The following is a 176,115-nucleotide window of genomic DNA, read 5'->3' on the forward strand; positions in this document are numbered from 1 at the left end:
GCCCGAATGCGATTTCCAGGCGAGCAGCATTCGCGACGGAGCTGCCGCCCGAGTTGCCCTTGACTCCTGAATTACCGTCCGGGCCCGAGATTGCGAGATCCACGATCAATTCCTCTCTGAACTGTCGTCAATCACGGCGAGGACTTCCCACCGTGAGCGAGCGGCCGACGGATTGTCGACCGGTATGACATCGGCGGCGCGGACTAGACGTAGAGGCACCACGCCACCGAAGAAATGGGCGAAGCTCGGCACAACAACGGCCTCGGCGCCGGTTGCGCGGATCAAGGTGATGAGCTGATCGATCGGGTCGACGACCTGATCGGCTGGGTCGCCCGCCCCGTGGCTGGTGACCATCGTCTTCATGACCGAGTAGCCGAGTTTCGCGCCGGTCGATCGGATCAACTGCTCATCCCATTTGCGACGTGGTCCGGACTCTTCGGCGACGAGGTACCCGAGCGCGGGCACGCGCTGCCGGAGCTTGAGCAGACCACCGAACCAGCCGCTGACGGCGGGTCTCATGACGCCTTTTCCAGGGCCGCTTCGTCTGAGGCATCCTTTTTCAACACGGCGGTGGTGTATCTCTGACCTTTGGCCGTGGGCCACCACACATAGCCGAGATTGCTTGATCGCCTCGCCACCATGTCCCGGTTGTGTAGTCGTTCGAGCGGGGCAGTGACGCTGCGTTCCGTGAGACCCATTCGTGCCGCCAGCTCGCCCGCGGTGGCGGTGTCGGTGTCGAAAAGGACGAGGGAGTCGAGGGTCCACTGGTCGACCTTGCCCAGCGTGATCGGGAGGCGCTTAGACGACATGGCGCGCCTCCGTTGTGCTGTAGACCTGCCACTTATTCCGCCAGCTGTCCAGGCGGATGTAGCCACGGCGGCGCAGCGATTGGGCGGCAAGGTGTACTCGCCACGGCGCCCGATTGACGACGCGGGCAAGAGCTTTCGTGTTGAGCTGGCCGCCGTTGCGGAGTGCGCGAAGGACGGCCGCCTCGGTGTTGGTCATGAGGACCCCCGGTGCGTGTGGTTTGGCTACGGGCGCCCGGTGCCGATGCTCCTGGGCAAATGGATCGGGGCCTCGGACACCGGACGCAACACCGACGTTAACGCTGGGTGACGGGGGTCTATGTTCCTTCTACGTTCCGAATTTCGATGCTACGGTGGCGGCGTGAAGGAATCAGACTCAGTCGGCGCGCGCATCGCCAAATACCGAAAGCTCAAGGGCTGGCTTACGTCCGAGCTCGCCGAACGTGCTGGCGTTGGCGACTCCACGATCCGCAAGGTCGAGGCTGGAATCGTCGGCCCGTCCACGTTCTGGGTCGGCAAGGTCGCCGACGCTCTCGGCATCGATAAGAAGAAACTCGATGCCGAGGAAACCGAGGATATCCAGACTCTCGATATCGTGCCGGTCATACGCCGTACGTTGGCCGCCGTAGACCTGATGGACGACGACCTGGAGCCCCTGCCAGTTGCCTCGCTCGCGCCACAGGTTGCCAAGCTCGGCGACTGGCGCCGCGGTGCTCGGTACCGGCGTATCAGCGAGGCGCTGCCCGGCCTGGTTGATCAGCTGCTGGTGTCCGCTGATGAGTACGGCGAGCCGGTCTATGGCCTGCTCACCAATGCCTACAGGGCCGCGAACACATTGGCGCACAAGTACGGACACCCCGATCTCGGCATGACCGCGACCGAACGGATGCTCTGGGCCGCAGGGAAGTCGGGCGATCCGCTGCGTGTCGCAAGCGTCGAGTACCTCAAGGCGGCGACCTTGGCGCGAATCGGTGCGCAGCGCCAGGCGATGCGACTGCTCGACCGATCCATCGCCGACATCGAGCCGCTCGCCGAAGCCGACCGCACCGCCGCCGCCGTGCTTTCCACCCTGCACATGCGGGCAGGCACGGTATCGGCAACCATCGGCCAGGCCGACGTCTCCCGAATGCACCTGGACGAGGCCGAGCGCCTGGCCATCGACATCCCGGATGGCGCGATCGTGCTGGATACCGTCGTCGGCGCGACCAACGTCCAACTCCACCGGATCGCCGCCGAGGTCGACTTGGGCGCAGCAGGCAAGGCGCTGAATATCGCGAGCAAGGTCCGCCCTCCGAAGGGCTTCGCCAAGGAGCGCATGACCTACTACTGGGTCGACACCGCCCGCGCGCACTTGCTGGCCGGTGATCCTGACGCCGCCATGGAGGCGCTGTTGGAGTCCCGCGAGGTCGCTCCGGAGCACTACCGCGCATCCGGCACCGTCAAGAACACCGTGCATGCGACGGCCGCCCAGCAGCGCCGCGCATCCAGCACGCTGCGGTCGCTGGCCATCTCAGCCGGGATCGAGGACTGATGGCCGGCACGGATGGACTACGGACGCCTGGCGAGTTCGATCAGGTCGCCGTCGCTGCCCTTGTCGAGGCCGGACACACGACCGACGCAGCGGCCAGTGTGGTCGCGACGCTGCGCGCGGCCGGGGTCATGCGCTCCAATCTCGAGGTCACACCGGCCGGTATCCGGCTGGCAGGCAACCGTGCCGACATCACCCTGACCAACGGGTGGGAGGTCTCTGGAAGGGTGACGCGCAACGGTGAGCCGCTCGTTCCGGACACGGTCGACTGGATGCCCAATCCCTGAAAACCGAAGCCGCCCTGACCGATCTGGTCAGGGCGGTTTTTCATGTCTGACCAGGGCCTTCGGGTCGGGATCGGGTTGAGGGTTGCGCAAGTAAACCCTAGGGTTTACTCTAGTGTCATCACCAAGGCACACCAACCGAAAGGCCCGAAAATGAACGCCACCGCAGCCAACATCATCGCCACCGAGAACCGCGAAGCACACTGGATCCTCAAGGGCATGGGCTACGACCTCGCCGAAGCCGAGATCATCATCAACACCGCCCGCAAGATGGGCGAATCCCTTGGCGATGACAAGGCGCTCGCGATGTGGGGCCGCATCAAGATCGGCCGCTAGAACATCAGCGGGCCGGGGTAGCTGATGACTACCCCGGCCCGCTGGCCACCCTACCTACCCAGATCGGAGCGCACGCCATGAACATCGACCGCATCGCCGACCTCGTTGAGGCATCGACTGGCATCGCCCCTGTGCACGAGGTCCAGGACGAGGCCAAGCTTGGCGACCTCGTCGCCGCCATCCGCGAGAACGGCTGGACGGGCGCACCTCTCGTCGCCGACGGAGATCAGGGCATCACCGGCGCCCATCGCTTCCACGCCGTCGTAGCCCTGCGTGCCGAGGGGATCTTCATAGAGTTGCCCGTCGTCCAGGTGGCCGACCTCGCCGACGAGTTCGACATCGACTGGGACACCATCCGCGCGGAGTACACCGAGTACGACCGCTACATCGAGTTCATCGACCGGCTGCCCGCCGACGTTGTCGACTACCTCGGTCTCGACCTCCACTAAGGGGAAATATGTCTGACCGGATTCGATCGCCGTGGGCCGACCTCGCCGCGCAGGCGCGCGCACTGGCCGACCTCGCCGACCAGTGCGCCGCCAAGAGTGCCGGCGAACTCGCGCCCGGCGATCAGGGCAACCCGCTCGCCGACCTGGATGCCAGTGCGCTCGCCGTGCGCGGTGTTGTCGCTGCGTGCCGTCGAGCAACCTGGCAGGCGCTCCACGACGACGGCGCGACCTATGCCGAGATCGGCGAACTGTGGCACGTCAGCAAGCAGGCTGTCCGCCAGGCGCTCGTGGCGCAGGACCGCCCGCGCTGATCCGGATCGGCTCGGATCCTGTGGACGCGGTCCACATTCGGGCCGTAGGCTGATCCCGCCCCGTGCACCGTAATTCATCTAGATTCATGTAGCCGCAGGTAAACCCGCTGGTCACGTTCTGATCAGGGCCTCGATAGGGGTTCGATTCCCCTAGGCTCCACATCTGTGAATTCCTCGGTATTCGATTTTCTTCTCACCACCACTCCCGCCGACGCCGTTTCGGCTGATTTCGCGGCGGACTGGGCGCGACACCGCACCAGGACAGCCGGGTTCGCGAGTTCGCTCGATCGGGCCGCGATCGCCGGATTCGACGGTGCGGGAACAGGTCCCGCCTTCCTCGGTGGCTATCAGGAAGCCCTGCACGCGCTGGTTCCCTCGCTCGATCCCGCCGAGCTCTCCTCGATGTGCGCGACCGAGGGCGCCGGTGCGCGACCGTCGACGATGACGACAACAGTGCGCGAGGACGGCACCGTCAGCGGCACCAAATCCTTCGCCACGCTGGGCGCGTTCGCCGATCGGTTCCTGGTGATCGCCCGCTCCGGCACCCAGCCCGACGGCAGACCGCTGCTGCGCGCCGTGCTCGTCGGCGCCGGTGCGTCCGCCGCGGTGACGCCGCTGCCCACGCTGCCGTTCGCGCCGGAGATCCCACACGCGGAAGTCGTCTTCGATGCCGCGCCGGGCGAGCTGCTGCCCGGTGACGGCTACGCCGACTACCTGAAGCCGTTCCGGACGGTCGAGGACCTGCATGTGCTGGCCGCTGTGCTCGGTCAGCTCATTCGGGTCGCCCGGCTAGCGCAGTGGCCCGCGGAGCCCGTAGAACAGCTGCTGGCGCTGTTTGCGGCGGTGCGTGGGGTCGGTGCCGAGGACCCGAGCTCCCCGGGTGTGCACATCGCGCTCGGCGGCATCTTCGATCGGCTGACCGGTCTGCGTACCGAACTGGAGCCGCTGTGGACGCCGGTGGATCCGGAGGTCAGGAAGCGCTGGGAGCGTGATGCGCCGCTGCTCGGGGTCGCGGGCAAGGTGCGGGCGGCGCGGCTGGCGACCGCGTGGCGCACGCTCGCCTGATCGACCGGTTCCGGTGCTGTGTCACTCGCTCTGGTGCTGCGTCACTTCGTTCTGGTGAACGTGCCGAGACCGCTCTCGTCGAAGTAGTCGATGGTCAGTGTGCCGTCGGCGAACCGTGCCGAGGTGACGCTGCCGGGCGGGGCGTTCTCGCCGCTCAGGTCGAAGGCGAAGGTGTCGCCGTCCCAGTGCCGGAGTTGATAGGTCCGCTGCTCGGGGCCGATGGTCAGGCGCAAGCCGCTATCGGTCGCGACGATCGTGGCGGGTCCCCAATAGGCGCTGTCGTAGATGCCCTCGTAGGTCGGTAGCGGCTGTGCGGGGGCAGGATTCGCCGGGGCGGGCCGACCGGACAGGGCACCTTCCGGATCGTCGATGGCGGCGAAAGCGTCGCGGTACAGGCCGCGCCAGTCCTCGCGCACCTCGCCGAACTGCACCAGATCGGCGAACTCGGCGGTCAACGTCTCCGGGATGCCGAGCGGTGCGGCGTTCGTCAGCGCGACGATGGCCACGTCGGCGGACGGGATCACCAGGAAGTTGGTGGCCGCGCCGAGGCCGAAGGCGCCGGAATGACTGGTGGCGGTGCGCCCGGCCGCGGAGACCGACACATTGAAGCCGTACCCGTAGCTGCCCGCCCGCGCGGTGGGGGAGGCGGGCGGCGCCGAGACGATCTGAGGTGTGACGGCGGGCAGCAGCGCTTCGGGCGGGGCGATGGTTGTCGCGCCCGCCGTGCCGTTACCGAGCAGCATCGTGAGCCAGCGGGCCATATCGTTCACCGAGGAGCTCGCCCCGCCGGCGGGGGACTGGGGGTCGGGGTCGCGCACGTAGCGGGCCACCCAGTCGCCGTCGATGTTCACGTGTCCCACCGCGTGATTCGGCCGGGCGAGGAAGTCGTCGAAGCGAGAGCTGGTGTCGCGCATGCCGAGTGGCGTGTAGAGGGCATCCGACGAGAGTTGGGCCCAATCCTTCCCGGCCGCCGCGGCCACGGCTTCGGCGCCGGCGGTGAGCCCGAAGTTGGTGTAGTGATAGGTGATCCGGAAGGGGTCGAGGGGCTCGAGGCGCAGCTTGTCGAAGATCGCGGCCTGGTCGTAGCCGAGGTCTTCGAGCCGGTCGCCCGCGTGATCTGGCAGGCCGCTGCGGTGCGCGAACAGGTCGCCGACGGTGAGCTGGGCGGTGGTGGCGGGATCGGCCAGCGCGAACGACGGGAGGTGGGCGACCACCGGGGTCGTCCACTCGATCGTGTCCGCGCCGACCTGGTTGGCCACGACGGTCGCGGCGAGCGACTTCGACACCGAGGCGAGTTGGAAGACGGTGTCGGCGTCGACCTTGTCGGGTGTGCCTGCCGCGCGAACACCGAAACCCTTGGCGTACACGGTCTTTCCGCCATGGACCACCGCGACGGCCATGCCGGGAATGCGGCTGGAGTCCATCAGCGAGCCCACCAGTTCGTCGAGCTGCCCGACGGCTTTGCCGACCGCGTCGGCGGGCAGGGCGACGCCTGCGACTTGATTCGGGGGGAGCTCGGCGGTGGTCGTCGTGGTGGTGTGCGTGTCGTCGGTGGATCCGCTACAACCAACGAGGATCGTCATCGAGAGGACGACCCCGGCGATCGCACCGCGACCAGGCACCATGGGCCGACGATAACCCTGGTTGCCGGGTGATCGCCGGAACGTGGCCGGACTGTGACGCCCGGCGTTGCGGTGCGCTTCGGCTGATCTACCGAGCTGCGACCTTGCCGGAAAATGGGGAGCGGGCCTCGGCGAAGGGGGGGAGTTAGCCGAGGCCCGCGTAGGGTCGGCCCGGGGGGGAGGGGCCGACCTGAACGATCCTACGCGATACGCGCGGAATTCGTGTACGCGCACCGGGCGAGTTCACGAGATTTTTCGGGTGCCGGTGCGGGTGTCGGCGGTGGTCCGGGGTGCGGCGATCGGCCGGTGCGCGCTCCCGGTACCTGTCAGGTGTCTTACGAACATCGGAATCGGCTGGTACGCAAGGTTTTACGCGGAATCGCCGGTGAACATGTTCTCGTCTCGCGTGTGGCGACCGTCCAGCGAACAGGCGCTCTTGTTCGTGTCGGGAGACAGAAAATCAGTCCGATTCGCCGCGTGTCGCGACACGTCGGCATGTCGAACAATTGTGTACATCTGACTTGCGGTCGCGCGGAAATTTGGGATGCGACTTGTCGGTGGGTGGGGCAATACTGGGCACAGCATCGCCAACCACGACTTCAGGAGAATCATGCCCGACGCAATCGTCGCCGAGGGTCTGGTCAAACGGTACGGGCAGCTCGTCGCCCTCGACGGACTCGACCTGTCCGTTCCGGAAGGTACCGTCACCGCGCTTCTCGGCCCCAACGGCGCGGGAAAGACCACGACTGTTCGCGTTCTCACCACGCTGCTGGTACCCGACGAGGGCACCGCCACCGTCGCCGGTATCGACGTGCTCGGCAACCCACAGGCCCTGCGCTCGCGCATCGGTGCCTCCGGCCAGTATTCCGCCGTCGACGAATACCTCACCGGTTTCGAGAACCTCGAAATGGTCGGCAGGCTCTACCACCTCGGCACCCAGCGAAGTAAGGAGCGGGCCCGCGAACTGCTCGACCGCTTCCGCCTCAGCGACGCCGCCGACCGGCCGGTGAAGGGTTACTCGGGCGGTATGCGCAGGCGCCTCGACCTGGCAGGCGCCCTCGTGGCCAACCCGCCGGTGCTGTTCCTCGACGAACCGACCACGGGTCTGGACCCGCGTGCCCGGCTCGACCTGTGGGACGTCATCGAGGAGCTGGTCGCCGGCGGCACCACCCTGCTGCTCACCACCCAGTACATGGACGAGGCCGACCGCCTCGCCGATTCGATCGCGGTGATCGACCACGGCAAGGTGATCGCCCGCGGCACCGCCGACGAACTCAAGGCCCTCGTCGGCGGCGACCGGATCGAACTCACCGTCGGCGCCGCCGACCAGCTCGCCGTCGCCCAGCAGGTGCTCAGCGGGCTCGCCGACGGCGAGATCCATCTCGAACCCGGCCTGCGCAAGCTCATCGTGCCGGTCGCCGACGGGTCACAGGACCTGGTCACCGCCATCGGCAGGCTCACCGAGCACAAGGTGGACATCAACGATGTCGCCCTGCGCAGACCCTCGCTCGACGACGTCTTCCTGACGCTCACCGGGCACGAGGCCGAAGAACTCGTCAACGGCGATCGCGAGTCGGAGACCGTGGGCGCCGCGGAAGGAAAGAACCGATGACCGTCGCACTCGACAAGGCCGAGCTGCATCCTCCCAGCCTCGGCGAACGACTGTCGATGGTGGTGAGCGACAGCATCACCATCGCCAAACGCAACGTCATCAAGATCAAGCGCGTACCCGACGTGCTGATCTTCACGACGCTGTCGCCCATCATGTTCGTGCTGCTGTTCGCCTACGTCTTCGGCTCGGCGATCTCGATCCCCGGGCTCGAAGGTGGCTATCGGGAGTTCTTGATCGCCGGCATCTTCGCCCAGACCGTGGTGTTCGGCGCCACCTTCACCGGTGCGGGCCTGGCCGAAGACATGCAGAAGGGCATCATCGACCGGTTCCGGTCGCTGCCGATGGCGCCGTCGGCCGTGCTGGTCGGGCGCACGATCAGCGATGTGGTGATCAACGTGGTCAGCCTGGTGGTGATGTCGCTGACCGGTCTGGTCGTCGGCTGGCGGATCCGCGGATCGTTCCTCGACGCGGTGCTCGCGTACGCGCTGATGCTGCTGTTCGCCTACGCGCTGTCGTGGATGATGGCCGTGGTCGGCCTGATCGTGCGCGCGCCGGAGGTGTTCAACAACGCCAGCTTCATGGTGATCTTCCCGCTGACGTTCCTGTCCAACGCGTTCGTTCCGCTCGACAACATGCCTGCTCCGCTGCGGGTCTTCGCCGAATGGAACCCGGTCTCGGCGCTCACCCAGGCGGTGCGTGACCTGTTCGGCAACGTCAACCCGATGGCGCCGCCCTCGGACGCGTGGCCGATGCAGCATCCAGTGACCACCACGCTGATGTGGATCGTGGTGATCCTGATCGTCTTCGTGCCGCTGGCTCAGATCCAGTACAAGAAGTCGGTCAGTCGCTGAACAACAGCCGGAACTAGTGCGCCGAGCCGTTGCGGGAATACCCCAGACGCGGCGGCTCGGCGGCCGGTTCCGGCAGTTGTGGACGCTTGGCACGGGCCAGGTAGGCCAGGGCGCCCGCCCCGGCGAGCGCGATCGACGCGAGCAGCGGATTACGAAGCTTCATTCGACCACTGTGGCACAAACAGATTCGACGTGTCGCGTGGCACCATAACTGCGTGACCTCACCCAACCAGACGGCCGTGGCAACTCTGCACACCAACCACGGCGATATCAGGATCGCGCTTTTCGGTAACCACGCCCCGAAGACGGTGCGCAACTTCGTCGGTCTCGCCGACGGCACCGCGCCGTACTCCACCGTCAATGCCGGTGGGACGGAAAGTGGCCCGTTCTACGACGGCGCCGTCTTTCACCGGATCATTCCGGGGTTCATGATCCAGGGCGGCGATCCGACAGGCACCGGCCGTGGTGGGCCGGGCTTCGAGTTCGCCGACGAGTTCCACCCGGATCTGCGCTTCGACCGGGGCTATCTGCTCGCGATGGCGAATGCGGGCGCCGGCACCGAGACCAACGGTTCGCAGTTCTTCATCACCGTCGGCGCGCAGCCGCACCTCAACCGCAAGCATTCGATCTTCGGGGAGGTGGTCGACCCCGATTCGCGCAAGGTCGTCGACGCTATCGCCTCGGTGAAGACCGATCGCAATGATCGCCCCGACGAGCCGGTCATCATCTCGGCCGTCACGATCGACTGATCAAGGCCACACACAGAACTCCCCGCCGCGGACCGTCGCGGCGGGGAGTTCTCTTTGCTTCACGTGAAACAACGTCAGTCCGAAGTCACCGAGGCGAAGCCGTTGACGACCAGAGCGTCGTACACGTCGTGGGGATTGGTGCCGAGGTCCCAGCGGCCGAAGATCAGCAATCGCTCGGTGTCCTCGTGGCGCACGTCGACCTCGAGCATCGCGGATTTGCGGCCGATGCGGCGGTAAGAGACCATCCGGATCCGGTCGATCCGGTCGAGTGGGTAGTCCTTCGGGCCGGTGAGCGTGCCGACCACCAGGCGCGGCGCGGGGCCGGGAACCATGGTGAGCCGAGGGCGCTGCCGGATGCCGAGTGCGGACATCGCCAGCACGGCGACGGCGGCGATGCCGATGAGCAGCCTGCTCGGGCCGTCCTGGGCGAGGACTGCCAGCACGGCCAGCAGGATCCCGCCACCGCTGATGGCGAGCAGACCTGCGACAGGGGTGGACCACGAGACGGGTTGTGCATCGTTCACGCGGTTGTACGCCCCTCTATCCTCGAGTTGTGCACAGGGTTATCCACAGGTGTGCATGAATAACACCGGTGTAATCCGCTGCGATCAGCGCCATCGCATGGTCATGACCAGGCCGATGACCATCAGGCCGAACCCGATCAGGAAGTTCCAGGCGCCCAGATCGAGCATGAAGCCGATGTGGTCCTGCGCCAGGTAGTAGACGATCAGCCACACCAAGCCGGCGAGCATGAAGCCCAGCATGATCGCGACGTACCAGACCGGCGACGGCCCCGCTTTCACCTTCACCGGCGTGCGGCTGGCGGGGCTCGGGGTGTAGTCGGCCTTCTTGCGGACCTTGGACTTGGGCATGACGTCCTCGAATTCGGAGTACAGGTAACTCCTAGGCTATCGCAACTCCCGTACCCTCGACGCATGCGTGTATTGGTCGTCGACAACTACGACAGCTTCGTGTTCAACCTGGTGCAGTACCTCGGCCAGCTTGGTGCCGACGTCGTGGTCTGGCGCAATGATGACCCCCGCCTCGACGATCTGGACACCCTGCTCACCGTCGGGGACGAGGGTGGAGCGTTCGACGGCGTGCTGGTGAGCCCCGGCCCAGGCAGTCCCGACCGGGCGGGCGCGAGCATCCCGCTCGTGCACGCGGCGGCCCGGCACAACAAGCCGCTGCTCGGCGTGTGCCTCGGGCACCAGGCGATCGGCGAGGCGTTCGGCGGCACCGTCGACCGGGCGCCCGAATTGCTGCACGGCAAGACCAGTGATGTTTTCCATCTCGGGTCCGGCGTGTTGGCCGGCCTGCCCGACCCGTTCACCGCCACCCGATACCACTCGCTGACGGTTCTCCCGGAAACCATTCCCGAGGAGCTGGTGGTGGTCGGCCACACCGAGAGCGGCATCGTGATGGCGATGCGTCACCGCACGCTGCCCATCCACGGCGTGCAGTTCCACCCCGAGTCCGTGCTCACCCAAGGCGGCCACCGGATGCTCGCCAACTGGCTCGAGGTCTGCGGCGAACGTCCGTCCGAGGCACTCGTCTCCGCGCTCGAGGCGGAGGTCGCCGCGCTGGTCACGCAGTGAGGCCGTGGGTGCGGTTGTCGGTGGCGGCGAGTCTGGACGGCTATATCGACGACGCGAGCGCACAGCGCCTGCTGCTGTCGAACACTGCCGACTTCGACCGGGTCGACCAGATCCGTGCCGAATCCGACGCGATCCTGATCGGTGCGCACACGCTGCGCACCGACAACCCCCGCCTGCTGGTGAACAGCGCCGAGCGCCGGGCCGCTCGGGTGGCGGCGGGCGAACCGGAGTTCCCGGTGAAGGTGACCGTCACCGATTCCGGTGATCTCGATCCGGGGCTGCGCTTCTGGCACACCGGCGGCGACAAACTCGTCTACACCTCCGATGCGGGTGCCGGGAGGCTGGGCGACCGGCTCGACGGACTCGCCGAGGTGGTCAGCCTCGGCGAGCGTCTCGCGCTCCCGGCCCTTGTCGCCGACCTCGGCGCGCGAGGTATCCACAGGCTGATGGTCGAAGGGGGTACCGGCATGCACACCGGCTTCCTCGCGGCCGATCTGGTCGACGAGATCCGGCTGGCGATCGCGCCGATCCTGGTCGGCGATCCGGCGGCGCCGCGCTTCGTCGGACCGGCGCAGTTCCCCGGCGGGGCCGGTCGCAGGTTGCACCTGGCGGGTGTGGAACAACTTGGGGATGTCGCTGTGCTGAACTACCTGGTCAGCCCCGATCCACAGCCCCGCAACTAACTGATACCGCGAACAGAATCACTGCATTGACCTGGGAAAATTCAGCTGTCCACAGTTCACGGACAACTTTGCTCCACACCTGAACATGACCGATTCCACATCACGCGAGAGTTGTGGATAACTCGCCGACCACAGGGAAACGACATGAGCCACGACGACACCGACCACCGGTTCATGCACAGGGCGATAGCGCTCGCCAAGAACTGTCCGCCCAGCGAGACGGCCTATTCGGTCGGCGCCGTGATCGTCGCCGACGGGGTGGAGATCGCGACCGGCTTCTCTCGCGAAACCGACGAGAAGGTGCACGCCGAGGAGTCCGCGCTCAACAAGCTCGACCCCGACGACCCCCGCCTGACCAGGGCCACGATCTACAGCACCCTCGAACCGTGCTCCACCCGCGCCACCGCCACCCGGCTGCCGTGCACCGATCGCATCCTGGCCGCCGGCATCCCCACGGTGGTGATCGCCTGGCGCGAGCCGAGCCTGTTCGTCGCCGCCTGCGAGGGTGTGGACAAACTCCGCACCCATGGCGTGCGCGTGGTGGAGCTCACCGACCTGGCCGCGGAAGCCAAGTCGATGAACACCCACCTCGACCTCAGTTAGCTCAGGGCCGCCCGTAGATGGCGGTCACGAATTCGCCGAGCTGATTGTCATCGAGGTGCCGAGCCAGATCGGCCTCGCTGATCATCCCGACCAGGCGCTTGTTCTCGATCACCGGCATCCGCTTCACGCGGTGCGATTCCATCTGGTCGAGCACGTCTTCCACATCGGCGTCCGCGCTGACCCACCGCGGCGTCGACTCGCAGAGTTCCGCCGCTGTCGTCAGATCAGGTGACAGACCGAGCGCGACGCACTTCACCACGATGTCGCGGTCGGTGATGATGCCGCACATGCGCTCGTCGTCATCGGCGACGACGATCGATCCGACCCCGAGATCGGCCATCGCCGTCGCCGCGGTCGTCACGGTGTCACCACGGGTGATCCACTGCGCACCGGGCTTCATGATGTCCCTGGCTGTCGTCATAGGGGGCTACCTCCTCGTCAGCAACGCTGGATGGGATGAAAGCAGCCTCATTCTGCGCCCGCGCGGACGCGGCGGGCGTGTTCGCCATCCAATCGAGACCTCATCGCGGAATCGGCGACGCTCCCACGTGCAGCACCACATTGCCGTTGATCGTCACTGCCGAACCGGCCGCCGGATTCTGCCCGACGACCTTGCCCGAGGCATTGCCGTCGAGCGTGATCACCGTGGTCTGGCTGAGCTGACCGGTCCACCCGAGCCCGCGCAACGTCTCCTGCGCCTGCACCGGCGTGAGCCCGGTCAGATCGGGGACGGTGATCCGGTCACCGGCGGAGACCTGGACCGTGATGGTCGAGCCCTTCTCCGCGTTGCTGCCGCCGGCCGGGTTGGTGGCGAGCACCTGGCCCTTGGGCAGCGAGGACTTCACTTCCTGGATCTCGACCTTGAAACCGGCGGAGGCGACCAGGTTCGGCTGAGCGATGGAGATGTCCTGGCCCACCACGGTCGGCACACGCACCTCTTCCGGCCCGCCGCCGATGGTGACGACGATCGGCCGGTCGATGTCCACCCGCACACCCGCGCTCGGGTCCTGGGCGATCACCTTGTCGGTCTCGGCGGTGCTCGACGGTTTGCGCACCACATTCGGATCCAGTTGCAGACCGAGCGAATTCAGCTTCTGCTCGGCATCGGCCTGACTCATCCCGATCAGCCGCGGCAACTGCACCTGCGTGGGCCCGGTCGAGACCTGCAACGTCACCGTGCTGCCCTTGTCGATGCGCGAACCGCCGAGTGGCTGGGTCGCGATCACATTGCCCGGCGCCACCTTGCCGTCCGGCTTCTCCAGCCTGGCCACGTGGAAACCGGCCTGCTGGAGGTCGTCCTGTGCCTGCTGCGCGGGCTTGCCCGACAGATCGGGGACGGCAACTTGATCGGCCCGGCTACCTGGACCGACCAGCACCCAGAACAGGCCGAACGCCACAGCGAGCGCGGCCGCGACACCGAGTGCGATCAGCCCGGTGCGGTTACGTTCCTCGCCGTCGGGCCCGACCACGGGATGCTCGGAGGTGTCGTCGCGGCGGTCGTGGAAACTCCGCGGCCCCGGTTCGTCGTCGTAATCGGTGCGGTCTTCCTCGTTCATCACCATCGGCGCGCTGGGCTTCTGCCCGCCGAGCACCCGGATCAGGTCGGCGCGCATCTCCGCTGCCGTCTGGTAGCGGTTGGCCGGGTTCTTGGCCATCGCCTTGAGGATCACCGAATCGAGCTCACGCGGCACGCCGGGATTGACCGACGACGGTAGCGGCGGATCCTCCTTCACATGCTGGTAGGCGACCGCGACCGGCGAGTCACCGGTGAACGGCGGCTGCCCGGTGAGGATCTCGAAGAGCACGCAGCCCACCGAGTACACGTCCGAGCGCGCGTCGACGGTCTCGCCGCGCGCTTGCTCGGGCGAGAGGTACTGGGCGGTGCCGATCACCGCGGCGGTCTGGGTCATCGGGTTGGCGCTGTCGGCGATCGCGCGCGCGATGCCGAAGTCCATCACCTTCACCGCACCGGCGCGGTTGATCATGATGTTGGCCGGCTTCATATCGCGGTGCACGATCCCGGCTTTATGGCTGAAGTCGAGCGCGGCGCACACGTCGGCCACGACTTCCATCGCCTTGCGCGGCGCGAGCGGTCCCTTGCCGCGCACGATGTCGCGCAGGGTGTCGCCCTCGACGTATTCCATGACGATGTAGGGCAGCGGCCCGCCGTCGACGGTGGCTTCGCCGGTGTCGTACACGGCCACGATGGCCGGGTGGTTCAGCGCGGCCGCGTTCTGGGCTTCGCGCTTGAACCGCAGGTAGAACGTGGGATCGCGGGCCAGATCGGCCCGCAGCACCTTGATCGCCACGTCACGCGACAGCCGCACGTCGCGGGCGCGGTGCACCTCCGACATGCCGCCGAACCCGATGATCTCGCCCAGCTCGTACCGCGAGGAGAGGTTCTTCGGGGTCGTCATGGTTGTCCTATGGTCGGGCCTACCGCCGTGTCGCCATCGGGGAACGGCAGGTCGAAGGTGGGCAGCCGGGGACGACCGACGGTGGTGGTGCCCGCGGCCGGCGCCGTGGTGGTCGGCTCCGGTTTGGTCGGCTTCGGTGTGGTCGTCGGCTTGGTCTTGGTCGTGGTGGTCGGCGGCACCGTCGTGGTGGTCGGCGGCTCTGTGGTCGTCGTCGGCGGCTCGGTGGTCGTCGTCGGACGTTGCGTGGTGGTCGGCGGTTCCTCGGTGGTCACCGGCGGCGGCGGGACCGGCCGGGTGGTGGTCACCGGCGGAGGCAGCGGTTTGGTGGTCTGCACGGTGGTGGTCGTGGTCCCCGAATCCCGGTTCGGTTCACCGCCGAACAGCAGCCACAGCACACCACCGCCGAGCAGCAGCGCGCCGACACCGAGCGCGATCAGCCACTTCTGGTTGTTCTTGGCGTTGCTCGCGGGTACCGGCGCGGGCGCGGAAGCCTGGGTGGCCGGACCGCCGTAACCGCCGGTGGGCGGACCGACCGGACCGCCGGGCTGATGGCCGAAGCGCATGGTCGCGCCGTCGTAGTCCGCCGCGGCCGCGGCTGCCGCGGCGGCGGGGAGCACCACGGTCGGGCCGGGCGGAAGTACCCGGGTGGCCCCGGTCATCGACGGACCGGTGGCGCCACCGGGGAGCGGCGGCATGTGCCCGGCACGCACCGCGGCCACGGCATCAGCGAACTCGCCGCCGCTGCGGTAGCGCTGCAGCGGGTCCTTGGCCATGGTGATGGCGATCAGTTCGTGCACGTTCGCGGGCAGGTCGTCGGGCATCGGCGGCGGTGCGTCGCGTACGTGCTTCATCGCGACGGTGATCGCGCCCTCACCGGTGAACGGGCGGACGCCGGCCAGTGCTTCGTAGCCGACGATGCCGAGGGAGTAGACGTCCGACGCCGCGGTGGCGTCCTCGCCGACGGCCTGTTCGGGTGCGATGTACTGGGCGGTGCCCATCACCATGCCGGTCTTGGTCACCGGTGAGGCGTCGACCGCCTTGGCGATGCCGAAGTCGGTGATCTTCACCTGTCCGGTCGGCGTCACCAGGATGTTGCCCGGCTTCACGTCACGGTGCACCACCCCGGCCGCGTGGGCGACCTCGAGCGCGCGCCCGGTCTGCTCGAGCATGTCGAGACCCTGGACGACCGAGAGCCTGCCCATCCGGTTGAGCACCGCGTTGAGCGGTTCGCCCTGCACGAGCTCCATCACCAGGTAGGCGGTCTCGCCGCCCGACGGGTCGGTGGTCTCGCCGTAGTCGTAGATGCCCGCGATCCCGGGCGCGTTGAGCTGCGCGGTGGTCCGCGCCTCGACGCGGAACCGCGCACGGAAGGTCGGGTCGGCGGAGAACTCGGTCTTGAGGACCTTGACCGCCACCCGGCGATCGAGCCGGGTGTCCATCGCCTCCCACACCTGACCCATACCGCCCGTGGCGATGAGCCGCTGCAGGCGGTAGCGGTCGGCGATCATGGCGCCGTTGTTCAGCATCGGGGCCCCCGTGTTGTCACTCGCACACTCATTTCGTTCAGCCCCCTGCCAGGCCCGCGTCCAGTACCGACCTGGCGATCGGCGCGGCTACCGAACCTCCGGTGGCCGCCAGGGCCCGATCGCCGCCGTTCTCGACGATCACCGCGATGGCGATCTTCGGGTTCTGCGCGGGCGCGAAGGCCATATACCAGGCGTGTGGCGGGGTGTTACGGGGATTACTGCCGTGTTCGGCGGTTCCGGTCTTGGACGCGATCTGGTACGGCGACCGTCCGCCGCCCGCGGTATTGGCTTCCGAGGCGACCATCAGATCCGTCAGGGTCGACGCTACCTGGGGGCTCACCGCCTGCCCGACGCTGACCGGCTTGGTCTTGCTGAGCTCTGACAGATCGGGCGCTTGGGTTTGATCGACCAGATACGGCTGCATCCTGGTGCCGCCGTTGGCGATGGTCGCGGCGATCACCGCGACATTGAGCGGCGTCACCGACACATCGCGCTGGCCGATGCTCGACTGGCCGAGCGCGGCGTTGTCCGGGATCGGGCCGACGGTCGATTCGGCGACCGGGATCGGCACACCGGGCGGATCCTCGACTCCGATGCCGAACGCGGCGGCCTCGTCCTTGAGCTTCGCCGCGCCGACCTTCACGCCGAGTTCGACGAACGCGGTGTTGCACGAACGCCGGAACGCGTCGTAGAGGCTGGCCGTCGGCTGGTCGCCGCAGGTGCTGCCGTTGTAGTTCTCCAGCGTGGTGCTGGTTCCGGGCAGGGTGATGTTGGGCGCGGCGGTGAACTGGTCGTTCGGACCGGCGACGCCGTTGGACAGTGCGGCCGCGGTGACGACGGTCTTGAACGTCGACCCCGGCGGATAGGTCTGCGAGACGGCGCGATTGAGCATCGGCTGACTCGGATCGGTGCTCAGTCGTTCCCAGGCGGCGCGACCCGCCGCGCCGTCGTGGCCCGACAGCTCGTTGGGGTCGTAGCTGGGCGTGGAGACCATGGTCAAGATCTTGCCGGTGCTCGGCTCGATCGCCACGACGGCGCCGGTGTAGCCCTTCGACGTCATCTGTTCGTAGGCGACCTGCTGCATCATCGGATTCAGCGTGGTGAGCACGTTCGCGCCGCGCGGATCGCGTCCGGAGAACATGTCGATGAGCCGGCGGCCGAACAGGCTCGAATCGTTGCCGGAGAGCAGCGGATCCGCGGCCAGCTCGAGCCCGGTCTTGCCGTACTGCATCGAGTAGAAACCGGTGACCGGCGCGTACGCCGAGGGGTCGGAGGGGTATTCGCGCAGGTACTTGTACCGGTCGTCGGTCGCGACGGAGCCGGCGAGCACGGTGCCGCCCGCGGAGATCTGACCGCGCTGGCGTGAGTACTCGTCGAGCAGCACCCGCGAGTTGCGCGGATCGCTGCGCAGGTCGTCGGCCTTGACCACCTGCAGGTAGGTCGCGTTCACGAGCAACGCCACCACCATCACCATCACGGCGACGGCGACGCGACGCAGAGGTGTGTTCATTCGCTCACCCTGCTTTCCGGCCTGCGGACCAGTTCGGTGGCCGCGTCCGCGATCGGGGCGGGCGCGCGCCTACGGGCCGGTGCCGGTGCGCGGGCCGCATCGGAGATCTTGATCAACAGCCCGAGCAGCGCGTAGTTCGCCAGCAGCGACGAACCACCATAGGAGATGAACGGCGTGGTCAGACCGGTGAGTGGAATCAGTTTGGTGACACCGCCGACGACCACGAAGATCTGGATCGCGATGGTGAACGACAGGCCCGCCGCGAGCAACTTGCCGAAGCTGTCCCGCACGGCCAGCGCGGTGCGCAACCCGCGGACGATGAAGATCAGGAACAGCATCAGCACCGCGGTGAGCCCGATCAGGCCGAGTTCCTCGCCGATGGTGGTGACGATGAAGTCGGTCTTGGCGAAGGGCACCTGCTGGGGCCGTCCGCTGCCGAGGCCGGTGCCTGCGAGTCCGCCGGTGGCGAAGCCGAACATCGACTGCGAGATCTGGTAGCCGGTGTTGTGGTAGTCGTCGAACGGGTGCAGCCAGGTGTCCACGCGCACGCGCACGTGCCCGAACAGTTCGTAGGCGAACACGAATCCGAGCGCGAGCAGGCCGCCACCGATGATCAGCCAGCCCACCCGTTCGGTGGCGATGTAGATCATCACCAGCACCGTGCCGAAGATGAGCAGCGAAGTACCGAGGTCTTTTTCGAGCACGAGCACGCCGATGCAGACGATCCACACGATCAGGATCGGGCCCATATCGCGCGGTCGCGGCCATTCCATGCCGAGGAAGTGCTTGCCCGCCGCGGTGAACAGGTCACGCTTGGCCACCAGCACGCCCGCGAAGAAGATGATCAGCAGGATCTTCGCGAATTCGCCCGGCTGCATGCTGAATCCGGGCAGCCGGATCCAGATCTTGGCGCCGTTGACTTCAGAGAACCGGCTCGGCAACAGTGCCGGAATCGCCAGCGCGACCAGCCCTACCAGGCCTAGTGTGTAGGTGTAGCGCGCCAGCGTGCGGTAGTCCCGCAAGACGATGAGCAGGCTGATGAACACCACGATGCCGAGGCCGGTCCACATGATCTGCTGGTTGGCGTCGGGGGAGGGGACCGATGTCGCGTCGTACGCCGCCTTCTGCGCTTCGGCGAGATCGAGCCGGTGGATCAGCACCAGCCCCAATCCGTTGAGCAGCGCCACAATCGGTAGTAGGAGCGGGTCCGCGAACGGCGCGAACCGGCGCACCGCGAGATGCGCGATCCCGAACAGCGCGAGGAAAGCCACCCCGTACTTGGCGATGTCGGTGGTGATCGACTGTTCCTGGCTCGCCTCGACGATGAACAACGACACCGTGGTGATGCCCGCCGCGCCCGCCAGCAGCAGCAACTCCTGGTTGCGTCGCGTCGACGGCGGCGGCGCCGGCGCGAATCCACCAGGGGGACTGGGGAACGCCCCAGCCGACGGCGGTGGCGGTGCGGACATCAGTCCGTCACCCGGCAGTTCTCCCCTGAGATCTGCGGGGTTGTCGGGGGGACGGTGGTGGTGGTCGGGGCAGGCGTGGTCGTGGTCGGTGTCGCGGGCTGGTCGGGGCCGGGAGTCGGTGCGCCGCCGGGGATCACCGGGGTCTGCTCGGGCGGCAGCACGCCGGGCTGCGGTACCGATTCCTTCTTCGGGCACGGCGGCAGGAGCTCGTTCTGCGCCAGCACCTTCATGCTGCCGCGCGCCTTGTCCAGCGAATCCGGCGGCAGGCCCTTCTGCACTTGGTCGCGCCCGGTCTGCTTCAGGTCACTGACCAGCAGCGGCTTGCACCCACTCGGCGCGGACTTGCCGACCTCGACGAGGGTGAGCTCGCTCTTGCTGTTCACACAGCCCGTCAGCTCCACATCGTGGATCGAGTAGCCGAGGATCGAACCGGGCAGGCCGCGCATCACGACCACCTTGTCGTTGTCGGCGCCCACGTAGTAGTTGCTGCGAATCATCTTGTAGCCCACCACGAGTCCGACGGCGACCGCGGCAATCAACGCCAGCGACAGCAGCAGCCAGCGCAGCTTGTGCGACTTCGTCTCCGGCGGCGGTGGTGCGGCGGCTGCCCGGCGCGGTTGCGCCCGCGGCGGACGCATCGCGGCGGCACGCCCTGCCGCGGTGTTCGGCGGCGGGGAGTCTTCCTCCTCCTCGGTGGAGGCGGCGCCCGCGAGAATCGGGTGGCTCTGGCCGTAGTCGAGGTCGATCACATCGGCGACGACAACGGTCACATTGTCGGGCCCACCACTGCGCAGCGCCAATTCGATGAGCCGGTCGGCGCACTCGTCGGTGTTGCCCTCGCGCATGGTGTTGCCGATGGTCTCGTCGCTCACCACGTCCGAAAGTCCGTCGGAGCACAGCAGATAACGATCACCGGCGCGGGCTTCGCGCATGATCAGCGTCGGCTCGATCTCGTTGCCGGTGAGGGCACGCATGATCAGCGAACGCTGGGGATGGGTGTGCGCCTGTTCGGCGGTGATCCGGCCCTCGTCGACGAGCGACTGCACGAACGTGTCGTCGCGGGTGATCTGGGCGAGTTCGCTGTCGCGCAGCAGGTAGGCACGCGAGTCGCCGATGTGGACCAGGCCGAGTTTGCGGCCCGCGAACAGGATGGCGGTGAGCGTGGTGCCCATGCCGTCGAGTTCGGGTTCGGCCTCGACGTGGTCGGCGATGGCGGCGTTGCCGGAATGCGTGGCGTGGTCGAGCTTGCCGAGGATGTCGTCGCCGGGCTCGTCGTCGTCGAGATGCGCCAGCGCGGCGATCATCAACTGGGAGGCCACTTCTCCGGCGGCGTGCCCACCCATGCCGTCGGCCAGCGCTAGCAGGCGTGCGCCCGCGTAGACCGAATCTTCGTTGTTGCCCCGGACGAGTCCGCGGTCGCTTCGCGCGGTGTAGCGCAGAACAAGTGTCACGATCGCAGCTCGATCACTGTTTTGCCGACTCGCACAGGAGTGCCGAGCGGAACACGGACGGCGGTGGTGACTTTCGCGCGGTCTAGATATGTGCCGTTGGTGGAACCGAGGTCTTCCACGTACCAGTCGTCACCACGCTGAGACAGTCGCGCGTGCCTGGTCGAGGCGTAGTCGTCGGTGAGTACCAGCGTGGAATCGTCGGCGCGTCCGATGAGGACCGGTTGCGTGCCGAGGGTGATTCGAGTGCCGGCGAGTGAACCATGAGTCACCACTAGATACTTGGCGCCCTTCTGGCTTCGGCTGAAGGAGGGCAGACCGATGGATCCGCGATTTCCGCGGGTTGCCCTCGGCTGTATCCGTATGCCGGATGCCGCGTAGATATCGCTGCGCAAGGTCCGCAGAACGGCCCAGACGAACAACCAGAGCAGCAGCAGGAACCCCGCGCGGGTCAATTGCAGGATCAATCCCTGCACGGCGTTCCACCTCCTGTTCGCCCGGGTACGTCGGTACGGCAGGTGCGGGGCGAACCACCCCCACCAGCGTGCTGGCTTGCGGGCCCCGAGGTCGGGACCGTGCGTGTAATGGCAGCATCATAGAGCCGACAGCGTCGACTCGTGACGTGCACCGCGCAGCTTACGGGATCAGACGATCCGGATCAGGATCTCGGAATGTCCGGCCCGGATGACGTCGCCATCGGCGAGCTGCCAATCCTGCACGGGGGAACCGTTGACGAGCGTTCCGTTGGTGGAACCCAGGTCGGAGAGCATGGCCGTCTGGCCGTCCCAGCGCACCTCGATATGGCGACGCGACACCCCCGTGTCGGGTAGCCGGAAGTGGGCGTCCTGGCCGCGGCCGATGATGTTGGAACCCTCGCGCAGCGCGTAGGTGCGGCCGCTGCCGTCGTCGAGCTGGAGCGTGGCCGAGTAGCTCGACTGGGCGGCGCCGTAGCCCGCGCCCTGCTGCTGGCCGTAGCCCTGCTGGCCGTAACCGGCGGCGGGCTGGGCGTAGCCGCCCTGCTCCTCCTGGCCGTAGGCGGGCTCGGCGTAACCGGGCTGCGCGCCGTATCCCTGCTGGCCGTAGCCCTGCTGCTGGGGTTCGGCGTAGCCCTGCTGGCCGTAGCCGCCCTGCTGGTCGTAGCCCGGGTCGGCGTAGCCCTGCTGGCCGTACCCACCCTGCTGGCCGTAGCCCTGCTGCTGGGGTTCGGCGTAGCCCTGCTGGCCGTAGCCGCCCTGCTGGTCGTAGCCCGGGTCGGCGTAACCGGCCTGGCCGCCCTGCGCGCCGTAGCCGCCCTGCTGGCTGTAGGCCTGCTGGCCGTAGCCGCCCTGCTGGTCGTAGCCGGGCTCGCCGTACGCGGGCGCGGCGCCGTAGCCACCCTGCTGGCCGTAGCCCTGCTGGGCGGGCGCGGCGGGGTCGTAGCCGTTCTGGTATTCGCCGCCCTGCTGGCCGTATGCGTCGCCGTATCCGGGCTGCGCCTCGGGCGCGCCGTAGCCGCCACCGCGGCCGTAATCGTCGGCCGGGTAGGAAGCCCCTGGTGCGCCGGCGGGCGGCGGTGCGTACCCGCGGTTGCGTGGATCGGACTCCGCGGGCTCTCGGCCGGGCTCGTAGCCTGAGTTATGCGTCATGGGGCCAGCTCCTGGTTGCGGGTGTGCGGGTCGTTGTGGCGGTCCGGGGCGAGGTGGGGCCGTCCCACGACCGGCGTCGGGGTCGACGCGGCCGCTCGCTCTGAACATTCCGGTGTGCAGCGTAGGTGATGCCTCGAACGCCACGTGTACTTCGCCGTAGGTCTGCCAGCCCTGCTCGCGGATGTAATCCTGCAGATGTTTGGCGAACGCTTTGGTTGTCAGGTCGTGATCGGCGTCGAGCTTGCCGTGATCGGTCTCGTTGATCGTGATCACGTAACTGTTCGGCGCGAGACGGTGCCCGCCTTCCAGATCCTGGATCTGATCTGCGGCTTCCTGCTGCAGCGCGGCCTCCACTTCCTGGGGAACCACACTGCCGCCGAACACCCTCGCGAACACGTCACCGACAGCGCCCTGCAAGCGACGTTCGAATCTCGACACGATGCCCATCACAGCCCTCCCTTCGGTGCGCGTGTCCGCCCTCCTCGACACGCTGGTTACGGCGTGTCCGGACCCGACCACGTTCCTTGCATGATATCCACGATCCTCTACCTGGGTAACTCCCGGCGGCGTGACCCAGTTCCCGCGCCCTTTCAATCGACATCGCCGCAGGTCAGGGAATCGATTTTATTTTCGGCCGCGGGGCATGTTAGATTTTTCCAGTCGCTCGGGCGAGTGGCGGAATGGCAGACGCGCTGGCTTCAGGTGCCAGTGTCCGTAAGGACGTGGGGGTTCAAGTCCCCCTTCGCCCACAACGAAATAGCAGGTCAGGGGCATAATCTTCGGATTGTGCCCCTTCTGCGTCCACAACGCGGTCCACAGTGAACCTGAGGGGGTTCGGCTGAGGCAAGGACTCGCGCGCCATGGCGACCACTCCCCGCATCCGCATTCGCACCGACGGCAGCACCTATTCGCAGGTGCGGTACCGCATCACCCGGCCCGGTCACAGCAAGCCGGTGCAGACCTCCCAATCGTTCGACGACCACGCCGCGGCGATCCGCTGGGCGAAGCTGCTCGACCGTGTCGGCCCCATCGAGGCCGAGCGCGTGCTCGCCGCCCAGCTCGCCGCGGCTGCGTCCGAGTCCGCCGTCGTCACATTGAAAGAGTGGCTTCACCGGTACGTCGACAGCCTCGGCAAAAGCGTCGACGACGAGACCAAGCGGAAATACCGCCGGATGATTGACCGCGATATGGTCCCGTTCTTCGGCGAGCACCTGCCCGTCGATGCCCTGACACCCGAGCTCGACGCCGCGTGGATCGACTGGCTCGAGACCGAGTTCGACAACGGACCGAAAACCGTGCGCAATAAGCACGGGTTGCTCTGCGCGGCAATGGGTGCCGCCGCCCGCAAGCGCCCGACGCCGCTCATCCCATGGAATCCCTGCGCCGAGACCCGCCTACCGAAGTGCTTGGCGCGCGAGGTCGACCACCTCGACGAGCTCGAGTACGAGCTCGTCGAGCAACTGCTCGCGCCATGCTGGCGCGATTGGTGGGAATTCGCCGTGATGTCGATGGCGCGCCCCGGCGAGCAGGGAGCGCTCAAGGTCGGCGACATCAATCAGCAGACGGGCGGCGTCTCGATCGTCCGCGCGTGGAAGTGGGCAAACGGCCGTCTCAAGCTCGGCGACCCGAAGACCTTGCGCGGCATTCGGACGACGTTCGTGCCGTTGGAGACCGTCGCCCGGCTCGACCTCGACCGCGACGCGGACGAGTGGCTGTTCCTCACCCCGACCGGCGTGCCCGTGACCTCGGTCCGATTCTGGCAACAGGGATGGGCGCCGATGCTCGAGCGCCTCGACGCGCTGATCAAGGGCGACCGGACGCCGTTCACCGGCGCGGCCGGGTGGGGCGGCCTGTCGTTCGACGAGCTGTGCAAGCGATACGGACACATCGCCGCGCGCCTGCGGACCAAGCGTCTCGTCCCGTACATGTCGCGGCACACGGGCATTTCGTGGCGCCTGCAAGACGGCGAGCCCATCTGGGTAGTGAGCCGCGACGCCGGGCACTCGTCGATCACGATTACCGACCGCCGGTACGGGCACAACTCGACCGCGGCCTCGGCGGCGAGCGCGCAAGTCATCGCCGGGCGCCTGCCTCGTCTGCGTAGCAAGGTGGTCGGCATCGAGCAGGCCCGGAGGAGACGCCTCGTGCAGCTCGGCCGCCTCGGCGAAATCGAGCGCGTCGGCAACGGATTCGAGGCGGTGTGGATGGACGCCGACGGCGTCGTGCAGTCGCAGGTGTTCAGCACCTACGACGCCGCGGTCGAGCACGTCGCCGAGCACGAGGCCGGCGACCTGCTCGCCGACGCCGCGTGACCGCGAAATCCATTTCATATCAGGTGCAATGAAATGAAATTCACCGCAGGTAAATGCAGGTTTCCGACCGGTCCCGACTCGGCGTGTGGCGCGCCCGTGCCGCCGCGCGCCGGGCCGGGGCGCCCGGCCGCTTACTGTGCCGATCCCGATCACAACCCGGTTCGCGCACACCGCGCAGCGAAGAAGCTCGCCGAGGCCGCGGCGGCGGGCGAGCAGACGGACGCCGGGCGCCTGGCCGACGAGCTCGCGCGGGCTCGCGCGCTCATCGTCGCGGCCGAACGCGCCCGGCACCGCGCCGAGGTCGGCGCACACGCCGCGCGCCGGGAGCGCGACGCGGCGCTCGAACTACGCGACCTCGCCGTCGAGGACGCGGCCGACGCGAGAGACTCAGCGGCCGAGGCGGTCTCACGAATGCGTCACGATTGCGACCGCGAGGTCGCCGCAGTGGCGGCCGTCGCCGACGCCGAAATCGCCCGCGCACACACTGCGCACACCCGCGACGAACGCTCGATTCTGCGATCTGCCTAGACCCGTTGACCAACACTGCCGGGGCGTATCCCCTTGATACGCCCCGGTTTTGCTATTCCTAAATCTTCCGCGTGGTAACGATTCCGTGATTTCGGAAATCGGACAGACCGGCCACCATGATCCTGGCTACGCTGGCGTTACCCATTGGTCCTACGACTCCGGGCGGGCGGCATCGGCACACAATGCGAGGGTTGCCAGACCCGGTAGTATCGAACAGGTGTTCGAACGAGGCGTCGGGGCTCGTGATCGGTGGCGTTTCAAAACGAGGCGATCGAGGGTGGCGATATGGGGCAAGCGAACCGGGACGAGGTCGATAGGTCAACGAGCGTGGCGAGCTTGATCCGAGCCGCGAATCGTCAAGGAGTGAGCGCTAGTCGTCTACTCCGAAGGCATCGACTTCTGCGCGGCGTCGACGAACTCGCCCGGATCGACGCCGAGCCCGCGAGCGATTGCCAACAACTGCGTGACTGACATCTCGCGTTCCTGAGTCTCTAGGCGCGAGATCGTGTTCGTGCTCAGGTTCGAGCGCTTCGCGAGCTCCGACTGTTTGAGATCCGCGCGGGCGCGCTCTGCCCTCAAATGCGCGGCGAGCGCCCGAGTCTCGGGATCGTCGTATTTTGGGCGGCCCGCTTTGTGGTCACCATCTGTGCTCATTGGGTGATTGTCACCCCCAATTGGGTGTTGAGGCAACCCTTCCATTTGTGATCCTGTCGGCCGGGCGTGTCCGCAGCGATCTAGTTAACACGCACCCAATCGGAGTTGACGCACACCCAATCGGGTGTATCGTCCTCCAGTATGGACAGCGACAATGCAGGGCGGATAGCGGCACCGCTGCGCGCCGCCCGCGCACGCCGGGGGCTGACACAAGAGCAGCTCGCGAAGTTGTCGGGATTCGCCCCGCAAACCATTTCCCGGTTCGAGACCGGCGACCGTGACCCGCGCGTCGGGCAGCTGATGCGCCTCGCCGCGGCTCTGGACGTATCGCCGTCGGCACTGCTGGCCGAGGCCGTCGCCGTCGAGGCCGTCGCATGAGCGCCGTCGACCTCGAGTTCGAGACGTTCTCGCTCGAGGAAGTGGGCGAGATGCACGGCGTATCGGCCGATTGGCTGCGACGCCGCATAACCAACGGCGAGACGCCCGCCGTTCTGGGGACGCACTGGCGGATGACCCGCTCGGATATCGCGACGCTCGTCGAGCAGATGCGCGAGGCCGCACAGCGCAAGGTCGCCGAGCTCGCCGACGGCACCGACGGCCGCGCCAAGCGCCGCGCCGCTGCCAAGTCCACCACCGACGCCGAGCCGACCACCGATGCCGGGCTGAGTCCGCGCACCGCCGCCCGAATGAAACGCCGCAAGACCGACGCGGCCTGACTTCCCGCGGCGGCGCGCCGAACGCCGCCGCGGGGGAGCGGGACCGACCGACGGACCGCCGGGTGCACCCCCTCACACCCGAACCCGGTCGGCCCCGCACAACCAACCAGCACGAGCAGATAGGAGACCCGAGATGAGCTGGGTCGAGGTTCACGAGCAAGCCGCCGAGCGAGCGCAGCAGCGCCGCCTCGACGACGCGCTCGGCGATCCGCCGCCCGGCGTCGACGCCGAAGAGTGGCACCGGCTATGCGAGGCGATCGACGCCTCGGGCTGGGTGTCTGGCCGGATGCTCGCGCCCCGCGCCATCCGAGAAATCGCGCACGCCGCCGTCGCGGTGCTGCGTCCCCCGACCAACCCCTGACAAGGGGCTGCCCCGACCGATTGCGACTCGGCCGGGGCGGTTGATCCCCACATCCGAAGGAATCAAGGAGATGCTACCCATGCAATTCCGTACCCCCAACGTAGACCGCACATTCGGGCGCCGCCCCCGGCACGCCCGAGGCGAGACCGTTTACCGCCCCCGGCACGCGCTCGGCGTGACCGCGTTCCTCACCGTGGTGGCGGTCGCCGCCAAGCTGGCCGCCGAGCGCCGCCGCCGTAGCGCCGTCCCGGCCGTTACGTGGCAGGCCCCGGCCGACGCGATCCGCGCCGCGGTCGTCGTCTGCGACGGCGCGATCGTTCCGACACCCCGCCCAGCGCCGCCCGCGGTCCCGTCCGACCCGACCCCGACATTGCCGCTTACCCGCGCCGAGCTCGCCGAGGTGGTCGAGGTCGACGGCGGGCGTCCGATGCACGACCTCGACCACGTGCAGCGCGCCTGCCGTCACGCAGACAGCATGTACGGCCGGTGCGCCGATTGCGGCATGACCTGGGGCGAGCAGGCCGCCGCGATGGGCGGTGCGCGATGAGTGCCCCGGTCGAGATCTCGCATGTCTACGCCGTCACCCGCGCATACCTCGCCGAGCTCGTCGAGGCGAGGGCGACCAGCGGCGAGACCGACGACCAGTTCGTGTCGCTCTGCCTCGACCTGCGCGGCGCGAACCCCGACAACCTCGCCCAACTGCTCGCCGGTGCCGTGCTTCGACTCGCCGCCGCCGAGCGTGAACGCGGGCAGCACCTCGACGAAATCGCCCGCTTGCGCGCCGAGCTCGAGACCGAGCAGGCCCGGGCCGAGCACACCAAGACGAGGCTTCGTCGCCGCATCCATCGCGCGAATCGGGGCCGTGCGGCCCTGCGCACACCCATCATCCGGCAGGAGGCCGCCGCATCATGAGGCACAACGACGCCGACAAAAAGGCCAAGTTCGACCAGGCACACAAGGGCATCCGCGAGCAGCTCGACGAGATGCTGCACCAAGTGCGAACCCGCCCCGGCAAGTGCGGGTGTGGCGCACACATCGACGACACGGAACACCTGATGGTCCTCGTCGAGTGGCTCAATCTGCGCACGACGCCCGCCGTCCGAACAGAGCTGCTCGCCGAAGCGATTACCCGAATCGCGACCGGTGCGGCCACCACTGAACCCCGGGTCGTGAGCGGCGTAGGGCCACTGCCGAACACGCCGACAAAGTCGGGCGAGAGCTGGGAAGTGGTCGAGACGACGCGAGCGAAAGCCACGCGCCATATCGACGACCTGATCGACTCTGTTGTCGCCTGCGATTGCGGGCACGCGCCCGACGGCCTCAAGCATTACGACGCGGTGCACGCGATCGCAAACGCCCGATACATGTACGCCCCCGGCGTTTTCCCATCCATGCTCGCCGAGGCTGTGACCCGGCTCGCCGCGATCAAGGCAGGCGCCCGGTGACCCCGCTCGCGCACGTCGTGCAGGTCGCCATCGTCGGCGGCGCGCTCGTCGGTGTGTTCGTGCTGCTCGGCGGGACGGCCGCCGTCGACTACCTCAAAGCCAAGGCCCGAGCGGCGTCGGTCGAGGTGTGCGGGTGGTGCGCCGGTGGCGGGTGCGACGAGTGCGACCCCGACCGGCGGCACGAGCCCGACGAGCCGGGACCGTGCGCGTGGCACTGGACGGCCGACGGCGCGCCGTGCGGATGCGATCCCGAGCACGAGGAGCACCTCGACATCCTCGACGACGAGGTCGACCTACCCGAGCAGGCCGAGCCCGATTTCGGCGCCGAGTGGGACCGGGCCCGCGACCGAGACCTCGACTACCGGGCGGGGGTCGCCTGATGAACGACCGGAACCTGAGCGGCGTCGAGTCGCTCGGCGAGGTCGGCGAGAACACCGGCGACGAGCGGCACGCGGCGGCACTCGCCGTGTGCCGCGCAGCGACCGACCGCACGGACGCGGCCGAGCTGCTCGCCATGCTCGGCCTCACCGACGTGAGGCCGACCAGGATCGCCGACAAGTGCCGAAAGTGCCTGCGCCCCATGAGCAACCTCGCCCTACTCGGGCACGCTCGCCGGGCAAGCAAGGGCATGTGCACCTCGTGCTACCAGCGCACCCGGCGCGAGCCGGTCGCCGGTCGGCAGGCCGTCGTCGCCGTCGTCGACATCACGACCCCGCTCGGCGTCGTCGCGCAGGGCGCCGAGCTATCGGCTACGCCGTCCGGCGATTCGTGGCTGCTGCACTTCCCGGGTAGCCGTCGGACGGTCACCGTTGCGGCCGACGCCGTGCGGCCCGCCAAGGCGGCGAGCGCATGACGCTGGCGCTCATCGAGCCGGGGCTGTACCCGGATATCCCCGACGAGGAGTACCACGCGGATAACACCGCGCTGTCCTCGTCGGGGGCGCGCACGATCGTGTTCGAGTCGCCCGCCGACTACCGGCACACGCCGCGAGTAGACAAGGCCGAGTACGACTTTGGGCACGCGGCACACCTGTACGTCCTCGGCAAGGGCGCGCAGATTCGCATCGTCGAGGCCGACGACTGGCGCACCGACAAGGCCAAAGCCAAGCGGGCAGAGCTGCGCGCCGCCGGGCTCGTCCCGCTGTTGCCGAAGGAAGACCAGCAAGCCCGCGACATGGCGGCCGTTGCCCTCGAGCACGAACTCGCGGGCGCGCTGTTCGCCGTAGGCGAGGCCGAGCTGTCGGGTTGGTGGATCGACCCCGAGACCGGCGCGCGCTGCCGGTTCCGGCTCGATTGGATCACCCGTCTGCCGGACGGCCGTCTGGTGATCGTCGACTACAAGACATCCAAGGGCGCGGGTCGAGCCGCGTTCGCGAAGTCGGTCGGCGAGTACGGCTATTTCGCACAGCAGCCGTTCTATGTCGACGGCGCGGCGGCGCTCGGCGTGCACGTCGACGACTTCCTGTTCGTCTCCCAGTGCAAGACCTACCCGTATCGGGTGACCGTCGGCCGCGTCGACCCGCTCGACGTTGACCTCGGCCGCCGCATCAATCGGCAGGCGATACGCACGTTCGCCGAGTGCATGGCCGCCGATCACTGGCCGGACAACAGCGGCGAAATCTACGCCGCGTCCATTCCCGCATATACCCGCTATCGCGCAGAGGAGCTGCTCGCATCATGACCAACGCCCGTTATCAACCGCTCGCCCCGGCCGCCGGCACTCGGATCGACCTCGCTAGTCAGGCGACCGCGATCGAGCAGTCGCGCGCCGTCGCCGAGGTGCAAGCCGCGGTGCTCGTCGCACAGTCTCGCCCCCGCAACAGGATGGCCGCCGTCGAGGAGATGCGAGACGCGACCGCGCAGACCAGCGTCGCCGAGCGCGCGTTCTTCCGATACAACCGCGGGGAGGGCGCAATCACCGGCGTCTCGATCTACCTCGCCAAAGAGCTCGCCCGCTGCTGGGGAAACATCGACTACGGCATCAAGGAACTGAGCCGCGACGACGACCAAGGATCGTCGGAGATGCTCGCCCACGCATGGGACATGCAAACGAACTCGCGCAGCTCGACGACGTTCATCGTTCCGCACATCCGCGACACCCGGAACGGGTCGCGCAAACTCACCGAGACCCGCGACATCTACGAGAACAACGCCAACAACGGCGCGAGGCGGTTGCGCGAGCAGATCCTCAATGTGTTGCCGGACTGGCTCGTTGAGGAGGCGAAAGCCAACTGCCACGCCACCTTGCAGCGCGGCGACGGCGATCCGCTCGAGCAGCGCCGCACCAACGCAATCCAGGGGTTCGCCGGTATCGGCGTCACCCTCGCGCAGCTCGAAACCAAGGTCGGCGCGAAGTCGGCCGAGTGGGGCGGCGAGCACCTCGGACAACTCGCCGTGATCTTCAAGTCGATTCAGCGCGGCGAGATCAACACGGCCGAGGAATTCCCGCCGGGCGAGGTCGGGACCGAGGCCGGGGTGTCGGCGGCCGAGATCACCGGCACCGGCCGGAAGAAGCGCGCACCCCGCCGCGTGCCTGCGAGCGAGTCGAAACCGGACGAGAAGCCCGCCGACGCCCCGGCGGAACCGGTCGAGCAACCGGCCACCGGTCCGGCTACCGACGCACAAGTCGCGCGGCTCGACGAACTGCTGAACGAGGTCGGCCTCGTCGACGACCCGGCCGAGGCGGGTCGCTGGGAACTGCTGTCGCATCACGCTGGCCGCGAGATCACCGTGTTACAGCACCTCACCGAGGCCGACGCCGACCAAGTCATCGCGCTGTTGGTCGACAAACTCTCGGGCCCGCCCGCCGACGCCGCCGACGAGACCGCCGGGGGTGCCCAGTGACCGCGACTACTGATACCCCCCGGGCCGAGTACGAGCCCGGCACCCGCGACACGGCCGTGCTGCTCATCAAAGCGGCGGCCGTCGCTGTGGCCGACCTCGACAAGGAAGCAACCAGCGACGCGGACGCGGCGGCGGGCCTGGTCGCAATCGACCACGTAGTTCGCATGGCCGGGGTGCACGCGGCGCTCGCCATCGAGGCCCGCCTCGGCGAAATCGCCGAGCTGCTGCGCCCCCGGTCGGTCGACCTCGGCTCGGCCGGGATCGTGTACAACCCGCACGGCCTGACCCCCGAGGACATCGCCGAGGTCTACGACCGCGCCGCGGCAATGGCGACGGCCCGGCAGACCGGGGGCCGGTGATGTACTCGACCGTCATCGTCGGTACGGGCGATTTCCGGCAGGCACTGAGCGCGGTCAAGGTACACGCCAGCACCGACAAGGAATCACCCGCGACGCACCGTGTGCGCCTGCAATTCGGTCGCCAGCACGTCACCGTGTCGGCGACGGACCGATACACGGGCGCGCTCGCCATCGTGTCCCTATGGGGCGACGCGCCCCCCGGCGGGTACGGCCTGGTCGCCGTCGAGCTGCTGCCCGACGACGTGAACAAGCTGCTCGGTGTCTTCAAGGGCGGCAAGGAATCGGGCGCCGACGGCGTCTCGCCCGAGAACCTGCTGCGCCTCGAGGTGCTCGACGACCGCCTACGGATCACCGATTGCTCGGGCATGATCGACGGTCGCGCGCTACAGATTCCGCGGCTGTCGGCCGACGACTCGGCGCTGTTCGCCGTCGTGAAGAACGTCGAGATGATGCAGCGGTCGCAGGCGACTGGCATCGAGGGCATGGCGGTGTCGGGCGACATGATCGCCCGGTTCCGCGAGGCGTCCAAGACCTACGGCGGCGCACTGCAATTCGAGGGCTATGGCCGCGACTCGCTATTCGTCCGGTGCGGCGAGTCGTTCCTCGGCTACTGCTCGACACGGACGCTCAGCAAGGACCGGCGCGAGCGTGTCGACGAGTTCTCGCGCGACTGGTCGTACCGGCTGCCGGGCCTGCTCGACGAGGCGAACCGGATCGAAAACAACGTGTTCACCTCGGACGGCGAGCCGTGACCGTGCCAGAGCCGATGCCGGACGAACAGGCCCGGCGGGTGCTGCGCGACGCGGCCCGGTACACAGCCGTCGTGCTGCTCGTCGGGCACGACCCCGACCGGCCCGGCGCCGTGTTCATCGACGAGGTACGCAACCCGGCGCGCGAGCTCGCCGACCGCGACCTAGTGCGGGCCCTGCGCGAGCTCGCCGACCGCGTCGAGGGCCGGATCAATGGATGAGAGGTGGTGCCGTGGACGAGAGCACGGGCGCACAGGTGCGCGAGTTGATGCCGTGCGACTCGTTCGAGTGGCAACGAATCGTCCGGCGGGTGCAAATGCATTGCACCACAATGTGTTTGGCGCTGACGATGTCGACGTACGCGAACGCGGACGGAACGCACATTGTCGCGGGGGTCGAGCGGCTCGCGCGCGTGATGTGCGTGTCCGAGCCGACGGTCAAACGCGCCATGGCCGACCTACGCCGCATGGGCCTGGTCGAACGTGTGAAGCAAGGCAATCGGTGGGCGAAGAAGTCCGACGAGTACCGGCTCACGATGCCGTCGGACGTGCTCGATTTGCCGATGCTCGACCCGGACGAGCGGGCGGTGTCTGGGGATCACTCGTGATCCGTGGATACCGCAGCCCCGCTGGAAATCTGGGGATCACGGGCGAGACCCGGAGTGTTCCGGACGGCGAAAGTCTGGGGATCACAAGCGATCCCAATCCCACGGTCGCCCGGAAAAGTCTGGGGATCATCCAGAGAAAGTCTGGGGATCATCCAGAGCATGTCTGGGGATCACGGGTGATCTACCACCAACCCATACCAACCATTACCAACCAAACCCGCGTGGCTGAGTACCCAACGCAACTCACCACCGCGCGCCCGGGGGTGTGGATTCCATGACCCTCGATCGCACCGGCGCAGAGCTCGAACCCGCGGACGAGTCGGCGCCCTGGCACGACCCCCGGTGCCGGAACCGCTGGCTCGGCGAGGACGACGAGGGCCGTCCGATCCCGTGCCCCCAGTGCAAGCCACACACAGTGCGCCGCGTCGACATCGACGAACCACGCCCGAGCCTGCGAGCACAGCAGGCAATCGCAGCAGCAGAACGCAAGGAGCAGAACCGATGACCGAGACCGCCGAGCAGACCACGCTCGAATTCACCACGACCAAGGGCCGCACGGTCCGCGTCGGCGACCACTATCGCGACAACCGCGCCAGCAACGTGCGCGACCTGATCGTCGACTTGCTCGGCGTCTATCAGCCCTCCGAGTACGGCGGCGTCCAGAAACCGCCGGTCTGCTCGGTCACCTGCAAGGTGAGCCGTACCCGCGGCGAGGTCGTCGAGCTCATGAAGCCAACCACGATGGACGCGGGCAGGATCACCGGCCGCGACTTCGTGCTCGTCACCGACGAGGGCACCCGATGACCCGCACGTTCGAGTTCCAGCGCGACCGCGACCTCACCGGCGTGAGCGGGACCGGCGTCGTCGCCGACGGCGCAGTGTTCGACGACGGTACGACCGTGGTCCGCTGGCGCGGCGAGCGCCGGTCAACCGTGGTGTGGTCCTCGGTCGAGGAAGCCGTCGCCGTGCACGGACACGACGGCGCGACCCGCCTCGTGTGGACCGACCACGTCGAGCCGGGCCTCGCCGGGCGCATCGTCATCGACAAGGCCGCCGGGGTGCTGACCATCGACGACCGCGAATTCCCGTGGATCATGGCCGCCGACGGGCCTCGCCTCACCCACGACCGCCCCGGCGAAATCGTCGTGTGGGTGCCGATCCTCGCCGACGCGGCCGAGAACATCCCCGCCGGGGGACGGGCGGCACTCACGGCCAACCTGACCGCGAACGCTCGGTGCCGGTCGTGCCGCGCGCCGATTGCGTGGCGCCGCACGGTCGGCGTGCAGCGAATGCCGCTCGACCTCGCACCCGCCGATACCGGGAACATCGCGCTCGCCTACGGCGGCACGGTCGCCGTCACGCTCACCGCGGCCGAGGTCGACGCCGCCGATACGAGCGTGCCGCGGTACGTCTCGCATTTCGCGACGTGCCCGGACGCCGGCGCCTGGCGCAGCAAGGGGGCCGACCGTGGCTAACCACACCGCGGCCGAGGTACTCGCCGCGATCGACATCGTCACCGGGCTACCTGACACCGGCCGCTTGCGGGCCGCCCTGGCGAACCTGCGCGACCGCATCGAGCAGCGCGCAGAACACGACCAGGCGATCGGGCACGCATTCCTCGACCGGTACGGCGCGATGGTCGCCGCCGGGCCGGATGCTGTCCCGGCCGAGGTCGGCGCGCTCATCCGCGCGGCCGTCGAGAAGACCGGTTCCACCATCACCGAGCCGACGGTCGCCGACGAGGCCGCCGACGGCACCTACAGGGAGGCGTGATGGATGTGTGGATTTGGGCCGCGCTCGTCGTCGGCTACCTCATCGGTGCACTGACCACGCGGGGGAGACGATGACGGCTAAGTGCACATCGACGACCAGTGTGTCGGACAGGCTGTGTGAAGGCGTCGCAGGCGAGATCGCTTGCGAGCAATTCGGCGAGCACGACACGCATTTCAACCGGTCGCACTGCCGAGTCGGGCACTCGTGGGTCGACCCCGTGCCGACGCCGGGCGACCTGCTCGTCTGGTACATCCCGCAACTCGGCGGACCGAAGTTCGAGCACCCGGTGCCCGACCTCATGGCAGCGCACTACGTGCTCGAGGCGCTCGGCAAGTGCGCGAATTTCGAGGCCGAGAACCGCATTCGAGGCGACTACGTCGACGCGGGCGGCGTGAACCGGTTCGTGGACTGGGGCGACGGCGACCGCGGTTGGCACTCGGTCGACGAGCGCGAGGTCGCCGCGGCCGTGACCGCACGCCGGGCCCGCGTCGAGCGGTGCTCTCACGCCGAGCTCGTCCCCGTTTGGGAACGCGCCGTGTGCGTCGAGTGCCTCGACGACCGCGGACTGTGGAACTACGACGCCGAGGAGCGCGACCGTGATTGACGTACTGATCTTGCCCGGCACCGGCTACGGCCGCACGGGCGACGGCATCTCGCAGGCGTTCGCCGACGCCCTCGACCCGTCGCTGTTCGATCCGCGGATCGTGCAGTATCCGGCCGAGTACGGCACACCTCGGCCGTATGCGGAATCTCGGCGCCTCGGTCGTCAAGCGCTGCTCAACGCGATACCGCCGCGACGGCGCTACGTGTTCGCCGGGTACTCGCAAGGCGCAGGCATCGCGGGCGACCTCGCTCGCGATGTCGTCGAGCACATGCCCGGCGCCATCGCCGACCACCTCGTCGGCTGCGCGCTCATCGCCGATCCGCTGCGCCCGGCCGGTGCCGGGATGCCGCACCGCCCGCCGGCGCCCGGCTACGGCATTGCGGGACAGCGCCGGGTGTACCCGGTGTCGGTGCCGACTTGGTGGGCCGCGGCCGACGGCGACCCGATCACAGCACTACCGCCGGGCAACCCGCTGCGCTCGGTGGCCGACCTGTCCGAGTGGTGGTCGCTCGCGGGCCCGGCCGAGGTGGTGCGCTGGGGCGAGGACATCGTCGAGAAGTGCCGCGCGGGCACGCTGCAACGGTGGTGGTCGCCCGCGCACTGGCGTAGCTGGGCGGGAGCGATGGCGTTCGCCCGCGGCTACTTGTGGGACGGACGGCACACGACGGACTACGTCGTGCACGGGCACGTCCAGGCGCTCGCCGACACTCTCGGCCGGGAGGTCGGCCGTGGTGAGTGACCGCGACAACCTAGCCAAAGTGGTCGAATCCGTGCCAGGCGTCTACGACTCCGAACGGGTCGCCGACGCTGTGATCGCGGCGGGCTGGCGTCCACCGGCCTGCGAGAACACCGCGACCGAGCCGGATCGCGCACCGGTCGACCTCATCACGGTCCCGTTCGAGACGGTCCTGCTCGTCTACCTCGACGGGTTCGGCACCGGCGCCGCAACCGCGCTCGCCAAGATCAAGCCCGAAGCGTCGCACCTCATCATCGACGACGCCGCGCAGGCACTCGTCAACATGCTGCAAATCGACCCGGCCGCCGTCGAGCAGCTACGCGACCACATCCGCGGGCGCCTGCGCGGCGAGGCCGACAACCGAATCACCGAGGTACCGGTGTGGACACCGAAGGACGGCGAATGAGCAGCGGACAGAAACCCCGGACGCCCGAGCACTTCCCCCGGATGAAGTACCGCGCACGGAAACGGCACACGCCCGAGCTCGAGTTCCCCGCCGTTCCCGCGGCGCTGCACGTCTCGTTCGCCGGGCTGGCCGATCGGCTCGAGGCGGCGTTTCGACGGATGTCGGCCGCGCTCGCCGACCTCGGCCTCGGGGTCGACCGATGAACCGGCCGACGCTGTTCGTGCCGGGTCAGCCGATCACGCAGGGCAGCAAGGACTACAAGGGCAAGAACGCCCGTGGCAAGGCGATCCTCGTCGAGTCCGCGGGCGGCCTCGCCGAGTGGCGCCAGCGCATCGCGTGGGCCGCGCACGGGCACGGATGGAGGCCGTTCGACGGACCGTGCGCCGTCGACCTCGAGTTCGTACTGCGCCGTCCCGTGAGCACGCCGAAATCCCGCACGCCCCCGGCGATCCGCAAACCCGATGTCGACAAGCTGCTGCGCGCCGTCCTCGACGCGCTGACCGGCGTTGCGTGGACAGACGACGCACGGGTGATCGACACCCGGGCCCGCAAGCGCCTGGCCGAGCTCGACGAGACGCCGGGCGTGCACATCGCCATCACGCGATTGGAGGTCTGAACGATGACGCCGTACTACTCCGACGACCGAATCACGCTGTACCACGGTGACGCGCTCGAGGTCATGGCCGACCTTGCCGACGAGTCCGTCGACGTGGTGCTCACCGATCCGCCGTACAGCTCGGGGGGCAAGCGCGAGAATGCCCGCAGCATCCGGCAATCCATGGTTCGCAGCATGGATAACGACGAGTGGATTCGCGGCGACGCCATGAGCACCAACGGGTACGTGTACCTGCTGCGAATGTGCGGCTTGCAGTGGCGCCGCATCCTGCGCCGCGGCGCTCACTCGCTGGTGTTCACCGACTGGCGGATGTCCTCGCACCTCGGTGCCGCTCTCGAGTCCGCAGACCTGCGACAACTGCCGTTGCTGGTGTGGGACAAGCAGCAGCTAGGCATGGGCGCAGTGTTCCGCAATCAGCACGAGTTCATCGTGCACACCTCGGTCGGCACACCGGCCGCCCCGAACCGCCGCGACGTTCCGAACGTGCTCGCGTTCCGGTCGATTCGGGGCGGTACGCACCCCACCGAGAAGCCCGAGACGCTGCTGCGAACGCTGTTGTCGGTCGTCGCTGTGCCCGGGGCGACGGTTCTCGACCCGTTCGCGGGCAGTGGGTCGACGCTAACCGCCGCGCAATCGCTCGGGATGCGGGCTGTTGGAATCGAGATTGACGAGCGGTATTGCGAGGTTGTCGCAGAGCGGTGCGCGCAGGGCGCCCTCGACGTGCAGGCGGGTCTATGAGCGGCACGCCGACGTTCACCGCGTGGGCGAGCTGCCCGTCGTGCGGGGCGTATGAATGCCACGCCATCCGCCCGCCGAAACCCGCGCCCACCGCCGCCGAGCTCATCACGTGGGAACGGAACCGGCAGACGGCCGAGATGTTCGCATGGGGCGAGCGGGTGCCTCGCCGCGTGCACGACGACCGGCCGCCGCCTGTCGACGAGTCCGGGTATGAAGTCGTCCGAATCTGCCGATGCGGCCATGAGTGGGGGATGTCATGAGCACGCCGTGCGGTATCTGCACGCGCCTCGTCGGCGACGGTCTACGGCTGTGCGAGACGTGCGGCGGGACGCTCGTCGAGGCCCTGCTCGCCGTGCCCGGCCTGCTCGCCGACCTCGAAACAGCACGCAGCGGGCAGGCCCGAATCGGCAAGGGACGCACCGGCGGCCGATCGGCCGAGGTCCCGCTACCGATCGCCGACACCGCGAGCGAGGACCGCGGGCGCGGTGTGCGCCTGCTCGGCGAGCGCGACGCCGCCGCGCTGGCAACCGCGTTGCACGGTTGGGCCCGCGTGCTCGCCGATCACCTCGGCGTCGAGGTACCGATCGAATCGCGCGCCCTGGCCGTGCTCGCCGCCAACGCCCGGCACACCGGCGGCTCGGTCGAGTCGCCGGTCGTCGTGCACGAGTACCGCCTGCGCGACGGCGTGCGCGTCCGTGAGTCCCGGGTGTCGCTGCGCACCGCCGCCCACCTCATCACGCCGGTACAGGTCGACGAGCGCCTCGCGGTGTGGCTCGCGAGCCATCCGCACGAGCTACGGCAACTCGAGGCGGCCGAGCAGGTGCACGCCGACATCGTCACCGCGGCCGAGAACGTCCGGCGTGCGATCGACCGGCCCGCCGATCACCGGTACCTCGGCCGGTGCCCGGTCGTGCTCGACCACGGCGGCAAGTGCGAGGCGAACCTCTGGGCCCCGGTCGATGCGGCATGGGTTCGGTGTCCGCGGTGTGCGCAGCAGCACGAGGTCGCCCACCTTGAGGACCGGGCCACCGAGGCGGCTCGCGAAATGCTGTGCACCATGCCCGAATTGCTGCACGCCTGCGCGGCCGTCGGGTCGCCGATCGCCCGGCGCACCGGCTACCGGTGGGCCGCCGAGGGCCGCCTCACGCGCCGCGCGTGGCTCATCCGCGACCGGCAGGGCGTGCGCATTACCGACCGGCACGAGGACCGCGCCGTGCCCGTCTACCGAGTCGGCGACGCGCTCGAGCTGGCGCAGCGCGAGACCAGCGAGAGAGGATCGACCGCATGACCGCTGAAAATGGTGTGACCTGGCTCGTGAACAGCAAGACCAGCAAGCACACTGGGCCGTTCACGACCCGGTTCGACGCCCTGCTCGCGCTCAACATCGCCGAGGACATGGGCGCCTGGCATGCGATGACCGAGACCGAATTCGACGCCTACCTCGGCGGGCCGTAGGCACCCCGTGCCACGCCGTCGAGGCATCGCAAGATCGAAAACGCTCTGACCTGGTGCTATGGTGGTGGCACCTCGAAACCGGTACTGACGACCCGACCCCGAATGTCGGCGACAGTGCCGGTTTTCGCATGTCATGGGCCATTTTCGGCCGCCTCGCACCCGCCGCTCACCCCGAGGAGTCTCGCCATGTCGACACTGTCCGCCGCCGCCTCGCTCGTCCCGTGGGAACTGCTCGCCCGAATCGCGCTCGCCGTCGTTCGCGAGCTCGGCCGATGAGCCTCGGCGACCTGCTCGCGCTGCTGCTCGGGTGCTGGCGCACCAACGCACCCCGCACGCTCGAGCAGCCGCTCTACACCGCCCCGTACGGGTACTGGCCGTCGTGAGCGTGCTCGACCAGGCGCTCGCTGACATGCGCGCCGGGCAGAACGTCGCACTCATCGCCAGCACCGGCCGGACGCTTGACCGCATCCACGACCAGTCCCGCAAGCTGCTGCGCGACGGCGAGCGGATCGGCCGCCGCATGATCAGCAACGGCACTGGCTCGGTCACCCTGAGCCTGTACGCGAGCAGCCCGTCGGCCCTGCGCGGGCTCGAGGTCGACCGCGCGTACTTCGACCACAGCGACATTCACGCCGTGCTCGCCCCGACCATGTGCACGAGCACCGCGCCCGGACCGCGGTTCGTGCACGGCCCCGAATGATGCTCATCGGTCGCGACGGCTCGGTCTGGCACATCACCGCCGGGCCGTCCGGCCACACCGGCGAACGCCTCGGCCGCCGCCGGCGAATTCCCGATTGGCTCGACGCCCTGCTCGTCCGTGCCGGGCAGTGGCTCGCCGACCGAGCGGGCCTCGGCCACCGATGACCCGCAAGCGCACCACCACACAGAAGGGCCTCGGGTGGGCACACCAGCAACGCCGCAAGGCCCTGCTCGACGTGCTGCGCGACGGCGAGACGTGTTGGTGGTGCGGCGAACCGATGTACCGTGTGCAGGCGCTCGCCGCCGACCACAGCAAGGCCCGCGCGCACCACGACCACACCGAGGCCGACCGCCTGCTGCACGACGTGTGCAACAAGGAACGCGGCGACGGTAGCCGCGACCACCTGCGACCCGCGCTCACCCGGGCCACCGGCGGCCACGCTGCGAACGCCCTCGAATGGGGCTGACGTGCTGTACGTCGTCATCGGGCCGCCCGCCGCTGGCAAGTCGACATGGTGCCGACAGCACGCCAGCGCGGCCGACATCATCGTCGATTACGACCGGCTCGCCTCGGCGCTCACCGCGGCCGACGAGACCGGTCACGACCACACGCCCGCCGTCAAGGCCGTGACCAAGGCGGCCCGGCAGGCGGCCATCGACACCGCCCTACGGCACGCCCACACGGTCGACGTGTTCGTGATCCACTCGACCCCGTCCGCCCGCCTGCTCGCCACGTACCGGGCCCGCGGCGCTCGCGTGGTCACCATCGACCCCGGTCGAGATGTCGTGATGGCCCGGGCCAAGCAGCAGCGGCCCTGGTGGATGCAACCCGTGATCAAGCGGTGGTACGAGGACCACGACCCCGCCGGCACTCCGCCGCCGCCCGGCCCGCAACACCCTGCAGCGAGGTCAGTTACCGAACAGCTACCGGACATGATGAGCCAGTTACCGCCCGGCAACGCCCTGGACTGGGGTACCCCCTCCTAATCATCGGGCCCCCCGGCCCTGACTCGTCCGTGGCAGTCAGGCCGTTTCTCTCTCCCCGCGCCTCTCTGGGGCCCGATCTGGGGCCGAGAACAGGCGCCCCTGGTAGCGCCCCTGGCAAGCGCACGGGCCGATTCTCTCGATGCCTGGCCGCCGGGGGGCTATGGCGGCGCTGGTAGCGGGCAGACCTCGAGGGGCGAGGGCTAGCGCAGGCGCGAGCGGGCAGCCCAGCGAGCCCCCTGCTCAATATGGCTAATGTTCGGCTAATACAGCCGGAATGTCGGTTAACGGACAGCAAACCCCCTGGATGGCGCGGGCATGGGGTGAAACCGGCAGGGAGGGACGTTGGAGACGAGCTGGCCGCGCCCGGGACTGGTCGGGACCCAGGAACCCCGGATTTCGTTCCGTCCGGCCGCCGCCGTGGACTACGGCGCCGCGACGGCCGTGTTCGACCTCGCCGAGGGCGCGGGGCGCCGTCTACCGCCCTGGCAGGCCGGAGCGATCACCGACGGCACCGCGCGCCGGGCCGATGGGAAGTGGGCCGCGTTCGAGGTCTGCCTGCTCGCGAGCAGGCAGAACGGGAAGAACGGCGTACTCGAGCTCGTCATGTTGTGGTGGATGGTGACCGAGCCGGGCGTGCAAATCCTGTACACCGCACACCAGTTCAAGACGGCGCTCCGCACCATGCGCAAGGTGATGGCGCTCATAAATGCCTCTGACCAGCTACGACGGCAACTCATGCCGGGGCAGCCCCGCACGAGTAACGGGCAAGAGTCGATCACGCTCTCGAACGGCTCGACGATCTTCTTCGCGACCCGCACCGACCAGGGCGGCCGAGGTGACAGCGTCGACCGGCTCGTGATCGACGAGGCGATGATCTGCTCGCCCGAGGCGCTCGCCGCGCTCATGCCGCTCATCACCACCGCGGCGAACGGGCAGGTGTGGTACCTCGGCAGCGCGGCCGACGCCGACAGTCAACCCAAGTGCGGCGTGTGGGCGATGCTGCGCGAGCGCGCGCTCAAGCGCACCGGCAAGCGCCTGCTCTGGCTTGAGTGGTCGGCGCCCGAGCTCCCGGCCACTGCGACGGCCGTCGAGCGCGCAGCGTGGCGAATGGACCGGCGCAACTGGGCCGCGGCGAACCCGTCGCTCGGATACCTGTTCGACGAGGAATACATCGAGGACGAGGTCGCCTCGTTCGCCGCCCGCCTCGAGAAGTGGGAAGTCGAGCGCCTGTCGGTCGGCCGGTGGCCTCGGCCGCCCGAGGAACGCGAGCGCGTGATCCCGGCCGGGACGTGGGAGGACATGACCGAACTCGGCGCGCGGGTACACGGTCCGATCGCGCTCGCGCTGGACATGACAGGCGACCTCACCACGGCCGCGCTCGGTGCGGCGACGCGAACGATCGACGGCAAGATTCGCCTCGAGCTGGGTTACCACGGCAGCGCGCAGGGCATCGTCGACCGCGTCGCCGACCTCGTCGCCCGGTGGGACCCGTGCGCGGTCGTCATCAACAGCACGAGCCCGGCGAAGGCGCTCGCCGGCCAACTGCTCGCGCGCGGCATCGAGGCCGAGTACACCTCGGCCGGGCAGGCGGCCGACGCCGCGGTCGGTCTCGTGCAGGACGCGCTCGACGGCGCACTCTCGCACGGCGGCGACCCACGGCTCACAGACGCACTCGGCAGCGCGCAGAAACGCGCGCTCGGCGGCGGTCGGTTCGGATGGGACTACACCGCGGGCGACGTAACCCGCGTCCAAGTGATTTCGCTCGCGAGGTGGGCCTTGCTCGAGTTCGGCCTCGAACCGAGCACCCCGCCCCAGATGCCCACAAAGGACGACAGCGACCCGCACGCCGAGCAGACAGACGAGCTCATGGCGATGGGGTTCTAGGAGGTGGGGCAGCGTGGCTAAGACCAAGCAGACACCGACGCAAGCCGAAATCGGCTACGGCACAGAGAGTTTCGATACCTCGGGCGGGATGTTCTGGCAGACGGCCGAGGAGACGCCCGAGCTCATCTGGCCGGAGTGCACGCGCGTGTATCGCCGGATGGAACGTCAAGACGCGCAGATCACATCCGTGATGCGGGCCGTGCGCCTGCCGATCCGGCGGACGAACTGGCGGCTCGATCCCGACGGCGCACGCCCCGAGGTGACCGAGCACATCGCCGCCGACCTCGGCCTGCCGATCGTCGGACAGGCACCGGTGCCGCGTCGTCGGCGTGGCCGGTTCTCGTGGGGCGAGCACGTCGCGAGCGCGCTGCTCTGCCTGCGCTACGGACACCAGTTCTTCGAGCCGCTCTGGTCGGTCGACGACGTGACCGGCCTGTATCACCTGCACAAGCTGGGACAGCGGTTGTCCGAGTCCATCTCGGGTATCGAGGTCGCCGCCGACGGCGGGCTCGTCGCGATCGAGCAGTACGGAATGGGCCCGCGTGGTGGCGCGGTGCGTATCCCGGTCGAGCGGCTCGTCGCCTACGTCGTCGACCGTGAGGGCGGCGACTGGACCGGGCAGAGCCTGCTACGCCCGGCGTACAAGCACTGGCTCATCCGTGACCGGTTGCTGCGCGTGCAGGCGCAGACGATCGAGCGGAACGGCATGGGCGTGCCGGTCTACGAGGCGGGCCCGGCCGATGATCAGCAGCAGCTCGACGCGGGCAAGGCGATAGCCCAGAGCTACAAGGCGGGCAGCGCCTCGGGTGCCGCGACGCCGTATCAGGCCAAGCTACGGCTCGCCGGTGTCGAGGGGAATCTGCCCGACGCGCAACCGGCCATCGACTACCACGACGCGCAGATCGGCAGGAGCGTACTCGCCCACTTCCTCAACCTCGGAAACTCAACGGGCAGTTGGGCACTCGGGACGACGTTCGCCGACTTCTTCGTGATGTCACTACAGACAGTCGCCGAGATGATCCGCGACACCGCGCAGGCGCACATCGTCGAGGACCTCGTCGATGCCAATTGGGGACCCGACGAACCCGCGCCGCGCATCGTGTTCGACGAGATCGGCAGCAGGAAAGACGCGACCGCCGCCGCCCTCGAGATTCTCGTGCGCGCCGGGATCATCACGCCCGACGAGGCGATCGAGCAGGCCGCCCGGCAGGACTACGGGCTACCGATCCGCGAGGCCGTCGACCTCGACCCGGACGAGGTGACCGCGGCAGCGGTAGCCGCCCGTATGGCTGGCCGCAATCACGAGGAGTTCGGCCGAGACCTGCGCGAGCGCAACACAGTTCGACGCGCCGCGCTGACCTCGCCGACCGCCCGCATCGAGCCGAATGGAGCGCTGACACTGTGGTGAACAAGCGGGGCGCCAAGCCCGACCCCTGGTACCGAATTAAGGCCCTCGACACCGGCTCGGCCGAGGTGCTGATCTATGACGAGATTGATCCGTACTGGGGCGTCTCGGCCGCGACGTTCGCGAAGGACCTCGCGCAGATCGACGCCGAGGCGATCACCGTTCGGATCAACTCGCCCGGCGGCGACGTGTACGAGGGGCTCGCCATCCTCAACACGTTGCGCGGGCACCGGGCCCGGATCACCACCGTGATTGACGGAATCGCCGCGAGCGCAGCGAGTTTCATTGCGATGGCAGGCGCCGAGGTCGTGATCTGCCGGAACGCCGAGATCATGATTCACGACGCCCACATGTACGCGGGCGGCAACGCCGACGAGATGCGTAAGCACGTCGAGACCCTCGATCGGACCTCGGACAACATCGCCAGCATCTACGCCGAAAAGGCAGGCGGCACCGCCGAGGAGTGGCGCGAGCTCATGCGCGCCGAGACGTGGTTCTCGGCGGCCGAGGCGGTCGCCGCGGGGCTCGCCGATCGCGTCGAGGTTCCGACGACCGAGCTCGCCCCCGCCGCGCGATTCGACCTGTCGACATTCACCTACGCCGGGCGCAGTCGTGCGCCCGCGCCCCAAACCCCCTCTGCCACCGAGGCCGAGGCCAACCCGGAAGGAACGCGCATGACTGCACTCGCCGCCATCGCGAAGCGCCTCGGCCTGGCCGAGAACGCAGACGAGACCGCCGTTAACGCGGCAATCGACAAGGCACTCGGCCGACCGGCCGCCGCAATCGCCCCGGTGACGTTGCCGTTCAACGACAACGACATTTCGTTCCTGCGCGCGCTCGTCGCGTCCGGGCCCGAGCTGCTCGCCACCGCGACCGCGGCGACGAGTGAGGGCGTCTCGCCCGATGTGGCCGCCATCGCGCAGCCGATCGTCGACAGCTTTCAGGAAGCGATCGACACCGCGAACGAGGCACTCGAGGTGTGGGGGCAGAACTCGAGCCCGGAACCCGCACCGGCGCCGGAACCCGCACCGGCCGCGACCGCGAACAGCCTCGGCGATCTGCCCGCGGGCGTCGTCGCGATCGAGGCCGCGGCACTCGACGAGCTGCGCAACAAGGCCGCGCGCGGCGACCAGGCGCGGGCCGAGCAGGAGCGCATCGCCCGAGTAGCCGCTGTGGACAACGCGGTGCGCACGGGCCGTATCGCCCCGGCGCAGCGAAACAGCTGGGTCGACCGGCTCAACCGCGACCCGCGCGAGCTGGCCGTGCTGAACGGCCTTGCGCCGGTCTACCCGGTGGGTGCCGAGATCGGCCACGCCGTACCCGTACACGATGCCGCCGACCTCGGTTGGTTCGACGGCGTCAACACCGCGACCAACAAGGGAGTCTGACCATGGCCGACAAGATGGGCATCTACGAGCCCGGCGCCGACCTCACTGGCAAGGCGAGCTCGGCCGTCACCGGCGGCCGGTTCCTGGCGATCACCGGCAACCGCGACGCCACTACCGGGACGATCGTCGTCGCTCATGCGACGGCCGCCGGCCGGACGTGCGGCGTGTCCAAGCGGGACGCCGCCAACGGCGAACTAGTCCCGATCGCGCGCGGCAACTCGCGTGTGGTGCAGGTGACCGCCGCGGCCAACATCGCGGCGTTCGCCGAGGTTGAGGTCGGCACCGCCGGGCAGGCGATCACCAAGACATCGGGTGTAGCCGTCGGCTACGCCGTCACCGCAGCGACCTCGGGCAATGACGCCGAGATCAGCCTGTACTGAGAGGACCGACAATGTCGACTGCTCCCGTTTCTTTCCCGCTTGGTGCGCCGACCCTGGTCGGTAGCACTCTCACTGTCGACCTGGCGCTCAAGCAGCCCGCGCGCATCACCAAGCGCCTCGCCGACCTGACCTTGCAGAAGTTCATCGTCGACCGGATTTTCTCGTCCTCGGCGGCGTCGGTGGCGGCCGGTGCTGTGATCTATGACCAGATCACGCAGAACGAGCTCTACACCACGCGCGACATCGAACAGCGCGCGCCATCCGCCGAGTACCCGATCGTCGGTAGCGACCGGACCGACCCGAAGGTCGCGACCTCCGAAGACTGGGGCGGAAAGTTCTGGATCTCGGATTCAGCGCGCAACCGAAACGACGTGTCGCACTTCAACAACCAGGTGACCGCGCTCGGTAACACCATCGTGCGCAAGGTCAATCAGCGGGCCGTCGCGACCCTCGAGGCGGCTATCGCCGCGCTCGGCGGCGCCGGTGTCGTGCCCGGTCACGACTGGTCCGACGTGCAGCTCGCGGGCACCGCGCCGACCGCGAGCGATCTGCGCCCGACCGCCGATTTCGCGAACGTGCAGCTCGCGGCCGATGTCGAGGAACTCGGCGTCGTCTATGACCTGTGGATCGTCAACCCGCAGGAAAAGGCGAACCTCGCCATCGCCTACGGGTCGGCGCTCGCCGAGGTGCTCCAGTCGGCGGGTATTCGCGAGATGTTCCCGTCGAACCGGGTCGCCGCGGGCAGCGCGTACGCGGTCGCTACCGGCGAGGTCGGGTTCCTGTCCTACGAGCAGGGCCTCGCTACCGAGACGTGGCGCGAGGAGAAGACCAAGCGCACGTGGGTGCAGTCGTCGGTCATGCCGATCATGGGCGTGACGAACCCGTACTCGATCAAGAAGGTGACCGGCCTTGCGGGCTGAGGTCCGCGCGGCGGTGTGGCCGTACCGCACCGCCGCCGGTGCCCGGCGCCTCGCGTACTTCGGCGATGTTGTCGACCTGACCGAGGACGAGTACGAGCGGGCGGACCGTGCGGGCGTGCTCACCCCCGAGCCGGTCGCCGATGAGCCCGCGGTCGACCTCGTGCTGCCCGACGCGGGCGATCTGTTCCCACGGCTCGCCGACGATTCCGGCGACACGGGAGACGGGCAGGGCGACCCGGGCGACGACGGCGGGCAGGACGACGGCGATCAGACCGAGGTCGAGGGTCCCGTCGCTGTGCCGCGCCCGGCGAGCACGACCTCGCCCAAGGCCGAATGGCACGCCTACGCCGTCTCGCGCGGAATCCCCGCCGAGGAGGCCGGGCGTATGTCCCGTGCCGAGATCGCGGCCCGTCTGCCCGAGGCGTAGCCGATGGCACTCGCGACCGCGGATGATGTGGCGCTCGGCTGGCGCACGCTGACTACAGAGCAGCAGGCCCGCGCGACGTTCCTCATCTCCGTGGCCGAGGCGTGGATACGGGACCCGTCCCGGCGGCCCGACATTGCCGAAGACGACCCGACGGCTAAGCACGTCATCGTCGAGGTTGTGCGGGCCGCCATGGGACCGGACGCCAAGTTCACCGGACACACCGGCTACTCGGAAACGATGGGCCCGTGGGCTCGCTCGGGCACGCTCGCGACACCGGCGGGCGTGCTGCAATTCCTCAAGGTTCACGAGGAAATGCTCGGCATCTCCGACGAGCCGACGGCGGTTGGCGAGTTCGGCGACCCGTGCGGGTACCGGTACCCGCCTGCCGGATCGGTCGGGCTGTGAGCGTCACCGTCACCCGGCACCGCGGGCCGCGCGTCGATTCCGATGGCAACCCGGTGCCGTCGGCCGACGAGCCGCTCGAGGCGACAGCGATTGAGCCCGGCGCGAACCCGGACTATGCCGGGCTCGGCCGGGACGGGCAGCGCGTCGAGTGCACGGTGTGGTTCGACACTGCCGTCGACCTCACCGGCGCCGACGAGCTCACCGTGAACGGCGAGCGGTACGCGCTGGCCGTTCTGCCGTGGTCGTCGCCCTGGTCGTCGATGACGGGCACCATCGCACTGTGCAGTCGAGGGGAGGGCTAGCCGTGGCCGATCCCCGGGTGACCATCAATCACGCGACCGCGCGCAAGATTCTGAACTCGCCCGACGTGGTGCGCATGGTCAACGCGGCGGCCGACGCCGTCGTGATGCAGCTCGACGAGGACGACGACGGGTTCGTCGAGTCGTACTCGACCGACCGCGGCGCGGCGGCCGTGCTCGTCCCGGCCGAGGTGCAGGCCCGCGATGGCGCGCTTACCCGCGCCGCCGCCGCCGTCGGCCTGGTCGTCGTACAGGCCGAGCCGTGAGCAAGCCGTACCGCCTGCCCGGCGATCCGGCTAAGGCGATCAAGCAGTACCTCGGCACGGTCGTACCCGGCCTCGTCACTGCGCCCGCGCCAACGGTCGGGCTCGTGCTCCCGATGGACTGGAAGCCCGACAAGGCCCCGGCAATCGCGGTGTTCGACGATGGCGGGCCGACACGGTGGCCGGTAACCACCGCGCCGCTTGTCCGGGTCACCGTGTGGGCCGACGGCCGGGACCGGTCCCGCCGTATCGCTGGCGTGTGTCTCGGTGTGCTGCTCTCGCACCGCATCGCCGGTGTCTCGACCATCACGCAACCGTCGGGCCTGCTCGAGGCGCTCGACTCCAATAACGGCGGGGTTATGACCTCGTTCACCGTGCGCGCGCTCGCCCGCACGATCGCGGGCTGAATACACGCCCACCTACCGCCTGCCCCGCACGGGTGGGGGATTTCGCACACTCACAGAAGGGGTAACCCATGTCACTCACCCGCAATCCCGACGCCGTCCAAATCTATTCGGACGCAGCGGTTTACGTCGGAAAGACCCTCAACCCGACCCGTCCCGCGACGATCGGCGACTCGTTCGATGAGACGTGGGACAACTTGGGGATTCTGAACGGCGACTCGGGTATCACCAACCCGCGCGAGTGGGACACCACCGAGCATTTTGGGTGGGGTATCGGGCGGTATCGCAAGGGGCACAAGAATTTCAAGGAATCCCGCGTGATGACCTGCCTCGAGTCGAACGCGACGACCCGACGCATCGCGCGGCCGGGCTCGACCGCGACGAACATCGTCATCCCGCGGCCCGACTCGTTCATTCTGGCGTTCGAGTTCACGAACGACCAGGGTTTGCCCGAGCGCGAATTCACCGCGCGGCCCGCCGAGTGCTGGATTCCGAACCTCGACCGCAACGAGTCCGATCCGACCTCGTACGAGATCACCGCGGATATCTTCGCGACCGGCTCGGGCCTGCTGTACGTGCGGCAGTACACGCCGATCCACGAGGCGCAGCTCGTCAGCATCGTGGGCACCGCGACCGCTGGCACGTTCAAGCTGTCGTACCTCGGCGATCCGACCGGAACCATCGCCTACAACGCCACGAACAGCACAGTGCAGAGCGCGCTCGAGGCGGTGCTCGGTACCGGCAACGTCACCGTGACCGGGACCGCCGGCGGGCCGTGGACTGTCAATCTCATCGGCGATTTCCTCGGCGAGGCGAACAGCCTGCTCGAGGCCGATTTCGCCCTGCTCACCGGCGCAACCGGGATGACGGTCACCGACGCGCCGTAACAGACGCGGCCGGGCCCGGAATTCCATGGCGTGGTTCGCCGGGCCCGGTCGCACCCTTCCCGAGGACCACGCCAGCAGGGAACCACGCCATGCAGAAACCTGCGCACCCGCCGACCGGCGGCTCGGGCATCTCACCCCGGCCGGGCCTACCCACCGAGGACGAGATCCGGGCCGCCGCCGTCGAGCTCGGCCACGCCGACGAACACGGCAACTACCCCCGCGCCATCCGTAACAAGCTGGCGCGAGCCGTGCAGCTCGCGAAGCAAGAGCAGGCCACAGCCGAGGACCCGAACGAGCGGTCGACCGCGTGGCAGCTCGTGCAGTTCGCCGAGGACCTCGACGCGGTGCATATCCGCGCGACCGATATCGGCCCGCTGCTCGTCGAGGCCGCTCGTCACCTACTCCGGTCGCAAGGTCTGCGACTCGAATCACGAGAGGAAACCACGCCATCATGACCACGCCCCGCAAGACCACTACCAAGCGCGCGACCCCGACTCGCCCGGCGGGCGTCAAGCAGCCGCTCGACCACCTCGCGCCCGGCGAGCTCGCCGAGGCCAAGGCCGCCGCGCAGCGCGAGGCCGAAGGCGTCGAGACGATGCCGATCGAATTCGGCGGCCTGTCGTTCACCGTGCCGGTAGACCCGGACGACTGGCCGACTCGCGTGCACCAGGCGCTCGGCCGGAACCTGCACATCGACGCAATCGAGCTACTGCTCGGGCCGGTGCAGTGGGCAAAGTTCAACGCGAAGTTTCCGCGCAAGCGCGACTTTGTCGAGTTCGCCGAAATCCTCGGCGAGCAGCTCGGTTTCGGCAGCGCGGGAAACTAACGACGCTGCTCGTCCTGCTCCGCGATCACGCGGACGCTGTCGAGTCCGACCTACGTCGGTGGCACGGCGTCCGCTACTCGGACCGGTGGCGGTTCGACGAGGACGGGCAGCGCCGCCTCACGCTGCGCGAAATCTGGGTTCTCATCCAATATCTGCCCGGTGATTCGGCGCTGATCCTCAAGGACCGCAAGGGCGCCCGATGGGGCGTTACCGACTACCTGCTGTCCGATGTGTTCACCGCGTTGACCGGTAAGCCGCACCCGTCCCGGCCGAAGTCGGTCAAGCAGCAGGCCGCCAACGCGCAGCGCGCCGCGGCAGTGCGCCGGGTCGAGCGCCAGTTCGCCGCCCGCCGTCGACAGATGGCCGCCGCACAACCGCGCGAAATCGCCGCACCTCCCGCCCGTCGGGCGCTACCCGCAGCACCGTCTCGAAAGGGGGTGACCGCGTGGCGCAAGACGTAATCGGCTATGCCGCACTGCAAATCATCCCCAGCTTGCAAGGGGTTGCGGCCGGTTCGGCGGCGCAGCTAACCGGCCCGCTCGTGGCGGCCGGGCGCGACGCAGGGCAGGCGACGGCTAAGGCGATTGCGGGCTCGCTCGAGGCGGCGCAGGCCGCCGTCGAGCGGGCGAGTGAGGCCCTCAAGGTCGCCCGCGAGAAGCAAGCCGATTCGGCCGGCAAGGTCCGCGTTGCCGAGGAGAAGCTCGCCGAGCTGCGCGCCAAGGGGAACGCCTCGGCGTCGCAGCTCGCCCGCGCCGAGGAGCAGCTCGCCACCGCGCAGCGCAACAACGACCGGGCATCACGCGCCACGCAGCGCGCGGTACAGAACCTGTCGGACGCGCGGGCCGCCCTGGCGAACTGGACCGAAGAGGCGGCCGAGGCCGAGAGCAAGTTCGGGCGCGCGCTCAACGGCGTGATGGACCGGCTCGGCCCGGCCGCAAAGCAGATGGCCGCGCTTGGTGTGGCGACGCTCGGCATCGGTGCGGCGATGGAAACCGTCACCGAGGCCATGTCGCGCGAGGCGTCGGTCGACGTGCTCGCCGCGCAGCTCGGCGCAACGCCCGAGCTCGCCGCCGACTACGGCCGCATTGCGGGCGACCTGTACAAGGACGGGCTCGGCGAGTCGTTCGCCGACGTGACGCAGGCCGTCGGCGCGGTGCAATCGGCGTTCCAAACGCTCGGGTTCGAGGGCGAGGCGTCCATCGACGCCGTCGCCTCCCGGGCACTGAACTTTCAGCAGGTGTTCGGCACCGAGGTACCCGAGTCCATCCAGGCCGCCTCGCAGCTCGTGACCAACGGGCTTGCCAAGGACTCGACCGAGGCGTTCGACCTGCTGACCACATCGTTCCAACGAGTTCCGGCGCTCATGCGTGACGAGCTCCCCGAGATTCTCAACGAGTACGGGACGAACTTCCGCGCGCTCGGGTTCGAGGGACAGGCCGCGTTCGGGCTGCTCGTCGATGCCGCGCAGCAGGGCAAGTTCGTGCTCGACAAGACCGGCGACGCCCTCAAAGAGTTCACGATCCTGGGCTCGGATATGTCGCAGTCGTCGCAGGATGCGTACACCGCGATCGGCCTCGACGCGCAGGCGATGAGCACCGCGGTTGCCTCGGGCGGCGCGGGCGCGCAGCAGGCCCTACAGGCGGTCGCGAACGGCCTGCTCGGTATCGAGGACCCGGCCGAGCGTGCGAATACGTCGATTGCCTTGTTCGGCACGCCGTTGGAAGACCTGAGCATCGACCAGATTCCGCAGTTCCTATCGGCGCTCAGTGGCGCCGGGGACTCGATGACCGGGTTCGGTGGCGCGGCCGACCAGATGGGGCAGACCGTCGGCGACAACGCCGCGAACGCCCTCGAGAAGCTCAAGCGCGAAGTACAGGGCGGGCTCGTCGAGGGGCTCACCTCGGCCGCGCATTGGATCGACCAGAACCGCGGCGTCGCAATCGGTCTCGCGATTGCGCTCGGCACACTAGGTACCGCACTACTCGCAGCCAAGGCCGCCGCCGCTGGCTACGCCATCGCACAGGGCATCATGGCCGCCGCCTCGGGCGCCGGTACCGCGGCCATCGCGGCGAACTCGCTCGCGCTCGGTGCGTACACGATCACGACCGGCATCGTGCGGGGCGCAACGATGGCGTGGGCCGGTGTGCAGTGGCTACTCAACGCGGCCCTAACGGCGAACCCGATCGGCATTGTCGTCGTCGCCCTGGCCGCGCTCGCCGCCGGAATTGTCTGGGCCTATCAGAATTCCGAGACATTCCGCAATATTGTGCAGGCGGCCTGGTCTGGAATTCAGACGGCGGTGTCGGCGGCCTGGTCATTTATCGAGCCGATTCTTTCCGGTATCGGGTCATTCTTCACTGACACACTCGGCCCCGCCGTAATGGATTTCTGGCAGGGCGTAATCGTCCCCGCTTTTGATGCAGTCAGCGCCGCCATCTCGTATTGGTGGGACACTATCGGATCGCCGATCTTCAACAATTTTAAATTGGCGATCGGCTTTATCGGCGACGCCGTGCTCTGGTGGTGGCAGGAAATCGTCACACCGGCGTTTGACGCGGTCGGGGCCGTAATCTCGTGGTGGTGGCAGAACATCGTCACGCCCGCTTTTGAAGGGGTCAAGACCGCGCTCGGCCTGGTCGGCGATGCCTTTACGTTCTTCAAGGAAAATGTAATAGATCCTGTGATGGACGGTGTCGGCAGTGCTATCTCATTCGCCTACGAAAATGTGATTTCGCCGATTTTCGATAAGGTGAAATCTGGCATCGGATTAGTCGGCGATGCGTTCGGCGCGGCCGGTGGCGTCATCAAAACCGCATGGTCCGGGCTGCAAGATATCCTCCGGCCGGTCGTACATTTCCTTGGCGATATCCTTGCGAAAGTCCCGAGCAAAATCGGCCCGGTCGAAATCCCGGGCGCCGGTGCCGCACAGGACCTCGGCAAGGCAATGCAGAATTTCCGCGACGGCGGCCTCGCAGTCGGTCCCGGCACCGGCACGAGCGACTCAATTCTCGCCGCCATTTCCGACGGCGAGTTCATCGTGCGCGCGCAGTACGCCCGGCAGTACCTACCGCTGCTCGAGGCGATCAACGCCGGGCAGCAGATACCCGGGTTCGCTGCGGGCGGGTTCGTCTCAACCTCGCAGCTCGTCGACTTCGCGCGCGGCGTCGAGGGCAAGCCCTACGAGTGGGGCGGCGTCGAGTGGGGCGACTGCTCGGGCGCGGTCTCGGCGCTGGCGAACTACGCCACCGGGCGTGATGCGTTCGGTAGCCGATTCGCGACCGGCACCATGGATTCCGAGCTGGCCGCCCGCGGGTTCGAGCCGGGCCTCGGCCCGTCCGGGTCGCTCAACGTCGGTTGGTTCAACGGCGGCGAGTACGGCGGCCACACCGCGGCCACACTGCCCGACGGAACCAACTTCGAGATGGGCGGCGCCCGCGGCGACGGACAGTTCGGCGGGCAGGCCGCAGGCGCGAACGACTCGATGTTCACCGATCACGCCCACCTCCCGCCCGAGTTCTTCCTCGGAATGGACGGCGGCGCACCGACGACCGGCGGCGGGACCAACTCGGGCGGCGGCGGCCTCGGCGGCTCGGGCCTCGGCGGCTCGACCGGTGGCACCGGTGGCAGCACGACCGGCGGCAGCGGCGGCGGCTCGGGCGCCGGCACTCGCCCGGCGGGCACCGCGGTACCGGTGTGGGTCGACAACTGGCCGACGAACCTCGGCTCGTCGAGCGCGAGCTCGTCGTCGAGCGGCTCGTCGCCGAGCACCGACACCGGCGCGAGCACGGTCGCCAGCGATGGCGGCACCTCGGACACGTTCGACCAGCAGGCGGCGGTCGAGGCGGCGTTCTCCAAGTTCAACACCGCGATAGGCGCGGCCGGGAACACCGCGCTATCCGGGCAGAAGGGGGCGATCCCCGGCGTCGGCGGCTACCTCTCCGACATCGAGAAGACGGTCAACAACTGGACCGTGGTCGTCGCCGATGTCTACGAGGCCGTCAACGCCTTGACCCGCGAGCAGAAGCGCCAGACGGCGGGGAAGTGACGGCATGGGCCTATATGTGACGGTCGAGCTATTCGGGTGCGACGGCTCGTATTTCTGCCTGTCCGGCGACGGCGCGGGCGACCAGAACGTCGTACTCGGCACCAACCCGCAAGGGCTCTACGACGCCCCCGTGCGCGTCTCGATGAAACGCGGGGCGTTCGAGATTGGCGGCAAGCCGAGCAAGGTCGACCGGCCGCACCGCGAGCTCGACCTCGGCCTCGGCGCGTACTCCGACGATCCCGAGGAATGGGCCGAAATCGACTCGGCGCTGCGCATGGCGTTTGACTACGAGGTCGATCCGTGGGACCCCGAGGCGACCTCGGCCCGGCTCGCGATCACCACCGACCGCAGCGGTACCCGATGGCTCGACGTGCTGCTGCTCGAGTCGCCGCTGATGAACCTGGACACCGATCCATGGGACTACGGACATTCGTTACTGCCCGTGAAACTCGTTGCCTCACAACCGATGTGGTACCAAGACGACTGGACGGGCGACGACGAGCACCCCGCCGGATGGATGATCAGCGGCGCCTCGTCGGGTACCGGCGAGGTGTGGGTGTGCAATCCCACGGATCGCCCGATGGCGCACTCGGTCATCGTCACCGGCGACGGCCGCGCACACATCGGCGATGTCTCGTGGACCGGCCCGAAGGGCGCGCGCGTGCCGGGCGTCGACTTCCGCTCGGGCCGCGACGACTCCGACCGGATGGTCGTCACGACCCCGATCGGCACCGTGAACGGTCATGGCCTGCGCGCCAACGTCGACCGAATGAAAATCCCGTTCGTCGACTTCACCAACACGAACGTGACCGGCCTCATGGGCGGCAATCGACTGCTCTACGTCGTGCCGCCGTACACCCCGTGGACGCTGATACCCGTTGCGGCGTCCGAGGTTACGAGCCCGTCGTTCGGGATTCTCTATCGGCAGCCGCGGCTCTGGTCGCGCCCGTGGGGCCTCGAGAGGTTCTGACATGGCCGTGATGACCGCGGACCTGCTCGCCGAGTGCGAGGCCATTTGGGAGGTCACCGAGGAGCGCGAGCGGCAGCAGCAGGCCGCCCGCCTCGAGCCGCCCGACGTGACGGTCTACGACGGCGAGTTCCATCCGCAGGGATGGCTCGACGCCGCGTACCTCGGCGATTTCGAGTGGAAGGACAACGACACCGGCGCGGGCGTGACCGAGATTCCTTGGGATCACTATGTCGCGCAATGGGTTTGGGACGAGTGGGGCCGACTACAGCGCGGCGAGAAGCGCACCGTTCACATCGTCGTCGAGTGCCGCAACGGCGCCCGGTGGTCCGGGCGCCTCGACTCGGTCTCGGCCGAGAAGCGCGAGGACGGCTCGCGCGTCCTCGTCGTGAACTGGCTATCGGACTACGAGACCGTCAAGTGGTACACGATCTGGAGCAATCCGTTCCTCCCGAGCCTGCTGCAATTCCCGCGGGTTTTCATGCTGGCCGGCGGGGCGCGCTGGTGCCTGCTTACCGCCCTCCACCTGCAAGTTATGCGCGAGCAGCAAAACTGGTGGTCGCTCAGTGACGACCCCCTCGACCCCGGCTCGTGGGTGCCGTCCGACGTGTCGAACTGGTCGGTTGTCGTCAAGCCGCATTCATTCCTCGACGACCTCGAGGACGGGATTCTGTGGGCGCTGCTGTCGTCCCGGTTCAAGAACTGGCACACGGCCGCGACGCCGATCCTCGCCGACGCCGAACTGTCGGTCGTATGGCGGCGGTACATGCCCGATCTTGGTGACGCACAGCCGATTCCGGGTATGACGCTGCGCCCCGGTGCGCTGGTAATCGACATCGTCGACAAGAGCGGCTACTACAACCAGGGCACCTCGAACGGCGGCACGCTCTGGGACGGACTCGTGCGCACGGTCGCCGGATTCGTCGGATCGTTCATCGACCCGGTCGTCGAGGAAGTCGCGAGCATCGACGAGCCGACTTACAAAGTGCCGGGGTTCTTCTCGACCGCGAAGACGACGCCGTACGTTTGCTGGCTCGAGGGCGAAGAGACCGGCATTCAGTCGAGCAAGTACACACGCTGGCCGTCTAAGGGCGTGCAGGTGGTCGTCGGCGGCCACTCGATGTATGGCGTGAATGAGGCCATCTCAGCGAGTGTGCAACTGGCATTTGACCTACTTTCGGCCGCCCTGTTCGTGCCTGCTCTTGGGGGCAGTGCTGATAGTTTGCTGGCCCCGCTGTACACCGACACCGTGCTCAGCTGGATGAACGTAAAGTCGTTGGCGCGCAGCACAACTGACGGTTGGGCTGGGTACTTCGAGTACTTCCAGGACGGCGCCGATCGCGCGTTCACAATCGAGTCTCTGCTCGTGCTCCGCGCGGGGTTCTGGGCCACACGCCAGAAGTTTGCCGCAGAGGTAAACGTCAACGATGGTTCACCTTGGATCATCGGCGACCAGGGCAAGGGGCATTGCTGGATCGGCGACCGCGTCGGGTTCGGCCTGCTCGGCGACCGCACCGGCCGGATTCACGTCGACCGAATCAAGTCGGTTCGCCTGCGCTACAGCGACTCTGAGCCGCTCTCGTGGATACCGGTAATCGGCGACAACGCCGACGACAAGGACCCCGCAGTGCGGGCAATCGAGCAGCTCGAAAACGTGTTCTCGTCGCTGCACGACCTCGGCGTATTCGGCTGAATCACCAACCACGCCAAGCAGATTGGAGGGCTACGGCATGTCGCAGCTCGTCTATTTCCAGGTCCCGGCGCCCCCGCCGCGCGCCTGTCACCCGTTCGCCGACATCCGCTCGGCCGTGCCGCCACCGGTGAAACGGCCCCGCCTGGCCGCCATCGTCGGCGAGGTCGCGCAGTTCGACGAGTGCGAGGACGACATCGACGAGACCACACAGGTACCCGTGCGGTACCGCGGTCGCGTCATGGCCGCCCCGCTGCACGCGATTCGGCCGGTCCTGTGAGCGACGAGACCGCGCCCCCGCAGGCGCCCGGCGCCGACCTACCACCGCCGCAGCGCCGCGCGTGCAAGGTGTGCGGGACCCGCCGGTGCCCGTGCGAGTGGTGCCACGTCAAGTGCGGCCTCGATCACTCGCCGTGGCTCACGTCCGGCACGTTCCCCACGATCGCGGTGTGCAACCCCGATTGCCCGAGCGAGGCGTTCTTGCCGCTGCTCGTGGGCCTCCCCGGTATGCGCGGGGCGAGCATGGCCGTACCAATCGCCGGGCTCAAACAGTGGTCGGTCCGGTTGTGGAACGGCGGCGCGCGCCGCGTCGCCGAGCAGCGCGAGTTCTACTGGCCGCCGAAAGCGGGCGAAATCAATCCGCTGTTCGCCGCAGGCGAGTGGAAAGACGAGCCGCCGCCGGATGACTGGACGACCGAGGTCGACATCAACGCACTGAGCGGCGTCATGCAGGCCGAGCTCAAGCGCCAGTTCGACGACCGCGAGGCCGCCGCCGCGGCGGCCCGGCCGCCCGATACCGCGACCGGGTTCGTTACGCGCGTGACCCGGTACGACCCCGCCGAGCACACCGTTACCGAGGTGCTCGCCCACCTGCGTACCGCGAGCAAGGCCGAGGTACAGCGCGTGATCGGCATCGAGGCCGAGACCAGCAAGCGCAGCGGAATTCTCAAGCGACACAAGGAGGTATGACCCATGGCTGATCCACTTTGGTTGCCCGACGTGCTGCGTGCCGACGGCCTCGAGGTGCGCGAGTTCCCCGGTTGGCGCGACCGCGGACACGGCGACTTCGGCGCGATCACGCACGTTGTCGTCCACCACACCGGATCGTTCGGCGCGACGCCGGGCAGCATCGCCAATCACCCCGAGCTCGGACTGTGCTCGCAGCTCTACCTCGGCAGTGACGGCGTGTACACCGTCGTCGGCGCTGGCATCGCCTGGCACGCCGGGCACGGTGCATACCCCGGCATCCCGCCGAACCGGGCGAACGACTTCACGATCGGCATCGAGGCAGCCAACGACGGCGGCGGCACACCGGGGCGGCCTCACCGGTCCTCGTGGTCCGACGCGCAGTACACGGCCTATGTGCGCGGCGTGGCCGCCATCTTGCGGCACCTCGGACACGACGCCTCGCACGTCATCGCGCACCGGGAATGGGCCGGTGCGGCGCAAGGGAAGTGGGACCCCGGCGCAATCGACATGCCCACGTTCCGCCGGGACGTGCAGGCCGCAATCAACCGCAAACCGATCACGGGAGGTACCGACATGCCCAGCGCGAACGAGGTCGTCAAGGCCCTACTCGAGACCCGCCTGCCCCGGCCGGACGGCAGCGACGGCGAGACCGTCGGAAACATCCTCGGATGGATCGACCAGCACGCCGCGCAGCTCGTCGTCGAGCAGCTCGGCCCCGGCTCTGACGCAATCCGCGGTCCGGTCGTCAACCCGACTCGGTGGGACGAGCTCGGCGACCGGACGCAGGTCGAGGCGCTGGCGGCGCTGCTGAATTCCGCCGGCATCGGTCCCCGCCCCCGCAAGGCGAAGTGATGGCGCGGCACGCGCGCCCCGAGGACCCGTCACAGGTCCGGTTTCCGTGGCGCGCGGTCACACGCTCGGTGTTTCAGGCAGGCGTCGGGATCGCCGCGGCTATGCCCGTGATCGTCGAGTCGTCGGGCCTGTCCTCGACCGCGTGGGGCGTCGGTACCGCGATCGGCGTCTCGGCGGCCGTCACGCGCGTGATGGCGATTCCCGCAGTGAATCTGGCGCTCGCCCAGTGGGCGCCCTGGCTGTCCGCCGAGCCGAGGCAATGACCGCTAATGACCTACACGGTGAGAGGTGATGACGTGCTGAACGAGATGGTTGTCGCCGCGGGCGGCGCGTTAGGCGTGGGCGGCCTCGGCGGTGCGCTCGTCGGCGCCGTCGTCGGCCGCCGAGGTCGCAAGGTCGACGCCCTCGAGAAGATAGAGGGCATCGCGACGAGGCTCGCCGACAAGGCCACCGAGGCGGCCGACAAGCGGGTCGAGCAGGTCGAGGCGAAACTCTCGGCCTACGAGAAGCGCGACCACGAGCGCGAGCAGGCGCGGCGTGTGGGCGCGATGCTGCACACACAGTGGGATATGGCGATCGCCGATCAAGTGCGGGCGCTCGGCGGGACCGTTCCGCCGCCCCCGCCACTCGAGGTGATGTGAGGTGACACAGCCAGACGGCGCGAATCCGAACGGCGCACTCAACCCGACGAGGCCCGGATCGTTCGGCGAGTTCCAGGACCTCACCGAGGCGTCGATTTTCGACAAGAGCAAGGCGCCGATTGTCGGCACGACGGGCAGCGCCACCCGGGCGCAGCGTGATCTCGCCGCCACCGATGGCAATGTCATTCCGTCGGGAACTGGGTTGTGGCAGACGTTCACCCGCAACGCCGACGCGACGTTCCCGCGAATCATGCTCGAGCCGCAGCTCAACACCACCACCGGCGGCGGCGGCGCGAGCGGCGGCAGTCACGTGCACTCAATGAATGCGACACAGCCACCGGACTACATACCGGCAGGCCACGCCGCGAATCTTATGGAACTCGGATTCATCGAGTGCACGAAAGACCGCCGGTACGAACGAGTTACGTTCGGCACCGGCAATTCCGTGACCCTGCTCGGCATCACCGCTATGTACGTCTGCGCCTATCTGATGGACCCGACAACGGGAAATCTCGACCTCATGGCAGCGACCGGAAATATTACAACCTCGGTCGGCGACACGAATCGCGAATACACGTTCAATCTGCCCGCGCCGATAGACGCTCTCAAGTCGGAAATCTGGGCGGTCGGCGTGCTGCAAGTTACGAGTTCCTTGCAGACCTGCAAGAGCGTGCTCGCGAAACCGACGTGGGCAATGGTCGCCCCGCCCGGATTCAAGCCCGCCGGGCTGTACGCCTACGCCGGTGCATACACCTCGCCGCCGTCGTCGATCGCATACGCCTCGTTGACGTTCGGTTCGTCGTTCGTCCCGTACTACGCCCTGAGCTAGGAGGCTATATGCCGATCGGATGGCGCCCGATTCAGGACAACATCGACCTGAACAAGGGCGATTTCATCGTCGAGCGCACACACCCCGGCGGCCCGCTCCCGCCCGGAACCACGGCCGAGATCGTATGGGCTATCTCGCCGACGCCGATCACGTGGCCGGCGACCGTCGAGGGCGCCGTCGTCTCGTGGCTCGTGCAGCAGGCCGACGTCGCGCTCATCCCGGCCGGGACGCCGTTCACGTTGTGGATTCACTACCCGAACACCGAGACGAGCGGCACCGATGACTACGAATGGATCAAGGGCGTAGCGCGCCGTTGATCCCCTGAGTAACAAGGAGGTTCGGAAATGGCAGCAACTACCGCCGAAAGGAACGCGCACGCCGAGTACTGGGCGTCACGCGGCAACACATTCTCCGCGCACACCGGCGACCCCGGCGCGGCGGGCACGTCGAACGAGGTGGTCGGCGGCGGGTACTCGAGGCAGAACACGACGTGGCCCGGCTCGGCGACCGGCGGCACGATCGCCGGATCTCAGCTGACGTTTCCGGTGCCCGGTGGTACCAACGTGACCCACCTCGGCCGATGGAACGGATCGACCTACCTCGGCTCGATCGACTCGCCCGACGCCTCGGTGAGCCCCGCGGGCGAGATCAAGCCGACCCCCAGTTACACCTACACGGGCGACTAGATGCGCTGGCCGGGCTCTGACGCGCAGGTCGTCGGTTTCCCGGGCCCGGACGCGCGCGAGGCCCGGTTTCCCGGGCCCGACCGCCGCGGCGTGCTGTGGCCGCCCGCGCCGACGTTCGCGATCGTCGTTGTCGCCGAGGCGTTCGGTGTCGGCACGGCGACCGCGACGGTATCGGCCGTGGCCCTGCCGTTCGCCGCGGCGAGCGGTGCGGGCGTCGGCTCTGCCAGCGTCACGACCGCGCTCGAGATCGACGCGCCCGCGGCCGGTAGTGGCGCGGCGACCGCGGCCTACCTCCCGTCCGAGGTCGACGCGGCGGCAGTAGGCACCGGCACGGCGTCGGCGGCGATGCTGCCTCGTGTCGCTGTCGCTGCCAGCGCGGCCGGTGCGGGCGTGGCCTCGGCCACCGTCCAGCACGCGGCCATCGTCGCGGCCCCGGCTGTCGGGTCCGGTACCGCGGCAGCCTCGACCACCGCACGGGTAGCGGTAGCCGCAGCCGCAGCCGGTAGCGGCGCCGCCTCGGCGACTGTCGTTGTCGGCTATCGGTTCTCGGACAACTTCAACCGCACCGACGACGCATCGCTCGGCGCGAATTGGCGCGTCGACCGCAACGGCTCGCCGCGCATCTCGACCAACCGCGCGCAGATGAAAACCATGTCCAGCGGCGGCCGTCAAGGCTGTTGGGCGAGCTGGCAGGCCGGTACTTTCGCGACCGACAACTACTCGGTTGAGGCGCAGTTCATCGCTCCGATTGGCAACCTCGCCAGCGACAATATGACCGGTCTCGTGTTGGCCGTCGCCGATACGTTCGGCGCGGCGATGATGTGCTACTGCGTGATGACGACGGCAAACGGGTGCGCCATCTACACCCAGAGCGGCCTACCGCCGACGACGGGCATCTCGACCGGGCAGACCGGGCAGACGCAACGCGCCGTCACGGCGACCAACGCGAGCACGTCCGACCTGTTCCGGTTTCAGCGCGTCGGAAATGTGTTCACGCTGTACAGGAATGGCTCGTCGTTCCTCACGTGGACGGACAGCGGAAATCTCGTCGCGAGCGGCGCGACAAACCGCCGGTGGGGAATGTTCTTCGAGGGCAACACGGTGGTATTCCCGGCGGCCGATTACCGCAGCCCGGCAATCGACGCGATCACCGAGGCCCGCGACCTGTAGCCAGACCGAATACGACCGCGCCCCCGCCGAATCGGCGGGGGCGCGTTTTCGTGTGTCCGGGGCTCAACGGCCGGTGATCTCCCACCGAGCATTATCGGCCGCGGCCGACGGCTTGCCGTTCCACAGGTGCAGCGAGTAATCGCCGTCCTTGAGTTTGACCTCGTCCTTGTAGTCGACGCTCATGTCGGCGACGTACAGCGCGAACGTGCGCTGCCCGAGCGCCGTCGGTTTCAGCGCCGCGGCGATGCTCGTCGCAATCGGGCGCAGCGTCTCGGCGTCGGTCGAGCCGGGCACGCACAGGTCGAGGGCGACGCCCACCTGCCCGGGCTTGCTGCTCTGCGTACTGACACGGCCGGTCACCACCTGCACGCCCGGCGGCAGCGACAAACCGCCGGCGAACGCCGCGAGTTCGGGATCGGCGATCGGCCTCGACGGGTAGCAGGCCGCGGCGGCGGCCGTGGTCGGCGCGACCGGCGGCGGCACGGCGGCCGTCGTCGGTACCGGCGCGGCCGAGCTGCTCGACGACGAGCTCGTGCTCGCGGCCGGTGCTGCGTCGGCGTCCGCCTGGTCGTCGTCCTTGTTGAGCGTGCCGATTACCCAGAACATCGCGAACAGTGCGACGACAACGCCGCCGATGATCCACGCGGTACGGCTGCTCGGTTTCTTCGGCGCAGTGCGCGGCGGGCCGGGCGGCGGGCCCGGGTAGGGCGGCATGTTGGGCTCGGTCAAGAGGTCCCCCTGTTGGGTTGTCGTTGCCCGGTGATCGCGACGCGCCGGGCGGGCGTTAGCGCCTCGGCTCACTGGTGCGCCGGACAGTCTCGCGCGGCGCGACGACATCGCACGCCAGGGCGACCGCCTTCTCCTTCTCGGTGCCGCCGAGGTGTTTCAGCGCTGACACGAGTACCGCGACCGCGCGTTGTTCGACTGCGGTCACCACCGTGAGCGCCGTCGGCATGTACGTATCCGCGTGAATCGTGAGGATGCCGCACAGCTCATAACCGCGCTTCGCGGCGAGTGTCCGAATCGTCGACTCGTCTATCCGGGGATCGGCCGAGACCGTGCGGCGCACTACGCCGATAGCCCTCAACGCAGCCAGCCCGGCCGGTCGTCAACCCACACGACCGGGCCCGCGATCGAGCCGCCGTCGATGCACGCCCAGAGCGCCTCGCGCGGCATGTGCCACCGCCGCGCCACCTCGGTGGCGTCTAGGAACCGCACCGTTGACGGTCGACGGAACGGTGCGCCGTCGGGCGACCATGCGTCTATGCACGCCAGCGACCACCCCGGCCACCGCCCGATCACGATGTCGGGCGACGGCACCCAGATTCGCTCACTGTGGCGCCAGTGCACGAGTTGCCCGTACGGGTGACCGGACAACATCGCGAACGCACCGAGCCCGTAGTACCGGCGGATACCGGCGTCGCGCTCGTCGGGCAGGCCGAGCGCGACCGCGGCGGCCGTCACGACGTCGCCTCGGTATCGGTCACGGCGAGCGGCGCAACGTCAACCACGGCGTACTGACCGATAGCAGCAAGCGCGCCGTCGACGTCATCCTCGAGCTCGTCCGACGCGGTGAATGCGGCGACAGGCCAAGCGATCCCGTACTCGTCGACCGCCCACCATGAGCCATCATCGCGTTGCATCCACGCGGCGGGCCGAGCCTTGTCGTCGACGAGCCGCTCGGCGAGCTCGCGGCCGAGCTGCTGGTCGGCGAGAGCAAGCTCGCGGGTCACCGGAGGAACCTCGCGGCTCGCTCGTCGAGAATCAACCGTTTCGCGTCGACCAGAGTTCGCGCCGCCGCGCGCTTGCGGGCGCACACCTCGAGCGAGCAGGACATATGCCCCTGCCACGCCTGCTGTGCACCCTCGACCGTGAAAGGCTGGTCTGGCGCCTCGTGCGGCCATCCGTCGACGAGCACCGTGCGGTCGAGTAGGTCGTCGTCGGCGGCGATGAGCGCCGCCATTTCTGGTGTCGCGGCCATGGTCACACCACCGCCGCCATCGGGCGTGTCGCATAGTCGCGCCCTCGGTTGGTGATTTCCCACGCGGTGCCGATCGGCATTGGGCGTGCCATCGACAGATGGTGGAGGATGCGCAATGCCCGACGGACACGGCGCGGTGACCGGTCGACGTGGGCGGCTATCGCATCGGGAGTTAGTCGGTCTTTGTCGAGAAGCGCGTGCAGGACGAGCCCGCGATCGATCGCAGCTTGCGTTACGCGCGGCACGCGCACCGGAATGTGGATCTTCACCTGTTCCCCTTCGCGGCGGGAATAGTGCCGGGGCTACTTCGCTGGTAGTCCGGCGTGGGTAGTCCACTGACGCTAAGGTCGCCGCAAGGGCACAAGGGGTGCAGATTGACCCCCTATCCCCGTACTCTGGGTAGACCGATCTCGACCCGCCGCGAAGGGGTAGAGGACATGGACGAGACACTCACCGTGGGACAGCGCATCAAGCGCCACCGCGAGCGAATTGGTATGACACAGCGCGTTCTTGGCGAGCTCGTCGGCCGTAGAGCCGATTGGGTCAAGGCGATCGAGAACGGCAAGCGGGGCACCCCGCGCCTGCCGATGCTGCTACAGCTCGCCGAGGCACTCGGATTGCAAGACCTCGCCGAGCTGACCGGAAACGGGCACGCTGTGAGCGTGTCCATATACGCAGGCCGCACACACCCCGACCTCGGCAAGGTTCAAGCGGCGCTCACCGAGTACCGGTTCGCCAACCCCACCGCGCGCCACGATGTCGGGAGCCTCGCGCAACGGTTACGCGCTGCGTGGGGTATCCGGCATTCAAGCCCGGACCACCGCACCGCGCTCGGCGTGATCCTGCCCGACCTCATCCGCGATGCGCAGGCAGCCGCGCGCACGACCGGCCCCGACCGCCGCGAGGCGCGGCGGGTGCTCGCCGGCGTTTACCACCTCGCCGATTTCTACGTCGCCTATCAGTCCGATAGCGCGCTGGTGTGGATGGTCGCCGACCGCGGGTTGTCCGAGGCCGACGCCGCCGACGACCCGTACACGATCGCGTGCGGTATGTGGGCGATGGTCCAGGCCCTGCGCGACTCCGGCCGGTGGGACGAGGCGCTGAGCATGGTCGCCTCGGGGCGCGAGATGCTCGCGCCGTGGATCGACCGCGACTCGACCCCGAACGATTGGCGCGGAATCGCTGGCGCCCTCGAGGCCGAGGCCGCGCTCGTGCAAAGTCGCCGCGGCCGCAACGGCGAAGCGTGGGCAGCGTGGGACCGGGCCGAGGAGTTCGCACAGCAACTCGGCCCGAGGTACCGGCACGTTCAGACCTCATTCGGCCAAGCGGTACAGGTTGCCAATGCTGTGACGTTGGGTGTCGACCTCAAGCGCAGCGGCGAGGCGCTGCGCGCAGCTCGCTCGCTCGACGACGACGCGATCGTGTCAGTTCCCCGCCGGGCGCGGCATCTGATCGAGGTCGCCCGGGCCCACGACCAGCGCGGCGAGAACGAGGCCGTCGTCGCGGTGCTGGACAAGGCGCAGAGGACCGCACCGGAAACCATCTCGTACAACGGGTACGCCCGCGACATGCTGGTATCGCTCCGCAATGACCCGCCGACCGGGATGGCGCGCACCGTGCGCGAGCTGTGCCAGCGCGTCGGCGTGGCGGCTGCCTGACTGCGCTAACCTCGAACCGCGGCCCGTGCTGACCCTTCGCGGGGGTGGCGCGGGCCGCCCGCGTATCGGTCCGATTCGCCGGGCCTGACATTGCTACGCCAGTGCTGATGGGCTGTGGACGCGGTCCACAATCGGGGCTATTCTCAGCCCAGACAATCCCAGACATTCCCGTACTTCCCCATAGTTTCCCATGGTCGCGCGGTGTGAGCAGGGCGGATACAGCGGTTCAAGTCCCCCTTCGCCCACAAGACTAAAGGCTCGATCCTTCCGGATCGGGCCTTCGGTCGTTTCCGGGGTCAGTGACGGGCGATGCGAAACAGGGCTGCCCGCAGATCCGGCCGGGGCGACTGTGCGTCCAGCTCGAGTAGGGCGGTTTCGGCTATCGCGGCTACCAACAGGACGGCGACGGGCGCGGCGTCGGACCAGCCCATCGCCGTGAGGTTCGTGGCGAGCAGGCCGGCGGCGGCGGAATTGCGGGCGCTCACCTCGGTGGCCAGACCCGCGTCGGTTCTGGCCTGTACTAATAGGCCCTTCGTCGCGGGGGCAGCCAGACAGCCGTCGAGGTAGGCGGTGATCCCGGCCGCGAGGCGTGCTTCGCCGGGTGGGAGGTCGGCGGTCGCCGCGCTGACCTGGTCGTCGAGATCGTCGTGGAAGGCGCGGTGCAGGGCGAGTATGTAGGACTCGCGGCTCGGCCAGTGCTGGTAGAAGCTGCCCTTGGCCATGTTGGCCTCGGCCGCGATCGCGTTGACCGAGAGCTTGCTCAGATTCTCGGTGGCCAGTAGCTGCCTGCCCGCGTTCAGGAGGGCGCGGCGCCCGGGTTCGGCGGATCTCATTGCGGCATTCCAGCACGGGCGGTGAGGAACTCGCCCACGGCGTCGAGGAACAACCGGGGCGCCTGAGCGAACGGTTCGTGCCGCGTGGGCAGTACGGCGACCGGCGCGCCGGGCAGGGCGCGGGTGATGCCGCGCCGGTTCATCAGCCAGGGATTGGTCGGGTCGTCGCGGCCCCAGACGACCTGGACGGGTAGCCCGGGTAGCAGTGGCGCCGCGGCGGGCAGGTCGACGCGCGGGTCGTCCAGGCTCCGCCAGAGGCTGCGATATACGGTGAGCCGGATCGGATCGCCGGATACCTCGCGTGCCCGCTCGAAGAGGGGGCGAACACCCTCGTTGCGCAGCGAGCCCAGGTAGAGCCGCGCGTGCGGGACGACGAACCGCCGGGCTACCGACGGGCGCGCGATCAGCCCGAACATGGCTCTGGTCAACGGATTCAGCGGTGCGAACCCGGCCGACTGCACCAGGACCAGCCCGCGCACCAGGTCCGGTGCGCGCTCGGCCAACCGCACTGCGGCGTATCCGCCGACGCTGTTGCCGATCACGGTGAGGGAACCGAAACCGATCTGCGCCAGCGATGTCGACACCTGCACGGCGATGTCGCCGAGCGCGTCGACGGTGACGGCGTTCGGGTCGGTGACCGTGGACGCGCCGTAGCCCGGCCAGTCGACCGCGGCGACGGCCCATGTCTTGCCCAGCGTCGGCACGATCTGATCGAAGTCGCGATGGTCACCCGGATTCGCGTGCAGCAGAAGCAGTCCCGGTGCGTCGTCGGGCGAGCATCCGCTCAGGTGTACCGCGATCTCGCCGTACGGCGTGGTGACGGTGAACGGTGTCATGGACCGACGGTAGCCATGACCGACCGGTCGGTCAAGGCTTGGGTCAGGCCTTGCGGGCGATCAGCAGGTGGTGGGGGATGGGCGGATTCGGCAAGGTGCGCTGCTCCACCGTCAGTCCCGCGGAACTCAGCGCCGCCACCACATCGGCAACCGGGCGCAAGGTGAATCCATAAGGGGTGAAGGGCATTCTGGCCATGGCGTCGGGATCTCCGATGCCGATCACCGCGACGCCGCCTCGGCGCAGGACGCGGGCGAGTTCGGTGCAGGCGGCCGGGAGATCGGCGAGGAAGTAGATGGTGTTGACGGTGATCGCCGCGTGCAGGCTCGCGTCGGGCAGTGGGAGCGCGGTCAGTGTGCCGTCGGCGAGGAGGAGGCGGCCCTCCGCGACCTCCACCGCGAAACGACCACGGGCACGGGCGAGCATGTCGGGGGAGGGCTCGATGCCGTGCACCGAGCCCTCGGCACCGACGCGCGCCAGCAGCAACTCCAGTCCCACCCCGCCGCCGAAGCCGATATCGGCGACCGTCGCTCCGGTTGGCGGCGCCGCGGCATCGACCGCCGCCGCGATGGCCCGCTTGTTCCCGCGATTGAGGACGAACGCCACGCCCTTACCTAGCACACCGTGCGGATTGCCGAGCTGTCCGGCGATTGTCGTGAGCAGGCGATCTTTGACCCCGGTCATTTCGCCATCGTAGGCGGCGTTTTCGCGCCGCCGTCGGCCGTCGGCCGAGGGCGGCTTGCTCGGCGCGGTGGTACGCCTCTCTCGGCAACGGGGGGTCGGCTGGTCGTCGACGGCGGCATCCGAACCCGGCGGCGCATCGGGGCCGACGCGACAACCCCCCTCGACGGATTCGACTCTGCCGTTGTCGACCCCTCGACCGGCGCCGTACGCCCCTCGACTCCGCTGCCGGGCACGGTCGCCGGGGACCCGCTACAGCGAGTCGCGCTCATCACCCGGGGCGGCGGCTCCGGCGGGCAACGTCACCGAGGTCGTTCGAATCGGCTGAGCCCCTGTCGCGCGTTGAACCCGACCTCGCGTCTGTTTCGGCGGCCCGATGACCACCGTGGCCTGCCGGTATCGCTGCTGCCCCTGCCGAGGCGCACATGCCCGCTCGCGCCGTCGGATACTCCCGATTCTCGCAGGTGAGGCGAAGGTCACACTGCCTGTGCAAGCTTGTATTCCGGATGTTCTTCTGCCGATTTCTGTCCGTTCGGCGGACCGTTCGCAACCAGTCGTTCGTCCAGTTTGAGGCGATGAATTCGGTGTTTCACTGTGATTGCTGGGCGCGCATCTCGTTTGCAACGTAGTTAACAACCCTGAGGTTTCTTTTAACATTTCAAGTAGGCGGCAACCGTAATTCCGTTGCCGAAACCCCAGGTGACAGCTATGTCTTGGCCTCAGTGTGATCCGAAGCAACCTTGCCCGACATTCGCGAGCGGGACCCGTCGAGGGTGCGTGATTCGTTATCGAAGGTTTGCTCGGGGTGAATTCTCGGTGCCGCCGACTGCCCGGTGAGGGTCGCGCCAGAAGTTTGCTGGAGGTGTGAAAATCGGTGCGTCCACAGGGCTTTGCAGGTTCACAATTCCTACCCCGGACCTGCGCGTTGGGGGTTGCGTGGGCATAACGATTGTGTACAGTTGACGGTAACGCTGGCCGCAGTTCGAGCCCGACTCGCTGCGGCCAGCGGAACTCAAATGGGGGAGTTCGTCACCGTCTCTTAACCTTCTGTAGCTGCCGATTGTCCGGTGCTGTCCCGACGCGGTGTGCTCGGAGTTGTCGGCCTCACAAATGCACGCACAGTTGCGAACTCACGCCCGGTCAACGGCCTTCGCCGGCGTCATCAGCCACCGATCGGCCGGATCCGCCGCCGCGACCGGCACCACCGCCGCGGCATCCTGTTCCTCGGCCACCCGCCTGCCGATCCCGAAGACGTAGTAGAGAAACAGCGCCTCGGCCGCGAACCCCAGTGCGATCCGTACGGGCGCAGGCAGCGGACTCGGCGTCACGAAACCCTCGAGCAGGCCGCATACCAAGAGCACGCACACCAGCCCGAGGGCCACGGTCGCGGTCGCACGCCCCTGCCTGGCCATCGCCGCCGCCCTGCTGCGCCGACCCGGGTCGACCAGCGTCCACCCGAGCTTCAACCCCACCCCGCCCGCGACGAACAGGGCGGTGAGCTCCAGCGTGCCGTGCGGCAGGATGAAGCCGAAGAACGAATCCAGCCGCCCCGCCTCGGCCATCAATCCACCGGTTATCCCCAGATTCAGCGCATTCATGAACAGTGCGTACACAGCCGGGAGGATCAGGACACCGGTGAACAACGCGATCGCCGATACCAGCGAATTGTGTGTCCACACCTTCGCGGCGAAGGCCTCGTTGGGGTGGGCGGAGTAGTACGACTCGAACGAACCCCCAGGTCCGGTGACATCCGACAGGTCGCCCTCCGGTATCCCCAGCGCATCGCGGGCCGCCGCCGAACGATCCACAAGCACGCCGATCACGCCCGCGACGCCGAGGAAGATCGCAGTTGTCCCCAACCACCACGGCCAAGCTCTGTACACAGCCGCGGGAAAGTGCCGGGTGAAGAACCGGCCGACTTCGCGCCACGGCTGCGACCGCGCCGCCAGCACCCGCCCACGGGCCCGCGCCAGCAGCGCGCTCAGCCGGCCGACGAGCTCCGGATCCGGGTGGTGCCCCTGCAATCTCGCCAGCTGCTGCGACGTGGACCGGTACAACCGGACCAGCTCGTCGGCCTCCGCGCCGGACAGCTTGCGCTGGCGGACGAGCTGATCGAGCCGATACCACGACCGTTGACGTGCCCAGCTGTAGGCATCGGTGTCCATATCGGGAATGCTAGCCACATGGCTGAATTCACCACCGGCGAAGCGGTGGCGCTCGACCTCCCCATCGCGCGCATCCCCAGCCGTGCGGGCGCTTTTCTGCTCGACCTGATGCTCCAGTTGGCCCTCGCCGCGACGCTGGAATATGTCCTGATGCTCGTGCTGTTGGCCACCGATGCCGACTCGGCCTGGTTCTCGGTGACGGCGGTCATCACGCTGGTGGCCGTGCTGATCGCCTATCCGGTGGTCAGCGAAACCGTCTCGCGCGGCCGGTCACTGGGCAAGCTGGCCTTCGGCCTGCGTGTTGTGCGCGCCGACGCCGGGCCGATCGACTTCCGGCACGCGCTCACCCGCGGCCTCGCGGGCGCGATTGTGGATTTCTGGATGCTCGGTGCGTTCGGCGCGGTCGCGGTTGTCACGTCGCTGTGTTCGCGCGAGGGCAGACGAGTGGGTGACGTGCTCGCCGGGACGGTAGTTGTGCACACCCGCCAGACCATGCCGGCACCGTCGCTGGCGGTCGCCCCGCCCTGGTTGACAGGCTGGTCGGCGCAGCTGGATCCGAGCGGGATCTCCGACGAACTGGCCGCGGCAGCACGGCGGTATCTGACCAGGCTGCCCACGCTGACGGCGCCCACACAGCACCATCTGGGCACCCAGCTCGTCGAGGCCATGTGCGCCGCACTGCGCTGCCCGGTGCCCGTCGGCTACCCGCCCTATCACGTGCTCGGCGCGATTCTCGCTCGGCGACAGCAGCTTTCACGGGTCTAGCTCCACAGCCTGTGGATGAATCGCCTGTGCACGAATCAGGTTGCGCGGGAACCCACCTGTGCACAAACCCACCTGTGGATGAATCTGTTGGTGAGTCGGTGGATGAACTGTGAGTACCGGTGGAAACTGCGGTTATCCACAACCACGTGCGGTTGTGCACAATTCGCGATGCCACCGATCACAGCGAGCCGGACTGCTTGAGCTCGAGGTATTCGTCGGCCAGCGCCTCGGGCAGTCGATCGGGTGCCGCGGCCACCACGGCCACCCCGCGCCGCCGCAGCGATTCCTGCACGAGCGCACGCTCGGCCAGCACAGTCTCGGCTGCGGCCGCCGTGTAGACCTGCGAACGGTCACTCGCCGCCGCCGCGATGTCGGGATCGATCACAGAGACGATCAGCACCCGATGACGCCGTGTCAGCGTCGGCAGCGCGGGCAACAGGTGCTCGGTGACGGTCGGCCCGTCGAGACTGGTGAACCATACGATCAATGCCCGCCGTCGAACCCGCGAGATCACGGCGCGTACCAGCCCGTCGGTGTCGGTGTCCACCAGCTGTGGAGTAACCCCGGCGAGGGTGTGCATAAGTTTCAAAGGCAGCTGATTACCGCCTACGCCACTCACTTCCGCGCGGACTCGGCGGTCGTAGGCCAGCAGGTCGACCGTGTCGCCCGCGGCGGCGGCCAGACCACCGAGTAGCAGCGCCGCTTCGATCGCGCTGTCGAGCCGTGTTCCCTCACCGACCCGGCCCGCGCCGGCCCGCCCGGTATCGAGGACCATCAGCATGTGCCGGTTGCGTTCCGGCCGCCACGTCCGCACCAGCACGTCGTTCGCGCGCGCGGTGGCCCGCCAGTCGATGCTGCGCACGTCGTCGCCCGCCACGTACTCGCGGAACGAATCGAACTCGGTGCCCTGCCCGCGCGTATTGGCGACATTGCGCCCCTCGAGATGATGCAGCCGCTTCACCTTCGAACGCAGCAGCCGCTCACTGCGAAACGCGGGCAGCGCGCGCACCCTGGCAGGCACGTCGATCCGGCTCTGCCGTCCGGCCAGACCCAGCGGACCGAGCAGCCGCACCGTCACCGGGCCTGCGACCCGATCACCGCGATAAGTGGGAGTCAGGCTGGTGCGCAGCCGGATTCGGGTGTGCGGGGCCAGATCCAGCTGGTGTTCGCGGATGTCGGCACGCGCGCTGTCGGGCCAGGCGTCCCACAGCAGGCCCCGCACCGTGGCCGTGCCGGTATTGGTGACCGCCAGCTCCACCTCGGTGCCGCGTCCGAGCCGCACCACCGTCAGCGGATCACGGGTCAGCGACAGCGCATCCGCCCGCGCGGTGAGCGCGATATCGGTCAGCAGCAGCGCCACCAGCACCGCGCAGGCGCCGAGCACGCCGGCCCACGTCGGCACCACGAACATCACCACCGCCGCCGCGACCGTGGCGAGCAGCGCGAACCGGCCTGTGACCACCACGTCGCTAGACCGGAACCGGCACCGAGACCAGCAACGACGAGAGCACGCCCTCGGTGCTCACCCCGTCCAGCTCGGCCTCCGGCCGCAACTGCAAGCGATGCCGAAGTACCGCCATCGCCACGGTTTTCACGTCGTCGGGCGTCACGTACGCGCGGCCGTTGAGCCAGGCGAAGGCGCGGGCGGCGGCCAGCAGCGCGGTCGCGCCACGGGTGGACGCGCCGTGCGCGACGGCGGGGGAGGAGCGGGTGGCGCGGCACAGATCGACGATGTAGGCCAGCACCTCCGGGCTCACGGTCACCTGGCCCACCGCGGCGCGCGCGGCCGCGATGTGTTCGGGTCCGGCGACCGGGCGCAGTCCGGCGGCGCCGAGGTCGCGCGGATCGAAGCCGCTCGCGTGGCGTTGCAGGATGCGGAACTCGTCGTCGCGGTCGGGCAGCCGGATGTCGACCTTGAACAGGAACCGGTCGAGTTGCGCCTCGGGCAGGGGATAGGTGCCCTCCTGCTCGATCGGGTTCTGGGTGGCGACCACCACGAACGGATCGGGCAGCGGACGCGGCTGACCGTCCACCGAAACCTGGCGCTCCTCCATCGATTCCAGCAGCGAGGACTGGGTTTTCGGTGGGGTGCGGTTGATCTCGTCGGCCAGCAGCAGGTTGGTGAAGACCGGACCCTTGCGGAAGGTGAACTCGGCCGAATGCGGGTCGTAGATCTGGGATCCGGTGACATCGCCCGGCATCAGGTCCGGGGTGAACTGCACGCGTGCGTGCTCGAGCGCCAGCGAGGTGGCAAGGGCGCGCACCAGCAGCGTCTTCGCCACGCCGGGAACACCTTCGAGCAGCACATGACCGCGGCACAGCAGGGCGAGCACGAGGTACAGCACGGCCTGGTCGTTGCCGACCACCGCCTTGCCGATCTCGGTGCGCAGTGCGGCCAGTGCCGCCGCGGCCTCCTGCGCGCTCGGCGTCTCGAGCAGCACAGCGTCCTTGGAAATATTTGTCATCCGAGCTCCGTCTCGATCCATTCGAGGTGTGCGGCAATGTAATGGAGGGTTGTCTCGTCCGGCACCTCGCCGAACAGGACGGTGCCGATCTGCCGGCCGGGTACGCCGAGACGGCTGGACACGGCTTCGACGAGTTGATCGCCGGTGAGTTCGCCGCCCAGCCGCGGTGTGATCCGGCGCAGCGTCGCCGCGCGCAGGATATGGGCCACATGGGCCACGTCGCCGGAGCGGCGATACAGGCCCGCCTGTCCCGCGAGCAGCTCGTTCGCGGGGACCTCGACCGGGCGCGGCTCGCCGACCAGCGCACCACGCCTGCGGGCCCGCCACCAGATCAGCGCCACGAAGGCGAGCAGGAACTGCAAGCCGCCGAACGCCAGCCAGCCGGGCAGGCGGGTGAAGATCGAGTCCTTGCCGCTGCCGAAATCGAGGTCGTTGTCATCAGGAGGTGGCTCGGGCGGGTCGGGTGGGTTGGGCAGATCGGGCGGGTGGGGTGCGTTGGGGGCGCCGCACGACTGCATGGTGGCGTAGACCAGCAGGGCGATGGCGAGTCCCGCCGCGAGCACCGCCCAGAAGCGGGGGCTGCGCAGGATCGGGGGCAGGGGTGGAAGCTTCCTGCGCTGCTTGGGTTCTCGCTCGACCACCTCGACCTCGAGCGGATCGAGAACGGGAGGTGGTGCGGACTGGGAGTACCGGTCGGCGTATTCGAGCCGGCGGTACTCGTCCTCGGTGGCGCTACGTCCGCCGTAGACGACCTCGTCGAAACTCCGTGCCGCCGGATGCAATTCGGTGGACTGCTCCAGCGGCAATGCCGTGGTCGCGTCGTCGGCGGTCTCCTGCGCGGTGCGCGAGCGGCGCACCGGCAAGCTGCCGTCCTGTTCGAGTCCGCGCAGGACGGCGCGGAAGCGTTCGCGCAGTGCGCGGTCGTAATCGCGGCGGCCCGCGGCGTTCTCGGCGGCGGCGCGATGTTCGGCGGCGGCGCCGAGACGGGGCTGCGGTGGGACGCCGTCAGGGAACTCGGTCACCGGCGATCACCGGGAATTCGAATGTCCATGCCTTCGCGCACACACCGCCGGCTGATGTAGCACAGCACGCGGCTGGTCGCCTCGACGATCTCGCTCACGGTCACCACCAGCAGAAACCCGCCGACGAGCAGGGTGATGAAAGCCCAGCGATGAGTGCCGGAGAAGTCGGAGAGGAAGAACGGAATTCCGAACGCGGGCACCGTGAGGACCGCGAAGATGCACCGCTGGGTGAGCCACAGACCCGCGGTCGACCAGTCGGCACCCTGCACGAGCTCCTTCGAACGGGCAACGCCCACACCGAAACCCGCGTGCTCGGCCACGATCGCCGGTTCGGTGACGAACCGCCGCGCCCGGACATACGAAAGCCAGATCAGCGCGAGCGGATAGGTGATCACCAGAATGCTGCCCAGCAGCAGCACCCCGATCCCGGTGAGCGTGAACATGATCTGCGCGAGCACCAGCGGCGTCGCCTGCCTGCCCGCGGCCCGCAACCCGTCGAGCACGCCGTAGCGCACCCCGTGGAAGTCGGCGAGCACGATCGCGACGGTCGCGCCGCGCAGGACCAGGCGAACCACCCACACACAGGCCGCGGTCGCCAGGATCGCCGCCCACGCGGTGCCCGCGTCGGAGCCGTCGGTGAGGTGGGAAACCAGACCGGTCACCCCGAGCGCGACGAGCACACCGATCACGAGCGCACTGCCGCCGAGCACCGCGAAGGTCCGGATATGGGCCTGGATCAGGGCGAACGGCTCATCGAGCAATTCGCGGAAACGCAAGGGGCGGATCGGCACCGTCGGCGGTGTTGGCGGCCCCGGCGCAGGCACCGGTGCCGGATCGACTCCCGCCCTCACGACGCCAACCGTATCGGCGGGACGCACGGGCCGAGTCTAGTCAATCCCGTCCGCCCCGCCCGGTATGTCTTTACCGAGAGGGGCCCGCCCCGATCTGGACTGACCGGAGGGTGCAACGAAGGAGTACCCGGAGGGAGGGAAGATCGGGGGCCCGAAGGGCCCCGACTCGAGCGCGTCAGCGCTCCAACAAACACAGCAAGGTACACCCGCCCCTGGCCCGGTTTACGGTTGGCAATTCCTACCGAACATCGGCGGACCCGCGCCCGACAGTTGACCGCTCATCAACCGACGCCGATACCCTCGGCAGCGCAACCTGCGTGGGCTTCAAACGCCCACGCAGCGTGACCGTCTCACCGAGAATCCACTGCGCGGATTCTGAGTCGGCCGCAGCGGCAAGCGTGGTCGCCGACGTGAGCAACCGTTCGTCGTGCTGCTTGGACAGCTCACACAGCCGAGCGGCCTCGTTCACAGCGTCACCGATCACCGTGAACTCGTACCGATTGTGCGTACCGACGTTGCCCGCGACCACCCGTCCCGCCGCGACGCCGATACCCGCGTCGAGATCGGAGGCGTCGCGCAATCGGCGCTGGATCGCCCGACCGCACGACAGCGCCGATCCAGCCAGGTCGTCGAGCGGAGCGGGGGTACCGAACACCGCCAGCGCCGCGTCGCCCTCGAACTTGTTGAGCAGCCCGCCGTGCCGTTCCACCTCGTCGACGACGATGTCGAAGAACCGGTTGAGAATGCCGACGATCTCGGGTGCGGGCAGGGTGGCCGCCATCGTGGTGGAGCCGATGATGTCGATGAACAGGGCCGCTGCCTCGGTTTCGGTGCCGCCGAGCACCGGCTGGGAGGCGATCGCCGCCATCGCGACATCGTGGCCGACATGCTTGCCGAACAGGTCCTCGATCATCGCCCGCTCGCGTAGCCCGTGCACCATCGTGTTGAAGCCGCTCTGCAGTTCGCCCAGTTCGGTGCCGTCGTAGAGGGCGATCTCGGCGTCGAGGTCGCCGTTCTCCACGCGCCGCAGCGCCTGGCGCACCCCCTTGATCGGGGCCACTGTCGCCGCGACGACCTGGGCCATCAGGATCAACCCGAACACCAGCGCGGAGCCGCCGAGGCTGAGCATGCACACCGCCAGCCTGGCCTTGCTCACCGCGGGATCGGCCAGCGCCCACACCGCCACCGTCATCGTGAGCGCCACCGGTACGCCGACCCCGACGAACCACGACAGCATGGTCCGGCCGAACACGCCGATGCCACGGCGGCGGTGCGGGTCGGCGGCCAGCACGCGAGCGGTCACCGGGCGCAGCGCGAATTCGATGATCAGGTAGCTGTTGGCGCACACGACGATCGCGGCGGCCCCGGTGGAGAGGATGACCTTGGGGATCAGCGCCGGTTCGAGCACCCCGTAGACGATGGTGAGCACGGTCAACGTCAGCGTCCACAGGATGGCCTGCTGCAGCACCATCCAGCGCGGCGCCGACACGGTGACCTGCTGTTCGGCCGGCGTCGGCACGTGCTCGGGATCGGTGGCCCAGCCCATCGAGCGCACCCCGGCCACGGTGCCCCACACGGTGCCGCCCGCCAGCGCGAGCGCGGCGCACAGTGGTGTGAAAACGCTGTTGACCAGCAGGAGTTGCCGAGTGAACACGGTGGGACCGGGCAGCACGAAGCCCGCGAGCACCACCACCATGGCGATGCCGATCAGATTGGCGATGAGCAGCGGGACCGTGAGTAGTAACTGCACCCGAACTCGACGGATCTTCGATGCCTCGTCGACTGGCCCGAGCAGCGGCGAGCCCCATGGCGCTGATCGTGCCGCGCCCGCCGGTCCATCGCGGTTGATCACTTCTGAACTGTAAACCGGTGAACCCGGTGTCGGCCACAGAGTTGCGCAGGTCACTGCATTAGTCAGGCGGCTATACCAACTGGTCGCACCCAGTTTTGTGACCGTCCACCGGTCCGTCGACCGTCCTGTTGTCCGCAGCTTCGTTCGGTGTACAAATGTGCACTCAACCCTGGAGCAGGTTGTCGACGACGGCCCGGTAGCGCGCGGGTTCGATCTGCGGCAGACCGAGCAGGGCGCGCAGGTAGACCCCATCGCCCACCAGTCGGATGGTGTCGGCGCGGACGGGGTCGTCCACCTCGGTCTCGAGGTTGTCCGACCAGGCAACCATCACCGCGTCGAGCGCGCGCTGCACCTCGTCGGGTTCGCTGCCCGCCGACGCGTCGATCGTGCGCATGGTCGCCAGCAGTGAGCGGTACAGGGCGAGTTCTACGGCGTCGTCCTGCGCGGTGGGGTCGGGCGTCTGCAGGTACCACTCGGCGATGGAGCTCCCGCTCGATCTGGCGTCGTCGAGTTGGGTGCGGGCACGCTCGCCGAGCCGCTGGACCAGGCCGACGAGCAGGGTGTCCTTGCTCTTGAAGTGGTAGAGGAGCCCGCCCTTCGACACGCCCGCCGCGGCGGCGACGTTGTCGAGGGTCATCTGTGCCGCGCCGCGTTCGAGCAGCAGGGTCTCCAGGGCGTCGAGGATGCGGTCGCGGGTGTCAGAGCTCACGGCAATCACTGTACCGTCTGGACGGTTTTCTTGTTACTGTACCGTCTGGACGGTTTACCAACCCGAAAGACGAGAGACCGATGAACACCCCCACAGCACTCACCCCGACGCGCGCCACCCCGCGTGAGTGGGCGGGCCTCGGCGTACTCGCCCTGGCCCTGCTGCTGCTCGCCGTGGACGCGACCGTGCTGGACCTGGCCGTGCCCGCGATCAGCGCCGACCTCGCCCCGAGCACGCCACAGCTGCTCTGGATCATCGACGTGTACTCCTTCGTGCTCGCCGGTCTGCTGGTGGTGATGGGCAATCTCGGCGACCGGATCGGCAGGCGCAAGCTCCTGCTGATCGGTGCGGTCGGCTTCGGCATCGCCTCGGCGCTGGCCGCGTGGGCGGTGTCGCCGGAGATGCTGATCGCCGCGCGCGTCCTACAGGGCGTCGCGGGCGCCACGCTGATGCCCGCCACGCTCGGCCTGATCCGATCGATGTTCCAGGACCCGCGGCAGCGCACCGTCGCGATCGGTGTGTGGAGTGCGATGGCCGGTGGCGGCGCCGCGGCCGGTCCGCTGGTCGGCGGCTGGCTGCTCGAGCACTTCTGGTGGGGCTCGGTGTTCCTGGTGAACCTGCCGGTGATGCTGGTGCTACTCGCCCTCGCCCCGCTGCTCATCCCCGAGTCACGTGATCCGAACCCGGGCCGGTTCGACGCGCTGAGCGCGCTGCTGTCGATGCTGGCGCTGGTGCCGGTGGTCTACGCGGTGAAGGAAACCGCCGCGCACGGTCCGGCGGTGAGCGCGCTGCTGGTCGGCCTGGTCGGTGTGGTCTCGGCCGTGCTGTTCGTGCGCAGGCAGCGTCGCCTGACCGATCCGATGCTCGACCTGCGGCTGTTCGAACTGCCGCGGTTCCGGGTGGCGGTGTTCACCAACCTGCTCGCGGTGTTCGCGCTGGCGGGCGTGCTGTTCTTCGGATCGCAGTATCTGCAGCTGGTGCTCGGCCGTACGCCCTTGGAGGCGGGTCTGCTGATGCTGCCGGGGCTCGCGGCGAGCGTGTTCGGTTCGCTGGCGGCGGCCTGGCTCGTGCGGCGCTGGCGCGCGGCGCTGGTGCTGGCCGGTGCGCTGGTCGTCACCGCGATCGGCGCGGCGGCCTTCCTCGCGGTCGACGCGGTGAGTGGCGCCGAGGCGTTCGTGCTCGGTTTCGTCGGCATCGGTCTGGGTGCCGGTGTGGCCATGACCGTGGCCGCCGACCTGGTCGTCGGATCGGCGCCGGAGGAACGCGCCGGTGCGGCCGCGGCGATCTCGGAGACCGCCTACGAAACGGGTCTTGCGCTCGGTGTCGCCCTGCTCGGCAGCACCGTGATGGCGATCTTCCGGCGTGGTCTGGACGTGTCCTTGCTGCCGGATGACGCTGTGGCGGCCGCGTCGGGTTCGCTCAGCGGTGCCGTCGAGGTGGCCGGCGAGCTGCCCGCCGCGGTGGCGGCGGAGTTCCTGTCGTCGGCGAACCAGGCGTTTGTCAGCGGCATCCATCTGACGGTGCTCGGCATCGTCGCGGTGCTGTTGTTCGCGGCCTACAGCGCGGTGCGGACGAAGACCACGCGCGGCTGAGCCGGGGTGGCCGAGATTGTCGGCCACCCCGTGCGATCAGCGGGCGGGCGGCAGCTGACGCCGGTTGCCGGGCAGCTCGTTGGCGTTTCCGCCGGCGAGCTCGCCGTGGCTGTCCGCCTCGGGCAGGCCATTGCCTTGACCGGCGGGCAGCGCGGTGTAGTTCGGCGCCGAGGGGTACTGACGCGGGTCCGGGTGGAAGCGGCTCGACGGCGCGTCGACCACGTTCGAGGCGATCTGCTGGGCGTACGGCTGGTACGGCTGCTGGTACTGCTGCTGCGGGTAGGCGCCGGGCGGCAGGAAACCCTGCGCGGGCTGACCCTGCAACTGATATCCGGCGGGGACCTGCTGTTGCTGCGCGGAATCCTGCGTGTCGACGGTGACCTTGCGCGTGCGGCGCAGCGTGAACGTCACCTCTTCGACCTCTTCGAACGCCTGCCGCGCGGTCCGCATCGGGTGGGTGGCCGAGTCGAAGGCATTGGCCACGAAAGCCGGTACCAGCGGACGGATCCAGCGAGCGGCGGTGTCGGTGAACGGCACCGTCCCGATGATCGGCAACGCCAAACCGCCACCGCCGGCCGGTGCTTGCGCGGGCGGTTGCTGGGTGGGCGTCTGGTGGGCGGGGACGAGAGCCCCGGCGGTGCCGGCGGGCAGCGCGTGCTGGACGTACCCCGCGGGCAGCTGCGATGTGACGTTCGGCTCCAGAGACACGGAGTCGTCCTTTCGATGCGGCTCGGTGAACCCGAGCTCGAAACCGCCGATCGCGGCGATGATCCTGGTGCGCTGACGTTCTCGATCGATCACGGTATCGGCTTCGATGGCCAGTTGCGCGGCGGTGAGCTCGTGTTCGGCGCGCAAGGCGGCCGTCTCGGTGCGCACTTCGGCGCGTTTCACCGCGATGGCGGCGTCGGCCTCGCACTGGGCCCGATCGGCCACCTCCGCGGCGTCGACCCGGCGGTCGAGCGAGGTTTCCCCGCGCCACCAGCGCAGCAGCAGCGGCAGCAGGGCCACGACGACGCCCGCGAGCAGGATGAGCAGGCGCAGCGCGGCGGCGCCCGCGTGTGACGCGGTGTAGCTGTTCATGGCCAGCCAGCGGGCGCCCAAGCCACGGTCGCCGTCGGCGAACGCGCTGGTCCGCGCGGTGGCGAGCGCGGCGGATTCGGTGCGAACCCGCTGGTCGAGGCCCTCGATGCGGCCCTGCGCCGTGGCGAGCTGTTTGCGGGCGTCGTCGAGCATGTCGTTGGCGGTCTGCGTTTCCGGACCGCGACCCGGTACCCCGGTGATTCTGGTCCGCGGGCATTCCGCGGTGGGGTTGTACTCGCAGCGGGCGATCACCAGCGCGCGGTCGATGTCGGCCTGCGACTTGGCGATACTCAGATCGAGCGCGGCCCGGTCGGCGGTGGCGAGGTCGAACGAGGTGCGGGCGGCGACCACGGCAGGCGCGTTCTCGGCACTCGCCTGGGCGCGCACATCCAGTTCCCGGTCGACGGTCCCGCCGAGCAGCACGGTGGCGGCGAGTTCGGCCACGAAGACCCCGGCCAGCACCCCGACCCCGATCCGGGCCGCGATTCCGAACCGATCGTCGTCCGCACCGGGCCGCGTAGTCGCCAGCGCCCGGCCGAGCGCTCCCGCGGCGACGGCGATGACCAGCGCGAACAGCACCGCGACGAGCACGGCAGCGTCGGCGGCGAGCAGTGCGGACATCGCGACGAGACCGGCGATCACGGCGAACAACGTCACGGCGGCACCGGTGACGAGATAACGGCCCTGTTCATGGCTGAAAGCCAGGTCGGCGCCCGATTCGTGGTCCCGGCGCCGTGGCGAGGCGAGGCCTCCGCCGAGCCAGGTGAGTAAGCCGGTCATGAGTTCTCCCCGGGTCGTGCGCTCCACTGGGCATGGCGAAACTGGTAGATAAGGCGAAACTGGCATGGATTCGTTGTGTCAGCGTGACAGGCCGGACACCGACACACCGAGTGCCGAGGTACTGCTTGTGGTCAGCCTCACAGTGGATGGGTCCACTCATCGCGCTGACCGAAACATTTCTGTGCCGACCTCGGCGTGTCGCGCGCGGCGAGCCGGGCCGCACCGCCGTCCGTGCCCGATTTGTGTCGAACGACACTGCCAGAAGTTTGCCAGCAGTGTGCTGTGGCGCACATTTCGCAATACAGACCGTACGGTCGGCTGACTGGAGCGCTTGTGGGGGCCCGTGTCGGGAATATCTCACAGTCCCCACCCCTGGTTAGCGGAGGTGGGAGGTTTGACCAGGGCATCTGCAGGGAAATCTGCTGCGGTGCAGGTGAGTTCAGCTTTCGGCCCCCGGCCGACGGTGGAACCGAGTCTGCTCGTCGACAGTGTTCACGCAGGTAGGCGGGGGTTGTCCGGGATCGATCCGGTCCCCGGTCTGCTTTACACTGGACGACGCGCGCGACGATGCAAGCAGCCGTTACAAACCCCAGCTAGACGGGTTACTTAGCACAACCTTAGTTGGTTGGGTCTGCGGTCTGACTTATCGTTTGCTCTTACGCCGAACGCACCCAGTTCGGCACAACCACCTGTTCGAGGTCCGGTGAAACCGGGCCAAGAGTAGCGGGTGAAACCCCGCGCAGCGGTAAGGGAGAAGTAAGCATCCCGTTACCTCTGAGCACCCCAACTACGTCAACGCCGCAAACCACCACCGTCGCTGGTTTCGGATCGTACGGACGCAGTCTTGACGGAGGCGAAACGACGAAGGGCCCACGCTCAGCTTGCTGGGTGGCCGACATCGACAGCCGACTTTCTTGAAGGCAGAGGCATGACGCAACTTCCTGGCCACAGGTCACCCGGAGTCACCGGGCTCTACGATCCGGCATTCGAACACGACGCCTGCGGCGTCGCGTTCGTTGCCGACATGCATGGACGACGCAGTCGAGACATCGTCGACAAGGCCATCACGGCCCTCCTGAACCTGGAGCACCGCGGTGCTGCGGGTGCCGAGCCGAACTCCGGCGACGGCGCGGGCGTCCTGCTGCAGCTCCCGGACAAGTTCTTCCGTGCGATCCTCGCCGAAGAAGGCGCCGCTTTCGAGTTGCCCCCGGAAGGCTCCTACGCCTCCGGTATCGCCTTCCTGCCGCAGGCCCGCCGCGAAGCCGCGCGGGCCGCCTACGGCGTCGAGAAGATCGTCACCGAAGAGGGCCTGGCCGTGCTCGGCTGGCGCGAGGTGCCGATCGACGAGACCTCGCTCGGCGCGCTGGCCCGCGATGCCATGCCCACCTTCCGGCAGATCTTCATCGGCTCGCCGAAGAACTCCGCCGAGCAGCTCTCGGGCATGGACCTGGAGCGTCGCGCCTACGTGATCCGCAAGCGGATCGAGCACGAGCTCGGCAAGGCAGGCCCCGGCGAGGGCACCGTCGGCAAGGAATCGGTGTACTTCCCGAGCCTGTCCGGCCAGACCTTCATCTACAAGGGCATGTTCACCACGCCCCAGCTGCGTGCGTTCTACCTGGACCTGCAGGACGAGCGCGTCGAGTCGGCCATCGGCATCGTGCACTCGCGCTTCTCCACCAACACCTTCCCCTCGTGGCCGCTGGCGCACCCGTTCCGCCGGGTCGCCCACAACGGTGAGATCAACACCGTCACCGGTAACGAGAACTGGATGCGCGCCCGTGAGGCGCTGCTGCGCAGCGACGTGTTCGGCAAGGACGAGGCGGGCAAGGACCGGCTGCAGAAGATCTTCCCCGTCTGCACCCCCGGCGCCTCCGACACCGCGCGTTTCGACGAGGTGCTCGAACTGCTGCACCTGGGCGGTCGCGAACTGCACCACGCCATCATGATGATGATTCCCGAGGCGTGGGAGCGTAACGAGAACCTCGACCCCGACCGGCGCGCGTTCTACGAGTACCACTCGATGCTGATGGAGCCGTGGGACGGCCCGGCAGCGGTGTGCTTCTCCGACGGCACCAAGATCGGCGCCGTGCTCGACCGCAACGGTCTGCGCCCGGGTCGCATCTGGGTCACCGAGGACGGCCTCGTCGTGCTCGCATCCGAGGTCGGCGTGCTCGACATCGACCCCGCCACCGTGGTCCAGAAGATCCGCCTGCAGCCGGGCAAGATGTTCCTGGTCGACACCGAGCAGGGTCGCATCGTCACCGACGAGGAGGTCAAGTCGGAACTGGCCGCGGCGCAGCCGTACCAGCAGTGGCTCGACGAGGGCGTCAGCCGCCTGGCCGACCTGCCCGACCGCCCGCACGTGCACATGTCGCACGACCGCGTGCTGATCCGTCAGCAGATCTTCGGTTACACCACCGAGGACCTGAACCTGCTGATCACGCCGATGGCCAAGACCGGCGGCGAGGCACTGGGCTCGATGGGTACCGATACGCCGATCGCGGTGCTGTCGAACCGGTCGCGTCTGCTGTTCGACTACTTCTCGCAGCTGTTCGCGCAGGTCACCAACCCGCCGCTGGACGCCATCCGCGAGAAGGTCGTCACCAGCCTCAAGCGCAACCTCGGCCCCGAGGCCGATCTGCTGCATCCGGGTCCCGACTCCTGTCGCATGATCGCGCTCGAACAGCCCATTCTCGACAACGACGAGCTGGCCAAGCTCGTCCACATCAACGACGACGGCAGCCAGCCGGGCCTGCGCTCGGTGGTCGTGCGCGGTCTGTACCCGGTCGCCGAGGGCGGCGAGGGTCTGCGCAAGGCGCTCGCGGCCATCAACACCCAGGTCTCGGCCGCCATCGACGGCGGCGCGCGCATCATCGTGCTGTCCGACCGTGAGTCCAACGAGAAGCTGGCGCCGATCCCGTCGCTGCTGCTCACCTCGTCGGTGCACCACCACCTGGTGCGCGAGCGGACCCGCACCATGGTCGGCCTGGTCGTGGAGGCCGGTGACGCCCGCGAGGTGCACCACATGGCCCTGCTGATCGGTTTCGGCGCCGCCGCGATCAACCCGTACATGGCCTTCGAGACCATCGAGGACATGCTCGAGCGCGGCTCGCTGCAGATTCCGGGCAGCACCGGCGATCTGGGCGCCGACTTCCGCAAGGCCGTCGCGAACTACTGCACCGCGGCCAGCAACGGCGTGCTCAAGGTGATGTCGAAGATGGGCATCTCCACCCTGGCCTCCTACAACGGCGCCCAGCTGTACCAGGTCATCGGCCTGGCCCAGGACCTGGTCGACGAGTACTTCACCGGCCTGCGCTCCGCGCTGGGCGGCATCGGTCTCGACGAGATCGCCGAAGAGGTGGCCATCCGCCACCGCGTCGCGTTCCTGGAGAACCGCAACGAGCGCGCGCATCGCGAGCTCGAGGTCGGTGGCGAGTACCAGTGGCGTCGTGAGGGCGAGTACCACCTGTTCAACCCGGACACGGTGTTCAAGCTCCAGCACGCGACCCGCACCGGCCAGTACTCGATCTTCAAGGAGTACACCAAGCTGGTCGACGATCAGTCCGAGCGCTTAGCGGCGCTGCGTGGCCTGTTCAAGTTCAAGTCGAACCAGCGCGCGTCGATCTCCATCGACGAGGTCGAGCCCGCGAGCGAGATCGTGAAGCGTTTCTCGACCGGTGCGATGAGCTACGGCTCCATCTCCGCCGAGGCGCACGAGTCCCTCGCCATCGCGATGAACCGCATCGGCGCTCGCTCGAACTCCGGTGAGGGCGGCGAGAGCCCCGCTCGCTTCGAGGTCGAGGAGAACGGTGACTGGCGTCGTTCGGCGATCAAGCAGGTCGCGTCGGGTCGCTTCGGCGTCACCGCGCACTACCTGACCAACGCCACCGACATCCAGATCAAGATGGCCCAGGGTGCCAAGCCGGGCGAGGGCGGCCAGCTGCCCGCGCACAAGGTGTACCCGTGGGTCGCCGAGGTGCGCCACTCCACGCCGGGCGTCGGCCTGATCTCGCCGCCGCCGCACCACGACATCTACTCGATCGAGGATCTGGCGCAGCTGATCCACGATCTGAAGAACGCGAACCCGCAGGCTCGGATTCACGTGAAACTTGTCGCGGAGCCGGGTGTCGGCACCGTCGCCACCGGTGTGTCCAAGGCACACGCCGACGTCGTGCTCATCTCGGGCCACGACGGCGGCACCGGCGCGTCGCCGCTGACCTCGCTCAAGCACGCGGGTGGACCCTGGGAGCTCGGCCTGGCCGAGACCCAGCAGACCCTGCTGCTCAACGGCCTGCGTGACCGCATCGTCGTTCAGGTCGACGGTCAGATGAAGACCGGCCGCGACGTGATGATCGCCGCCCTGCTCGGCGCCGAGGAGTTCGGTTTCGCGACCGCGCCCCTGGTGGTCTCGGGTTGCGTCATGATGCGCGTGTGTCACCTCGACACCTGTCCGGTCGGCATCGCCACCCAGAACCCGGTGCTGCGCGAGCGCTTCACCGGCAAGCCGGAATTCGTCGAGAACTTCATGATGTTCATCGCCGAGGAGGTGCGTGAGCTGCTCGCCGAGCTGGGCTTCCGCACCCTCGACGAGGCCGTCGGCCGGGTCGACCTGCTCGACACCGCCAAGGCCAAGCAGCACTACAAGGCCGCCAAGCTGGACCTGTCGCCGATCCTGGACATGCCGGAGACGGCGTTCATGAACCAGAACACCCGGTGCACCGGTACCCAGGACCACGGTCTGGACAAGGCGCTGGACAACGAGCTGATCGCGCAGAGCGCTCCCGCGCTCGAGCGTGGCCAGGCGGTCAAGATCGAAACCAAGATCACCAATGTGAACCGCACGGTCGGCACCATGCTCGGCCACGAGGTGACCAAGCTCTACGGTGGCGCGGGCCTGCCCGACGACACCATCGACATCACCTTCACCGGTTCGGCGGGCAACAGCTTCGGCGCGTTCGTCCCGGCCGGCATCACGCTGCGGGTCTTCGGTGACGCCAACGACTACGTCGGCAAGGGTCTGTCGGGTGGCCGCATCGTGGTCCGCCCGTCGGCTTCGGCTCCGGAAGCCTTTGTCGCCGAAGACAACATCATCGCGGGCAACGTGATCATGTTCGGCGCCACCAGCGGTCGCATCCTGATCAACGGTGTCGCGGGCGAGCGCTTCGGCGTGCGTAACTCCGGTGCCACCGCGGTCGTCGAGGGTGTGGGCGACCACGCGCTCGAGTACATGACCGGTGGCCGCGTGGTCATCCTCGGTGACACCGGCCGCAACCTCGGTGCCGGTATGTCCGGTGGCGTCGCCTACTTCTACGACCCCGAGGGCAAGCTGCCCGGCCGGGTCAACCCGGATCAGGTCGACGCGATCGAGCAGCTCTCCGGTGACGACTTCACCTGGCTGCGCGACATCATCGCGACCCACCGCGACGAAACGGGATCGGCTGTGGCCGAACGCATCCTGAGCGACTGGTCCCAGCAGGTGAACCACTTCGTGAAGGTCATGCCCCGCGAATACAAGAAGGTTCTACTCGCCATTTCCGAAGCCGAGAAGGCCGGCAAGGACGTGGATACCGCGATCATGGAGGCGGCTCGTGGCTGACCCACAGGGATTTTTGAAGCACACCTCGAGGGAAACCCCGGCCCGTCGTCCGGTCGAGCTGCGTCTGCTCGACTGGAAAGAGGTCTACGAGGAGAAGAAGTTCTCCCAGGACACCTTGAAGACCCAGGCCAGCCGCTGCATGGATTGCGGTATCCCCTTCTGTCACAACGGCTGTCCGCTCGGGAACCTGATTCCCGAATGGAACGACCTGGTCTACAAGGGCGCGTGGCGCGAAGGCATCGACCGCCTGCACGCCACCAACAACTTCCCGGAGTTCACCGGCCGCCTGTGCCCGGCTCCGTGTGAGGCGTCCTGCGTGCTCGGCATCAACCAGGAGCCGGTCACGATCAAGCAGGTCGAGGTCGAGCTCATCGAGAACGCCTTCGACGAGGGCTGGGTCACCCCGGTGTACCCGACCCGTCTCACCGGCAAGAAGATCGCCGTCGTCGGCTCGGGCCCGGCCGGTCTGGCCGCCGCCCAGCAGCTCACTCGCGCCGGTCACACCGTGACCGTGTTCGAGCGTGACGACCGCATCGGCGGCCTGATGCGCTACGGCATCCCGGAATTCAAGATGGAGAAGTCGGTCATCGACCGTCGTCTGGCCCAGATGGAAGCCGAAGGCACCATCTTCAAGGCGGGCGTCAACGTGGGTGTCGACATCACCGCCGAGCAGCTGCGTGAGCGTTTCGACGCGATCGTGCTGGCCGGTGGCGCCACCATCGCCCGCGATCTGCCGATCCCGGGCCGCGAGCTCGACGGCATCCACCAGGCGATGGAGTTCCTGCCGCTGTCCAACCGGGTGCAGCTCGGTGACGACATCGCCGACTCCGACGGCCTGCCGCCGATCCACGCCAAGGGCAAGAAGGTCATCATCATCGGCGGTGGCGACACCGGCGCCGACTGCCTGGGCACCTCGCACCGCCACGGTGCCGAGTCGGTGCACCAGTTCGAGATCATGCCGCGTCCTCCCGAGGAGCGCGCGGGCTCGACCCCGTGGCCGACCTACCCGCTGATGTACCGGGTCGCCTCGGCGCACGAAGAGGGCGGCGAACGTCTGTTCTCGGTGAACACCGAGCGTTTCGTCGGCGCGGACGGCAAGGTCACCGGTCTCGATGCGCACGAGGTCAAGATGGTCAACGGCCGTTTCGAAAAGGTCGAGGGCACCGACTTCACCCTCGAAGCCGACCTGGTCCTGCTGGCCATGGGCTTCGTCGGTCCCCAGAAGCCGGGCCTGCTCACCGATCTCGGTGTCGGCTACGACGGTCGCGGCAATGTCCAGCGCGACAAGAGCTGGGCTACCAACATCCCTGGCGTCTTCGTGGCCGGTGACATGGGCCGTGGCCAGTCGCTGATCGTCTGGGCCATTGCCGAGGGCCGCGCCGCCGCGTCGGCCGTCGACAAATTCCTCGAGGGCGAGACCGCGCTGCCTGCGCCGATCCCCCCGACGGCTGTCGCCCAGCGCTAGCCGCGCAACCAGTAAGGCGCCCGCAGGCTTTCGAGCCCGCGGGCGTCTTTTTTTGTCATTCCCCCCACACGAGGCAGGTGTCCCGCCGAATCCGGACGCCTTGCCGGATACCTGCGGGTTTGCGGGGAATGTGCGTAGGGGGGTGAACGGGGAAGGGGTGCAAGGGGTTCGGTAGGCGAGCGAACGACGTGGCTGATCTTCCCTGCAGCACATAGACTTTCCGTGTCGAGGTGTACGGGAGATCCGAGGGGGAGCTGTGCCGTTGCCGCCGGAAGCGTTGGCGAACCTTCGCCGCGCCGCAGAGCGTGGTGACGGTACCGCCATGCACAATCTCGCCCACTTCTACCACGACCACAGCGATTTCGAAGCCGCCGAGTACTGGTTCCGGCGCGCCGCCGCCGCGGGGCACACGCGCTCGATGAACAACCTGGCCGTGTTGCTCGACCAGTTCGGTGAACTCGACGAGGCCGAGTCCTGGTACCGCCGTGCGGCTGTCGCGGGCAATGCCAACGCCATGTTCAATCTGGCCACCATGCTCTACCAGTGCGGTGACCGCCGGGACGCCGAAACCTGGTACCACCACGCCGCGATGGCGGGCCATGTCGACGCCATGTTCAATCTCGCGCGACTCCTCCAGGATCAGGACCGCCTCGACGACGCCGAAGCCTGGTTCGGCGAGGCCGCCGACCACGGCGACATCGACGCCGTGAACAATCTCGGCATCCTGCTGCGCCACCGCGGCGCCATCACCGAGGCCCGCCGCTGCTTCCGTCGCGCGGCCGATCTCGGCCACCCGCGGGCCATGGCCAACCTCGCCGCCCTGCTGGAATCCCAAGGCGCCCACCGCGAAGCGGAAACCTGGTACCGCCGCGCCGCCGGCTGATCGCACACTCCGAGCACATCGGTGGGGTACCGCTGTGCGTCGGGTTCGGCGAGGTCTGCGAAGACACAATTATCGATGTTTACGCGATGATCGCTGGCGGGTGGAACAGGCGAGTGATCACCGGTTATAGCTGCTCGCAGCGAATGGGCGCCGAAGTTACTCAAAAGTATTGATACCGAGCGGTTTTCCAGCAACCATCAGCAAACATATTGTGCGGCAGCAATTTTCCGGCGTTCAAGATGCGAGGAATAGCGGAGGGGTATAACGTCTCGTCTCGATCAATAGTCGATGACGGTTCGGGGGCTCGGTGAATTCTCTTGATGGGTGTCTGAAACGCATCATGGATATTCCCGGGGCGCGCAGTGTGACGCTGGTGGACGGGGCGAGCGGGTTGGCCGTGGCCGGTGCCGGCGAGCGCCGAGGCGTCGACGAGCACGAGGACGCGGCGGGGACCACCGATGTGATGCGGGCCGCGCTCGCGTGTCCGGCCCTGGGGAGCTCCGACGACGACCTCACCGAGATCGTGGTGTGCCGGACCAGGGGATTTCACCTCCTCCACCTGGTCGACGGCGATTTCGACGGCAGGTTGTTCATGCATGTCGTCTTCGACGGCGACACCGGCAATCTCGGGATGGCCCGCTATCAGCTCAGGTCGGCACTGCAAGAATTGACGGGCGGGGATCGATGAGTGTCGCGCTCGCCGATGAATTGCATCGGCTCGGCGAAGAAGGCTCGACCGGAGTATTGCGCGCAGGCGACGGCGAATTCCACTTGGTGCGCGGCACTATCGCCTCGGTCGGCTGCGGGCGGACCATCGGACTCGACAGATTGGTCGTCGAAGCGGGCGTAGCAACGGCGGAGGATTGGCGTCGCGCCGGTGCGGGCGACCCGGGTCCGCTGCTGGACCAGCCACAACTGGAAACCCTGGCGCTGCTGTCGGTGTTCGACGCCGCCTATTTTTTGCTGGCCTCCGCGGGTGAGCCGGAATTCCGTCCGACAACCGAACACTGGCTGGCGCCGGTCTGCCACATCGCGCCCCGCGCGCTTGTTCACGAATGCGAACGCCGCACCGACAACGAGTACGGCCCGTGGACCGCCGACCTCGTCACCCTGGTTCCGGTGGTCCCGGCCCGCCGGATCAAGCGGAACCAGGTGGTACTCACCGGAAGTCAGGCAGAGGTTCTCGCCGCCGCCGACACCCGCCGCAGCATCGCCGACATCGCCCGCGATCTGGGCCGCACCACCTATGGCTGCCTCGTCGCGGTCCGCGACCTGACCACAGCGGGCCTGATCGAAGCGCCGGAACCCGTCGCGACCGAACAACCACCGCGCGGGCGCCACCTCGCCCTCGCACCGGACCCGGCCGACCACCGGAGCTCGACTCGGTCGACAACATCCGTGCCCACGCTGCCCCGACGCATTCCGGGCAGCGCGGGACCGACCCGCCCCCAGCAGGAGACGGGTGCACGACAGGGCAGGCACGCGATCGACGAGGAAGCGACCGCGACCGCCCGACACCGCGGAAAACCGGCCGGCGCAGCGGAACCCGAACGCTGGCAGCAGGTCGACCGCGAAACACTCATCCGGCTCAGGGCGGCGTTGGAGGAGCTTGCGTGACCGTGCGGAAGAAGCTGCTCGGTGATTGGAGGGGAAGGTTGACCAAGGTGGCGATGACCACACCCGAACCCAGGGCGCCCGAACACACAGCGCCCCAGAACTACCCGGCTGTGCAGGCCGAACTGCAGTCGTTGCGCGAACGGCTACCTCAGCTCACCGGGTCGCTGGTGGCCTCCAGCGACGGGCTGCTCATCGAACACGACCTCCCCGCCCATCTCGAACCCACGGGCCTGGCCGCGCTGTCGGCCGCGCAGTTGTCGCTGTCGTACCGGCTGGCGAACACCGCGCACGGCGGCGGGTTCAGCGAGGTCGTCGTGCACGGCACCGAGGGGCAGGTGGTGATCTACGCCGCCGGGCGCACCTCGCTGACCGTGCTCGCCGGACCCGAAGTGAATGTCGGTCGACTCCATCTGGAGTCGCGACCGGTAGCTCGCGCGATCGCCGGCCATCTGGCGGCGGCGCACAACGATTGAAAGGCACACGATGTCGAATATGGATCTGGCTCTGAAGGACATGATGGTGATCGAGGGCGCGATCGGCGCCGCGATCGTCGACTACAGCAGTGGCATGGCCCTCGGAATGCTCAGCAGCACCAAGTCGCTCGACCTGCAGGTCGCCGCGGCGGGCAACACCGAGGTGGTGCGGGCGAAGATGCGCACCATCGAGCAGCTCGGGCTCAACGAGGAGATCGAGGACATCCTCATCACCCTGGGCACGCAATACCACCTGATCCGCCCGATGACGGGGCGCAAGTCCAAAGGGCTGTTCCTCTACCTCGCCCTCGATCGCGGCCGGGCCAATCTGGCGCTGGCGCGGCACAAGCTCAAGGGCATCGAAGAAGACCTGGAGGTGTGAGTTTCGCGAACGGGGGGCGTGTCGGCGGTGACGTGCCGCCGACATTCCGTCATCGGCGGGGTGAACCCTGCGCGATCAGTCGGTGCGACCCATCACAAGATCGAGAGGTTGTGTGGCATGGGATGGCTCGTACGCCTATTGTGATTCGCGGCGAGGTCTGGGGCCACAACGTCAGTAATCGGGGTTGCTCTCACATCGACGAGCAAGGGTGAACTGGAGCGGTATGCAGTTGAAGAAGGTTGTCGCGGCTCTGGGAGCGTCCGCGGCGATGATGTCCGGAATTGTTGTCGGCAGCACGAGCGCGAGCGCGGCGCCCGCCTGCCCGAGTCTTTATGTCGTCGCCATTCCCGGCACCTGGGAAACCGGCCACGAGAAGGCCCCCGGCCCCGGCATGCTCGCCGGCGTCACCAACGGCCTACCGAGAAACACCGACGTCGACTACGTCACCTATGCCGCGACCGCGTTCCCCTGGGAGGGCGATGTCTACGGCAACTCCAAGAAGCAGGCGGTCGACGCCGCCCGCGGGTTGATCAGCGAGAAGCTGGCCTCCTGCGGCAACACCAAGGCCGCGATCGTCGGCTACAGCCAGGGTGCCGACGCCGCAGGCGATCTGGCCGCCGAGATCGGTACGGGTATCAGCCCGATCCCGCAGGACCGGGTCGCCGCTGTCGGCCTCATCTCCGATCCTCGTCGTTCGCCGACCGATATCCAGGTCGGCCCGCACGCCGCGGGCGCCGGTGCCGGTGGCGCTCGGCCGGGTGGCTTCGGTTGGCTGAGCGACCGCACCCGCACGATCTGCGCGGTCGACGATCTGTACTGCGCGACCGCTACCGACGACTTCGTGACGCGGTTCGCCGGCTTCCTCGCACAGAGCTCGGACGCGAACCCGGCCAACCTGTGGCGCTACCAGCTCGAGGCCGGAGCGATCGTGAGCGACCTGATGTCGTTCGGCGGCATCCCGACGCTGGGGGCGCAGCTGACGGACGCGGCCAACCAGAAGCGGGCCAAGGACCTGGAGCAGTTCTACCGTTCGCAGGCGCACACGCTGTACGGCAGTTACTCGGTGGGTGGCGGGCAGACCGCCATCAGCTGGATGCACAACTGGATCGCTCAGGCGGCCTGAGCCGTTCGCGCAGAGCCCGGTATCGCTTCGGCGGTGCCGGGCTCTTTCGTGGATCTAGGGCGTGGTTCGGGACAGGTACCTGGGGAGCAGGTTCCAGACGTGGGCGTTCTCGTTGATGGTGGCGGCGGTGCGGGTGCCGGTGCGGGAGTAGAGGATTCGGGTGATCGAGCAGTAGTCGATCGGGAAGGTGAGGGGGCGGGGGAGGGCCAGGATGTCGGCCAGGAGGACGTTGATGACGCCACCGTGGGCGAAGGCTACGACGGTGTCGCCGGGAGCTGTGGTGGCGACCAGGGTTTCGACGGCGGTGAGGACTCGCGTGGTGAAGGCGGGGCCGTCGATCTGGTCGGGGAGATGGCCCGCCTTGATGCGGGCGTAGGCGTCGGCGAATTCGGTTTTCGCGTCTTCGATCGGAATGTAGGCGGGCAGGTCGCGGTCGTACTCGGCGAGGTCGTCGATGACGTCGACCGGCAGGTCGCGGGCGGTCGCGGTGGGGAGCGCGGTGTCGCGGGCGCGGCGCTGGGGGCTGCTGACGATGCGAGCGATCTCGTGGGGTGCGAGCGCGGCGGGGACGCGGTCGGCTTGGAGCTTGCCGATGTCGGTGAGGCCGGGGTCGGCGGCGGTGGTGTCGCCGACTACGCGTTCGGGTTGGGCATGACGCACGAGTATCAGCTGCACGGTCAACACTCTGCCCTATCCGCCGGATACCAGGGCTCGGGGCCACCCACAGCCGAAACGGACTCGCGGGGATGCCTCGTCATCGACCGAGGGTATCGCCGCGAGTCCTCCGGCTAGGTCAGGACTGGCCGTAGGGCGGCTGGCCGTAAGGCGGCTGACCACCCTGCGGGCCGTTGTACGGCGGCTGACCACCGTTGTACGGCGGCTGGTCGCCCTTCTTCTTGTTCTTGAGCAGGAAGATGCCGCCGACGATGAGCACCACGATGATCAGGCAGCAGATGCCGCCGATGATCAGGCCGGAGCTGTTCTTCTTTTTCTTCTTGGCCGCGAGTTCCAGCGCGGTGTTGACTGCGTCCGAGCTCGCCAGGGTGTCGAAACTGCTGGTGAACATGTGCGGATCGACGAGTGTGGCTGTGGTCAGCAAGTCCAGATACATGAAATCCCATCCCGATGTGTTGGTGGTCCGGCATCCTCCCGGTGCCGGAACTCCGAGAGTAACGGTCTCACTGTGGCTTTCGGTTCGAAAGCCTCGCAAGCGCCACACAGAGCATGTGTTGATCGCGAACGCGTCGCGATCCGTATACACCTGTACCCGATTTCACCGCGGTTTCACCAACGGGAACGGCAGCGTCTCACGGATGCTGCGCCCGGTGATCAACATGACCACCCGGTCGACGCCCATCCCGAGTCCGCCGGTGGGCGGCATCGCGTGTTCGAGCGCGGTCAGGAAGTCCTCGTCGAGTTCCATCGCCTCCGGATCGCCACCGGCGGCCAGCATCGACTGCTCGGTGAGCCTGCGCCGCTGGTCCACCGGGTCGGTGAGTTCGCTGTAGGCCGTGCCCAACTCGACGCCCCAGGCCACCAGGTCCCAGCGCTCGGCCACCCCCTCGATGCTGCGGTGCGAGCGGGTGAGCGGGGAGACCGAGGTGGGGAAGTCCAGGTAGAAGGTGGGGTAGGTGGTCTGCGACTCCACCAGGTGCTCGTACATCTCCAGCACCACTTGGCCCGCGTCCCAACCGTGTTGGTAGGCCACGCCCGCCTCGTCGCACAGCTCGCGCAGCCGGGCCAGCTCGGTCCGCGCGGTCACCTCGGCGCCGATCGCCTCGGAGACCGCGCCGTGCACGGTCTTCACCCGCCACTCGCCGGAGATGTCGACGGTGTCGAAGCCGCCGTCGTCGTTGGGCCGCAATGCCACCTCGGCACCGTTGGCGGCCATCGCCGCGTGCTGGATCAGCCTGCGGCACAGGTGCATCATCTGCTGGTAATCGCTGTGCGCCTCATAGGCTTCCAGGATCGTGAACTCGGGATTGTGGCTGAAGTCGACGCCTTCGTTGCGGAAGGTACGGCCGATCTCGAACACCTTCTCCATGCCACCGACGCACAGTCGTTTGAGGTAGAGCTCGGGGGCGATGCGCAGGTACAGGTCGAGGTCGTAGGCATTGATGTGGGTGCGGAACGGAGTGGCGTTGGCGCCGCCGTGCACCTGTTGCAGAATCGGCGTCTCCACCTCGAGAAAGCCCCAGACATAGAGCGAATCGCGCAGTGAGTGCAGGACCGCGCTGCGCTTGGCCATCACCTCGCGGGTCTCGGGGTTGATCGCCATGTCCACATAGCGTTGCCGGACCTTGGCTTCCTGATCGGCCAGCCCACGCCACTTGTCGGGCAGCGGATGCAGGCATTTGCCGTTCATCCGCCAGTCCTGCGCGAGCAGTGACAGCTCACCGTTGCGGCTGGCGCCGATCTGCCCGCTCACCTCGATGAGATCGCCCAGGTCGAAGAATTCGGTGAACTCGTTGCTGCGATCGGCGCCCACCCGTTCGCGATCGATCACCAGCTGGATCTCGCCGGTCCAATCGCGGACCAGCGCGAAGATCACGCCGCCGTAGTCGCGAATCCGCAAGAGCCTGCCCGCGATACGCACGGTGGTGCCCTTGGGGCAGCGTCTGGCCTCGGCGATGTCGTGGGTCGGCGGGTAGGCGACCGGATAGGCATCGATGCCCGAAGCCGTGAGCCGGTCGAGTTTGTCCAGGCGCACCCGCACCTGTTCGGGCCTGCGTGGACCCTGTTCGGCGTCGGCGCCCTCCGGTGCGTCCGGTGCGCTGCCGTCGGCGTGCAGGCCGGTGACCGTCGCGGGGACCGCCGCCGTCGTGCCGGTGTGCACGCCCGCGTCGGGCGCCTTGCCGATGCGCGGCAGGAATCCTTCGGCCAGCCCGCTCGCCGTGGCCACCCGCGGCAACTGCCTGCGTTCCTCGAACAGGAAGAACCGCGGCACCCAGCGCGGGTGGTATTTCACGTTCGACCGGTACAGGGCCTCGAGCTGCCACCAGCGCGAGAAGAACAGCAGCACCCCGCGCCAGGCCCGCAGGATCGGACCTGCGCCGATCCGGCCGCCTTCTTCGAACACCGATCGGAACACCGCGAAGTTCAGCGACACCTTGGTGATGCCGTACTGGTCGGAGTTCAGGGCGAGCTGCGAGATCATCAGCTCCATCACGCCGTTCGGGCTCTGCGGGTCGCGCCGCATCAGTTCCAGCGAGACGCCGGTGCGCCCCCACGGGACCAGCGAGAGCATGCCGTGCACGCGGTCGTCGTGGTCCACCGCTTCGACCAGCAGGCAGTCGCCGTCGAGTGGGTCGCCGAGGCGGCCCAGCGCCATCGAGAAGCCGCGTTCGGTCTCGGTATCGCGCCAGGCGTCGGCCCGCGCGACGATTTCGGCGAACTCGGTGGCGGGAATGTCGCGGTGCCTGCGGATCCGCACCTCGAGGCCGTTCTTGCGCAACCGGTTCGCGGCCTGACGCACCTGCTTCATCTCCGGGCCCGCCAGCGAGAACGTGCGGGTGTCGAGGATCGCCTCGTCACCCAGCCGCAGCGCCGACAGGCCCGCCTTGCGGTACGCGGTGGCGCCGAGTTCGCCGGCGCCCATCACCGCAGGCTGCCAGCCGAACCGGTCGGCCTGCTCGAGCCACGCCTGAATCGCCTGTGGCCACGCCTGTTTCGGGCCGATCGGATCGCCACTGGCCAGGCACACACCCAACTCGACGCGATAGGTGATCGCCGCCTTGCCGTTCGGCGCGAACACCACCGCCTTGTCGCGACGGGTCGCGAAGTAGCCGAGTGAGTCCTCGACATCGCTGCTCGCGAGCAGGCCGCGGATCGCCGACTCGTCCAGCGCGGTCATCGCGTTGTCGGCGCGCTGCGAGCGCAACAGCACGACCACCGCGGCCAGCAGCGCGATCGCGCCGAACAGGCCGAGCAGGAAGTTCACCCAGGCTCGCGGATGCCCGTCGAAATGCTCGTTGTTCACCAGTACGGCGGCGGTGACGCGATACACCGCCCACAGCGGACGCTGCACACCCGCGGGCAGCGAACCGGGGAACAGTTCGACCAGGCCCCAGCCGAGCAGGCAGCCGAGCGCGAGCCCGGACACCAGGACACCCAGCGCCTTCCACAGCGCGCCGGGCCGAACCCGGGTGTAGAACTCCTTGCGCGCGGCCACCAGTATCGCGATGACCACCACGTGCACGACGAAGGCGACCAGCGCGTCCACATCGTCGTCGGCGAAGAAGTCCAGGATGTTCGCCACCGCGTACAGCAGCAGGTACACGACCAGCAGCCACCAGGCGATCCGCTTGCGGGCCGCGGTCGCCCCCGCGAGCAAGCCGACGATCAACGCCCATACGAGGCTCGTGTCGGGGGCATCGAAATAGTAGGTGTCCACATAGTGCCGCGGCACCTGCGTGAGGATCCGCAGGCTGGGCGAAACACTCCACAAGAACAGCAGCACCGCGAACACACCGAGGACCAATCCGGCGATGTGCGGTACCTCGGACAACTTGCCGTGCGCGCGATGGGGCACCGGCGTGCGGTCCTCGACGATGGGGTGCTGCTCGGCCTGCGTGGAAGTCACCGATCCAGTGTGCGTCCAATCGAGCCGGAACCGGGTGGCGGTGGCTGCGGCGTGTTCGTCACCACCCGCAACGCCGGGGCCGGTGGTGACCGGTTTCGCGCGACGGGGTAAGTATTAGCGCATGTCGGAACCAGTTGATGTGCCGATCGATGACTCTGTCATCCGGCTCGGGCAATTCCTGAAACTGGCCAACCTGATCGATTCGGGTTCCGAGGCCAAGACGGTGATCGCGCAGGGCTTGGTGCGCGTGAACGATGAAGTGGAGCTACGCCGCGGCAGGCAACTCGAGATCGGCGACATCGTCGTCCTGGCCGGCAACAAAGTACGGGTGTCCGAGGGCTGACCCTCGAACACCCGCGTCGCCGTCAGTCTTCGGCGCGAACGACCACGCCGTCGGAGTCGCTGTAGAGCATCTCGCCCGGCACGAAGGTGATGCCGCCGAACTCGACGGGCACATCCTGCTCGCCGCTGCCGGTCTGGGTGCTCTTGCGCGGGTTGGTGCCCAGCGCCTTCACCCCGATGTCGAGGGTGCGCAGGATCGCGGAGTCGCGCACGGCGCCGTTGACGACCACGCCGGCCCAGCCGTTGTCCACGCCACGGCCGGCGATGATGTCGCCCACCAGCGCGGTGTGCACGCTCGCGCCGCCGTCGACAACGAGCACCTTGCCCTCGCCCGGCCCGCTCAGTGTCTGCTTGACCAGCAGGTTGTCCTGGAAGCAGCGGATCGTGGTGATCCGGCCCGAGAATTCGGCGCGGCCGCCGAACTGGATGAACTGCGTATCGCAGCTACGGATCTCGGGGCCGATCTCGTCGGCCAGATCGGCGGTGGCCACAACATTCGCTGATTCGGTCATGGATCAGATTGTGTCAGGCCCGCCCGGCCGCGCCATTCGTAGGCTCTCAGACCTGCTCGCTGTGTGATTTCTCGATCTCGCGAATGAGCGCGTCGGTGGTGTGCTGAACCGCGATCTTCACGAACGGCTCGATCGTCTTGCCGAGCATCTTGCCCGTGATGCCGCCGCCGACGGAGAAATCGATGTCCGCGTCCACGGTGCACGCGATCTCACCCTTGGGAATGAACCTGAAGGTGGCGACGATCTCGATGCCCTTGATCGACTTGGTGGCGATCAACCGGCCCTCTTCCCAGCCGACGACCTCGACGCGCGAGGTCAGCGACGCGGGGCCGAGCTTCATCTTCCCGTCGAACGTCGCGCCGAGGCCGTCGGTCTGCGCGGTGAGGGGTGTGAAGGATTCGATGCCGTACCAGAACTTCGGCAGATTGCGGTAGTCGTTCATGAACGCGAACGCCGCTTCGGCGGGCGCGGCGCAATCTTCGGCGATCCTCACTTCGGTCATAGCGGCCACTCTAATCGGTGGAATCGAGGCCGAACGGCACTCGACACCGAACGTGATCGAGGTGACTACCCGGTCACGGCCAGCGTCGCTGCCAGGCCGAATGCCACCGACATCACCAGTACCTCGGCCGCCGCGTTGCGCAGGGAGACCTCGGCGGTCACGCGGTGGTCGCCGGCCTTGGGGACCCAGGATCGACGCCACCACCAGCCCAGCGCGACGAGCACACCCAGGATGATGAGCTTGGCGAGCAGAATCCGTCCGTAGCCGCTGGTCAGCAGCGAGGTGACGCCGCCGAGGCGGACCAGGCCGTTGATCAGGCCGGTGAGCGCGACGACAACGACCAGGGGCGCGGCGAGCCTCGAGTAGTGCGGCAGCGTCGCGGCCCATTCGCCCCGGGTGCGCAGCACCAGGACCATCGCGAGCAGCAGGCCGAGCCACAAGGCGGCGGCGAGTGCGTGGACCGCGGCGAGTACCGAGCCGAACATCTGCTGGGACATGTGCCCGGTGATCGGCCGCAGCGACAGCGCGACCGCCGCGAACACGAGCACCAGATCCGCTGACGCGGTGTCGGGTCTGCGGAAGGCCAGCGCCGAGTAGCAGGCGATCGCGCCGGTGCAGAACAGGATCGCGATCCCGATCTGGCCGCCGCTGAGTCTGCCGAGGAAGGTGATGAAATCGCCCGCATCGAGCTGGGTCACGGGCACGCCGACGATCTCGGCGGCCTCACACACCAGCACGGTGAACTCGGCGGCGAACCAGATACCGGCCAGCGCGGCCAGCGGTCGCCAGGTGACCGTCAGCCGGTCGTTGAGCCGGGGCAGCGCGGCCAGGCCGAGCACCACCGCGCCCACGCCATCGGCGAGCACGCGCGCGAACGCCACCCACGCGAACCCGCCGGAGCTGCGCAGTATCCAGGCCAGCACCACCCCGAGCAGCGCGGCGACCACGACCGGCACCAGGACACGCCACTGGCGCAGCGCGGCACCGGGCACCCGGCGACCGGTCGTCATCGTCGACTACTTCTTGCGGCCGGACCGGCCGCCGAGCAACGCCACCGCGAGGCCGGCGCCGAACAGCACCACGCCGCCGGCGATGAACACCCACACGGGCACCCCGCCGTCGCCGCCGTCGTCGGCCGTGTCCGCACCCGGACGCGCGCCCGGCGTGCCGGTGCCCGCCTTGCTCAGCGTGAAAGTCCGCGTGCCGCTCACGGGATGACCGTCGGCCGAGGTGACCCGGAACGCGATCGTGTACTCGCCGACCGGCCCCAGCTCACCCAGTTCCACACTCACACTGCGTCCTTCGACCAGCGCCTTGCCCTTCGACCACAGCCTGCCATCCGGGCCGACCACGGTCAGCGACGGAAAGTTCTGCTGCAGTTCCTCATTGAAGGTGACGCTGGCCCGCGCCGGTCCGGCCTCGACGGTCGAACCGTTCTCGGGAACGCTGCTCACCGCGCCGGAATGCGCACTCGCCGTGCCTGCCGCCGCGAAGGCGCAGGCGAACAGCACCGCGAGCAGGCCGACGAGCATCTTGCGCATCACGACGACCGCCGGGAGCGCACGACCAGGCCGAGGCCGAGCGCGGCGGCGAACAGGCCGAGGGCCAGGCCGATGCCACCCATCCAGCGGGCGACGTCGTCGGTCTCCGACTGGGTCGATTCGCCGGAGGCGACTTGGTGATCGCCGCCCTCGGCGCCGCCCTTCGCGGTCAGCGTGATAACCGGCGCGGGGTGCTCGGGCTCGGCGCCGCCGGTGCTCAGCTGGTTCCAGGCCACGACCTTGCCGTCGCTGTAGGTCTGCTGGGTCGGGAAGTTCACGGTGTCCTGGGTCGGCAGCGGGCCGAGCGAGAGCACGAACCGCTGGAACTGGCCGGGTCCGACACCGGGATTACCCGGATCGGCGGACCACGCTACGGCTACCGTCTCGCCCTTGTCGTTGCGCTCGACCTTCGACGTCCAGCCCGGCATCGGCTCGGTCCGAACACTTTTCAGGTTCGGCACGGTGACGCGCAGCGCGGTGGTGGACGCGGTATCGGATTCGGTCGGCACCTTGAAGGTGGCGACGGTGTACTTGCCCTGGGCGGCGCCCGGAGCGTCGACGGTGACGTGTGCGGCCGCCGAACCGCAGGCAGCGAGGACCAGGCCCGCCGCGAGAGCGGCGGTGCCGGTGCCGCGGGTGATGAAGTTGTGCATGGAATGCCTTGTCGTCCGAAGAATTCAGAGGTGGTCGCGAATCAGGCGAACACCGGCGGTGCGCGCGGACATCGCGCACCCCTCGGACGCGTCCCGCGCGCGACGGCGAGCGGGCCGAACCAGCGAACGGTCGGGTGGGCAACAGCGAAGGGACTGCCGAGTACAGCCCGAATCACGCTCGACGCAACGAGGTACAGCCGCTCGGCGACGAGAATCAGTGCGGCACAGGCACACGCTGCCACCAGGTGCGCGGCGATCATCGGCAGGCTCGGCAGATGCAGTAGTCCGTGATGGTCGAGTGTCGCCGACAGCGCGAAGTGCCCGGCCCACTGACCACCGATCAACGCGGCGGCCGTGCGCATCGTCGCGGCATTCGCGAATCGGGCGGAGTGCCCGCGTGGCCCGGTGCCATGGGCGAACATCCCGGCGGTCAGCGAAACCAGCAGCAGCAGCGCGATTTCCGACGACCGCGGTACCCCGCCGCCGCCGATCCCGTGGGCGGCCACCGCCAGCCCGCCCACGAGTACGCCGCAGCCACCACCGCGCAAGCGGGAGGTGAGCTGCGGCGTTGTCACGGCAGGATCAGCGGACGCCGAGGCGGGCGAGCACGTCGTTCTCCAGCACGGACAGCTCGGCCGAGATCGACGCGTGCACGGCCTTGCGACGTGCGGCAGGCATCTGCTCGGCCGTGCGCACGGCCACGTTCAGATCGGCCATGCGCGAGCGGGCCGCTTCGACGAACTTCGTGGTGTCGGCATCGCCCGCCTTGTCGGCGGCGATCTTGTCGAGGGCTTCTTCGGTGTTGGTGATGCGGGCCTGCAGGCGCGCTCCGTGCCCGCTGAACTCGCTCAGCTGGTCCATGCCGATACCGAGCTGCTGGGCCTTGCGCGCGTCGAGCTGCCCGCGCACCATCGTCGCGCCGCGGTAGGCCAGCGGGGCGAGTACGGGGATCAGTACCCGGGCCACGCCGATGTACTTGCGGATCTGGCTCGCGCTGAACAGTTCGCGATCGGCCTTCGCGGCCGCCTTCTGCGCGGCCTTCTCCTCGGCCTGCAGGGTCGCGATCTGCGCCTTGGCCACCTTGTCGGCCGTGCGTGCCTGAGCCTTGGCCGCGCGCCGGGTGACGCGCTCGCCCGCCTTGGCCGCCTTGCGCTCGTTCTTGGCGCTCAGCTTCGCCTCCACCGCGGCTTTGTGCTTGAGTGCTTTCGCCTCAGCGCGTCGGCTCGGCCGCCGCTTCCGCTTGCTGAACAACCCCATGGGATCAGGCCCTCCGTCATGCTCGCCAAGTCATGAGGCAGGACCGCCTTCAAGCGGCCTGCCGTTCTTCGTAGCGTAGTGGGATGAGGGTAGCGATTGGGCATTGTGTCGGGGGTAAGGCCCATACTGCTTGCGTGCGTGCAGCCGAGGACGACTTCGACGGCGGGCCGGTGCGTAGCCCGGTCCCCGCTTCCGCTGCGGATTTCCGCATCGCCTTCCTGGACGCGCGTTCACTGATCGGATGCAGGCATCGCTTGCGCCTCGATGCCGAGAATCCGGGCGTGCTCGCCGAGGTGCGCGAGGATCCGGGCGTGCAGCAGCGGCGCGACGCCGCCACCGCCCATCGCACCAAGGTCCGCGACGAACTGGTCGCGGCCGCCCCCGCCGACTGGGTCGTGATCGACCCGGACCTGCGTGGCGCCGCCAAGGCCTCGGCGACGATGGCCGCCATCGAGGCGGGCGCCCCGCGCATCTGGGGCGGGCTGCTGCCCCAGGAAGCCGACACCGGGCGACGCGGCGGTGTCGAGATCCTGCTGCGCGACGACGATCGTGGCGGCTATATCCCGATCATCGTGGTCAACCACAAGGTCACCGACCCGCGCAGGCCCGACCCGGCCGATTTCCACCCACTGACCTCGGACCTGTTCCGCTGGCAGCCCCGCCGCGACAAGCACGTGAAACTGCGCCCGCAGCCGCGCGACCAGCAGCGCCTGGCCCACCTGTACCGCATGTTGCAGCGCTACGGAATGGCCAGCCCCGCCCTGATCGGCGGCGCGATCGGCCTGGTCAGCGACCGCATCCTGGTGCACGATCTGACGAACGTGCTGGCCGATTACGACCAGCGCTACGCCGACCGTATCGCGGTGGTGCGCGGCGAACTGCCGACCCAGCCGTCGAAGGTGCCCGAGTGCAGGCAGTGCCCGTGGTGGGTGCGCGGGCCCGACGCGCAGCGACCGGCGGGCCCGGAGGCGGTAGCGGAGCGTGACCACGCAGGGCCCTCGGGAGCGCAGCAGTCAGGCACAGCCGAGCCGAGTTGTGAGGCCACGCTGGCGCAGATGCGGGATGTGAGTCTGGTCGCGCCGGGTTCGCGGGCCGACGTGCTGCGCCTGCACGGGATCGAAACGGTCGACGAACTGGCCGCGTGGGAAGGCGACGATCCCGACGACTGGCAGCACGGGCCGTTCGCCGAAACCGTCGTCACCGCACGCGCCTGGATCGACGGCGCCCCGCTCGTGCGCCGGTTCGAGCAGGTCAGCGTGCGTCGCGCCGATGTGGAGATCGACGTCGACCTGGAGAGTTACCAGGAAGACGGCGCCTACCTGTGGGGCACCCTGCTCGACGACGTCTACCGCCCGTTCGTCACCTGGGATCCGCTGCCCACCGAGGACGAGGGCCGCTCGTTCGGCGAGTTCTGGACCTGGCTGATGGAGCGGCGCGCCGAAGCCCACGCCCAGGGCAAAACCTTCGCGGCCTACTGCTATTCGCGAACCGCCGAGGACAAGTGGCTCTACGAATCGGCCCGCCGGTTCGCCGGCCGCCCCGGCGTGCCTACCCACGAGGAAGTGCGCGCGTTCGTCGACTCCAAGGAATGGGTCGACATGTTCCAGGCCGTCACCGAGCAGTTCATCTGCCCGAACGGCAAGGGGCTCAAGAAGATCGCGCCGGTCGCCGGGTTCGGCTGGCGTGATCCGGAAGCGGGCGGCGAGGCATCGATGGGCTGGTACCGCCGGGCCGTCGGTTACGACGACGACATCGACATGTCGCAGCGCACCCGCCTGTTCGTCTACAACGAAGACGATGTCCGCGCCACCCAGGTGCTGCGCGATTGGATGTCGAAGCGGGCCGTAGCCGAGGTTCCCTCACTGGCCGATTTCGGACGGTAATAACATCGGGGGCGTGACTGAGCAGCACGTCGAAACCCTCGAGTTCCAGGCCGAAACCCACCAGCTCCTCGAGCTGATGATCCACTCGGTCTACTCCAACAAAGACACTTTCCTGCGGGAGCTGATCTCGAACGCTTCCGATGCGCTGGACAAGCTCAAACTTGCCGCTTACCAGGACAAAGACCTGGGCGCAGACACCTCCGACCTGCACATCGAGCTGGAGGTCGACCAGGACAAGCGAGTCCTGACCGTCCGCGACAACGGCATCGGCATGTCCCGCGCCGAAGTGATCGACCTGATCGGCACCCTCGCCAAATCCGGCACCGCCGACCTGCGCCGCAAGCTCACCGAGGCGAAGTCCGACGCCGCCGCCGAGGAGCTGATCGGCCAGTTCGGCATCGGCTTCTACTCCACGTTCATGGTCGCCGACAAGGTCGTCCTCACCACCCGCAAGGCGGGCGAGACCGAAGGCACCCGCTGGGAAGCCGCCGCGGGCAGCTCCACCTACTCCATCGACACCGTCGCCGACGCACCGCAGGGCACCTCGGTGACCCTCGAGCTCAAGCCCGCCGACGAAGACGATCACCTCTTCGATTACACGCAGGAATGGAAGCTGCGCGAGATCGTCCGCAAGTACTCCGACTTCATCGCCTGGCCGATCCGCATGCAGGTCGAGCGCACGGTGACCGAAGGGGAAGGCGAGGACAAGGTCGAGAAGACCGTCGTCGAGGACCAGATCCTCAACTCGCAGAAGGCGTTGTGGACGCGACCGCGCAGCGAGGTGAGCGACGAGGAGTACAAGGAGTTCTACCACCACGTCAGCCATGCCTGGGACGAGCCGCTCGAGATCATCCCGATGAAGGCCGAAGGCACCTTCGAATACCAAGCGTTGCTGTTCGTTCCGTCGATCGCGCCGTTCGACCTGTTCACCCGTGAGCACAAGCGCGGTGTGCAGCTCTACGTGCGTCGCGTGTTCATCATGGACAACTGCGAAGAACTGATGCCGGAGTACCTGCGTTTCGTCAAGGGCGTCGTGGACGCCCAGGACCTCTCGCTCAATGTCTCGCGCGAGATCCTGCAGCAGGACCGCCAGATCCAGATGATCCGCAAGCGCCTGGTGAAGAAGGTGCTGTCCACGGTCAAGGACATGCAGGGCGCCGAGGACCAGACCAAGTACCAGACGTTCTGGGCGCAGTTCGGCCGAGTCCTCAAGGAGGGTTTGCTCTCCGATACCGACAACCGCGAAACCCTGCTCACCGTCTCGTCTTTCGCCTCCACGGCCTCGGAGTCCGAGCTCACCACGCTCGCGCAGTACGTGGAGCGGATGAAGGACGGGCAGGACTCGATCTACTACATGACCGGCGAAAGCCGTGCGCAGGTGGAGAATTCGCCGCATCTGGAAGCCTTCACGGCCAAGGGTCGCGAGGTGCTGATCCTCACCGATCCGGTCGACGAGATGTGGGTCGGTTCGGTGCCGGAATTCCAGGGCAAGACCTTCCAGTCCATCGCCAAGGGCGAGGTCGACCTGGAAACCGAGGACGAGAAGAAGGAAACCGAAGCCCTGCGCGAACAGCAGGACAAGGACTTCGGCGACTTGCTCACCTGGCTCGGCGGCACGCTCACCGACGTCGCCAAGGAAGTCCGCCTCACCAACCGTCTCACCACCTCGCCCGCCTGCCTGGTCGGTGACGTCTACGACTTCACCCCCATGCTCGAGCGCATGTACCGGGCCTCGGGCCAGGCCCTGCCGGAGTCCAAGCGCATCCTCGAGCTCAACCCGGCCCACCCCCTGGTGACGGGCCTGCGCGATGCCTACGACGCCCGCAAGTCCGACGCGGACGAAGGCAAGGTCCCCGAGCTCGCCGAAACCGCCGAGCTCCTCTACGGCACAGCGGTTCTCGCCGAGGGCGGCGAACTCAAGGACCCCGCCCGCTTCGCCCAGCTGCTGACCGAACGCCTGACCCGCACCGTCTGATCTGGAAATACTGAACTGCCCGCTGCCGTTTCGGTGGCGGGCAGTTTTGTTCACCGGCAATTCTGGTGCTGACTGGTCACATCGGGGTCACCATGGAGTGATGGTGGGGCACGAGATTCGTCGCGCAAGACCCGGCGACTACGACAGCATCATCGGCGTGGTCGACAACTGGTGGGGAAGAGCGGCCGTCCACAACCTTCCCCGCATGTTCCTCGACCACTTCCATCGCACCAGCCTGATCGCCTCCGATGACAACGGAATCTCCGGTTTCCTGGTGGGTTTCGGCTCACCCTCCGACCCCTACACGGCCTACATCCATTTCGTCGCCGTCCGCCCGGATGCTCGCAAAGCCGGCCTGGGCAGAACCCTCTACGAAGCGTTCTTCACCATCGCCCGCTCCGACAACCGCACCGTCGTCACCGCGATAACCTCGCCCGCCAATTACACCTCGATCGACTTCCACCGCAGCCTCGGTTTCGCGGTCGCCGGCCCCATCCCGGACTACAACGGTCCCGGCCGCGCCCTGATCACCTTCTCCCGCCCGGTATGAATGTTGTTATGTCAGAACAGTTGTCCTCCGATGTTCGTCCGTGGGACCTCGTCGCCGAGGGATATGCCGAGACCGGTGCGACCGTGCTCGCGCCCTTCGCCGCGCACGCACTCGAATACGTCACTCTCAGCTCGGAATCGGAGATCGTCGACATCGCGGCGGGTACCGGGTTGCTGAGCATCGCCGCCGCCGAGCTCGGTGCCCGAGTGCAGGCCATCGATCTCTCGCCGTCGATGATCGACCAGCTGGTCGCGGCGGCCGCCGACCACCCCACGGTCATCGCGCAGGTCGGCGACGGACAGGCCCTGCCCTACGAAGACAACCGATTCGACGCGGGCTTCTCCCTGTTCGGGCTGATGTTCTTCCCCGACCGGCCCGAGGGCTTCGCCGAGCTGTGCCGCGTCCTGCGCCCCGGTGCCACCGCGGTGGTCGCCGCCTGGGCGCCCGCGGCCGAATCCTCCCTCATGCGAGCGTTGTTCGGCGCATTGACCGCGGCGGACCCGACAGCCACACTCCCGCAACCGGATTCGCGCAGCCTCCAGAATCCCCGAGTGTTCGGCGCGGAGATGCGCGCGGCGGGCCTGCTCGACGTGCGGATCGAGCAGCACACCGCCGAGCTCTGCTACCCGGACGCCACCACCCTGTGGGAATCCCTGACCCGCAGCAGCGCGCCGCTGGCTGTCGTGAGAGACGAAGTGGGCGAGGAGGAATGGCAGCGCCGCAGCGAAGCGGCCATCGCCCACCTCACCGTCACCTACCGCCCGAACACCCCGCTGCGCACCACCGCCCTCTTCGGCATCGGTACCGCACCCTGAGACGCCGACGGCGCCCTGCCCGGGTGGGCAGAGCGCCGTGTGGGTGTGCCGCGTGACTAGCGCGGGGCCATGCGCAGCGCGCCGTCCATGCGGATGGTCTCGCCGTTGAGGTAGTCGTGGGAGGCGATGTACTCCACCAGCTGGGCGTACTCGTCCGGACGGCCGAGACGCGACGGGAACGGGACGCCTGCTTCGAGGCCCGCGCGGTACTCGGGGGTGACGCCGGCGAGCATCGGGGTGTCGATGATGCCGGGGGCGATGGTGTTGACGCGGATGCCGAACTGGGCGAGGTCGCGCGCGGCGGGGACGGTCATGCCGTGGACGCCGCCCTTGGACGCGGAGTAGGCGATCTGACCGACCTGGCCCTCGAAGGCCGCGACCGAGGCGGTGTTGATCACCACGCCGCGCTGGCCGTACTCGTCGACCGGCTCGGTCTTGGCGATGGCGTCGGCGGCCAGGCGCATCACGTTGAACGTGCCGAGCAGGTTCACGGTGATGACGGTGCGGAACAGCTCCAGGTCGTGCGGGCCGTTCTTGGACAGGATGCGACCCGCCCAGCCGACACCGGCACAGTTCACCACGATGCGCAGCGGCGCCGGGCCCTCGGTGATCTGGGCGATCGCCGCGGCGACCTCGTCACCGCTGGTCACGTCGGCCGCGATCAAGGTGACGCCCGCGGGCACGTTGTCGCCCGCGCGCTCGATGGACGCGGGTACATCCAGCCCGAACACAGTGGCGCCCGCGTCGGCGAGGCGCTTGGCGGTGGCGGCACCGAGACCGGACGCGCCTCCCGTAACGATGGCAGCGGAACCCGAAATCTCCACGACAAATCCTCCTGTATTGAATGGCGGCTTATTGTGCCGCTTGCCAATAGTGGCACCCTAGCGTGAACCGGGTGTGGTCTGGAACACGCAGCCACAGCGCTGGGGAAATCGTCGTGAACACCGGTGTTTACCGGTGGTAGCGTGCCGTCATGAGATCGTTCGCCGGTCCGTCGGTAGCCGGACGCAGGGTCCTGATCACCGGGGCCGCTCGTGGGATCGGTGCCGCGCTCGCCCGCAGACTGGCCGCGCGCGGGGCCCACGTCGCCTTGCTCGGGCTGGAGCCGGAACTGCTGGCCGAAGTGGCCGCGGAATGCGGCGACGTGCCGTGGCGGTATTGCGATGTGGCCGATCGGGGGCAGGTCGAGCGGGTGGTCGAGGTACTGGTCGCCGAACTCGGCGGCCTCGATGTGCTGGTGGCCAACGCGGGAGTCGCCAAGCAGATGGCGATGATCGGCGGGGATCCGTCGGTGCTGGAGGAAACCCTCGCGGTGAACGTGCTCGGGGTCGCCTACACGGTGTCGGCGGCGGGTGCGCATCTTTCGCATCCGGGCGGGTATGTGCTGATGATGTCGTCTATCTCCACCGCCGTGCAGTTGCCGCTGGGCGGGGCCTACAGCGCCTCGGCGGCGGCGGTTGCCTCGCTCGGCGCCACGCTGCGCGCGGAACTCCGGTCGACCGGGGCCAAGGTTGGGGTCAGCTATTTCGCCGGGATCGACACCGACATGACGGCGCGTGGATTCGGCACGGCCGCCGCGCACACCGTGCTGGGGGAGACCAGCCTCACCGGGAGCTCACCCGTCGGTCCCGCTGTCGAAGCCCTGGAACGTGCCATCGCCCGACGACGCAAGACCGTGGTCTCGCCCTGGTGGGTAGCGTTGGTCCGCCCGTTCCGGCTGCTGGCCCAACTGGTCGTGCAGCGCGTGCAGGGCGATCGCCTGGCCCGCGCCATCGACATCGCCCGCACCGAGGACGTCCCCTTCACCACCGAACAGCCGGCCCGGCCCCGCAGAATGGAACGGCAATCATGAGCGATTCGACCCTGCGGCAACAACTTCCGCGTGGACGCCACCATCTGTCGCGCGAAGAAGTGATCGCCTCTCAGCGTGAGCGCATTCTCGTCGCGATGGGGGAGGCGATGACCGTGGGCGGCTATGTCGGCACGCCGGTGGCGGCCGTGCTCAAACGCGCCGGGGTTTCCCGGGAAACGTTCTACGAGCTGTTCCGGTCGAAGGAGGACTGCTTCAACGCGGCCTTCGACCGGGTGTCGAGCGCGCTGGCCGAGAAGCTCCGGACGGTGATCGCCGACTGCGCCGACACCGACGCGCTCACCAGAATGGACCGCATCCTCACCGCCTACTTCGACCACATGATCGACGACCCGGCCTCGGCCCGGCTGTTCCTGGTGGAGGTCTACGCGGTCGGCCCGTCGGCCATCGAGGCGCGGATGGACTTGCAACATCGATTCGTCGAGGTGGTCTCCACCATGCTCGGCGCCGAATCCGAGGACCAGCGGTTCGCCTGCGCGACCCTGGCCGCCGCGATCGGCGCCATGGTCACCGGCCGGATCGCCGCCGACGACCCGGAAAGTCTGCGCGGCATCAAGGATCAGCTGATCGCATTGGCCCGCCGTTCCGGAACGCTCTACGGCAACGCGTTCGCTTAGGTTCGGTGGCGGCTGAGCCCGGAAATCACCCGGCCCGCCGGGAACGACAGCCTGCCGACCTGCTGCACCCACCGCTGCCACGCCGTGATGCTCTCGGGCAACACGATCCCGGCCTGCCCGGCGCGTGCGGTGATATCGCGCAGCGAATCGGACAGCAGCCGCCACGCCTGCGCCTCGGTTGCCGTGAGCCTGGCGTCGGCGGCATTGGCCCAGTGCTCGGTCGACGATCGCGGGCAGAGCCCTTCGACGAATTCCGTCCACGTCGAGGTCGGCGCCGCAGTGTGCAGATGCGTGAGCAGCACCGGGCCCAACTGCGGGAACGCGACGAGGGCGCCGAGCAGGACGAGCGCGGGCAGGCGAGCTTCGTCGGAGCCCTCGTCGGATCGGAGCCGTTCGATCGCGGAGAACAAGCCGTAGCTGTTGGCCAGCCGTTTGACCGAGCGCGGAGTGTTGATCAGCGGGGGACCGAGGAGCCCGAGCAACGTGATCTCGTTGTCGCCCATCGTCATCGGCGCGATGGTCTCGGTGAGTTCGAGGCGGCCGAGGTCGGGAACGGTGGTGGTGCGTTGCGGTGCGGGCAGAGATTCCTGGCGACGGGTCGGCGACGGTGGCGGGGGAGCCGTTGTCGCGGTGGACTGTTCGACCGGCACGACCGTGCTCGGCGCCTCGGCCCGGCGGCCGACGAGGGTGTTCATCATCGAGAGATAGCCGCCCGTTGCGAGCGGCGGCAAGGTGAACACCACCTGGAAGATCTTCTCCAGGTACTGCGGGGGCGTCGACGACCAGTGACCGTCATCGTCGGGGTCGACGACCAAACCGTCGGATTCCGGTCCACCCATGAGCATTTCGCGGTAGTGCGTGGCGATCGAGCGCAGCATCCAGCGCGGGTCGACGGCGACGACAACGACGAACAGTTCGACCGCGAGCAGGAGGTGGATGGCCTCGAGCAGTTGCACCACCCGCTGCGGCGGACAGCGATCGAGGTCGTCGATGTAGAGGACGATGCGGTCGATCGACGGAAACTCGTCGCCTACCGAATCCTGTGCGTTCCGTGGTGATTCGGTGTCGTTCGCGAGCAACAGCCGCGACATCTTGTCGAAGTCCTCACGGATGCGCGTCATCACACCGAGGCTGCTCCGATAGCCGCCCTCGGCCGCACGGTCGGTGACCAGACCTGCCAATTGGCCTGCGGCGGTGAGGTTGTGCTTCTCGCGTCGCAAGGCATCGAGGTTGGCTCGGCTGACCGCCAGCGCGGTCGCGCGCTTACTCGCGATGCGTGCGCGTTCGACCTCGACGTTGCGCATGAGCTCCGCGACCGAGTCGGTGTAGCGCTTGCTCATGTGGTGCAACCGTTGCAGGAAGGCGATGGCGAGCACCACCGCCGCGGTGCTCGCGCCACGGGCCAGGTCGGAGAGGAAGAACAGGCCGACGACGCCGGCGATCACCAAGATCAAGGTCAGTGCCCAGCGGACGCGGTTGCCCTTACCGCACAATGCCGCGGTTTCGCGGGCGTTCTGCCACCACTTCTCGTCGGTGGCGGCGCCCGCCCGCTGGTCGAGGGCGTCGCGCTGCTGTATCGCCCGCTCCCACAGCGCGTTCGAGAAGGCGGCACGCAACGCCAGCAGTTCCATCCGCCATCGCGGCGTGGCGGACGGCTCGGCTTCCAGCTCGGCGATCCGCTCGGACTCGGCGGCGATCCGCTCATCGATGTGATGCGCGGCGACGAGGGCGGTCTCCAGCCGCGACATCTGACGCTGCGCTGTCGCGGGATCGATGCCTTCGGTGCGAGACAACTGCCCGAACATCTCGGTGACCAGGCTCGACCACAGATCGGTCTCGGCGTAGTGCCAGGCATTGAACCGCACCTGCCGCACATGGTGACACGCCCACTGCTGCTTCATGGCGTCGCGCACCCGGTCGTGCAGGAGTCCGAGGAAATGACTCTTGCCCTCACCCCACTCACCGAAGAGGCCGACAGCCAACGGCAGGCTGGTCGAGGCGGAGGTGAGCAGCTCGGCCAGCGCTGTGGCCTCGGTGGTGCGGTCGAGTTGGTCGACGGTGGTGGTGTTGTCGGTGCGATAGGCCGGCAGGCGCGGGTGTTCGAGCTCGGCCTCGAGTCGCCGGACGGTGACGGTGCCGGTGGCGGCGTCGCCGGTGGTGAGGGTGGGTTTGCCGTCGATCAGCTGCCAGATACCCCAATTGCCCTGGGGACGGGTCGCTGTCAGATCGACCACGAGTCGTCGATCGAAGAGTTGCAGCTGCACGACACCGCCGGCGTAGCCCGTCGCCAGCACGGGGAGACCATTGATTCTCGCCCACGATCCCCAGGTACTCGGCCCGGCCGAGGAAGCCGGGACCGCCATGTGGGAATCCGCGAACCTCGCGGGGTTCATCGGCGACGTCTCCGAGCGGGCGCCGACGGTGAAGTGGCTGATGCGGGTAATGACGGTCAAGCCGTCGTCGAAGCCGCACGCGAGCCAATAGCGAGGTTCCTCCGGCGAACTCGAGCCGTCGGCGGGGAACCTGTCATCGAACGTGGCCAACCAGCGGGCAGGGCCCAGGTGACCGCCCTGCGAGCTTGCCGCACCCGGTTGCCGCGCCGGGTGGTTGTCGAAAAGCGAGGTGCGCTGGAGCTGGTCGTACCCGACGGACAGGTATACCTCGACCTCTCCTCGGCCGGTGCCGACCACCAGCAGCCTGCCGTCTTCGGTCTCGGCGACCCAGGCACCGCAGGTGGCAGCGCTGCCGACCTCGACCCGCCCTACCGCTTCCCATGGGCCGGGGGCGTTCGGCTGAATTCGCCAGACGATGACGACGCCGTCGTCGTCCCCGGTGGCGAGCAGATCGGTGCCCGCGTTCCACGCCCCCCACCGCACCTCGGCGAGATGACCGCGCAGCAGTCGTTCGATGTATGGCGCGGTCGGATCGTCCGCACCGGAAGGGGGCCGCTTGACCGGCACCTGACGCACCACCACCGCGCCGTTGCCGTATCCGCAGGCCAGGGTCGGTCGCCCGGCGATCGTGGTCCACGCGCCCCATCGCGCCGGTCCACCCGGTTGGTCACTGAACACCCAGAGCGGGTCGAAGAACGAATCCGCGACATCCGCGGAGGTCCGCCGTACCGGCGGCGCCGCGAAGTCGCGCCACTCGGGTGCCGACCAGACGCGTACCTCGCCGTTGCCCATCCCGACCGCGAGCAACCACGCGCCGTCCACCTCGGTTTGCGTGCCCCACAGTGCCGGCCCGCTGCCGTCGGTCCGCAGGTATATCGACCGCCCGTCGGGTGCTGTCCGTGACTCGCTTCGGCTGATCGCGGTCGCGGTGGATCCGGACGACAGTCTGCCCGCCGGGATATCGGTAGCCCCGGACTGAAACCGCAAGGTCCCGTCGGCGCAGCCACAAACGAGCACCTGCCGACCTTCGATCGTCGCCCACAGGCCCCATTCGGTGGGTGACGCGGCCAGGCTGTCCGGGTCGTCGCTGCCGAAGTAGGTGGCCGACGGCGTCAGCCGTAGGTGGTCGAAAGCTGTCGCCGGTTCACCGGTTGTCGCTGAGCCCGCATCGCCTGCGGCCGCTGTCATCGGATAATTCAACCGCCGAATGCCGCGGCCCCGCAACAGATCCGCGCGTATCGAGGGGGGTGGACAGCAGCGGCGCGACACCGTGTCGGTGCCGCGCCGCTGCGAACCGGCGTGAACTCAGCGTGCGGTCTCGGCCAGCTCATCGCCGTGCACGGCGGGCTTCGCACGCGTGCGCCAGACGGCGACACCGAGGCCGAGCATCGCGGGTGCGATCAGGGCGAGCACGGCCGAACCCCAACCGCCCAGCTGGGGCGCGAACGCGTCGAGCACGGTTTTGCCCGCGAAGAACAGGAACAGCAGGCCCGAGGCGATGGCGATGCCGCGCTCGGGCAGGTGCTTGCCCGCGAACTTGCCGACCAGGATGGCCAGTCCGCCCGCGGCGACCATGCCGGCGACCGAGCCGATCCAGACGGCCAGCCAGTTGTTGTTGGAGGCGAGGGCGGCGGCGGCGAACATGGTGCGGTCGCCGAGTTCGGCGAGGGTGAAGGCGGAGATGACCACCAGGAAGGCGTTGCGGGCGCTCGGCGGCTCCGGGGCCTCGTCGGAGTCGCTGTCGCTGCTCAGCGCGTCGTGCAGGGTCCAGAGGCCGACTACCAGCAGGGTGAGCGCGGTGATGACGGCGATCGCGTTCGCGGGCAGGGCGGTGCCGAGGAAGTGGCCGACGCCCGCGGCGATGAGGTTCACGGCGACGCTGGCGACGCTGATGCCTGCCAGCACCACCCACCAGCGGTAACGCAGCGAGAAGGTCAGCGCCATGAGTTGGGATTTGTCGCCGAGTTCGGCGAGGAAGAGCACGCCGAAGCTCAGCAGGATCGTGGCGATCATGAAGTCAGCTCCCAGGAAAATACTCCGGCCTGTGGCTGAAAGACGGGTGCGCCTTCAGCCACACCGGTCGACGGATCGGTTCGTGGCCGAAGGTCTCGCCCACCGGTGGTCACCGGTTCACGCAGCCGGACCGCGCCGAATTCGGCGGCGATCAGTATGTCGACTGGGCGATTGCGGGCTACTCCCCTTCGCTGTTCACCACTCTAGTCTGGTTGCTCCCGGTATGCCAAGTCCTGGTAATCCAAATCTCAATGGGCACAATAAGTTTGGGTGTGCGGCGGTGATAGTTCGGTTTCCCTGATTTCAGTGGCACGCAGACCCGTTGCCGAACATTCGCCCGCCCGTCGCGGGCGAAAGAGTCAGGCCGCCAGCAGCATTGCGAGCACGGCGGTATCGGGATCGCTGATCAGATCCATCCCGACCCGGCTCACCAGCGAGGTGATCGTGCCGTCGAGTTCGGCCTCGGCCCATGCCGCGCGATGCTCCAAACCGAGGTGTGGCACGCCGGGCAGCAGCACGCAGCCCGAGGCCGCGCCCGCGCATTCGGGCAGCGACGGACGGGTCTCCGACGGTGGGTGCAGCATCAGCAGCGCCGGCGGGGTGTGCGCGGCGAACCGGCCGGGTTCGATCGCTTCGTCGCCGAGTACCGGCCCCTCGGCCATCACCAGGCCCACCGTGCCCGGTTCCGGGTCGTCGGGTAGCTCCTCGCGCACCCCGAACACTGTGCTGGTCACCAGCAACCCCGGCATCGACGCCACCCGCACGGCCAGCACCAGTACCTGTGCCCATTCCTTGGTGGTATCCGGCCACCGCCCCGACACCACGAACCCGCTCAATCGTCCCCGCGCCTGAAACGGCGTGATCCCGATCGGACCCTGTGTATTCATGATGGCCTCCCGACTAACGGGGGCGACTGTGCCCGTATGACAGGAATAACCCCAAACCCGTCTGGCACACAAGTACCAGTGAGTGCCAGAACGGGCAATCCACGCAAAAGACCTCCCAGTCGATGACCGGGAGGTCTTTCGCGCAACGCCTGATTTCGCAAGAACATGGGTAACTCGTCGGGCACGCCCAGAAGCCTGGGGCACACGACCGCGAGTCCGGTCAAGAACCCGTGGAGCTACCTACGACCGGCAAAATACGCGGAGAGGCGGATCAGCCGAAGATGAGGCCCTTGCCCTGGCCGACGGCCCGGGCGAAGCGGTCCTGCACGTCGGCCCAGTTGACGACGTTCCAGAACGCGGTCACGTAATCGGCCTTGACGTTCTTGTACTGCAGGTAGAACGCGTGCTCCCACATGTCCACCTGCAGCAGCGGGATGATGCCGGTGGGCACGTTGGCCTGCTGGTCGTACAGCTGGAAGGTCAGCAGCTTCTGGCCCAGGGTGTCGTAACCCAGGACGGCCCAGCCGGAGCCCTGCAGCCCGTTGGCGGCAGCGGTGAACTGCGCGCGGAACTTGTCGAACGAACCGAACTGGTCGGCGATGGCCGCGGCCAGGTCGCCGTCCGGCTGGTCGCCGCCGTTGGGGGAGAGGTTCTTCCACCAGACGGAGTGGTTGTAGTGGCCACCGAGGTGGAAGGCCAGGTTCTTCTCCAGCAGCAGGATGGCAGCCAGGTCGCCGGACTCACGGGCTTCCTCGAGCTGCTCGAGTGCCTTGTTCGCGCCTGCGACGTAGGCGGCGTGGTGCTTGGTGTAGTGGATCTCGTTGATCTCACCGGAGATGTGAGGCTCCAGTGCGCCGAAGTCGTAATCCAGTTCCGGCAGCGTGTAGACGGCCACGATGTCCCTTTCCGTGTGTCGGGCTGTGTGCGCCCAGTTCGGACGACAACACCAACCATCATTCGTACACCCGCTCGCTGCAACCCCGCACACGCGGTTCCGCATTCCCTTGCGATCACCGAGATGGAAACTTCGCGGGCCGCGAATACTACAGCGGCGGTGCGATGTCGGCTTTGGTGGTCCGGGCGTCCCCGGTGGCATGCGCGTCCCACCACCGACGACCACCCTCGATGAACTCGTTCATCGGAATCTCCAGGCCGGCGGTGTTCGTGACGACGATCTTGTCGAACCACACGCGGACGTCGAGTTCGCGCGGGTCGATGCCTTCTTCCTGGGAGAACTCGATGACGTGCGCGGCGATGCGCTGATCGAGCACCGTGTCGAAGCTGAGCAACTCGCTCCACAGCGTCCAGCCGCTGTCGTCGAGGTCGATGAACTCCCAGCCGTGCAACCCGCCGCCGCCGAAGCTCTCGATGGCCTCGTCGAGCTGGTCGAGGCTCAGGGGAAGCACACGGGCGTCGACATCGTCCCAGCGCTGGATGCGCAGGGAGGCCGCGACGCGGGTGACTCCGGTGAAGGTGAGCAGAACTTTCGTGTCGATCGGCGCGGGTCCATCCGTGGGTAGCGTCAGCACCTCCAGAGCGAGTTGCAGCCGGCCCGCCGCGGCATCCACTTCTACCCCTAGACACGTGGATTCGGACAAAGCGGTATTCAAGCCGTTGATGTCGAAACTGTCGAGTAGCCCCCTGCTCACGTTCATGCGCCCAGGCTACCGATCTGGCCGCCCAGATCCCAGGATTTAAGATTTTCTCTAGTGTTCTCGTTTTTATGGAACCGAATCGGTCCCGCTTGCGTCCAAGTAGATGTCGGGACAGAACACACTCCACGAATCCCGACGTCAGCGGCGAACGACCGCTCCGGGATGACATGGAGGGGAGTCCCGGATCGGTCGTTCCCGGCTGGTTCCACCCGGCTGTCGGCGTTGTCGGCAGCCGGTTCCCGTTGGCTGTGTGCTGACCGGTAGCTGAGGCCCGCGCAGCACCTCGTCGTCGCACAGGCTCGCCCGGCAACGCGCGCGGCATGGCAGGATCGAGGCGTGACGAGCTCCGATGTCCCCACCGTGCCGGTGGGTGCGGTACCCGCCGCGTTCGACGACGCGGACCCCGCGCCGGGTGCGCAGCTGCTCGACGTGCGCGAACCCGACGAATGGAACCTCGGGCACGCGCCGGGCGCGATCCACATCCCGATGGTCGACGTGCCCGCCCGCCTCGACGAGCTCGATATCGACGCCGAGCTCTACGTCGTGTGCCGACAGGGCGGCCGGTCCATCGAGGTCGTCCGGTATCTCGCCCACATCGGGTACGAAGCGGTCAACGTCGCGGGGGGCATGGTGGCCTGGCAGCAGACCGGCCGCCCGGTGGTCGCCGACGGCGACCACGAAGCCAAGATCTACTAGTCCGGAAGCGGGGTGCGCGGGTGAGTTCGGTGGTGCAACCATGTGCACGCTGTGGTGCGCGGTGGGCCGTGCAGGGCGCGCCGATGCACTGGTGCCCGCGCTGCCGAGGAGTACTGCTCTCGCCCGGCAAGGTCGACGCGCCCGCCACCCAGCGCAACTACCGCTGGGTCGCGCGCCGACCCGACCACCGCACCCGTAAGGCGGGCGCCACCACCACCGCCCCGCTCGGGCCGACTCCGCGCTACGCCCAGACCCCGCGCTGGGGGCTGCTCGACCCGCCGCCGTCCGCGACCCCCACGCCCGAACGTCCGCTGCGCGGCATCGCGGCCCACCGCGACCGGCTGCTGCTCGGCACCACGATCGTCTTCCTGCTCGCCGGGCTGGCCGAGTACGGCCGCTACCTGATCCTGTTGCAGAACCGCGCCCGGCTCATCCCCGGCTGGCTGCTGTCGATCTCCGACGCGACGGTGCTGGTGTTCGGCGTCATCGCGCCGATCTACGCGCTGGTGACCGCGGTGGCGCTGGTCGCTTGGCTGATCGAGGCGCGCACGATCGTGTTCACCGCCTACGGCAAGCGCGACCCACGCAAGCGCTGGTCGCTGATCGCGGGATGCCTTGTGCCGGGCGTCAATCTGATCTGGCCGGGCGTGTTCCTCACCGAACTCCTCGGTGCCGACCCCGATCCGCGTTCGTGGCGGGCCGTGCGGATCTGGTGGGCCGCTTGGGTGTTCAGCGGGCTGCTGTTGATCGCGGCGACGCTGTGGCGCGATGCGTCGACCCTGCAGGCCGAGGCCGACGGGGTCTCGTTCACCGGTTTCACCAACCTGTGTGCTGCCGGGTTCGCGATGCTCACGCTGTGGATGGTGCGCACGCTGGAAGGTCGCGACCTGCGCGGCGACATCAGGTCCGCGCATCGCTGGGTGATGGCGGCCGACCCCGCGCAGGTCGTCATCGCGCCCGTCGAGCCGGGCGCTGTCGCGGCGCGCGACGACGCCGGGCACGATGAGGCCGAACGCGCGGATGTTGTCCGGGCAGGCGAGAATACGCAGGAGGAGGTCGTGGCCAAGTGAGCCAGAACAATCGCCCACCCTTCGTGGTGGCGCATCGTGGCGCGTCGGCGGCACGACCCGAGCACACTCTCGCCGCGTACGAGCTAGCCCTGCAGGAGGGGGCCGACGGTGTGGAATGCGACGTCCGGCTCACCCGCGACGGCCACCTGGTCTGCGTGCACGACCGCACCGTCGACCGCACCGCCGACGCCACCGGCCTGGTCAGCGAACTGACGCTGGACGAGCTGCGCGACATGAACTTCGGCACCGACGACGCGCCGCAGGGTGTGCTCGCGCTCAGCGATCTGATCGGACTCGTCCTCGACTGGCGTACCCGCCCGACGAAACTGTTCATCGAGACCAAACACCCGGTGCGCTACGGCGCCCTGGTGGAGAACAAGGTGCTCGCCGAACTGCAGCGCTTCGGCATCGCCACCCCCGCCTCGGCCGATCATTCCCGCGCGGTGGTGATGTCGTTCGCGGCGACCGCGGTCTGGCGGATCCGCCGCGCCGCCCCGCTGCTGCCGACGGTGCTGCTCGGCGAATCGTCGCGGTTTCTCGGCGGCGGCGCGGCCACCACGGTCGGCGCTACCGCGGTGGGGCCGTCGGTGAAAACGCTGCGTGAGCATCCCGAACTCGTCGACAAGGCCGCCGCGGCGGGGCGGGCCACCTACTGCTGGACCGTCGACGATCCCGAGGACGTGACGTTGTGCGCCGACCTGGGCGTCAGCTGGGTCGCGACCAATCACCCCGGTCGTACCAAGGCGCTACTCGCCGGAGTCTGATCGGACGCGCCCTGGGCAGGGGGCGCGGTAAGCGAACTTGCCGCCCGGCCATAAACTCCACGCGTGGGTAAAAGCAAGCGGAACAGTCCGAAGCCCGACAGTAATCGGGCTCAGCGTCTCGCGCAGCGGCGTGCGGCGCAGGAGCAGGCATCCGCGGCCGTGACACGGCCGTTCGAGGGTCTTGCCGCCGAATGTGATCTGGTGGCGCTGCGGGAGTTCGTGCCGTCGGCGACCGCGACCTTGAAGCTCGCGCCGGGAGTGGCCGCGCAGCGTGAGGTCACCCTGGCGACGGTGCTGCCCGGCGCGGTGGCCGCGCTCGTGCGGGCAGGCGACGAGCCGGTCGGCTTCGTCGGCACGCAGATGCAGTTCCGTGGCGAGGACCCGTCGGCCGACATCGCGGCGGCGATCCTGTGGACCCAGTCGGCCGAGCCCGGTGAGTCGCTGAACTCCGCCGAGGCTGCCGACGGTGGTCCGCGCCTGGCCGATGTCATCGATCCCGGCGCCGATCTCGAGCTCACCGTGCACCAGGACTTCGACTGGTGGGTGCCCGAGGGCGTCACCCCGGATCCGCAGGTGGCGGCGACGATCGAGCAGGCCAAGCAGGCCATCATGCCGTCGGCGCGGCTGGATCTCGGCCCGGATTCCGTCGGAGCGGCCTGGTGGGTCGACGCGGGCGAGAAGGCGCATGTGCGCTGGGTGCGTCCCGAAGACGAGGACGCGCTGATGCTGGCGCTGGCTCGCGTGCACGCCACCGGTGGTCTGCACCTGGGTGAGGGTTCGCGCTTCGCCGGTTCGTTCCGCACACACGGTCTGCTGGTGCCGGTGTTCGATCTCGATCCCGAGCGGCACCCGGCTGAATGGGAGGCCCCGGCACGTGAATTCGGTGCTCGCCTGGCCGAGGCGCTCGCCTCCGACGCGCCGATGACCAGCGAAGAGCGTCGTTCGCGCGATGGTTTGCGGTCGCGTCAGGTCACCCTGCGCTGAACTTAATGAAACATGCCTCTTTCACAGATTTGGTCGGCTAGGTTCACGACTGAACCGGACAATCGGTGACAAGGAAAGTAAGAGGCATCGTGGAATTTCTCGGATCTATCGCCGGTCTCGCCCAGATCTTGATCGGCACCGTGCTGGCCAACACCGGCTCGGGCGGCTCCGGCTCCGGCTGGTAAAGCGCTCGCGAAGGATTCGGCTCGCTGCCCGCGAGCCGAATCCTTGTCGCGTTCGAGCTAGACGCTGCCGCCGGCCACCGACGGTGCGCCGGACGCGTCCTTCGGGGTGCTGAGCTCACGCCACATGAACGCCTCCAGATCGAACAGGTTCGACCCGGCGCGATCGGCGATATTGAGCAGCGTGGTCATGTGCGCCACTTCCTCGACCTGTTCCTTCAGGAACCACTGCATGAACTGCTCGCCGAGGTAATCGCCCTCTTCACGGGCGGTGCTCGCCAGCTGCACGATCTGGTCGGTGACCGTCTTCTCCTGGGCCAGCGCCAGTTCGATCGGCTCACGCGCGGACTCGAACTTCGACTTCGCCGCGTCGATGCCCGAGATCTCCACGGCGATGTCGCGGTCGACGAAGTACTGCACGATCATCATCGCGTGATTGCGTTCTTCCACCGACTGTGCGTAGAAACGCTTCGCCAGCTGCGGCAGGTCGTTGTTGTCGAACCACACAGCGATCGCGATGTACTGGTGCTCGGCATTGAACTCATGCCGGATCTGGTCTTGGAGCAGAGTGTGGAACTTGCTTCGCGGGGTTTCCGGATGAATCGACATGGCGGCAACATTAATGCTGGTCATAGGGGGTTGTCATCCAAGTGCAGCCTTATTGAGGACAGTATTCCCTAACCAAGTATTTCCTAATAAGCGCCGATGTGCAGCCATTCCTGGGCTGCGCACGGCCGGCGCGCAGGCGCGGCTATGCCTTACTCGCGCCTGCCATTCGGGGCGCCGTGGTGTCGACGCGCACCGCGCCGCGCAGTTCACGGCGGATGAATTCCTCGACGTCGAACAGGTTGTCCTGTCGGTCGAGCACAGTGAGCAGCGTGGTCATTCCGGCGACATCGTCGACTTGCTCCCCCAGGAACCACTGCATGAATTGTTCGCCGAGGAAATCATTGGTGTCACGCGCGGCCGCTGTGAGCGCGCTGATCTGCGCGGTGGTGACCCGTTCACGGTCGAGCAGAAAGGCGATCGCGGCGCGCGGGGAATCGAATTCCGACCGCACTTCACCGAGCCCGCCGATGCTGACCGGCACGTCGCGGTCGAGGAGGTACTGCACCATGCGCATCGCGTGCCCGTGGTTGGCCGTCGAACGCGCGTAGGTTTGCCCGGCCAGCTCGGGTAAATCCTGCGCGTCGAAATAGACGGCGGCGGCCAGATACTGATGAGCCGCGGTCAGACCGGCACTGACCTGGTCGCGCAGGAGTTCGGTGAACGACAGGTACTCGGGCATACCTCGACGTTACCGCGTCAGCAGCTCCTCCGGAATCTGCTGATCGGTGGCGAGCGCTTCGAAGAACCCGGAGGCCTTCGACTTGTCCCAGAGCAACACGTTGCCCACGTCGGTGTCGTCGAATCCGCCGATCGGGACGCTGGTGGTGACGGTGTCGCCGCGCATCGCCCAGCCCAGTGCCGCCAGGTTCCAGATGTGGTCCCCGTCGTCGACCTTGAGCGACCCCGAGACCCCGGTTGCCATGGGCCACAAGGCGAACGGATTGGCGAGAGTGCCCATGCCCGTTGCCTTCTTCAACAGCGCCGCCATGAACATCCGCTGGCGGTTCATCCGATCGACATCGGCGGTCGGGGTCGCGCGGGTGCGCACGAATCCGAGGGCCTGCGGGCCGGACAGTTTCTGACAACCCGCGGCCAGGTCGAGCCCGGCCAGCGGGTCGACGATCGGCTCGTCCAGGCACATCTCGATCCCGCCGATCGCGTCCACCACGCTCGCGAAACCACCGAAACCGATCTGCGCGTAGTGGTCGATGCGCACTCCCGTGGCTTCCTCCACAGTCTGGACCAGCAGCGGAGCGCCGCCGAGTGCGAATGACGCGTTCAGCTTGTCCTTGCCGTGGCCGGGGATGTTCACGTAGGAGTCGCGCGGGAGGCTCACCATCGTGGTCGCGCCGGAGGACGGGATGTGCACCATCATGATCGTGTCGGTGCGTTCGGGTCCGGTGTCGCCGCCGGTCGCGAGTTCCTGTTCCTGCTCGGTCGAGAGGTCACCGCGGCCGTCGGAGCCGACGAGCAGCCAGTTGGTGCCCGGCGTATTGCTCACGCGGTCGCTGTAGGAGGGCAGCGCGGTGATGCGGGTCAGCGAGTTGTCCAGGTGTACGACCGCGGCGATGAGGCCGGCGATCAGCAACACGACAATCAGTGTGAACCACCGGAACGGATGCCGTTTGCGCCTGCGCCGCGGGGGCTGCGGCTGCCTGCCCCCAACGACCGGCGGTGGGTTGCGGCGGGGCGGCAGCGCGTCGTGATGGGGGACCGGCCGCTGGGTCGGCGCGTGTCTGACCTGCTCACGACGCGGCGGTGGTGGTGGTTGACGCGGCTTCTCGCGCTCGTACGGCATCTGCGAGTAGGCCAGCGGCTGGTCGCCGGAGTTGCCGCGGTGCAGCACCTGGGTGGGTTCTACGTGCGAGGCGCCGCGCCGGGGGGCCGGGTTGTAGCGCACCGTCGGCCCGTCCTCGGGATTCGGGCGGCGATCGTTGCCGGGCGGGCGGCCGTAGCGCGGATCCGGCGGCATCGCGCGGCCGGGCGGCGGCACAGGACGACCTGGTGGGGGCACCGCGGGGCGGCCGGACGCCGGCGGCACCCGGCGTCTACGGGGGTCCTCGCGGGGATCGTCGCCGTTCATCACCGTCAAACTCTACTGATCGTGGAGAGCGCGAGTCGGTTCTGCGCGCTCGGTTACTACTGGGATACCCCGTCGGCGGGCCACTGTTAGCGCGAAACGCGGTGATGTGGTGAAACTCGCCGCGACACGCCGACCGCATCAGTGCACCTGCACGTGGCCGGTGCGTCTCACGGCAGCCAGCCGACCCGTCCGCGCAGCACGTTGTAGCCGAGATAGGCGACAGCGTCGATCGTCGCGTGGGCCAGGATCAGCGGCCACAGGCGGTTGGTGCGCTGCCAGTAGCGGCCGAAGATCAGGCCCATCACGATATTGCCGAGGCCGCCGCCGATCCCCTGGTACAGGTGATAGCTGCCGCGCAGCAGCGCCGAGGCGGCCAGCGACGAGTTCTCCGACCACCCGAGCCTGCGCAGCCGGGTGATCAGATAACCCACTACCAGTACTTCCTCGGCCACGGAATTCGCACAGGCCGACAGGACCAGCACCGGCAGCCGCCACCAGTGCTCCGACAGCGAACTCGGCACGATGGTGACGCTCATCCCCATCGCGTGCGCGATCAGATACAGCGCGAGTCCCGGCACCCCGATCACCGCGGCCAGCGCCAGGCCCGCCACGACATCGCCGCGCCGGATCCGCGCCAGCCCGATCAATTTCGGCCCGATCCCGCTGCGCCACAACAGATACAGTCCCAGCGCGGCCCACGCCAACAGCCGGGTCACCCCGACGAGCTGGAACAGCAGATCGAGGAACGAGTTGTTCGACCGCGACGCGTTCAATGCCACCGTGCGCCCGCCGACCCCGCCCGGCGACAACGCCGAATCGAGCAGGGACAGACCGGCACTGATCCCACTCAACCCGAAGGTCACGAGCAGAACGATCGCGATCTCGACTCGCAGCCCGAACCTGTCCCGCTCGCTCAGCGGGGCCTGGGGAGGATCGACACGCATGCGCGCAGTGTAAGCAGCGAACGCGCCGCAGCAGGTTCCCGCCGAGCCCGGCAACCCGAAGTGAGACGCACCCCCCACCGAGAGCCCAACGCAGAACCCCCAGACAGCCTGCGCCGGGTGATCCTGATGGTCTCTACCAAAGCAGAGCCCCCAGACAGCCTGGGCGGGTGATCCTGATGGTCTCTACCAAAGCAGAACCCTCAGACAGCCTGGGCCGGGTGATCCTGATGTGTCTCTACCCAAAGGGGCCCGCCCCGATCTGGACTGACCGGAGGGTGCGACGAAGGAGTACCCGGAGGGAGGGAAGATCGGGGCCTCCAGGGCCCCGCTCGAGCGCGCCAGCGCTCCAATAACCCAGCTCAAATGCGGCGCAGACCGTTCAGAAAAGGGCAGCCGGCCAGCACCCGCACTGCGCGGCTCAGCGATTCGATGTCGTCGGCCGGGGTGGGGAAGGGCAGCCGGACATCGTGGTCGCCGTCGTTGCTCTCGACCCGGAGCGTGAGCCCGTAGCGGTCGATGGCCAGCGGATGCACCAGCCCGCCCCGCAGCCGAGTCGGCAGGTGGCGGGCCAGCTGGGCGACCACGTCGGCGTGATCCTCGGACATGTGTTGCAGCCAGGCGCTTTCCAGCTCGCAGAACGGGTCGGCCGTGGCGGCGCGCAGGTCGGCGTGGTCGACGGATTCGGCGCCTGCGGTGTCGGCCAGTACCGCCGAGTTCACCACGATCCGCAGCAGCGTGACGCCGTGCCCGACATCGAGCAGACCCGGATGCGGGTACTCCTTGGCGATTTCGACGGCGAGCGCGCGCTGCGCCTGCTCCGGTACCTGGCGCACCCAACCGCGCAACCACACCAGCGCCCGCACCGGCTCGCGCAGCGGCAGCGGCGCGTGATCGGTGAGTTCGAGGACCGCAGAGGTCTCGTTGGCCGTGGCGGCCAGCGCGGCCGCGAGTGAGGACCCGGGCACCGCGATCACCGCGTCGCCGCAACGGCGCAAGTGATGCAGCGTGGTGGGGACCGGGTCGATACCGGGGAGCGCGAGCACCGCAGTCTCGGCATGAGCGCACGCACTTCGCACCCGCTCGGCGGTGGTCGGCGCGAGGATCGTGGTGGGGCTCGACATGACAACCTCCGCGAACGTTTGATTAGGTAAACCTAAGCTAAGTTACAAACGTCCGACGCGCAAGAGGACACCCCGATGAATCGAGCCGATACGGTGGACGGATGACGCACGACGACCACGGCGACGACCATTCCGCCCCCGCCGAACCCGTCCTGCTGAACCTGTCGGCCCCCGCCCGCCGCAGCCTCGTGGCCGACCTGGTCCGCCCCGACGGCAGTTCCCCCGCCCCCGTGGACGTCGACATCCCCGACCCCGACCTCACCGCCTTCCTGGCCGGCATCGCCCACGCCGACCACGGCTTCGTCGCCCGCACCACCAGCGGCCCCCGCGCCCTGGCCGTCGTCGCGGGCACCGTGGCCGCCCTCTGCGGCGAAGACATCCCCACCGCCCTCACCACCCCCGACCTCCCCTTTCTCAAGTCACTGAAACCCGCCGCCATCGAGGCAACCCGCACCGTCCTCCTGTCCATCGAAACCCCCAACGAACAGGCCATCACCGAGGCCTTGCGCGTCCTGAACTGACCCACCCCACACAGGGCACCCCGATGCGACTGGCCCTGCCCGCGACCGCCCGGGTCGGGTAGCCCGTTGCGGCTGGCCCTGCCCGCGACCGCCCGGGCCGGGTAGCCCGTGGATGTCTCTACCCAAAGGGGCCCGCCCCGATCTGGACTGACCGGAGGGTGCGACGAAGGAGTACCCGGAGGGAGGGAAGATCGGGGCCTCCAGGGCCCCGCTCGAGCGCGCCAGCGCTCCAAAAACACAGCCCCCAACTAACCCGGACCCGGTAAACCCCGATGCGCCCTTACCGACCCCACCCGGCCGACCGCCACGCGGTAGCTGTGCACGATATCCCCGATCTTCGAGTCCGAAACCCAGCCGACGCCAGCCGCTAAAGTTGCAGTGTGCCGTCTATTGCGTATTTCGGGCCGTCCGGGACCTTCACCGAGATGGCTCTGGCGAAGTTCGAGAACTCGGGGGCCTTCGACGGGCCGGTCGAGCGGATTGCCGCGCCCAGTCAAGGGGCGGCGCTCGACCTGATCCGGACCGGCGAGGTCGACGGTGCGGTGGTGCCGATCGAGAGTTCGGTCGAGGGCTCGATCCCGGCGACCCTGGATTCCCTCGCCATCGGACCGCGCTTGCAGATCATGGCCGAAACCGAGCTCGAGGTCACCTTCACGATCCTGGCGCGCCCCGGCACCTCGCTGGCCGATGTGCGCACACTCGCCGCCTATCCCGTGGCAGCCGCGCAGGTCAGGGAGTGGGTGGCCCGGAACATGCCGGAGGCGCGCCCGTTCACCTCGGCGTCCAACGCGGCAGCCGCCGAAGACGTGGCCGCGGGCACCGCGGACGCCGCGATCTCGACCGCGCTGGCAGGCGAACGACTCGGCCTGCGGACCCTGGCCGCGGGGGTGGCCGACCACGACCAGGCCATCACCCGCTTCGTGCTGGTCACCCAGCCGGGCATCGCCCCCGCGGCCACCGGCGCCGACCGGACCTCCGTCGTCCTCGAACTGCCCAACGAGCCCGGTTCGCTGATGCGTGCGTTCGCCGAATTCGCCACGCGTGGGGTCGATCTCACGCGCATCGAATCGCGCCCGACCCGCACCGGCATGGGCACCTACCGGTTCTATCTCGACTGTGTCGGACACCTCGACGACCCGGCGGTAGCGGAGACTCTGAAGGCCCTGCACCGCACGACCCAGGTCCGCTTCCTCGGATCATGGCCCGCGACAGCGGCAGTCGGCACACCTCCGCCGTCGGACGAACCGGCCGCAGAATGGTTGACGCAATTGCGAAAGGGGGTCGCGGACCTATGACTACCCGCGCGAAACTGATTCTGGTGCGCCACGGCGAGACCGAGGGCAATGTCGCCAAGATTCTCGACACCGCCGTGCCCGGCCTGCCGCTGACCGAACGTGGTGTGGCGCAAGCGAAAGCGTTCGGCGCGGGCCTGGAGCGCGCGCCCCAGGTACTGGTGTCGTCGGACGCGTTACGCGCCCGGCAGACCGCGAGTCACATCGAAGAAGCCACCGGCACACCGGCTTACGTCCTCGACGGCCTGTACGAGGTGCAGGTGGGCGATCTGCACGGCCGCTCCGACCGGGAAGCGCACGAACTCTTCCAGCAGATCTATCGCGGCTGGCACCTCGGCGAACTCGACGTGCGAGCCCCCGGCGGCGAATCCGGCCACGAAGTGCTGGCCCGCATCCTGCCCGTTCTCGACGGCCTGCGCGAGGAATTCCTGACCGCCGACGCCGACGCCGACGTGGTGGTGGTGAACCACGGCGCCGCGATGCGCCTGGTCGGCAAGGCGCTGGCCGGGGTGGCGCCGCCGTTCACAACGAACAACCACCTCGACAACACCGAGACCATCGAACTGCTCCCCACCGAGGACGGTGGCTGGGAATGCCTACGCTGGGGCAGATTCACCCCGCCGTTCACCATCAAAGCCGACCCTTCCGCCGACGACCCCATGGGTTAAACGCTCCGGCTGCGCCTACGGTTTACGGCTAAGTTGTGGGGGCGTTTGGTGGGCGGTTGCGGTGGGGCGGGGTGGGCTTACGCCGGGTTAGCGGCTGCCGCGGTAGGGAATTCGGTGCGGACCGGGAGGGACTCGATGAGGTCGGCTACCGCGGTGCGGAGGCGGGCGTTGGTGCCGCTGGCGATGGACGACCATTTCACGCCGTCGTCGGCGACGCTGGCGGTGATGATGAATCTGCCTGCGCGCGTGTTGAAGACGGCGATGTGGTTGTCCTGGACATCGCGGGTGCCGTCGCCGTAGGCCACGCCGACGATCTCGGCGTAGGAGTGGATCTCCACCAGCGCCGAGGCCAGTGCCTGCGCGTCGGTGGCCGGATTGCCCACCTCGGCCAGGCGTTTCGTGGTGGCGGCCGCGTCGCCGGTGTCGCCGAAGATCGGCGCCAATTGTTCGGTGGGGGCGTTCATCCCGTACAGCTCGAGCGCTTCGACCGGTCCGAGCGCCTGCAGCACCGCGCCGGGCAGATCGAGCCCGGCGTCGTCGATGACGTAGGACTGCGGCCCGCGCAGGGCAACGACCGCGCGGTCGTCGCCCTGCGCCAGACAGAATCGGTTGACCTGGCCTGCCACCACCCACCGCAGCGCGATGATCCACTGCGGCCGGTAGAGCACCCGCAGCCGTTCGGCGAGCTCGGGTGCCACCGCCTGGCCGAACAGCAGCTCGCGTTCGGCCAGGGCGGTCTGTGCCACGTTCATGGCGGCGTCGTGCGCGGTGACGTTGTCATAGCGGCCCATGGCGTCGAGCACCACGGGCATCTCGTCGAATTCCAGTTTCTCCAGGAGGAACTGCATGTCGTCGAGCGAGAGCACGACGGCGCCGAGCAGCGAACCTCCGCTGCCCGTGCCGAGAACCGTCACTTGGCCGTTCCGGCGAGGTCGGCGCCGATCACACCTTCGGCCGCGTAGCGGCCGTCGGTGAATTCGTCGGAGCGCACGTAGTCGACGCCATCGTGCTCGTCGTCTTCCTCGCCCTTCTGCCGGTTGCCCATCAGCGGGTTGGTGCCGCTGTTGGCGTTGCGCACGGGTGCGCTCTCGACCCGGTTGACGACCGATTCCGAGACCGGCGCGCTCGCTGCCGCGTTCGAGGCGGGCGCACCCCAGCCCTCGGGCAGCTTCAGCGACCCCGCGCTGACGCCACCGAGACCGGCCGAGGTGGTGGCCATGCCGCCCACCGCGGCACCGGCGGCGCCGACACCCGCCATGACAGGCGCGGCGGCGGTGCCCGCGGGCACGGTGGCCGTGGCCGCCGAGATCGCGGAAGCGCCGATGTTGCCGACCGTGCTGACGCCGCCGGTGAGCACGCCACCCGCGGTGTTGGCCGCCTGGGTGGCCGCGCTGACCACACCGGGGTTGGAGACGAAGGCCTGCGCCGCGGCGACCGCGGTCTGCAGCGGATCGCCGCCGCCGAAGTCGCCCTGCGAGGCGGAACCCGCACCGCTGGCGATGGCGGGCGGCATGGTGAACTCGCTGGGGACGGCGACGGTGGCCGAGGTAGCGGCCTCGTAGGTCTCCATCACCAGCGCGGCGCGGATGTCCATGGCATTGCGCGCGACTTCGGCGACCTCGAAGGCGCCGGAGACGACACCGGGCGGGTTGGCCGAAGCGGCCACCGCGCTGTTGGTGGCGACGATCTCGGGCAGGCTCGGCATCGCGATCGAGGCGACGGTGTAGGCGGTGGCGTTGGCCGCGCACTTGGCACTGATCGCCGCGGACGCGATGCCCTGCTGGCTGGCCCAGCCCGCGAACGGCGCAAGACGGGCGAGCACGGCGATGCCGTTGACACCCTGGAGGCCGACACCGACTTCGGCGATCACGCGCGTGATGGTGAAGGCGGCGTCGCCCCACGCGGCGGCCAGCGTGCCCCACGAGGTGGCGGCGGCGCTGATCGGGATCGCGTGTGCGCCCGCGTTGAGGGTGGTGGAGTTCACTTCGGCCATACGAGGCAGCCAGAACACCCCGGTGATCCCTGCGGTCATGCTTGTTTCTCCCCTGAGTAAATGATCGTCGACAGGATCTCGGTGCGACTACACCTGGACGGCGTTGATCGTCGCCGCGCGAGCCACGTCTTCCCCGATGTGAGTGGTCAGCTGCGAGCGCAGGGTCGCGGCCGCGTGATGCAGCTCGAGGATCGCCTGGGCGACCGAACCGTCGTGCTTGCCCGCCGCGGTGTTGAAGTGGGTCGCCGCGAGCAGCGACACCTCTTCGGCGCCGGAAGGCAGCACGTGCGTGGTCGGCCCGGCGAGCCCGGCCGCGATGGCGAGGCGCTCGGCGAGCAGATCCAGCTCCGCGGATGCGGCGAGGACGATTTCAGGTGCAACGAGAACGTGTCCAACCATGACCCGACTCCTTCTGGTGGCGGCTATCGGGAACCACGAGAATTCCCCCTACGAGTACTAGGACGCGAGAGCGGTTCATTCGGTTCCATCGATTCCCCACCCAGTTTCGCTAACCCCATCCCAGCTCATGCAACCGGTCGTCGTCAATCCCGAAATGGTGTGCTATTTCATGGATCACGGTGATCGCGACTTCTTCGACCACCTCGTCGTCGCTGTTGCAGATGTCGAGAATAGCCTCACGATAGATCGTGATCGTATCCGGCAACGATCCGGCGTAGTAGCTGTCGCGCTCGGTGAGGGCGATGCCGTGGTACAGCCCGAGCAGCGACGGTTCCTCGTCGTTTCGGGGCTCTACCAGCACCACAACATTGTCTATGGCACTGGACAGCTCCGCCGGGATCTGGTCGAGGGCATCACTGACCAGCTCCTCGAAACGCCGCTCCGGCATCCGCTCGGACAACGTCACCTCGGCTGGGGCTGCGGCGGCAGTGGCGCGGCGCCCGGCAGCGGCGCCGGGGTGGAACGTCCGGTGTTGGGCGGGGGCACCGGGGCCTGTCCGTCGATCAGGATCTCGCCGCGGGCCGAGCCGACGATGGGCGCGAAACCCTCACGGTCGGCGCCTTTTCCGAGCCAGCAGTCCAATTTGTGGCTGCCCGCGAGCCAGCTGGCGGGCTCCAGATAGTCGAAGAACAGGGTGAGTGTCTTGTTGCGGATGGCATCGGGGCTGCCGAGGTAGTCGCCCGAGAGCCGGTTGCACTCGGCCTCGACGAACTTGTCCTGATCGGCTTCCGACGGCGGTCCGCCGGTGAAGGCGGTGGCCAGGTCGACGGTGCCGACGATCTCCACCGAGTGCGGCTGGGCGCAGTCGACCGGGTCGGTGGGCAGGTTCTGATTGATGCCGAGGCAGGTGCCGGTGGCATGGGTCTTGGACTGATCACTCTCGGCGAGAGTGCCGGTGGTGGCCGGGCTCGTGGCGGTGGCCGCGACCTGGACACCGCAGCGCAGAGTCCGGTCGCCGTGCTGCCAACCGGCCGGGCTCGGCGACATCACATTCACCATGAACTTGCCGCGCGGGTCGAACCGGCCGCCCAGGTATTTCTGGACAGCGGTCACGCAGTGCTCGTCGCGCAGCTCGGTCATGCGCAGCGAATCGGGGTGACGGGTGCCGTCGGCGAACTCACGCCCCGGATAGGCGCTGAGGTCGATGACACCCGCCACCTCGAACAGGTGCTTGTCGCCGCAGCCCACCTTCACGAGGTCGCTGCGGTCGGGTTTGGACCAGGTCAGGCAGTCGCCCTGCGCGGCGCTGCTGAACTCTTTGTCACGCACCACCGGTTCGGCGCCGGGTTGGTGCGCTTCCACCTTGTCGGTGTCGAAGCCTGTCACGGCCATGGTGACCATGGCCGCGACGATCGCCCCGAGGGCGCCTATCAGCAGCCCCCAACGCAGTTTCGTCGCGGACAGGTGCAGGGCGCCGCCGCGACTGGGCGCGGCGGGTCCCTCGGCTGGGTTGCTCTGCTTCTTCGACATCGTCGACGAGTGTATTTGTCGCGGCGGACTGCCGGGTCAGCCCCGCAGAGCTGACACGAAGATGCCCGGTATGCGGCGCAGTTTGCCGTCGCCGTAGAAGTCGGTCAGTTTGCGTCCGGTGGAGGTGCCGGTCTTGTTCGAGACGAACCACGGCGGCTTCGGGGTCAGGGCGAATTCACCGCGCAGAATCGAGCGCGGAGCGGGGCGGAAGGGACCGCGGACCACGGTGCGTTCCACATCGTCGAGGAGGAAGGCGTTGTGTACGACGCCGATGCCGCTCTGAATGTCGTCGATGGTGTGGCCGGGGTAGGCGCCCCAGCTGGCGCGCGGCGTCAGGAACGCGAGACCGGTCCAAGCGTTGAGGGCGACGGTGCCGTAGCGCAGGTCCTCGATCGCGGTGTCGAGTTTCGCGCCGAGCTCGGTGATGGTCGCGGGGTCGGCGATGATGTTGGCGCCGAGCGTGCCCATCAGCTCCTCATTGGCGAAGTCGACCGCGTTGCCGAGGAATTCGGCCCCGGCGCCGGGGAGCTCGACCACGCCGAGCACCGGCGAGAAGTACTCGGTGCGCAGCAGCGGAGTGTCGCCGGCGGGCAGGTTCTCGACCAGGAGGCGGCCGTTGGCGCGGGCGGCGTCGGGGTAGCTCGCCAGCGCGCCCGCCACGCGGTTGTCGCTGCCCGGGTAGTAGGCGGTGCGCGCGGGAGCGTTGTCGATCGCGGCGCGCAGTTCGGTGAGGAACTGCTCCTTGAGCGGCCAGTCCGCGGCGAGCACCACCGTCTGCGCGGCGACACAGTTGTAGCCGCCGTTGTGCAGGCGCTGGGTGGCCACGTGCTCGGCCTGGAACTTCAGATCGGCGGCCGACCACTCACCGGGCACCACGATGCACGGCGCGACACCGCCGAGCTCGCTGGTGATCGGCTTGTCCAGAATGGGCTCGCCGGTCTTGTCCGCGCCCTGACCCCAGACGATCGCGTCGTGGGTCGGCGCGCCGCCGGTCATGTGCACGTGCGCGACCAGCGGATGGTTCACCAGGTAGCCGCCCTCGGGGGCCCCGCCGGTGAGGATGCGTACCACGCCGAGCTCGATGAACGGCGCGAAGATCGCCTGGAACACCGGCAGCAGCGGATCGGTGATCGGGTTGAGCTTGAGCGCGACGACCCGGTTGTTGGCGTAGAGCTCGTAGAGGGTGTCCAGCGGCGCGATCGACATGATGTTGCCCGCGCCGAGCACCGCGCCCACACCGTTGGTCTTCGCGGGGTCGCGCTGGGCCAGGCCGGCCTTGCGGCGCGCGGTCGCGGCATCGACGCCGGGCTTCAGCCACACGTCGGCGCTGAATCCGCTCAGCAGCAGCTTGTCGTAGACGCCGTGCGGCAGCGCGGGCACCGCCACCCGGCCGCCGGGGGCGGTGGTGAGGTCGACACCGTCGAGCGGGCTCGCGCCCTTCTCGAGCGCCGCCATCGACTCGCTCAGCGCCTGCGCGCCCGCGAGCATCGTCATCGGGCCCGACATCCACTCCTCCCCGAGCAGCGGGCTGTCGGCGTCGAGTTTCTTGATGGTGCGGGCGGCCGCGACCCACGCCTCGGCGTCGCGGGCGGTGAGCGCGTGCAGTTCGTCGAGCAGTTCGCGGCGGCGACGCAGGTCGGTCGCGGCCCAGGTCTTTTCCCCTTGGGTGAGATCGGCGAGCGCGGTATCGATGACGGCGGTGTCGAAAGAGGTACTCACACCGCAACTATGCCCCTGTGCTGCCCGATTGGCACTTCAACTAGGCTGTTTTCTCATGATCGACCTCCGATTCCTGCGCGAGAACCCGGAAGCCGTCCGTGCCTCGCAGCGGACCCGCGGTGAGGACCCCGCGCTCGTCGACGCCCTGCTCGAAGCCGACGCCGCGCGCCGGGCCGCCGTGGCCACCGCCGACAACTTGCGCGCCGAACACAAGGCCATGGGCAAGGTGATCGGCAAGGCGAGCAAAGAGGAGCGCCCCGCGCTGCTGGCCGCCGCCACCGACATGTCCACCAAGGTCAAAGAGGCCGAGCTCGCCGAGAACGCCGCCGACGCCGAACTCGACGCCGCGCAGCGCGCCATCTCCAATGTCGTGCAGGACGGCGCGCCCGCGGGCGGCGAGGACGACTATGTCGTGCTCGAAACCGTCGGCGCCCCACCAGTTTTCGACTTCGAGCCCAAGGATCACCTCGAGCTGGGCGAGTCGCTGCACCTGTTCGACATGGAACGTGGCGCCAAGGTGTCGGGCTCGCGGTTCTACTTCATGACCGGCTACGGCGCGTTGCTGCAGATGGGTCTGCTGCAGCTGGCCGCGCAGAAAGCCGTGGCCAACGGGTTCACCATGATGATCCCGCCGGTGCTCGTGCGACCGGAGATCATGGCGGGAACCGGGTTCCTCGGTCAGCACTCGGCCGAGGTCTACCACCTCGAAGAGGACGACCTCTACCTCGTGGGGACCTCGGAGGTGCCGCTGGCCGGCTACCACTCCGACGAGATCCTCGATCTGAGTGCGGGCCCGAAGCGCTATGCGGGCTGGTCGTCGTGCTTCCGCCGCGAGGCCGGTAGCTACGGCAAGGACACCCGCGGCATCATCCGCGTGCACCAGTTCGACAAGGTCGAGATGTTCGTCTACACCACCCCTGAGCAGGCCGATGCCGAGCATCAGCGGCTGCTGGCCTGGGAGCGCGAGATGCTGGCCGCCATCGATGTGCCCTACCGGGTGATCGACGTGGCGGGTGGCGACCTGGGTAGCTCGGCGGCGCGCAAATTCGACTGCGAGGCCTGGGTGCCCACTCAGCAGACCTACCGCGAACTCACCTCCACCTCGAACTGCACCACCTTCCAGGCGCGCAGGCTCTCGGTCCGCTACCGCGACGAGAACGGGAAAGCGCAGATCGCGGCCACGTTGAACGGCACTTTGGCCACGACACGCTGGATTGTGGCGATCCTGGAGAACCACCAGCAGGCCGACGGTTCGGTGCGGGTGCCCGAGGCGCTGGTCCCGTTCGTCGGTACCGATATCCTGAAGCCGTAAGATGCTCAGTGTTTGCTGGCGACCCATTTGCCGGATGTGGCAAACACCCTGACCCATCAACATCTAGGCTGGTGCACGTGCGAGGAATCGGGGCGCGCGGCGATACCCGAACCCGGGTGCGGGCGGCATCGGCGTTGGCGACGGCAAAGGTCATGGCCAGGACAACGGGGGCGTTCTACGTTCTCGGTGGTGTCCTCGGCCTGATGATCACTGCCGTCGCGCCGGGCGACGACGGCAATCGCGCCGTGGTCGGCACCGCGGCGGCGATCTCGGTGGTTCTCGGTCTCACGCTGCTCGCGTGGGGTCCGCGGATGCCGCACGGCCTGCACCACGCCTACCTCGCCACCGCGGCGGTGCTCGTCGCGATCGCGGTGTACGACTTCCCCAACCTGGTCGGCGCCATCACCCTGGCCTCGTTCTTCGTCTTCGTCGCCTGCGACGCGGCGCTGTTCTTCGCCTGGACCCAGGCCGCCGCGCACATCGGTTTCGCGATGGTGCTGTGCCTGCTGGTGTTGCCCGCGCGCGGGTTGCCGTGGTGGTCCGGGCTGATCCCGGCCGGTGTCACCTTCGGCGCCGGCGTGGTGGTCGGCATCCTCACCAGGATGGCGTCGGAAGCCGATATCGACGTGCTCACCGGCCTGCTCAACCGGCGCGGTTTCGAGAAGCAGCTCAACCCGGCGATCGACGCGGCCGGTCGCGGTGGTCAGGGCATGGCCCTGGTGCTGGTCGACCTCGACCGATTCCAGAAGATCAACGATCACCTCGGCCACCGCGCGGGCGACGCCGTCCTGCAGCGGGTCGCCGATACCTGGCTCGACCTGCTCGCGCCCGGCCAGGTGCTGGCCCGCTTCGGCGGCGACGTGTTCGCGCTGCTGTTGCCCGGGACCACCGAGCAGGCCGCGATCCTGCTCACCGAACAACTGCGGGCCGCGGTGACCATGGGCTGCTCGGCCGGTGTCACCTCCTGGCAGCCGGGCGAGTCCGGTTCGCTGCTGGTCAGCCGTGCCGACGTGGGCCTGTACCGGGCCAAGCAGGCGGGCCGCAACCGCACGGTGCTGGAATCGTCGCGTCAGCTCCCACTGGCGGTGGAACTGCGCGAGGCAATCGACCGCGGTGCGCTCGACGTGCACTACCAGCCGATCGTCAGCCTCACCGAGGACGGCGGCCAGGCGGTCGGCGTCGAGGCGCTGCTGCGCTGGTCGTCGAGCGCGCAGCCCGAGGTCACCACCGAGGGCCTGATCCGTGTCGCCGAGGAATACGACCTCATCTCCGACCTGGACGAGCTGGTCCTGCGCCGCGCCTGCGCCGACGCCGCCCGCCTGCAGGAGAGCTTCGCGTCGCTGAACCTCACCCTCAACGTGAACGTCTCCGGCCTCGAACTGGCCGAGACCGAATACGCCGAGCGGGTCGCGACCATCCTGTCCGATACCGGCTGGCCCGCCGACCAGCTCGTCCTCGAGGTGACCGAGAGCGAACTCGCCGCCGAATCCCAGACCGCGATCACCAACCTGCACACCCTGCGCGACCGTGGCGTGCGCATCGCCATCGACGATTTCGGCACCGGTTACTCCTCGCTGAGCCGCCTGGCCACCATCCCCAGCGACATCCTCAAGGTCGACCAGTCCTTCGTCGCCGCCATCCGCTCCGATTCCCCCGCCCCTCCGCTGCTCAGCGTCATCGCCGCGCTGAGCAAATCGCTCGACCTGCAGGTCATCGCCGAGGGCGTGGAAACCGAATACCAGGCCGCCGTCCTCACCGAACTCGGCTTCGCCCTGGCCCAGGGCTACCACTACAGCGACTCGCACCCGGTCTCGGAGCTCATCAACGATCTCAACGACGGCCGTCCGCTGGTGAGCGCCACCGACGAGGACGATTCCCTTGCCGCCAACGGCTGGATCCCGCTCGGATAATCGCTTGACCCGGCCGGTCGTGGCGCGAACGATAGAACCCATGCGGATGCTCGTCTACGGCTGTTGATCTTTCCCGCTCCGGCACGCGGTGGCCTGGTTGAGGCGTGAGCCGACCGGCGTCGGCGACCTCACGGTGCGCGCGGTCCTGTTCAAGGGCACCCGCGACCTGCTACCGATCTATGCCCTCTACGGCGTTCTCTTCGCCGATCACGGGCTGAGTACCGCGCAGATCTCGCTGCTGTTGGCGATCTGGTCGGTGACGGCGTTCCTGCTCGAGGTGCCATCCGGCGCGTGGGCCGACACGGTGCCGCGTCGTCGCCTGCTAGTCCTGAGCTGTGTGTTGCAGGCCGCGTGTTTCACCCTCTGGATGCTGGTGCCGTCGTTCGCCGGCTTCGCGCTCGGCTTCCTCGTCTGGGGTATCGCGAGCGCACTGGAATCGGGAACCTTCGAGGCGCTGATCTACGACGATCTGGTCGCGCGCGGTGCACCGTCCGCCTACCCGCGAATCATGGGGTGGACGCGCGGTGCGCAGGAGAGCACCGTGCTCGTGGCGATCATCGCCGCCGCCCCGCTCTTCGCCATCGGCGGCTATGCGCTGGTGGGCTGGGTCAGCGTCGGTGTCGGCCTCCTGCACACGCTGACCGCGCTGGCTCTGCCCAGCGCGCCCGTCGCCATCTCCGCCACCGCTGTCGACGATCTCGAGGACGAGCCCGCACCCGGACCGGTGGGCCCGCACGTCAAACCGGGAGCGGTGGCGCCACAGTCGAGTTCGCCCGGTTCCACCTCGTCGCGCTATCTCGCCATGCTCAAAACGGGTCTCGCCGAAGCACTTCACGTCCGCCGGGTGCGTCGAGGCGTGCTGCTCGGCGCGCTGCTGTACGGCGTCACCGCCTTCGATGAGTACTTCGGCTTGCTCGCGGTGTCCGGCGGCGCGTCGACCAGTACGTCGGCGCTGCTGGTCGGCGTCACCGTCGCGGGTTCGCTGATCGGTTCGCTGCTGGCGGGCCGCACCGAGGTCGTGTCGGCTCGCACGTTGGCCGTCGCGCTGTTCGTCGCCGGAATCCTGTTCATCGCGGGCGCGTTGGCAGTCGGGGTGGCGGCGGGCCCCGCGCTGGTCTGGGTGGGATTCGTCGGCATCGGCATCGCCTACGGCATCGACTTCAACGCCGAGGTCATCGCGGGTGCGCGGCTTCAGGATGCGATCGAGGGCCCGGCCAGGGCCACCGTCACCTCGGTGTCCGGGCTGCTCTCCGAGATCGTCGCGCTGGGTGTGTTCGCGTTCGTCGCGGCCGCGACGCAGTGGCTCGCGATGTCGACGACTATCGCGCTGCTCGGATCGGTGTTGCTGGTCGCCGCCGCGTTGACGCCCACCTGGCTGCCGCCGCGTCACGGCACCGAGCGTGGTAGGACTGAGAACGCAACCCCTGAGCAAGGGGGAGACTTCGGGTAGCACCCACCTCGCACCAAGGACGCCCATACGTGACGCCGACCGCCAACCGTCGAGGTCCCGGACGAGCGAGCTTCGCTGGGAGGCGCAAGACCGCTGGGCTCGTGTTCGGGTTCGCTATCGGGGCGGGAGTCGCAGTACAAGGGCGGATCAACGGTGCGCTGGGTGCGCGGCTGGCCGACGGGATCGCGGCGGCCACCATCAGCTTCGGCACCGGGCTCATCGCTCTGCTGATCGCCTTCGCTGTCAGCCCGGCGCTGCGCGCGGGCGTCACCAAGGTGCGTGTGGCGGTATCGGAGGGCAGGTTGGCGCCCTGGCAGTTGCTCGGCGGATTGTGCGGCGCGTTCTTCGTAGCGGCGCAGGGACTCACCATCGCGGCGATCGGCGTCACCGCGTTCACTGTCGCGGTGGTCGCGGGCCAGCTCCTGAGCAGCCTCGTGGTCGACCGGCTCGGCCTCGCCCCGAACGGCCGAACCCCGATCACCGCGTGGCGCCTCGTCGCGGCCGCCCTCGGCATCACCGGGGTCGTGCTCTCGGCAGGCGGCAGTTCCGCCCCGGCCACCGTCACCACCGGCGTCCCGGATATCCCAGCCCTGCTCATCGTCCTGCCCGCCCTCGCGGGCATCGGTCTGGCCTGGCAACAGGCGGTCAACGGCCGGGTCGGCGCCACCGGCGGCCCCTTCACCGCCACCCTGCTCAACTTCGGCGTGGGCCTGACCGCGCTGCTCCTGCTCGACCTGTACACCCTGGCCACCACGGGCCTGCCCACCGAATTCCCCACCGACCTCTGGCTCTACACCGGCGGCTTGATCGGCGTCGCGTTCATCGCCCTGGCCGCCGTAACGGTCGGCTTGATCGGCGTCCTGCTGCTCGGCCTCACCTCGGTGGCCGGCCAGCTGGTCGCGGCGATGGTGCTCGACGCCGCCGACGCGAGACTGTCGCTCACCACCGTCGTGAGCTGTGCGATCGTGCTGGCGGCGGTGGCGGTGGCGAGCCGGAGCAGTCGCTGACCCAGACGCCGAAATGCTAGGTTTCAGGCGAACTGCGGCTGGGATCTCGGCCGTTTCGCCGGGTGCGGCGGAGAGCGAGTTGGGGGAGTACCGAATTGATCGAGCCGCTGTCGACGAGTGACTCGCCGATGATCGGACGCTATCGGGTGCGCGGTGTGCTCGGTGCGGGCGGAATGGGCCGGGTCGTCCTGGCGACGGGCCCCGACGGGCGCTTCGTCGCGATCAAGCAGATTCATTCGCATCTGCTCGACGATCGTGAGTTCCGGGCGCGGTTCGAGCGTGAAGTCGCCATCTCCGCCCGGGTGTCGGGGGCATTCACGGCGGCGGTGGTCGATTTCGAGACCACCGGCGAAACACCGTGGCTCGCTTCGGTCTTCATCGCAGGGGTGGGGCTGGACAAAGCGGTGCGCGAGCTGGGCCCACTGCCGGTCCCCGCGTTGCGCACCCTGGCTTCCGGCATGGCCTCCGCGCTGCACTCGATCCACAGCACCGGCCTGGTGCATCGAGATCTCAAACCCGCCAACGTGATTCTGGCCGCCGACGGACCGCGCGTGATCGACTTCGGCATCGCGCAGGCGGTCGGTACCGGGGCCGCGCTCACCGAAGTGGGTGCCGTGGTCGGCTCGCCCGCGTACATGTCACCGGAACAGGCGAACAGCGAACCGATCACCTCCGCGAGCGATGTCTTCTCCCTCGGCTCACTGCTGTGCATGGCCGCGACGGGAACGGCACCGTTCGCGGCGTCCTCCGCTCCCTACACCCTGTTCAACATCGTCCACAGCGAGCCGCAACTCGACGATGTCCCCGCGCCGCTGCGCGATCTGATCGCGGGTTGTCTGCGCAAGGACCCGAGGGCCAGACCGACACCCGCTCAGATCCTGGACTACCTGGGGGTCCTGCCCGTTCAGGCGCACCCGTGGCCCGCGCCTGTCCATGCCGAAATCGCCGCCCAGACACAGAAACTGGTCGCGCTGACCTCGGACCCCGAAGCGACGCAGATCATTCCGGCGTACACGCCGACCGCACCGCCATCCGTCCCGGTGCCTGCCGAGAAGCGCCGGACCGCACTTCGGCTGGGAATTGTCGCGGCGACCGCGGTGGTGATCGCCGGCGCGCTCACCGCAGTTGTCTTGCGCGCCAACGACTCCGCGACAACACCTCAGGACACGCCGCAGGCGATACCGACCGCGACGCTCCCCGGCCTGGACCAACTGCGTGGCACCGATGCGTGCACCTGGGTGCCGCAGGCACTCGGAAAGACCTTGCCCACCGAGGTCGCCGCGAAGGCCTCGCCGGATGTCTCGTCCTGGCGCTGGCAGGCGACGTCGAGTTGGGGATGTGACGGCACCTCTGGTGGCGCGCGCATGGCCGTCGAGATCGGTGCCGCGCTGAACGGATTCGAATCCGGCAAGCAGGTGGTCAACGGTTACGCGATTGCCCGCCGCGGCGACGACTGCGCGTTCGCGATCGAGGGTGGCGAGCAAGCCGCGCGTTGGGGCATCATCGTCGACACCTTCTCGCGCGGCGAATGCCGCCTCGCCGACCACGTCCTCGAGCGGCTCACCGCCTCGCTCGCCGAACTGCGTCCCGACACCGCCGCGCAGAAATCGCTGTCGTCGGTAGACCCCTGTGCCCTGGTGGACAATTCGGCCTTTGCCGCTCTCGGCCCGGTCGTGGCGAAATCCGCGCACTCCTGCGAGTGGTCGGGTGACTCCACCGTGCGGATCACCTTGTCGCAGCCACGGCGACGAGCGACCTCCATGGAGGAGAAGGTGATCGATATCGGCGACGGTGTGCTGGTCGACAATCTCGACAGCGTGATGCTGGGGCCGAACGAATGCCGTCGGGTGTATCAGTTCCGCAAGGTCGGCGAGACTTTTCGCGAGGATGTCGAAGTGTCCGTCAGCAATCCGAACCAACGCGAAGGGCAACTCTGCGCGATCGCCGATCCGCTCGTGAAGCAGGCGGTCGGCCGGTTGCCCGCGCGGTAGCGGCGCCGAACTCGCGGGTGATAGTTTCACGGCAGAGTTCGGGAGGGGCCTGGCGTTCGACGCTGCGGTCGGAGGGGAATGTTCGTGCGTAATCGGTTGCGTTGGCTGGCGCCGTTGTTATCGCTCACCCTGCTCACCGCGGCATGCGGTGACAACGCCGCACCCGATCACGGTGACTATGCCCTCGAACCGGTGGCGGGCGACTACGACGACGCGCCGAATGCGGTGCGCGGAACGCTGGTGGAATCCGTGCGCATCGGCGAGCGGTTACTGCTCGCCAACCGCATCGACCCGGAATTGACCGACGGCAACGGCGGCGGGCTGATCGTCGGGATACGCGGCGTAGACGATCTGCTCTCGGGCGTCCAGCGAACCGCACTCGGGCCGTTCGACGTGCTGGCCGGCTACGGCGCGATCGCGAGCAACGGCCAGTCGGACAACGAATCGAAGCACAAGCTGCTGTCGATCGCGATCCTGTCCCTACCCGATGAGGCCCAGGCGACGGCGGCCGCGCAGGCGATGGCTGCCGCGGATTTCACCGCGAATACCGAGAACGCGCCCCTGTCTCTTTCGGAATATCCTGCCGCACTGTCGCATTGGCGACCCGGTGTGCCCACGGTCGGGAGCTGGCTGGTGTGGAAGAACCTGGTGATCAGGTTGTACGCCAAGATCATCGAGCCCAGCCCCGAATTGTTGACCGATCTGCTCACACGGACCTACCGCGCTCAGCTGGCCGAGCTCGGCACCTTGGTTCCGACGCCCGCCGCCGACATACCGAAGCTGAAACTCGACAGCGACAAGTTGCTCACCCATATAGTGAAGACTGGCGACTACTGGCCCAACAAGTGGGAATTCATGGTCTACGGCCCTCGTTCCTATGCCCTGCTACGCGACGATCCGTCGGTCAACCTGCGTGATTTCGAACAGAGCTCGATCGACGCGATCGCGGTGTCGTACAACAAGTTTCTGTATCGCGCGCGGGACAGCGAAGCCGCGAAGACCTACGCCGACCTCGAGGAAAAGCATTCGCTGGCTGCCGATTACACCCCGCTGACAGGTCCGCCGGGACTCTCGGGTGTTTCCTGCTACCGCGCAGCGAGGCCGGACAACAGGTCGGTTCCCGCCCGGCGGTTCTCCTGCCTGGTGCGATACAACGAGTTCGTGGTCCGCCTCTACAGCAACCAGGAGACCGATATTCGACAGCAGGCGGTCGCGCAGCACGCGCTACTGAGCGGGTCGTGGTGAACACGGGAGGCGCGGCGATGAAACCGCTGAATTCGCAGGATCCCGAACAGCTGGGCCGCTATCGCCTGCTTGCCGTGATCGGCCGGGGTGGCATGGGACAGGTGCTGCTCGGCCAGGGCCAGGACGGCCGGTTGGTCGCGGTGAAGCAGATCCACCGCCAGTTCACCGGCAATCCGGAATTCCGTGCCAGGTTCCGGCGAGAGGTGCTCGCCTCACAGCAGGTCACCGGCGCCTACACCGCGGGCGTGGTCGACCACGACGCGGAATCCGAAACGCCATGGCTGGCTTCCGAATACATCGCGGGCCCTGGCTTGCAGGACATGGTCGGCGAGTTCGGCCGCCTGAACCTGAGCGGGCTGAAACTCCTGGCCACCGGCCTGGCGATGGCGCTGCTCGAGATCCACCGCACCGGCCTGGTGCACCGCGACCTCAAGCCGAGCAACATCCTGCTCACCAACGACGGTCCACGCGTGATCGACTTCGGCATCGCCAGGGCGCTCGAGGACGACGTCAACCTCACCGCCACCGGAGCGGTGATCGGATCGCCCGCGTATATGTCACCCGAACAGGCCGAATGCCGCCCTTTGACAACAGCTTCCGATGTTTTCGCCGTCGGTGCGGTTCTCGCGATGGCGGCCACCGGCGCGAGCCCGTTCGACGCGGCCTCCACCCCGCAGGTCCTCTACAACGTGCTCTACAGCTCCCCGGATACCACCGGAATTCCGGAGCAGATCCGCGCGCTGGTCGATGCTTGCCTCGCCAAGGACCCGTCGGCGCGACCGACCCCCGAGCAGTTGCTCGACGCGGTGAGCGGGATCGACGCCGAACCTGTCTGGCCGGTCCGGATCCGCAGACGCATCGCCGACTGCCAGGCCGAGGCGGGTCGCTGGGCAGACGGAACCGCTGCTGCCACAGCGTCGATCGCACCCGAACAGCCGAAGCCGAAGTGGGCGCGACTGGTTCTCGCTGCCGCGACGGTGTCGGCACTGGTGCTGGCTTCCATCGCTATTTGTGGCGTCGGCGTCGAGGGCAACGCGGTGGCGATGGATGATCCGCCACTGGCGCTGACCCACGACGAATCCCGCCGCCTCGACCTCTGCGCGTTGCTCGATCCGTCAGTGCTCGGTGAACTAGGCACTGCGACAAGTGAAGTCGTCTCGAACGCCATCGGCGGTTGCACCGTCGGGTATCGCGATCAGGCCGGTCGCACGGTGTCTTTCAGCCTGCGTAACAACGACAATGTCGCCGAGGTACGTGATGACAGACAGCCGATGGGTAGCTCCATCAATTGGATGCCGGTACTCGGACTTCACAAAGAGTCCGCCTCCTGTGACCGCATAGTGGTGACCCAGAGCGGTTTGCCGATGGCGCTGACTATGGGCGCGAGCACCTATCCGCCCGCAGGCGACCTCTGTCCGGCGTCCGAGCGCGCGCTCGCGGCGGTGGTCCGTCGTCTGTCGGTCAATCCGCCGCTGCGGACCTTCCCGCAGGGCTCGCTGCTGCCACTCGACCCGTGCTCGCTGATCGACATCGCGGCCACTCGTTCGTTGGTCGGTGATCCCGTGCGCACGTCGACTCCCCATAGCTGCGCGTTGACCGGCGCTGACGGCTCCTTTTCGCTCGATATCAACGAGCGCACCCGGCCGGACAGTGTTACGGGCGGAAGGGTCCGGCAAACAAGCACTATCGGCGATCACACGGTCTATCTCGACGGCAGCAGTCCCGAATACTGCACCTTCATCGTGATGGTGATGCCGACCAAAGACGATCAGGCCGAGCAAGTGCGGGCCCAGTACTTCTCGAACACCGCGCGGGCCAGTGGGAACTGTGAGACTGCCGGCGATCTGCTCGAACCCGTACTCGAGAAGTTGCCCCCATCATGACGATCATTCCCCTCGGTCCCAGCGATCCACCCACCATCGGTCGCTACCGAGTGCTCGGCACACTCGAGTCCGCGGCCGGATTCCGGTCCGTGCTGGCCTCCGGCCCCGATGACTCGCTGGTCGTGGTGCGACAGGCGCTACCGGAACTTCTCGACGAGCCGGATTTCCGGATCAGGATGCGGCACAGCGCGATTGCCGCGATGCGTGTCTCCGGTTCCGCCAACACCACGGTGATCGATGTCGACGCCGACGCGGAAAAACCGTGGGTGGCATCAGCATTCGTGCCAGGCGTGCGCCTCGACACCGCCGTAGCCGAGCACGGGCCACTGCCTGTGCCTGCCGTTCGTGCCCTGGCCGCCGCGCTCGCCTCCGCACTGCGGACCGTGCATGCCGCAGGCCTCGTGCATCAGCGCATCCGGGCCGACACGGTGCTGTTGGCCAGGGACAGTGGCCGTCTCGGTGAAGTCGGTATCACCCCGGCCGCCGGGACCGCCACTGCGACGGCGACGGGCACGCCGGACTTCCTGTCGCCGGAGCAGTCGCTCGGGTACGAGCTGACGCCGGCTTCGGACGTGTTCTCCCTCGGTTCCGTCCTCGCTTTCGCGGCCTCCGGCGTCGCACCGTTCGCCGCACCGTCGGTGCCGTACACGCTGTTCAACATCGCCCAGCGCGAACCCGATCTGAGCCGGGTGCCGGAGCCACTGTTCGAGATGCTGGCCGCGTGCCTGCGCAAGGATCCGGCAGCCCGCCCCACGCCAGGACAGATCCTCGACTATCTCGGTGCCCAGCCGAGCGGTCCGCCACCGTGGCCCGCCCCCGTGCTAGATGACATCGGGCGCCAGCAACACGAGATCTCGGCGCTGCTGGCCGCCCTGCCCGCGATCGCCGCACCGGAACCCGTATCTGGACGGCCTTTTCCGGTGGTCATCGCCGAATCGGGGCGTGCGGCCGTCGAATACGGCAGGCGTGCACTGGAATCCGGTCGTCGTCGTTGGAGTGCGGCGAGTCCGAGGGCGCGCGGCGGTCTGGCAGGTGGACTGGCGGCACTGCTCGTGGCGCTCGCCGGGATCAGTTACTTCGCGACACGCGAAGAGAGCGAGCCGGGACCGGTGACCGGGCTGACCCTGGCGCAGTTGCGGCAGATCGATGCCTGCCCCTGGCTGACCTCGGCCCTCGGCGACTCGGTGCCGGTCGCGCCGACCCCACTGGCCGCGGCAACATGGGAGCTGAGTCCGTCCCCGAGCTGGGGGTGTAGCGCCAGTTCCAACCGCTACGCCCTCTACCTCTACCTGGGGCAGGAGGACGAATACCTGACGCCGAACAAGACGGTGGTAGAAGGGGTTCCGATCATCGACGGCAGCGCGGCAGCCTGTACGCGGGCCATCGCGAGCCCCGGCGCCGAGCACGAGTCCGGCATCGTCATCGTCCTCAGCAATCCGTCCGGGGTGAAGGAATGCGCGGGCCTCGACTACATCGCGGCCAACCTCGCCCGGTCACTGACGACCGCGCCGCGCGCCGAGGGCAGGGAGTCCTCGCTGGCGCTGCTGGAACCGTGCGCGCTGCTCGACCGCGCCGCCGTCGCCGAGAAGATCGGCGTCCTGCCGCCCGAGCCCACGATCGCCGACGCGCACACCTGCCGGTGGGACGGGCGCGTGCGAGTCACCCTGGAGCTGGTCAGCACCAGCACGAGCACGACGGGCAAGGACCTGGAGCTCGTCACGGTCGACGGGGTCCAGGTGTATCTCGGCAAGGGCGGTTCGAAGGCCATCTGCTCCCGTGCCTTCCTGGTGCCGGATGCCGGGGCGGAGACCATCGAGGTCTCGGTACACGGAACCGAGGGATTCCGCGACGAGTATTGCGCGATCGCCTCGTCCCTGCTGCGACAGGCGGTCGGGAATCTGCCCGAGCGCTGAGCCGGGCCCGGCTACGGTGAAGACTGCGATCCGCAGATCACCACGAAGGGGCAACGATGGACCAGCTCGGAGTAGCGGTAGTCGGGTACGGCCTGGCCGGGTCGGTGTTCCACGCGCCGCTCATCGCCGCCGATCCGCGGATGCGGGTGGCCGCGGTGGTGACCGCATCGCAGGAGCGGGCCGCACAGGCGCGGGCCGAGCATCCGGGGGTGCGGGTGTGGGCGTCGGCGCAGGAAATGTTCGTCGAGGACGAGGATGTCGATCTCGCGGTGATCGCCACGCCGAATCGCTCGCACGCGCCGCTGGCGTTGCAGGCGCTGGCTGCCGGGTTGCCGGTGGTGGTGGACAAGCCGTTCGCGGTGACGGCGGCTGATGCCGAGGAAGTGGTCGAGGCCGCCGCGCGGGCCGATCTGCCGCTGAGTGTTTTCCAGAATCGTCGCTGGGACAACGACTTTCTGACCGTACGGGCGCTGATGGAGGCCGGCGAGCTGGGTGAGGTCCGCCGGTTCGAGTCCAGGTTCGAGCGGTGGAGGCCGGTTCCCAAGGGGGGCTGGCGTGAAGTGGGCGATGCCGAGGACGGTGCGGGCATCCTGTTCGATCTGGGCAGCCACCTGGTCGACCAGGCGCTGACGTTGTTCGGCCCGGTCACCGAGGTCTACGCCGAACTCGACCGCCGCCGCCCGGAGGTCGGAGCCGACGACGACGCCTTCATCGCCCTCACCCACGCCAACGGCACCCGGTCGCAGTTGTGGATGAGTGCCGTCGCGCCGCAACTGGGTCCGCGCCTGCGTGTGCTCGGATCCGCCAACGGCTACACCGTCTCCGGCCTCGACCCCCAGGAAGACGAACTGCGCGCAGGCCGCCGCCCGGACGACGGAAAACCTTGGGGCACAGTCCCACCCGAAAAGTGGGGCACCTTCGGCGCAGGCGAGGATCTACGCCCGATCCCCACCCTTCCCGGCGACTACCCCGCCTTCTACGCGGGAATGGCCGCCGCCCTGCTCGACGGAGCTCCGGTCCCGGTCGACCCCCGCGACGCCGTGGAAACCCTGCGAATTCTCGAATACGCCCGCCACGTAGCCGAACCCGCCGATCTCACTTCTTGACCACCAGCACGAGCCGAAGGTGTGATCCGACGGCTCCGTCGAGCACATCCATGCAGAGCCGCAGCCCGATGATGCGGAACGGCTGCAGCCGACTATTGCGCCGGCGCGATGTTCTGGTTGAGGTGGAACAGGTTGGCCGGGTCGTAGGTCTTCTTGACCGCGGCCAGGCGGTCGAAGTTCGGGCCGTAGTTGGCGCGGATGCGGCCCTGGTCGTCGGAGCCCATGAAGTTGATGTAGCCGCCGTCGGCGGTATGGGGTTCCAGCGCGGAGTGGTAGTCGCGGACCCACCTGATGTTGGCGTCGTTGTCGATCGCATCGGGCCACATCCCGGCGATCACGGGGGCGAAATTCGCGGTGCGGTAGGCGAACGCGGTGTCGTCCACCGCGACGTCCTGCACGGCGCCGTCGATCGGGTAGAGGTGCATGGTGGACTGCACCGCGGGCACTCGCGGGCCGAACTCGAGATGAGCGGCGAGGGCGCCGTCGGTGAGTTCGGGTTGGAACGCCGCCTTCCAGTAGTGCTGCAGGCCGGGAGGCAAGAGACCGTCGAATGCGCTGTTGAGGGCCGGGTAGGGCATCCGGCCGACGTGCTCGGCCACCGGCGTCGCGACCGCCCGCAGGTCCGCGAGCAGGGCTTCGGCCTCCTGATCGGGGCCGTTGAAGCAGGACACCAGCAGGACGAACGGCTCGCCGACGCGTTCCTCGGGAATGAACGGCAGCGGCGGCGCGATCTGGAAGCCGGGGAAGGCGCCCATCGCGCGCGGTGCCGCGGCGATCCAGTCGCGGTAGGTCCGCAACAGCTCTTCGGCGACGTCGAGCTCGAAGAACATGGGTCCGCCGTAGATCGTGTCCACCGGGTGCAGGTCGAACTCCATTTCGGTGACCACACCGAAATTGCCGCCGCCGCCGCGCAGCGCCCAGTACAGATCGGGGTGCTCGGTCGCGTTCGCGGTCACGAAGGTGCCGTCGGCCAGCACCACATCGGCGGACCGGAGGTTGTCGATGGACAGACCGTAGGCGCGGGCGAGGTAGCCGATCCCGCCGCCGAGAGTCAGGCCGGTGACCCCGGTGGTGGAGATGATGCCGCCGGTGGTGGCGAGCCCGAAGGAATGCGCGGCGTGGTCGAAGTCGCCCCAGTCGCAGCCGCCCTGTACGCGGGCGATCCGCCGTTCGGGATCGACGCGGATGCCCTTCATGGCGCTCAGGTCCAAGACGATGCCGTCGTCGACGGTGCCGAAACCGGGCACGCTGTGGGAGCCGGCGCGGATGGCGAGGTCGAGTCCGCTCTCGCGGGCGGCCTCGACGGTGGTACGCACGTCGGCGACGTCGACCGCGCGGACGACCGCGAGGGGCCGGCGGTCGATCATCGCGTTGTAGACCGAACGCGCCTGGTCGTAGCCGGGTGAGTCCGCGGTGATCACCTCACCGCGAATCGCTTCGAGGATGGTCGATACAGGTGTGCCGTTCATTGTCGCTCCCTGGTCGGGTCGAGAATGAGCCGAACAAACGCAGTGCGTGATCGTGGAACGGAGGGGTGGATCGGACTGTCTCGATGGACCCCGAACTCAAATTACCCCGGTCGCCGTCCCTGGTTCAAGGTTCAGAGCTTGCGAGAGCGCAGCTCGTGACCCTTGGAGGTCTTGCAGCGCCCCGATTCCAGGTCCCACTGCCAGCCGTGCAGGTTGCAGGTGAGGTTGTTACCTTCCACCACACCGAATTTGGAGAGGTCGGCCTTGAGGTGGGGGCAGCGGCGCTGGACTTCCCAGCCGTCGAGTTCGGTGACGGCGGAGTCGTCGTGTGCCTCGGAGAACCAGCCGTCGGCGTAGGCGATGCGCTCGTCGGTGAGGCACTTGAAGAAGGTGTAGAGGAACTCGTTGTAGCCGCCGATGCGCCACGCCTGGAAGCGGGTGGACAGGAAGATCGTGTTCACCCAGTCCGGCTCGTTGTCGCGCAGCACGGTGCGTACCAGTTCGGGGGCGATGCGGAAGCCGTAGCGGTAGCGGCCTTCGCCCTCGAGCGGCGCGCGCACGGTGCGGTGCGGGAAGTCCAGGACGATGGTCTCCTCGCCGATCACCAGGCCCACGGGGTAGCCGATGCCGTCGCTGATCAGCGCGCTCTGCTTCATGATCGGTTCGAAGAGCTCACGCAGCGGCTCGAGCAGCGAACCCTCGCCGGTCTCCCACGACGCCTTCTCCGCGGCCAGCACCGGCGCGAAACGCTGCGCCATCTCCGCGATGTAGGCGGCCTTGTCGCCGTAGATCCGATCCGGGTCGAACGGGTGCGCGAGGTCGAGCTCCTTGCCGCGCACATCGGCGACCGAACCGGGGATCATCAGGATCCCGCCGGGGTTGCCGTGAATGTTCATCTGATCGAGGAACACGATCTGGTCGGGGAAGATGTTGCCTTCGTCGCCGCGATCGTCGTTGAGGTAGCGCAGTTCGTCGTCGAGGAACACCGGCGGACCCGCCGAGGGCACCACCCAGGTCGCGCCGACCTGCTCGATGTAGGAGCGCGCGCGATCCATGCCACGCTGACGCTTCTGCTTGCCGAAGTTGGCCTTGGTCCGCGCCGGGATGTCGTACACGGCCGGGTACCAGATCGCGCCCGAGTACTGCAGCAGGTGGATGTCGATGTCGCCGAACGCGTCGTGGATGACGTCCATGTCCACCGGTCGGGCGTCGTTCATGTTGAAACAGGTGGTCTCACCGTCGGAGATGAGAATTCCGGAGTCGCCGATCGGGCCGTCGGCGGGCGCGCGCAACGCGACGACCATGATGTCCACGGAGCCCTTCGGCCCGGTGATCGTGTGCTTGACCGAGTCCTCGGTCTCGAAGAACTTGGTGAAACCCAGCGCCTCGAGCTCACGGCGCAGGTCGAGCACCGGGTAGTCGGGCAGCAGGATCGTGGCGTCCTTGTTCACGTACTTCGCCAGGTGGGCGGCGTCGAAGTGATCGCGGTGCAGGTGCGAGACGTACAGGTAGTCGACATCGCCGAGGGTCTCCCAGTCGAGCTGGGAGTTGTCCGGGAAGGGGAACCACGACGCGAAGTACGCGGGGTTCACCCAGGGATCGCACAGGATCGTGCCGGCCTCGGTTCGGATATGGAAGCCGGCGTGTCCGACGCTGGTGATCTGCACGAGCTGTTTCCTCCTACCAGGATCTGATTCGCCGGATCAATGGCGAGCTACCGCCTCGGGCCCCCTGACTGCTTCGGCGTACCAGCCAACCAGGGTAGTGGCTAAATCGTTACGTCACCGATGCAATAGCCCTCAGCGGTCGCGACAACCGTGAAAGTGCGCGTCCGCGTGCCCCCGGGTGAGGTGGTCACAGGGACGTGAACTGCCAGGTAGTCGCCACGAACCTGCTCGGATCGTAGCTCCTCGCCGGTGTAGGAGGTGACATTGCCTACTTTGCCCGAGTCGCCTGTCAAGGGGGCTGCTACGAGGTTGCCGGTGCCCTCGGGATCCCAGCTCGCGGGCGAGGCCTTGCAGGTCAGCGGATGGTCTGCTTCGATATCTGCCGCGTTGAGTGGTTTGCCGGTGGCGCGGGCGAGGTAGCGGCGCACGGTGTGGCGCGCGTCGGCGTCGTCGTAACCGGGCTCGACGCCCGCCGCGGATACCCGTCCGCAGGCATATCCGGATGCCACGGATTCGCGGTCGACGGTGACGGTGACGGTTCGGTTACGCCAGGTCACGGTATCGGCGGTCGCGGTGCCCGGCGTGGCCAGGGCAGCCAGCACCGCCTGGGGATCGGCGTACATCTCGGCGACGGTGGCAGGCGGGATGGTCCAGCAGTTGTCCTGGAGTTCTTTCACCGTGCCGGTCTGTAGGTCGGCGGCCCAGCGGCGCACGGCGGTGACGGCGTCGGCGTGGCCCGCGACCGCGCCGACCTGGGGTGCGTCGGCGGGGAGCGGGCTGTTCGGCGCCGGTTCGCCGGGTGCGATGGCCTGGGTCGCCGTGGTCGTCGGCGCCGCGGCGGCCGTGGTCGATGCGGTAGTGGTCGTCTCGACCGGATCGCCCGGGATCCCCGACACCGAATCGCACCCGGCGACCAGAGCCGCGGCGACGGTCAGGCCCGTGACCAGCGCGTAGGCGCGGTGCGGGCGGGTCAGGGCAAGCTGGGCGCGTTCCACTACGACGTTCCTCGATTCCTAGGTCGTGGCACCCGCCTGTGACGACGGCGGGGGAGTGACTGTCGGGGCGAGCGGACTCGCCGGGGTGTAGACCGGTGTGCGCGAAGCGGATTCGCTGCGCGGGCGAACGCCGCGATTCTACGGTCACGGCCCGCGCCGATGGCACCCCTGCCGATGCGGAGATCTACGACTACGCTTGCGTACTTGTGGAACCCCTCTACTTCTCGATCATCGGCGTGGCCCGAACCCTGTTCTTCCTCGAAGGTCTGAAGTTCACTGTCAAGGGGGCGGAAAACATCCCCGCCACCGGCGGCGCCGTGCTGGCGGTCAACCACACCGGTTACATGGACTTCACCTACGCGGGTCTGCCTGTGCGCACCCCCCGTCGCTACATCAGGTTCATGGCCAAGCAGGAAGTGTTCGACAACAACATCTCCGGCCCGATCATGCGCACCCTCAAGCACATCCCGGTCGACCGCACCGCGGGCGCCGACTCCTACCAATCGGCGGTGCAGTACCTGCGCGACGGCGAGCTCGTCGGCGTGTATCCCGAGGCCACGATCAGCCGCAGCTTCGAGATCAAGGAATTCAAGTCCGGCGCGGCCCGCATGGCACTGGAGGCGGGTGTGCCGATCATCCCGATCACCATCTGGGGCGCCCAGCGCGTCTGGACCAAGGGCTTCCCCAAGCGGCTCGGCCGCACCAACACCCCCATCTCGATCGCCGTCGGCACCCCCATCCAGCCCTACGAACCCGCCGCCGACCTCACCGCACAGCTGCGCTCCACCATGCAGGAAATGCTCGCCGACCTGCAAGAATCCTATGAGCACGAGCCCGGCGCCTACTGGGTCCCGAAACGGCTCGGTGGCAGTGCCCCTTCCCTCGAAGAGGCCACCGCTCTCGACGAAGCCGAAGCGGCCGAACGTTTCGCCCGCAAGGCCGAGAAAACGCAGGACACCGAGGGCTGATATTTCGGCCTCGGGCGGGCTTACGCTCGAGAGATGACCACCGCGGCGGAGTTGAAGGCCCTGCAAGCTCCGGTGAAACAGCGCTACCGGGACGACCCGGCCGCCGCGGTCACCGCCCTGCGCGGCGCCGGTTCGTTCGCCGACCCCGGCATCACCTGCACGGTGCGGACCTTCGCCGGCCCGGTCCGCGCCGGACTGCACCGCGCCACCGGCGGTGACGGCGCCGACGCCTGCTCGGGCGACATGCTGCTGGAGGCGGTCGCGGCCTGCGCCGGGGTGACCTGCCGCAGCGTCGCCACCGCGATGGGCCTGCCCATCACCGGCGCCGAGGTCGAGGCAGCGGGGTCCTTCGACGCCACCGGCACTCTGGGCATCGATCGAACCGTGGAGGTCGGGGTTTCGCCGATCGCCGTGACGATCACCGTCACCACCTCGGCTGCTGTCGACGACGCCGCCCTGGTCAAGCTCGGCGAACTCACCGAGCGCTACTGCGTGGTCGGTCAGAGCTTGCGGAATCCGCCGACTGTCCGGGTGGTGAGCGCTCCGGCGCCGTGATCGCTACTGTGCCCGTTCGGCTCGCGTGGCTGTCGCATGCGATGTGGCGGATGCCCGCGGAGGCGGACTCAGCGCGGAATCCGGCAGCGGGTCGGTGCCGGTAGCTTGCCGCGAAGGTAGGCGGCGGGTGGGACGCCCATGAGGGTGCGGAAGTCGGCGGTGAGGTGGGACTGGTCGTAGTAGCCGGTACTCGCCGCGAGGTGTGACCAGGGGGTGTCGCCCGCGTAGGAGAGGACCCGCCGCAGGCGTTGAATGCGAGCGAAATGCTTGGGGGACAGGCCGATTCCCATGGTGAACAGGTTGCGCAGCTGGCGCTCGCTGACAGCGAGGCGCGCGGTGAGTTCGGAGAGTGCGGGGGCGTTGTCGGCGGTGAGCGCCGAGATCGCCTCGCGCAGCACGATCCGGTGCGCCCGATCGGTATCCGATTCCGAGATAGTGTGCGGCAGTAGATCTTCCAGGTGGGTTATCGCGTGTGCGGCGGGCACGCCCGTCAGTTCCGTCGCGAAACCGCCCAGCGGACCCGGCAATTCGTCGAGACGAAAGACGCGGTCGGTGAGTTCGCCCGCGGTCACGCCGAGCAGCTGGCGGGTCACGCCCGGTTCCAGGCGCAGCCGCACGCACCCGGCGGGCTCCTCGGGTGTCGAGTAGGACGCCTTCGTCTGCGCGCCGACGACGAACGCGCTACCGCGACCGGACTTTTCGGTGCGCAGGACGACCGTGGTGGTCGCGACGGGCGGATGCGCGAACGGCTGAGCGAGGTCGTCGAACAGTGGCGTGCTGGTGAGTTCGGTGAGCCACGGGCGCAACGATTCCGGTGTCGTCACGGGCGTCTCGATGTGCGCCGAGGTCAGATACTCCACCTGGTCGACTGTAGGCGGCGCGGGCCGGGATGTCCGTGCCGATTTCTCCTATCTTCGCAGGCAGCGCGGCGGCCATGCTCGTTCCATGATCCTGATCACCGGTGCGACAGGCACCATCGGAAGCGACATCGTGCGACAGCTGGCAGCCGAGGGCGTCGCCGTCCGGGCGGCGACCCGCGACCCGGAGCGGGCAGGGTTCCCCGCCGGGGTCGAGGTGGTGCGGGTGGACTACCGCGACCCGGCGACGTTCGGACCCGCCATGACGGGCGTAGCGGCCGCGTTCCTCGTCGGGATTCCTGGCCCGGACAGCACCGGCACCGATGCCGAACTGGTGGCTGCCGCGCGAAAGGCCGGTGTGCGGCGAGTGGTGAAGCTGTCCGCGGTCGGTACCGGCGACCCACGTCTCGGCGTGCCGGGTTCCTGGCATGTGCCAGGGGAGCAGGCCGTGCGCGACTCCGGCTTGCAGTGGACGATTCTGCGCCCCAATACTTTCGCGTCGAACACGTTCAGCTGGATCGAACCCCTCAGCAACGGTCACCCCGTCCCGAACCTCACCGGCGACGGCAGGCAGGCCGTGGTCGACCCACGCGATGTCTCGGCGGTCGCCGCAGCGGCGCTGCGCTCGAACGACCACCACGGCCGTATCTACACCCTGACCGGCCCCGACCTGCACACGGGCCGCGACCAGGCCGCCGTTCTCGCGCGGGTTCTCGACCGCCCGATCGCCGTCACCGACATCGCCGAAGCCGATGCCCGCGCGTTCATGGTCGCCGCGGGTCTTCCGCCCGCTTTCGTGGAAGGCTCACTGATCGGCCAGTCCTTCATCCGCGGCGGCCACAACGAGCTCGTCACCGACGACATCGAACGCGTCCTCGGCAGACCACCCCGCGGCTACGCCGCCTGGGCCGCCGACCACCGCGCCGCCTTCGCCCCCGTCGTCGCAGGCGGCGCGTTGAAGCCGAGCTGACCGGGCAGGGTCCGGTGCGTGGCGGCGCACCGGACCCGCCGCTCAGTTCATGGTCAGCACCCACGACCCGTTGCAACCCCTGCGGGTGTTCATGTTGCCGTCGTAGACCCAGTTGAACCTGATCGGCGGGTTCGTCCGCACATTCCAATTCCCGGACGGTGAGGTGACCACCTTGCCGTTGCGTATCAGCACACCGACCTGATCGTGGTTGAACAGCCACTTTCCGCCACTGGTCGGGTAGTTCAACCGGACCGTCACCTGCCCGCCGGTGTGGTTCTGCACCACCAGGCACGAGTTCGGGTCGGAACGGTTGACCGCGTACTCCCCGAACCCTTCGTCCTCCACGTTCTCCCCACTGTCGGTGTACTCCACCGGGTCGGTGAAGTCGGCGTGCGCCGGTCCGGCCCCCAACACGGTCAGCGCCGTCATCGCGACGCCCGCCGCGATCATCCCCAGAGACTTCACAGTCGTTCCTCCCATGATTCCCGCGGTCACGACCGCCTGCGAAAAACCTTCCCCCGCAGCCTTTTCCGCATCCTTGCGACCTGCTTAACGACGCCCGCCGATGCGGGGTCTCACCGCCGCCCCGGGTGATGAGTGAGCCCGGATTTCGTAGTTCGGGAGTTTCGCGCTAAAGTTCGTACTCGCACGACGAAGTCACCGGCGCTCGCCGGATCGGTTTCGGAGGGCACGCGGATGTGGCGCAGTGGTAGCGCATCACCTTGCCAAGGTGAGGGTCGCGAGTTCGAATCTCGTCATCCGCTCAACGAAAAGCCCGGCCATCGTGCCGGGCTTTTCTCATTCCCGGTGCCGGTCGAGGCGTGGGTGACGCAGCGCAGGCAGAAACTCGCCGATCAGGGTTCGGCGCCACCAGATCCGTTCGCGGAACAGTTCGGCGGGTGTACTGAAGTGGTACTCGTACAGCCGGGCGCGCACGTAGTGCGGCGGTGCGTCGGGGAAGGGGCAGCGCCGCAGTAGGCGCAGGGTATCGGGGTCGTTGTCGAGCAGCCGGATCGCCAACGGCAGTGCCCACGATCGCGCGTAGGCCGGCGACAGCGCGGCGAACCACATCAACCAGTCCAGCCGCAGGTGATAGGGCGCCCACTGGCGCGGACGGTACCGGGGGTCGCCCGGTTTGCCCTTGAACTCGTATTCGCGCCACACCGTGTCCGGCGTGAGGTGGGTGGCGTCGGTGCCCTCGAGCACGATCTCCTGGCGGACCCGGGTGATGCTGCCGAACGCTCCATAGGTGTTGACCAGGTGCAACGGGTCGAACGAGGCGTTCATCGCCTGCTGTGCGGAGAGGAGGTTGCGCACCGGCCAGAAGCTCAGCACCACCACCATCGCGACGAAGGCAACGACCGCGCCGAGGAACCATCCGGGCGGCTCGGCCACCGGCGGCGCGTCCGGCAGTACCGGGTACGCGCTGACCGCGGTGGTTGCCAGCAGCAGAGTCACCCAGTTGAGCCAGGCGAAATTGCCGGAGAGCACCAGCCACGACTGCGTGACGATGATGATGCCCGCCGCGACGCTCGCCACCGGCTGCGGCGCGAACAGCCCGAACGGCACGATCAGCTGCGCGACATGATTGGCGGCGACTTCCACCCGGTGCAGTGGCCGGGGCAGATGGTGGAAGAACCAGCTCAGCGGACCGGGCATCGGCTGGGTCTCGTGGTGGTAGTACAGGCAGGTCAGGTCCCGCCAGCACCGATCGCCGCGCATCTTGATCAGCCCGGCCCCGAACTCCACCCGGAACAGCAGCCAGCGCGCGGCGAACAACACCAGCAGCGGCGGCGCGACGGTGTCGTTGCCGAGGAAGATCGCCAGGAACCCCGCCTCGAGCAGCAGCGATTCCCAGCCGAACGAGTACCAGGTCTGCCCCACGTTGACGATCGACAGATACAGCGCCCACAGCAGCAACCACAACGCCATGGCCGCCCACAGCGGCACCAGATCGGCGACACCGAGCGCGACCGCCATCGCGAGCACCGCACCGAACCAGGCGATGCCGGCATAGAACCGATCGGAGTAGTGCAGCTGGAACAGGCTGGGTGACCGGCGGAACGGCGTCCGGGCCAGGTATCGCGGGATGGGCAGCATCCCGCGCTCACCGAGGAGCGCGCGGAACTGTAGTGCCGCTGTCAGGAAGGCGAGGGCGTAGATCACCGCCAGGCCACGCTGGAAGATCAGCCTGCCCTGCCAGTACTCCGGTGCCGTGAACCACTCCATGCGTGTGCTCCCGGTGGTCGACGCCCGCACCAGGGGAGTACCCGCGATCGGCGCGACGAAAATCTAGGGCCGCTCGAGTCCGGTGCCGCTGACCAGCGCGCCGCGCAGGTCGGGCTCGGTCCAGTGCCCGGCGATGCCGGGCCACACCCGCAGATAGTCGACGATGCGATCCAGATCCCAGCCGTGTGATTCGCGCAGCCCGGCGCCGATCATCGTCAGATATCGGGCCGAGGGCCGTCGCAGGGCCACGGTTTCCGGATCCCACGGTGAGGTGAAGGTGAGGACGGGAATCCCGTCGTGCGTCCCCGCGTGCACCACCGTCTCGTACCGACCCGGCCCGAGCCGCACCGCACCGTCGGCGAGGACCGGCGCCGGATCGAAGTCGATCGCCGGACTTCGATACATCTCCTGCGCCAGCAGGTCACCGAACTGACCGACGGTCAGCAAGTATCCCCGTGCCGCCGCGCCGACCGGCCTGCCCGCCGCCGGGCGCGCGGCATAGAACCCGACCCCGCCGGTCCACACGGGGCTCTGCCAGGCGAAATACAGACTTCCCGGTAGGTCGAGCGGTGCGACGGCGGCCGGTGCGGACCGGTCACGGAACCCCGGATAGGTGTGGTCGGTTCCGGGCGGGGTGCCGCCTTCGCGGTAGTAGGCGAACCGCCGCGCGTGCATGTTGGAGCCGTACGCGGCGTACCAGACGTGCTGAGCTGTCGTCACGGGCTCACCTCGGGTGGGTCACGGTTCATGAGCGCAGGAAACGAATCCGCTTCTGCTGTCGATTCTTCCTTCGAATGGGGTCGGACATCGAGGGGAGAGATCATGAGATCAGTAATCACGGTGGCCGCGCTGGCGGTGCTCGCCGGTGGGCTCGCCGCGTGTGACGGTGCGTCCACGCCATCGCGCCTTCCGGTGACCACCCAGCCCGCGGATCAGGGCAACGCTTCGACCGTCGCACCTGCCTCCAACGAGCCACCCACCGCGCCCGGCACCGGCCCGAGTCCGGCCGACCTGCCCACCCGCGACGACGCCACCGTCGACGCCCGCGACTACCAGCAGCGCAACAACTTCTACTTCCAGTCGCCCACCGGCAACATCCTGTGCGGCTTCGTCGAAGAGGGCACCCTCGGCGTCGGCTGCCAGCTGGCCGACACACACGTGATCCCGCCCGAACTCCCCACCTGCGACAACTCCCCGGCCCGCAAGGTCGCCGCCCACATCTACGGCGGCACAGCGGAATTCCTGTGCACCAACCAGGGCTTCTTCGTCGGCGAGCCGGTGGACGGCACCACCAAGGGCGGCGGAAAGACCCTGAACTACGGCGACACCATCATCGTCCGCGGCGCCGCCTGCACCTCCACCCAACAGGGCGTCCGCTGTGACGCCGGCGGTCACGGCTTCTTCATCTCGGCAGACCAGCAGTACCTGTTCTGACTCCGATCACCCGACAGAAACAGCGGCGAGGTCCGTAGATCTACGGACCTCGCCTCTTGCCGACGGTCTACTGCGCGGTCGACTTGAACCGGCGCAGGCGCAGGCTGTTGCTCACCACGAAGACCGAGCTGAACGCCATCGCGGCGCCGGCCAGCATCGGGTTGAGCAGGCCCGCCATGGCCAGGGGAATGGCGGCCACGTTGTAGGCGAAGGCCCAGAACAGGTTGCCCTTGATCGTGGCCAGGGTGCGCCGCGACAGGCGGATCGCGTCGGCGGCGGCGCGCAGATCGCCGCGGACGAGGGTGAGGTCGCTGGCCTCGATGGCGACGTCGGTGCCGGTGCCCATCGACAGGCCCAGGTCGGCCTGGGCCAGGGCGGCCGCGTCGTTGACGCCGTCACCGACCATGGCGACGACCTTGCCCTCGGCCTGCAGCCGCTTGACGGTGTCGACCTTGTCCTGCGGCAGCACCTCGGCGATGACCTCGTCGATGCCCACCTCGTCGCCGATGGTGCGGGCCGCGCGGGCGTTGTCACCGGTGAGCAGGATCGGCGTCAGCCCGAGCTCGCGGAACTGCGCGATGGCCTGCGCCGAGCTCGGCTTCACCGCGTCGGCGACAACCAGCACGCCACGCGCCCTGCCGTCCCAGCCGATCGCGACCGCGGTCTTGCCTGCTGATTCCGCTTCCGCCAGCGCGGTTTCCAGCGCCTCGGGCAGCGGTTGTGACCAGTCGGCCAGCAGTCGCGCCCGGCCGACGATCACCGCGTGACCGTCGACCACGCCCTGCACACCGAGGCCTTCGACATTGGCGAAACCCTCCACCGGCAGCAGGGTGCCGAACTCGTCGCGTGCGCCCTTGGCGATGGCCTGCGCGATCGGGTGTTCCGACGAATCCTCCAGCGCACCAGCGAGTTCCAGCACCTTGCTGCCGAGTTCGCCCTCGGCGGGGATCACGTCGAGCAGCGTCATCTTGCCGGTGGTGACGGTGCCGGTCTTGTCCAGCACGATGGTGTCGACCTTGCGGGTCGATTCGAGCACCTCGGGTCCCTTGATCAGGATGCCCAGCTGCGCGCCGCGTCCGGTGCCGACCATCAGCGCCGTCGGGGTGGCCAGGCCGAGGGCGCAGGGGCAGGCGATGATCAGCACTGCCACGCCCGCCGTGAAGGCGGCGGCGATGGATCCGCCGGTGCCGAGCCAGAATCCGAGGGTGGCGACGGCGAGCGCGATGACGATCGGGACGAAGATGCCGGAGATCCGGTCGGCCAGCCGCTGTGCCTGTGCCTTGCCGGTCTGCGCGTCCTCGACGAGCTGTGCCATCTGGGCGAGCTGGGTGTCGGCGCCGATCCTGGTGGCGCGCACGACGAGTCGTCCACCGACGTTCACGGTGGCGCCGGTGACGCCATCGTCGACGCCGACCTCCACCGGCACCGACTCACCGGTGAGCATGGACGCGTCGACCGCCGACGTCCCCTCGGTGATCACACCGTCGGTGGCGATCTTCTCACCCGGCCGCACGACGAACTCGTCACCGACGGCCAGCTGTTCCACCGGAATTCGCGTCTCGACGCCGCCGCGAAGAACCGCGACATCCTTCGCGCCGAGCTCGAGCAGGGCCCTCAGCGCCGCGCCCGCCCGTCGCTTCGATCGTGCCTCGAAATACCGCCCGGCCAGGATGAACGTGGTCACGCCCGCCGCGGCTTCGAGGTAGATGCTGCCGGTGCCGTCCATCCGCGCGATGGTGAACTCGAACGGGTGTTTCATGCCCGGCGTGCCCGCCGTGCCCCAGAACAGCGCGTACAGCGACCAGCCGAAGGCCGCGAGCGTACCCATCGACACCAGGGTGTCCATGGTGGCGGTGCCGTGCTTCAGGTTGGTCCACGCGGCTTTGTGGAAGGGCAGCGCGCCCCAGATCACGACCGGTGCGGCCAGCGTGAGCGAGAGCCACTGCCAGTTGGTGAACTGCAGCGCCGGGATCATCGCCATCGCGATCACCGGCACGGTGAGCAGCGCCGACACGATCAGCCGAGTGCGCAGCGAAGCCGTCGGGTCGGCGTCGGCGACCGGCGTTTCGTCGGTCTCGGGCTTCTTCGGCGCGGGGAGTGCCGCGGTGTAGCCGGCCTGCTCGACGGTGGCGATCAGCGCCTCGGGGGAGACGTCACCGGTGAAGTCGACGCGTGCCTTCTCGGTCGCGTAGTTGACCGTGGCGGTGACCCCGTCGAGCTTGTTGAGCTTCTTCTCGATCCGGTTCGCGCAGGAAGCGCAGGTCATGCCACCGATCACCAGTTCTACCTGGCCGGTGCCCGGTGGGTGTGTCACGGCGGTCATGGGGTGCTCCTTCGTTCCTGATAGCAATTCTTGCTGAGCGATCACGGGTGAAACAGGTGGGGTCAGTGGCCGTGGCCGGGGGTGCCGTGGTCGGCGGGCGCGCTGGTCGGGGCGGGGTTGCTCGCACCGGTGGCGTTCGGCGTGGCGACCCGCACCGTGAACTCGGCGGTCCGCACCACGCCCTGGTGCTGGAAGTCGAGGAACAGGCGATAGTCGCCGGCGCTCGGTGCGTTCACGATGAAGTCGATGCCGGGTCCGGCAGGGGTGACTCCGTCGCCGGGCGCGCCCTCGGGATGAACGTGCAGGTAGGCGAGGTCGGCGGCGCGCAGGGCCACCAGGTGACCGTAGGCCCCGAGGTAGGGCTGCAGGTCGGTGACCGGCGTGCCGTTGCGGCTGACCGAGAGCGTCACCTTCGACGCGGTGCCGGGGGCGACCGTGCCGTTCAGCGCGACCGTGTACTCGCCGACCTGCGCGGTGGCGGCAGGGGCGGGCAGTGCCTGCACGTCGTAGGTGCCCGCGACCCGCAGATCGGCGCCGAGCGTCAGGTTCGACCCACCCTCGGGGGTGAAGTCGGCGTAGACGCGGTAGTCGCCGCCCCGGCTGAGGTTCAGCGGAACTGTCCAGGTTCCGGCCGGATCGAGGACCGGGTGGACGTGCTGGAAGCCCGCCATGTCGCGTCGGACCACGATCAGGTGCAGGTCCTTGTCGTGGCTGTTCACGTACTTCGTCACCGGTGCGCCGTTCGCGTCGAGGATGCGAAAACTTGTCGGCGACTGCGGTGCGGTGGTGGTGTTCGGCTTGTCCAAGGCCAGCGTGTAGCCCTGGTCGGTGGCGAGCAGCCCGCCGGGGAGATCGGCGGACGGTGCCGCCGCGGTCGAGTGCTCGCCGTGCCCGGCCGGTTCGGAAGGTTGCGGACCGACCAGGGCGCCTGCGGCCAGAGCGATCCCGAAGACCGCCGCGAGGCCGAGGGTGAATCCGGCGAACTTGCCTGTTGCGTTCATCGGGATGCTCCGTATCCGTTCAGTCTGCGAGCTGGAAGCCGGCCGCGGCTACGGCGTCGGCGAGGGCGGTGCGTTCGGGCTCGGTGCCGTCGATGGTTACCGAGCCCGCGGCCAGGTCGACATCGACGCCGGTGACGCCGGGTAGGGCGCCGACCTTGTCGCGGACCTTGTTGACGCAGCAGCCGCAGGTCATACCGGTGACGGTGACGGTGGTGGTGCTCATGGAACTCTCCTCGTTTCGCTCTCGATCATTACCATACCCCCCTAGGGTACTTTGTCAAACAGTCGCGCCGGCCTTGTCGGCGGCCGGGGTCCGCATGGTCGCCGCGGTGATGCCCGCCCCTGCCAGGGCGAGCACACCCGCCACCAGGAAGGCCGCGGAATAGCCGTCGGTCAGTGCCGAGGTATCTCCCAGTTCGCTCGCGCCGAACGCGGCGGCCACCGCCGTCATCGCGGCCAGTCCGAGCGCCGAACCCACCTGGTAGCTGACGTTGACGATGCCCGAGGCCAGCCCGCCTTCCTCGGGTCGTGCCGCCGAGATAGCGGTGCCGAGCGAGGGAATGAAGGCCAGCGACATACCCCCCGCCGCTATCAGCGAGGCGGGCAGCACGTCGATCCAGAAGTTGCCGGTCGGCCGCACCAGCGACATCACCCCGAGGCCGAGACCGAGCACGATCAGACCGGTGACGATCATCGGCTTGGCACCGAAACGCTGCATCGCCTTCGGGGCGAGCACCACCATGCCGAGCATGATCAGCGTGGTCATCGGCAGTAGTGCCGCACCCGACGGGAACGCGCTGTACCCGAGCACCTGCTGCAGGTACAGGTTGAGGAAGAACCACATCGGCACCCACGCGGCGGCCAGCGCGAACTGGGCGAAGTTGGCGGCGGCCAGGTTCGGTGCGCGGAAGATGCTCAGCCGCATGAGCGGCTCGCCGCGCCGGGACTGGATGGCGACGAAGCCGGCCAGCAGCGCGGCGGCCAGTGCCAGCACACCCCAGGTCTCGCCCGAAGCCCAACCGACCTCCGGCGCCTGCACGATCGCGTACACCGCGGCCGCCAAACCGGCTGTCACAGTGACGGATCCGGCGATATCGATGGACCCCTTGCGCGCCGGAGCGGCGGGCATCAGCAGCGGCACGGCGATCAGCGCCAGCACGGCGATCGGAATGTTGATGTAGAAAACCCAAGGCCAGCTGATGTATTCGGTGATCACACCGCCGAGGAACACGCCCGCGGTGCCACCGGCGGGCGCGGCCGCGCCATACACGGCGAGCGCCTTGGTGAGCTCCTGGGGCGAGCCGCCGAACAGCATCATCAGCAGCGTGAGCGCGGAAGGCGCGATCAGCGCCGCACCACCACCTTGGATCGCTCGGCCGGCCAGCTCGACGCCGACAGTGCCCGCGGCACCGGCGATGACGGAGCCGACGCCGAGCACCACCCAGCCCGCGGCGAATACCCGGCGAGCGCCGAGTAGGTCGGAGAGCCTGCCGCCGAGCAGCAGCAGACCGCCGAACGCCACCACGTAGGCGTTGAACACCCACGTCAGATTGCCCGGCGTGAATCCGAGTTCGGCCTGCATCTTGGGCAGCGCGATCCCGATGATCGAGGTGTCCATGATGACCATGAACTGCGCGGCGGCGATCACCGCCAGCGCCCACCACTTCCGGGTGGATTGCGATTGCGTAGTCACGACTTTCGTCCTTTCGAGCGGGGTGTGTCCCGTGCTCGGTACCATACCCCCCTAGGGTATTAATGTGTCAAGCAAAAACCCGGCTCGCGTGATGGTGCGAGCCGGGTCTGAGTGCTGCCCCGAGGTGTGCCCTGGGATTTAGCCGGCGTGGAGGTTGCGCGCCGTGGGGGAGGTCGGTGTCGTGGCCGGGTCGGGGGCGGTGCCGAGGAGGCGGTCGGCGGTGCCGGAGGTGGTCACGGTGAACCAGTAGTGCTCGTTCTTGTAGTGGTGGTGGCGGTGGTTACGCCAAATAGCCCGGTACAGGGCACGTTTCGGCTTGTAGTCGGTGTGGATCAGGTAGTGCGTCCACTCGTAGAGCAGGCCGAGTGTGGTGATGGTGAGCAGGAAGGTGAGGCCGAGGCCGGTGCGGGGGAAGGCCAGTAGGGCGATCGCGACCAGGGCGACGATCGTGAGCAGCAGCGACTTCGGCGGGATGAAGATCAGCGGGATGTCACGCGGGTCGACGTGGTGCTCGCGGTGTTTGCGGGCCAGCTCGCTGTCGAGAGTCAGCGGGCCGAGATGCCGTGGACGCCAGTGCAGCACGGTGACGTGGATGATCCACTCGATGAGCGGGAACGCGGCCAGAATCACCACGGGGACAAGGGCATCGGTGAGCTGCCAGTCGCCGATGGCGATGCGGGTACCGGCCGCGACCACGAAGACCGCGGCGATCATCCAGGGTGACGGATGCCGGAGGAATTCGCGGGCCGCCTCGCTCAGGGGCATGCTGCGCCGGATCGACCGTGGCGAGCCTCGGTCAGGAGTTCGGCGGGTTTCGGTCGCACGGGATTCTTCGGAGTCGTGCGACGTCGTTGTCGGACGGTGATCGGTCATGTCATTCCTCGGGTGGATCATGCCCCGTCGAGGGCATGGATCAGGGCGGTGGTCGCCGGCCCGAGCAGTGCTCGAGCGGTGTCGGCGGCCCGTTCCGGCTCGCCCGCGGCGATCGCGGCGGCCAGGTCTCGATAGGCGACGCCATTGCCCACCTCGGCGGACATGATCGGCGCCAGCGCGGCCAAGGCGGGTTCGTAAGCGGCGCGCAGCATGGAATACATCAGCCGGAAGGCGATCGAATCGGCGAGGTCGAGGATGTGGTCCCAGAATTCGAGGGCGATCCGTTGCTGGGTGAGTGGATCCGATTCGGCGACAAGGGAATCGACGGATTCGCCCAACAGTGCGAGGTCGCTCGCGACGCGCGAATCGTCCGCGCCGCGCGATCGAACCCGCGCGGCGGCCAGCTCGGCGATCTTCGGCCCGTTGTGCAGCCGCGCCTCGAGAATGCTGCGAGCGACCGCGGGATCGATCGAATCACCCCGAAGCAGCAGTCGCGGAAGCACTTCCAGTCCGGCGCTGCGCCGATAGTCGAGAACGGTCGTCGCCTCGCCTTGTCGAACGGCCACCAGCCCCGCCGCGGCCAACCGCTGCAACGCCTCCCGCACCGCGGGCCGCGACACCCCCAGCGCCTCGGCCAGCTGCCGCTCACTCGGCAGCGTGCTTCCCGCCGCCAATTCCCCGCCCAGCACTTCGGCGGCGATCTGTTCGAACACATCACCGGAAACCGAGCGCTTCACCACGGGAGTCCATGCCATACCTCGATGATGCGCCATCGGAGGTAAGAGGTCAAGTGGTCAGACCAGTTGGATCACGAAAGAAGGGTGGCAAAGCTACCTGGTGGTCTAGCTGGGGTCGGAGCCCCGGATGGCGGAAAGCCAGGTGAAGGTGGCGGCGGCGACCGTCGTGGTGGCGACGAACGCGCCGATTCCGCCGTTCATGACATAGACCCACAGCAGGCCGACGAGGGGAGCGCCGACCGCCTGCTGAATATCGAGGACCAGACGGCGGGCGATCCCGAACGTGGGCGGATCGATAGGGCGGGAGGGATTGTCCACGAGCTTGCCCGCCGGCTCGGTGGTGCGCACACGCCCCGAGGGGAAGAATCGCGTGTCCCCCGCGCGGATGGATCGGGCGGTCAGCTCCAGCTCGGCCGGATTGAGCGTCGACAGCGCCGGCTCATAGAACACCGGCTGCCACACCATCCGATCACCACTGCTGATCTCCAGCCACGACCGGCTGACCAGCCGATACTGCTGCCGAACCCGCCTACCGCGCACAGCCCCTGTCGCAACAAGCCCGCTCGGGAAAACCCCGAAGGCAAGTCCGCCTTGATACGCGGTATAGGCGAGTACGGCGAGAGCGACCACGGCGAGCGCACTCAGCTGATCGACATCCGCGAACGGCACCCACACGGCGATCACCGCGAGGGTGCCGCTCGTGACGAGCAGCGGATAGGTGAGTGCGCGCGCCGGGCCGTCGCTCACTTCAGGAAGCCGACCTTGGTGTAGTCGGCGGTGGCGAGCCCGAACGCGCCGTAGTTCGCGAGATTCTCCCGCACCGCATACGTTCCCGAAGCCTGGTTCAGCGGAATCGAATAGCCTTCGGCGAAGATCATCTGATCGCACTGATTGGCGAGTTCGCGCGCCTTGTCGGGGTCGAGTTCGGCGATGGTCCGCTCGATCAGGGCATTGAGCTCCGGCGAACCGATCCGTGCCTTGTTGGACTGCAAGTTGTTCGGATCATAGGCGTAGATCTGCGGCAACGCGCCGAGCGGGAGATAGCTACCGCCCCAGCTGAATTGCGCCAGCTCGAAATTTCCCGGGTCGATTACGTCCTTGAAAAGTCCACTACCCGGCACAGTTTGGATGTTCAGCTTCACCCCGATCTGTGCCAGATTCTGCTGGACGATCTGTGCGGTCTGGACCCAACCGTCCTGCTGGTACATCACATCGCGGATCTCGAGGCGGCGGCCGTTCTTCTCACGCACGTCGCCGTTGAGCTTCCAGCCCAGGTCGTCGAGCATTTTCGCGGCCGCGGTCGGGTCGAAGGAGATGGGTGCCGAATTATCCTGGTACCCCTTCTGCCCGTTCATGAAGATGTGGTTGTTGAGCGGCTTCGGATCGTCGACTACGCCATTCTGGGACGCGTTGACGATGCCCTGACGGTCGATCGCTTTGGAGATAGCGATTCGCACCTGCGGATCTTCGAGCAGTGAACCCGGCGCGCCGTTGAACGTGATGTGTGACCAGCTGGGCTCCGGCGTGCGCCGCAGCACTACGCCGGCGGCCTGCTTCGCGCCGGTGACATTCTCGATGCCTGACATGTAGGCGATGTCGAGTTCGTTGTTCTGGATCGCGGGCAGCCACGCCGAACTGTCGAGCACGCTGAAGGTGATGGTGTCGAGCTTAGGGGTGGCGCCCCACCATGCCGGATTGCGGCTCAACGTGATTCGGTTCTGTCCACGATCGATCGCGCTGATCTGGAACGGGCCCGCGCTCACCGCGAGCCCGTTGCGATCACGGTCGTTGAACGCGGCGGCGGACTCGGTGGTGGCCTTCGGATACAGCGGACTGAACTGACCCTGCCATTCGGCATAGGGCTGGGAGAAGGTGACGATCGCCTGCCGGTCGTCGACACCGCGCTCGACCTTCTCCACCCGCTCGAAGCCGCTGGTGGCTGTCATCAGATACGTCGTGTCACGTCCACTCAGCGCCGCCGCCTGCGAACGCATGTCCTCCCAGGTGATCGGCGTCCCGTCGGTCCACACCGCCTTGGGATTGATCGTGTAGGTGACCTGCTGCGGGTTGTTGCCGGTGAGCTGGATATCGGTGAAGTAGTCGTGGTTGATCGCCAGTTCCCCGGCCGCATTGCTGGTGTATGCCACGGGCAACGTCGGTTCGATCACGTCACCGGTGCTCTCGGTGCCGCCGTCGACTTGCAGATAGTTGAACGACTCCGGGAACGAGCTCAACACCAACCGCAGATTGCCGCCATCACGCAGGTCCGCCACATCGTGGGGGTTGATGTCGTTGGTGCTGCCGATCGTGGCGGTGCCCGGTGTAACGGCGTTGTCGGAGGAACAGCCTGACAGGATCAGGCCGACCGCCACGCACGGAATGGCGAACTTGGTACCCAGCGAGCGAATTCGCATGGTGATCCTTCCTTTCCGCGCGTGGCGGAGAGTTACTTGACGAAGCCGACCTTGGTCGCATCTGTCGATGCGAGACCGAAGGCACCGTAGTTGGCTACCGTAGAGCGCACCGCAATCGCGCCGGGTGACTGCACGATGGGGAGTGAGAACCCGATATCGAAGATCATCCGGTCGGCCTTGTTGGCGAGCTCGATGGCCTTTTCCGGGTCGAGCTCGGCGATGGTCTCTTCGACCAGCGCATTGAGTTCAGGGGTTCCGATTCGGCCCTTGTTGCTCAGCCGGTTGTTCGGGTCGTAGGCGTAGATCTGCGGCAATACGCCGAGCGGCAGAATGCCACCGGACCAGCTGAACTGGACGATATCGAAGTTGCCCGGGTCGACGACGTCTTTGAACAGACCGTTACCCGGCACGGTGCGGATATTCAGCTTCACACCCACTGCGGCCAGATTCTGCTGAGCGATCGTGGCGATCTGCACCCAGGCGTCCTGCTGGTACATGACGTCGGTCAGCTCGAGCTTTCGCCCGTTCTTCTCCCTGACCTCACCGTTGAGCTTCCAGCCCAGGTCGTCCAGCATCTTGGCGGCTGCAGCAGGGTCGTAGGACAATGGGGCGGAGTTGTCCTGGTAGCCCTTCTGGCCCTTCATGAAGATGTGGTTGTTCAGCGGCTCCGGCTTCTCTACCAAGCCGTTCTGGCGTGCGTTCGCGATCGTCTGTCGGTCGATCGCCTTCGAGATCGCGACCCGCAATTGCGGATCCTCGAGAATCGCACCCGGGGCGCCATTGAAGGTGAAGTGCGAGTAGGTCGTCGATGGCGCGCGCCGCACAACCAGCCCCGGCGAACCGGCCGCAGTCTTCACTTCCTCGATGCCGGAAATGGAAGCCGCGTCGAGTTCGTTGTTCTGCAGGGCTGCCATGCGCGCGGAGTAGTCGAGCACGGCGAAGGTGATCGTATCGAGCTTGGGCGTATTGCCCCACCACTTGGGGTTGCGATTCAGCGTGATGCGCTGTTGGGCGCGGTCGATCGCGCCGACCATAAATGGACCTGCGGATACAGGCAGACTATTGCGTGCCCAGTTTTCGAACGTGGCAGGTGATTCGGTGGATGCCTTCGGATAGAGCGGGTTGAACATGCCTTTCCACTCGGCGTAATGCTTGGCGAAGGTGACCACGGCCTGGCGATCGTCGACGCCGCGCTCGACCTTCTCCACCCGGTCGAATCCGTCGGTGCCGCGGACCTGGAACGCGACGTCCTTGCCGCTCAGTGCCTGTGCCTGGGAGCGCATGTCCTCCCAGGTGATGGGAGTGCCGTCAGACCATACTGCTTTCGGATTGATGGTGTAGGTCACCTGTTGCGGCGCGGTGCCGGTGAGTTGGATATCGGTGAAGTAATCGTGGTCGACCGACAGCTCACCCGCCGCGTTCGCCGTGACCGTGCCCGGCAGCGTCCATCCGACGACTGCCGAGACATCGGCACTCGCGTCCACATGGTCCGAATTGAAGGTTTCAGGGAAAGCAGTCAGCGCCAGGCGGAAGTTGCCACCGTCCTGGACTTCACTGACATCCTTGGGATTGATGTCGTTCACGGCACCGATGGAATCTGCGCCGATCTGCGAACTGTCATCGGACGCACAACCACCAATCGCCAACGTCATAGCGAAAACGGGCACCGCGATGCGGAAACCTGCCTGGCGGAGCCGCCTGGCGTACGTAGCTGTGGTCATTTCGTGAATCCGATCTTCGTGTAGTCGTACGTTGCCAACCCGGGGGAGCCGATGTTGGCGAGGGTGGTGCGGGCGCCGAAGCTGCCGTCGGACTGCATCAGGGGGAGGGAGTGGCCTTCTTCGAATACCTGGCGGTCGACCTGGTTCGCGAGGGCGATGGACTTTTGCGGATCCAGTTCGGTGAGTGTGCGTTCGATGAGCGCGTTGAGTTCAGGGGATCCGATGCGACCGAAGTTGCCTTGGAGGTCGTTCGGGTCGTAGTAGTAGATCTGGCGCAGGCTGGCGAGGGGGAAAGGGTCGCCCTGGAAGATGAACTGCGCGGCATCGAAATCGCCGGGCTGGATGACATCGGTGAAATAGCCTGTGGCGGGCTTGGTATCGATGGTGAGTTCGACGCCGATGGTGGCCAGGTTCTGCTGGATGATCTGCGCGATCTGGACCCAGGTCGGATCGTTGTACATGACGTCGCGGATAACGAGCTTGCGACCGTCTTTGGTACGGCTGTCACCGGTGCGGACCCAGCCGAGGGCATCGAGTTCGCGCGACGCTGCGTCCGGGTCGTAGCCGAGGCTGTTGTCCTGGTAGCCCTTTTGGCCCTGGAGGAAAACGTGGTTGTTCAGCGGCCGGGGGTTTTCGACGAGTCCGTTCTGGATGGCCGAAACGATGCCCTGCCGGTCGATCGCCTTCGAGATCGCCACGCGGACAGCTGGATCGGCGAGAATCGAACCGGGCGCGCCGTTGAAGGTGATGTGGCGCCAGCGATTACCGGGAGCCCGGCGGATGACCAGGTTCTCCGTGCCGCCGACTGTCTTCACGTCGTCGATGGTGGCGAGCTGGGCGAGGTCGAGTTCGTTGTTCTGCAAAGCCTGTACCCACGAGGTGCGGTCGAGCACGCTGTAGGTGATGGTGTCGAGGACCGGCTTGTCGCCCCACCATTTCGGGTTGTGGCCCAAGACGATTCGGCCTTGCGATCGGTCGGTGTTCGTGACGGCGAACGGACCAGCCGTGAGGCTGATCGCATCGACGAGGCTGGTGTTGAAGGCTTCCGGCGTGCTGGTCACCGACTTGGGGTACAGAGTGCTGTTACCCGCGAACTGGCCCCGCCAGTCGGCGAAGGGCGTGCTGAAGGTGAGGACCGCCTGGCGGTCATCGGTGCCCCGCTCCACCTTCTCGACGAATTCGAAGCCGTTGGTGATCGCGATCAGGTAGCGCTTGTCCCGGCCGCTGAGCGCGTTCGCCTGGGCGGCGATATCTTCCCAGGTGATGGGCGAACCGTCCGACCACACCGCACTCGGGTTGATCGAGTACGTCACTTGCATCGGGTCGGTGCTGGTCAGCGCCACATCGGTGAAATAGTCGGTGTCGACACTGAGCTGGCCCGCCGCATCGATCTCGAAAGAGCGCGGCATCATCGGGCGCACGATCTCGGCGATCTCGGCTTCGTTTCCGTCGTTGGACAGCGTGTTCCAATTCGCCGGGTACGAGGTGGTCGCCAAGCGCAGGTTGCCGCCCTCGCGCAGTTCATCGACACCCTTGGGGTTGATGTCGCTGGTGGACCCGATCGCATCGCTCAGCCCGGTCGCGGACTCGTTGCCACTCCCACAACCCGCCACGATCATCCCGGCCGCCACCACCACGGCAGCACATCGCAATCGGGCCCTGCGGCCTGCTTGCATTCGACGGGTTCTCATGGCGCCTCCTCTTTCGGCTGGACCGACGTTCTCAGCCGCTGACGACGGGTTCCGGTACGGCCGCGATGAGCGAGCGCGTGTATTCGTGCTGCGGATCGGCGAAGATCTGCTCGGCCGGACCGGATTCGACGATCTTGCCCTGCAGCATCACCGCGATGTCGTGGGCGAGGTTGCGCACCACCGACAGGTCGTGGGAGACGAACAGGTAGGACAGTCCGTGCTCGGCCTGGAGGTCGCGCAGCAGGTTGAGGACGCCGGCCTGGATCGACACGTCCAGCGACGAGACGGGCTCGTCGAGGACCAGCAGCTGGGTGTCGAGGGCCAGCGCGCGGGCGATGCTGATGCGCTGCTTCTGGCCGCCGGAGAAGTCCGAGGGGTAGCGATCGGCGTGCTCGGGACGCAACCCGACCTGCCGCAGCAACTCCGGCACCCGCCGGTTGACCTCGTCGCGTGACCGGCCGTCGATGCGCAGCGGCTCGGCCAGGACGTCGAAGATCGGCAGGCGCGGGTCCAGCGACGAGCTGGGGTCCTGGAAGACGATCTGCATCCTCCGGCGGATCTCGCGGGTGCGCGCCTTGGTGAGGGTGGCGACGTCGTTGCCGAGCACCTCGATGCTGCCCGACTGCGGGGGCGCCAGGTCCATGATCTGCGACAGGGTGGTCGACTTGCCCGAACCGGATTCGCCGACCAGCGCCAGGGTGCGGCCCGCGCGCACGGAGAAGCTGATGCCGTCGACCGCGCGGACCTCGCCGGTGCGGCGGCGCAGCAGCACCCCGGAGGTGAGGGGGAAGGTTTTCACCAGGTCGGTGACGCGCAGGACCACATCGTCGTCGGTGCGGTCGGGGTGCGCCGGGGCCGGGATCTCCTTGCGGTAGGCCTCGAAGAGCTGGTGCGTGCCGACCTCGGCGGTGCGGATGCAGGCGACCGAGTGACCGGGGCTCACCTTCTCCAGCGGAGGTTCGGCGGCGGTGCAGTCGCCGATCGAGACCGGGCACCGTGGCGCGAACGAGCAACCGGGCGGCAGGGCGTGCATGGCGGGCGGGGCGCCGAGGATGGGAATCAGCGGGGTGCGCGGCGGGCCGTCCATGCGCGGGATGGAGCCGAGCAGGCCGACGGTGTACGGCATGCGCGGCGCCGCGAAAAGTTCTGCGACCGGTGCGGTTTCGACGACCTTGCCCGCGTACATCACCGCGACCCGGTCGGCGACGGTGGCCGCGATGCCCATGTCGTGGGTGATCATGATGACGCCCGCGCCGGTGATATCGCGCGCCTTGCGCAGCAGCGCGAGGATCTGGGCCTGCACCGTCACGTCGAGCGCGGTGGTCGGTTCGTCGCAGATGATCAGCGCGGGATCGTTGGCGATGGCCATGGCGATCACCACGCGCTGTCGCATACCGCCGGAGAACTCGTGCGGGAACGCCCTGGAACGGGCCCTGGCATCGGTGATGCCGACGAGTTCGAGCAGCTCGATGGCCCGCTCGCCTGCCTCCTTGCGGCTCATCTCGCCGTGCGCGAGCAGGGCTTCCGCGATCTGATCACCGATCCGATACACCGGTGTCAGCGCGGAGAGCGGATCCTGGAACACCATGCTGATCGAGGAACCGCGCAGCTTCGACATCTGCTTGTCGCCCAGGCCCAGCAGTTCGCGGCCGCGCAGGCGCACCGATCCCTGCACCCGTGCCTGGTCGGGCAGCAGGCCGATCACCGCGAGCGAGGACACCGACTTGCCCGAACCGGACTCGCCGACGATGGCGAGCACTTCGCCGTCGGCGACGGTGTAGTTCACCCCACGCACCGCCTCGACGCGGCCTTCCTCGCCGGGGAACGAGACCCGCAGGTCGGTGACCTCGAGCAGGGGTGCGGTCGACGCGGTCATCGCTTCTCGGCTTTCTTCAACTCCACCTGCGCCTGGTCCTTGTGCTCGGCGACCTCCTTGCGCGACTTGCGCGCACCGCGGGCACCGGGGTCGAACGCGTCACGCAGGCCGTCGCCGACCAGGTTGGCGGACAACACGATCGTGATCAGCAGGCCACCGGCGAACAGGAACAGCCACGGATAGGTGAGTGCCGATTTGGTGCCCGCCGCGATGAGTGAACCCAGCGAGACGTCCGGCGGCTGCACACCGAAACCCAGGAAGCTCAAACCGGTTTCGGCGCCGATCGCCGCGCCGACGGCCAGTGTGGTGTCGATGATCAGGATCGAGGCGATGTTCGGGATGATGTGACTGAGGATCACCGTGCGAGTCGGTGCGCCCATATACCGCGCGGCGCGGACGAATTCGCGGTCACGCAGACTCAAGGTGAGGCCGCGGACGATGCGCGCGGCGATCATCCAGCCGAAGACGCTCAGCAGCACGATCAGGATCGCGATCGATCCGGATCCCTTGGTGCGCGGCGCGAACAGCGCGATGATGATGAAACTGGGGACCACCAGCAGCAGATCGACGAACCACATGATCGCGCGGTCGGTCCAACCGCCGAGCAGCCCGGCCACCGCACCCGCTGTCGCGGCGATGACGCTGGAACAGATCGCCACGCAGAAGCCGATGATCAGTGACTTCTGCAGGCCGCGCATGGTCTGGGCGAGCACGTCCTGACCGATCTGCGTGGTGCCGAACGGGTGCTCGAGGCTCGGCGGTTTCAGCAGCGCCTTGTAGTCCATCTGCTGGTAGTCCCACGGCAGCAGTGGCGGCAGCGCGAAACTGGCGACCAGCAGCACCACCAGGACCACCGCGCCGACCACGGCGGGCTTGTTGCGCAGGAAACGGCGCCACACCAGTTTGCGACGCCCGGCGGCGGCGACCTCGGGTGCGCCGACGGCGATGAGTTCGGTTTCGGTCATGAGACACGCACCCTCGGGTCGAGCAGGGCAAGGACGACATCGGAGAGCAGGCCCGACACCAGCACCACCAGGCCGGCGAACGCCGTCACCGTCACCACGACGTAAAGGTCCTGGGCGTTGATCGAATCGACCAGCCATTCGCCGACACCGTGCCAGCCGAAGATCTTCTCGACGAAGGTGGCGCCGGTGATCAGGCCGCCGAGGCTGTAGGCGAACAGGGTGGCCATCGGAATCAGCGCCGTACGCAGGCCGTGCTTGTACAGGGCGCGATTACGGCTGAGGCCTTTGGCTCTCGCTGTTCGGATGAAGTCGCTTTGCAATACGTCGAGCATGGCGTTGCGCTGGTAACGGCTGTAGCCGGCCATGCCGTAGAGCGCCAGCGCCAGGGTCGGCAGCACCAGATGTTGTGCGCGGTCGACCATTTCGTTCCAGAAACCGTTGACCTGAGTGGCCGACGTCTCGCCGGTGTAGAGGAAGATCTGTGAACCGGTCATCGTATTGATCTGCAGCGCACCGTATTTCAGCAGTGTCGCCAGCAAGAAGATCGGTGTCGAGATGATCAGCAGCGACAGCACCGTCGAGAAATAGTCGCTGAACTTGTACTGCCGGATCGCCCCCGCCGCACCGATCAGCACACCGAGCACGGTGCCGATGACGGAACCGAGAATCAGCAGCCGCAGACTCACCGCCACCCGCCTGCCCAGTTCCTCGCTTACCGGCTGCCCGGACAGGGTGGTCCCGAAATCCCCTTGCACGACGCCGCCGAGCCAGGTGAGATAGCGCTGGGGGATCGGCTCGTCGAGATGCAGCTGGTCGGCCTTCGCGTCGATCACCGACTGCGGCGGGCGTGGGTTGCGCTGCTCGAGGCTCTCGAGCGGGTTGAACGTGAGTGATGCGAGGCTGAACGTCAGAAATGATGCCAGCAGAAGGAGCACAACGTAGTTGAGTGTGCGCCGCAACAAGAAGCCGGTCATCAGTCCCCTCTGGATCGGGTAATCAGGCCCTGATCATAGGGACAGTCCGGCGTCCCCGCGTGGCGACGTGCGGCAGGATAGATGGGATGACGCACCTGCACCCGAAACCGCTGCTGGTGGCCAGCGACGTCGACGGCACCCTGATCGACGATTCCGACAAGATCTCGGCGCGCACCAAGGCGGCCGTCGGGGCCCTCGTCGCCGACGGCGCCACCTTCGTGCTCGCCACCGGCCGCCCGCCGCGCTGGATCGACCCGGTCGTCAGTGAGCTCGGGTACGCACCGCTCGCCATCTGCGGAAACGGCGCGGTCATCTACGACAGCGCCACCGATCGGGTGCTGTCGAGCCACACCCTCGACGTCGAGACCCTGAGCTGGCTGGCCGACATCGCCGAGCACGCGCTGCCGGGTTGCGGCCTGGCCACCGAGCGGGTCGGGGCCAGCGCGCACGACGCCGTGACCCCGCAGTTCGTCAGCTCACCGACGTACGAACACGCCTGGCTCAACCCCGACGACACCGTCGTCTCACACGCCGAGGTGATCGACTCACCCGCGATCAAAATGCTCATCCGGCTCAGTTCGGCCCGCAGCTCCGACATGCGCGCGGCGCTGGCCCCGCTGATCGGCGACCGCGCCGAGATCACCTACTCCACCGAGAGCGGGCTGATCGAGCTGGCGGTGCCGCAGGTGACGAAGGCGTCCGGGCTGGCCGAGGTCGCGCGCCGGATCGGCGCCGAACACTCGTCGATCGTCGCCTTCGGCGACATGCCCAACGATGTCCCGATGCTGGCGATGGCCGGGCACGGCGTCGCGATGGGCAACGCCCATCCCGAGGCCCGGGCCGCGGCCGACGAGGTGACCGGCAGCAATATCGACCACGGTGTGGCGATGGTCCTCGAACGCTGGTGGCGCTAGCCGAGAGCCGCACCCCGTATGTCTCTACCCGAAGGGGCCCGCCCTGATCTGGACTGAGTGGAGGGTGCGACGAAGGAGTGCCCGGAGGGAGGGAAGATCAGGGGCCCGAAGGGCCCCGCTCGAGCG

General features: G+C 68.1%; 189 protein-coding genes and 2 tRNA genes (1 of these 191 only partly in view). 110 read left to right on the forward strand and 81 right to left on the reverse strand.

Annotated elements, in window-relative coordinates:
• The 4 genes in view from ACWGCN_RS01695 to ACWGCN_RS01710 are tightly spaced (at most 2 nt apart) and all read right to left on the reverse strand, a layout consistent with a single transcriptional unit that may run on beyond the window.
• Positions 1 to 103, reverse strand: partial view of a hypothetical protein gene (locus tag ACWGCN_RS01695; RefSeq protein ID WP_452458616.1) — the 5' portion only. The gene continues 62 nt to the left of window position 1, outside the view; the window shows 103 of its 165 coding nt (coding positions 1–103); the start codon lies at positions 101 to 103; its stop codon lies off the left edge, out of view.
• Positions 104 to 105: 2 nt separating this feature from the next.
• Positions 106 to 519: a hypothetical protein gene (locus ACWGCN_RS01700; protein ID WP_452458617.1), complete on the reverse strand. Its 414-nt coding sequence runs from the start codon at positions 517 to 519 to the stop codon at positions 106 to 108.
• Positions 516 to 809, reverse strand: coding sequence for a hypothetical protein (locus tag ACWGCN_RS01705; protein ID WP_452458618.1), 294 nt, complete (start codon positions 807 to 809; stop codon positions 516 to 518). Before ACWGCN_RS01705 ends, ACWGCN_RS01700 begins: the two co-directional genes overlap by 4 nt.
• Positions 799 to 1,005 (reverse strand): hypothetical protein, encoded by a 207-nt coding sequence (locus ACWGCN_RS01710; RefSeq protein ID WP_452458619.1) that lies wholly within the window; start codon positions 1,003 to 1,005, stop codon positions 799 to 801. The genes ACWGCN_RS01705 and ACWGCN_RS01710 overlap by 11 nt, the downstream gene beginning before the upstream one ends.
• Positions 1,006 to 1,167: 162 nt before the next feature.
• On the opposite strand from ACWGCN_RS01710, the gene ACWGCN_RS01715 reads away from it, so the two are divergent.
• The 6 genes from ACWGCN_RS01715 to ACWGCN_RS01740 all read left to right on the forward strand — a co-directional run bounded on the left by ACWGCN_RS01715 (position 1,168) and on the right by ACWGCN_RS01740 (position 4,779).
• A complete protein-coding gene (locus ACWGCN_RS01715) occupies positions 1,168 to 2,337 on the forward strand; it encodes a helix-turn-helix domain-containing protein (RefSeq protein WP_452458620.1) in 1,170 nt (389 codons plus the stop codon).
• A complete protein-coding gene (locus ACWGCN_RS01720; RefSeq protein WP_452458621.1) occupies positions 2,337 to 2,621 on the forward strand; it encodes a hypothetical protein in 285 nt (94 codons plus the stop codon). The genes ACWGCN_RS01715 and ACWGCN_RS01720 overlap by 1 nt, the downstream gene beginning before the upstream one ends.
• A 150-nt stretch (positions 2,622 to 2,771) precedes the next feature.
• Positions 2,772 to 2,954: a hypothetical protein gene (locus ACWGCN_RS01725; protein ID WP_452458622.1), complete on the forward strand. Its 183-nt coding sequence runs from the start codon at positions 2,772 to 2,774 to the stop codon at positions 2,952 to 2,954.
• Between the two features lie 77 nt (positions 2,955 to 3,031).
• Entirely contained in the window at positions 3,032 to 3,403 is a 372-nt protein-coding gene (locus ACWGCN_RS01730) for a hypothetical protein (RefSeq protein WP_452458623.1), read from the forward strand.
• 8 nt (positions 3,404 to 3,411) lie between these two features.
• Positions 3,412 to 3,714, forward strand: a complete 303-nt coding sequence (locus ACWGCN_RS01735; protein ID WP_452458624.1) for a hypothetical protein — start codon at positions 3,412 to 3,414, stop codon at positions 3,712 to 3,714.
• A 165-nt stretch (positions 3,715 to 3,879) separates the two neighbouring features.
• The gene (locus tag ACWGCN_RS01740) at positions 3,880 to 4,779 is read left to right on the forward strand and encodes an acyl-CoA dehydrogenase family protein (protein WP_452460430.1); all 900 of its coding nucleotides are present in this window, start codon (positions 3,880 to 3,882) and stop codon (positions 4,777 to 4,779) included.
• Positions 4,780 to 4,820: 41 nt separating this feature from the next.
• On the opposite strand, the gene ACWGCN_RS01745 is transcribed toward ACWGCN_RS01740, so the two are convergent.
• A complete protein-coding gene (locus tag ACWGCN_RS01745; protein WP_452460431.1) occupies positions 4,821 to 6,404 on the reverse strand; it encodes a serine hydrolase domain-containing protein in 1,584 nt (527 codons plus the stop codon).
• Positions 6,405 to 7,011: 607 nt separating this feature from the next.
• Between ACWGCN_RS01745 and ACWGCN_RS01750 the strand changes: the two genes are divergently transcribed.
• Complete coding sequence (locus ACWGCN_RS01750; RefSeq protein WP_452460432.1) at positions 7,012 to 8,013, forward strand: ATP-binding cassette domain-containing protein; 1,002 nt, start codon at positions 7,012 to 7,014, stop codon at positions 8,011 to 8,013.
• Between the two features lie 56 nt (positions 8,014 to 8,069).
• Positions 8,070 to 8,864, forward strand: a complete 795-nt coding sequence (locus ACWGCN_RS01755) for an ABC transporter permease (RefSeq protein ID WP_449967021.1) — start codon at positions 8,070 to 8,072, stop codon at positions 8,862 to 8,864.
• Positions 8,865 to 8,877: 13 nt separating this feature from the next.
• Here the strand turns inward: ACWGCN_RS01755 and ACWGCN_RS01760 are convergent, their stop codons facing one another.
• Positions 8,878 to 9,027 (reverse strand): hypothetical protein, encoded by a 150-nt coding sequence (locus ACWGCN_RS01760; RefSeq protein ID WP_170112099.1) that lies wholly within the window; start codon positions 9,025 to 9,027, stop codon positions 8,878 to 8,880.
• 52 nt (positions 9,028 to 9,079) lie between these two features.
• Here ACWGCN_RS01760 and ACWGCN_RS01765 point away from each other — a divergent pair, with 52 nt between their 5' ends.
• Positions 9,080 to 9,613 (forward strand): peptidylprolyl isomerase, encoded by a 534-nt coding sequence (locus ACWGCN_RS01765; RefSeq protein WP_378634585.1) that lies wholly within the window; start codon positions 9,080 to 9,082, stop codon positions 9,611 to 9,613.
• A gap of 74 nt (positions 9,614 to 9,687) precedes the next feature.
• Here ACWGCN_RS01765 and ACWGCN_RS01770 read toward each other — a convergent pair whose 3' ends face one another.
• Together ACWGCN_RS01770 and crgA are read right to left on the reverse strand one after the other, a co-directional pair.
• Positions 9,688 to 10,137, reverse strand: coding sequence for a PH domain-containing protein (locus ACWGCN_RS01770; protein ID WP_378989385.1), 450 nt, complete (start codon positions 10,135 to 10,137; stop codon positions 9,688 to 9,690).
• Positions 10,138 to 10,221: 84 nt separating this feature from the next.
• Positions 10,222 to 10,485 carry a cell division protein CrgA gene (gene crgA, locus ACWGCN_RS01775; protein WP_378634580.1) on the reverse strand — a complete coding sequence of 88 codons (264 nt, stop codon included), beginning with the start codon at positions 10,483 to 10,485 and terminating at the stop codon, positions 10,222 to 10,224.
• A gap of 63 nt (positions 10,486 to 10,548) precedes the next feature.
• Between crgA and ACWGCN_RS01780 the strand changes: the two genes are divergently transcribed.
• From ACWGCN_RS01780 to ACWGCN_RS01790, 3 genes are all read left to right on the forward strand, one after another.
• A complete protein-coding gene (locus tag ACWGCN_RS01780; protein WP_378989386.1) occupies positions 10,549 to 11,211 on the forward strand; it encodes an aminodeoxychorismate/anthranilate synthase component II in 663 nt (220 codons plus the stop codon).
• 8 nt (positions 11,212 to 11,219) lie between these two features.
• A complete protein-coding gene (locus ACWGCN_RS01785) occupies positions 11,220 to 11,894 on the forward strand; it encodes a RibD family protein (RefSeq protein ID WP_378989387.1) in 675 nt (224 codons plus the stop codon).
• A gap of 144 nt (positions 11,895 to 12,038) precedes the next feature.
• Positions 12,039 to 12,497 carry a deaminase gene (locus ACWGCN_RS01790; protein ID WP_378989388.1) on the forward strand — a complete coding sequence of 153 codons (459 nt, stop codon included), beginning with the start codon at positions 12,039 to 12,041 and terminating at the stop codon, positions 12,495 to 12,497.
• A gap of 1 nt (position 12,498) precedes the next feature.
• On the opposite strand, the gene ACWGCN_RS01795 is transcribed toward ACWGCN_RS01790, so the two are convergent.
• The 8 genes from ACWGCN_RS01795 to ACWGCN_RS01830 form a co-directional block, all read right to left on the reverse strand.
• Positions 12,499 to 12,918, reverse strand: coding sequence for a CBS domain-containing protein (locus ACWGCN_RS01795; protein ID WP_378634571.1), 420 nt, complete (start codon positions 12,916 to 12,918; stop codon positions 12,499 to 12,501).
• Between the two features lie 100 nt (positions 12,919 to 13,018).
• Positions 13,019 to 14,914: a Stk1 family PASTA domain-containing Ser/Thr kinase gene (gene pknB, locus ACWGCN_RS01800; RefSeq protein WP_378989389.1), complete on the reverse strand. Its 1,896-nt coding sequence runs from the start codon at positions 14,912 to 14,914 to the stop codon at positions 13,019 to 13,021.
• The gene (locus tag ACWGCN_RS01805) at positions 14,911 to 16,440 is read right to left on the reverse strand and encodes a protein kinase domain-containing protein (protein WP_378989390.1); all 1,530 of its coding nucleotides are present in this window, start codon (positions 16,438 to 16,440) and stop codon (positions 14,911 to 14,913) included. The genes pknB and ACWGCN_RS01805 overlap by 4 nt, the downstream gene beginning before the upstream one ends.
• Before the next feature lie 37 nt (positions 16,441 to 16,477).
• Positions 16,478 to 17,950 (reverse strand): peptidoglycan D,D-transpeptidase FtsI family protein, encoded by a 1,473-nt coding sequence (locus ACWGCN_RS01810; protein ID WP_378989391.1) that lies wholly within the window; start codon positions 17,948 to 17,950, stop codon positions 16,478 to 16,480.
• Positions 17,947 to 19,419, reverse strand: coding sequence for an FtsW/RodA/SpoVE family cell cycle protein (locus ACWGCN_RS01815; protein WP_452460201.1), 1,473 nt, complete (start codon positions 19,417 to 19,419; stop codon positions 17,947 to 17,949). The genes ACWGCN_RS01810 and ACWGCN_RS01815 overlap by 4 nt, the downstream gene beginning before the upstream one ends.
• A complete protein-coding gene (locus ACWGCN_RS01820) occupies positions 19,419 to 20,870 on the reverse strand; it encodes a PP2C family protein-serine/threonine phosphatase (protein ID WP_378989392.1) in 1,452 nt (483 codons plus the stop codon). The genes ACWGCN_RS01815 and ACWGCN_RS01820 overlap by 1 nt, the downstream gene beginning before the upstream one ends.
• Positions 20,867 to 21,343 (reverse strand): FHA domain-containing protein FhaB/FipA, encoded by a 477-nt coding sequence (locus ACWGCN_RS01825; RefSeq protein ID WP_062992366.1) that lies wholly within the window; start codon positions 21,341 to 21,343, stop codon positions 20,867 to 20,869. Before ACWGCN_RS01825 ends, ACWGCN_RS01820 begins: the two co-directional genes overlap by 4 nt.
• A gap of 168 nt (positions 21,344 to 21,511) precedes the next feature.
• Entirely contained in the window at positions 21,512 to 22,939 is a 1,428-nt protein-coding gene (locus ACWGCN_RS01830) for a DUF3662 and FHA domain-containing protein (protein WP_452460202.1), read from the reverse strand.
• Between the two features lie 219 nt (positions 22,940 to 23,158).
• Here ACWGCN_RS01830 and ACWGCN_RS01835 point away from each other — a divergent pair.
• The 3 genes from ACWGCN_RS01835 to ACWGCN_RS01845 all read left to right on the forward strand — a co-directional run bounded on the left by ACWGCN_RS01835 (position 23,159) and on the right by ACWGCN_RS01845 (position 25,332).
• Positions 23,159 to 23,241: transfer RNA gene (locus ACWGCN_RS01835), tRNA-Leu, on the forward strand.
• A 111-nt stretch (positions 23,242 to 23,352) separates the two neighbouring features.
• A complete protein-coding gene (locus ACWGCN_RS01840) occupies positions 23,353 to 24,804 on the forward strand; it encodes a tyrosine-type recombinase/integrase (RefSeq protein ID WP_452458907.1) in 1,452 nt (483 codons plus the stop codon).
• A gap of 33 nt (positions 24,805 to 24,837) precedes the next feature.
• Positions 24,838 to 25,332 (forward strand): hypothetical protein, encoded by a 495-nt coding sequence (locus ACWGCN_RS01845; protein ID WP_452458908.1) that lies wholly within the window; start codon positions 24,838 to 24,840, stop codon positions 25,330 to 25,332.
• A gap of 378 nt (positions 25,333 to 25,710) precedes the next feature.
• Here the strand turns inward: ACWGCN_RS01845 and ACWGCN_RS01850 are convergent, their stop codons facing one another.
• Positions 25,711 to 25,986, reverse strand: a complete 276-nt coding sequence (locus tag ACWGCN_RS01850; RefSeq protein WP_452458909.1) for a helix-turn-helix domain-containing protein — start codon at positions 25,984 to 25,986, stop codon at positions 25,711 to 25,713.
• Positions 25,987 to 26,127: 141 nt separating this feature from the next.
• On the opposite strand from ACWGCN_RS01850, the gene ACWGCN_RS01855 reads away from it, so the two are divergent.
• The 55 genes from ACWGCN_RS01855 (at position 26,128) to ACWGCN_RS02125 (ending at position 62,417) form a co-directional block, all read left to right on the forward strand.
• Positions 26,128 to 26,364: a helix-turn-helix domain-containing protein gene (locus ACWGCN_RS01855; RefSeq protein WP_452458910.1), complete on the forward strand. Its 237-nt coding sequence runs from the start codon at positions 26,128 to 26,130 to the stop codon at positions 26,362 to 26,364.
• Positions 26,361 to 26,702 (forward strand): hypothetical protein, encoded by a 342-nt coding sequence (locus ACWGCN_RS01860; protein ID WP_452458911.1) that lies wholly within the window; start codon positions 26,361 to 26,363, stop codon positions 26,700 to 26,702. The genes ACWGCN_RS01855 and ACWGCN_RS01860 overlap by 4 nt, the downstream gene beginning before the upstream one ends.
• A 133-nt stretch (positions 26,703 to 26,835) precedes the next feature.
• Positions 26,836 to 27,063 carry a hypothetical protein gene (locus tag ACWGCN_RS01865; protein ID WP_452458912.1) on the forward strand — a complete coding sequence of 76 codons (228 nt, stop codon included), beginning with the start codon at positions 26,836 to 26,838 and terminating at the stop codon, positions 27,061 to 27,063.
• A gap of 79 nt (positions 27,064 to 27,142) precedes the next feature.
• On the forward strand, positions 27,143 to 27,610 hold the full coding sequence (locus ACWGCN_RS01870; protein ID WP_452458913.1) for a hypothetical protein: 468 nt from the start codon (positions 27,143 to 27,145) through the stop codon (positions 27,608 to 27,610).
• Positions 27,607 to 27,975 carry a hypothetical protein gene (locus ACWGCN_RS01875; RefSeq protein ID WP_452458914.1) on the forward strand — a complete coding sequence of 123 codons (369 nt, stop codon included), beginning with the start codon at positions 27,607 to 27,609 and terminating at the stop codon, positions 27,973 to 27,975. Before ACWGCN_RS01870 ends, ACWGCN_RS01875 begins: the two co-directional genes overlap by 4 nt.
• Complete coding sequence (locus ACWGCN_RS01880; RefSeq protein WP_452458915.1) at positions 27,972 to 28,508, forward strand: hypothetical protein; 537 nt, start codon at positions 27,972 to 27,974, stop codon at positions 28,506 to 28,508. The genes ACWGCN_RS01875 and ACWGCN_RS01880 overlap by 4 nt, the downstream gene beginning before the upstream one ends.
• On the forward strand, positions 28,505 to 28,888 hold the full coding sequence (locus ACWGCN_RS01885) for a hypothetical protein (RefSeq protein ID WP_452458916.1): 384 nt from the start codon (positions 28,505 to 28,507) through the stop codon (positions 28,886 to 28,888). Before ACWGCN_RS01880 ends, ACWGCN_RS01885 begins: the two co-directional genes overlap by 4 nt.
• Complete coding sequence (locus ACWGCN_RS01890) at positions 28,888 to 29,361, forward strand: hypothetical protein (protein ID WP_452458917.1); 474 nt, start codon at positions 28,888 to 28,890, stop codon at positions 29,359 to 29,361. The genes ACWGCN_RS01885 and ACWGCN_RS01890 overlap by 1 nt, the downstream gene beginning before the upstream one ends.
• Positions 29,358 to 30,188: a PD-(D/E)XK nuclease-like domain-containing protein gene (locus tag ACWGCN_RS01895; protein ID WP_452458918.1), complete on the forward strand. Its 831-nt coding sequence runs from the start codon at positions 29,358 to 29,360 to the stop codon at positions 30,186 to 30,188. The genes ACWGCN_RS01890 and ACWGCN_RS01895 overlap by 4 nt, the downstream gene beginning before the upstream one ends.
• A complete protein-coding gene (locus tag ACWGCN_RS01900; protein ID WP_452458919.1) occupies positions 30,185 to 31,351 on the forward strand; it encodes a hypothetical protein in 1,167 nt (388 codons plus the stop codon). The genes ACWGCN_RS01895 and ACWGCN_RS01900 overlap by 4 nt, the downstream gene beginning before the upstream one ends.
• Complete coding sequence (locus ACWGCN_RS01905) at positions 31,348 to 31,710, forward strand: hypothetical protein (RefSeq protein WP_452458920.1); 363 nt, start codon at positions 31,348 to 31,350, stop codon at positions 31,708 to 31,710. Before ACWGCN_RS01900 ends, ACWGCN_RS01905 begins: the two co-directional genes overlap by 4 nt.
• Complete coding sequence (locus ACWGCN_RS01910; protein WP_452458921.1) at positions 31,710 to 32,462, forward strand: hypothetical protein; 753 nt, start codon at positions 31,710 to 31,712, stop codon at positions 32,460 to 32,462. Before ACWGCN_RS01905 ends, ACWGCN_RS01910 begins: the two co-directional genes overlap by 1 nt.
• The gene (locus ACWGCN_RS01915) at positions 32,459 to 32,680 is read left to right on the forward strand and encodes a hypothetical protein (protein ID WP_452458922.1); all 222 of its coding nucleotides are present in this window, start codon (positions 32,459 to 32,461) and stop codon (positions 32,678 to 32,680) included. The genes ACWGCN_RS01910 and ACWGCN_RS01915 overlap by 4 nt, the downstream gene beginning before the upstream one ends.
• 11 nt (positions 32,681 to 32,691) lie before the next feature.
• Positions 32,692 to 33,066, forward strand: a complete 375-nt coding sequence (locus tag ACWGCN_RS01920; protein WP_452458923.1) for a hypothetical protein — start codon at positions 32,692 to 32,694, stop codon at positions 33,064 to 33,066.
• Between the two features lie 501 nt (positions 33,067 to 33,567).
• A complete protein-coding gene (locus tag ACWGCN_RS01925; protein ID WP_452458924.1) occupies positions 33,568 to 33,870 on the forward strand; it encodes a hypothetical protein in 303 nt (100 codons plus the stop codon).
• Positions 33,867 to 34,541 carry a hypothetical protein gene (locus tag ACWGCN_RS01930; RefSeq protein ID WP_452458925.1) on the forward strand — a complete coding sequence of 225 codons (675 nt, stop codon included), beginning with the start codon at positions 33,867 to 33,869 and terminating at the stop codon, positions 34,539 to 34,541. The genes ACWGCN_RS01925 and ACWGCN_RS01930 overlap by 4 nt, the downstream gene beginning before the upstream one ends.
• On the forward strand, positions 34,534 to 34,839 hold the full coding sequence (locus ACWGCN_RS01935; protein ID WP_452458926.1) for a hypothetical protein: 306 nt from the start codon (positions 34,534 to 34,536) through the stop codon (positions 34,837 to 34,839). The genes ACWGCN_RS01930 and ACWGCN_RS01935 overlap by 8 nt, the downstream gene beginning before the upstream one ends.
• A 217-nt stretch (positions 34,840 to 35,056) precedes the next feature.
• A complete protein-coding gene (locus ACWGCN_RS01940) occupies positions 35,057 to 35,443 on the forward strand; it encodes a hypothetical protein (RefSeq protein WP_452458927.1) in 387 nt (128 codons plus the stop codon).
• Positions 35,436 to 36,182: a hypothetical protein gene (locus tag ACWGCN_RS01945; protein ID WP_452458928.1), complete on the forward strand. Its 747-nt coding sequence runs from the start codon at positions 35,436 to 35,438 to the stop codon at positions 36,180 to 36,182. Before ACWGCN_RS01940 ends, ACWGCN_RS01945 begins: the two co-directional genes overlap by 8 nt.
• 19 nt (positions 36,183 to 36,201) lie before the next feature.
• Entirely contained in the window at positions 36,202 to 36,585 is a 384-nt protein-coding gene (locus ACWGCN_RS01950; RefSeq protein ID WP_452458929.1) for a hypothetical protein, read from the forward strand.
• A complete protein-coding gene (locus ACWGCN_RS01955; protein WP_452458930.1) occupies positions 36,582 to 36,788 on the forward strand; it encodes a hypothetical protein in 207 nt (68 codons plus the stop codon). The genes ACWGCN_RS01950 and ACWGCN_RS01955 overlap by 4 nt, the downstream gene beginning before the upstream one ends.
• Positions 36,785 to 37,201: a RusA family crossover junction endodeoxyribonuclease gene (locus ACWGCN_RS01960; RefSeq protein WP_452458931.1), complete on the forward strand. Its 417-nt coding sequence runs from the start codon at positions 36,785 to 36,787 to the stop codon at positions 37,199 to 37,201. The genes ACWGCN_RS01955 and ACWGCN_RS01960 overlap by 4 nt, the downstream gene beginning before the upstream one ends.
• A 3-nt stretch (positions 37,202 to 37,204) precedes the next feature.
• Positions 37,205 to 37,939: a DNA-methyltransferase gene (locus ACWGCN_RS01965; RefSeq protein ID WP_452458932.1), complete on the forward strand. Its 735-nt coding sequence runs from the start codon at positions 37,205 to 37,207 to the stop codon at positions 37,937 to 37,939.
• A 256-nt stretch (positions 37,940 to 38,195) separates the two neighbouring features.
• Complete coding sequence (locus ACWGCN_RS01970) at positions 38,196 to 39,227, forward strand: hypothetical protein (RefSeq protein WP_452458933.1); 1,032 nt, start codon at positions 38,196 to 38,198, stop codon at positions 39,225 to 39,227.
• A complete protein-coding gene (locus ACWGCN_RS01975) occupies positions 39,224 to 39,394 on the forward strand; it encodes a hypothetical protein (RefSeq protein ID WP_452458934.1) in 171 nt (56 codons plus the stop codon). Before ACWGCN_RS01970 ends, ACWGCN_RS01975 begins: the two co-directional genes overlap by 4 nt.
• Positions 39,395 to 39,773: 379 nt before the next feature.
• Entirely contained in the window at positions 39,774 to 40,094 is a 321-nt protein-coding gene (locus tag ACWGCN_RS01980; protein ID WP_452458935.1) for a hypothetical protein, read from the forward strand.
• Positions 40,091 to 40,258 (forward strand): hypothetical protein, encoded by a 168-nt coding sequence (locus ACWGCN_RS01985; protein WP_452458936.1) that lies wholly within the window; start codon positions 40,091 to 40,093, stop codon positions 40,256 to 40,258. Before ACWGCN_RS01980 ends, ACWGCN_RS01985 begins: the two co-directional genes overlap by 4 nt.
• Positions 40,255 to 40,560, forward strand: coding sequence for a hypothetical protein (locus ACWGCN_RS01990; protein ID WP_452458937.1), 306 nt, complete (start codon positions 40,255 to 40,257; stop codon positions 40,558 to 40,560). The genes ACWGCN_RS01985 and ACWGCN_RS01990 overlap by 4 nt, the downstream gene beginning before the upstream one ends.
• Position 40,561: 1 nt before the next feature.
• Positions 40,562 to 41,080, forward strand: a complete 519-nt coding sequence (locus ACWGCN_RS01995) for an AAA family ATPase (protein WP_452458938.1) — start codon at positions 40,562 to 40,564, stop codon at positions 41,078 to 41,080.
• Positions 41,081 to 41,422: 342 nt separating this feature from the next.
• Positions 41,423 to 42,964: a hypothetical protein gene (locus ACWGCN_RS02000; protein WP_452458939.1), complete on the forward strand. Its 1,542-nt coding sequence runs from the start codon at positions 41,423 to 41,425 to the stop codon at positions 42,962 to 42,964.
• A 13-nt stretch (positions 42,965 to 42,977) separates the two neighbouring features.
• On the forward strand, positions 42,978 to 44,372 hold the full coding sequence (locus ACWGCN_RS02005; protein WP_452458940.1) for a phage portal protein family protein: 1,395 nt from the start codon (positions 42,978 to 42,980) through the stop codon (positions 44,370 to 44,372).
• Positions 44,366 to 45,757: a head maturation protease, ClpP-related gene (locus ACWGCN_RS02010; RefSeq protein ID WP_452458941.1), complete on the forward strand. Its 1,392-nt coding sequence runs from the start codon at positions 44,366 to 44,368 to the stop codon at positions 45,755 to 45,757. The genes ACWGCN_RS02005 and ACWGCN_RS02010 overlap by 7 nt, the downstream gene beginning before the upstream one ends.
• A 2-nt stretch (positions 45,758 to 45,759) precedes the next feature.
• On the forward strand, positions 45,760 to 46,137 hold the full coding sequence (locus ACWGCN_RS02015; RefSeq protein WP_452458942.1) for a capsid cement protein: 378 nt from the start codon (positions 45,760 to 45,762) through the stop codon (positions 46,135 to 46,137).
• A gap of 11 nt (positions 46,138 to 46,148) precedes the next feature.
• Entirely contained in the window at positions 46,149 to 47,057 is a 909-nt protein-coding gene (locus ACWGCN_RS02020) for a major capsid protein (RefSeq protein ID WP_452458943.1), read from the forward strand.
• Complete coding sequence (locus ACWGCN_RS02025) at positions 47,047 to 47,484, forward strand: hypothetical protein (protein ID WP_452458944.1); 438 nt, start codon at positions 47,047 to 47,049, stop codon at positions 47,482 to 47,484. The genes ACWGCN_RS02020 and ACWGCN_RS02025 overlap by 11 nt, the downstream gene beginning before the upstream one ends.
• Before the next feature lie 3 nt (positions 47,485 to 47,487).
• Positions 47,488 to 47,889 carry a hypothetical protein gene (locus ACWGCN_RS02030; RefSeq protein ID WP_452458945.1) on the forward strand — a complete coding sequence of 134 codons (402 nt, stop codon included), beginning with the start codon at positions 47,488 to 47,490 and terminating at the stop codon, positions 47,887 to 47,889.
• Positions 47,886 to 48,191 (forward strand): hypothetical protein, encoded by a 306-nt coding sequence (locus ACWGCN_RS02035; RefSeq protein WP_452458946.1) that lies wholly within the window; start codon positions 47,886 to 47,888, stop codon positions 48,189 to 48,191. Before ACWGCN_RS02030 ends, ACWGCN_RS02035 begins: the two co-directional genes overlap by 4 nt.
• Before the next feature lie 2 nt (positions 48,192 to 48,193).
• Positions 48,194 to 48,454 (forward strand): hypothetical protein, encoded by a 261-nt coding sequence (locus ACWGCN_RS02040; RefSeq protein WP_452458947.1) that lies wholly within the window; start codon positions 48,194 to 48,196, stop codon positions 48,452 to 48,454.
• The gene (locus ACWGCN_RS02045) at positions 48,451 to 48,858 is read left to right on the forward strand and encodes a hypothetical protein (protein WP_452458948.1); all 408 of its coding nucleotides are present in this window, start codon (positions 48,451 to 48,453) and stop codon (positions 48,856 to 48,858) included. Before ACWGCN_RS02040 ends, ACWGCN_RS02045 begins: the two co-directional genes overlap by 4 nt.
• 68 nt (positions 48,859 to 48,926) lie before the next feature.
• Positions 48,927 to 49,742 carry a hypothetical protein gene (locus ACWGCN_RS02050; RefSeq protein ID WP_452458949.1) on the forward strand — a complete coding sequence of 272 codons (816 nt, stop codon included), beginning with the start codon at positions 48,927 to 48,929 and terminating at the stop codon, positions 49,740 to 49,742.
• Between the two features lie 89 nt (positions 49,743 to 49,831).
• The gene (locus tag ACWGCN_RS02055) at positions 49,832 to 50,197 is read left to right on the forward strand and encodes a hypothetical protein (protein ID WP_452458950.1); all 366 of its coding nucleotides are present in this window, start codon (positions 49,832 to 49,834) and stop codon (positions 50,195 to 50,197) included.
• On the forward strand, positions 50,194 to 50,568 hold the full coding sequence (locus ACWGCN_RS02060; protein ID WP_452458951.1) for a hypothetical protein: 375 nt from the start codon (positions 50,194 to 50,196) through the stop codon (positions 50,566 to 50,568). The genes ACWGCN_RS02055 and ACWGCN_RS02060 overlap by 4 nt, the downstream gene beginning before the upstream one ends.
• On the forward strand, positions 50,469 to 51,029 hold the full coding sequence (locus tag ACWGCN_RS02065; RefSeq protein ID WP_452458952.1) for a hypothetical protein: 561 nt from the start codon (positions 50,469 to 50,471) through the stop codon (positions 51,027 to 51,029). Before ACWGCN_RS02060 ends, ACWGCN_RS02065 begins: the two co-directional genes overlap by 100 nt.
• Positions 51,014 to 54,613, forward strand: coding sequence for a hypothetical protein (locus tag ACWGCN_RS02070; RefSeq protein ID WP_452458953.1), 3,600 nt, complete (start codon positions 51,014 to 51,016; stop codon positions 54,611 to 54,613). Before ACWGCN_RS02065 ends, ACWGCN_RS02070 begins: the two co-directional genes overlap by 16 nt.
• A 16-nt stretch (positions 54,614 to 54,629) precedes the next feature.
• Positions 54,630 to 55,583, forward strand: coding sequence for a hypothetical protein (locus ACWGCN_RS02075; protein ID WP_452458954.1), 954 nt, complete (start codon positions 54,630 to 54,632; stop codon positions 55,581 to 55,583).
• Between the two features lies 1 nt (position 55,584).
• Complete coding sequence (locus ACWGCN_RS02080) at positions 55,585 to 57,273, forward strand: Gp37-like protein (RefSeq protein WP_452458955.1); 1,689 nt, start codon at positions 55,585 to 55,587, stop codon at positions 57,271 to 57,273.
• Between the two features lie 37 nt (positions 57,274 to 57,310).
• Positions 57,311 to 57,550 (forward strand): hypothetical protein, encoded by a 240-nt coding sequence (locus ACWGCN_RS02085; RefSeq protein WP_452458956.1) that lies wholly within the window; start codon positions 57,311 to 57,313, stop codon positions 57,548 to 57,550.
• The gene (locus ACWGCN_RS02090; RefSeq protein ID WP_452458957.1) at positions 57,547 to 58,239 is read left to right on the forward strand and encodes a phage gene 29 protein family protein; all 693 of its coding nucleotides are present in this window, start codon (positions 57,547 to 57,549) and stop codon (positions 58,237 to 58,239) included. The genes ACWGCN_RS02085 and ACWGCN_RS02090 overlap by 4 nt, the downstream gene beginning before the upstream one ends.
• Positions 58,240 to 58,242: 3 nt before the next feature.
• Complete coding sequence (locus tag ACWGCN_RS02095; protein WP_452458958.1) at positions 58,243 to 59,091, forward strand: N-acetylmuramoyl-L-alanine amidase; 849 nt, start codon at positions 58,243 to 58,245, stop codon at positions 59,089 to 59,091.
• Positions 59,091 to 59,354, forward strand: a complete 264-nt coding sequence (locus ACWGCN_RS02100) for a hypothetical protein (RefSeq protein WP_452458959.1) — start codon at positions 59,091 to 59,093, stop codon at positions 59,352 to 59,354. The genes ACWGCN_RS02095 and ACWGCN_RS02100 overlap by 1 nt, the downstream gene beginning before the upstream one ends.
• Positions 59,355 to 59,387: 33 nt before the next feature.
• A complete protein-coding gene (locus tag ACWGCN_RS02105; RefSeq protein WP_452458960.1) occupies positions 59,388 to 59,732 on the forward strand; it encodes a hypothetical protein in 345 nt (114 codons plus the stop codon).
• Position 59,733: 1 nt separating this feature from the next.
• Entirely contained in the window at positions 59,734 to 60,561 is an 828-nt protein-coding gene (locus ACWGCN_RS02110; protein ID WP_452458961.1) for a hypothetical protein, read from the forward strand.
• A gap of 8 nt (positions 60,562 to 60,569) precedes the next feature.
• Positions 60,570 to 60,878, forward strand: coding sequence for an LtfC-like domain-containing protein (locus ACWGCN_RS02115; protein ID WP_452458962.1), 309 nt, complete (start codon positions 60,570 to 60,572; stop codon positions 60,876 to 60,878).
• Positions 60,879 to 60,905: 27 nt separating this feature from the next.
• Entirely contained in the window at positions 60,906 to 61,247 is a 342-nt protein-coding gene (locus ACWGCN_RS02120; protein ID WP_452458963.1) for a phage tail fiber protein, read from the forward strand.
• A complete protein-coding gene (locus ACWGCN_RS02125) occupies positions 61,248 to 62,417 on the forward strand; it encodes a DUF7257 domain-containing protein (protein ID WP_452458964.1) in 1,170 nt (389 codons plus the stop codon). It abuts the gene before it with no gap.
• 63 nt (positions 62,418 to 62,480) lie between these two features.
• Here the strand turns inward: ACWGCN_RS02125 and ACWGCN_RS02130 are convergent, their stop codons facing one another.
• The 6 genes from ACWGCN_RS02130 to ACWGCN_RS02155 all read right to left on the reverse strand — a co-directional run bounded on the left by ACWGCN_RS02130 (position 62,481) and on the right by ACWGCN_RS02155 (position 64,667).
• Positions 62,481 to 63,146: a hypothetical protein gene (locus ACWGCN_RS02130; protein WP_452458965.1), complete on the reverse strand. Its 666-nt coding sequence runs from the start codon at positions 63,144 to 63,146 to the stop codon at positions 62,481 to 62,483.
• 55 nt (positions 63,147 to 63,201) lie between these two features.
• Positions 63,202 to 63,372 (reverse strand): hypothetical protein, encoded by a 171-nt coding sequence (locus ACWGCN_RS02135; protein ID WP_452458966.1) that lies wholly within the window; start codon positions 63,370 to 63,372, stop codon positions 63,202 to 63,204.
• Between the two features lie 128 nt (positions 63,373 to 63,500).
• Positions 63,501 to 63,881 (reverse strand): hypothetical protein, encoded by a 381-nt coding sequence (locus ACWGCN_RS02140; RefSeq protein WP_452458967.1) that lies wholly within the window; start codon positions 63,879 to 63,881, stop codon positions 63,501 to 63,503.
• Complete coding sequence (locus ACWGCN_RS02145) at positions 63,878 to 64,150, reverse strand: hypothetical protein (protein WP_452458968.1); 273 nt, start codon at positions 64,148 to 64,150, stop codon at positions 63,878 to 63,880. Before ACWGCN_RS02145 ends, ACWGCN_RS02140 begins: the two co-directional genes overlap by 4 nt.
• Complete coding sequence (locus ACWGCN_RS02150) at positions 64,147 to 64,398, reverse strand: hypothetical protein (protein WP_452458969.1); 252 nt, start codon at positions 64,396 to 64,398, stop codon at positions 64,147 to 64,149. Before ACWGCN_RS02150 ends, ACWGCN_RS02145 begins: the two co-directional genes overlap by 4 nt.
• 2 nt (positions 64,399 to 64,400) lie before the next feature.
• Positions 64,401 to 64,667: a hypothetical protein gene (locus ACWGCN_RS02155; RefSeq protein WP_452458970.1), complete on the reverse strand. Its 267-nt coding sequence runs from the start codon at positions 64,665 to 64,667 to the stop codon at positions 64,401 to 64,403.
• Positions 64,668 to 64,835: 168 nt separating this feature from the next.
• On the opposite strand from ACWGCN_RS02155, the gene ACWGCN_RS02160 reads away from it, so the two are divergent.
• On the forward strand, positions 64,836 to 66,056 hold the full coding sequence (locus tag ACWGCN_RS02160; protein WP_452458971.1) for a helix-turn-helix domain-containing protein: 1,221 nt from the start codon (positions 64,836 to 64,838) through the stop codon (positions 66,054 to 66,056).
• Positions 66,057 to 66,352: 296 nt separating this feature from the next.
• On the opposite strand, the gene ACWGCN_RS02165 is transcribed toward ACWGCN_RS02160, so the two are convergent.
• The 4 genes from ACWGCN_RS02165 to ACWGCN_RS02180 all read right to left on the reverse strand — a co-directional run bounded on the left by ACWGCN_RS02165 (position 66,353) and on the right by ACWGCN_RS02180 (position 70,569).
• On the reverse strand, positions 66,353 to 66,889 hold the full coding sequence (locus tag ACWGCN_RS02165; protein ID WP_452458789.1) for a TetR/AcrR family transcriptional regulator: 537 nt from the start codon (positions 66,887 to 66,889) through the stop codon (positions 66,353 to 66,355).
• Positions 66,886 to 67,725: an alpha/beta hydrolase gene (locus ACWGCN_RS02170; protein ID WP_452458788.1), complete on the reverse strand. Its 840-nt coding sequence runs from the start codon at positions 67,723 to 67,725 to the stop codon at positions 66,886 to 66,888. Before ACWGCN_RS02170 ends, ACWGCN_RS02165 begins: the two co-directional genes overlap by 4 nt.
• Before the next feature lie 43 nt (positions 67,726 to 67,768).
• Positions 67,769 to 68,407 (reverse strand): class I SAM-dependent methyltransferase, encoded by a 639-nt coding sequence (locus ACWGCN_RS02175; protein ID WP_452458787.1) that lies wholly within the window; start codon positions 68,405 to 68,407, stop codon positions 67,769 to 67,771.
• 1,127 nt (positions 68,408 to 69,534) lie between these two features.
• The gene (locus ACWGCN_RS02180) at positions 69,535 to 70,569 is read right to left on the reverse strand and encodes a stage II sporulation protein M (protein WP_379312233.1); all 1,035 of its coding nucleotides are present in this window, start codon (positions 70,567 to 70,569) and stop codon (positions 69,535 to 69,537) included.
• An 18-nt stretch (positions 70,570 to 70,587) separates the two neighbouring features.
• Between ACWGCN_RS02180 and ACWGCN_RS02185 the strand changes: the two genes are divergently transcribed.
• Entirely contained in the window at positions 70,588 to 71,334 is a 747-nt protein-coding gene (locus tag ACWGCN_RS02185; RefSeq protein WP_452458786.1) for an RDD family protein, read from the forward strand.
• Between the two features lie 178 nt (positions 71,335 to 71,512).
• On the opposite strand, the gene ACWGCN_RS02190 is transcribed toward ACWGCN_RS02185, so the two are convergent.
• The 6 genes from ACWGCN_RS02190 to ACWGCN_RS02215 all read right to left on the reverse strand — a co-directional run bounded on the left by ACWGCN_RS02190 (position 71,513) and on the right by ACWGCN_RS02215 (position 78,233).
• Positions 71,513 to 72,799, reverse strand: coding sequence for a DUF58 domain-containing protein (locus ACWGCN_RS02190; protein WP_378989399.1), 1,287 nt, complete (start codon positions 72,797 to 72,799; stop codon positions 71,513 to 71,515).
• Between the two features lie 4 nt (positions 72,800 to 72,803).
• Positions 72,804 to 73,799, reverse strand: coding sequence for an AAA family ATPase (locus ACWGCN_RS02195; protein ID WP_378634537.1), 996 nt, complete (start codon positions 73,797 to 73,799; stop codon positions 72,804 to 72,806).
• Positions 73,796 to 74,821 (reverse strand): DUF4129 domain-containing protein, encoded by a 1,026-nt coding sequence (locus ACWGCN_RS02200; RefSeq protein WP_452458785.1) that lies wholly within the window; start codon positions 74,819 to 74,821, stop codon positions 73,796 to 73,798. Before ACWGCN_RS02200 ends, ACWGCN_RS02195 begins: the two co-directional genes overlap by 4 nt.
• Positions 74,818 to 75,672 carry a hypothetical protein gene (locus ACWGCN_RS02205; RefSeq protein ID WP_452458784.1) on the reverse strand — a complete coding sequence of 285 codons (855 nt, stop codon included), beginning with the start codon at positions 75,670 to 75,672 and terminating at the stop codon, positions 74,818 to 74,820. Before ACWGCN_RS02205 ends, ACWGCN_RS02200 begins: the two co-directional genes overlap by 4 nt.
• 238 nt (positions 75,673 to 75,910) lie before the next feature.
• Positions 75,911 to 77,524, reverse strand: coding sequence for an adenylate/guanylate cyclase domain-containing protein (locus ACWGCN_RS02210; protein ID WP_452458783.1), 1,614 nt, complete (start codon positions 77,522 to 77,524; stop codon positions 75,911 to 75,913).
• Between the two features lie 163 nt (positions 77,525 to 77,687).
• Positions 77,688 to 78,233, reverse strand: a complete 546-nt coding sequence (locus tag ACWGCN_RS02215) for a TetR/AcrR family transcriptional regulator (RefSeq protein WP_452458782.1) — start codon at positions 78,231 to 78,233, stop codon at positions 77,688 to 77,690.
• A gap of 80 nt (positions 78,234 to 78,313) precedes the next feature.
• Between ACWGCN_RS02215 and ACWGCN_RS02220 the strand changes: the two genes are divergently transcribed.
• The gene (locus tag ACWGCN_RS02220) at positions 78,314 to 79,825 is read left to right on the forward strand and encodes an MFS transporter (RefSeq protein WP_378989404.1); all 1,512 of its coding nucleotides are present in this window, start codon (positions 78,314 to 78,316) and stop codon (positions 79,823 to 79,825) included.
• 36 nt (positions 79,826 to 79,861) lie between these two features.
• Here ACWGCN_RS02220 and ACWGCN_RS02225 read toward each other — a convergent pair whose 3' ends face one another.
• Positions 79,862 to 81,685: a DUF4407 domain-containing protein gene (locus ACWGCN_RS02225; protein ID WP_452458781.1), complete on the reverse strand. Its 1,824-nt coding sequence runs from the start codon at positions 81,683 to 81,685 to the stop codon at positions 79,862 to 79,864.
• 928 nt (positions 81,686 to 82,613) lie between these two features.
• Here ACWGCN_RS02225 and gltB point away from each other — a divergent pair.
• The 8 genes from gltB to ACWGCN_RS02265 all read left to right on the forward strand — a co-directional run bounded on the left by gltB (position 82,614) and on the right by ACWGCN_RS02265 (position 93,224).
• The gene (gene gltB, locus ACWGCN_RS02230) at positions 82,614 to 87,281 is read left to right on the forward strand and encodes a glutamate synthase large subunit (protein ID WP_387446011.1); all 4,668 of its coding nucleotides are present in this window, start codon (positions 82,614 to 82,616) and stop codon (positions 87,279 to 87,281) included.
• Entirely contained in the window at positions 87,274 to 88,746 is a 1,473-nt protein-coding gene (locus ACWGCN_RS02235) for a glutamate synthase subunit beta (RefSeq protein WP_378989407.1), read from the forward strand. The genes gltB and ACWGCN_RS02235 overlap by 8 nt, the downstream gene beginning before the upstream one ends.
• A gap of 256 nt (positions 88,747 to 89,002) precedes the next feature.
• Positions 89,003 to 89,629, forward strand: a complete 627-nt coding sequence (locus ACWGCN_RS02240; RefSeq protein ID WP_378989408.1) for a tetratricopeptide repeat protein — start codon at positions 89,003 to 89,005, stop codon at positions 89,627 to 89,629.
• A 340-nt stretch (positions 89,630 to 89,969) separates the two neighbouring features.
• Positions 89,970 to 90,317 carry a hypothetical protein gene (locus tag ACWGCN_RS02245; protein WP_378989409.1) on the forward strand — a complete coding sequence of 116 codons (348 nt, stop codon included), beginning with the start codon at positions 89,970 to 89,972 and terminating at the stop codon, positions 90,315 to 90,317.
• Positions 90,314 to 91,246: a hypothetical protein gene (locus tag ACWGCN_RS02250; protein ID WP_379315725.1), complete on the forward strand. Its 933-nt coding sequence runs from the start codon at positions 90,314 to 90,316 to the stop codon at positions 91,244 to 91,246. The genes ACWGCN_RS02245 and ACWGCN_RS02250 overlap by 4 nt, the downstream gene beginning before the upstream one ends.
• A complete protein-coding gene (locus ACWGCN_RS02255; protein WP_452458780.1) occupies positions 91,243 to 91,719 on the forward strand; it encodes a roadblock/LC7 domain-containing protein in 477 nt (158 codons plus the stop codon). Before ACWGCN_RS02250 ends, ACWGCN_RS02255 begins: the two co-directional genes overlap by 4 nt.
• A gap of 10 nt (positions 91,720 to 91,729) precedes the next feature.
• Positions 91,730 to 92,101: a hypothetical protein gene (locus ACWGCN_RS02260; RefSeq protein WP_378653460.1), complete on the forward strand. Its 372-nt coding sequence runs from the start codon at positions 91,730 to 91,732 to the stop codon at positions 92,099 to 92,101.
• A gap of 223 nt (positions 92,102 to 92,324) precedes the next feature.
• Complete coding sequence (locus ACWGCN_RS02265; protein ID WP_378989549.1) at positions 92,325 to 93,224, forward strand: cutinase family protein; 900 nt, start codon at positions 92,325 to 92,327, stop codon at positions 93,222 to 93,224.
• A 54-nt stretch (positions 93,225 to 93,278) separates the two neighbouring features.
• On the opposite strand, the gene ACWGCN_RS02270 is transcribed toward ACWGCN_RS02265, so the two are convergent.
• From ACWGCN_RS02270 to lysX, 3 genes are all read right to left on the reverse strand, one after another.
• Positions 93,279 to 93,899, reverse strand: a complete 621-nt coding sequence (locus tag ACWGCN_RS02270) for a histidine phosphatase family protein (RefSeq protein WP_378989412.1) — start codon at positions 93,897 to 93,899, stop codon at positions 93,279 to 93,281.
• A 118-nt stretch (positions 93,900 to 94,017) separates the two neighbouring features.
• Complete coding sequence (locus tag ACWGCN_RS02275) at positions 94,018 to 94,335, reverse strand: hypothetical protein (protein WP_378989413.1); 318 nt, start codon at positions 94,333 to 94,335, stop codon at positions 94,018 to 94,020.
• 162 nt (positions 94,336 to 94,497) lie between these two features.
• Positions 94,498 to 97,806, reverse strand: coding sequence for a bifunctional lysylphosphatidylglycerol synthetase/lysine--tRNA ligase LysX (lysX, locus tag ACWGCN_RS02280; RefSeq protein WP_378989414.1), 3,309 nt, complete (start codon positions 97,804 to 97,806; stop codon positions 94,498 to 94,500).
• A gap of 121 nt (positions 97,807 to 97,927) precedes the next feature.
• Between lysX and ACWGCN_RS02285 the strand changes: the two genes are divergently transcribed.
• Positions 97,928 to 98,149 (forward strand): RNA-binding S4 domain-containing protein, encoded by a 222-nt coding sequence (locus ACWGCN_RS02285; RefSeq protein ID WP_452458779.1) that lies wholly within the window; start codon positions 97,928 to 97,930, stop codon positions 98,147 to 98,149.
• 22 nt (positions 98,150 to 98,171) lie between these two features.
• Here ACWGCN_RS02285 and rraA read toward each other — a convergent pair whose 3' ends face one another.
• The 7 genes from rraA to ACWGCN_RS02320 all read right to left on the reverse strand — a co-directional run bounded on the left by rraA (position 98,172) and on the right by ACWGCN_RS02320 (position 102,613).
• Positions 98,172 to 98,660, reverse strand: a complete 489-nt coding sequence (gene rraA, locus ACWGCN_RS02290) for a ribonuclease E activity regulator RraA (RefSeq protein WP_378989416.1) — start codon at positions 98,658 to 98,660, stop codon at positions 98,172 to 98,174.
• Between the two features lie 46 nt (positions 98,661 to 98,706).
• Positions 98,707 to 99,162, reverse strand: coding sequence for an SRPBCC family protein (locus ACWGCN_RS02295; RefSeq protein ID WP_378989418.1), 456 nt, complete (start codon positions 99,160 to 99,162; stop codon positions 98,707 to 98,709).
• A 65-nt stretch (positions 99,163 to 99,227) separates the two neighbouring features.
• Complete coding sequence (locus ACWGCN_RS02300) at positions 99,228 to 100,172, reverse strand: CopD family protein (protein WP_452458778.1); 945 nt, start codon at positions 100,170 to 100,172, stop codon at positions 99,228 to 99,230.
• A gap of 6 nt (positions 100,173 to 100,178) precedes the next feature.
• A complete protein-coding gene (locus ACWGCN_RS02305) occupies positions 100,179 to 100,703 on the reverse strand; it encodes a copper resistance CopC family protein (RefSeq protein ID WP_378989420.1) in 525 nt (174 codons plus the stop codon).
• Entirely contained in the window at positions 100,703 to 101,356 is a 654-nt protein-coding gene (locus tag ACWGCN_RS02310) for a YcnI family copper-binding membrane protein (RefSeq protein ID WP_379311968.1), read from the reverse strand. The genes ACWGCN_RS02305 and ACWGCN_RS02310 overlap by 1 nt, the downstream gene beginning before the upstream one ends.
• Positions 101,357 to 101,397: 41 nt before the next feature.
• Positions 101,398 to 101,931 carry a hypothetical protein gene (locus tag ACWGCN_RS02315; protein WP_452458777.1) on the reverse strand — a complete coding sequence of 178 codons (534 nt, stop codon included), beginning with the start codon at positions 101,929 to 101,931 and terminating at the stop codon, positions 101,398 to 101,400.
• A gap of 7 nt (positions 101,932 to 101,938) precedes the next feature.
• Positions 101,939 to 102,613 (reverse strand): DUF6474 family protein, encoded by a 675-nt coding sequence (locus ACWGCN_RS02320; RefSeq protein WP_378653445.1) that lies wholly within the window; start codon positions 102,611 to 102,613, stop codon positions 101,939 to 101,941.
• A 170-nt stretch (positions 102,614 to 102,783) separates the two neighbouring features.
• On the opposite strand from ACWGCN_RS02320, the gene ACWGCN_RS02325 reads away from it, so the two are divergent.
• The 4 genes from ACWGCN_RS02325 to ACWGCN_RS02340 all read left to right on the forward strand — a co-directional run bounded on the left by ACWGCN_RS02325 (position 102,784) and on the right by ACWGCN_RS02340 (position 107,836).
• Positions 102,784 to 104,496, forward strand: coding sequence for a TM0106 family RecB-like putative nuclease (locus ACWGCN_RS02325; protein ID WP_452458790.1), 1,713 nt, complete (start codon positions 102,784 to 102,786; stop codon positions 104,494 to 104,496).
• Between the two features lie 13 nt (positions 104,497 to 104,509).
• The gene (htpG, locus tag ACWGCN_RS02330; RefSeq protein WP_378989424.1) at positions 104,510 to 106,471 is read left to right on the forward strand and encodes a molecular chaperone HtpG; all 1,962 of its coding nucleotides are present in this window, start codon (positions 104,510 to 104,512) and stop codon (positions 106,469 to 106,471) included.
• Between the two features lie 100 nt (positions 106,472 to 106,571).
• A complete protein-coding gene (locus ACWGCN_RS02335; RefSeq protein ID WP_378989425.1) occupies positions 106,572 to 107,021 on the forward strand; it encodes a GNAT family N-acetyltransferase in 450 nt (149 codons plus the stop codon).
• An 8-nt stretch (positions 107,022 to 107,029) separates the two neighbouring features.
• Positions 107,030 to 107,836, forward strand: coding sequence for a class I SAM-dependent methyltransferase (locus ACWGCN_RS02340; RefSeq protein ID WP_387446004.1), 807 nt, complete (start codon positions 107,030 to 107,032; stop codon positions 107,834 to 107,836).
• 56 nt (positions 107,837 to 107,892) lie between these two features.
• Here the strand turns inward: ACWGCN_RS02340 and ACWGCN_RS02345 are convergent, their stop codons facing one another.
• Positions 107,893 to 108,660, reverse strand: coding sequence for an SDR family NAD(P)-dependent oxidoreductase (locus ACWGCN_RS02345; protein ID WP_379222154.1), 768 nt, complete (start codon positions 108,658 to 108,660; stop codon positions 107,893 to 107,895).
• Between the two features lie 149 nt (positions 108,661 to 108,809).
• On the opposite strand from ACWGCN_RS02345, the gene ACWGCN_RS02350 reads away from it, so the two are divergent.
• Positions 108,810 to 109,688, forward strand: a complete 879-nt coding sequence (locus tag ACWGCN_RS02350; protein ID WP_378637828.1) for an SDR family NAD(P)-dependent oxidoreductase — start codon at positions 108,810 to 108,812, stop codon at positions 109,686 to 109,688.
• Positions 109,685 to 110,323 carry a TetR/AcrR family transcriptional regulator gene (locus tag ACWGCN_RS02355; protein ID WP_387446003.1) on the forward strand — a complete coding sequence of 213 codons (639 nt, stop codon included), beginning with the start codon at positions 109,685 to 109,687 and terminating at the stop codon, positions 110,321 to 110,323. Before ACWGCN_RS02350 ends, ACWGCN_RS02355 begins: the two co-directional genes overlap by 4 nt.
• On the opposite strand, the gene ACWGCN_RS02360 is transcribed toward ACWGCN_RS02355, so the two are convergent.
• From ACWGCN_RS02360 to ACWGCN_RS02380, 5 genes are all read right to left on the reverse strand, one after another.
• Positions 110,320 to 113,904, reverse strand: coding sequence for a P-loop NTPase fold protein (locus tag ACWGCN_RS02360; protein WP_452458776.1), 3,585 nt, complete (start codon positions 113,902 to 113,904; stop codon positions 110,320 to 110,322). The two genes, ACWGCN_RS02355 and ACWGCN_RS02360, sit on opposite strands and share 4 nt — an antisense overlap.
• A gap of 117 nt (positions 113,905 to 114,021) precedes the next feature.
• Positions 114,022 to 114,729 (reverse strand): TMEM165/GDT1 family protein, encoded by a 708-nt coding sequence (locus tag ACWGCN_RS02365; RefSeq protein WP_452460412.1) that lies wholly within the window; start codon positions 114,727 to 114,729, stop codon positions 114,022 to 114,024.
• 359 nt (positions 114,730 to 115,088) lie between these two features.
• On the reverse strand, positions 115,089 to 115,616 hold the full coding sequence (locus tag ACWGCN_RS02370; RefSeq protein ID WP_378989431.1) for a peptidase: 528 nt from the start codon (positions 115,614 to 115,616) through the stop codon (positions 115,089 to 115,091).
• Between the two features lie 271 nt (positions 115,617 to 115,887).
• Entirely contained in the window at positions 115,888 to 116,511 is a 624-nt protein-coding gene (locus ACWGCN_RS02375) for a superoxide dismutase (protein ID WP_194825332.1), read from the reverse strand.
• A gap of 148 nt (positions 116,512 to 116,659) precedes the next feature.
• A complete protein-coding gene (locus ACWGCN_RS02380; protein ID WP_378989432.1) occupies positions 116,660 to 117,271 on the reverse strand; it encodes a hypothetical protein in 612 nt (203 codons plus the stop codon).
• A 336-nt stretch (positions 117,272 to 117,607) separates the two neighbouring features.
• Between ACWGCN_RS02380 and ACWGCN_RS02385 the strand changes: the two genes are divergently transcribed.
• The 4 genes from ACWGCN_RS02385 (at position 117,608) to ACWGCN_RS02400 (ending at position 120,785) form a co-directional block, all read left to right on the forward strand.
• On the forward strand, positions 117,608 to 117,967 hold the full coding sequence (locus ACWGCN_RS02385) for a rhodanese-like domain-containing protein (protein ID WP_378989433.1): 360 nt from the start codon (positions 117,608 to 117,610) through the stop codon (positions 117,965 to 117,967).
• Positions 117,968 to 117,987: 20 nt separating this feature from the next.
• Complete coding sequence (locus ACWGCN_RS02390) at positions 117,988 to 119,037, forward strand: DUF4328 domain-containing protein (RefSeq protein WP_449966837.1); 1,050 nt, start codon at positions 117,988 to 117,990, stop codon at positions 119,035 to 119,037.
• On the forward strand, positions 119,034 to 119,801 hold the full coding sequence (locus ACWGCN_RS02395) for a glycerophosphodiester phosphodiesterase (protein WP_378989435.1): 768 nt from the start codon (positions 119,034 to 119,036) through the stop codon (positions 119,799 to 119,801). Before ACWGCN_RS02390 ends, ACWGCN_RS02395 begins: the two co-directional genes overlap by 4 nt.
• 63 nt (positions 119,802 to 119,864) lie before the next feature.
• Positions 119,865 to 120,785 carry a DUF5926 family protein gene (locus ACWGCN_RS02400; RefSeq protein WP_378637844.1) on the forward strand — a complete coding sequence of 307 codons (921 nt, stop codon included), beginning with the start codon at positions 119,865 to 119,867 and terminating at the stop codon, positions 120,783 to 120,785.
• Positions 120,786 to 121,027: 242 nt separating this feature from the next.
• Here ACWGCN_RS02400 and ACWGCN_RS02405 read toward each other — a convergent pair whose 3' ends face one another.
• From ACWGCN_RS02405 to ACWGCN_RS02425, 5 genes are all read right to left on the reverse strand, one after another.
• Entirely contained in the window at positions 121,028 to 121,576 is a 549-nt protein-coding gene (locus ACWGCN_RS02405; protein ID WP_378989436.1) for a ferritin, read from the reverse strand.
• A gap of 142 nt (positions 121,577 to 121,718) precedes the next feature.
• Entirely contained in the window at positions 121,719 to 122,255 is a 537-nt protein-coding gene (locus ACWGCN_RS02410) for a ferritin (protein WP_387445999.1), read from the reverse strand.
• Positions 122,256 to 122,264: 9 nt separating this feature from the next.
• A complete protein-coding gene (locus ACWGCN_RS02415) occupies positions 122,265 to 123,659 on the reverse strand; it encodes an LCP family protein (protein ID WP_452460474.1) in 1,395 nt (464 codons plus the stop codon).
• A gap of 167 nt (positions 123,660 to 123,826) precedes the next feature.
• The gene (locus ACWGCN_RS02420) at positions 123,827 to 124,603 is read right to left on the reverse strand and encodes a CPBP family intramembrane glutamic endopeptidase (protein WP_378989438.1); all 777 of its coding nucleotides are present in this window, start codon (positions 124,601 to 124,603) and stop codon (positions 123,827 to 123,829) included.
• Positions 124,604 to 124,962: 359 nt separating this feature from the next.
• The gene (locus tag ACWGCN_RS02425; RefSeq protein ID WP_266294944.1) at positions 124,963 to 125,724 is read right to left on the reverse strand and encodes a DUF2470 domain-containing protein; all 762 of its coding nucleotides are present in this window, start codon (positions 125,722 to 125,724) and stop codon (positions 124,963 to 124,965) included.
• A 101-nt stretch (positions 125,725 to 125,825) separates the two neighbouring features.
• Here ACWGCN_RS02425 and ACWGCN_RS02430 point away from each other — a divergent pair, with 101 nt between their 5' ends.
• The 3 genes from ACWGCN_RS02430 to ACWGCN_RS02440 all read left to right on the forward strand — a co-directional run bounded on the left by ACWGCN_RS02430 (position 125,826) and on the right by ACWGCN_RS02440 (position 128,205).
• On the forward strand, positions 125,826 to 126,245 hold the full coding sequence (locus ACWGCN_RS02430) for a hypothetical protein (protein WP_449966845.1): 420 nt from the start codon (positions 125,826 to 125,828) through the stop codon (positions 126,243 to 126,245).
• A 380-nt stretch (positions 126,246 to 126,625) separates the two neighbouring features.
• The gene (pheA, locus tag ACWGCN_RS02435) at positions 126,626 to 127,540 is read left to right on the forward strand and encodes a prephenate dehydratase (RefSeq protein ID WP_387445997.1); all 915 of its coding nucleotides are present in this window, start codon (positions 126,626 to 126,628) and stop codon (positions 127,538 to 127,540) included.
• Positions 127,537 to 128,205 (forward strand): histidine phosphatase family protein, encoded by a 669-nt coding sequence (locus ACWGCN_RS02440; protein WP_379313866.1) that lies wholly within the window; start codon positions 127,537 to 127,539, stop codon positions 128,203 to 128,205. Before pheA ends, ACWGCN_RS02440 begins: the two co-directional genes overlap by 4 nt.
• Positions 128,206 to 128,282: 77 nt before the next feature.
• Here the strand turns inward: ACWGCN_RS02440 and ACWGCN_RS02445 are convergent, their stop codons facing one another.
• The 6 genes from ACWGCN_RS02445 to ACWGCN_RS02470 all read right to left on the reverse strand — a co-directional run bounded on the left by ACWGCN_RS02445 (position 128,283) and on the right by ACWGCN_RS02470 (position 133,846).
• A complete protein-coding gene (locus ACWGCN_RS02445; protein WP_379313865.1) occupies positions 128,283 to 129,119 on the reverse strand; it encodes an ESX secretion-associated protein EspG in 837 nt (278 codons plus the stop codon).
• Complete coding sequence (locus ACWGCN_RS02450) at positions 129,116 to 130,237, reverse strand: PPE family protein (RefSeq protein WP_387445996.1); 1,122 nt, start codon at positions 130,235 to 130,237, stop codon at positions 129,116 to 129,118. Before ACWGCN_RS02450 ends, ACWGCN_RS02445 begins: the two co-directional genes overlap by 4 nt.
• A 48-nt stretch (positions 130,238 to 130,285) precedes the next feature.
• On the reverse strand, positions 130,286 to 130,597 hold the full coding sequence (locus tag ACWGCN_RS02455; protein ID WP_378637867.1) for a PE family protein: 312 nt from the start codon (positions 130,595 to 130,597) through the stop codon (positions 130,286 to 130,288).
• Between the two features lie 109 nt (positions 130,598 to 130,706).
• The gene (locus ACWGCN_RS02460) at positions 130,707 to 131,045 is read right to left on the reverse strand and encodes a metallopeptidase family protein (RefSeq protein WP_378661368.1); all 339 of its coding nucleotides are present in this window, start codon (positions 131,043 to 131,045) and stop codon (positions 130,707 to 130,709) included.
• Positions 131,046 to 131,059: 14 nt separating this feature from the next.
• Positions 131,060 to 132,127, reverse strand: coding sequence for a septum formation family protein (locus ACWGCN_RS02465; RefSeq protein ID WP_387445995.1), 1,068 nt, complete (start codon positions 132,125 to 132,127; stop codon positions 131,060 to 131,062).
• Positions 132,128 to 132,163: 36 nt separating this feature from the next.
• Positions 132,164 to 133,846 (reverse strand): aldehyde dehydrogenase family protein, encoded by a 1,683-nt coding sequence (locus ACWGCN_RS02470; RefSeq protein WP_378989446.1) that lies wholly within the window; start codon positions 133,844 to 133,846, stop codon positions 132,164 to 132,166.
• Between the two features lie 55 nt (positions 133,847 to 133,901).
• On the opposite strand from ACWGCN_RS02470, the gene serS reads away from it, so the two are divergent.
• The 9 genes from serS to ACWGCN_RS02515 all read left to right on the forward strand — a co-directional run bounded on the left by serS (position 133,902) and on the right by ACWGCN_RS02515 (position 147,663).
• A complete protein-coding gene (gene serS, locus ACWGCN_RS02475; protein ID WP_378989447.1) occupies positions 133,902 to 135,158 on the forward strand; it encodes a serine--tRNA ligase in 1,257 nt (418 codons plus the stop codon).
• Positions 135,159 to 135,235: 77 nt separating this feature from the next.
• Complete coding sequence (locus ACWGCN_RS02480; RefSeq protein ID WP_378637876.1) at positions 135,236 to 137,068, forward strand: putative bifunctional diguanylate cyclase/phosphodiesterase; 1,833 nt, start codon at positions 135,236 to 135,238, stop codon at positions 137,066 to 137,068.
• A gap of 88 nt (positions 137,069 to 137,156) precedes the next feature.
• A complete protein-coding gene (locus tag ACWGCN_RS02485; protein WP_387445993.1) occupies positions 137,157 to 138,518 on the forward strand; it encodes an MFS transporter in 1,362 nt (453 codons plus the stop codon).
• A 101-nt stretch (positions 138,519 to 138,619) separates the two neighbouring features.
• Positions 138,620 to 139,525 (forward strand): DMT family transporter, encoded by a 906-nt coding sequence (locus ACWGCN_RS02490; protein ID WP_452459461.1) that lies wholly within the window; start codon positions 138,620 to 138,622, stop codon positions 139,523 to 139,525.
• A 95-nt stretch (positions 139,526 to 139,620) separates the two neighbouring features.
• On the forward strand, positions 139,621 to 141,516 hold the full coding sequence (locus ACWGCN_RS02495; protein WP_452459462.1) for a protein kinase domain-containing protein: 1,896 nt from the start codon (positions 139,621 to 139,623) through the stop codon (positions 141,514 to 141,516).
• Between the two features lie 78 nt (positions 141,517 to 141,594).
• Positions 141,595 to 142,761: a DUF7373 family lipoprotein gene (locus ACWGCN_RS02500; protein ID WP_378989451.1), complete on the forward strand. Its 1,167-nt coding sequence runs from the start codon at positions 141,595 to 141,597 to the stop codon at positions 142,759 to 142,761.
• Entirely contained in the window at positions 142,755 to 144,644 is a 1,890-nt protein-coding gene (locus tag ACWGCN_RS02505; protein ID WP_452449824.1) for a serine/threonine-protein kinase, read from the forward strand. The genes ACWGCN_RS02500 and ACWGCN_RS02505 overlap by 7 nt, the downstream gene beginning before the upstream one ends.
• Positions 144,641 to 146,557, forward strand: coding sequence for a protein kinase domain-containing protein (locus tag ACWGCN_RS02510; RefSeq protein WP_452459463.1), 1,917 nt, complete (start codon positions 144,641 to 144,643; stop codon positions 146,555 to 146,557). The genes ACWGCN_RS02505 and ACWGCN_RS02510 overlap by 4 nt, the downstream gene beginning before the upstream one ends.
• Before the next feature lie 56 nt (positions 146,558 to 146,613).
• Entirely contained in the window at positions 146,614 to 147,663 is a 1,050-nt protein-coding gene (locus tag ACWGCN_RS02515; RefSeq protein ID WP_452459464.1) for a Gfo/Idh/MocA family protein, read from the forward strand.
• A 92-nt stretch (positions 147,664 to 147,755) separates the two neighbouring features.
• Here ACWGCN_RS02515 and ACWGCN_RS02520 read toward each other — a convergent pair whose 3' ends face one another.
• The 3 genes from ACWGCN_RS02520 to ACWGCN_RS02530 form a co-directional block, all read right to left on the reverse strand.
• Complete coding sequence (locus tag ACWGCN_RS02520; RefSeq protein WP_452459465.1) at positions 147,756 to 149,132, reverse strand: FAD-binding oxidoreductase; 1,377 nt, start codon at positions 149,130 to 149,132, stop codon at positions 147,756 to 147,758.
• Between the two features lie 131 nt (positions 149,133 to 149,263).
• Complete coding sequence (locus tag ACWGCN_RS02525) at positions 149,264 to 150,799, reverse strand: Rieske 2Fe-2S domain-containing protein (protein WP_452459466.1); 1,536 nt, start codon at positions 150,797 to 150,799, stop codon at positions 149,264 to 149,266.
• Positions 150,800 to 150,900: 101 nt separating this feature from the next.
• Positions 150,901 to 151,794: a hypothetical protein gene (locus tag ACWGCN_RS02530; protein WP_452459467.1), complete on the reverse strand. Its 894-nt coding sequence runs from the start codon at positions 151,792 to 151,794 to the stop codon at positions 150,901 to 150,903.
• 206 nt (positions 151,795 to 152,000) lie between these two features.
• On the opposite strand from ACWGCN_RS02530, the gene ACWGCN_RS02535 reads away from it, so the two are divergent.
• A complete protein-coding gene (locus tag ACWGCN_RS02535; RefSeq protein WP_378989458.1) occupies positions 152,001 to 152,762 on the forward strand; it encodes a lysophospholipid acyltransferase family protein in 762 nt (253 codons plus the stop codon).
• 33 nt (positions 152,763 to 152,795) lie between these two features.
• Positions 152,796 to 153,317 carry an OsmC family protein gene (locus tag ACWGCN_RS02540; protein ID WP_378989460.1) on the forward strand — a complete coding sequence of 174 codons (522 nt, stop codon included), beginning with the start codon at positions 152,796 to 152,798 and terminating at the stop codon, positions 153,315 to 153,317.
• 68 nt (positions 153,318 to 153,385) lie between these two features.
• Here the strand turns inward: ACWGCN_RS02540 and ACWGCN_RS02545 are convergent, their stop codons facing one another.
• Positions 153,386 to 154,177, reverse strand: coding sequence for an AraC family transcriptional regulator (locus ACWGCN_RS02545; protein ID WP_387445984.1), 792 nt, complete (start codon positions 154,175 to 154,177; stop codon positions 153,386 to 153,388).
• 85 nt (positions 154,178 to 154,262) lie between these two features.
• Here ACWGCN_RS02545 and ACWGCN_RS02550 point away from each other — a divergent pair, with 85 nt between their 5' ends.
• Positions 154,263 to 155,144 (forward strand): SDR family oxidoreductase, encoded by an 882-nt coding sequence (locus ACWGCN_RS02550; RefSeq protein WP_449966887.1) that lies wholly within the window; start codon positions 154,263 to 154,265, stop codon positions 155,142 to 155,144.
• A 42-nt stretch (positions 155,145 to 155,186) separates the two neighbouring features.
• Here ACWGCN_RS02550 and ACWGCN_RS02555 read toward each other — a convergent pair whose 3' ends face one another.
• Positions 155,187 to 155,609: a hypothetical protein gene (locus tag ACWGCN_RS02555; RefSeq protein WP_452459468.1), complete on the reverse strand. Its 423-nt coding sequence runs from the start codon at positions 155,607 to 155,609 to the stop codon at positions 155,187 to 155,189.
• Positions 155,610 to 155,836: 227 nt separating this feature from the next.
• On the opposite strand from ACWGCN_RS02555, the gene ACWGCN_RS02560 reads away from it, so the two are divergent.
• Positions 155,837 to 155,908, forward strand: a tRNA-Gly gene (locus ACWGCN_RS02560).
• A gap of 34 nt (positions 155,909 to 155,942) precedes the next feature.
• On the opposite strand, the gene ACWGCN_RS02565 is transcribed toward ACWGCN_RS02560, so the two are convergent.
• Both ACWGCN_RS02565 and ACWGCN_RS02570 read right to left on the reverse strand, forming a co-directional pair.
• A complete protein-coding gene (locus ACWGCN_RS02565) occupies positions 155,943 to 157,373 on the reverse strand; it encodes a lipase maturation factor family protein (protein WP_452459469.1) in 1,431 nt (476 codons plus the stop codon).
• Between the two features lie 63 nt (positions 157,374 to 157,436).
• Positions 157,437 to 158,093: a histone deacetylase gene (locus tag ACWGCN_RS02570; protein WP_378989465.1), complete on the reverse strand. Its 657-nt coding sequence runs from the start codon at positions 158,091 to 158,093 to the stop codon at positions 157,437 to 157,439.
• Positions 158,094 to 158,195: 102 nt separating this feature from the next.
• Between ACWGCN_RS02570 and ACWGCN_RS02575 the strand changes: the two genes are divergently transcribed.
• Positions 158,196 to 158,807 (forward strand): DUF6636 domain-containing protein, encoded by a 612-nt coding sequence (locus ACWGCN_RS02575; protein ID WP_378989466.1) that lies wholly within the window; start codon positions 158,196 to 158,198, stop codon positions 158,805 to 158,807.
• A gap of 67 nt (positions 158,808 to 158,874) precedes the next feature.
• On the opposite strand, the gene ACWGCN_RS02580 is transcribed toward ACWGCN_RS02575, so the two are convergent.
• The 13 genes from ACWGCN_RS02580 to ACWGCN_RS02640 all read right to left on the reverse strand — a co-directional run bounded on the left by ACWGCN_RS02580 (position 158,875) and on the right by ACWGCN_RS02640 (position 175,075).
• Positions 158,875 to 161,130 carry a heavy metal translocating P-type ATPase gene (locus tag ACWGCN_RS02580; RefSeq protein WP_452460085.1) on the reverse strand — a complete coding sequence of 752 codons (2,256 nt, stop codon included), beginning with the start codon at positions 161,128 to 161,130 and terminating at the stop codon, positions 158,875 to 158,877.
• A gap of 62 nt (positions 161,131 to 161,192) precedes the next feature.
• Positions 161,193 to 162,131 carry a hypothetical protein gene (locus tag ACWGCN_RS02585; RefSeq protein WP_452460084.1) on the reverse strand — a complete coding sequence of 313 codons (939 nt, stop codon included), beginning with the start codon at positions 162,129 to 162,131 and terminating at the stop codon, positions 161,193 to 161,195.
• Positions 162,132 to 162,150: 19 nt separating this feature from the next.
• Positions 162,151 to 162,354: a heavy-metal-associated domain-containing protein gene (locus tag ACWGCN_RS02590; RefSeq protein ID WP_101464960.1), complete on the reverse strand. Its 204-nt coding sequence runs from the start codon at positions 162,352 to 162,354 to the stop codon at positions 162,151 to 162,153.
• A gap of 54 nt (positions 162,355 to 162,408) precedes the next feature.
• On the reverse strand, positions 162,409 to 163,824 hold the full coding sequence (locus ACWGCN_RS02595; protein WP_452460083.1) for an MFS transporter: 1,416 nt from the start codon (positions 163,822 to 163,824) through the stop codon (positions 162,409 to 162,411).
• A 138-nt stretch (positions 163,825 to 163,962) separates the two neighbouring features.
• Positions 163,963 to 164,589: a sterol desaturase family protein gene (locus ACWGCN_RS02600; RefSeq protein ID WP_379312214.1), complete on the reverse strand. Its 627-nt coding sequence runs from the start codon at positions 164,587 to 164,589 to the stop codon at positions 163,963 to 163,965.
• 125 nt (positions 164,590 to 164,714) lie between these two features.
• Positions 164,715 to 165,452 (reverse strand): FadR/GntR family transcriptional regulator, encoded by a 738-nt coding sequence (locus tag ACWGCN_RS02605; protein ID WP_452460082.1) that lies wholly within the window; start codon positions 165,450 to 165,452, stop codon positions 164,715 to 164,717.
• 87 nt (positions 165,453 to 165,539) lie between these two features.
• The gene (locus ACWGCN_RS02610) at positions 165,540 to 166,181 is read right to left on the reverse strand and encodes a hypothetical protein (protein ID WP_452460081.1); all 642 of its coding nucleotides are present in this window, start codon (positions 166,179 to 166,181) and stop codon (positions 165,540 to 165,542) included.
• Positions 166,178 to 167,848, reverse strand: coding sequence for an ABC transporter family substrate-binding protein (locus tag ACWGCN_RS02615; protein ID WP_378989474.1), 1,671 nt, complete (start codon positions 167,846 to 167,848; stop codon positions 166,178 to 166,180). The genes ACWGCN_RS02610 and ACWGCN_RS02615 overlap by 4 nt, the downstream gene beginning before the upstream one ends.
• 32 nt (positions 167,849 to 167,880) lie before the next feature.
• Positions 167,881 to 169,569, reverse strand: coding sequence for an ABC transporter family substrate-binding protein (locus ACWGCN_RS02620; protein ID WP_452460080.1), 1,689 nt, complete (start codon positions 169,567 to 169,569; stop codon positions 167,881 to 167,883).
• Positions 169,566 to 171,260: an ABC transporter family substrate-binding protein gene (locus tag ACWGCN_RS02625; RefSeq protein WP_387445976.1), complete on the reverse strand. Its 1,695-nt coding sequence runs from the start codon at positions 171,258 to 171,260 to the stop codon at positions 169,566 to 169,568. The genes ACWGCN_RS02620 and ACWGCN_RS02625 overlap by 4 nt, the downstream gene beginning before the upstream one ends.
• Before the next feature lie 31 nt (positions 171,261 to 171,291).
• Positions 171,292 to 173,136, reverse strand: a complete 1,845-nt coding sequence (locus ACWGCN_RS02630) for an ABC transporter ATP-binding protein (protein ID WP_387445975.1) — start codon at positions 173,134 to 173,136, stop codon at positions 171,292 to 171,294.
• Complete coding sequence (locus ACWGCN_RS02635; RefSeq protein ID WP_378989479.1) at positions 173,133 to 174,101, reverse strand: ABC transporter permease; 969 nt, start codon at positions 174,099 to 174,101, stop codon at positions 173,133 to 173,135. The genes ACWGCN_RS02630 and ACWGCN_RS02635 overlap by 4 nt, the downstream gene beginning before the upstream one ends.
• Positions 174,098 to 175,075, reverse strand: a complete 978-nt coding sequence (locus tag ACWGCN_RS02640; RefSeq protein WP_449966924.1) for an ABC transporter permease — start codon at positions 175,073 to 175,075, stop codon at positions 174,098 to 174,100. The genes ACWGCN_RS02635 and ACWGCN_RS02640 overlap by 4 nt, the downstream gene beginning before the upstream one ends.
• An 86-nt stretch (positions 175,076 to 175,161) precedes the next feature.
• On the opposite strand from ACWGCN_RS02640, the gene ACWGCN_RS02645 reads away from it, so the two are divergent.
• Complete coding sequence (locus ACWGCN_RS02645; protein ID WP_378637961.1) at positions 175,162 to 175,989, forward strand: HAD family hydrolase; 828 nt, start codon at positions 175,162 to 175,164, stop codon at positions 175,987 to 175,989.
• Positions 175,990 to 176,115 lie beyond the last annotated feature (126 nt).

This window comes from Nocardia sp. NPDC055050 (genome assembly GCF_053608345.1).

Bases quoted from the DNA above. Each gene is read 5' to 3' on its own strand.
- ACWGCN_RS02250 (WP_379315725.1), top strand. From the start codon at position 90,314: ATGAGTGTCGCGCTCGCCGATGAATTGCATCGGCTCGGCGAAGAAGGC.
- ACWGCN_RS02520 (WP_452459465.1), bottom strand. From the start codon at position 149,132: ATGAACGGCACACCTGTATCGACCATCCTCGAAGCGATTCGCGGTGAG.
- ACWGCN_RS02115 (WP_452458962.1), top strand. From the start codon at position 60,570: ATGCCGATCGGATGGCGCCCGATTCAGGACAACATCGACCTGAACAAG.
- ACWGCN_RS02120 (WP_452458963.1), top strand. From the start codon at position 60,906: ATGGCAGCAACTACCGCCGAAAGGAACGCGCACGCCGAGTACTGGGCG.
- ACWGCN_RS01705 (WP_452458618.1), bottom strand. From the start codon at position 809: ATGTCGTCTAAGCGCCTCCCGATCACGCTGGGCAAGGTCGACCAGTGG.
- ACWGCN_RS02295 (WP_378989418.1), bottom strand. From the start codon at position 99,162: ATGACCGAAGTGAGGATCGCCGAAGATTGCGCCGCGCCCGCCGAAGCG.
- ACWGCN_RS02600 (WP_379312214.1), bottom strand. From the start codon at position 164,589: ATGCCCCTGAGCGAGGCGGCCCGCGAATTCCTCCGGCATCCGTCACCC.
- ACWGCN_RS02195 (WP_378634537.1), bottom strand. From the start codon at position 73,799: ATGACAAATATTTCCAAGGACGCTGTGCTGCTCGAGACGCCGAGCGCG.
- ACWGCN_RS01745 (WP_452460431.1), bottom strand. From the start codon at position 6,404: ATGGTGCCTGGTCGCGGTGCGATCGCCGGGGTCGTCCTCTCGATGACG.
- ACWGCN_RS02175 (WP_452458787.1), bottom strand. From the start codon at position 68,407: ATGACCGGGGTCAAAGATCGCCTGCTCACGACAATCGCCGGACAGCTC.
- ACWGCN_RS01840 (WP_452458907.1), top strand. From the start codon at position 23,353: ATGGCGACCACTCCCCGCATCCGCATTCGCACCGACGGCAGCACCTAT.
- ACWGCN_RS02275 (WP_378989413.1), bottom strand. From the start codon at position 94,335: ATGTATCTGGACTTGCTGACCACAGCCACACTCGTCGATCCGCACATG.
- pknB (WP_378989389.1), bottom strand. From the start codon at position 14,914: ATGACGACCCCGAAGAACCTCTCCTCGCGGTACGAGCTGGGCGAGATC.
- ACWGCN_RS02030 (WP_452458945.1), top strand. From the start codon at position 47,488: ATGGCACTCGCGACCGCGGATGATGTGGCGCTCGGCTGGCGCACGCTG.
- ACWGCN_RS01730 (WP_452458623.1), top strand. From the start codon at position 3,032: ATGAACATCGACCGCATCGCCGACCTCGTTGAGGCATCGACTGGCATC.
- ACWGCN_RS02455 (WP_378637867.1), bottom strand. From the start codon at position 130,597: ATGGTTGGACACGTTCTCGTTGCACCTGAAATCGTCCTCGCCGCATCC.
- ACWGCN_RS02340 (WP_387446004.1), top strand. From the start codon at position 107,030: ATGTCAGAACAGTTGTCCTCCGATGTTCGTCCGTGGGACCTCGTCGCC.
- ACWGCN_RS02430 (WP_449966845.1), top strand. From the start codon at position 125,826: ATGACGCACGACGACCACGGCGACGACCATTCCGCCCCCGCCGAACCC.
- ACWGCN_RS01720 (WP_452458621.1), top strand. From the start codon at position 2,337: ATGGCCGGCACGGATGGACTACGGACGCCTGGCGAGTTCGATCAGGTC.
- ACWGCN_RS02420 (WP_378989438.1), bottom strand. From the start codon at position 124,603: ATGCGTGTCGATCCTCCCCAGGCCCCGCTGAGCGAGCGGGACAGGTTC.
- ACWGCN_RS01900 (WP_452458919.1), top strand. From the start codon at position 30,185: ATGACCAACGCCCGTTATCAACCGCTCGCCCCGGCCGCCGGCACTCGG.
- ACWGCN_RS02020 (WP_452458943.1), top strand. From the start codon at position 46,149: ATGTCGACTGCTCCCGTTTCTTTCCCGCTTGGTGCGCCGACCCTGGTC.
- ACWGCN_RS02165 (WP_452458789.1), bottom strand. From the start codon at position 66,889: ATGAGATCCGCCGAACCCGGGCGCCGCGCCCTCCTGAACGCGGGCAGG.
- ACWGCN_RS02625 (WP_387445976.1), bottom strand. From the start codon at position 171,260: ATGAGAACCCGTCGAATGCAAGCAGGCCGCAGGGCCCGATTGCGATGT.
- ACWGCN_RS02150 (WP_452458969.1), bottom strand. From the start codon at position 64,398: ATGGCCGCGACACCAGAAATGGCGGCGCTCATCGCCGCCGACGACGAC.
- ACWGCN_RS01850 (WP_452458909.1), bottom strand. From the start codon at position 25,986: ATGAGCACAGATGGTGACCACAAAGCGGGCCGCCCAAAATACGACGAT.
- ACWGCN_RS01965 (WP_452458932.1), top strand. From the start codon at position 37,205: ATGACGCCGTACTACTCCGACGACCGAATCACGCTGTACCACGGTGAC.
- ACWGCN_RS02170 (WP_452458788.1), bottom strand. From the start codon at position 67,725: ATGACACCGTTCACCGTCACCACGCCGTACGGCGAGATCGCGGTACAC.
- ACWGCN_RS01895 (WP_452458918.1), top strand. From the start codon at position 29,358: ATGACGCTGGCGCTCATCGAGCCGGGGCTGTACCCGGATATCCCCGAC.
- ACWGCN_RS01710 (WP_452458619.1), bottom strand. From the start codon at position 1,005: ATGACCAACACCGAGGCGGCCGTCCTTCGCGCACTCCGCAACGGCGGC.
- ACWGCN_RS02125 (WP_452458964.1), top strand. From the start codon at position 61,248: ATGCGCTGGCCGGGCTCTGACGCGCAGGTCGTCGGTTTCCCGGGCCCG.
- ACWGCN_RS01845 (WP_452458908.1), top strand. From the start codon at position 24,838: ATGAAATTCACCGCAGGTAAATGCAGGTTTCCGACCGGTCCCGACTCG.
- ACWGCN_RS01975 (WP_452458934.1), top strand. From the start codon at position 39,224: ATGACCGCTGAAAATGGTGTGACCTGGCTCGTGAACAGCAAGACCAGC.
- ACWGCN_RS02425 (WP_266294944.1), bottom strand. From the start codon at position 125,724: ATGTCGAGCCCCACCACGATCCTCGCGCCGACCACCGCCGAGCGGGTG.
- ACWGCN_RS02370 (WP_378989431.1), bottom strand. From the start codon at position 115,616: ATGAATACACAGGGTCCGATCGGGATCACGCCGTTTCAGGCGCGGGGA.
- ACWGCN_RS02260 (WP_378653460.1), top strand. From the start codon at position 91,730: ATGTCGAATATGGATCTGGCTCTGAAGGACATGATGGTGATCGAGGGC.
- gltB (WP_387446011.1), top strand. From the start codon at position 82,614: ATGACGCAACTTCCTGGCCACAGGTCACCCGGAGTCACCGGGCTCTAC.
- ACWGCN_RS02245 (WP_378989409.1), top strand. From the start codon at position 89,970: ATGGATATTCCCGGGGCGCGCAGTGTGACGCTGGTGGACGGGGCGAGC.
- ACWGCN_RS02510 (WP_452459463.1), top strand. From the start codon at position 144,641: ATGACGATCATTCCCCTCGGTCCCAGCGATCCACCCACCATCGGTCGC.
- ACWGCN_RS02550 (WP_449966887.1), top strand. From the start codon at position 154,263: ATGATCCTGATCACCGGTGCGACAGGCACCATCGGAAGCGACATCGTG.
- ACWGCN_RS02565 (WP_452459469.1), bottom strand. From the start codon at position 157,373: ATGGAGTGGTTCACGGCACCGGAGTACTGGCAGGGCAGGCTGATCTTC.
- ACWGCN_RS02355 (WP_387446003.1), top strand. From the start codon at position 109,685: ATGAGCGATTCGACCCTGCGGCAACAACTTCCGCGTGGACGCCACCAT.
- ACWGCN_RS02220 (WP_378989404.1), top strand. From the start codon at position 78,314: ATGAACACCCCCACAGCACTCACCCCGACGCGCGCCACCCCGCGTGAG.
- ACWGCN_RS02335 (WP_378989425.1), top strand. From the start codon at position 106,572: ATGGTGGGGCACGAGATTCGTCGCGCAAGACCCGGCGACTACGACAGC.
- ACWGCN_RS01860 (WP_452458911.1), top strand. From the start codon at position 26,361: ATGAGCGCCGTCGACCTCGAGTTCGAGACGTTCTCGCTCGAGGAAGTG.
- ACWGCN_RS01970 (WP_452458933.1), top strand. From the start codon at position 38,196: ATGAGCACGCCGTGCGGTATCTGCACGCGCCTCGTCGGCGACGGTCTA.
- ACWGCN_RS02590 (WP_101464960.1), bottom strand. From the start codon at position 162,354: ATGAGCACCACCACCGTCACCGTCACCGGTATGACCTGCGGCTGCTGC.
- ACWGCN_RS02100 (WP_452458959.1), top strand. From the start codon at position 59,091: ATGGCGCGGCACGCGCGCCCCGAGGACCCGTCACAGGTCCGGTTTCCG.
- ACWGCN_RS02050 (WP_452458949.1), top strand. From the start codon at position 48,927: ATGTCACTCACCCGCAATCCCGACGCCGTCCAAATCTATTCGGACGCA.
- ACWGCN_RS01700 (WP_452458617.1), bottom strand. From the start codon at position 519: ATGAGACCCGCCGTCAGCGGCTGGTTCGGTGGTCTGCTCAAGCTCCGG.
- ACWGCN_RS02285 (WP_452458779.1), top strand. From the start codon at position 97,928: ATGTCGGAACCAGTTGATGTGCCGATCGATGACTCTGTCATCCGGCTC.
- ACWGCN_RS02365 (WP_452460412.1), bottom strand. From the start codon at position 114,729: ATGATCGCCACGATCCTGCTGAGCTTCGGCGTGCTCTTCCTCGCCGAA.
- ACWGCN_RS01795 (WP_378634571.1), bottom strand. From the start codon at position 12,918: ATGACGACAGCCAGGGACATCATGAAGCCCGGTGCGCAGTGGATCACC.
- ACWGCN_RS01930 (WP_452458925.1), top strand. From the start codon at position 33,867: ATGACCCGCACGTTCGAGTTCCAGCGCGACCGCGACCTCACCGGCGTG.
- ACWGCN_RS01960 (WP_452458931.1), top strand. From the start codon at position 36,785: ATGAACCGGCCGACGCTGTTCGTGCCGGGTCAGCCGATCACGCAGGGC.
- ACWGCN_RS01780 (WP_378989386.1), top strand. From the start codon at position 10,549: ATGCGTGTATTGGTCGTCGACAACTACGACAGCTTCGTGTTCAACCTG.
- ACWGCN_RS02580 (WP_452460085.1), bottom strand. From the start codon at position 161,130: ATGACCGCCGTGACACACCCACCGGGCACCGGCCAGGTAGAACTGGTG.
- ACWGCN_RS01790 (WP_378989388.1), top strand. From the start codon at position 12,039: ATGAGCCACGACGACACCGACCACCGGTTCATGCACAGGGCGATAGCG.
- ACWGCN_RS02265 (WP_378989549.1), top strand. From the start codon at position 92,325: ATGCAGTTGAAGAAGGTTGTCGCGGCTCTGGGAGCGTCCGCGGCGATG.
- ACWGCN_RS01925 (WP_452458924.1), top strand. From the start codon at position 33,568: ATGACCGAGACCGCCGAGCAGACCACGCTCGAATTCACCACGACCAAG.
- ACWGCN_RS02360 (WP_452458776.1), bottom strand. From the start codon at position 113,904: ATGACAGCGGCCGCAGGCGATGCGGGCTCAGCGACAACCGGTGAACCG.
- ACWGCN_RS02185 (WP_452458786.1), top strand. From the start codon at position 70,588: ATGGCTGAATTCACCACCGGCGAAGCGGTGGCGCTCGACCTCCCCATC.
- ACWGCN_RS01880 (WP_452458915.1), top strand. From the start codon at position 27,972: ATGAGGCACAACGACGCCGACAAAAAGGCCAAGTTCGACCAGGCACAC.
- ACWGCN_RS01890 (WP_452458917.1), top strand. From the start codon at position 28,888: ATGAACGACCGGAACCTGAGCGGCGTCGAGTCGCTCGGCGAGGTCGGC.
- ACWGCN_RS02615 (WP_378989474.1), bottom strand. From the start codon at position 167,848: ATGCGAATTCGCTCGCTGGGTACCAAGTTCGCCATTCCGTGCGTGGCG.
- ACWGCN_RS02450 (WP_387445996.1), bottom strand. From the start codon at position 130,237: ATGACCGCAGGGATCACCGGGGTGTTCTGGCTGCCTCGTATGGCCGAA.
- crgA (WP_378634580.1), bottom strand. From the start codon at position 10,485: ATGCCCAAGTCCAAGGTCCGCAAGAAGGCCGACTACACCCCGAGCCCC.
- ACWGCN_RS01955 (WP_452458930.1), top strand. From the start codon at position 36,582: ATGAGCAGCGGACAGAAACCCCGGACGCCCGAGCACTTCCCCCGGATG.
- ACWGCN_RS02410 (WP_387445999.1), bottom strand. From the start codon at position 122,255: ATGCCCGAGTACCTGTCGTTCACCGAACTCCTGCGCGACCAGGTCAGT.
- ACWGCN_RS02300 (WP_452458778.1), bottom strand. From the start codon at position 100,172: ATGACGACCGGTCGCCGGGTGCCCGGTGCCGCGCTGCGCCAGTGGCGT.
- ACWGCN_RS02460 (WP_378661368.1), bottom strand. From the start codon at position 131,045: ATGCCGGAGCGGCGTTTCGAGGAGCTGGTCAGTGATGCCCTCGACCAG.
- rraA (WP_378989416.1), bottom strand. From the start codon at position 98,660: ATGACCGAATCAGCGAATGTTGTGGCCACCGCCGATCTGGCCGACGAG.
- ACWGCN_RS02350 (WP_378637828.1), top strand. From the start codon at position 108,810: ATGAGATCGTTCGCCGGTCCGTCGGTAGCCGGACGCAGGGTCCTGATC.
- ACWGCN_RS02620 (WP_452460080.1), bottom strand. From the start codon at position 169,569: ATGACCACAGCTACGTACGCCAGGCGGCTCCGCCAGGCAGGTTTCCGC.
- ACWGCN_RS02645 (WP_378637961.1), top strand. From the start codon at position 175,162: ATGACGCACCTGCACCCGAAACCGCTGCTGGTGGCCAGCGACGTCGAC.
- ACWGCN_RS02635 (WP_378989479.1), bottom strand. From the start codon at position 174,101: ATGACCGAAACCGAACTCATCGCCGTCGGCGCACCCGAGGTCGCCGCC.
- ACWGCN_RS02055 (WP_452458950.1), top strand. From the start codon at position 49,832: ATGCAGAAACCTGCGCACCCGCCGACCGGCGGCTCGGGCATCTCACCC.
- ACWGCN_RS02605 (WP_452460082.1), bottom strand. From the start codon at position 165,452: ATGGCATGGACTCCCGTGGTGAAGCGCTCGGTTTCCGGTGATGTGTTC.
- ACWGCN_RS01830 (WP_452460202.1), bottom strand. From the start codon at position 22,939: ATGGGCATCGTGTCGAGATTCGAACGTCGCTTGCAGGGCGCTGTCGGT.
- ACWGCN_RS01760 (WP_170112099.1), bottom strand. From the start codon at position 9,027: ATGAAGCTTCGTAATCCGCTGCTCGCGTCGATCGCGCTCGCCGGGGCG.
- ACWGCN_RS02515 (WP_452459464.1), top strand. From the start codon at position 146,614: ATGGACCAGCTCGGAGTAGCGGTAGTCGGGTACGGCCTGGCCGGGTCG.
- ACWGCN_RS02160 (WP_452458971.1), top strand. From the start codon at position 64,836: ATGGACGAGACACTCACCGTGGGACAGCGCATCAAGCGCCACCGCGAG.
- ACWGCN_RS02415 (WP_452460474.1), bottom strand. From the start codon at position 123,659: ATGAACGGCGACGATCCCCGCGAGGACCCCCGTAGACGCCGGGTGCCG.
- ACWGCN_RS01865 (WP_452458912.1), top strand. From the start codon at position 26,836: ATGAGCTGGGTCGAGGTTCACGAGCAAGCCGCCGAGCGAGCGCAGCAG.
- ACWGCN_RS02085 (WP_452458956.1), top strand. From the start codon at position 57,311: ATGTCGCAGCTCGTCTATTTCCAGGTCCCGGCGCCCCCGCCGCGCGCC.
- ACWGCN_RS01810 (WP_378989391.1), bottom strand. From the start codon at position 17,950: ATGAACACACCTCTGCGTCGCGTCGCCGTCGCCGTGATGGTGATGGTG.
- ACWGCN_RS02440 (WP_379313866.1), top strand. From the start codon at position 127,537: ATGACTACCCGCGCGAAACTGATTCTGGTGCGCCACGGCGAGACCGAG.
- ACWGCN_RS01725 (WP_452458622.1), top strand. From the start codon at position 2,772: ATGAACGCCACCGCAGCCAACATCATCGCCACCGAGAACCGCGAAGCA.
- ACWGCN_RS02080 (WP_452458955.1), top strand. From the start codon at position 55,585: ATGGCCGTGATGACCGCGGACCTGCTCGCCGAGTGCGAGGCCATTTGG.
- ACWGCN_RS01990 (WP_452458937.1), top strand. From the start codon at position 40,255: ATGACCCGCAAGCGCACCACCACACAGAAGGGCCTCGGGTGGGCACAC.
- ACWGCN_RS02320 (WP_378653445.1), bottom strand. From the start codon at position 102,613: ATGGGGTTGTTCAGCAAGCGGAAGCGGCGGCCGAGCCGACGCGCTGAG.
- ACWGCN_RS02500 (WP_378989451.1), top strand. From the start codon at position 141,595: ATGTTCGTGCGTAATCGGTTGCGTTGGCTGGCGCCGTTGTTATCGCTC.
- ACWGCN_RS01985 (WP_452458936.1), top strand. From the start codon at position 40,091: ATGATGCTCATCGGTCGCGACGGCTCGGTCTGGCACATCACCGCCGGG.
- ACWGCN_RS02585 (WP_452460084.1), bottom strand. From the start codon at position 162,131: ATGAACGCAACAGGCAAGTTCGCCGGATTCACCCTCGGCCTCGCGGCG.
- ACWGCN_RS01755 (WP_449967021.1), top strand. From the start codon at position 8,070: ATGGTGGTGAGCGACAGCATCACCATCGCCAAACGCAACGTCATCAAG.
- ACWGCN_RS01855 (WP_452458910.1), top strand. From the start codon at position 26,128: ATGGACAGCGACAATGCAGGGCGGATAGCGGCACCGCTGCGCGCCGCC.
- ACWGCN_RS01735 (WP_452458624.1), top strand. From the start codon at position 3,412: ATGTCTGACCGGATTCGATCGCCGTGGGCCGACCTCGCCGCGCAGGCG.
- ACWGCN_RS02630 (WP_387445975.1), bottom strand. From the start codon at position 173,136: ATGACCGCGTCGACCGCACCCCTGCTCGAGGTCACCGACCTGCGGGTC.
- serS (WP_378989447.1), top strand. From the start codon at position 133,902: ATGATCGACCTCCGATTCCTGCGCGAGAACCCGGAAGCCGTCCGTGCC.
- ACWGCN_RS02310 (WP_379311968.1), bottom strand. From the start codon at position 101,356: ATGCACAACTTCATCACCCGCGGCACCGGCACCGCCGCTCTCGCGGCG.
- ACWGCN_RS02095 (WP_452458958.1), top strand. From the start codon at position 58,243: ATGGCTGATCCACTTTGGTTGCCCGACGTGCTGCGTGCCGACGGCCTC.
- ACWGCN_RS02640 (WP_449966924.1), bottom strand. From the start codon at position 175,075: ATGACCGGCTTCTTGTTGCGGCGCACACTCAACTACGTTGTGCTCCTT.
- ACWGCN_RS02405 (WP_378989436.1), bottom strand. From the start codon at position 121,576: ATGTCGATTCATCCGGAAACCCCGCGAAGCAAGTTCCACACTCTGCTC.
- ACWGCN_RS01750 (WP_452460432.1), top strand. From the start codon at position 7,012: ATGCCCGACGCAATCGTCGCCGAGGGTCTGGTCAAACGGTACGGGCAG.
- ACWGCN_RS02380 (WP_378989432.1), bottom strand. From the start codon at position 117,271: ATGAACGTGAGCAGGGGGCTACTCGACAGTTTCGACATCAACGGCTTG.
- ACWGCN_RS01815 (WP_452460201.1), bottom strand. From the start codon at position 19,419: ATGTCCGCACCGCCACCGCCGTCGGCTGGGGCGTTCCCCAGTCCCCCT.
- ACWGCN_RS02225 (WP_452458781.1), bottom strand. From the start codon at position 81,685: ATGACCGGCTTACTCACCTGGCTCGGCGGAGGCCTCGCCTCGCCACGG.
- ACWGCN_RS02575 (WP_378989466.1), top strand. From the start codon at position 158,196: ATGAGATCAGTAATCACGGTGGCCGCGCTGGCGGTGCTCGCCGGTGGG.
- ACWGCN_RS02540 (WP_378989460.1), top strand. From the start codon at position 152,796: ATGACCACCGCGGCGGAGTTGAAGGCCCTGCAAGCTCCGGTGAAACAG.
- ACWGCN_RS02015 (WP_452458942.1), top strand. From the start codon at position 45,760: ATGGCCGACAAGATGGGCATCTACGAGCCCGGCGCCGACCTCACTGGC.
- ACWGCN_RS02465 (WP_387445995.1), bottom strand. From the start codon at position 132,127: ATGTCGAAGAAGCAGAGCAACCCAGCCGAGGGACCCGCCGCGCCCAGT.
- ACWGCN_RS02305 (WP_378989420.1), bottom strand. From the start codon at position 100,703: ATGCGCAAGATGCTCGTCGGCCTGCTCGCGGTGCTGTTCGCCTGCGCC.
- ACWGCN_RS01805 (WP_378989390.1), bottom strand. From the start codon at position 16,440: ATGCTGAACAACGGCGCCATGATCGCCGACCGCTACCGCCTGCAGCGG.
- ACWGCN_RS02135 (WP_452458966.1), bottom strand. From the start codon at position 63,372: ATGCCGACGGCGCTCACGGTGGTGACCGCAGTCGAACAACGCGCGGTC.
- ACWGCN_RS01910 (WP_452458921.1), top strand. From the start codon at position 31,710: ATGTACTCGACCGTCATCGTCGGTACGGGCGATTTCCGGCAGGCACTG.
- ACWGCN_RS02180 (WP_379312233.1), bottom strand. From the start codon at position 70,569: ATGGACACCGATGCCTACAGCTGGGCACGTCAACGGTCGTGGTATCGG.
- ACWGCN_RS01875 (WP_452458914.1), top strand. From the start codon at position 27,607: ATGAGTGCCCCGGTCGAGATCTCGCATGTCTACGCCGTCACCCGCGCA.
- ACWGCN_RS01870 (WP_452458913.1), top strand. From the start codon at position 27,143: ATGCAATTCCGTACCCCCAACGTAGACCGCACATTCGGGCGCCGCCCC.
- ACWGCN_RS02060 (WP_452458951.1), top strand. From the start codon at position 50,194: ATGACCACGCCCCGCAAGACCACTACCAAGCGCGCGACCCCGACTCGC.